Annotated in this window: 214 protein-coding genes, 2 tRNA genes and 3 pseudogenes (2 of these 219 only partly in view); 133 read left to right on the top strand and 86 right to left on the bottom strand. The window is 65.9% G+C overall.

All coding sequences use genetic code 11. From position 1 onward, the window contains the following. The 3 genes in view from QW863_RS05575 to QW863_RS05565 are tightly spaced (at most 14 nt apart) and all read right to left on the bottom strand, a layout consistent with a single transcriptional unit that may run on beyond the window. Positions 1-78, bottom strand: the 5' portion of a protein-coding gene (locus QW863_RS05575) for a class II aldolase/adducin family protein (protein WP_315718341.1). Its footprint begins 957 nt before the window's first position; 78 of the gene's 1,035 nt are visible here — the first part of the coding sequence; it begins with the start codon at positions 76-78; its stop codon lies off the left edge, out of view. Positions 79-92: 14 nt separating this feature from the next. Beyond that, positions 93-962 (bottom strand): TIGR01459 family HAD-type hydrolase, encoded by an 870-nt coding sequence (locus QW863_RS05570; protein ID WP_315718342.1) that lies wholly within the window; start codon positions 960-962, stop codon positions 93-95. Next, entirely contained in the window at positions 959-2,233 is a 1,275-nt protein-coding gene (locus tag QW863_RS05565; protein WP_315718343.1) for an FGGY-family carbohydrate kinase, read from the bottom strand. The genes QW863_RS05570 and QW863_RS05565 overlap by 4 nt, the downstream gene beginning before the upstream one ends. 180 nt (positions 2,234-2,413) lie before the next feature. On the opposite strand from QW863_RS05565, the gene QW863_RS05560 reads away from it, so the two are divergent. From QW863_RS05560 to QW863_RS05510, 11 genes are all read left to right on the top strand, one after another. Then, positions 2,414-3,403 (top strand): sugar-binding transcriptional regulator, encoded by a 990-nt coding sequence (locus QW863_RS05560; protein WP_315718398.1) that lies wholly within the window; start codon positions 2,414-2,416, stop codon positions 3,401-3,403. Between the two features lie 38 nt (positions 3,404-3,441). Next, positions 3,442-4,881 (top strand): extracellular solute-binding protein, encoded by a 1,440-nt coding sequence (locus QW863_RS05555; RefSeq protein WP_315718344.1) that lies wholly within the window; start codon positions 3,442-3,444, stop codon positions 4,879-4,881. A gap of 105 nt (positions 4,882-4,986) precedes the next feature. Then, positions 4,987-5,913 (top strand): sugar ABC transporter permease, encoded by a 927-nt coding sequence (locus QW863_RS05550; RefSeq protein WP_315718399.1) that lies wholly within the window; start codon positions 4,987-4,989, stop codon positions 5,911-5,913. 11 nt (positions 5,914-5,924) lie between these two features. Beyond that, entirely contained in the window at positions 5,925-6,782 is an 858-nt protein-coding gene (locus QW863_RS05545) for a carbohydrate ABC transporter permease (RefSeq protein WP_315718345.1), read from the top strand. Positions 6,783-6,788: 6 nt separating this feature from the next. After that, positions 6,789-7,892, top strand: coding sequence for an ABC transporter ATP-binding protein (locus QW863_RS05540; RefSeq protein WP_315718346.1), 1,104 nt, complete (start codon positions 6,789-6,791; stop codon positions 7,890-7,892). 15 nt (positions 7,893-7,907) lie between these two features. Beyond that, on the top strand, positions 7,908-9,017 hold the full coding sequence (locus tag QW863_RS05535) for an ABC transporter ATP-binding protein (protein WP_315718400.1): 1,110 nt from the start codon (positions 7,908-7,910) through the stop codon (positions 9,015-9,017). 2 nt (positions 9,018-9,019) lie between these two features. Beyond that, a complete protein-coding gene (locus QW863_RS05530) occupies positions 9,020-10,600 on the top strand; it encodes an FGGY-family carbohydrate kinase (protein WP_315718347.1) in 1,581 nt (526 codons plus the stop codon). After that, the gene (locus QW863_RS05525; RefSeq protein ID WP_315718348.1) at positions 10,593-11,633 is read left to right on the top strand and encodes a 2-hydroxyacid dehydrogenase; all 1,041 of its coding nucleotides are present in this window, start codon (positions 10,593-10,595) and stop codon (positions 11,631-11,633) included. Before QW863_RS05530 ends, QW863_RS05525 begins: the two co-directional genes overlap by 8 nt. An 18-nt stretch (positions 11,634-11,651) precedes the next feature. Continuing rightward, positions 11,652-12,398, top strand: coding sequence for a class II aldolase/adducin family protein (locus QW863_RS05520; protein ID WP_315718349.1), 747 nt, complete (start codon positions 11,652-11,654; stop codon positions 12,396-12,398). Beyond that, positions 12,395-13,903, top strand: a complete 1,509-nt coding sequence (locus QW863_RS05515) for a glycerol-3-phosphate dehydrogenase (protein ID WP_315718350.1) — start codon at positions 12,395-12,397, stop codon at positions 13,901-13,903. The genes QW863_RS05520 and QW863_RS05515 overlap by 4 nt, the downstream gene beginning before the upstream one ends. A gap of 213 nt (positions 13,904-14,116) precedes the next feature. After that, on the top strand, positions 14,117-16,705 hold the full coding sequence (locus QW863_RS05510) for an ATP-binding protein (protein ID WP_315718351.1): 2,589 nt from the start codon (positions 14,117-14,119) through the stop codon (positions 16,703-16,705). A gap of 1,072 nt (positions 16,706-17,777) precedes the next feature. On the opposite strand, the gene QW863_RS05505 is transcribed toward QW863_RS05510, so the two are convergent. Next, positions 17,778-18,443 (bottom strand): XRE family transcriptional regulator, encoded by a 666-nt coding sequence (locus QW863_RS05505; protein WP_315718352.1) that lies wholly within the window; start codon positions 18,441-18,443, stop codon positions 17,778-17,780. Positions 18,444-18,649: 206 nt separating this feature from the next. Here QW863_RS05505 and QW863_RS05500 point away from each other — a divergent pair, with 206 nt between their 5' ends. From QW863_RS05500 to QW863_RS05485, 4 genes are all read left to right on the top strand, one after another. Continuing rightward, positions 18,650-20,146, top strand: coding sequence for an amidase (locus QW863_RS05500; RefSeq protein WP_315718353.1), 1,497 nt, complete (start codon positions 18,650-18,652; stop codon positions 20,144-20,146). Between the two features lie 39 nt (positions 20,147-20,185). After that, entirely contained in the window at positions 20,186-20,536 is a 351-nt protein-coding gene (locus QW863_RS05495) for a RidA family protein (protein WP_315718354.1), read from the top strand. 15 nt (positions 20,537-20,551) lie between these two features. Beyond that, positions 20,552-21,790, top strand: a complete 1,239-nt coding sequence (locus tag QW863_RS05490) for an FAD-binding oxidoreductase (protein WP_315718355.1) — start codon at positions 20,552-20,554, stop codon at positions 21,788-21,790. 233 nt (positions 21,791-22,023) lie between these two features. Further along, on the top strand, positions 22,024-22,398 hold the full coding sequence (locus QW863_RS05485; RefSeq protein ID WP_315718356.1) for a hypothetical protein: 375 nt from the start codon (positions 22,024-22,026) through the stop codon (positions 22,396-22,398). A 56-nt stretch (positions 22,399-22,454) separates the two neighbouring features. On the opposite strand, the gene QW863_RS05480 is transcribed toward QW863_RS05485, so the two are convergent. Together QW863_RS05480 and QW863_RS05475 are read right to left on the bottom strand one after the other, a co-directional pair. Beyond that, positions 22,455-23,648: a polysaccharide deacetylase family protein gene (locus QW863_RS05480; protein ID WP_315718357.1), complete on the bottom strand. Its 1,194-nt coding sequence runs from the start codon at positions 23,646-23,648 to the stop codon at positions 22,455-22,457. Between the two features lie 240 nt (positions 23,649-23,888). Continuing rightward, a complete protein-coding gene (locus tag QW863_RS05475) occupies positions 23,889-24,725 on the bottom strand; it encodes a polysaccharide deacetylase family protein (protein ID WP_315718358.1) in 837 nt (278 codons plus the stop codon). 110 nt (positions 24,726-24,835) lie between these two features. Here QW863_RS05475 and mgtE point away from each other — a divergent pair, with 110 nt between their 5' ends. The 8 genes from mgtE to QW863_RS05435 all read left to right on the top strand — a co-directional run bounded on the left by mgtE (position 24,836) and on the right by QW863_RS05435 (position 31,534). After that, entirely contained in the window at positions 24,836-26,254 is a 1,419-nt protein-coding gene (gene mgtE / locus QW863_RS05470) for a magnesium transporter (protein ID WP_315718359.1), read from the top strand. An 81-nt stretch (positions 26,255-26,335) separates the two neighbouring features. After that, complete coding sequence (locus QW863_RS05465) at positions 26,336-26,611, top strand: helix-turn-helix domain-containing protein (protein WP_315718360.1); 276 nt, start codon at positions 26,336-26,338, stop codon at positions 26,609-26,611. 76 nt (positions 26,612-26,687) lie between these two features. After that, positions 26,688-27,506, top strand: coding sequence for an aldo/keto reductase (locus QW863_RS05460; RefSeq protein ID WP_315718361.1), 819 nt, complete (start codon positions 26,688-26,690; stop codon positions 27,504-27,506). A gap of 146 nt (positions 27,507-27,652) precedes the next feature. Further along, positions 27,653-28,525 (top strand): hypothetical protein, encoded by an 873-nt coding sequence (locus tag QW863_RS05455; RefSeq protein WP_315718362.1) that lies wholly within the window; start codon positions 27,653-27,655, stop codon positions 28,523-28,525. A gap of 163 nt (positions 28,526-28,688) precedes the next feature. Next, positions 28,689-29,348 carry a glutathione S-transferase family protein gene (locus QW863_RS05450; protein ID WP_315718363.1) on the top strand — a complete coding sequence of 220 codons (660 nt, stop codon included), beginning with the start codon at positions 28,689-28,691 and terminating at the stop codon, positions 29,346-29,348. 239 nt (positions 29,349-29,587) lie between these two features. Further along, positions 29,588-29,779: a hypothetical protein gene (locus QW863_RS05445; protein WP_315718364.1), complete on the top strand. Its 192-nt coding sequence runs from the start codon at positions 29,588-29,590 to the stop codon at positions 29,777-29,779. 298 nt (positions 29,780-30,077) lie between these two features. Then, the gene (locus QW863_RS05440) at positions 30,078-31,070 is read left to right on the top strand and encodes a hypothetical protein (protein ID WP_315718365.1); all 993 of its coding nucleotides are present in this window, start codon (positions 30,078-30,080) and stop codon (positions 31,068-31,070) included. A gap of 23 nt (positions 31,071-31,093) precedes the next feature. After that, entirely contained in the window at positions 31,094-31,534 is a 441-nt protein-coding gene (locus QW863_RS05435) for a DUF1489 domain-containing protein (RefSeq protein WP_315718366.1), read from the top strand. Positions 31,535-31,702: 168 nt separating this feature from the next. Here the strand turns inward: QW863_RS05435 and panC are convergent, their stop codons facing one another. Then, positions 31,703-32,554 carry a pantoate--beta-alanine ligase gene (gene panC, locus QW863_RS05430; RefSeq protein ID WP_315718367.1) on the bottom strand — a complete coding sequence of 284 codons (852 nt, stop codon included), beginning with the start codon at positions 32,552-32,554 and terminating at the stop codon, positions 31,703-31,705. Between the two features lie 262 nt (positions 32,555-32,816). Between panC and QW863_RS05425 the strand changes: the two genes are divergently transcribed. From QW863_RS05425 to QW863_RS05410, 4 genes are all read left to right on the top strand, one after another. Then, a complete protein-coding gene (locus QW863_RS05425; RefSeq protein ID WP_315718368.1) occupies positions 32,817-33,740 on the top strand; it encodes a division plane positioning ATPase MipZ in 924 nt (307 codons plus the stop codon). 412 nt (positions 33,741-34,152) lie between these two features. Continuing rightward, a complete protein-coding gene (locus tag QW863_RS05420) occupies positions 34,153-35,040 on the top strand; it encodes an alpha/beta fold hydrolase (protein ID WP_315718369.1) in 888 nt (295 codons plus the stop codon). A 132-nt stretch (positions 35,041-35,172) separates the two neighbouring features. Further along, positions 35,173-35,931, top strand: a complete 759-nt coding sequence (locus QW863_RS05415; RefSeq protein WP_315718370.1) for a VWA domain-containing protein — start codon at positions 35,173-35,175, stop codon at positions 35,929-35,931. A gap of 110 nt (positions 35,932-36,041) precedes the next feature. Then, positions 36,042-36,758: a DnaJ domain-containing protein gene (locus QW863_RS05410; RefSeq protein ID WP_315718401.1), complete on the top strand. Its 717-nt coding sequence runs from the start codon at positions 36,042-36,044 to the stop codon at positions 36,756-36,758. 235 nt (positions 36,759-36,993) lie between these two features. Here the strand turns inward: QW863_RS05410 and QW863_RS05405 are convergent, their stop codons facing one another. Beyond that, a complete protein-coding gene (locus tag QW863_RS05405; RefSeq protein WP_315718371.1) occupies positions 36,994-38,742 on the bottom strand; it encodes a D-alanyl-D-alanine carboxypeptidase in 1,749 nt (582 codons plus the stop codon). Between the two features lie 430 nt (positions 38,743-39,172). On the opposite strand from QW863_RS05405, the gene QW863_RS05400 reads away from it, so the two are divergent. Next, the gene (locus QW863_RS05400) at positions 39,173-39,514 is read left to right on the top strand and encodes a phasin family protein (RefSeq protein WP_315718372.1); all 342 of its coding nucleotides are present in this window, start codon (positions 39,173-39,175) and stop codon (positions 39,512-39,514) included. 91 nt (positions 39,515-39,605) lie between these two features. Here the strand turns inward: QW863_RS05400 and QW863_RS05395 are convergent, their stop codons facing one another. Further along, a complete protein-coding gene (locus QW863_RS05395; RefSeq protein WP_315718373.1) occupies positions 39,606-41,381 on the bottom strand; it encodes a pilus assembly protein in 1,776 nt (591 codons plus the stop codon). 490 nt (positions 41,382-41,871) lie between these two features. On the opposite strand from QW863_RS05395, the gene clpS reads away from it, so the two are divergent. Next, the gene (gene clpS, locus QW863_RS05390) at positions 41,872-42,204 is read left to right on the top strand and encodes an ATP-dependent Clp protease adapter ClpS (protein ID WP_008960690.1); all 333 of its coding nucleotides are present in this window, start codon (positions 41,872-41,874) and stop codon (positions 42,202-42,204) included. 410 nt (positions 42,205-42,614) lie between these two features. After that, positions 42,615-45,002: an ATP-dependent Clp protease ATP-binding subunit ClpA gene (clpA, locus tag QW863_RS05385; protein WP_315718374.1), complete on the top strand. Its 2,388-nt coding sequence runs from the start codon at positions 42,615-42,617 to the stop codon at positions 45,000-45,002. Positions 45,003-45,089: 87 nt separating this feature from the next. Here the strand turns inward: clpA and QW863_RS05380 are convergent, their stop codons facing one another. The 5 genes from QW863_RS05380 to bla form a co-directional block, all read right to left on the bottom strand. Next, entirely contained in the window at positions 45,090-45,851 is a 762-nt protein-coding gene (locus QW863_RS05380) for a sulfite exporter TauE/SafE family protein (protein WP_315718402.1), read from the bottom strand. A gap of 5 nt (positions 45,852-45,856) precedes the next feature. Continuing rightward, entirely contained in the window at positions 45,857-47,284 is a 1,428-nt protein-coding gene (locus QW863_RS05375; RefSeq protein ID WP_315718403.1) for an MFS transporter, read from the bottom strand. 99 nt (positions 47,285-47,383) lie between these two features. Further along, positions 47,384-47,710 (bottom strand): cytochrome c, encoded by a 327-nt coding sequence (locus QW863_RS05370; RefSeq protein ID WP_315718375.1) that lies wholly within the window; start codon positions 47,708-47,710, stop codon positions 47,384-47,386. Positions 47,711-47,751: 41 nt separating this feature from the next. Next, positions 47,752-48,003 (bottom strand): hypothetical protein, encoded by a 252-nt coding sequence (locus QW863_RS05365; RefSeq protein ID WP_315754573.1) that lies wholly within the window; start codon positions 48,001-48,003, stop codon positions 47,752-47,754. 51 nt (positions 48,004-48,054) lie between these two features. Then, a complete protein-coding gene (bla, locus tag QW863_RS05360) occupies positions 48,055-48,954 on the bottom strand; it encodes a class A beta-lactamase (RefSeq protein WP_315718377.1) in 900 nt (299 codons plus the stop codon). A gap of 94 nt (positions 48,955-49,048) precedes the next feature. Here bla and QW863_RS05355 point away from each other — a divergent pair, with 94 nt between their 5' ends. Next, positions 49,049-49,933 (top strand): LysR family transcriptional regulator, encoded by an 885-nt coding sequence (locus QW863_RS05355; RefSeq protein WP_315718404.1) that lies wholly within the window; start codon positions 49,049-49,051, stop codon positions 49,931-49,933. A 78-nt stretch (positions 49,934-50,011) separates the two neighbouring features. Here the strand turns inward: QW863_RS05355 and QW863_RS05350 are convergent, their stop codons facing one another. Next, the gene (locus QW863_RS05350) at positions 50,012-50,968 is read right to left on the bottom strand and encodes a helix-turn-helix domain-containing protein (RefSeq protein WP_315718378.1); all 957 of its coding nucleotides are present in this window, start codon (positions 50,966-50,968) and stop codon (positions 50,012-50,014) included. A 191-nt stretch (positions 50,969-51,159) separates the two neighbouring features. Here QW863_RS05350 and QW863_RS05345 point away from each other — a divergent pair, with 191 nt between their 5' ends. Then, the gene (locus QW863_RS05345) at positions 51,160-52,176 is read left to right on the top strand and encodes a carbon-nitrogen hydrolase family protein (protein WP_315718379.1); all 1,017 of its coding nucleotides are present in this window, start codon (positions 51,160-51,162) and stop codon (positions 52,174-52,176) included. Positions 52,177-52,191: 15 nt separating this feature from the next. Here the strand turns inward: QW863_RS05345 and QW863_RS05340 are convergent, their stop codons facing one another. Both QW863_RS05340 and QW863_RS05335 read right to left on the bottom strand, forming a co-directional pair. Beyond that, the gene (locus QW863_RS05340; protein WP_315718380.1) at positions 52,192-52,653 is read right to left on the bottom strand and encodes a PEGA domain-containing protein; all 462 of its coding nucleotides are present in this window, start codon (positions 52,651-52,653) and stop codon (positions 52,192-52,194) included. 114 nt (positions 52,654-52,767) lie between these two features. Continuing rightward, entirely contained in the window at positions 52,768-53,703 is a 936-nt protein-coding gene (locus QW863_RS05335; protein ID WP_315718381.1) for a glycine reductase, read from the bottom strand. A gap of 192 nt (positions 53,704-53,895) precedes the next feature. On the opposite strand from QW863_RS05335, the gene QW863_RS05330 reads away from it, so the two are divergent. From QW863_RS05330 to nadC, 8 genes and pseudogenes are all read left to right on the top strand, one after another. Then, entirely contained in the window at positions 53,896-54,861 is a 966-nt protein-coding gene (locus QW863_RS05330; protein ID WP_409977993.1) for a transglycosylase SLT domain-containing protein, read from the top strand. A 121-nt stretch (positions 54,862-54,982) separates the two neighbouring features. Next, positions 54,983-55,667: pseudogene (locus QW863_RS05325) on the top strand (AzlC family ABC transporter permease). Next, on the top strand, positions 55,664-56,008 hold the full coding sequence (locus QW863_RS05320; protein WP_315718383.1) for an AzlD domain-containing protein: 345 nt from the start codon (positions 55,664-55,666) through the stop codon (positions 56,006-56,008). The pseudogene QW863_RS05325 and the gene QW863_RS05320 overlap by 4 nt, the downstream one beginning before the upstream one ends. Before the next feature lie 78 nt (positions 56,009-56,086). Beyond that, a complete protein-coding gene (gene tsaA, locus QW863_RS05315; RefSeq protein WP_315718384.1) occupies positions 56,087-56,569 on the top strand; it encodes a tRNA (N6-threonylcarbamoyladenosine(37)-N6)-methyltransferase TrmO in 483 nt (160 codons plus the stop codon). Positions 56,570-56,584: 15 nt separating this feature from the next. Continuing rightward, positions 56,585-57,544 (top strand): NrtR DNA-binding winged helix domain-containing protein, encoded by a 960-nt coding sequence (locus tag QW863_RS05310; RefSeq protein WP_315718385.1) that lies wholly within the window; start codon positions 56,585-56,587, stop codon positions 57,542-57,544. A gap of 68 nt (positions 57,545-57,612) precedes the next feature. Beyond that, complete coding sequence (nadA, locus tag QW863_RS05305; protein WP_315718386.1) at positions 57,613-58,599, top strand: quinolinate synthase NadA; 987 nt, start codon at positions 57,613-57,615, stop codon at positions 58,597-58,599. Further along, complete coding sequence (locus tag QW863_RS05300; RefSeq protein ID WP_315718387.1) at positions 58,596-60,149, top strand: L-aspartate oxidase; 1,554 nt, start codon at positions 58,596-58,598, stop codon at positions 60,147-60,149. The genes nadA and QW863_RS05300 overlap by 4 nt, the downstream gene beginning before the upstream one ends. Then, positions 60,146-60,994: a carboxylating nicotinate-nucleotide diphosphorylase gene (nadC, locus tag QW863_RS05295; protein WP_315718388.1), complete on the top strand. Its 849-nt coding sequence runs from the start codon at positions 60,146-60,148 to the stop codon at positions 60,992-60,994. The genes QW863_RS05300 and nadC overlap by 4 nt, the downstream gene beginning before the upstream one ends. Here nadC and QW863_RS05290 read toward each other — a convergent pair whose 3' ends face one another. From QW863_RS05290 to QW863_RS05275, 4 genes are all read right to left on the bottom strand, one after another. Then, on the bottom strand, positions 60,995-61,420 hold the full coding sequence (locus QW863_RS05290; protein ID WP_315718389.1) for an HIT family protein: 426 nt from the start codon (positions 61,418-61,420) through the stop codon (positions 60,995-60,997). It lies immediately after the preceding gene. Positions 61,421-61,480: 60 nt separating this feature from the next. Then, positions 61,481-62,689: a GNAT family N-acetyltransferase gene (locus QW863_RS05285; protein WP_315718390.1), complete on the bottom strand. Its 1,209-nt coding sequence runs from the start codon at positions 62,687-62,689 to the stop codon at positions 61,481-61,483. Between the two features lie 102 nt (positions 62,690-62,791). After that, the gene (locus QW863_RS05280) at positions 62,792-63,544 is read right to left on the bottom strand and encodes a glycerophosphodiester phosphodiesterase (protein ID WP_315718391.1); all 753 of its coding nucleotides are present in this window, start codon (positions 63,542-63,544) and stop codon (positions 62,792-62,794) included. Between the two features lie 75 nt (positions 63,545-63,619). Next, a complete protein-coding gene (locus QW863_RS05275; RefSeq protein WP_315718392.1) occupies positions 63,620-64,087 on the bottom strand; it encodes a RidA family protein in 468 nt (155 codons plus the stop codon). A gap of 205 nt (positions 64,088-64,292) precedes the next feature. On the opposite strand from QW863_RS05275, the gene QW863_RS05270 reads away from it, so the two are divergent. After that, the gene (locus QW863_RS05270; protein WP_315718393.1) at positions 64,293-65,150 is read left to right on the top strand and encodes a cell envelope integrity EipB family protein; all 858 of its coding nucleotides are present in this window, start codon (positions 64,293-64,295) and stop codon (positions 65,148-65,150) included. A gap of 8 nt (positions 65,151-65,158) precedes the next feature. On the opposite strand, the gene QW863_RS05265 is transcribed toward QW863_RS05270, so the two are convergent. Together QW863_RS05265 and QW863_RS05260 are read right to left on the bottom strand one after the other, a co-directional pair. Next, positions 65,159-66,466 carry a DNA polymerase IV gene (locus QW863_RS05265; RefSeq protein WP_315718394.1) on the bottom strand — a complete coding sequence of 436 codons (1,308 nt, stop codon included), beginning with the start codon at positions 66,464-66,466 and terminating at the stop codon, positions 65,159-65,161. Further along, entirely contained in the window at positions 66,463-66,762 is a 300-nt protein-coding gene (locus QW863_RS05260) for a DUF3572 domain-containing protein (protein WP_315718395.1), read from the bottom strand. Before QW863_RS05260 ends, QW863_RS05265 begins: the two co-directional genes overlap by 4 nt. A 216-nt stretch (positions 66,763-66,978) precedes the next feature. Between QW863_RS05260 and QW863_RS05255 the strand changes: the two genes are divergently transcribed. The 7 genes from QW863_RS05255 to QW863_RS05225 all read left to right on the top strand — a co-directional run bounded on the left by QW863_RS05255 (position 66,979) and on the right by QW863_RS05225 (position 72,900). Next, the gene (locus tag QW863_RS05255) at positions 66,979-67,344 is read left to right on the top strand and encodes a response regulator (RefSeq protein WP_008964019.1); all 366 of its coding nucleotides are present in this window, start codon (positions 66,979-66,981) and stop codon (positions 67,342-67,344) included. 12 nt (positions 67,345-67,356) lie between these two features. Then, the gene (locus QW863_RS05250) at positions 67,357-68,778 is read left to right on the top strand and encodes a PleD family two-component system response regulator (RefSeq protein WP_315718396.1); all 1,422 of its coding nucleotides are present in this window, start codon (positions 67,357-67,359) and stop codon (positions 68,776-68,778) included. Positions 68,779-69,656: 878 nt separating this feature from the next. Beyond that, entirely contained in the window at positions 69,657-69,938 is a 282-nt protein-coding gene (locus QW863_RS05245; protein ID WP_315711331.1) for a hypothetical protein, read from the top strand. Positions 69,939-70,292: 354 nt separating this feature from the next. Next, complete coding sequence (locus QW863_RS05240) at positions 70,293-70,700, top strand: DUF1127 domain-containing protein (RefSeq protein ID WP_315711332.1); 408 nt, start codon at positions 70,293-70,295, stop codon at positions 70,698-70,700. Between the two features lie 540 nt (positions 70,701-71,240). Continuing rightward, on the top strand, positions 71,241-71,570 hold the full coding sequence (locus QW863_RS05235; RefSeq protein WP_315729365.1) for a hypothetical protein: 330 nt from the start codon (positions 71,241-71,243) through the stop codon (positions 71,568-71,570). Between the two features lie 255 nt (positions 71,571-71,825). Next, complete coding sequence (locus tag QW863_RS05230; protein ID WP_315711335.1) at positions 71,826-72,524, top strand: aspartate/glutamate racemase family protein; 699 nt, start codon at positions 71,826-71,828, stop codon at positions 72,522-72,524. Between the two features lie 145 nt (positions 72,525-72,669). Beyond that, positions 72,670-72,900, top strand: coding sequence for a hypothetical protein (locus QW863_RS05225; protein ID WP_315711336.1), 231 nt, complete (start codon positions 72,670-72,672; stop codon positions 72,898-72,900). Between the two features lie 64 nt (positions 72,901-72,964). Here QW863_RS05225 and QW863_RS05220 read toward each other — a convergent pair whose 3' ends face one another. The 4 genes from QW863_RS05220 to QW863_RS05205 all read right to left on the bottom strand — a co-directional run bounded on the left by QW863_RS05220 (position 72,965) and on the right by QW863_RS05205 (position 77,681). Then, positions 72,965-74,317, bottom strand: a complete 1,353-nt coding sequence (locus tag QW863_RS05220; RefSeq protein ID WP_315711337.1) for a globin-coupled sensor protein — start codon at positions 74,315-74,317, stop codon at positions 72,965-72,967. Positions 74,318-74,540: 223 nt separating this feature from the next. Continuing rightward, entirely contained in the window at positions 74,541-74,708 is a 168-nt protein-coding gene (rpmG, locus tag QW863_RS05215) for a 50S ribosomal protein L33 (protein WP_015666342.1), read from the bottom strand. 90 nt (positions 74,709-74,798) lie between these two features. Beyond that, entirely contained in the window at positions 74,799-76,154 is a 1,356-nt protein-coding gene (locus QW863_RS05210; RefSeq protein WP_315711340.1) for an LLM class flavin-dependent oxidoreductase, read from the bottom strand. 195 nt (positions 76,155-76,349) lie between these two features. Next, positions 76,350-77,681: an amidohydrolase gene (locus tag QW863_RS05205; protein ID WP_315711341.1), complete on the bottom strand. Its 1,332-nt coding sequence runs from the start codon at positions 77,679-77,681 to the stop codon at positions 76,350-76,352. Positions 77,682-77,779: 98 nt separating this feature from the next. Between QW863_RS05205 and QW863_RS05200 the strand changes: the two genes are divergently transcribed. Continuing rightward, positions 77,780-78,160, top strand: a complete 381-nt coding sequence (locus QW863_RS05200) for a RidA family protein (protein ID WP_315711342.1) — start codon at positions 77,780-77,782, stop codon at positions 78,158-78,160. Positions 78,161-78,194: 34 nt separating this feature from the next. Here the strand turns inward: QW863_RS05200 and QW863_RS05195 are convergent, their stop codons facing one another. From QW863_RS05195 to topA, 4 genes are read right to left on the bottom strand one after another with little or no spacing between them, the layout of a single operon-like run. Then, the gene (locus tag QW863_RS05195; protein WP_315711343.1) at positions 78,195-78,953 is read right to left on the bottom strand and encodes an NUDIX hydrolase; all 759 of its coding nucleotides are present in this window, start codon (positions 78,951-78,953) and stop codon (positions 78,195-78,197) included. Between the two features lie 40 nt (positions 78,954-78,993). Then, entirely contained in the window at positions 78,994-79,440 is a 447-nt protein-coding gene (locus QW863_RS05190) for a DUF983 domain-containing protein (protein ID WP_315711344.1), read from the bottom strand. After that, positions 79,437-81,818, bottom strand: coding sequence for a ribonuclease R (gene rnr, locus QW863_RS05185; RefSeq protein WP_315711345.1), 2,382 nt, complete (start codon positions 81,816-81,818; stop codon positions 79,437-79,439). Before rnr ends, QW863_RS05190 begins: the two co-directional genes overlap by 4 nt. 4 nt (positions 81,819-81,822) lie before the next feature. After that, positions 81,823-84,594 (bottom strand): type I DNA topoisomerase, encoded by a 2,772-nt coding sequence (gene topA / locus QW863_RS05180; RefSeq protein WP_315711346.1) that lies wholly within the window; start codon positions 84,592-84,594, stop codon positions 81,823-81,825. 226 nt (positions 84,595-84,820) lie between these two features. Here topA and QW863_RS05175 point away from each other — a divergent pair, with 226 nt between their 5' ends. Continuing rightward, positions 84,821-85,030, top strand: a complete 210-nt coding sequence (locus QW863_RS05175) for a hypothetical protein (RefSeq protein WP_315712655.1) — start codon at positions 84,821-84,823, stop codon at positions 85,028-85,030. A 336-nt stretch (positions 85,031-85,366) separates the two neighbouring features. Here the strand turns inward: QW863_RS05175 and QW863_RS05165 are convergent, their stop codons facing one another. Beyond that, on the bottom strand, positions 85,367-85,978 hold the full coding sequence (locus QW863_RS05165) for an FMN-dependent NADH-azoreductase (RefSeq protein WP_315711347.1): 612 nt from the start codon (positions 85,976-85,978) through the stop codon (positions 85,367-85,369). Positions 85,979-86,075: 97 nt separating this feature from the next. On the opposite strand from QW863_RS05165, the gene QW863_RS05160 reads away from it, so the two are divergent. Next, entirely contained in the window at positions 86,076-86,474 is a 399-nt protein-coding gene (locus QW863_RS05160; RefSeq protein ID WP_315711348.1) for a helix-turn-helix domain-containing protein, read from the top strand. 3 nt (positions 86,475-86,477) lie between these two features. On the opposite strand, the gene dprA is transcribed toward QW863_RS05160, so the two are convergent. The 5 genes from dprA to QW863_RS05135 form a co-directional block, all read right to left on the bottom strand. After that, positions 86,478-87,596: a DNA-processing protein DprA gene (gene dprA, locus QW863_RS05155; RefSeq protein ID WP_315711350.1), complete on the bottom strand. Its 1,119-nt coding sequence runs from the start codon at positions 87,594-87,596 to the stop codon at positions 86,478-86,480. Positions 87,597-87,658: 62 nt separating this feature from the next. Next, complete coding sequence (locus QW863_RS05150) at positions 87,659-89,053, bottom strand: patatin-like phospholipase family protein (protein WP_315711351.1); 1,395 nt, start codon at positions 89,051-89,053, stop codon at positions 87,659-87,661. A gap of 147 nt (positions 89,054-89,200) precedes the next feature. Next, complete coding sequence (plsY, locus tag QW863_RS05145) at positions 89,201-89,797, bottom strand: glycerol-3-phosphate 1-O-acyltransferase PlsY (protein ID WP_315711352.1); 597 nt, start codon at positions 89,795-89,797, stop codon at positions 89,201-89,203. A gap of 30 nt (positions 89,798-89,827) precedes the next feature. Further along, the gene (locus QW863_RS05140; protein WP_315711353.1) at positions 89,828-91,129 is read right to left on the bottom strand and encodes a dihydroorotase; all 1,302 of its coding nucleotides are present in this window, start codon (positions 91,127-91,129) and stop codon (positions 89,828-89,830) included. Between the two features lie 23 nt (positions 91,130-91,152). After that, complete coding sequence (locus QW863_RS05135) at positions 91,153-92,106, bottom strand: aspartate carbamoyltransferase catalytic subunit (RefSeq protein ID WP_231325127.1); 954 nt, start codon at positions 92,104-92,106, stop codon at positions 91,153-91,155. A gap of 172 nt (positions 92,107-92,278) precedes the next feature. On the opposite strand from QW863_RS05135, the gene QW863_RS05130 reads away from it, so the two are divergent. The 3 genes from QW863_RS05130 to QW863_RS05120 are packed head-to-tail and all read left to right on the top strand — an operon-like array spanning position 92,279 to position 95,470. Continuing rightward, complete coding sequence (locus QW863_RS05130) at positions 92,279-92,983, top strand: M15 family metallopeptidase (RefSeq protein WP_315711354.1); 705 nt, start codon at positions 92,279-92,281, stop codon at positions 92,981-92,983. A 22-nt stretch (positions 92,984-93,005) separates the two neighbouring features. Continuing rightward, positions 93,006-94,649, top strand: coding sequence for an acyl-CoA dehydrogenase family protein (locus QW863_RS05125; RefSeq protein ID WP_315711355.1), 1,644 nt, complete (start codon positions 93,006-93,008; stop codon positions 94,647-94,649). Beyond that, positions 94,646-95,470, top strand: a complete 825-nt coding sequence (locus tag QW863_RS05120; protein ID WP_315711356.1) for a CPBP family intramembrane glutamic endopeptidase — start codon at positions 94,646-94,648, stop codon at positions 95,468-95,470. Before QW863_RS05125 ends, QW863_RS05120 begins: the two co-directional genes overlap by 4 nt. Before the next feature lie 10 nt (positions 95,471-95,480). Here QW863_RS05120 and QW863_RS05115 read toward each other — a convergent pair whose 3' ends face one another. From QW863_RS05115 to QW863_RS05105, 3 genes are all read right to left on the bottom strand, one after another. Beyond that, positions 95,481-96,404 (bottom strand): AEC family transporter, encoded by a 924-nt coding sequence (locus QW863_RS05115; RefSeq protein ID WP_315711357.1) that lies wholly within the window; start codon positions 96,402-96,404, stop codon positions 95,481-95,483. A 3-nt stretch (positions 96,405-96,407) separates the two neighbouring features. Continuing rightward, positions 96,408-96,893 carry a Holliday junction resolvase RuvX gene (ruvX, locus tag QW863_RS05110; protein ID WP_315711358.1) on the bottom strand — a complete coding sequence of 162 codons (486 nt, stop codon included), beginning with the start codon at positions 96,891-96,893 and terminating at the stop codon, positions 96,408-96,410. Between the two features lie 147 nt (positions 96,894-97,040). Then, positions 97,041-97,883 (bottom strand): oxidoreductase, encoded by an 843-nt coding sequence (locus QW863_RS05105; protein ID WP_315711360.1) that lies wholly within the window; start codon positions 97,881-97,883, stop codon positions 97,041-97,043. Positions 97,884-97,932: 49 nt separating this feature from the next. Here QW863_RS05105 and QW863_RS05100 point away from each other — a divergent pair, with 49 nt between their 5' ends. Further along, entirely contained in the window at positions 97,933-98,532 is a 600-nt protein-coding gene (locus QW863_RS05100; protein WP_315711361.1) for a TetR/AcrR family transcriptional regulator, read from the top strand. Positions 98,533-98,706: 174 nt separating this feature from the next. Here the strand turns inward: QW863_RS05100 and QW863_RS05095 are convergent, their stop codons facing one another. After that, entirely contained in the window at positions 98,707-99,654 is a 948-nt protein-coding gene (locus tag QW863_RS05095; RefSeq protein WP_315711362.1) for a cyclase family protein, read from the bottom strand. A 228-nt stretch (positions 99,655-99,882) separates the two neighbouring features. Then, complete coding sequence (locus tag QW863_RS05090; RefSeq protein ID WP_315711364.1) at positions 99,883-100,773, bottom strand: LysR family transcriptional regulator; 891 nt, start codon at positions 100,771-100,773, stop codon at positions 99,883-99,885. Between the two features lie 94 nt (positions 100,774-100,867). Between QW863_RS05090 and QW863_RS05085 the strand changes: the two are divergent. The 9 genes and pseudogenes from QW863_RS05085 to QW863_RS05045 form a co-directional block, all read left to right on the top strand. After that, a pseudogene (locus QW863_RS05085) lies at positions 100,868-101,863 on the top strand (NAD(P)H-dependent flavin oxidoreductase); the annotation flags it as partial. Between the two features lie 9 nt (positions 101,864-101,872). Continuing rightward, on the top strand, positions 101,873-102,949 hold the full coding sequence (locus tag QW863_RS05080) for a nitronate monooxygenase (protein ID WP_315711366.1): 1,077 nt from the start codon (positions 101,873-101,875) through the stop codon (positions 102,947-102,949). 107 nt (positions 102,950-103,056) lie between these two features. Further along, positions 103,057-103,344 (top strand): Asp-tRNA(Asn)/Glu-tRNA(Gln) amidotransferase subunit GatC, encoded by a 288-nt coding sequence (gene gatC, locus QW863_RS05075; protein WP_315711367.1) that lies wholly within the window; start codon positions 103,057-103,059, stop codon positions 103,342-103,344. A 64-nt stretch (positions 103,345-103,408) separates the two neighbouring features. Then, positions 103,409-103,645 (top strand): hypothetical protein, encoded by a 237-nt coding sequence (locus QW863_RS05070; protein ID WP_315711368.1) that lies wholly within the window; start codon positions 103,409-103,411, stop codon positions 103,643-103,645. Then, positions 103,642-105,117: an Asp-tRNA(Asn)/Glu-tRNA(Gln) amidotransferase subunit GatA gene (gene gatA / locus QW863_RS05065; RefSeq protein ID WP_315711369.1), complete on the top strand. Its 1,476-nt coding sequence runs from the start codon at positions 103,642-103,644 to the stop codon at positions 105,115-105,117. Before QW863_RS05070 ends, gatA begins: the two co-directional genes overlap by 4 nt. Further along, positions 105,108-105,404 (top strand): hypothetical protein, encoded by a 297-nt coding sequence (locus QW863_RS05060; RefSeq protein WP_315711371.1) that lies wholly within the window; start codon positions 105,108-105,110, stop codon positions 105,402-105,404. The genes gatA and QW863_RS05060 overlap by 10 nt, the downstream gene beginning before the upstream one ends. Before the next feature lie 5 nt (positions 105,405-105,409). Then, on the top strand, positions 105,410-106,888 hold the full coding sequence (gene gatB / locus QW863_RS05055; RefSeq protein ID WP_315711372.1) for an Asp-tRNA(Asn)/Glu-tRNA(Gln) amidotransferase subunit GatB: 1,479 nt from the start codon (positions 105,410-105,412) through the stop codon (positions 106,886-106,888). A gap of 1,398 nt (positions 106,889-108,286) precedes the next feature. After that, entirely contained in the window at positions 108,287-108,553 is a 267-nt protein-coding gene (locus QW863_RS05050; protein WP_315711373.1) for a hypothetical protein, read from the top strand. A gap of 195 nt (positions 108,554-108,748) precedes the next feature. Further along, complete coding sequence (locus QW863_RS05045; RefSeq protein WP_315711374.1) at positions 108,749-109,102, top strand: hypothetical protein; 354 nt, start codon at positions 108,749-108,751, stop codon at positions 109,100-109,102. A 130-nt stretch (positions 109,103-109,232) separates the two neighbouring features. Here QW863_RS05045 and QW863_RS05040 read toward each other — a convergent pair. Next, positions 109,233-109,326: transfer RNA gene (locus QW863_RS05040), tRNA-Ser, on the bottom strand. Between the two features lie 744 nt (positions 109,327-110,070). Here QW863_RS05040 and QW863_RS05035 point away from each other — a divergent pair. After that, entirely contained in the window at positions 110,071-111,600 is a 1,530-nt protein-coding gene (locus QW863_RS05035; RefSeq protein WP_315711375.1) for a porin, read from the top strand. A 586-nt stretch (positions 111,601-112,186) separates the two neighbouring features. Continuing rightward, positions 112,187-113,263 (top strand): hypothetical protein, encoded by a 1,077-nt coding sequence (locus QW863_RS05030; RefSeq protein WP_315711376.1) that lies wholly within the window; start codon positions 112,187-112,189, stop codon positions 113,261-113,263. Between the two features lie 65 nt (positions 113,264-113,328). Here the strand turns inward: QW863_RS05030 and QW863_RS05025 are convergent, their stop codons facing one another. After that, the gene (locus QW863_RS05025) at positions 113,329-113,850 is read right to left on the bottom strand and encodes a MarR family winged helix-turn-helix transcriptional regulator (protein ID WP_315711378.1); all 522 of its coding nucleotides are present in this window, start codon (positions 113,848-113,850) and stop codon (positions 113,329-113,331) included. A 400-nt stretch (positions 113,851-114,250) separates the two neighbouring features. On the opposite strand from QW863_RS05025, the gene QW863_RS05020 reads away from it, so the two are divergent. Both QW863_RS05020 and QW863_RS05015 read left to right on the top strand, forming a co-directional pair. Further along, a complete protein-coding gene (locus tag QW863_RS05020) occupies positions 114,251-115,780 on the top strand; it encodes a porin (protein WP_315711380.1) in 1,530 nt (509 codons plus the stop codon). A gap of 674 nt (positions 115,781-116,454) precedes the next feature. After that, on the top strand, positions 116,455-117,984 hold the full coding sequence (locus QW863_RS05015; RefSeq protein WP_315711381.1) for a porin: 1,530 nt from the start codon (positions 116,455-116,457) through the stop codon (positions 117,982-117,984). Positions 117,985-118,099: 115 nt separating this feature from the next. Here the strand turns inward: QW863_RS05015 and QW863_RS05010 are convergent, their stop codons facing one another. After that, the gene (locus QW863_RS05010) at positions 118,100-120,451 is read right to left on the bottom strand and encodes a lytic transglycosylase domain-containing protein (RefSeq protein WP_315711382.1); all 2,352 of its coding nucleotides are present in this window, start codon (positions 120,449-120,451) and stop codon (positions 118,100-118,102) included. A gap of 310 nt (positions 120,452-120,761) precedes the next feature. On the opposite strand from QW863_RS05010, the gene dapA reads away from it, so the two are divergent. The 4 genes from dapA to QW863_RS04990 are packed head-to-tail and all read left to right on the top strand — an operon-like array spanning position 120,762 to position 123,210. Further along, positions 120,762-121,652, top strand: a complete 891-nt coding sequence (gene dapA / locus QW863_RS05005) for a 4-hydroxy-tetrahydrodipicolinate synthase (protein ID WP_315711383.1) — start codon at positions 120,762-120,764, stop codon at positions 121,650-121,652. Positions 121,653-121,679: 27 nt separating this feature from the next. Then, positions 121,680-122,096: a large conductance mechanosensitive channel protein MscL gene (mscL, locus tag QW863_RS05000; protein ID WP_315711385.1), complete on the top strand. Its 417-nt coding sequence runs from the start codon at positions 121,680-121,682 to the stop codon at positions 122,094-122,096. Beyond that, positions 122,096-122,569 carry an SsrA-binding protein SmpB gene (gene smpB / locus QW863_RS04995; RefSeq protein WP_315711387.1) on the top strand — a complete coding sequence of 158 codons (474 nt, stop codon included), beginning with the start codon at positions 122,096-122,098 and terminating at the stop codon, positions 122,567-122,569. The genes mscL and smpB overlap by 1 nt, the downstream gene beginning before the upstream one ends. Positions 122,570-122,625: 56 nt before the next feature. Further along, on the top strand, positions 122,626-123,210 hold the full coding sequence (locus QW863_RS04990) for a peroxiredoxin (protein ID WP_315711388.1): 585 nt from the start codon (positions 122,626-122,628) through the stop codon (positions 123,208-123,210). A gap of 18 nt (positions 123,211-123,228) precedes the next feature. Here the strand turns inward: QW863_RS04990 and QW863_RS04985 are convergent, their stop codons facing one another. Together QW863_RS04985 and QW863_RS04980 are read right to left on the bottom strand one after the other, a co-directional pair. Continuing rightward, positions 123,229-123,912, bottom strand: a complete 684-nt coding sequence (locus tag QW863_RS04985) for a uracil-DNA glycosylase (RefSeq protein WP_315711389.1) — start codon at positions 123,910-123,912, stop codon at positions 123,229-123,231. After that, complete coding sequence (locus QW863_RS04980) at positions 123,893-124,546, bottom strand: NYN domain-containing protein (protein ID WP_315711390.1); 654 nt, start codon at positions 124,544-124,546, stop codon at positions 123,893-123,895. Before QW863_RS04980 ends, QW863_RS04985 begins: the two co-directional genes overlap by 20 nt. A 347-nt stretch (positions 124,547-124,893) precedes the next feature. On the opposite strand from QW863_RS04980, the gene rpoZ reads away from it, so the two are divergent. The 13 genes from rpoZ (at position 124,894) to QW863_RS04915 (ending at position 138,025) form a co-directional block, all read left to right on the top strand. Further along, positions 124,894-125,286, top strand: a complete 393-nt coding sequence (gene rpoZ, locus QW863_RS04975) for a DNA-directed RNA polymerase subunit omega (RefSeq protein ID WP_006612728.1) — start codon at positions 124,894-124,896, stop codon at positions 125,284-125,286. A 169-nt stretch (positions 125,287-125,455) separates the two neighbouring features. Then, positions 125,456-127,756, top strand: coding sequence for a bifunctional (p)ppGpp synthetase/guanosine-3',5'-bis(diphosphate) 3'-pyrophosphohydrolase (locus tag QW863_RS04970; protein WP_315711393.1), 2,301 nt, complete (start codon positions 125,456-125,458; stop codon positions 127,754-127,756). 81 nt (positions 127,757-127,837) lie between these two features. Next, a complete protein-coding gene (locus tag QW863_RS04965) occupies positions 127,838-128,620 on the top strand; it encodes a pyridoxine 5'-phosphate synthase (protein ID WP_315711395.1) in 783 nt (260 codons plus the stop codon). Then, a complete protein-coding gene (acpS, locus tag QW863_RS04960; protein ID WP_315711397.1) occupies positions 128,617-129,036 on the top strand; it encodes a holo-ACP synthase in 420 nt (139 codons plus the stop codon). The genes QW863_RS04965 and acpS overlap by 4 nt, the downstream gene beginning before the upstream one ends. A 286-nt stretch (positions 129,037-129,322) precedes the next feature. Continuing rightward, positions 129,323-130,084, top strand: a complete 762-nt coding sequence (gene lepB / locus QW863_RS04955; protein WP_315711399.1) for a signal peptidase I — start codon at positions 129,323-129,325, stop codon at positions 130,082-130,084. Then, positions 130,081-131,166 (top strand): ribonuclease III, encoded by a 1,086-nt coding sequence (gene rnc, locus QW863_RS04950; protein ID WP_315711400.1) that lies wholly within the window; start codon positions 130,081-130,083, stop codon positions 131,164-131,166. The genes lepB and rnc overlap by 4 nt, the downstream gene beginning before the upstream one ends. Beyond that, a complete protein-coding gene (gene era, locus QW863_RS04945; RefSeq protein ID WP_315711401.1) occupies positions 131,156-132,082 on the top strand; it encodes a GTPase Era in 927 nt (308 codons plus the stop codon). Before rnc ends, era begins: the two co-directional genes overlap by 11 nt. A gap of 2 nt (positions 132,083-132,084) precedes the next feature. Further along, positions 132,085-132,465 carry a hypothetical protein gene (locus QW863_RS04940; protein WP_315711402.1) on the top strand — a complete coding sequence of 127 codons (381 nt, stop codon included), beginning with the start codon at positions 132,085-132,087 and terminating at the stop codon, positions 132,463-132,465. Between the two features lie 145 nt (positions 132,466-132,610). Next, positions 132,611-133,351 (top strand): DNA repair protein RecO, encoded by a 741-nt coding sequence (gene recO, locus QW863_RS04935; protein ID WP_315711403.1) that lies wholly within the window; start codon positions 132,611-132,613, stop codon positions 133,349-133,351. Between the two features lie 293 nt (positions 133,352-133,644). Then, the gene (locus tag QW863_RS04930; protein WP_315711405.1) at positions 133,645-135,393 is read left to right on the top strand and encodes a phospholipase D-like domain-containing protein; all 1,749 of its coding nucleotides are present in this window, start codon (positions 133,645-133,647) and stop codon (positions 135,391-135,393) included. A 30-nt stretch (positions 135,394-135,423) separates the two neighbouring features. Next, positions 135,424-136,470, top strand: coding sequence for a DUF2278 family protein (locus QW863_RS04925; RefSeq protein WP_315711407.1), 1,047 nt, complete (start codon positions 135,424-135,426; stop codon positions 136,468-136,470). A gap of 148 nt (positions 136,471-136,618) precedes the next feature. Beyond that, positions 136,619-137,605 (top strand): glutathione S-transferase family protein, encoded by a 987-nt coding sequence (locus QW863_RS04920; RefSeq protein ID WP_315711409.1) that lies wholly within the window; start codon positions 136,619-136,621, stop codon positions 137,603-137,605. 9 nt (positions 137,606-137,614) lie between these two features. Next, positions 137,615-138,025, top strand: coding sequence for an ACT domain-containing protein (locus tag QW863_RS04915; protein WP_315711410.1), 411 nt, complete (start codon positions 137,615-137,617; stop codon positions 138,023-138,025). Between the two features lie 21 nt (positions 138,026-138,046). Here the strand turns inward: QW863_RS04915 and QW863_RS04910 are convergent, their stop codons facing one another. Then, a complete protein-coding gene (locus QW863_RS04910; protein WP_315711411.1) occupies positions 138,047-139,105 on the bottom strand; it encodes a LysR family transcriptional regulator in 1,059 nt (352 codons plus the stop codon). Positions 139,106-139,260: 155 nt separating this feature from the next. Here QW863_RS04910 and QW863_RS04905 point away from each other — a divergent pair, with 155 nt between their 5' ends. From QW863_RS04905 to QW863_RS04895, 3 genes are all read left to right on the top strand, one after another. Then, entirely contained in the window at positions 139,261-140,922 is a 1,662-nt protein-coding gene (locus tag QW863_RS04905) for an acetolactate synthase large subunit (protein WP_315711412.1), read from the top strand. A gap of 1 nt (position 140,923) precedes the next feature. After that, the gene (locus QW863_RS04900; RefSeq protein WP_315711413.1) at positions 140,924-142,525 is read left to right on the top strand and encodes an FAD-binding protein; all 1,602 of its coding nucleotides are present in this window, start codon (positions 140,924-140,926) and stop codon (positions 142,523-142,525) included. A gap of 111 nt (positions 142,526-142,636) precedes the next feature. After that, positions 142,637-143,260 carry a glutathione S-transferase family protein gene (locus QW863_RS04895; protein ID WP_315711414.1) on the top strand — a complete coding sequence of 208 codons (624 nt, stop codon included), beginning with the start codon at positions 142,637-142,639 and terminating at the stop codon, positions 143,258-143,260. Between the two features lie 3 nt (positions 143,261-143,263). Here the strand turns inward: QW863_RS04895 and QW863_RS04890 are convergent, their stop codons facing one another. The 6 genes from QW863_RS04890 to QW863_RS04865 all read right to left on the bottom strand — a co-directional run bounded on the left by QW863_RS04890 (position 143,264) and on the right by QW863_RS04865 (position 149,951). After that, positions 143,264-144,052 (bottom strand): IclR family transcriptional regulator, encoded by a 789-nt coding sequence (locus tag QW863_RS04890; protein ID WP_315711416.1) that lies wholly within the window; start codon positions 144,050-144,052, stop codon positions 143,264-143,266. Positions 144,053-144,083: 31 nt separating this feature from the next. Next, positions 144,084-144,845 (bottom strand): glucose 1-dehydrogenase, encoded by a 762-nt coding sequence (locus tag QW863_RS04885; protein ID WP_315711418.1) that lies wholly within the window; start codon positions 144,843-144,845, stop codon positions 144,084-144,086. Then, on the bottom strand, positions 144,842-146,575 hold the full coding sequence (locus QW863_RS04880) for an FAD-dependent oxidoreductase (RefSeq protein WP_315711419.1): 1,734 nt from the start codon (positions 146,573-146,575) through the stop codon (positions 144,842-144,844). Before QW863_RS04880 ends, QW863_RS04885 begins: the two co-directional genes overlap by 4 nt. Positions 146,576-146,585: 10 nt before the next feature. Continuing rightward, positions 146,586-147,797, bottom strand: coding sequence for an ABC transporter substrate-binding protein (locus tag QW863_RS04875; protein ID WP_315711420.1), 1,212 nt, complete (start codon positions 147,795-147,797; stop codon positions 146,586-146,588). Between the two features lie 255 nt (positions 147,798-148,052). After that, positions 148,053-148,508, bottom strand: coding sequence for a hypothetical protein (locus QW863_RS35990; protein ID WP_409977881.1), 456 nt, complete (start codon positions 148,506-148,508; stop codon positions 148,053-148,055). A 612-nt stretch (positions 148,509-149,120) separates the two neighbouring features. Continuing rightward, on the bottom strand, positions 149,121-149,951 hold the full coding sequence (locus QW863_RS04865) for an alpha/beta hydrolase (RefSeq protein WP_315711421.1): 831 nt from the start codon (positions 149,949-149,951) through the stop codon (positions 149,121-149,123). A 397-nt stretch (positions 149,952-150,348) separates the two neighbouring features. On the opposite strand from QW863_RS04865, the gene parC reads away from it, so the two are divergent. The 5 genes from parC (at position 150,349) to QW863_RS04840 (ending at position 156,068) form a co-directional block, all read left to right on the top strand. After that, on the top strand, positions 150,349-152,601 hold the full coding sequence (gene parC / locus QW863_RS04860) for a DNA topoisomerase IV subunit A (RefSeq protein WP_315711422.1): 2,253 nt from the start codon (positions 150,349-150,351) through the stop codon (positions 152,599-152,601). Between the two features lie 83 nt (positions 152,602-152,684). Then, positions 152,685-153,647 (top strand): cation diffusion facilitator family transporter, encoded by a 963-nt coding sequence (locus QW863_RS04855; protein ID WP_315711424.1) that lies wholly within the window; start codon positions 152,685-152,687, stop codon positions 153,645-153,647. 206 nt (positions 153,648-153,853) lie between these two features. Continuing rightward, positions 153,854-154,258: an arsenate reductase (glutaredoxin) gene (arsC, locus tag QW863_RS04850; protein WP_315711425.1), complete on the top strand. Its 405-nt coding sequence runs from the start codon at positions 153,854-153,856 to the stop codon at positions 154,256-154,258. Between the two features lie 37 nt (positions 154,259-154,295). Continuing rightward, positions 154,296-155,570, top strand: a complete 1,275-nt coding sequence (locus QW863_RS04845) for an adenylate/guanylate cyclase domain-containing protein (protein WP_315711426.1) — start codon at positions 154,296-154,298, stop codon at positions 155,568-155,570. Positions 155,571-155,633: 63 nt separating this feature from the next. After that, positions 155,634-156,068 carry a universal stress protein gene (locus QW863_RS04840; RefSeq protein ID WP_315711427.1) on the top strand — a complete coding sequence of 145 codons (435 nt, stop codon included), beginning with the start codon at positions 155,634-155,636 and terminating at the stop codon, positions 156,066-156,068. Here QW863_RS04840 and QW863_RS04835 read toward each other — a convergent pair. Both QW863_RS04835 and QW863_RS04830 read right to left on the bottom strand, forming a co-directional pair. Next, positions 156,065-157,291 (bottom strand): MFS transporter, encoded by a 1,227-nt coding sequence (locus QW863_RS04835; protein ID WP_315711428.1) that lies wholly within the window; start codon positions 157,289-157,291, stop codon positions 156,065-156,067. The genes QW863_RS04840 and QW863_RS04835 overlap by 4 nt on opposite strands. Before the next feature lie 102 nt (positions 157,292-157,393). Continuing rightward, positions 157,394-158,185 carry a class I SAM-dependent methyltransferase gene (locus tag QW863_RS04830; RefSeq protein ID WP_315711429.1) on the bottom strand — a complete coding sequence of 264 codons (792 nt, stop codon included), beginning with the start codon at positions 158,183-158,185 and terminating at the stop codon, positions 157,394-157,396. A 202-nt stretch (positions 158,186-158,387) separates the two neighbouring features. On the opposite strand from QW863_RS04830, the gene QW863_RS04825 reads away from it, so the two are divergent. Then, positions 158,388-159,767 (top strand): Nramp family divalent metal transporter, encoded by a 1,380-nt coding sequence (locus QW863_RS04825; protein ID WP_315711430.1) that lies wholly within the window; start codon positions 158,388-158,390, stop codon positions 159,765-159,767. 71 nt (positions 159,768-159,838) lie between these two features. Here the strand turns inward: QW863_RS04825 and QW863_RS04820 are convergent, their stop codons facing one another. The 3 genes from QW863_RS04820 to hemB all read right to left on the bottom strand — a co-directional run bounded on the left by QW863_RS04820 (position 159,839) and on the right by hemB (position 162,496). Then, positions 159,839-160,615, bottom strand: coding sequence for an arginyltransferase (locus QW863_RS04820; protein WP_315711431.1), 777 nt, complete (start codon positions 160,613-160,615; stop codon positions 159,839-159,841). A gap of 91 nt (positions 160,616-160,706) precedes the next feature. Further along, positions 160,707-161,240 carry an RDD family protein gene (locus tag QW863_RS04815; RefSeq protein ID WP_315711433.1) on the bottom strand — a complete coding sequence of 178 codons (534 nt, stop codon included), beginning with the start codon at positions 161,238-161,240 and terminating at the stop codon, positions 160,707-160,709. A gap of 194 nt (positions 161,241-161,434) precedes the next feature. Continuing rightward, positions 161,435-162,496 carry a porphobilinogen synthase gene (gene hemB, locus QW863_RS04810; RefSeq protein WP_315711434.1) on the bottom strand — a complete coding sequence of 354 codons (1,062 nt, stop codon included), beginning with the start codon at positions 162,494-162,496 and terminating at the stop codon, positions 161,435-161,437. Positions 162,497-162,714: 218 nt separating this feature from the next. Between hemB and QW863_RS04805 the strand changes: the two genes are divergently transcribed. From QW863_RS04805 to QW863_RS04750, 12 genes are all read left to right on the top strand, one after another. Continuing rightward, on the top strand, positions 162,715-163,182 hold the full coding sequence (locus QW863_RS04805; protein WP_315711435.1) for a DUF6163 family protein: 468 nt from the start codon (positions 162,715-162,717) through the stop codon (positions 163,180-163,182). A 360-nt stretch (positions 163,183-163,542) separates the two neighbouring features. Continuing rightward, a complete protein-coding gene (gene ldtR / locus QW863_RS04800; protein ID WP_008962376.1) occupies positions 163,543-164,055 on the top strand; it encodes a transcriptional regulator LdtR in 513 nt (170 codons plus the stop codon). A gap of 195 nt (positions 164,056-164,250) precedes the next feature. Next, positions 164,251-164,466, top strand: coding sequence for a hypothetical protein (locus tag QW863_RS04795; RefSeq protein WP_315711436.1), 216 nt, complete (start codon positions 164,251-164,253; stop codon positions 164,464-164,466). A gap of 25 nt (positions 164,467-164,491) precedes the next feature. Then, the gene (locus QW863_RS04790; RefSeq protein ID WP_315711437.1) at positions 164,492-164,713 is read left to right on the top strand and encodes a hypothetical protein; all 222 of its coding nucleotides are present in this window, start codon (positions 164,492-164,494) and stop codon (positions 164,711-164,713) included. Between the two features lie 459 nt (positions 164,714-165,172). After that, a complete protein-coding gene (gene glyA, locus QW863_RS04785) occupies positions 165,173-166,477 on the top strand; it encodes a serine hydroxymethyltransferase (protein ID WP_315711438.1) in 1,305 nt (434 codons plus the stop codon). A 14-nt stretch (positions 166,478-166,491) separates the two neighbouring features. Beyond that, positions 166,492-166,977, top strand: a complete 486-nt coding sequence (gene nrdR / locus QW863_RS04780; RefSeq protein ID WP_006612773.1) for a transcriptional regulator NrdR — start codon at positions 166,492-166,494, stop codon at positions 166,975-166,977. Continuing rightward, positions 166,974-168,125 carry a bifunctional diaminohydroxyphosphoribosylaminopyrimidine deaminase/5-amino-6-(5-phosphoribosylamino)uracil reductase RibD gene (gene ribD, locus QW863_RS04775; protein ID WP_315711442.1) on the top strand — a complete coding sequence of 384 codons (1,152 nt, stop codon included), beginning with the start codon at positions 166,974-166,976 and terminating at the stop codon, positions 168,123-168,125. The genes nrdR and ribD overlap by 4 nt, the downstream gene beginning before the upstream one ends. After that, positions 168,125-168,733 carry a riboflavin synthase gene (locus QW863_RS04770; protein ID WP_315711443.1) on the top strand — a complete coding sequence of 203 codons (609 nt, stop codon included), beginning with the start codon at positions 168,125-168,127 and terminating at the stop codon, positions 168,731-168,733. The genes ribD and QW863_RS04770 overlap by 1 nt, the downstream gene beginning before the upstream one ends. A gap of 182 nt (positions 168,734-168,915) precedes the next feature. Next, positions 168,916-169,407 (top strand): 6,7-dimethyl-8-ribityllumazine synthase, encoded by a 492-nt coding sequence (gene ribH / locus QW863_RS04765; protein ID WP_315711444.1) that lies wholly within the window; start codon positions 168,916-168,918, stop codon positions 169,405-169,407. Position 169,408: 1 nt separating this feature from the next. Next, on the top strand, positions 169,409-169,915 hold the full coding sequence (gene nusB, locus QW863_RS04760; protein ID WP_315711446.1) for a transcription antitermination factor NusB: 507 nt from the start codon (positions 169,409-169,411) through the stop codon (positions 169,913-169,915). A 187-nt stretch (positions 169,916-170,102) separates the two neighbouring features. After that, on the top strand, positions 170,103-171,095 hold the full coding sequence (gene thiL / locus QW863_RS04755) for a thiamine-phosphate kinase (protein ID WP_315711447.1): 993 nt from the start codon (positions 170,103-170,105) through the stop codon (positions 171,093-171,095). Positions 171,096-171,296: 201 nt separating this feature from the next. Then, positions 171,297-173,417, top strand: a complete 2,121-nt coding sequence (locus QW863_RS04750) for a sodium-translocating pyrophosphatase (protein ID WP_315711448.1) — start codon at positions 171,297-171,299, stop codon at positions 173,415-173,417. 85 nt (positions 173,418-173,502) lie between these two features. On the opposite strand, the gene QW863_RS04745 is transcribed toward QW863_RS04750, so the two are convergent. The 3 genes from QW863_RS04745 to QW863_RS04735 all read right to left on the bottom strand — a co-directional run bounded on the left by QW863_RS04745 (position 173,503) and on the right by QW863_RS04735 (position 176,435). After that, positions 173,503-174,585 (bottom strand): DUF2336 domain-containing protein, encoded by a 1,083-nt coding sequence (locus tag QW863_RS04745; RefSeq protein ID WP_315711450.1) that lies wholly within the window; start codon positions 174,583-174,585, stop codon positions 173,503-173,505. Between the two features lie 224 nt (positions 174,586-174,809). Then, positions 174,810-175,817 carry a tripartite tricarboxylate transporter substrate binding protein gene (locus QW863_RS04740; RefSeq protein ID WP_315711451.1) on the bottom strand — a complete coding sequence of 336 codons (1,008 nt, stop codon included), beginning with the start codon at positions 175,815-175,817 and terminating at the stop codon, positions 174,810-174,812. A 156-nt stretch (positions 175,818-175,973) separates the two neighbouring features. Then, positions 175,974-176,435 carry an outer membrane protein assembly factor BamE gene (locus QW863_RS04735; RefSeq protein ID WP_315711452.1) on the bottom strand — a complete coding sequence of 154 codons (462 nt, stop codon included), beginning with the start codon at positions 176,433-176,435 and terminating at the stop codon, positions 175,974-175,976. 129 nt (positions 176,436-176,564) lie between these two features. Here QW863_RS04735 and QW863_RS04730 point away from each other — a divergent pair, with 129 nt between their 5' ends. The 10 genes from QW863_RS04730 to QW863_RS04685 all read left to right on the top strand — a co-directional run bounded on the left by QW863_RS04730 (position 176,565) and on the right by QW863_RS04685 (position 184,778). Further along, complete coding sequence (locus tag QW863_RS04730) at positions 176,565-177,101, top strand: ubiquinol-cytochrome C chaperone family protein (RefSeq protein ID WP_315711454.1); 537 nt, start codon at positions 176,565-176,567, stop codon at positions 177,099-177,101. Between the two features lie 4 nt (positions 177,102-177,105). Then, positions 177,106-177,732: a DUF177 domain-containing protein gene (locus QW863_RS04725; RefSeq protein ID WP_315711456.1), complete on the top strand. Its 627-nt coding sequence runs from the start codon at positions 177,106-177,108 to the stop codon at positions 177,730-177,732. A gap of 319 nt (positions 177,733-178,051) precedes the next feature. Further along, on the top strand, positions 178,052-179,113 hold the full coding sequence (plsX, locus tag QW863_RS04720; protein WP_315711458.1) for a phosphate acyltransferase PlsX: 1,062 nt from the start codon (positions 178,052-178,054) through the stop codon (positions 179,111-179,113). Continuing rightward, positions 179,110-180,084 carry a beta-ketoacyl-ACP synthase III gene (locus tag QW863_RS04715; protein WP_315711459.1) on the top strand — a complete coding sequence of 325 codons (975 nt, stop codon included), beginning with the start codon at positions 179,110-179,112 and terminating at the stop codon, positions 180,082-180,084. The genes plsX and QW863_RS04715 overlap by 4 nt, the downstream gene beginning before the upstream one ends. Before the next feature lie 131 nt (positions 180,085-180,215). Further along, positions 180,216-180,572: an integration host factor subunit alpha gene (locus tag QW863_RS04710; RefSeq protein ID WP_315711462.1), complete on the top strand. Its 357-nt coding sequence runs from the start codon at positions 180,216-180,218 to the stop codon at positions 180,570-180,572. Positions 180,573-180,709: 137 nt separating this feature from the next. Then, on the top strand, positions 180,710-181,273 hold the full coding sequence (locus QW863_RS04705) for a MerR family transcriptional regulator (RefSeq protein ID WP_315711463.1): 564 nt from the start codon (positions 180,710-180,712) through the stop codon (positions 181,271-181,273). Positions 181,274-181,478: 205 nt separating this feature from the next. Beyond that, positions 181,479-181,556: transfer RNA gene (locus tag QW863_RS04700), tRNA-Pro, on the top strand. A 113-nt stretch (positions 181,557-181,669) separates the two neighbouring features. Next, entirely contained in the window at positions 181,670-182,695 is a 1,026-nt protein-coding gene (locus QW863_RS04695; RefSeq protein ID WP_315711464.1) for a DUF2806 domain-containing protein, read from the top strand. Positions 182,696-182,919: 224 nt separating this feature from the next. After that, positions 182,920-183,795: a class I SAM-dependent methyltransferase gene (locus tag QW863_RS04690; RefSeq protein WP_315711465.1), complete on the top strand. Its 876-nt coding sequence runs from the start codon at positions 182,920-182,922 to the stop codon at positions 183,793-183,795. A gap of 101 nt (positions 183,796-183,896) precedes the next feature. Beyond that, entirely contained in the window at positions 183,897-184,778 is an 882-nt protein-coding gene (locus QW863_RS04685; RefSeq protein ID WP_315711467.1) for an AraC family transcriptional regulator, read from the top strand. A 529-nt stretch (positions 184,779-185,307) separates the two neighbouring features. Here the strand turns inward: QW863_RS04685 and QW863_RS04680 are convergent. The 8 genes from QW863_RS04680 to QW863_RS04645 all read right to left on the bottom strand — a co-directional run bounded on the left by QW863_RS04680 (position 185,308) and on the right by QW863_RS04645 (position 194,623). Beyond that, complete coding sequence (locus QW863_RS04680; protein WP_315711468.1) at positions 185,308-186,867, bottom strand: oleate hydratase; 1,560 nt, start codon at positions 186,865-186,867, stop codon at positions 185,308-185,310. Positions 186,868-186,982: 115 nt separating this feature from the next. Continuing rightward, positions 186,983-188,542, bottom strand: a complete 1,560-nt coding sequence (locus QW863_RS04675; RefSeq protein ID WP_315711469.1) for an oleate hydratase — start codon at positions 188,540-188,542, stop codon at positions 186,983-186,985. 153 nt (positions 188,543-188,695) lie between these two features. Then, entirely contained in the window at positions 188,696-190,171 is a 1,476-nt protein-coding gene (locus QW863_RS04670) for an ABC transporter ATP-binding protein (protein ID WP_315712595.1), read from the bottom strand. Positions 190,172-190,221: 50 nt separating this feature from the next. Beyond that, a complete protein-coding gene (locus tag QW863_RS04665) occupies positions 190,222-190,905 on the bottom strand; it encodes an isochorismatase family cysteine hydrolase (RefSeq protein WP_315711470.1) in 684 nt (227 codons plus the stop codon). Between the two features lie 15 nt (positions 190,906-190,920). Next, positions 190,921-191,847 (bottom strand): ABC transporter permease, encoded by a 927-nt coding sequence (locus QW863_RS04660; RefSeq protein ID WP_315711472.1) that lies wholly within the window; start codon positions 191,845-191,847, stop codon positions 190,921-190,923. A 3-nt stretch (positions 191,848-191,850) separates the two neighbouring features. Then, positions 191,851-192,960, bottom strand: a complete 1,110-nt coding sequence (locus tag QW863_RS04655; protein ID WP_315711474.1) for an ABC transporter permease — start codon at positions 192,958-192,960, stop codon at positions 191,851-191,853. Further along, positions 192,957-194,066, bottom strand: a complete 1,110-nt coding sequence (locus tag QW863_RS04650; protein ID WP_315711476.1) for a BMP family ABC transporter substrate-binding protein — start codon at positions 194,064-194,066, stop codon at positions 192,957-192,959. Before QW863_RS04650 ends, QW863_RS04655 begins: the two co-directional genes overlap by 4 nt. 401 nt (positions 194,067-194,467) lie before the next feature. Further along, positions 194,468-194,623, bottom strand: coding sequence for a hypothetical protein (locus tag QW863_RS04645; RefSeq protein WP_315711478.1), 156 nt, complete (start codon positions 194,621-194,623; stop codon positions 194,468-194,470). Between the two features lie 224 nt (positions 194,624-194,847). Here QW863_RS04645 and QW863_RS04640 point away from each other — a divergent pair, with 224 nt between their 5' ends. After that, a complete protein-coding gene (locus tag QW863_RS04640) occupies positions 194,848-195,816 on the top strand; it encodes an SDR family NAD(P)-dependent oxidoreductase (RefSeq protein WP_315711480.1) in 969 nt (322 codons plus the stop codon). A 202-nt stretch (positions 195,817-196,018) separates the two neighbouring features. Here QW863_RS04640 and QW863_RS04635 read toward each other — a convergent pair whose 3' ends face one another. The 3 genes from QW863_RS04635 to QW863_RS04625 all read right to left on the bottom strand — a co-directional run bounded on the left by QW863_RS04635 (position 196,019) and on the right by QW863_RS04625 (position 198,742). Continuing rightward, positions 196,019-196,495, bottom strand: coding sequence for a GcrA family cell cycle regulator (locus QW863_RS04635; protein WP_315711481.1), 477 nt, complete (start codon positions 196,493-196,495; stop codon positions 196,019-196,021). An 86-nt stretch (positions 196,496-196,581) separates the two neighbouring features. Continuing rightward, on the bottom strand, positions 196,582-196,779 hold the full coding sequence (locus QW863_RS04630) for a hypothetical protein (protein WP_006614936.1): 198 nt from the start codon (positions 196,777-196,779) through the stop codon (positions 196,582-196,584). A 1,021-nt stretch (positions 196,780-197,800) separates the two neighbouring features. Further along, entirely contained in the window at positions 197,801-198,742 is a 942-nt protein-coding gene (locus tag QW863_RS04625; protein ID WP_315711483.1) for an acetamidase/formamidase family protein, read from the bottom strand. Positions 198,743-198,872: 130 nt separating this feature from the next. Here QW863_RS04625 and QW863_RS04620 point away from each other — a divergent pair, with 130 nt between their 5' ends. Next, the gene (locus QW863_RS04620) at positions 198,873-199,661 is read left to right on the top strand and encodes a YdcF family protein (protein ID WP_315711485.1); all 789 of its coding nucleotides are present in this window, start codon (positions 198,873-198,875) and stop codon (positions 199,659-199,661) included. On the opposite strand, the gene QW863_RS04615 is transcribed toward QW863_RS04620, so the two are convergent. Then, entirely contained in the window at positions 199,658-201,505 is a 1,848-nt protein-coding gene (locus QW863_RS04615) for a tetratricopeptide repeat protein (RefSeq protein ID WP_315711486.1), read from the bottom strand. The genes QW863_RS04620 and QW863_RS04615 overlap by 4 nt on opposite strands. 186 nt (positions 201,506-201,691) lie before the next feature. Here QW863_RS04615 and QW863_RS04610 point away from each other — a divergent pair, with 186 nt between their 5' ends. From QW863_RS04610 to QW863_RS04600, 3 genes are all read left to right on the top strand, one after another. Next, on the top strand, positions 201,692-202,477 hold the full coding sequence (locus tag QW863_RS04610; RefSeq protein WP_315711487.1) for a DUF169 domain-containing protein: 786 nt from the start codon (positions 201,692-201,694) through the stop codon (positions 202,475-202,477). Between the two features lie 131 nt (positions 202,478-202,608). Then, entirely contained in the window at positions 202,609-203,787 is a 1,179-nt protein-coding gene (locus tag QW863_RS04605) for a saccharopine dehydrogenase family protein (RefSeq protein WP_315711488.1), read from the top strand. A gap of 39 nt (positions 203,788-203,826) precedes the next feature. Next, positions 203,827-205,005 carry a saccharopine dehydrogenase family protein gene (locus QW863_RS04600; protein WP_315711489.1) on the top strand — a complete coding sequence of 393 codons (1,179 nt, stop codon included), beginning with the start codon at positions 203,827-203,829 and terminating at the stop codon, positions 205,003-205,005. Here QW863_RS04600 and QW863_RS04595 read toward each other — a convergent pair. The 3 genes from QW863_RS04595 to QW863_RS04585 form a co-directional block, all read right to left on the bottom strand. Continuing rightward, on the bottom strand, positions 205,002-206,276 hold the full coding sequence (locus QW863_RS04595; protein WP_315711491.1) for an O-antigen ligase family protein: 1,275 nt from the start codon (positions 206,274-206,276) through the stop codon (positions 205,002-205,004). The genes QW863_RS04600 and QW863_RS04595 overlap by 4 nt on opposite strands. A gap of 87 nt (positions 206,277-206,363) precedes the next feature. Further along, entirely contained in the window at positions 206,364-207,893 is a 1,530-nt protein-coding gene (locus QW863_RS04590; RefSeq protein WP_315711493.1) for an undecaprenyl-phosphate glucose phosphotransferase, read from the bottom strand. Positions 207,894-208,046: 153 nt separating this feature from the next. After that, a complete protein-coding gene (locus QW863_RS04585) occupies positions 208,047-209,117 on the bottom strand; it encodes a glycosyltransferase family 4 protein (RefSeq protein ID WP_315712597.1) in 1,071 nt (356 codons plus the stop codon). Between QW863_RS04585 and QW863_RS04580 the strand changes: the two genes are divergently transcribed. Next, positions 209,067-209,219, top strand: a complete 153-nt coding sequence (locus QW863_RS04580) for a hypothetical protein (protein ID WP_315712657.1) — start codon at positions 209,067-209,069, stop codon at positions 209,217-209,219. The two genes, QW863_RS04585 and QW863_RS04580, sit on opposite strands and share 51 nt — an antisense overlap. Before the next feature lie 325 nt (positions 209,220-209,544). Continuing rightward, a complete protein-coding gene (locus QW863_RS04575) occupies positions 209,545-211,848 on the top strand; it encodes a lipopolysaccharide biosynthesis protein (protein WP_315711494.1) in 2,304 nt (767 codons plus the stop codon). Here QW863_RS04575 and QW863_RS04570 read toward each other — a convergent pair. Further along, positions 211,845-213,095 carry a GNAT family N-acetyltransferase gene (locus tag QW863_RS04570; protein ID WP_315711495.1) on the bottom strand — a complete coding sequence of 417 codons (1,251 nt, stop codon included), beginning with the start codon at positions 213,093-213,095 and terminating at the stop codon, positions 211,845-211,847. The two genes, QW863_RS04575 and QW863_RS04570, sit on opposite strands and share 4 nt — an antisense overlap. A 275-nt stretch (positions 213,096-213,370) precedes the next feature. Here QW863_RS04570 and QW863_RS04565 point away from each other — a divergent pair, with 275 nt between their 5' ends. Continuing rightward, a complete protein-coding gene (locus QW863_RS04565; protein WP_315711496.1) occupies positions 213,371-214,432 on the top strand; it encodes a polysaccharide deacetylase family protein in 1,062 nt (353 codons plus the stop codon). On the opposite strand, the gene QW863_RS04560 is transcribed toward QW863_RS04565, so the two are convergent. After that, positions 214,433-214,654 (bottom strand): DUF2842 domain-containing protein, encoded by a 222-nt coding sequence (locus tag QW863_RS04560; RefSeq protein ID WP_315711497.1) that lies wholly within the window; start codon positions 214,652-214,654, stop codon positions 214,433-214,435. It lies immediately after the preceding gene. Between the two features lie 102 nt (positions 214,655-214,756). On the opposite strand from QW863_RS04560, the gene QW863_RS04555 reads away from it, so the two are divergent. From QW863_RS04555 to QW863_RS04540, 4 genes are all read left to right on the top strand, one after another. Next, positions 214,757-215,845 (top strand): COX15/CtaA family protein, encoded by a 1,089-nt coding sequence (locus QW863_RS04555; protein WP_315711498.1) that lies wholly within the window; start codon positions 214,757-214,759, stop codon positions 215,843-215,845. Between the two features lie 704 nt (positions 215,846-216,549). After that, a complete protein-coding gene (locus tag QW863_RS04550; RefSeq protein WP_315711499.1) occupies positions 216,550-216,843 on the top strand; it encodes a BrnT family toxin in 294 nt (97 codons plus the stop codon). Further along, positions 216,836-217,048 carry a hypothetical protein gene (locus tag QW863_RS04545; RefSeq protein WP_315711501.1) on the top strand — a complete coding sequence of 71 codons (213 nt, stop codon included), beginning with the start codon at positions 216,836-216,838 and terminating at the stop codon, positions 217,046-217,048. Before QW863_RS04550 ends, QW863_RS04545 begins: the two co-directional genes overlap by 8 nt. 29 nt (positions 217,049-217,077) lie before the next feature. Next, complete coding sequence (locus tag QW863_RS04540) at positions 217,078-217,374, top strand: transcriptional regulator (protein WP_315711502.1); 297 nt, start codon at positions 217,078-217,080, stop codon at positions 217,372-217,374. 174 nt (positions 217,375-217,548) lie between these two features. Here QW863_RS04540 and QW863_RS04535 read toward each other — a convergent pair whose 3' ends face one another. Beyond that, the gene (locus QW863_RS04535) at positions 217,549-218,457 is read right to left on the bottom strand and encodes an amino acid ABC transporter substrate-binding protein (RefSeq protein WP_315711503.1); all 909 of its coding nucleotides are present in this window, start codon (positions 218,455-218,457) and stop codon (positions 217,549-217,551) included. A 171-nt stretch (positions 218,458-218,628) separates the two neighbouring features. Then, entirely contained in the window at positions 218,629-219,528 is a 900-nt protein-coding gene (locus tag QW863_RS04530) for a LysR family transcriptional regulator (protein ID WP_315711504.1), read from the bottom strand. Positions 219,529-219,657: 129 nt separating this feature from the next. Here QW863_RS04530 and QW863_RS04525 point away from each other — a divergent pair, with 129 nt between their 5' ends. Then, complete coding sequence (locus QW863_RS04525; protein ID WP_315711505.1) at positions 219,658-220,290, top strand: RraA family protein; 633 nt, start codon at positions 219,658-219,660, stop codon at positions 220,288-220,290. Between the two features lie 110 nt (positions 220,291-220,400). On the opposite strand, the gene QW863_RS04520 is transcribed toward QW863_RS04525, so the two are convergent. Next, complete coding sequence (locus tag QW863_RS04520) at positions 220,401-220,739, bottom strand: hypothetical protein (RefSeq protein WP_315711506.1); 339 nt, start codon at positions 220,737-220,739, stop codon at positions 220,401-220,403. Positions 220,740-220,979: 240 nt separating this feature from the next. Here QW863_RS04520 and QW863_RS04515 point away from each other — a divergent pair, with 240 nt between their 5' ends. Continuing rightward, entirely contained in the window at positions 220,980-221,252 is a 273-nt protein-coding gene (locus tag QW863_RS04515; RefSeq protein WP_315711507.1) for a hypothetical protein, read from the top strand. 330 nt (positions 221,253-221,582) lie between these two features. On the opposite strand, the gene QW863_RS04510 is transcribed toward QW863_RS04515, so the two are convergent. The 3 genes from QW863_RS04510 to QW863_RS04500 all read right to left on the bottom strand — a co-directional run bounded on the left by QW863_RS04510 (position 221,583) and on the right by QW863_RS04500 (position 224,737). Then, positions 221,583-222,866 carry an O-acetylhomoserine aminocarboxypropyltransferase gene (locus QW863_RS04510; protein ID WP_315711508.1) on the bottom strand — a complete coding sequence of 428 codons (1,284 nt, stop codon included), beginning with the start codon at positions 222,864-222,866 and terminating at the stop codon, positions 221,583-221,585. A 225-nt stretch (positions 222,867-223,091) separates the two neighbouring features. After that, on the bottom strand, positions 223,092-223,676 hold the full coding sequence (locus QW863_RS04505) for a CoA-binding protein (protein WP_315711509.1): 585 nt from the start codon (positions 223,674-223,676) through the stop codon (positions 223,092-223,094). 239 nt (positions 223,677-223,915) lie between these two features. Next, complete coding sequence (locus tag QW863_RS04500) at positions 223,916-224,737, bottom strand: enoyl-CoA hydratase (RefSeq protein WP_315711510.1); 822 nt, start codon at positions 224,735-224,737, stop codon at positions 223,916-223,918. A gap of 70 nt (positions 224,738-224,807) precedes the next feature. Between QW863_RS04500 and QW863_RS04495 the strand changes: the two are divergent. The 3 genes and pseudogenes from QW863_RS04495 (at position 224,808) to rpsI (ending at position 226,344) form a co-directional block, all read left to right on the top strand. After that, a pseudogene (locus tag QW863_RS04495) lies at positions 224,808-225,237 on the top strand (PaaI family thioesterase). 158 nt (positions 225,238-225,395) lie between these two features. Next, complete coding sequence (rplM, locus tag QW863_RS04490; RefSeq protein WP_315711511.1) at positions 225,396-225,860, top strand: 50S ribosomal protein L13; 465 nt, start codon at positions 225,396-225,398, stop codon at positions 225,858-225,860. A 1-nt stretch (position 225,861) separates the two neighbouring features. Next, a complete protein-coding gene (gene rpsI / locus QW863_RS04485) occupies positions 225,862-226,344 on the top strand; it encodes a 30S ribosomal protein S9 (RefSeq protein WP_172109671.1) in 483 nt (160 codons plus the stop codon). Positions 226,345-226,440: 96 nt separating this feature from the next. Here rpsI and QW863_RS04480 read toward each other — a convergent pair whose 3' ends face one another. Next, positions 226,441-227,179 carry the end of a LamG-like jellyroll fold domain-containing protein gene (locus QW863_RS04480; protein ID WP_315711514.1) on the bottom strand. 1,361 nt of this gene lie beyond the right edge of the window, so the window shows 739 of its 2,100 coding nt (coding positions 1,362-2,100); its start codon lies beyond the right edge, outside the window; the stop codon is at positions 226,441-226,443.

Below are 227,179 nucleotides of genomic sequence, written 5' to 3'. Positions count from 1 at the left end.
GCCTTGCACCAGCTCGATGTTGCGGCCGACCCGCGCCGACATCCGGCGCAAATCATCAAGCTCGGCAGGCTCGCGCATTTCGCGTCTCCTTCTCACCACACCAGGTGCTGCATCGTCCAATTCGGCATGCGGCCGGGCGAAGCTGCGAGCTTGCGCGTTGCCGCAGCGAGGTCGGGCGCACCGGCCAGCGTCGTGCGATGCACGCCATCGCCGAGCAGCAGGCTCTGCAGGCCTGCAGCGCGGGCGCCGGCGACGTCATGGTCGAGCGAGTCGCCGATCATCAGCACGCGGTGCGGGTCCGGATCGCCGAGCTGCTCCAGCGCCGCCGCGAAGATCGGCGCATGCGGCTTGCCGACGAAGCTCACCGGGCCGCCGAGCCACTCATAGGCGCGCGCCAGCGTGCCGGGCGCCGGCACGAGGCCGGCCGCACCGAACATCATCAGGTCGGGATTGGCGCAGATCATCGGCACGCCCCGCGCGGCCGCGCCGGTGAATCGATCGCGCCAGAGGTCGGGCTCGGCGAGGTCGTCATCGAGGCCGCCGAGCAGGATGAAGTCGGCGTCACGCATATCCGTCACGAGGACGAGGTCGAGCCCGTCGATCAGCGAGCAATCGCCGCCCCGGGTGATCAGGAAGCAGGCATTGCCACAATCGGTGAAGGGTTCGCGGGTGCGGTCGCGCAGGCCGGTCCATGTCACCTCGCCCGAGGTGAGAATGCCGTCATAGGTCGAGCGCGGCAGGCCGAGCCGGGCGAGGCGCTCGGCATTGGCGCTCGCGCGCTTGCCGGAGTTCGACAGCACCAGGATATGCTTGCCGGCCTCGCGCAGCCGCAGGACGCAGTCGTGCGCAGCCGGAAGCACCGTCCTGCCGTCATGCAACGTGCCCCATTGGTCGAGCAGGACGTGATCGAACCTGTCGGCGATGGCAGACAGGCCGCTGATCTCGCACGCCGCCGCCGTCATCGTGGCGGTCCCTGCAGCGCCAGCAGCGCGGTGCCGTAGCTCGCTTCGGTCTGCGCGGCGACGCTGACGGGCACGCCGACGATGCGCCGGCGGATATCGGTCCAGGCATCATTTCGGGCGCCGCCGCCGATGCTGATCACCCGCCGTAGCGCCGGCGCGCCGAGCGCGTGAAGACGCTGATAGGCCAGCGCTTCCACGCCGGCAATTCCTTCGAGCAGCGCCTGGAAGAAGCGATGATCTTCGGCCGGACGTGGCGTGATCCGCGGCGCCAGCGCGGGATCTGCGATCGGAAAACGTTCGCCGGGTTTGGGCAGCGGATAGTAGTCGAGCCCGGTCGGCTCGTCGGGGCGGAGCAACGGCGTCATGCGGTCCATGTCGGCGGCGGTGAAATGCGCAAGCAGCGCGGCGCCACCGGAGTTCGATGCGCCGCCGGCGAGCCATTTGTCGCCGAGACGATGCGAGTACACGCCCTGATCGGCGGCGAAGATCGGCTGCGTCGCGATCAGCTTCACCACCAGCGTGGTGCCGAGCGAGGTCACCGCATCGCCCGGCGCATCGGCGCCGGTGGCGATGAAGGCGGCGACGCCGTCGGTGGTGCCGGCGACGATGCGCGCCGACGGCGACAGACCGAGCGCGCGCGCGGTCGACGGATCGATATCGGCGAATGGCGTGCCCGGCACGAGAACGCTCGGCAGGACGTCGCGGGGAACGCCGAGCTGATCGATCCAGCGCGGCCATTCGCGCCTGACGGGGTCATAGCCAAGCTTCAGGGCGTTGTTCTCATCGCTGACGCCGTGATGGCCGGCGAGGCGTCCGGCGATCCAGTCGGCCTGGTGCACGGCTTGCCGCGCGCCGCTCGTGGAGGCGAGCAGATGCAGCAGCTTGGCGAGCGGGCTGCTCGTGCCATGCGCACCGCTCTCGGGCGGCGCGATTGCGGCGATGCGCCTGGCCTCGTCGACGGCGCGGGCATCATTGTACATCAGGCCGAGCGAGCGGGGCCGCCCGTCGGCGTCGATCAGCAGCAAGGTGCCGGAGGTGCCGTCGACCGCGATGCGCGCGACGGCGCCGAGATCGACGATCCTGCCGAGCTTGTCGAGCGCCGCGACCGTCGCCTGCCACCACAGCTCGGGATCCTGGTCGATGGCGTTGCCGTCCTGACGCGGCGCGACCAGCGGAACGGCGGCTGCGCCCTTGATCTCGCCGCTGATATCGACGGCGCAGGCGCGCACACCGCTCGTGCCCACGTCGATGCCGACAAACAACTCCGTCATGCGACCTCATCCCGTTGTGCGCCGGCGAGCATGGCTGTGCTCGCCCGGCGCGTCATCCCTGACGCGCTGCAGCACGTTTGGGGGATTGACGGCCGGACCGGCGTCTGCAATTTTTTGCAAGGTGTGAAGAATTTTGCAAGCAGGCATTCAGGCGTGACGACAGCTTCCGACAGGGCGCCCATGGTGGACGGCGAGGCCTCGCTCGCGACGCGCGCCGCCTGGCTGTATTTCGCGGCCGGGCTGACGCAGTCGGAGGTCGCCGACCGCCTCAACATCCAGAGCACCAAAGCGCATCGCCTGATCGCGCGGGCCAGCCGCGAGGGCATGATCCGTGTCTTCGTCGAGGGTCCCGTCGCCGAATGCGTCGCACTCGAGAACGCGCTGGCCGAACGCTACGGGCTCGACTTCTGCCGCGTCGCGCCGGATCTCGGCGAGGGCGATCTGCCACTGAAGGCGCTGGCGCTGGAGGGCGCGAGCTTCCTGCGCCAGGTGCTGGAGCGCGGCGACGACAAGATCATTGGCGTCGGCCACGGTCGCACGCTTGCGGCGGTGGTGGCGCAACTGCCGCAGACGCCGGCGCGCGACGTGCAGTTCGTGTCGCTGCTCGGCGGCCTGACGCGCAAATTCGCCGCCAACCCGTTCGATGTGATCCATCGCCTGGCCGAGCGCACCGGCGCCGAAGCCTATCTGCTGCCGGTGCCGGTGTTCGCCAACTCCGTCGCCGATCGCCGCGTGCTGATGCAGCAGTTCGGCATATCGGACGTGTTCGCGCTGGCGCAGCGGGCGTCGCTGCTGTTCGTCGGCATCGGCCAGATCCATGCCGACGGCTTCCTGGTGTCGAGCGGCATGATCAAGCCGGATGAGGTCGTCGAGCTGAAGCGCGCCGGCGCCTGCGCCGATCTGCTCGGGCATTTCTTCAACGCCCAGGGCGAGCTGCTGGATCTCGATCTTTCGGCGCGCGCCACCTCGATGGCCGCTGCCGATCTGAAGAAACACCGCATCGTCGCCATCGGCGGCGGCGAGGCAAAGATCACGGCCCTGCGCGCGGTGCTGCGCAGCGGCTTCCTGAACGGTCTCATCATCGATGAGGTAACCGCTCAGGCATTGGCGACCGACAAGCCGGAGAAAACATCCGGCAACTCCAAGAACAAGAGTCGGAAGGGCAGGTAACGCGAACACGTCTCTACAAAAAACAAAGGGAGGGTTGAATGTACGATCGTGAGAAGAATCTCTTTGCGGCCTATGCCGGCAAGCGCATCAGCCGGCGTGATCTGCTCGACGGCGCTGCCAAGCTCGGCATCGCCGGTGTCGCCGCCAATGCCGCCTTTGCCTCGGCGATGTCGAGGGCGATGGCCGCTGACTTCAATTGGAAGGCCCATAGCGGCAAGACCGTCAAGCTGCTCTTGAACAAGCATCCTTACGTCGATGCGATGATCGGCGACATCGAGGCGTTCAAGAGCCTCACCGGCATGAACGTCACCTACGACATCTTCCCGGAGGACGTCTATTTCGACAAGGTGACGGCGGCGCTGTCGTCGAAGTCCGATCAGTACGACGCCTTCATGACCGGCGCCTACATGACCTGGACCTACGGTCCGGCCGGCTGGATCGAGGACCTCAACGCCTACATCAAGGATCCGGCCAAGACCAATCCGGCGTTCGCCTGGGACGATGTGCTGCCGGGCCTGCGCTCCTCCACCGCCTGGGACGGCGTCGCCGGCTCCGAGCTCGGCTCCGGCAAGGCCAAGCAATGGTGCATCCCGTGGGGCTACGAGCTCAACAACATCACCTATAACCGCAAGATCTTCGACAAGGTCGGCGTCAAGCCGCCCACCAATCTCGACGACATGCTGGAGGTCGCGGCCAAGATCACCAAGGACGCTGGCGGCCCCTATGGCGTCGGCGTGCGCGGTTCGCGCTCGTGGGCGACCATCCATCCGGGCTTCCTCTCGGCCTACGCCAATTTCGGCCAGAAGGACTTCGTGATGGAAGGCGGCAAGCTGAAGGCCGCGATGAACACCAAGGCCTCCAAGGACTTCCACGAGAAATGGGTCAGGATGATCCAGGGGTCGGGTCCGAAGAACTGGTCGACCTACACCTGGTATCAGGTCGGCACGGACCTCGGCGCCGGCGCCTCCGGCATGATCTTCGACGCCGACATTCTCGGCTACTTCATGAACGGCGGCGAGAACAAGGAGCGCGGCAATCTCGGCTACGCGCCGTTCGCGGCCAATCCGGCCGCGAAGGCGCCGACGCCGAACGTCTGGATCTGGTCGCTGGCGATGTCGAGCTTCTCCAAGCAGAAGGATGCGGCCTGGACCTTCATGCAGTGGGCGGCCTCCGTCGAGCACGATCTGTTCGGTGCCCGCAAGATGGATTTCGTCAATCCGGTCCGAGCCTCCGTGTGGAAGGACGGCGAATTCCGCGACCGCATCGCCAAGTCCTATCCTGGCTATCTCGAGCAGCATGACCTCTCGGCGCCCGGTGCGAAGATCTACTTCACGGCGCAGCCGCTGTTCTTCGACCTCACGACGGAGTGGGCGGCCTCGCTGCAGAAGATGGTGGCCAAGGAGATCAGCGTCGATGAGGGCCTCGACAAGCTTGCCGAGAGCATCAACCGTCAGCTGAAGCAGGCCGGCCTCGGCTGAGGCCGCGCCCCATCTCCCATGACCGCCTGCCGGCCCGGACGCTCCCCACAGCGTCCGGGTCGGCCCGCCCCATCCCGCGCTGATGTGATCACGCCTGTCATGAGCATGGCCCAACTTGTCGAGACCAAGGCGACGCCGCGCCGCACGAAACGCTGGCGCGGCCGGCTGCTGCCGTATTTGCTGAGCCTGCCGGCGCTGCTGGTCTGCATCGCCATCCTGGTGCCGTTCGTGACCGCTGCGGTCTATTCATTGCAGCGCTACCGGCTCAATCTGCCGTATCTGCGCGGCTTCATCGGCATCGACAACTATATCGACTTCCTGTCCGATCCGGCGTTCTGGAACACGCTGCGCATCTCGCTGGTCTATACCGCGGTGACCGTCATCGCCGAGCTGCTGCTCGGCCTCGGCATCGCGCTGCTGCTGCGGCGGCCGACGCGCTTCCACAATGCCGTGTCGATCATGCTGCTGCTGCCGCTGATGACGGCCCCGGCGATCGCAGCCCTGATGTGGAAGCTGATGACCAATCCGAGCTTCGGCATCCTGTCCTATCTGGTCGGGCTGCTCGGCGTGCACGACTTCAAATGGGCGTCCGATCCGTCGACCGCGCTGTTCACCGTCGTGCTGGTCGACGTCTGGGTCTACACGCCGTTCATCATGATCCTGCTCCTGGCTGGCCTGCGCTCGCTGCCGCGGCAGCCGTTCGAAGCGGCGGCGCTCGACGGCGTGCCGGCGAGCTTCGTCTTCTTCCGCATCACCCTGCCGATGCTCGCGCCCTACATCATCACCGCCTCGCTGTTCCGGCTGCTCGATTCGATCCAGCAGTTCGACATCGTCTATGCGATGACGCAAGGCGGCCCCGGCGACCGGCTGATGGTGTTCCAGGTCCAGGCCTATCTCGAGTTCTTCCAGTACACCAATGTCGGACGCTCGGCGGCGCTGCTGATGATCCTGTGGCTGATCACCAACATCCTGTCCAACATCTTCATAAAGAACTGGCTCCGGTTGCGCGAACGCGCCCACGGCCACGCCTGAGGAGAGAGGTCATGGATCACTCCAGTCTGGCAGGGCGCATCTTCCGCGGCATCGCGCTGGCGTTGGTGCTTCTGTTCTTCATGTTTCCGATCGTCTGGATCCTCCTGATGTCGTTCCAGACCAATGAGCAGATCCTGCGCATCCCGCCGCGCATCCTGTTCGAGCCGACGTTCGCCAATTATGAGGCGCTGATCTCGGGCCAGCTCAAGACCGCCGCCGGCAATCTGCAGCTCACCTTCATGCGCAATCTGATGAACAGCTTCGTGCTGTCGAGCGCGTCGGTGATCCTGGCGCTGCTGCTCGGCGTCCCCGCGGCCTATGCGTTCGCGCGCTTCAAGTTCCGGCTCGGCGAGACCATCGCCTTCACGCTGCTGTCGTTCCGCTTCGCGCCGCCGCTCCTGGTGCTGCTTCCGCTGTCGCTGTACTACCAGCAGCTTGGCCTCAACGACACCTATTTTGGCATCGTCTGGGTCTACCAGCTGATCGCGCTGCCGCTGATCCTGTGGATCGTGCGCGGCTATTTCGAGGACATCAGTCCCGACATCGAGCACGCCTACCGGCTCGCGGGGCATTCCTGGCGCGAGGCGTTCACCCGCATTGCCGTGCCGCTGGCCGGGCCCGGCATCGCCGCGGCGGGCCTGCTGTCCTTCATCTTCTGCTGGAACAACTTCGTCTTTGCGCTGATCCTGGCCTCGGCCGACAAGCAGCCGGTAACGGTCGGCGCATTGGCCTTCGTGACGGCGTCCGGTATCCAATACGGCCAGATCGCCGCCGCGATCGTGCTGTCGGTCACCCCGACATTGCTGCTCGCGCTCTATGCGCAGCGCTATCTGGTCGAAGGTCTCTCGCTCGGTGCAGTGAAGGGTTGAGGATACATGGCGCGTCTCGAACTCCAATCGGTCGACAAGAGCTTCGGCGCGGCAAGCTGCGCCAAGGGCGTGTCGCTGACGGTCGAGCCCGGCGAGATCGTCGCGGTGTTCGGCCCGTCCGGCAGCGGCAAGACCGTGCTGCTGCGGATGATTGCCGGCATGTTCGAGCCTGACGGCGGCGACATCCTGGTCGGCGGCCGCTCGATCGTCGACGCGCCGCCGGAGCAGCGCGGCATCGGCATGGCGTTCCAGAATTTTGCCCTGTTTCCGCACATGAGCGCGCGCGACAACATCGCCAGCGGGCTGCGCGCGACGGGCGCGGCCGACATTGCGGCCAAGGTTGCGGCAATGAGCCGGCTGTTGAAGATCGAGCACGTGCTCGGCCACAAGCCTCGTGAACTGTCCAACGGCCAGAAGCAGCGCACCGCGCTGGCGCGCGCGCTGATCGGCAATCCCGGGGTGCTGTTGCTCGACGATCCCTTGCGCAACGTCGATGCCAAGCTGCGCTATGAGATGCGGTTGGAGCTGCCGAGCCTGCTGCGCAGGAGCTCTGCGGCGGTGCTCTACGTGACGCAGGATTATCGTGAGGCGATGGCAATCGCCGATCGCATTGCCGTGCTGATCAATGGCCGCCTGGTGCAGGTGGCGCGTCCGGAGGAGATCTATGCGAGGCCGGCGTCGGTCGCCGTGGCCCGGCTGTTCGGCGATCCCAGCATCAATCTTGCCGAGGTCACGCCGGTGGCGGAGCAGGGGCGGCTGACCGCATCTGTTGCCGGGACGCTGATCCGGCTCGATGCGGACGGCGTGCCGTCCAATATGCGTGAGCGTTGCTGGCTTGGCGTCCGGCCCGACGATGTCGTGGTGACGCGTGATGGCGGCGAGGGTGTGATCCCGGCGCGGATCGTCGCGGTCACGCCGATCCACGAGCGCGCCGTGGTGCTGCTGCGCTTCGCCGACGGATCCGAGTGGCTGGCGGCGCAGGCGCCCGAGGCGCTGGAGGCGCATGCCGACGAGGACGTGTTCGTGCGGTTCGCGCCGGAAGCGGCGCTGCTGTTCGACCACGCCACGGGCGAGCGCATCGGCCTAGCGCCGCGGCGGCAGGCGGCGTGAGGATCGGGGATGGGCATGCTCGAAATCCGCAACGTCGACAAGGTCTATCACAGCCGGGGCAAGCCGCCGGTTCATGCCGTGCGCGCGCTCGATATGGAGGTGAAGGCCGGCGAGATCGTCGCGCTGCTCGGCTCTTCCGGCTGCGGCAAGACCTCGACGCTGCGCATGATCGCCGGCTTCGAGAGCGTCAGTTCAGGGTCGATCGCGCTGGCGCAGCGGACGATCCATGATCTGGCGCCGGCGAAGCGCAAGGTGGCGATGGCGTTCGAAGGCTATTCGTTGTACCCGCCGCTCACGGTGCGTGAGAACATTGCGTTCGCGCTGAAGGCGCGGCAATTGTCGCGCGCCGAGATCGCGCAACGCGTTGTCAGCATTGCCCGCCTGGTGGAGATCGAGGACATTCTCGATCATCATCCCCACGCGCTTTCCGGCGGACAGCAGCAGCGGGTGTCGCTGGCCCGAGCGCTGGTGCGTGATGCCGACCTCTATCTGCTCGACGAGCCGATGGGTCAACTGGAGCCGCAGCTGCGTGCCGTGCTGCGCGGCCGCATCAAGGGTCTGCTCGCCGAGCGCGGCATGACGGCGATCTTCGTCACCCATGACCAGACCGAGGCGAGCGCACTTGCCGATCGCATCGCCGTCATGGAAGACGGCGTGCTTCAGCAGTTCGCCAGCGAGCGGGAGCTGAAGAACCGCCCGGCCAATCTGTTCGTCGCGAGCTTCATTGGCGAGCCGCCGATGAACCTGATGGAGGCTGTGGTGACGCAGGAGGAAGGCGGGTTCCGCCTGTCTGTGGGCTCCGATGTTGCCTTTCACATCCCCGGGCAGACGTTGGACGCGGCGGGACAGCAGACGCTGGTGCGGGCCGATCGGATCAAGGTCGGCATCCGGCCGCAGCGGATCGCGATCGGCAGCGGCGAGGCGCGGCTGCGCGTGGTCTCCAACCAGTGGCTCGGCGATCAGTCGCATATTGCGGGCGAGTGCGCCGGTCATCTGCTGGTCGGCGTGACATCCAGCAAGGTCGCGGCGCGACCGGGCGACGTCGTGCCCTGCGCGCTGGAGTCACGCCATCTCCATATTTTCGGCGCCGACGGCGTTTGCGTCCGCCACGCGGAGGCGCGCTGAACATGACCTCGGCTGCGATCCGCAACGTGATCATCGGTATCGACGCCGGGACCTCGGTGATCAAGGCGGTGGCGTTTGCGCGGGATGGACGGCAGCTCGGGGATTTCGCGATTCCCAACAGCTACGCGACGTTGCCGGGCGGCCGCGTCGAGCAGGACATGGCGCGGACCTGGACCGACACCGTCGCGGCCTTGCGCGGCCTGGGCGGCACGCTGCCGGATCTGTCCCGTCGCGTCGCCGCGATCGCCGTGACCGGGCAGGGCGACGGCACCTGGCTGATCGATGCGGACGGCCATCCCGTCGCGCCCGCGCTGCTGTGGCTCGACTCGCGCGCGGCAGGGTTCGTCGAAGCCTTCCGCGGTGGCGAGCGCAATGCCGCGCACTATCAGCGCACCGGATCGGGGCTCAACGCTTGCCAGCAGGGGGCGCAACTGGCCTGGCTGCAGGCGCATGACGCAGAGATGCTGGGACGCGCGGGTACGGCGTTCCACTGCAAGGACTGGCTCTACTTCAAGCTGACCGGTGAGCGGGCCACGGACCCGTCCGAGGCGACGTTCTCCTGCGGCGACTTTCGCAAGCGCGGCTTCGACGGCGAGGCGGCGCGTCTCATCGGCATCGCTGGTTCCGCGCGCCTGTTTCCAGATGTCGTCGATGGTGTCACGACGACGCATGGCTTGACTGCGGCGGCCGCGGCGGAGACGGGCTTGCCCGAGGGCGTGCCGGTGTCGCTCGGCTATGTCGACGTGATCTGCAATGCGCTCGGTGGCGGGCTGTATGATCCCACGCCCGACGTCGGCTGCACCATCATCGGCTCGACCGGCATGCACATGCGGCTGGCGAACAGCGCCGACGCGGTCAAGCTGAATGCCGAGGCGACCGGCTATACGATGCCGTTCCCGGTGCCGGACCACTATGCCCAGATGCAGTCGACCATGGCTGCGACCTTGAACATCGACTGGTTGCTCGATGTCGCGCGAGGCGTGCTCGCCATGGAAGGCATCGCCCGGTCGCGCAATGATCTGATCCGGCGGCTGGACGAGCGCGTGCTCGCGGCGAAGGCGGGCGAGCTGCTTTATCACCCTTTCATCTCCGATGCTGGCGAGCGCGGACCATTCGTGTCCCACGAGGCGTCTGCGCAACTGGTCGGCCTGCGCACCCGTCACGGCTACTGGGATCTGATGCGCGCCGTGATGGAGGGACTGGCCTTCGCCGCACGCGACTGCTACGCGGCGATGGGACCGCTGCCGACGGAAATTCGCCTGACCGGAGGCGCGGCACGCAGCCGCGCGCTCGGCGCAATTCTTGGCGCGGCACTCGGCAGCACGATTCGAGTCTGCCGTCGCGAGGAAGCCGGCGCGTCGGGGGCGGCGATGATCGCCACGGTCGCGACCGGACTCTACCCGGACATGATGATCTGCGCGGAGGAATGGGTGAGACCGTATCTGGATGAGCCGCAGGCGCCGGATGCGGCGCTGGCGGAGCGCTATGCGCAGCTGTTCCCGGCCTATGTCGAGGCTCGCCTCGCGGCGCGGCCGGTGTGGAAGCAGCTTGCGGCCCAGCGTGCAGGAGCCAATCATGTCTAGCTCCATCGCCATCATCGGCGACCGCTTCATGCTGCCCTCGGTGTTCGCCGAACGCATCACCGCCATCTGCGGCGACGGCGTCGACATCCGCATGCTCGAACAGCCCTGGCCGGACGAGCCGATGGAGCATGGCTATGCCGGCTCCAAGCTCGATGGTCTCAAGGAGTTCATGGGCGATCCGGATGAGCTCGCCGAATTCATCGGCGAAGCGCCGCTGCTGGTGACGCATCTCGCGCCGATCTCGCGCGCGATGCTGCAGCGGCTGCCAAGGCTCAAGTTCATCGCGGTGTCGCGCGGCGGTCCGGTCAATGTCGACATGCAGGCGGCGCGCGATCATGGCGTGCTGGTCGTCAACACGCCCGGACGAAATGCCAGCGCGGTGGCGGAGTTCACCATCGGCGCGATGCTCGCGGAGACCCGTCTGATCAGGAGCGGTCACGAGTCGATGCGGGGCGGGGAGTGGCGCGGCGATCTTTATCGCGCCGACCGGACCGGACGCGAGCTCGGGGAGATGACCGTCGGCATCGTCGGCTATGGCGCGATCGGCACGCGCGTCGTGAAGCTGCTCAAGGCGTTCGGCTGCAGGATCCTGGTGACCGACCCTTACGTCCAGCTCAGCGCCCAGGACCGCAACGACGGTGTCGAGCACGTCGCGCTTGCCGATCTTCTGGCACGCGCCGACGTCATCAGCCTGCATGCCCGCGTGACGCCGGAGACCACCGGCTTCATCGATCGCGAGGCGCTGGCGAAGATCAAGCCGGGGGCGATCCTGATCAACACCGCGCGCGGTCCGCTGGTCGACTACAAGGCGCTGTTCGAGGTGCTCAGCTCGGGACGGTTGGCCGGCGCGATGCTCGACACCTTTGCGGTCGAGCCGGTGCCGCCGGACTGGCCGCTGTTGCAGCTCCCGAATGTCACGCTGACGCCGCACATCGCCGGCGCATCCGTGCGCACCGTCACCTTTGCCGCCGACCAGGCGGCCGAAGAGGTTCGCCGCTATCTGGCCGGCGAGCCGCCGCTCAATCCCTGCTGACGACGAAAGGTTTTCGACATGAATCGCGAGGAACGGCTGATCCGCGAGAACATCATCGCCAAATGCCGATGGATGAATGCGTCGGGGCTGAACCAGGGCACTTCGGGCAACATTTCCGCCCGCTACAAGGACCGCATGCTGATCACGCCCTCGGCGACGCCCTATGACTCGATGAAGCCGGAGATGATCGCCTCGATGCCGCTCGAGGGTGAATACGGTTCCTGGGAGGGGCCGTTGAAGCCCTCGACGGAATGGCGCTTTCATCTCGACATCATGCGCGGCCGTCCGGATGTCGGCGGCGTCGTTCACACGCATTCCACCTATGCCACCGTGCTCGCCATCGCGCGCAAGCCGATCCCGGCCTGCCACTACATGATGGCGGCGTTCGGCGGCACCGACATCCGCTGCGCCGGCTATGCGCGGTTCGGCACGGCCGAATTGTCCGAGCTTGCGCTGGAGGCGCTGGAAGGCCGCAACGGCTGCCTGCTGGCCAATCACGGCATGATCGCGGTCGGCGCCAATCTCGACAAGGCGATGTGGCTTGCGGTCGAGCTCGAGACCATCGCGAAGCAATACTACCTGTCGCTCGCCCTAGGCCAGCCGCACATACTGGGTGACGCCGAGATCGCCGAGACGGCGCAGGGCTTTTCGACCTATGGCCTGCAGGAGCCGAAGGCGAAAGCGGCAAAGCCGGCCAAGGCTACGACGAAGGCGCGTGCCGCTGCGCGCAGCAAGCCAGAGAAGAAGCGCAGCAGCAAGCGATGAATGCGACGGTCTCACGCAGCGGAACCGATCACGGTCTGTTGGACCTCGCCGTGATCGGCGGCGGCATCAATGGCGCTGGTATCGCCCGAGATGCCGCCGGCCGCGGCCTGAAGGTGCTGCTGTGCGAGAAGGACGATTTTGCGCAAGGCACCTCGTCGCGATCGGGCAAGCTGATCCATGGCGGCTTGCGCTATCTGGAGTACTACGAATTCCGCCTGGTGCGCGAAGCGCTGATCGAGCGCGAGGTGCTGTTGGCCTCGGCGCCGCACATCATCTGGCCGATGCGCTTCGTGCTGCCGCACTCGCCGGAGCAGCGTCCCGCCTGGCTGGTGCGCACCGGGCTGTTCCTCTACGACCATCTCGGCGGCCGCAAGCAGCTGCCGGCGAGCCGCAACGTCGATCTCGCGCACGAGCCGGAGGGCGCGCCGCTGCGCCCCGAGTTCCGGCGCGGCTTCGAATATTCGGACTGCTGGGTCGACGATGCCCGGCTGGTGATCCTCAATCTCGTCGATGCCGCGCACAAGGGAGCCATCATCCTGCCGCGCACCCGCGCCGTGAGCGCACGGCGTGAGGGTGATGCCTGGCGGCTGGAGATGCGCTCCGAAGACGGCGAGGTTCAGATCGTCCGAACGAAGGCGCTGGTGAATGCCGCAGGTCCCTGGGTGCAGGACGTGGTGCAGGGTGTCGCCGGGCTCAACTCCGCGCACAATGTGCGGCTCGTCAAAGGCAGTCATCTCGTGGTGCCAAAATTCTGGAGCGGATCGCAGGCCTATCTGCTGCAGAACACCGACCGCCGCGTGATCTTCGTCAATCCCTATGAGACCGACCTGGCGCTGATCGGGACCACCGACATCGTGCATGACGGCCGCGCAGACGACGTCGCTGTCGATGGTGCCGAGATCGACTATCTGCTCACGGTGCTCAAGCGCTATTTCCGGGCCGCGCCGGGCAAGGGGGATATCATTCACGCCTTCTCCGGGGTGCGGCCGCTCTACGATGACAACGCCGACAATCCGTCGGCGGTGACGCGCGACTACGTGTTCGAGGTGCATGGTGCGCCCGGACAGCCGCCGTTGCTGTCGATCTTCGGCGGCAAGATCACGACGTTTCGCCGGCTCGCCGAGCAGGCAATGGAACGTCTCGCGCCGTGGTTTCCGCAGATGGCGCCGGCATGGACGGCGGGCGCGCGTCTTCCGGGCGGCGATTTCGGCGTGCCGTTCGATCAGTTCCTCGCCGATCTCGCAGGCGCCTATCCGGGATTGCCGCGCGATGTAGTGGCGCACTATGCGCGGCTCTACGGCACCCGTGCGCGCGACCTGCTCGGAGCGTCCCGCAACGTCGGCGATCTCGGCCGCCATTTCGGTGCCTCGTTCTATGAGCGCGAGCTCGTTTTCCTGCGCGAGCAGGAGTGGGCCGTCACGGCCGCCGACGTCCTCGACCGGCGCACCAAGCATGGCCTGCATCTGAGCCGCGCCGAGCGCGAGGCGTTCGAGCACCAGCTCTGATCGGGCCTTGACGCGTCGAACCCCTCCGCGACCGCCGCAGCGCTTGGCGGGTGCCGATGACACGCCCAGGCAAACCGTGCTATCGAGCGCCCGCGATATGGATCGCGACGCGCCTGGAGACGCGGAATTCGGCATAATCCGGACCTTCGCCGATGCCCCCTGCGCCGATCGATTCACAATCAAACCGCCCGACGACCTCCTGAATTCGACGCCATGCCGGACCAGATCAAAGCGAGAGCCGACCATCGGCGCGGTCCGCGGCAGGAAGGCATCGTCGACGCCTGGACGAGGTTCGCGTCCGGCTCCTGGATGGACCGGCGCTGGACTCCGTGGATCATCGTGCTGAGTGGCCTCGTGCTGGCGCTGCTGTGTGATGCCTTCGTGGCCCACATGCTTTCCGTCAACTATCGGGAGACCTATCGGACCACCGAGGCCGCCAACGGAGATCTCGCCCGCGCGCTCGAAGAATACATGTTGCGCAACATCCAGGGCGTCGACGTGCTCTTGAACACGACGATCGACAGTCTCAAGCAGGACCCATCGCTGCTCACCGCCGGCAATCCGGCCCTGATCGGCGAGTTGAAGCGCAGGGTGGTGCCGTACCCCGCCGCGGGCGGCATCGTCGTGCTGGACGCGGATGGCAATCTGCTCGGCGACAGCGCCGGCAACGGAGTTCCCGGCCGTGAGAACAATTTCGCCGATCGGGCCTATTACAAGGTCCAGCGCGATGACCCCGGCCGCGGTCTCTTCATCGACGTGCCGGTGGCCTCGCGCGTGAACAGGGGTCGGTTCATCGCGGTCAGCCGCGCCTTGATGATGCCGGACGGACGATTTGCCGGCGTGATCGTCGTGGCGGTGGACTACGAGAATCTGCGGCAGTTCTTCCTGTCGCTGAACGTGGGGCAGCGCGGAACGGTGACGCTCTATCGCGACGACGGCACGATCCTGCTGCGCTCGCCGCATGCCGACGATTTCGCCGGCCGCAACGTCGGGTCCAATCGCCTGTTCAGCCTCTATCTCCCGCAGGCGCCTCACGGCAGCTTCGAGGGCAGCGGCATGACGGACGGGACGTCGCGGAGCATCAGCTATCGGCGTGTCGCCGGCCTGCCGCTGGTGGTGACCGTGGCGCGCGACCCGGTCGAGTATCTGGCCGGCTGGAAGAACAATGCGCTGTACTACAGCGCCATCGCCGCCGGCCTCAATCTGCTGATCGCCGGATTCGGCCTCGTCCTGGCGCGGCAATGGCGGCTGCGCGCGGCCTCCGAGCAGGCGCTGCGCGACAGTTTCGAGCAGCATCTGCTGGTCACGGAGAACGTGCCCGCGCTGATCGTCCAGGTCGGCGCCGATGGTGACATCCGCTATGCCAACCGCGTCGCGCGCGAATGGTATGCGCAGCCGTCCAGCGGGGTCGGTCGCAGCCGGCGGATCGACGACTACATCGACCCCGCGCGGCGAGACGAGGTGAGGCCGAAGATCGAGGCCGCGCTGGCCGGCCGAACCGCGGGCGGTGAGGAGAAGATCGCGTTTCCCGACGGCCGTGAACGCTGGTGCGAGACCATTCGCGTGCCGGATCGCAGCCAGGATGGCACGGTGCGCGGCTATTTCGTGCTGTCGGTCGACATCACCGAGCGCAAGCGCATCGAGGACGAACTGCGTCAGGCGCAGAAGATGGAGGCCATCGGCCAGTTGGCAGGAGGCATCGCGCACGACTCCAACAACATGCTGGCGGCGACGCTCGGCAATCTCGATCTGCTGCTCGACGCGCTCACGCCCGGCGAAAGCTCCCGCCGCAGCATGGTCGAGCGGGCGATCGAGGCGGCGGAGCGGGTCGCCGATCTCAACCGCCGGCTGCTCGCCTTCGCCCGCAAGCAGGCGCTGCAGCCGCAGGTCACCGACGTGAACCAGCTCGTCAACGGCATGACGACCATCCTGCAGCGGACGCTCGGCGAGAACATCGAGATCGAATTGGCGCAGGACCCGATGCTGTGGCACTGCCTGATCGATCCGACGCAATTGCAGAACGCGCTGCTCAATTTGGCGCTCAATGCGCGGGACGCGATGGACGGCGGCGGGCGCCTGACGATCGCGACGACGAATGCCGTGCTCGACCAGCCGCTCGACGACGGCGACGAGCGCATCATGCCCGGGGACTACGTGACGATCGCGGTGTCGGACCTGGGGGCCGGCATGCCGCCCGAGATCGCGCGCCGCGCCTTCGAGCCGTTTTTCACCACCAAGGAATTTGGCAAGGGCAGCGGCCTCGGCCTCAGCATGGTCTATGGCTTTGCGCGGCAATCGGGCGGCACGGTGCTGATCGACAGCCGGGTGGCGGAAGGCACCTGCGTCACGCTGTATCTGCCAAGCGCGGGGCCGGGCGCCACGGGCCGAGCGCGCGCCGGCGCGGCGCGGCTGGCGCGGCCGCAGACCGGCGAGCGGATCCTGGTGGTCGAGGACAATCCGCTGGTCGGCGCGATGGCATCGACCATGCTGACGTCGATGGGCTACAGCCCGGTCGTCGTCACCCATGCGGCAGCCGCGATCGGCGCGCTGGAGCGGCCGGACCCGTTCGCGCTGCTGCTGACCGACATTCTGCTGCCGGATGCCATGACCGGCATCGACCTGGCGCGCGAGGTGCGCCGCCGATGGCCCGAGCTGCCGATCGTCTTCATGTCCGGCTTCGCCGACCCGTCGCTGGTGCCGGAAGATTTCCGCGCGACGAGCAGGCTGCTCGCCAAGCCGTTCCGGCTCGGCCAATTGTCGGAGGCGATCGTGTCGGCCCTGGCCGGCAGGAAGGCGACGTGAGCCCGCGGCGATCATGCGTGCATCGATCCGTCCTTCGCCCGACCGACGGCGCCGTCCGGGCAAGTCGTCTCCGCCTCGCGGCGCTTGATGCGCCCGAGCTGTGCCGGTCGTTTCGCCCTCTCGACGACGAGGGCGCGGGGAATGCCGGGTGCTGGCCGCACCCATGGCCCGCCTGCGAACAAGAATGCAGGCGGCAGGAACCACAGGTTCAGCCGAGACATCCCGGCATTCCCCGCGCGATGGTTTTCCGGCTTATACGTCCTCTCCCCGGGGACCGGCTGTCTTGCCCCCGTCACCCGCGCAACGCGAAAGCATTGTCGCGAGCTTGGCCTCAGCATCGGGAGGCCAGGACCCTACGATTTCGCCGGCGCAACGGGTTCGTTCGTCCGCATGACCTTCGTCACGCTGCGAACCGCTGCGCCCACCGCATCCCACCCCGCGTGCCGTGACGATCGCGATACGCCCCTCGTGCCGAGGCGGGACGGCTGCACTCAATCACGATTTCTGAAAATGAGAAAGCAGGATATTTTCGCCGGACGGACTGGACAGGCGTGATGTGCTTGAGGCGTCTCGTGAAATGAGAATCTCCGCGCATCGACCTTGGCCCATGATTGGGGGCCCAGGCCGTGGGGAGGCAAGGGCCGAGTCGCCCGTCGGGTCGGGACTTGGGCTTGAGACAGTCGTCCATCGGATGATTGCAGCGCTTCGGAGGTCGAGTCCGTCGGTATATCGAGACGAGACGAGCGCGTTCTACGTGCGGGTCGATGTCGAGCCGGGCGCTGACAAGGCGCGCATCAGTCGCTTGTTGAAAGAGATCGGCGCGCCGGTTGTGGTCCGAACGGTTTCTGGCAGACTCGTGAGCCACTAGCGATCGTTTGGACCCAATGACAGGTCCCGCGAACGAGCCGGTGCCGACCGGCTTAGTAGCTGTGGTCTTTCGCACCTCCGCTGCTCGGTGGGAGTGGAGAAGCATCAGCCGTCTGTCGTGAGCTTGCGGAAGTCGCTCTGCTGCTGAGGGCACTTTCAGTTGTGGGCCCCAGCGAGTGCGCTGGGTTACGCCGGAGGCTTCACCTCACTCCACCGCATCCTTCCTCGCAATCCGGTGCAGCTGCTCGAACAGATCGGCCTGCTCACTGGTGCAGAGACACACACCCTGCGCGGAGTCGGCATCGCCGGCGTTGAGGTAGGCGTGGCCCATGGTGCTGTCGAGATACATGCCGTCGCCCTCGTGCAGGATCTCCGGGGCGTAGAATTCGGTGTGCACGGCGATGGTGCCGCGGGTGACGAGGAAATACTCCTCGCCGCTGTGGCGGAGCAGGGGGCCGAACTCCTCGAGCGTGCGGGCGCGCACCTCGGCGATCATCGGCACCATGCGCTTTCCGATCAGGTCGGTGCATTGATAGGTGTAGGTGTAGAACCTGGTGTTGACGATCTGGCCCTGGCCGGCGCGGCTGACGCTGCGGCGGGCGGTCACCGGGCGACCCGCCTCGGGACGCGGCGAAGCCGGGCTGAATAGCTCGGCGATGTCCATCTGCAGGCCCGAGGTGAGCTGCAGCAGCTTGTCATAGGTCAGCGACATCAGGCCGTTCTCGACCTTGGACAGCGTTGACAGCGCCATGCCGGTCTTTTCGGCGACCTGCTTCAGGGTCAGCCCGCGCGCCTGCCGGGCGGCCTTCAGGCACTGGCCGAGCTGGGAGTGGGGGCCTTCGGTCGACGCGCTGATGGCGGTGTCTGTCAAAGCGATCTCCGGAAAATCCGTTAGCGGATCAGGCGTGTCGAGAGCCGAGCAGCCCGGACAATCTCGGCCCATAGAGCAGGAAATTCAATCGGGTGCTTCAATGTCCGAAGGTCATGCGTGGACAGCGGTGGAACAATGCGTTTTCGGGTCGTGCATTCGATTTCCTATATGCTAAATAGTTTTCCGAAACGGAAAAGAGAAGCCCCGTGGAATCGATTTGCGACAAGACCGCCGTCGAGCTGGTCAAGCTGTTGAAAACAAAGGCGATCTCGCCGGTCGCGCTGCTCGACTCGTGCCTGGAGCGGATTGCGGCGGTGAACCCGGCCGTCAACGCGGTGGTGACCCTGGACGAGCCGGCTGCCCGCGCGGCGGCCGAGGCCGCCGAGGCCGAGATCGTGAGGGGCGAGGACCGGGGGGCGCTGCACGGCCTGCCGGTGCTGATCAAGGATACCCAGGACACCGCCGGGATGCGCTCCACCTATGGCAGCCCGATCCTGGCCGACAACGTGCCGGCCGTCGACCAGGCCTCGGTGGGCCGGCTGCGCGCCGCCGGCGCAATCATCTTCGGCAAGACCAACACGCCGGAATGGGCAGCGGGCGGCAACACCCGCAATCCCGTGTTCGGCGCCACCGGCAACCCGTTCGATCCCGCGCGCTCGGCCGCCGGCTCCTCCGGCGGCTCGGCGGTCGCGCTCGCCTGTGGCATGGCCCCGCTCGCCTCGGGGTCAGACACCGGCGGCAGCTTGCGCAATCCGGCCGGCTTCTCCGGCATCGTCGGCATGCGCCCCTCCTACGGCCTCGTCGCCAGCGAGAAGCGCGCCCATGGCTGGTCGTGCCTGTCGACCGACGGGCCGATGGCGCGCGATGTCGCGGACACCGCGCTGATGCTGTCGGTGATGGCGAGCGACGATGCGCGCGATCCGCTCGCCTACACCCTGCCGGGCGAGGCCGTGCGCGGCGCGCCATCGCGCTGGGCCGTGCCGCCGGCGGTCGAACTCAACAAGCTCAGGCTCGCCTTCACCGAGGATTTCGGCTTTGCGCCGACCGAACAACTGATCCGCCGCGCCTTCCGCGCGCGGGTGTCGCGCATCGCGCCGCTGTTTGCTGGCGCGCAGGAGGGCGCGCCGGATTGCAGCGGCGCCGACGAGACCTTTGCGGTGCTGCGTGCCTCGCTGTTCCTCACCCAGCACGGCAAGAATTATCGCGAGCGGCCCGACATGCTCGGGCCGAACGTACGCGCCAATGTCGAGGAGGGGCTCGGCTACAGCCTCGAGGATTTTTCGCGTGCGAGCGCCAACCAGACCCGCATCTATCGCGCCTATCAGGGCTTCTTCGCACGCCACGACGTGCTGATCAGCCCGACCATCACCTTGAGCCCGCGGCCGTGGGCGGAGCTGTATCCGGCGGAGATCGACGGCGTGCCGACGCGGTCGTACTTCCACTGGCTGGCGCTCGCCTACGCGGTGACCCTGGCCGGGCATCCTGCGCTGAGCCTGCCGCTCGGCCTCGACGACAACGGCCTGCCGTTCGGCCTGCAGATCGTCGGTCCCCGCGGCGGCGACGCGCTGGTGCTCGGCGTTGCCGCGGCGCTGGAGGCCGCGTTCGCCGATGATGCCGAGCTGCGCCGTCCCCGGCCGGATCTCGAAAGGCTCGCGTCGCTGCCGCCGCTGGCGCAGACGCCCGGCTTCATGGCGTGGGATTGAGGCGGCACTCATGATCACTACATCATGGAGCGACTAACGATGTCCGACGCCCCCTCATGGCCGTTCTCGCTGGTGCGCCGCGCCGGCGGCCTGGTGTTCCTGTCCGGCGAGATTCCGGTCGCCGATGACGGCAGCATCCCCGAGGGCATCGCGGCGCAGACCGACCTCGTCTTCAAGCACATCGCGGAAACGCTGGCCGGCGAGGGGCTGACGCTCGACGACATCGTGTCCTGCATGGTGCACCTCGCCGACAAGGCGGATTTCGCCGCCTACAACGAGGCCTATCGCAGGCACTTCAAGGATCCGCTGCCGGTCCGCACCACGGTGCAGGCGCAGATGATCGCGGATGTGAAGATCGAGGTCACCGTCGTCGCGGCGGCGCGGACCTGAGCAGGAGTGATGACGATGCAAAGCGCGATCGTTCTCGGTGGCGGCATGGTCGGTGTCGGCACGGCGCTGCACCTGCAGAGCCGTGGCTGGTCAGTGGCGCTGGTCGACCGCAGGGAGCCGGGCCGCGAGACCAGCTACGGCAATGCCGGCATCATCCAGAGCGAGGCCGTCAGGCCCTACGCGATGCCCTATGATATCGCCGGCGTGCTCGACATCGCGCTCGCGCGCACCAACGACGTGCACTACAGCCTCGCGGCGCTGCCCTATCACGTGCGGCCGCTGCTGCAATACTGGTGGAATTCGTTCCCGGCGCGCCACGAGGTGCTGACGCGCACCTATGCGCAACTGATCGCGCGCGCCGCGCCCGAGCACGAGCCGCTGATCCTCGCGGCCGGGGCCGGCAACCTCGTGCGCCGCGACGGCTTTCGCGTGCTGCACCGGACGCAGGCGCAGTTCGACAAGGAGGCGAGGGAGGCCGAAGCCGTCGGCAAGGCGTTCGGCGTCAAGTTCAAGCTGCTCAGCGCCCAGCAGCTCAAGCAGGCCGAGCCCGCGCTGATCGACAGCGGCATCGGCGGCCTGCACTGGCAGGAGCCGTGGACCGTGTCGGATCCCGGCAGCCTGGTCGCCTCCTATGCCGAGCTGTTCACGCGCCGCGGCGGCAAGCTGCTGCGCGGCGACGCGACCACGCTGGCGCAGGCGGGCAGCGGCTGGGCCGTTACCACCGCGGAGGGACGCATCGAGGCCGAGGCCGTGGTGGTCGCGCTCGGGCCATGGTCGCCGGAGTTCCTGACGCGGTTCGGCTACGACATCCCGATGGTGCGCAAGCGCGGCTATCACCGTCACTACACCGGCGGCGCGCCGCTCGATTTGCCGCTGCGCGATGCGGCGCGCGGCTATCTGATGAACCCGATGGCGCTCGGCGTGCGCATCACGACCGGTGCCGAGCTGTCATCGCCGAATGCGAAATCGACCCCGGTTCAGCTCGGCAAGGCCGAGGCTGCCGCGCGCCAGCTCATCGATCTCGGCAAGCCGGTGGAGCCCGAGCCGTGGATCGGCACGCGGCCGTGCATGCCCGACATGCTGCCGGTCGTCGGCCAGGCGGCGCGTCACAAGGGCCTGTGGCTGCATTTCGGCCACGGCCACCAGGGCTTCACGCTGGGGCCCGCGACGGGCCGCATCCTCGCCGAGCTGATGAGCGGCGAAGCGCCGAGCGTCGACGTCGCCGCCTGCGCGCCGGCACGTTTCGGCGCATAGCTGCGAGCGCCGTTGCAGCCCTGCAATTGCAGGCTGCAGCGGCGCCCGCCGGGCAGTCCCTTGTTTACCAAGCGTGGCTGTTCTGGGCCGTTCTGGCGCTGCAAAATTTCCACTTCACGAATTCGCAAGCCCGCTCTCCTAGGGTGACGCCGGTTGGACCAGGACGCGGGGGCGAAACGCGTTTCGTGAGTTCTGTCGTCGGCCAGTGATCCGAACATCATGTGGGGGAGCAGATGAACTTCACGGGCCTCATGTACCGCTTCATCTCGAATTTCGTATTTCTCGCGGCCGTCTATCTCAGCCTGAACTACGTCGAGAAGTACCAGAACCGCGCCGTCCTGGCGCTGGTGGTGCTGATCTATGCCGGCATGCGCGCCGTCACGGTGGTGCGCACCTTCCACTTCTTCGGACGGATCGAGAAGATGGAGTCGGACGTTCGCCGTCTGGCCGGCATGCTGGGCGACGGGCCGGTGGGGCAGGTGGTCTCTAGGCAGGTGGTGTCCGACGTCGGATCGCTGCGCAAGGACGGCGAGAAGAAGTCCTACATGGACCTGTTCTTCCTGGCGGCCACCGTCATCCTCTGCGTCAGCAAGCTGGTCTCGAGCTGATCGCGCGCGGCGCGGGCGAATTGTCCCGCGTCCTCACCTGCAACATCTGCGAATGTTCAGCGCCGCCTGAGGCTGGCGAGGCGCACCGGGCGCGGCGCCGGCTTGGCGGCCACAGCCTTCGGGGCCGGGCTCTCGAGCCGGGCCAGCTGGCGCCGCTGCGCCGACAGCGGCGCGACAGGCGGCCATGCGAACAGATCGGACGCCGGCGCTGCCAACGCCGGCGCCGCAAGCCGCGGCGCGAGCGGCGGACGCGGCCATGCCGGCTTCTGCACGACACGCGCGACGGCCGCCGGCACGTTGAGAATCCCGAAATCGTCCAGCCTGGCGCGGGCCCCCGTATCGGCGCCAGCGAGATCGACGGGCGCGATCTTGGGCCAATGCGCCACCGGGGTCTCGTCCGACGGGCGGTGCACCAGCCAGTCCTCGGGCTCGGTCGGCGTCGCCGGCCGGTCCGGTGTCGCCGCCACGACGTGGACGATGCGGTAGTTCTTGGCCTTGAGCTCGGCGAGGATCTTCGGCAGCGCCGTAGCGGTGCGCGCATGGATGTCGTGCAGCAGCAGGATGCCCTTGCCGCGCGCCTCCAGCCGCTTCATCGCGAGCTCATAGACCTTGGCCCCGGAGATGTTGCGCCAGTCGTCGGCGAGGAAATCGGCGCTCCAGACCTGCAGGCCGAGCGAGGCGGCGTAGCTCTCCACGGCGTCGCCGCGCAGCAGGCCGGGCACGCGGAAGAATGGCGACAGCGCCGACGGATCTGTGAGCGCCGCGGTCGTCCAGGCGATTCCCTGGTCGACCTCGGGCTTGACCTGGTCGAGCGTCATCTTGTTGAAGCTCAGCGGATGGTTCTGGCTGTGGGTGCCGATGGTGTGGCCGGCGGCCGCAAGCTTCCTCACCCCCTCGGGATCGGCCTTGGCCTGGCGGCCGATGGTGAAGAACGTCGCCTTGACGCATTGATCGGCGAGGATCTGCAGCACCTGATTGCTGTATTTCGGCAGCGGGCCGTCGTCGAAGGTGATGACGACCTCGTGATCTTTCAGCGGCAGCGTCTCCTTGTACTGCATCGCGCCGATGCGCGGATGCTCGCGCGGATCGACCACCAGGACGCGCGACGTGCCGAGCGCGTTCGGATGCCCGGGGCAATCGGCTGCCGATGCCGCCGATGATCCGACACTGGAGGCGAAGCAGGCGACGGTGCCCAACAGCACCGCGAGCCATGTTGGCCGTCCGACGCAAGCCCACCGACGATCACGCATCACGCTGCTCACATTCCCTTCACCGTCCCGACGCCTTCGGCCAGGGTCTTCGACGCTCGATGATGTGTCGCAGCCGCGCGGAAGGGGCAAGCGACCACCAAGACATAGCAGGGATGTTCGGCTGTCGCGAGATGACATCGTTCCGGGTTCCGGTTTGCCTGCGGCTGTTGCCGGATTGCAAGCGGCAGAAATCGCCGCGATCACGGCCGTCGAGCGTAGACAGCGGCCCTGAACGACGGATTAACCACCTTCGTGCGGCGGCGTCGGCGCGGGTGAAGGGCGCTCGCTACGCTGCTCGTGATGCACATCCGCCGGCTGCTTCGGAACCACATGGACCACGCGATAGCCGTGGTTCTTCAGGTAGCGCAGGAACGCGGGCAACATGGCGACCGTGCGCGGCTGCGGATCGTGCAGCAGGATGATGCCCTTGCGCGCCTGGCTCAGCCGGGCGGTCAGCAGCTTCAGCGTCTGCTGCGGTGACATCGGGTTCCAGTCGCTGGCCCAGAGATCGGCCCCGAACACGACGATGCCGCGCGACTGCAGCAGGTCGAGCGTCGCCGGTGTCGATTCGAAATAGGGGAAGCGGAAGAATGGCGTCGACGGCGTGGTCGTCTCCGCGCCGTTGAGCGCCTTCTCGTCGGCGGCGATGCCGCGATCGATCTCATCGACGGCCTGTTCCGGCGTGATGTGCGCGAGATTCGCATGCGTGAAGCTGTGATGGCCTATGGTGTGGCCTTCGGCCGCGATCTTCCGCACCCACGCGGCGCGGCGCGACGCAGGCTCGCCGACCAGGAAGAAGGTCGCGCGCACGCATTCCCTGGCGAGCGCGGCCAGCACCTTGTCGGTCATCGGCGGCGACGGGCCGTCGTCGAAGGTCAGAACCACTTCGCCGTCATGCAGCGGCAGCGTGTCCGGGAAGCTCTTCAGTCCGACGCGCGGATGTGTCGCGGCGTCGACGGTGAGAATGCGCGACGTGCCGAGCGTACCTTCGCGCGGGCATGCGGCAGGCGCGGCCGCGGTGACGTCAGCCGCGAGCAGCGCCGCCACGACGCCGGCCGCGTTTACCCATCCTGTCATCGATCGCCAAGGCCGCATCTTTTCCCGTTGCGCTCGCTGTTGCCGATTATGTAATGCGTGAAAGCACAAATCAGACCATTTGCTCTGAAATCAAGCGCGTGAGGCACGTCATGAACGAGACATCGGACGTTGCCCATGCTGATGCAACTCTACGCGATCGCGCGCCGATGCGCACGGAATCCGGCGAGATTCGCGCCGAATTCATCGCGGCCATCACGGCGGCCATCGCCGCCGAGGACGAGGCGTTCCTGCGCGCCGAGGTCGCCGAGCTGCACGAGGCCGACCTCGGCGACCTGATCGCGGCGCTCGCACCGGACGACCGTGTCCGGCTGGTCGAGCTGACCGGCACCGATTTCGACTTCTCCGCGCTGAACGAGGTCGACGACGCGGTCCGCGAGGAGATCCTCGAGGAGCTCGAGCCCGCGACCGTCGCCGAGGGCGTGCGCGAGCTCGAATCCGATGACGCCGTCGAGCTGTTGGAAAGCCTCGACGAGGAGGACAAGGAGGAGATCCTCGAACGCCTGCCGCCGTCCGAGCGCGACGCGCTCGCGCGCAGCCTCGACTATCCCGAGGGCTCGGCCGGCCGCCGCATGCAGAGGGAGTTCATCGCGGTTCCGCTGGGTTGGACGGTCGGCGAGGCCATCGACTACATGCGCGAGACGCGGGATCTGCCCGAGCGGTTCTACGAGATCTATGCGGTCGACGACGCTCGGCATTGGCAGGGTGCGGTGTCGCTCGATACGCTGCTGCGCGCCCGCCGTCCGGTTCCGCTGGCCGATCTGATCGACGAGGACCGCCGTCGCGTCACCGTCACCGACGATCTGGCCGAGGTGGCGCGGCTGTTCGGCAAGTACAATCTGGTCGCGGCCCCCGTGGTCGATGCCGAGAACCGGCTGGCCGGCGTCATCACCATCGACGACGTGGTCGATGTCATCGAGGAGGAGGCCGACGAGGATTTCAAGGCGCTCGGCGGCGTGTCGGGCGACGAGGAACTGTCCGACAGCGTCTGGACCATCGCCAAGGGCCGCTTCAACTGGCTGCTGATCAATCTCGCCACCGCGTTCCTGGCGTCATCGGTGCTCGGCCTGTTCGAGGACCAGTTGCAGCAGATGGTGGCGCTCGCCGTGCTCGCGCCGATCGTCGCCAGTCAGGGCGGCAATGCCGCGACCCAGACCATGACGGTGGCGGTGCGCGCGCTGGCGACGCGGGAGCTCGGGGCGAACAATGCGATGCGGGTGGTGATGCGCGAGGGGCTGGTCGGGCTCGTCAATGGCCTGGCCTTTGCGCTCGTCACTGGCATCGCCGCCGTGGCGTGGTTCAAGATGCCCGGGCTCGGCATCGTCATCGGGCTTGCAATGATCTCGAATCTCGTCGCGGGTGCGCTGGGCGGCATTCTGATCCCGATGGTGCTCGAACGGGTCCGCGCCGACCCCGCCGTCGCCTCCGGAACCTTCGTCACGACGGTGACCGATGTGGTCGGTTTCTTCTCGTTTCTCGGCATCGCCACGCTCTGGTTCGGCCTGAAATAACCCCGGCGCCTGAACGACTTATATCGTTAATCCGGCCTTAACGTGGTTCGGCGAGACTGTTGCTCGACACGGAGTCGGACGATGCAACGCTTGCGGCTGAAGGCAGATGGACGGATCGTGGAGCTGCGCGACGGGGAGGAGATTCCGCTGGCGCCCGCGGCTCCGCTCGAAGTGCGCGATCTCAGGCGGCGGGTGCATCTGACCCAACAGGAATTCGCCGCCAAGCTCGGTGTGCCCGTCGAGACCATCCGCAATTGGGAGCAGGGCAAGCGCATGCCGCGCGGCCCGGCGCGCGCGCTGCTCACCGTCATCGCGCACGCGCCCGAGACGGTGTTCGCGGCTTTAGCCAAGACTTAAGCCCACCACGGGTCGTGCGTTGGCAACGCCCAGCGTGTGCCTACATAATGTTGCACGCGCTCTGGAGTGCACGGCCATGCTGATGATCGAGGCCAATGGTGCCAGGATTCCCGCCTTGGGTCTCGGAACCTGGGAGCTGCGTGGCCGCACCTGCAGCCGCATCGTCGAGCAGGCGCTCACTCTCGGCTACCGGCACATCGACACCGCGCAGGTCTATGAGAACGAGCACGAGGTCGGAGAGGGCCTGCGTGCGTCCCGCGTCCGGCGCAACGAGGTGTTCCTGACGACCAAGGTGTGGACCACGCATTTTGCGCCGCACGATCTCGAGCGCTCGGCCAAAGAGAGCCTGGTCCGGCTGCGCGTCTCCGAGGTCGACCTGTTGCTGCTGCACTGGCCCAATCCGCACGTGCCGCTGAGCGAGACGCTCGGCGCGCTGGCCCATGCCAAGACGCTCGGGCTCGCACGCCATATCGGCGTGTCCAATTTCACGGTCGGTCTGCTCGACGAGGCAGTGGCGGCATCGCCGGAGCCGCTGGTGTGCAATCAGGTCGAGTATCATCCCTATCTCGATCAGACCAAGGTCCGCGAGGCCTGCGCGCGCCATGGCATCGCGCTCGTCGCCTACAGCCCGATCGCCAAGGGCAGGATCAAGAACGATCCGACCTTGACGCGGATCGGCCGCGCCCATGGCAAGAGCCCGGCGCAGATCTGCCTGCGCTGGCTGGTGCAGCAGAACGTCGTGGCGATCCCGCGGACCTCCAAGGTCGAACGGCTGTCCGAGAACCTCGACGTGTTCGATTTCGAGCTCTCGGAGCAGGACATGGCCGACATCTTCGCGATGGGCAGCCCCGAAGGACGGATGACCAACTTCGCCTTTGCGCCGAAATGGGATTGAGGGCGGCGCCCGCGCATTTGTGCTACAGCCTGACATGACAGGGAGCGGCCGGCGGGCCGCACGACGGCGGCTGCCGCATTCCCTGCCGATGATCAGAGCGATGGCGCGCCCGCGCCTTCGCTCATGCGCGGGCGTAGTGAAGCAGCATGGAACGTTGGCAGTTCATCCGCTGGGGCATCGCCGCGTCCGTGCTCGCGCATCTCCTAATCGCCGGTGGGGTCGTGGTCTCGACCTCGGTCCGGCCTTACGAGCTGCCCAAGAGCGACGAGATCGAGGTCAACATCGTCGACGCTGACGAGCCGCAGAAGACGCCCGAGCCCATCGCCACGCCATCGCCATCCCCGACGCCGGATCTGGTGCTGCCGCAGCCGGACCCGAGCGCCTTGCCCGCGGCCGCCGCACCGCCACCGCCCAGTCCCCCGCAGGACGCCAGGGAGACCCCCAATCCTCCGATGCAGCCTGCGCCGGCGGCAAAACAGCCGGCGCAGGCTGCATCGCCCAAGGCGGTGAAGACGGCCGCAAAGGCGGAGAGCAAATCCGCCGTCAAGCCGGCGCCGCCACCCGTGCCGGCACCCGCGCCGACCTATGTGCCTCCCGAACCGGATCTCACGGTGAAGTATGGGGTCATGCTCGGTCTCCCCGAGCCGCTGTCACCGTTGCCCCGTCCCGGCGGCCCGGAGGACGGCAAGGACGCCGGGCCGACCGCGACGACGAACCTCGCCGCCAATCTGGAAGCGGCCCTGAGGCAGAAGGTCAGGAGCTGCGCGCGGCTGCCGGCGTCGCTGTCGCTGTCGGACAACGTGCTCATCAGGCTGCGCTTTGGCATGACACCGGATGGACGGCTGGCGACGGAGCCGGAGGTGATAGAGGTCGTCGCAGCCTCCAAGGCGATCCAGCTCAAGGAGAGCGCGGTCCAGGCGTTGAATGCCTGCCAGCCCTACGCGATGTTGCCTCCCGATCGCTACAACGAGTGGAAGGTGATCGAGATGTCGTTCACGCCGCAGGATTTCGCCCGCTGATCTGCCCTGCGGCCGGCGACGGCACGGGGGCGGGCGCGTGGTCTGGGGCGTAGCGCTTGTGTGTCGACGCAACGGCCGATCATCCTGTATGCGTCGCCCATAGCATGAGCGTCGACGGCGCGGCTGCGCGGGCCGTCCACGCCCAACACGGAGACGGTGCGACATGACGCTGAAGCTGGTGATCGGCAACAAGAACTATTCCTCATGGTCGATGCGGCCGTGGCTGGCGCTGCGCGGCTGCGACATCGCCTTCGATGAGATCGTGATCCCGCTCTACACCGCCGATCCCGCCGACAAGGCGCGCATCCTTGAGCATTCCCCGGCCGGCAAGGTGCCGATCCTGATCGATGGCGCGATCAGCGTGTGGGATTCGCTCGCGATCATCGAATATCTCGCCGAGCGCTTCCCGCAGGCGGGGCTGTGGCCCGCCGATGCCGCTGCGCGCGCCCATGCCCGATCCGTCTGCGCGGAGATGCACTCCGGCTTTCCGGCCTTGCGCAACGAATGCCCGATGAACCTGCACCGGCCGGTGCGGCCGGTGGAGCTGTCTGCCGATGCCAGGGCCAACATCGCCCGGATCGAGGACATCTGGCGCGACTGCCGTGCCCGCTACAGCCATGGCGGGCCGTTCCTGTTCGGCCGCTTCGGCGCCGCCGACGCCATGTTCGCGCCGGTGGTCACGCGCTTCCACAGTTTCGCCATTCCGGTCGCCGCCGAAACCCGCGCCTACATGGACATGATGATGGCGATGCCGGCCTTCGCGGCCTGGGTGAAGGACGGCCTGGCGGAGGACTGGGTCATCGAGCGGGTCGAGAACATCTGAGCGGTCTCGTCCGTTCGCGATTTGGTCCGTGGTGGACGAGCGAACCCCGACCCGCTCGTCCAAGAATACCGTTTGCGGGCCCATCCCGTTGAAGACTCTCGCAATCTCCGCGTTTGCCATGTCGTGAGGTCGCTGGTCAGGGCGGGCGGCGGCGTGATATAAGCGCGATATTTATAAAGACACGCCGGCCCGGGCAGCGGGACCAGGGGCTCTTGCCGGCATGCGAGCAGGAGAGGGCGTTGAAACACAAGTTCCCCATTGGGGCGACCGTCTATTTCACCGCGAGCAACGTCTCGCGTCCGGCCGCCACAGGCACCTACGAGATCATCCGCCAGCTTCCGACGGAAGACGACGACTGCCAGTATCGGATCAAAAGCTCGACGGAAGCCTTCGAGCGGGTTGCCAGAGAGAGCCAATTGGCCTTGTCTTGAAGACGACGTGCCGCGTCGGCGGACGCGGCCGCCGGAGACATGGCCGAAGCGAGAGGGGGAGTTGCCACGCGTTCGGGAGCCGTGGCGCGAGGCGATGACGATTGCTGCGCGATCCCTTTGGGGATAGCGGGTAGCTCCACACCATCCGGCGCCCGCAGGCGTATGGAATCGTCTTATTGTCTTGGTGGGGCCGCAATCGATCGGGTGATCATTTGAATTTGATGATCGTTTCACGGCCGTCCCATGTAGGGACGCCATCGGGGCCGTTTTCGCTGGCCCGCGTCAGGAACAAGCGCGCATGAACTCGACCTGGCCTTCCTCGTTGGATCAGCTCTTGAACTCACCGGCGTTCCCGATGTGGCTCACCGTTGCCGCGGCGGGTTTCTTTGCACTGGTCGTGCTGATGACGCTGCTCAGGGCCGAGAAATCGGTCGCCAACGGCGCGCTGACGGTGATCACGCTGCTGGCGGTCGGGATTGCGGTGGCGTCGATGATGCGGAGCCAGGATGCGACCCCGCGTGGCGCCAATGGCGATCCTGCGGTGACCGCCTCCGTCGGCCTCTCGGTACCCGCCCTGGCCTGCGTGGATGATCTCGCCGGCGATCTGGTGCTCGCGAATTGCGAGAAGAGCCTGTTCGGATCGGCCGAGATGACCGCCGCGGCCGTCAGTTATGCGGCGGGCATGCTGAGCCGGCTGTCCCAGGTGGGCGACGTCGCCAGCGCGAACAAGGTGATGACCGCGGAGCTGCTGGCGCTGCGCCGCGCCGTCGAGCGCGATCGTTATGGCCTGATGGCCTATGTGCTGCTGACACGCGACCGCTGTACGCCTAGCGATTGCGTGATGTTCCGTGCCGTGGGTGATCGCCAGCAACTGATGAACAACATGGAAGGGCGGACCTATGAGGGGCTGGTGACGCGCTACGCCTCGCAGTGGAATGCGGCGCCGGGCCAACCGGCCGCTGGAACCTTTGCGGGATTGGCGCCTCCAGGGCTGGCGCCGTCGGCGCCGAACGGCAAGCCGACGACCGCCGAATTTCCCAGCTCGGCGAACACCCCGCCGGTCAGCATCATGAATCCCGAGCCGACGGCCTCGACGCGCTCGGTCGCCCCGGCAGCCGCCGCGCCGAAACCGCCGACGCAGCTTGCGCCGCCCGCAGCCCCACCGACCGTGGCTGCCAGCCACGCCCAGGCGCCGCCGGCGGCCAAGAAGGCCGCGCCGAAGCCGAAGCCGGCCGCTGCGGCGCCTCAAGCGGCGCCTGAGGCCGCCGAGCCGGCCGCCAACAACGAATAGATCCCGCTGGTCGAACCGCCATCATGCCTCTGCACCTGATCAAGCTCGCCGTCGGCTGCGAGTCCGTGAAAGAGCTGAAGGAGTGGATCGCCGAGCGCATGCTCGCGGCCAAGAAGAAGGGCCTGCCGCAGCAGCACGTCCATGTCACGCGGATGACGCCGAAACGGGTCGAGGACATCCTCGCCGGCGGCTCGCTGTATTGGGTGATTCGCGGTGAGGTCGCCGCGCGCGAGAAGATCGTCGGCATCGAGCCGTTCCGCGACGGCGACGGCATCGGGCGGTGCCGCATCATCATGCAGCCGAAGGTGATCGCGGTGTCGCCGCGGCCGATGCGTCCGTTCCAGGGCTGGCGCTATCTGACGGCCGAGGATGCGCCGGCCGATCTCGGCAAGTCCGGTGCGGCGGGCGTCGAAGCCATGCCCGAGCCGCTGCGCCGCGAGCTGCGCGATCTCGGCCTGCTGTAGCACTTTGATGAGCCGGTGGTGTTGCGCGTGAGCATCTCACGCGAGGCGGAAGTCAGCCTCGCTCGCAAGGGCCGGGCGTACGCTCGACGCGGCGTCAGTTGTCCTTGCCTCTGCCTTGCGGGCGAGGGCGCGCTCACGGTGTTGGCGGACGGCTGGTCTCCCGGCGGCTCACGCGGCGATATTGTCGATCAGTCGCGTGGTTCCGATCTTGGCCGCGACCAGGATGCGTTTCGGTCCTGACTCGTTCGGGGCGATGGGCGCCAGCGTCTCGGCGTCGCGGACCTCGAGATAGTCCAAGGCAAAGCCGGCTTCGGTGATCGCGGCGGCGCCATCCCCAATGGCCGCCTGCATGTCGTCGCCGGCGCGCAGCCGGGCCGCCAGCTCCTTCAGGACACGGTGCAGCGTCGGCGCCGCCCGCCGCTCGTCTGCCGTGAGGTAGACATTGCGCGACGACATCGCGAGTCCGTCGCGTTCGCGCACCGTACGGGATCCGACGACACGGACGCCGAGATCGAGGTCGCGCGCCATCTGGGCGACGACGCGGAGCTGCTGATAGTCCTTCTCGCCGAAGATCGCGACGTCCGGCCGGCATTGCGTGAACAGCTTGGCGACCACGGTCGCGACCCCGCCGAAGAAATGCGGACGGAAGCGATCCTCCAGCCCGGCCAATGCCGCGCCCTCCGGCACGATCCGCGTCGCGAAGCCGTCCGGATACATCGCCTTCGCGTCGGGATGCCAGATCAGATCGACGCGCTCGGCCGCGAGTTTCGCGACATCCTCCTTCCAGGTCCGGGGGTAGGACCCGAAATCCTCCGTCGGCGCGAACTGAGTCGGGTTGACGAAGATCGAGACGACCACCTTGTCGGCGCGGCGCTTCGCCAGCCGGACCAGCGAGATGTGCCCTTCATGCAGGGCGCCCATGGTCGGCACGAGCGCGATGCTGGCTTTTCTCGCGCGCAAGCTGTCGAGCTCGCGGCGGAGGGCGGAAACGGTGCGGGCGACGCGCGGGCTTCGTGACATTTTTGCTCGATCTCACAGCGAAAAATTGCGGTTGCACTGTTCGGCCTTGACGCTCGGGCGACTGCCCTTAACAAGAACGCGACACGCCGCTCAGCATACTTGAATACGCCTGTTAGCACGTCTCCGCGTCCGATGCGGAGTTGGTAAACGCGCGCGTCAAGTAGTAGCGGAGGATGCGTCCCCCGTGGGATTCACGATGACGATGCATTTCACTTGACCGCAGACGACCGTGACTCGAAGATGATCGTAAGAGGTCGACAACATGCTGGTGCAAACTAGCCAAGGACAATCGGGCTCGGCCCACGTGGTTGTGCTTGGAAACGAGAAGGGCGGGTCGGGCAAGTCGACCACCGCCCTGCACATTGCCGTGGCACTCCTGAAGGCCGGCCAGCGTGTCGCCACGATCGATCTCGATTGCCGCCAGCAGAGCTTCACCCATTACATCAACAACCGGAGCGCCTGGGCGCGCCGCACCGGACTGCGCCTCGAACTGCCGACGCACTACTGCATCCAGCTCGGCCGGACGTTGCAGATCGACGAGAACGAGAACACCGAGTTCCAGCAGTTCATGGAGGCCGTGAGCGCCGTCGAACGCTCGTTCGATTTCATCGTCATCGATACGCCCGGCAACGACAGCTACCTGATGCGCCTGGCGCATTCGATGGCGGATACGCTGGTCACGCCGATCAACGACAGCTTCCTCGACTTCGACGTGCTGGGAACGGTCGATCCCGCGACCTATGCCGTGACCGGCGAGAGCCACTATGCGGAGATGGTGCGTGACGTCCGGCGCAAGCGCCGCCAGGTGGACGGTGCGATGACCGACTGGATCGTGGTCCGCAACCGGCTGTCGATGCTCGGCTCCCGCAACAAGCAACTGGTCGCCGACGGCCTCAAGGACCTGTCGCTGCGGCTCGGCTTTCGCGCCATCGACGGCTTTGCCGAACGCGTCGTCTACCGTGAGTTCTTCCCGCGCGGACTGACCGCGCTCGACGACATCGACGAGGCGACCCTGGGCACCCGCCCCAATCTCGGCCACGTCACGGCCCGGGAGGAGGTCACCAGCCTGCTGCGCCAGCTCAAGCTGCCGCTGGACGAGCGCGGCCGCCGCCGCGCCGCGAACCGCGCCGAATGGTTCGCCCAGGTCGACAAGCCACTCGACCTGCACGACATCATCAGCGCCTGAATACCGTCCGCATTCGGGCGAGACCTCGCCTGAGACATTGTGCGCGTTGAACGTGCGCCCGGCTTGGTTAAACAATCTGCGGACAGCGGTGGCGGGTAACGGCGCGCCCGGCCTGTTTGGGGGCGGACGGAGGAAGATTTGTCTCAGGTCAACGCCGCAGCCGCCAATTTCGCTAGATTACCGTCAAATTCATGACTGATTTGAACCTGACGTTCAGGGCTCAAGTCGCAAGAGACGGGCGGCGGAACCCAGCTATGCTGCACAGCAACTAGGTGCGGCGCACAACGAACGGGCGACGGATACACAACATTTGGTCTTCCTGTCACAGCGCCGTTACATATATTAAACAGAACGGGTCGCGAGAGTCTTACAGGTTCAAAACTACCTTTGATTGTGCTCCCGAGGGACAAACATGAAGCGTGGAATAACCGTTCTTGTGTCTGTCAGCGTGCTGGCGGCGGTCGGCTACTTCACCGCGAGCAAGTGGGCTATCCGGCACGAGACCATCAGGTTCTATGACGCCTCGCGCGACAACCGGCTGGTCGAGGTCGCCGTGGCCGTCCGGCGCGACAAGGAGATGCAGGCCGAAGCCGGCATGATCAAGCTGCCGGTCGCGATCCTCAATCACGGCAACACCGTCAAGTTCACCGAGTACTCGTTCCTGGCCAACGTATTTGCTGCGCGCGGCTACATGGCGGTCAGCATCCAGCACGACCTGCCGACCGATGCGCCGATGGTGACGAAGGTCGGCGAGCCCTATGTCGGCCGGCTGCCGCAGATCCAGCGCGGTGTCGCCAACATCCGGTTCGCCGTCGAGCAGATGCACCAGGTGCAGCCGAATGCCGACTATGATCATCTGACGATGGTTGGTCATTCGATGGGCGGCGACATCTCGATGTATTTCGCCAAGCAGTATCCCGAAGACGTCCGGAAGGTCGTCACGCTCGACAACCTCCGCGTCCCGTTCGTCACCGACGGCAAGTTCAAGATCCTGTCGTTCCGCTCGAAGGACCCGCAATTCAAGACCGATCCCGGCGTGATCCCGAGCGACGACATCTGCGAGAAGGAAGGCATCACCGTCGTCAAGACGGACTTCCAGCACAACGACATGCGCGACACCGGACCTGACGACGCCAAGTCGTCGATCCAGGCCATGCTGGACAAGTTCCTCGCCGATAGCGACAGCACCAGCGACATCGGGCCGGTCGAGACCAAGACCCCGTTGCTCGATCCGGGTCCCGTCGCGCCTTATGCGCCGGTTGGCAAGACCGCGACGCCGGCCAAGCCGCTGACGCATTGAGCGCGCAAGCCGCCGGGGCGCGCGCCAGCCTCGCCTGATCCTTGCCTGCCACGTCGGCGGGCAGATGCGTTGCCGTCGTTGAAGCCGTCCGTCCGCCTGCCCACATGATGCGCGTCCGAGCAAGGTGCGTGCATGGTCGATGATCGTTCGAAGCCCGGTTCTGCCCCGTTGACCTCGGCCGAAGAGGGATCGCGCCAGCAGCGGTTGCCCGACAATGAGCGTTCCACGGCAGACGCCGTTGCGGCGTTCGTTGCGCAGGCCAAGGCCATGGCTCCTGCCGCTCAGGGAACCAGAGGCCGTCTCGTCTTTGCGCTTGATGCGACCCTGAGCCGCCAGCCAACCTGGGACATGGCCTGTGCCCTGCAGGCCGACATGTTTCGCGAGGCCGCCGCACTCGGCAGCCTCGATATCCGGTTGGTGTACTATCGTGGCTTCGATGAATGCCGCGCCACTGGCTGGATATCCGACAGCGCTGAGCTCGCCCGGCTGATGGGCAAGATCGATTGCCGCGGCGGCCAGACCCAGATCGGCAAGGTTCTTGCCGAGGCGCGGCGCCATGCGACAGCATCCGGAATCCGCGCCGTCGTGTTCGTTGGCGACGCGATGGAGGAGAATGTCGACGTGCTCTGCGCAAAGGCCGGCGAGCTCGGGCTGCTGAAGGTTCCGCTGTTCATGTTCCAGGAGGGCAATGAGCCCGCGGCCGAGCAGGCGTTTCGCGAGATGGCGCGGCTGTCGGGGGGAGCATGGTGCCGTTTCGATCCCGGCGCATCCGCGCAGTTGCGCGACCTTCTGCGTGCCGCCGCGGCCTACGCGGCGGGTGGCCGGGCGGCGCTGCTCCGGCTGGCCGGCTCCGAAGCGGGCGCGGCACGCCTGATCGGGCAGATGAAGTAGAGATCGATTTCGGCGGCCGCCAACGTCAAGCCCGGCGCAGCGGCTCGAGCCTGCCGGTCGCGGACGCAGCCGATCATGCTTTTTGTCCCGGCACGCCCTATATTCGGGCCATGACACTGATCGCTGGCGCCGTCGCCGTCATCACCCTTTATCTGTTGCTGCAGATGTTCCGGAACGCGAATCCGGCGGCGCTGGCGCGCGCGATCAAGGTTGCCGGCGGTATCGGCTGCCTTGCGGTGGCAGCCTTCACCGGCCTCCGCGGCGAGCTGGTGGTGGCGATCCCGATCGGGTTGTTCGGGGCGGGGCTGCTCGGCTGGTCACCCGGTGGTCTCGGCAATGTCGGCAGCATGTTCGGGCTGGGTGGGCAGCGCTCGTCGGGTCAGAGCTCGCGGGTGCGCTCGCAATTCATCGAGATGGTGCTCGATCATGACAGCGGGCAGATGCAGGGCCGCTTTGTCGCCGGCGCCCATGCCGGCCGGTCGCTGGACGAGTTCGATCTGGCGCAGCTCGCCGCGATGACGCCGAGCCTCGATGCCGACAGCGTCGCTCTACTTGAAACTTATCTGGACCGCCGGTTTCCCGCTTGGCGTCAGCACGCGCAGGGCGATGCGGCAGGGCGGCAGGGCCGCGCGGCGTCGAGCTCCAAAATGACGGAAGAGGAGGCCTATCAGATCCTTGGCCTGCAGCCGGGCGCGGGGCGAGACGAGATCGGGCGTGCCCACCGCGCGCTCATGAAGAAACTGCATCCCGACCAAGGGGGGTCGACGTACCTCGCCGCCCGGGTGAACGAGGCCAAGGATACTCTGCTTCGTACGCATCACGGCTAACTCCGGCAACGCCACCAACGCCACAACACCGAACCCGCTTTCAACGCAACTTTGTCGACACCGGCGGCTCTCGCCCTTGCCAGGCACGATCGTTCGTCATGGTGAAAAAGTTCTAGCGGGAAATCCTTGACGAGTGGTTTGCACCCGTGCGTCCCGCCGTCGATCGCGTGGTCCGCAAACGAAAAGGCCCGCGCTGTGTCGCGCGGGCCTCATCGGAACAGGATCAGTGCCGGCGTTAGTTGTGCACGGTCATGCAGGAGATGTCGGCGCGCTTCAGCTTCTTGCAGACGGCCTCGGCCTGATCACGATCGAGCCCGGCGAAGCGGGCGCGGATCAGCTTCTTGTCGCCCTTCGCGACCGTCTCGGTGAAGGGATCGGCCTTGCTTAGGAGACCTTGTGCCGAGCTGCGGGCCGCCTCGATCCGCTTCTGGGCCTCGGCCTCGTTGTCCAGCGCTCCGACCTGGATGATCCAGCCGCTGCGCGTGACGGAAGGCTTGCTCGGAAGCTCCGGCGCAGCGCTCGCGGAGGCGATCTGCGTCGGCGCCGGCTGGGCCGGAGGCGCCGCATAGGCCATGGCCTGCGACGAGCCTGCCGGCAGGCTGGAGGCGGGCAGCACGCCGAGAATGCCGTTGCCGGTGCCATGGCCCGGCGGCTGCGGCGGCATGTCGGGACGGGGGGCCTCGGTACGGGCGATCGGCGGCGCCGGCTCGATGGCCTCGACACGCTGAGCGAAGGGTGCGGGAGCAGGGGCGGCCGGCTGCGGCGCGGCGGTCGCGAGCTTGACCGCGCCGGCCTTGACCTGGACCGTCCTGACCTTGACCGGCTTCATCGGCTCGGTCGAGCCGGGAACGATCGACATCGGCTGGCTCTGGATCACGCCGGAGGTCATCGGCGCCGGCTCGACCTTGGCCTCTCTCGGTGCCGCCGGCGGCAGGGCCGCGGTGGCTTCCGAGAGGGTTGAGATGATCTTGGAGGCGCGGCTCGGGGCCGGCGTCTCCGGCGCCGCCGAGGCGAGCTGCATCGTGCCCTGATCGGCATCGCCGCTGTCGGAGCCGCCGCGCTCGCCGATCGCCGCCACGGTGCGCCGGGTCGCGCCCTTGTCGAGATTTTCGGCGAGCAGGTTGCGCATGATGGCGTCACGCGAGCCGCCGCTGCGGCCGCCGAGTACGACGCCGATCAGATGGCGGTTGCCGCGGCGCAGCGAGGTCACGATGTTGAAGCCGGAGGCGCGGGTGTAGCCGGTCTTGATGCCGTCGATGCCCTCGACATTGCCGAGCAGATGATTGTGGTTGCGGATCGACTGGCCGCGATAATTGAACACCACCGTCGAGAAGTAGCGGTAGTACCGCGGGAAGCGGTCCTGGATCGCGCGGCCGAGGATCGACTGGTCACGCGCCGTCGTGATCTGCGCGTCGGCGGGGAGGCCGGAGGCGTTCACATAGGTGGTGCGGCTCATCCCGAGCGAGCGCGCCTTGCGCGTCATCATCTTGGCGAACTCGTCCTCGTCGCCGCCGATCGCTTCGGCGATGACCACGGCGGCGTCGTTGGCGGAGCGCGTCACCAGGCCCTTGATCGCGTCCTCGACGCGGATGCTCTGGCCGGGGCGCAGGCCGAGCTTGGTCGGCGACTGCTCGGAGGCGTGCTCGGACACCGGCATCTCGGTGTCGAGCTTCATCTTGCCGGAATCGAGCCGCTCGAACAGCAAATAGAGCGTCATGATCTTGGTGAGCGAGGCGGGGTGCCGCAAGGCGTCGGGATTGGTCGCCGTCAGCGTCGCGCCGGAATTGCCGTCGACGACGATCGACGCGAACGCCGGGCTGTAGCTGCCCTCGTCATTATGGGGGGAGTGACGCGCGTGATGCTGCCGATGGCGCCGACGCGCCTCCGCGCTGTCGACCGTGACCACTGCTGCCGTCGCGAGGGTGATCAGTCCGTAGACGCCAACTCGCAACAGGCGCGAGGAAGCCATTTTTTTGCGAAGCATGAAATCCCCGTCCAATTTCTGACGTGATCACCGGCTCGTAAGGCGAAATTGTGCCGAACGCCCCCGTAACCGTGCCTGTCGGACCTCCCGATCGCGCCGTGACGCTGCCAAGCATCGAAGGCCTCGAACTGAGGTTTTGTTAAGACGCTGTTTTAGAACAGCTTTACGGTTCGGCCGACGCTGGCCGGGACCACCGGAGAGGTTAGGATGGTCGAGTTGCCAAAGGATTAAAGAAACCTTGCGGCGATGGCTGGTATTTCTGCCGAACTGCCCCGGCTTGGGGCGTCCGACGGTGCGTCGAGACCGCAATGCCCGGGATGGTGCATTGCACAAGATTCTTGATTTTTTTTGTGCGCTGCACTATATTATGAATGCGTCAGGGAGCCGGGGCTTCCCTGAGGGCGCTCAAAATCAGGGAAAGGAATGCCACATGTTTAAGGTTGAAGACTTTCAGAACTACGGCAAAGAGCAGTTCGAGACCGTCGTGAACTCCGCGACCACCGTGCAGAACGGCCTTCAGGCCATCGCCACCGCGTATGGCGACTACACCAAGAAGTCGTTCGAGGACACCAAGTCGTTCGTCGAGAAGCTCCAGGGCGTGAAGTCGCTCGACAAGGTGCTCGAGGTGCAGACCGAGTTCGCCAAGTCGGCCTACGAGACCTTCGTCGCCGATTCGCAGAAGATCGCCGGGCTGTATTCGGATCTCGCCAAGCAGGCGTTCAAGCCGCTGGAAGGCATCGCCGCGAAGTTCACCCCGCCGGCCGCGCACTGACCGTTCGCGCCTGCAGCGAGCACAAAGCCCGGCTTGCGCCGGGCTTTTTTGTTGGCTGAAGGTGGAGCGCTGTCGGTGCCCGGCGCTTCTGTTATTTGGCGACCCGCAGCTTCGACAATGCGGTGCCGATCGAGTTGAACGTGGTCACGATCTGGCTCGAGCTCGTCAGCATGTAGAACTTGTCGGGACTGCTGGCGCAGTTCTGCAGCACGGCCGAGGTCGGATCGGCGGGCGAGCTCGTGTTCACCTGGATCGTGTAGATCGTGTACATCGCGTTGCCCTTCGAATCCTTGGTGTTCTTCAGGTTCGAGCAGAGCAGGGCCTGGCGCGCGTCGATCGGGTTGCCCGAGGCTTGCGACGAGCCGTTGCCGTATTCGGGCCAGCGGTCCTCGGTGTTCAGGCCGTCCGATAGCAGGATGATGACGCGATTATAGGTGGTGTTGACGTCCTCCGCCGGCGCGCCCAGCACGCCGTTCGGAATCAGCGACTGGACGGCCCAGGCAAGTCCGATCGCCTGGTTGGTGCCGCCGGTCGGCTGCATGGCGTTGACGGCGCTCTTCAGCGAGCTCCAGTTGTAGCTGAGCGGCACGATTTCCGCGAGTTTCGTGGAGGCCGTGCTGCTGCAGTACTGGATGTTGTTCTCCATGTGCTGGTTGGCCGGGAACAGCGTCGTCACGTCGGAGGTCGCCGGTGACACGGCATTTGCGTCGTTCGGCTGGGTGCGGTCGGCGACGCATCCGGTCCAGGTGCTCTTGGTGTTGGCGACCCAGGTGTGGGTGAAGGTGTTGACCTTGCACACCGTGCTGGATCCGCTTCCCGTGCAACTACACGTGTTGTTCGGAAGATTGCTGCCGCTGGTCGGGCAACTGCAATAGCTGCCGGTGCACCAGTTCACCCGCGTGCTGGTCTGAACGCTGTTCCAGCAGCCGTTGTAATAGCTGTGCGAGGCGGAATCGTAGCCCGGGCAGATGTAGCCCGTGTAGCTCCCACTCGTCGGAATCCGCGAGGCGCTCGAACTCCCGGTCGCCGGGTCGCTGGTGCAGGAGAAGTAGGGAAAGCCGTTGCCGGACTTGAACGGACAGGAGGATCCCGGTCCCACCATGTCCCATTGCGATTGCGTGTAGCTGCCGTTCGGGATTGCGGCCTGATAGGAGCCATTGGCAGGCTGGATCGTGGGCGGATTCTGCCAGTCGGTCCAGTCGATCCAGTCCTTGGCGTAATTGCTGGCGCCGACGTTCACGACCTTGGCGAATGGAACGACCGAGATGTAGACGTCGCCCGGGGTCTTGGCCAGCGCGCTGAGCTGGTCGATCAGCCCGCCGCTGCCGGCCACGGCGTTCTGCAGCGCGGACATCTTGCCGCTGGATGCCATCGAGCCGGTATTGTCGAGCGCGAGCGCCACCCGCATCTTCACGTCGCCCCAGGTCGATGTCGTTTTGGCGCCGAAGTCCATGGTCGGAAAGCCGGCAATCTTCATGAACTGGGTGACGATCTGACCGTTGGCCGACAATTGGATGTTGGAGGCCGACGAGCTGGTCGAGGCGGTATAGCTGGCCGTGACGGTGACGTTCTGTGCGTCCGTGCTGGTGTAGAGCGCCTTGAAATAGGCGCTTGCCTTGGTTCCGATGTCGGCTGCGCTGATCGTGCCCTGCGCCAGGTCGCGCGACAGCATCAGCGAGGTGGAGTCGAGCGCCGCCTGCATCGACGACCGCGCGGCGTTCAGCCGGCTGTAGTCGACGCCTGCCCCGACGAAGGCCAGGATGGGGACGAGCGCGATGGCGAACAGCATGGAGATATTGCCACCGCGGTCGCAGGCGAACCGTCGGACGGCGCGGCGGCAGAGTCGAATGAAGGAGACATCGGTCATGTCGCTCACCAATTATGGTTTTCTGCAGGTGTTTTCGGTTCGGCTTCGTCAAGGACGGGTAAATCGAAACCGCGAAACACCGGGCCAATGCCCGCAGCGTGGCGCCGCGCCCGCAACCGGGCTGGTTCCCTGTCAATGCCCGCTGAATGGGCTTTGTAAAATGCGACCGGTTTGATTAACCTTGCGCCTCATCGCCGGGGCAGGGAATCGGTCCTGCCGGAGCGTCGGTCCGTCCTGGGCCTGCGCTTGCGGCAAACCGGGCGCTGACCCATATTCCCGGTGTCGGTCCGACCGGACCGGTCGGCTGGGACAGGCGATCTGGAAAGCAGGACCGGGTGGCGGAAAGCGGCCCGGCAGGGGACAGGTCGGGGGGCACCCCTTATTGAGAGCAACCCTCCGAGGGAAACTCTTTATTGGGAGCCTCGCAGCCATATCTAACGCGTGCAAGATGTCGCAGCCAACTTCCAGATTGAACCGATCCGCGCCCAGGATGAGCAATAACGACAACAAGTCCGGTGGCACCGGTGGCCCGGTCACGTCCGTGATCACCAAGGTCAAGCCGAAGACCAAGCGCCCCAACCTCTACCGCGTCCTGATCCTGAACGACGATTACACGCCGATGGAGTTCGTCGTTCACGTCCTGGAGAAGTTCTTCAACAAGGACGTCGAGGCCGCGACCAAGATCATGCTCCACGTGCATCATCACGGCATCGGGGAGTGCGGCGTCTTCACCTACGAGATCGCCGAGACCAAGGTGACGCAGGTGATGGACTTCGCCCGCAAGCACCAGCACCCGTTGCAGTGTGTGATGGAGAAGAAATAGCCGGCTCCCTCCGCGAAGGGAGCCGCCGACGCGCGCATCTGCAAGCCAGGGGCGGGGGCTGGGGCGCTGCGCGATTGATCACCGCGAATCGGCATCGGACGAAGGGTCATCGAAAGCCGCAAATTGCCGCAGACGAGGTCAGCGCAATCCGGGCAGGTTTCACTTCTCGTCCGAAGAATTACGGCCGCTCTGGTCCTTATCTCTCCCCGCTCGGCGGCGCGCGCCGTTCGGTTGTCGCAGCCGGATTTGCCGCAATCGGAACGGGTTTTGCATTGACGATCCGGTGAACCCGTAATCGAGCGGCTCGGCCGGTCTTTTGTCGCACTCGGTTATAACTATATTTGACGAAGGTTGTTGTTGCCTGACCGGGCGGCGGCGATCATGATGGCAAGGGGCCACAGAGGACGCGCATGCCGACTTTTTCTCAAAGCCTTGAACAATCCCTGCATCGTGCGCTGGCGATCGCCAACGAGCGTCATCATCAATACGCGACACTGGAACACCTCCTTCTGTCCTTGATCGATGACTCCGATGCAGCGGCCGTGATGCGCGCATGCAGCGTCGACCTCGACAAGCTGCGCGGCAGTCTCGTGAACTACCTCGAAACCGAATTCGAAAATCTGGTCACGGACGGCAGCGACGACGCCAAGCCGACCGCAGGTTTCCAGCGCGTGATCCAGCGCGCCGTGATCCACGTTCAGTCGTCGGGCCGCGAAGAGGTCACCGGCGCCAACGTGCTGATCGCAATCTTCGCCGAGCGTGAGAGCCACGCCGCGTACTTCCTGCAGGAGCAGGACATGACGCGTTACGATGCCGTGAACTACATCAGCCACGGCATCGCCAAGCGCCCTGGTGTCTCCGAAGCGCGCCCCGTTCGCGGCGTCGACGAGGAGACCGAAGCCAAGGGCAACGAGGACTCCAAGAAAAAGGGCGAGGCGCTGGAAACCTATTGCGTCAATCTCAACAAGAAGGCGCGTGACGGCAAGATCGATCCGGTGATCGGCCGAAACTCCGAGATCAACCGCGCCATCCAGGTGCTGTGCCGGCGCCAGAAGAACAACCCGCTGTTCGTCGGCGAAGCCGGCGTCGGCAAGACGGCGATCGCCGAGGGCCTCGCCAAGCGCATCGTCGACAGCGAGGTTCCGGAGGTGCTGTCGGCCGCGACCGTGTTCTCGCTCGACATGGGCACCTTGCTCGCGGGCACGCGCTATCGCGGCGACTTCGAGGAGCGCCTGAAGCAGGTGCTCAAGGAACTCGAGGCGCATCCGAACGCGATCCTGTTCATCGACGAGATCCACACCGTGATCGGTGCCGGTGCGACGTCGGGCGGCGCGATGGATGCGTCCAACCTGCTCAAGCCGGCGCTGGCCTCGGGCTCGATCCGCTGCATGGGCTCGACGACCTACAAGGAGTATCGCCAGCACTTCGAGAAGGACCGCGCGCTGGTGCGCCGGTTCCAGAAGATCGACGTCAACGAGCCGTCGGTCGAGGATGCGATCGCGATCCTGAAGGGGCTGAAGCCGTACTTCGAGGACTATCACCGGCTGAAATACACCAACGAGGCCATCGAGGCCGCGGTGCAGTTGTCGTCGCGCTACATCCATGACCGCAAGCTGCCGGACAAGGCGATCGACGTGATCGACGAATCCGGTGCGGCGCAGATGCTGCTGGCCGAGAACAAGCGCAAGAAGACGATCGGCATCAAGGAGATCGAGACCACGATCGCCACGATGGCGCGGATTCCGCCGAAGAGCGTGTCGAAGGACGATGCCGAGGTGCTCAAGCATCTCGAGCAGACCCTCAAGCGCGTGGTGTTCGGCCAGGACAAGGCGATCGATTCGCTGTCGGCCTCGATCAAGCTGGCCCGTGCCGGCCTGCGCGAGCCGGAGAAGCCGATCGGCTGCTATCTGTTCTCGGGTCCGACCGGCGTCGGCAAGACCGAGGTCGCCAAGCAGCTCGCCTCGACCCTGGGCGTCGAGCTGCTGCGCTTCGACATGTCGGAGTACATGGAGCGGCACACGGTGTCGCGCCTGATCGGCGCGCCTCCTGGCTATGTCGGCTTCGACCAGGGCGGCCTCCTGACCGATGGCGTCGACCAGCATCCGCACTGCGTGGTGCTGCTGGACGAGATCGAGAAGGCGCATCCGGACCTGTACAATGTGCTGTTGCAGATCATGGATCACGGCCGGCTCACCGACCACAACGGCAAGCAGGTCAACTTCCGCAACGTGATCCTGATCATGACCACGAATGCGGGCGCGGCCGACATGGCCAAGCAGGCGTTCGGCTTCCATCGCTCGAAGCGGGAAGGTGACGACCACGAGGCGATCAACAGGCAGTTCGCGCCGGAATTCCGCAATCGGCTCGACTCCATCGTCTCGTTCGCGCACCTCAACGTCGAGGTGATCGGAATGGTCGTCGAGAAGTTCGTGCTGCAGCTCGAGGCCCAGCTCGCCGACCGCGACGTCACGATCGAGCTGTCGGAACCGGCCAAGGCCTGGCTGATCCAGCACGGCTATGACGAGCAGATGGGCGCGCGGCCGATGGGCCGTGTGATCCAGGAGCATATCAAGAAGCCGCTGGCCGACGAGGTGCTGTTCGGCAAGTTGAAGGGCGGCGGTCACGTCCGTGTCGTCCTCGTCAAGGATGAATCCGGCGTCGAGGAGAAGATCGGCTTCGAGTTCGTCGAGGGCCCGGTCACGCCGAAGTCCGAAGTTCCGGCCGCGCGCAAGCGCAAGCCGAAGTCCGGCGGCGGCTCGAAGGGGCCGGCGCCGAAGGGACCGCTGGTCAAGGCGTAAGCCTGACGCGACGAGATGAGTACGAAAGGCCGGCCATCGCGCCGGCCTTTTTCGTTTGACGCGAGGTTCTTTGATGCGACGTCCGGCTCAGGCCGGCTTGACGAAGAAATACACCGTCAGGCCGCAGCCGACGGCAATGATGAAGCGGCGCACATGGGCCGGCGGGATGATCTGGCCAAGCCGCGCGCCGACGAAGCCGCCGACCATGGCAGCGCCCATCATCGTCAGCGTCTCCAGCCAATGCACGCGGCCTGAGAACGCAAAGATGGCGGAGGCCGTCATATTCATGAGCGCAGCGAGCAGCACCTTCATGCCGTTCATGGCGCGAATGTCGCGCATGCCGTAGAACACCAGGGCCGCCAGCATCAGGATGCCGATGCCGCCGCCGAAGTAGCCGCCATAGATCGCGATCACGAACTGCACCGCCTGGATGGTCCGCGGCCCGAACCAGCGCGCGCCATCCTTCGGCGTAAAACGCATGCCGAATGCAAACACGATCGTGGCGAACAGCAACAGCCAGGGCACCAGCCGGCTGAAGGCGGCCGACGGTGTGACCAAGAGCAGCACGGCCCCGAGCGTGCCGCCGATCAGGCTGATGATCGACAGCCGCACGAGGTCGTGGCGCCAGGGCGCCTTTGCGTCGTTCAAGATCTCACGGGAGGCCCAAGCGCTGACGAACTGGCCGGGGCAGAGCGCGACCGTGCTGGAAGCGTTGGCGTCAATCGCGGGAATGCCGGCGGCGAGCAGCGTCGGGAAGGTCAGGAACGCGCCGCCGCCGGCCAGCGCATTGACGATGCCCGAGCCGAAGGCGGCGAGGGCGAGCAGGGCCAGCATCGTCCAGTCCGTCATCGCTGTCACGACTCGCCCTTCAGCCGCTGGCCGTCCTGGACGCGGACGCGCTCGGCGCCGCGCGCGCCGGCCGGCGACAGCCTGAGCATGCTCAGGAACGCGCCGACCAGCGCGAAACCGACCCCGGTCAAGAGCGACAGCCGCGTGCCGTCGGTCGCGTCGATCGCGAGAAACATCGCGACCAGGGCCGCGCCCGTGGTCTGGCCGAGCAGGCGCGCCGTGCCGAGCATGCCGCTGGCGCCGCCGGCGCGCTCGCGTGGCGCAGCGGCGATCATGGTGCGGTTGTTCGGCGTCTGGAACAGGCCGAAGCCGCAGCCGGCCAGCGCCATGCGCCAGACGACATCCCATGCCGACGGCTCGCGCGGCAGCAGGCCGAGCGCACCGAGCCCGCATGCGAAGATGACGAGACCGATGCCACCGAGCAGCCCGGCCGGCACGCGCTCGACCAGCCGCCCCGCAATCGGCGCCGTCAGGCCGACCGCAATCGGCCACGGCGTGATCAGCAGGCCCATCTGCACCGGCGAATAGCCGAAATGGCTTTCGAGATAGAAGGGGATCGCGACGAAGGCGAGCATCTGGCCGCAGAACGACGAGATCGAGGTCGCGATCGACAGGGCGAACACCGGAATGCGCAGCAGGTCGACCGGCAGCAGCGGCGAGGCCATGTGGGTCTGGCGCCAGACCAGCCACACGCCGGCCGTGACGGCGACGACGAACTCGATCGCGCAGGTCACCAGCGCCTCGCCATGGCCGAGGCTGTCCACGGCGGCGATCAGGAAGCCGAAGGTGACCGCGCTCAGCGCCGCGCTCTGCCAATCGAACATGTGCGGCGCGCGCGGCGTATGCGGCAGGAAGCGGAAGCCGAAGACGAAGGTGACGATGCCGAGCGGCACGTTGATCGCGAACAGCCACGGCCAGCTACCGACGGCGAGGATGCCGGCGGCGATGGTCGGACCGAGCGCGGCGGAGACCGCGACCACCATCGCATTGATGCCGATGCCGCGGCCGAGCAGAGCGTGCGGATAGGTGAAACGCACCAACGCCGAGTTGACGCTGAGGATGCCGGCGGCGCCAAAGCCCTGCAGGATGCGCGCGAGCGTCAGCAGCAGCAGGCTGTCGGCCAGCGCACAGAAGGCGGAGGCAGCCGTGAACAGCACGAGGCCGGCGAGATAGACCCGCCGATAGCCGATGATCTCGCCGAGCGAGGCCAGTGGCAGCAGCGAGATCGTCACCGCGAGCTGATAGCCGTTGACGATCCAGATCGAAAAAGCAGGACTCGCATGGAGGTCGCGGGCGATCGTCGGCAGCGCCACATTGGCGATGGCGCCGTCGATCACGGCCAGCACGATGCCCAGGGCGATCGTCACGATCGCCCAGGTACGCTGCGGCAGCGGCAGTCCGTCGGCGTGCAGACCCGTGGTCGTCGGCGTCATCATGCGGGCTCCGGTCGCAGCCGGGCCGCGGACAATGAACGGGAACGGGCAACCGGGCCGTACAAGTCCCGTTCCACGCCAGCGGAGCGCGCCGGCGCGTCACCGCCGTTTGGGGCGGACCTGGATCGCCTTGAGGTAATTGACCGCGGCCTCTGCCTCGGGCCGATCGAACTGGAAGCTCGGCATGTCCTTGTGAATGGTCGACAGGCCGGCCTGCAGCCGCTGGGCGAAATCCTCGTCGTAGAGCTTGCTGTCACCGAAGGTCCTGAACGGGGGCGCGTCGGGGTGCCGGCTGGCGCCTGTGAGACCTACCGCATGGCATCGGCTGCAAAGGCTTTGCAAGAGCGCTTTTCCACGCTTCTGCTCGCTGTCCAGCGCATGGCTGGCGGTCGACGCGAACGCCAGCAGCAGGCAGGCGGACCCCATTCGTCGTCTCATGAACTCGTTCTCGCGTGTCTTGCGCCCGGCTACCAGCGGCCCTCGGCCTTGCTATAGGCATATAGGGCGATCAGCCCGATCGTCACCAGGGTCGAGCCGATCAGGACGATCCGGTCCCAGCGCAGCTGTGTCTCGTCGTCCCGCTGCAAGGTCAGCAGGGAGAACAGGGCCTTCATGGCAAAGCGGCGCATCGGATCGATCCCGGCAGCGGCCGCACATTCCGATGACGTGGGCCGGCCGCAGCTTAGCCTGCCCAATCGTTGCGCCGCCATGGCGAACATCTTGGGTCTGATGTCCGGCTTCCGGAGGGGCTCGGAAGCCGGATGCTGGAACTACCCAGCCTGTCCCATCACGACGTCTGCAACCGCCCGCGCGACTTTCGCGATCGTTGCGTTGCGATCCTCGGGAGACGCCTGTGAACCAGTCAGATAGGCCGTGACCAGAACCGGTTTGCGGCCCGGGGGCCAGAGAATGCCGATGTCGTTGGTCGTGCCGCGGTCCCCAGCGCCCGTCTTGTCGGCGACGCGCCAGTCACGCGGCACACCGGCGCGAAGCCGAGTGTCGCCGGTCTTGTTGGCGATCATCCAGTCCGTCAATCGCTGGCGCATATTCGTCGACAAGACCTCGCCAAGGAGCACGCGGCGCAGGTTCTGTAGCATGGCGGCCGGACTGGTCGTGTCGCGAGGGTCGTCGGCCAGCGCCTCGTTGAGCTCAATTTCCCAGCGGTCCAGGCGGCTGATCTCGTCGCCGATCGATCGGGCAAAACGCGTCAGACCCGCAGGACCGCCGATCTGCCGCAACAGGAGATTTCCCGCGGTGTTGTCGCTCTGGGTGAGCGCAGCTTCGCAGAGCTCGGCGAGTGTCATGCCGCGGCCGACGTGCTCCTTGGTCACCGGCGAATATGTTACGAGATCCTTCGCCTCGAACGGGACGCGCGTGTCGAGATGCAGTTCGCCGGCGTCGACGCGCTTCAGGACAGCCGCGGAAGCCAGACACTTGAACGTGCTGCACATCGGAAAGCGCTCGGCCGAGCGCAGGGCCGCCTCGAACCCGCTTTCGGAGTCGAGGACGGCGATGCCGAGCCGTCCGAGGCTCTCGCGCTCGATGCGGGCGAGTTCCCCTTCCAGATGCGCCCTTCGGTCGGCCGCCGCCTTCGCCGCAGGTGATGGCAGCCCGCTCGCCGCAGCCGCCATCCCGAGGATTCCAAAACCCAGACGCCGTCTCGTCAGCATGTTCATTCTCCAGTGACTGCGCGAACCTGCCGAACGAGGTGACGACTGACAAACGATCATTTATTCGTCGAGCCATGAGCAGAACTTGGTCATCATGCCCATCCGCAGCCATCTCCCTTTGAACGCCTTGCGGGCCTTCGAAGCATCCGCCCGGCATCTGAGCTTCACCAAGGCAGGCTTGGAGCTCAGGGTCACGCAGACCGCGATCAGTCACCAGGTGAAACAGCTCGAGCAGATGTTGGGCGCTCACCTGTTCCGGCGCCTGCCGCGTGGCCTCACGTTGACTGACGAAGCCCTGGCTCTGTTTCCCGTCCTCAACGATGCGTTCAGTCGCATCAGCGGCGCGATCGATCGCATCGAAGCGAAGGGAACCCGCGAGGTCGTGACCGTCGGCTGTGTCGGCACCTTTGCAACGGGATGGCTGTTGCAACGCCTCGACGGTTTTCGAGATGCGCACCCCCATATCGACCTGCGCCTCCTCACCAACAACAACCGCATCGATATCGCCGGAGACGGGCTCGACATCGCGCTTCGCTTCGGCGACGGATCCTGGCACGGCACTGAGGCCATCCATCTGATGTCTGCCCCGCTGTCGCCCGTCTGTCATCCCGATGTCGCGAGTCGTCTGCGCGCGCCGTCGGACCTCGCGGGCGAAAATCTCCTGCGGTCGTATCGCGCCGAGGAATGGCCATTATGGTTTGCAGTCGCGGGCGCTCCATGCCCGATGATCCAGGGGCCGATCTTCGACAGCTCCGTCGCGATGGCCGAAGCGGCCGCGCGCGGCGTCGGCGTTGGCCTGGTTCCGATCGCCATGTTCAACTGCGAGCTCGAGACGGGTCGGCTGGTCCGGCCGTTTGCGGCTGGGGTCGCCGCCGGTTCTTATTGGTTGACCTGGTTGAAGTCGAAAGAACCGACGTCCGGCATGCTTGCCTTTCGTGACTGGCTGGTCGATGCCTTGCGCGCCGATCCGCCGCGCTGACGGCCGGTCGCCACCGCGCACAAGCCGAGGGCGCGAACAGCGTCACGAGGCGCGTGAGGCGGGCGCGTTGCCGCCAGCTCAGCGCTTTACGGCGCTGCGCCGCCACTCGCGTGGCGACAGGCCGAACTGCTCGCGGAACACGCGGCCGAAATGCGAGAGGTCATTGAAGCCCCAGCAAAACGCGATCTCGCTGATCTGACGATGCGCCAGCATCGGCGAGCCGAGATCGCGCCGGCACTGCTTGAGCCGCTCGGCCAGCACGAAGCGTTGGAACGACGTCTCCTCGTCCGAGAACAGATCATTGACGTAGCGCGTCGATAGCCCGAGCTCGCGTGCGATCTCCGGCAGTGAGAGGCCGGCGTCGGATAGTCGGGTGCGGATGTGCGCCTTGATCCGATAGAGCAGCGTTGCGCGATGGCTCGAGGCGGGCAGGGGTTGTGCGCGCAGCCGCTCGGCCAAGGTCATGGCGAGCAGGTCGGCGGCCTGGTTGGCCAGAGGTTCGGCATGCTCGGGGCCGATGTGCTCGACGCGTTCGCAAAGCCTCACGATGAACTCATGGGCGAGGGGCTGGAGCGGACTGTCGGGGCCGAAGCTGATCGCCGTCACGGTCTCCGTCGGGCCGATCCGGCGCTGCAGCATCTCGCGCGGGAGCTTGAACACGATCTGCTTGAACGCGGCGTCGAACTGCAGCTCATAGGGGCGGGTCGTGTCGTAGATCGCGAACTCGCCGGGCCGGATCACGGTGTCGCGGCCATCCTGGACGACGCCGCCGATTCCCTCACGTCCGAATGCGACGAGAACGAAGTCGGCATCCGCCCGGGAGATCCGCTGCGAGGTCCGGTGCACGCGCTGCCGGTCCGAGGCAACCTCGGAGCAGACAGCCCGTCCCAACGTGGTGTGGGTCACCGAGCCGCGAAACGCGCTGCCGAGATCGGACGTGCAATCGAGCCCGACATAGACGTCGCAGACGATGTCCTGCCACCGCGCCAGCCGGCGGTGGCCCGGGCTTCCGTCGGTGGTGAACAGGATCGGCATCGCTCCGTCTCCCCCTGCACCTGTGCCGGCTTGATCTGTGGCAATGCAGCAAATTCCGGGCCGGCTGGGATCTTCGTCTCGGCCGCAGTCGAATTTTCGTTCCCTGGCAGACGAGCGCGAAAGCCGGCTGGCGTCAATAGTCGGCCCGGTCGCGGCGCCACCGCCGCGCACGGCATCAGGGAGCAGCAGCGATGGGACTGGCACATCCGAAATACAAGGTGGCGGTGGTGCAGGCGGCACCGGCCTGGCTCGACCTCGACGCCTCGATCAAGAAGACCATCGCCCTGATCGAGGAGGCGGCCGACAAGGGCGCCAAGCTGATCGCGTTTCCGGAGGTCTTCATCCCCGGCTATCCCTGGCACATCTGGATGGACTCGCCGGCCTGGTGCATCGGTCGCGGCTTCGTGCAGCGCTATTTCGACAACTCGCTGGCCTATGACAGCCCGCAGGCCGAAGCGCTGCGGGCTGCCGTGCGCAAGGCCGGGCTGACGGCCGTACTGGGACTCTCCGAGCGCGACGGCGGCAGCCTCTACATCGCGCAATGGCTGATCGGCCCGGACGGCGAGACCATTGCCCGGCGCCGCAAGCTGCGGCCGACCCATGCCGAGCGCACCGTCTACGGTGAGGGCGACGGCAGCGACCTTGCTGTGCATGATCGTCCCGACATCGGCCGGATCGGTGCGCTGTGCTGCTGGGAGCATCTGCAGCCGCTGTCGAAATATGCGATGTACGCGCAGAACGAGCAGGTGCACGTCGCCGCGTGGCCGAGCTTCTCGCTGTACGATCCGTTCGCGCCGGCGCTCGGCGCCGAGGTCAACAACGCCGCCTCGCGCGTCTATGCGGTCGAGGGCTCGTGCTTCGTGCTGGCGCCGTGCGCCACCGTCTCGCAGGCGATGATCGACGAACTGTGTGACCGGCCCGACAAGCACGCGCTGCTGCATGTCGGCGGCGGCCACGCCGCGATCTTTGGTCCGGATGGCTCTTCGCTCGCCGAGAAGCTGCCGCCGGAGCAGGAAGGCCTGCTGATCGCCGAGATCGATTTGGGCATGATCGGCATCGCCAAGAATGCCGCCGATCCGGCGGGACACTATTCGCGCCCCGACGTCACCCGGCTGCTGCTCAACAAGAAGCCGCTCAACCGGGTCGAGCAGTTCGCGTTGCCGGTCGACACGGTCACTCCCGGCGAGGCGCCATCGGCGGCTGGCTGACAGGCTTGGCGGGCGCTAGGTCCCGGCCTCCGGTTGTGCCGGCGGCGGGGCCGACCGCCGCGGCGGCCGCTGCGGACGGCCTGCCGGCGCCGCCATGCGCGGCTGCAAGGTGACGATCACCGGGTTCGGCTTGTGGTCGGTCGCCGCGCCCGTCGCTGCGTCCACACCCATGCCGATCAGGCCGCCCGCCAGGATGTTGCCGGCGAAGCCGGCCGCGCCGGTCGCCGGGATGTCCTTGGTCAACGGGATGATCTGGGTCTCGTAGCCCGGTTTTTCGATGGTGACGGAGATGTCGGCATTGCGTTTGGCGACGAACGAGCAGGGCGTCGTGCAGGTCATCGGCGCTTCGAGACCGGCGATCGTGGCTTCGGCCCCGGACGGCGTCGACGCGACACTGATCGTCTCGGTTGTACCCCGCGTTACGGACGCGCAGCCTCCCAGCGCGGCGCACAGCGCCACCAACGCTACAACTCTCATTTGGTACTGCCCCCTTCAAACCCGGGGGAACTCAAGCGCAACTGGAGCGGGACGGCAAGCGCAATCAGCATTATCCGAAGAAATTCCCGGGCGAGTTTCGCGCGAGTGTGGCTTTCACACCTGCTTTCCACGAACCTGCCGCGCGATCGCCTTCTGCGCATCGAACTCGGCGCGCCGCCGTGCCAGCTCGTCCGGCGCGAGCATGGCGGGATTGCTGTAGTCGCGCTTCCAGCCGTGATCGTCGCTCCACTGCAAAGGCGATTGCACGGTCGTGCGTGCGGCTGGTGAACTCTCGAGGACACGCAAAGCCAACTCGAGCGTGAAGGCCTGTGAGGCCGCGTCGTGCGGCTTGCCGGCGGAATTGCCCAGCGGAAAATCCGAGAACAGGAAGCGCGGCGCGGCGGCGTGCTCGACGATGTCCTTGGCGCAGCCCATGACGACGGTCGCGACGCCGTTCGCTTCGAGATGCCGTGCCACCAGGCTCACGGTCTGGTGGCACACCGGACAGTTCGGCACCAGCACGACGGCATCGATCTCGTCGGCGCGGCAGCGCGCGAGAATCTCCGGCGCATCGGTCTCGATCGTGACGCGGTGGCTGCGATTGGTCGGCGCGCCGAAGAAGCGCGGTCCGACCGCGCCGATGCAGCCTTCACCTGCCAGCCTTAGGAGCTGTGGCAGCGGAAACCAGGTGCCGGAATCCTCGGCCGAGGTGTGCGCGCGATCATAGGCGATGTGGGAAATGCGCAGGTCGTGCTGCGCCGACGTGTCGCCGTCATAGACGGAGTAGAACTTGGCGCCGCCATTATAGGGCGCGCCGGGGCCTTGATCGCCTTTGGCGGGATCGAAAGGCGCGGCCGTGGTGACAACGGTGACGCGCGACTGCGCGAGCGGCTTGCGCAAGGGATGGAACGGCGCCGACGTGTAGTGAGCCCAGCGATAGGGCGTGTCATAGCCGATCGCGAGATAGTAGTCGCGCGTGCGCGCCATGTAGGACAATGGCGCATCGCTTTCGGGCGCGAAGCCGAGTCTGTCGTCGGTCGGTGCGGTCATCCGTCGCGCTCCCTGCGGCACTCGGGGATTGCTAGCCGGCTCGTTCGCTGTGTCAAGGCGCCGCGCGGTGGAACCCCGCATGGTCTTCGGCTTTGTCTGTCGGCAGAATTCAACCATTGCACCGCGCTCACGATGCTTTCCATGGTTTCGGTTGCTCGCATTGCCTGTCTCGGCCTTGCCTTGATGCTGACCATGCCCTTGTCCGGCGTGGCGGCGGAGCAGGCCTCCGACCGTGACGCTGCCGTGCCGGCTGATCCGAAGGACGGCGCCCGGCAGGATTCGCCGCAGGAGGCTGCCAAGCCGGCAGACGCTGCGGCAGAGGGCTCGGAGAACAAGTCCGAGGAGGCCAAGGAGAGCGGTACGCGCGAGGCGATCTGCCTGATGATCGAATCCGCAGCCAAGGCGAATGATCTGCCGCTCGAATTCTTCGCTCGCGTGATCTGGCAGGAGAGCCGCTTCCAGAGCGATGCAGTCGGGCCGGTCACGCGCAACGGCCAGCGCGCGCAGGGAATCGCGCAGTTCATGCCGGGCACGGCGAACGAGCGCCAGTTGCTCGATCCGTTCGATCCGGTTCAGGCGCTGCCGAAGTCGGCGCAGTTCCTGGCCGAGCTGCGCGACCAGTTCGGCAATCTCGGGCTCGCGGCGGCGGCCTACAATGCGGGGCCGCGCCGGGTGCAGGACTGGCTCGCCGGCAAGGGGCAGATGCCCTGGGAGACCCGCAACTACGTCTCCGCCATCACGGGAGCCACGATCGATGAGTGGGCGGCCGCCGGTAACGGCGGCAAGACGCCGCCGAGTCCGCCACCGACCTCGTGTCGTCAGCTGATGGCGATGTTGAAGCGCGCGCCGAATCCGTTCGTCACGGAGCTCGAGCAGCATGTGGCGCTGTCGGCCGCGAAACCGTGGGGCGTCCAACTGGCTGCAGGCTTCGACCGCAACAAGGCGCTCGCGATGTATTCGCGGGCGATCAAGGGGCTTGGCCCGGTCATTGGCGACCGCGACCCGAGCCTGCTGTCGTCGGTGATGCGCTCGCGCGGCAACCGCGCCTTCTACCAGGTGCGGATCGGCGCCGAGACACGGGCCGAGGCCGACGCGCTCTGCAGTCGGATCCGCGAGGCCGGCGGTGCCTGCTTCGTGCTGCGCAATCGCTCCGGATAGAGCTGCCGCAGCGCGGCGTGTGGGGGATGGCTGCGCCGGACGCAGACCCGCGCGCGCCTGATGGCGGTTGACGCGAGCGGCTTTCGCCAGCCTTATCGCGGTTCGTTCCGCTGGACCGCCCGTGACACTTCCTCCGCTCGATTCGCCGCAATGGCATGGTTCACTGCGCGCCTTCGGCTGGGGGCTGCGCGCGACGTCAGCGACCATCCTGTCACTGGTGCTGTTCGTCACCTTCATCGGCATCGGCGCGCTCGCCCACGATACCCGTTTCAGCATGCTCTGGGCGATCCTGAGCACGGTGCTGGTATGGGCCGGTCCAGCGCAGATCATCCTGGTCTCCACGCTCGGCTCCGGCCAGACCATTCTGCAATCGGCGATCGCGGTCACGATGAGCGCGATCCGGCTGTTTCCGATGGTGGTGGCGGTGCTGCCCCTGATCCGCTCGCCGCAGACCAAGCGGCGGCACCTGGTGCTGATCGCCCATTTCACCGCCGTGACCCTGTGGGTCGAATGCTATCGCTTCCTGCCGCATGTGCCGCGCGAGCGCCGCATCGCCTTCTCTCGCCGCCAATCTGTCGCAGACCTTCGGCGCCGCGGTGCTCTTGCTGACGCCGCTGGCCTTCCTGTTCTCGACCCTGCGCAACGCCAGGGAGCTTGCCGACGTGCTCGCGCTCGGTCTCGGCCTCGTGCTGTATCCTCTGGCCGCCCAGCTCGACAGCGGCGTCGACATCCTGGTCAGCGGCGTCGTCGCCGGAACGCTCGCGTTCGGCGCGCACAAATGGCGCGAGCGGCGGGGGCTGGCATGAGCGACTTCATCGGCGATTGGCATGCGCTCGTGGTGCTGCTGGTGGCGGGCGTGATCCCCAACCAGATCTGGCGCCTGCTCGGACTTTGGTTCGGCAGCGGGCTCGACGAGGGCTCGGACCTGCTGATGTGGGTCAAGGCGGTCGCGACCGCCATCTTGGCGGGGGTCATCGCCCAGATCCTGGTGCAGCCGCCGGGCGCGCTCGCCAGCGTGCCTTGGGGGCTGCGCTACGGTGCCGTCGTTGCCGGCCTTGCGGCCTTCATGGCGAGCCGCCGCTCGATCTTTGCCGGTGTCGTCTGCGGCGAAGCCGCGATGCTGGCCGGCAAATGGTGGCTCGGCTGAGTTGCGCGATCTTGCGCGACCGCAATTGCGGTGAGCCGAGGTTCGGATAGATTGCCGGAAAGACGCAAGGACTCCGCAATGACCACTGATACCGATCTGCGCCCGGGAGAAGTCGCCGTCGACGCGCCACAGCCGCGCGACGCCACGCTGTATTTCATCGGCCGCATCCGCACGCCCTGGACCTCACGGCTCGAGACGCCGCGGCAGGGCAGCTTCGAGGGGCCGGTGTGCCGGCTCGAGATCTTCGAGCCCTGGGTGCCGGCGCTGCAGGGCATCGACGCCTTCAGCCACCTCCAGGTGCTGTACTGGCTCAACCGGGCGCGCCGTGATCTCGTCAAGCAGAGCCCGCGGCATCATGACGGCGAAACCCGGGGCACCTTCGCGCTGCGCTCGCCGGTGCGTCCCAATCCGATCGGCGTGTCGACCGTCCGCTTCGTCGCGTTGGAAGGCAACACCGTGCTGGTGCGCGGTCTCGACTGCCTCGACGAGACGCCACTGATCGACCTGAAGCCGGATCATTGCGCGTTCACGCCGGCGGCGAAGGGTGAGGATGACAAATAGGACCGACGGATCCGGATGTCGAAGGTGAACAAGCGGCCGCAGAAGACGGTGACGGCTCAGGATGCGATCACGGCGGACCTCGTCGCCGTGCTGGTGGCGGTGACCGACGGGCACCCGAAGATCATGACGATCGAGCATGCTGCGGCGCTTCCGAGCGGACCGTTTCAGTTCGCGCACCGCTCGCTGCAGATGGGCCTGCGCGCCTGGGTCGAGGCGCAGACCGGCCATCCGCTCGGCTATGTCGAGCAGCTCTACACCTTCGCCGACCGCGGTCGCGGCGGCGATCCCGACGCGCCGCACCGCATCTCCATCAGCTATCTCGGTCTGACCCGCGAGGAGGAGGGGCGTGAGGGCGCGGATGCGCAATGGTCGTCGTGGTACGACTACTTCCCGTGGGAGGATCATCGCGACGGACCGCCGACGATCCTGGCCAAGATCATCGCGCCGAAGCTGAAGGCCTGGGCGCGAGCCGCCGACCAGCCGGCGCTGCAAAAGACGAGATGGCAGCGCGCCGCCATCACCTTCGGTCTCGACGGCCGCGAGTGGAACGAGGAACTGACGCTGCAGCGCTATGAGTTGCTGTATGAGGCGGCGCTGATCCCCGAGAGCGTGCGCGAGAAGGGGGCCAGCCAGCCGATGCTGCCCGGGCGCGCCATGATCGGTGATCACCGTCGGATTCTCGCCACCGGCATTGCCCGCCTGCGCGCCAAGATCAAATACCGGCCGGTCGTGTTCGAGTTGATGCCGGAAGAATTTACACTGCTGCAATTGCAGCGCAGCGTCGAGGCTCTCGCCGGCCGGCTCGTGCACAAGCAGAACTTCCGCCGCCTCATCGAGCAGCAGGAACTGGTTGAAGAGACAGGCGCAATTGCTGCCGACACGATTGGCCGGCCGGCCAAGCTGTTTCGCTTCCGGCAGGGGGTGCTGGCCGAGCGGGCGGTGGTCGGAACCAAGCTGCCGCTCTCGCGATCTTGATCTCCCGCTCTTGACACAGCTTATGCTCAGGATAAGTATAAGCCATCTTATGCTCACGGAGAGTATAAATGGTCGATCTTGTCCTGCCCGCCGTCGCGCCGAATGCATCGCTTGCTGAGCGTCTGAGCCGGGTGATCCCGCCGCCGGAATGGGCTGTCTTCGAGGACGATGTCGAAGCCATTCTGGCGCTGAAGCGCCGGCGCAATGCCGTGGTGCTGGCGCACAACTATCAGACGCCCGAAATCTATCACGGCGTCGCCGACATCGTCGGCGACAGCCTCCTGCTGGCGCGCGAAGCGACCAAGGTCGATGCCGAGGTGATCGTGCTCGCCGGCGTCCACTTCATGGCCGAGACCGCCAAGCTGCTCAATCCCGACAAGACCGTGTTGATCCCCGACGTAGAGGCGGGCTGCTCATTGGCGGAGTCGATCACCGCCGACGACGTGCGGCTGATGCGCGCGCGCCACCCGGGCGTGCCCGTGGTCGCCTATGTCAACACGTCGGTGGCGGTGAAGGCCGAGTCCGACGTCTGCTGCACCTCCGGCAACGCGCGCGCGGTGGTCGAGTCGCTCGGTGTCGATCACGTCATCATGCTGCCGGATGAATATCTCGCGCGGAACGTCGCCGCACAGACGAAGGTGAGGATCACGGCCTGGAAAGGGCATTGCGAGGTGCATGAGCGCTTCAGCGCCGAGGACGTCCGCACGCTGCGCGACAACCATCCTGGTGTCACCGTGCTCGCCCATCCGGAATGTCCGCCAGAGGTCGTGGCGGAGGCGGACTTCGCCGGCTCCACCGCGGCGATGTCGGACTTCGTCGGGGCAAGAAGGCCGGCCCGGGTGGTGCTGCTGACGGAATGCTCGATGAGCGACAATGTCGCCGTGCTCCATCCTGACATCGAGTTCATCCGCCCCTGCAATCTGTGCCCGCACATGAAGCGGATCACCCTGAAGAACATCCGTCATGCGCTCGAGACCAACACGCAGGAGGTCACGATCGATCCCGCGATGGCCGAGCGCGCGCGGCGCGCAGTGGAAAGGATGCTGGCATCATGAGCATCGATGTTTCGAAGTTGATCGGCCGTCCCGTGATCATCGGCGGCGGTGCCGCAGGTCTGATGACGGCGCTTGCGCTTGCGCCCGAGCCGGTCGTGCTGTTGTCGAAGTCGCCGCTCGGCGCGGAGGCGTCGAGCATGTGGGCGCAGGGTGGACTGGCTGCGGCGGTTGGCGATGACGATGATCCGGGGCTGCATCTGAAGGACACGCTCGCCGCCGGAGCCGGATTGTGCGGCGAGGCCGCCGCGCGCCGCATCATCGATGCTGCGCCGGCCGCGGTCGAGCGCCTCGCGCAGCTTGGCGTTGCGTTCGACCGAGGTGCGGATGGACGTTGGCGTCTGGGCCTGGAGGCCGCACACAGCCGCAACCGGATCGTGCATGCGACGGGCGACGGCACGGGACGCGAGATCATGCGCGCGCTGATCGCGGCTGTCAGGCGTTGTGCTTCGGTGACCTTGCTCGAAGGCGTCGAGGCGCGCCGGCTGATCGTCAATGACAACGCGATCCAGGGCGTGGCTGCGGCGCGCGGCGACGAAGCTCTGATCCTCGCCACGACACGCGTCGTGATCGCAACCGGCGGCATCGGCGGCTTGTTCCTCGACAGCACCAATCCGGCCGGTTGTTTCGGCCAGGGCCTCGCGCTGGCGGCGCGGGCCGGGGCCGTGCTGTCCGATCTCGAATTCGTGCAGTTTCACCCCACCGCGTTCGACGGACCGTCGCGGCCGCTGCCGCTGCTCACCGAGGCGATCCGCGGCGATGGCGCCGTCCTGATCGACGACACCGGCACGCGCTTCATGGCCGACGAGCCCGGCGCTGAGCTGGCGCCGCGCGACGTGGTGGCGCGGGCGGTATGGCGCCGCCGTGCGCAAGGCCGCCGCGTGTTCCTCGATGCGCGCGAAAAGCCGGGCAAGGATTTCGCCGCGCGCTATCCCGTGATCAGCGCGTTCTGCCGCATGGCGGGCATCGACCCCGCGCGCGATCCGATCCCGGTGCGGCCGGCCGTGCACTATCATATGGGCGGCATCGCTGTTGACACGATGGGACGCAGCACGGTCGAGGGATTGTGGGCCTGTGGCGAGGCCAGCCGCACCGGCCTGCACGGCGCCAACAGGCTCGCCAGCAACTCGCTGATGGAAGCGATCGTCTGCGCGCAATGGGTGGCCGAAAGCGTGGCCGGCGCGCCGCAGCGTGCGGGCAAGCCGTGCGCGGTGGCTGCCATTCCGCCGGGGTCCGATCCGTCGGCCGCACGGCCGCTGCTGTCGCATGCGCTGGGCGTGATGCGCGAGCATCGCACGATCGCGGCTGCCGTCAGCGGCCTGCTTCCACTGGCAGAGCAGGCCGGGTCCATGGCTGACCCGGCGCTGGTCGGCCTGATGCTTGCGGTCGCGGCCCATGCGCGGGAGGAGAGCCGCGGCGCGCATTTCCGCAGCGATCGTCCGGGCACGCTGCCCGTCGCGCAGCCATCCAGCCTCACTCTGCCCGAGGCGATCGCGGTTGCCCGCGACATTGTCGAGGCCGAGCAGACGCCGTTCAGGAGCGCAGTGCCATGACTCTCAATCCTCTCTCGCCCTTGCTCTACGAGCCGCTGGTGCGCATGGCGCTGCTCGAGGATCTCGGCCGCGCCGGCGACATCACCACCGATGCCATCGTCCCCGCCGAGCAGCGCGCCTCGCTGAAGCTGCGGGCGCGCCAGCACGGGGTGATCGCAGGCCTCGATGTGGCGCGCTGCGCCTTCCAGACCGTCTCGCCGGACGTGCGCATGGAGATCGTGCGACCGGACGGCAGCGTCGTGACGCCGGGAGACGCGATCGCGACCATCAGCGGCCCGGCACGGGCGCTCCTGACCGGCGAGCGCGTGGCGCTCAACTTCCTCTGCCGCTTGAGCGGGGTCGCCAGCGCGACGGCGTCCCTGGTATCGGCGGTGAAGGGGACGAAGGCGCAGATCGTCTGCACCCGCAAGACCACGCCGGGCCTGCGCGCGCTGGAGAAATATGCGGTGCGCGCTGGAGGCGGCGGCAATCACCGGTTCGGGCTCGATGACGCCGTCCTGATCAAGGACAACCACATCGCCATCGCCGGCGGCATCAAGGCTGCCATCACGCGCGCAAAGGCCCATGCCGGCCATCTCGTCAAGATCGAGGTCGAGGTCGACACTCTGGCTCAGCTCGAGCAGGCGCTGACGCTGGGCGTCGATGCGGTGCTGCTCGACAACATGACGCCGGCGGAGCTCGAAACCGCGGTCGGCATGATCAGCGGCAAGGCCATCTCCGAAGCCTCGGGCCGGATCACCGTGGAGACCGCGCCCGCGATCGCCGCGGCCGGCGTCGACCTGATCTCGGTCGGCTGGATCACGCATTCGTCGGCCGCGCTCGACATCGGGCTCGACGAGGCCTGATCAGCCCTTCAGCGCCGCAATCAGCTTGGCGGCGTTCTCCTCCAGCACCTTCGGATCTTCCTTGCGGCTCGCCGGTGGCAGCAGGGAATCGCCGTTGTGGCGAGGCATGATGTGGACGTGCAGGTGGAACACCATCTGGCCGCCGGCATGCTCGTTGAACTGCTGCACCGTGATGCCGTCGGCGGCGAACGCGGTCTTGGCGGCGCGGGCGATGGTGCGCACGGCACGGCCGACGTGGAGATAGTCCTCCTCGGTGATGTCGAGGATGTTGCGTGCGGCGGCCTTCGGGATCACCAGGGTGTGGCCGGGCACGCGCGGCATGATGTCGAGGAACGCCAGCACGTGGTCGTTCTCATAGACCTTGGTGCAGGGGAATTCGCCGCGCAGGATCTTCGCGAACGGATTGTTGGGATCGTAGGCGGTCATGGGCAGTCCCTTAAGCGGTTCCTCTTGGTGCGCCTTACTCTCACCGGCGCGTGTCGCCGGTCAAGACGGCTCGTCCATGCCTTTCCGGAACGGGGCGGATTCGGCGAGCTCGCGGCCGGCTTCCTCGACATAGGCGCGCTCGCGCTTGAGATAGTCGTCAATGGCCCGGCGCAGGCCGCGGTCGGCGATGTAGTGCGCGGAGTAGGTGGTCTGCGGCAGGTAGCCGCGCGCGATCTTGTGCTCGCCCTGAGCGCCAGCTTCGACGACTTGGAGCTTGTGCTGGATCGCAAAGTCGATCGCCTGGTAGTAGCAGACCTCGAAATGCAGGAACGGGTGGTGCTCGATGGCGCCCCAGTTGCGCCCGAACAGCGTGTCCGAGCCGATGAAGTTGATCGCGCCGGCGATCCAGCGGCTCTCGCGCTTGGCCATGACCAGCAGCACGTCGTCGGCCATGCTCTCGCCGATCAGCGAGAAGAACTTGCGGTTGAGATACGGCCGGCCCCACTTGCGTGAGCCGGTCTCCATGTAGAATTCGAAGAATGCGTCCCAGGCGTCCTCGGTGATGTCCTTGCCGGTCAGCCAATGGATGGTGATGCCGGCGGCCAATGCGTCGCGCCGCTCGCGCTTGATCGCCTTGCGGTGGCGCGAATTCATCGTCGCCAGTAAATCGTCGAAGTTGGAAAAACCCTGATTGTGCCAGTGGAACTGCTGGTCGGTGCGTTGCAGGAAGCCCTGCGCGGCGAGCAGCTCCCATTCGGCCTGCCGGGCGAAGGTGACGTGGACCGAGGACGCCTCGCTGATCCCGCACAGCGCCTTCAGTCCCTGGGCGAGGGCATTGCCGATCATGTCCCGGTCCTGGTCGGCGCGGATCAGCAGCCGCGGCCCTGTGGCCGGCGTGAACGGCACCGAGACCTGCAGCTTCGGATAGTAGCGCCCGCCGGCCCGCTCATAGGCATCGGCCCAGCCGCGGTCGAAGACATATTCGCCCTGCGAGTGGGACTTGAGGTAGCACGGCACGACGCCGAGGACCTCGTCACCCATCTTCGCCACCAGATGGCGCGGCGCCCAGCCGGTGCGCAGGGTGGCCGAGCCGGAGGCTTCGAGCGCCGAGAAAAACGCGTGTGAGATGAACGGATTGTAGGCGCGGCCGCAGGCGGAAGATGAGCCGGGACTGACGCGGCCCTCGGGATTGGCACAGGCGTCCCATGCTGCGGCCGGGACCTCGTTGATCCCGGGAACGGCTTCGAGCGTGATCTCAGGCGATGCCATCGAATCCTTGTCAAACGGGCCGGCACGGCACGCCCCGGCCGGGACGCCCCAGATGCCACGCCCTGAAGATCGTGCATCGCAGCAGCGAGTTCAAGGCCGGCGTCACGTCCCCGGCGTAAACCCCTCGAAGATCATCTGATCCGCATAGCGGGCTGCGGCGGCACGCTGCTCAGGGGTGCGGACGGTCCAAGTCAGCAGCGGGCAGCCGAACACGTTGCGCGCGATCCAGGGGGCAGGCGCAGGCAGCTGCTCGATCCAATAGGCGACGAAATGCGGCTGGCTGCTGAAGCCATGCTTGAGATGCAGCATGCTGTCGCGCTGCGCCTGGGTCAGCTTGGCCCAGTAGCCGTCCTCGTACCTGCGCTGCGCGACGATGCCGCGCGTCAGCGTCGGCATGGTCTCGCGCAAGGCGCGGACCTGGTCCGGATCGAACGACATCCCGACCACCGGGCCGGAGTAGGACGCCAGCACCTCGGCCATGCGCCGGACCAGCCGGCGATCGCCCTGGAACGTGCTCTTGACCTCGATGACCAGCGGCACGCGCCCGGCGATCAGGTTGCAGAGGTCGCCGAGCGTCATCATCTGCTCGTCGGTCTGCTTGAACTTGATCGCTTTCAGCTCTGCCGCGGTCTTCTCGATCAGCGGGCCGGTGCCCTCGGTGAGGCGGCCGAGATCATAGTCGTGATGCACCATGGCCTCGCCATCGGCCGACAGCTGGATGTCGCATTCGATGGCGAAGTTGCCGGCCACGGCGCCGCGTGCGGCGGCCGGCATGTTCTCGATGATGCCGCGATCAGCATCGTGCAGGCCGCGATGGGCGACGGGGCGGGCCGTCAGCCAGTCAGGTGCGCGCATTCGCCCCGTCCGTTTTGCTGGCGCATGATCTCGTCGGAAAACCGCCGCGCACTATTCCGGATCATGCGCTCTCTCTCACTCAACCTCGAACACGCCTTCGACTTCCACCGCCGCGTCCGACGGCAGCGCCGACACGCCGACGGTGGTGCGGGCGTGCCGGCCCTTGTCGCCGAACGCTGCGACCATCAGGTCGGAGGCGCCGTTGAGCACCTTGGGCCCGTCGAGGAAGTCGGGCGCCGAATTGACGAAGCCGCCGAGCCGGACCACGCGCACGACCTTGTCGAGATCGCCGACCGCCGCCTTCACCTGCGCCAGCAGGTTGACGCCGCAGCCTTTCGCGGCCGCATAGCCGTCCTCGATCGACACGCCGCCGCCGAGCTTGCCGGAGGCGATCATCTTGCCGTCGGCGCCGAGGCAGACCTGGCCCGACACGAACAGCAGGTTGCCGGTGCGCACGAACGGGACGTAATTGGCCACCGGCGCCTTTGGTGCCGGCAGTGTGATGCCCTGTGCCGCCAGATTCTGTTCAACCGTACCCGCCATCTCGAATCCCCGTTCTGTCGCCTGAAAGCCGGTCCCGTGCCGGACCGAGGCCCTGTTTGGCGCAGTTGCCAGTGACATGCAAGCAGCCAGCACCGACGCGATTCCGGCGCTTTAAGCGCACGTTTCCGTGAGACAGCCGCAGTTGCGACGCAATGCAGCGATCTCTAATGTGACGGTTCAGCGATACGTCCTCCGAGGAAAACTCATGGCTCATTCGTTCCGACTGTCGATGGGAGCGCTCGCCGTCGCGGCGATCACGTTCGGTCCGGCGCAGGCCGGGGCGGCTGTGCCGTTCCTGCCGCATCAGGCGCTCTATGACCTGAGCCTGGTCAAGTCGCGCGGCTCGAGCCCCGTCAACAGCGCGCGCGGTCGCATCCTCTACAATTTCTCTGGCAACGCCTGCAACGGCTACACTTCGGAATTCCGCCAGGTCTCGGAGCTCGATCTCGGTGAGGGCAAGGTGACCCTGAGCGACCTGCGCTCCACCGCGTGGGAGGACGGCGCCGGCAAGAGCTACCGCTTCAAGATCGACTCGCGCATGAACGAGCAGGCCTCCAGCCCGGTCGACGGTATCGCCGAGCGCACCGGCGATCACATCACCGTCAAGCTCAAGCAGCCCGAGGCGAAGACCTTCACGCTCGACGGCTCGACCGTGTTTCCGACCGAGCAGATTCATCGCATCATCGCCGCCGCGCGCGAGGGCAAGTCGCTGCTCGAGCTGACGGTCTATGACGGCTCGGACAATGGCGAGAAGGTCTACAACACGCTGACCGTGATCGGTGCGCCGGTGCCGGCCGACAAGGCGGCCGCCAAGCCCGACGCCTCGACCGACAATGACGAGATGAAGAAGATGACGCGCTGGCCGGTGACGGTCAGCTATTATGACCGCGACGCCAAGCGGGCCGAGGGCGAGCAGACGCCGGTTTACGCGATGTCGTTCGAGCTCTACGAGAACGGCGTCTCGCGCGCGCTCGTGCTCGACTACAATGATTTCGTCATCGCCGGCGCGCTTGGCAAGTTCGACGTCAAGGACGTGAAGGACGGCAAGCCCTGCAGCAATTGACCGGGGCATCATTCCGTCTGCTCCGGGCCGTCATAGGCGATGCCGCGGATGACCGCGGCCTGGCCGAACTTCTTGCGTAGCGCATCGATCGCGCGCTCGGCCGAGGCCGAGCGGCGGTCGAGCATGTCGGTGTCGGAGGCCTCCGAGCCCGGGCGCAGCGCGCTGACACCTGCGCCCATCAGCCGGAACGCCGTGCCGTCGGTCTCGCGCGCCAGCATCTCCTTGCAGATTGCGAAGATCTTGCCGGCGAGCTGCGTCGGCGCCGCGATCGATTGCGAGCGCGTTCGTTGGCGGAAGTCCGCGGTCTTCAGCTTCAGCGTTATGGTCGACCCGGCGAGCTGGCTCGCCTTCAGCCGTGCCGACACCTTCTCCGACAGCCGCCACAGGGTCTTTTCCAGGGTCGCGTAGTCGCGGATGTCGGTGTCGAAGGTGGTCTCGCTGGAGATCGTCTTGGCGCCGCGATCAGCGACGACCTTGCGGTCGTCGATGCCGCGCGCCAGCCGCCACAGCCTGCGGCCGTCACCGCCGAACTGCTTCATCAGCTCGATCTCGTCGGCACGCTGCAGGTCGGCGATGGTGCGGAAGCCCTGGTTCGCCAGCCGCTGCTGCGTGGCGGGGCCAACGCCGAAGATGAAGCCGACCGGCTTGTCGGCCAGCATCTGCCGTGCCTCGTCCTGGTCGAGCGCGGCGAAGCCGCGGGGCTTGTCGAGATCGGAGGCGATCTTGGCGAGGAACTTGTTGCAGGACAGCCCGACCGAGACCGTGATCCCGATGCGCTGCTCGATCTCGCGGGCGAAGCGCGCCAGCACCTTTGCCGGGATCATGCCGTGGACGCGCTCGGTCCCGGACAGATCCAGGAACGCCTCGTCGATCGACAGCGGCTCGACCAGCGGCGTCAGCGCCTGCATGGCCTGCCGGACCTCGCGGCCGACGCGGACATATTTCGCCATGTCCGGGGGAATCACGACCGCCGCGGGACACAGCTCCAGCGCCTTGAACATCGGCATCGCCGAGCGCACGCCATAGGTGCGGGCGATGTAGCAGGCGGCCGACACCACGCCGCGCTTGCCGCCGCCGATGATGACGGGCCGGTCGGCGACCTCGGGATTGTCGCGCTTCTCGACGGTTGCATAGAACGCGTCACAGTCGATATGGGCCAGCGTCAGCGCGGGCAGGGCGCGATGGCGGACGAGGCGCGGCGAGCCGCAGACCGTACAGCGGCGCGCGCCATCATCGAGGTCCGTCAGGCAGTCGCGGCAGAAGCAGGCCGGCCCGGCGACCGCGCGCGACCCGCTCGCTGGCGCTACTTCGGTCACGGCACGTCGCGCTCCCACTGCCGGTCGCCCAATACCTGCCGTGCAGCCATGATATTGGTCGGATGTAACTTGGAGTGGGCGGCAAAAGCCTTTACCGTCTCGTCGTCGCGCAGCACGAAATCGAGCACGCTGACCAGGAAATTGGGGTCGGCGGCCGAGGATCGCAGCGTCTCCGGCCCAATCCCGGTCTCGGCCAGGAAGCGGCCCAGCCGCTCCGGTTCGCCGGCCAGGAAGCCGAGGGCCTGAACTGCAACGATTTCAGCGACTTCGCGCGGATTTCGAACGGGCTTTTTCAACGGCGGATTTGCCTTTCCGTTAACTTGTCGGCTCTACTTTGCGCCATCATGCCCGAGTCTTCGGAATGGGTTCAAGCAAGTGGAAACCATCTCGGGGAAAGATCGAATACCGACTTAACGGCTTAGAACGAATCTGGGGCTAGTTTGAATTAGATGAGTAGCGGTGGACAGGCGTCCGCCAGAGGACATGCCGGTGTCAGTGATTCGGAGGGGCGGATGGGCAAGACCGTCCTGATCGTGGAAGACAATGAGCTCAACATGAAGCTCTTCCGCGATCTGTTGGAAGCCCACGGGTACCAGACGTCCGGTACGTCCAGCGGCGTGGAGGCGCTCGACATCGTGCGCCGGACCCGCCCCGATCTGATCCTGATGGACATCCAGCTGCCGCAGGTCTCGGGCCTGGAAGTGACGAAATGGATCAAGGACGATCCGGATTTGCGTGCCATCCCGGTGGTGGCAGTGACGGCCTTTGCCATGAAGGGCGACGAGGAGCGCATCCGCGAGGGTGGCTGCGAAGCCTATCTTTCCAAGCCGATCTCGGTCGGAAAATTCATTGAAACGGTACGCCGCTTTATCGGCTAAGGAGTTTCTGCAGTGTCCGCGCGTATCCTCGTCGTCGACGACGTCCCGGCCAACGTCAAGCTGCTGGAGGCGCGGCTGTCGGCCGAATATTTCGACGTGCTGACCGCCGCGAACGGCGCCGAGGCGCTGCAGATCTGCCAGCGCGCCGAATGCGACATCATCCTGCTCGACGTCATGATGCCGGACATGGACGGCTTCGAGGTCTGCCGCCGGCTGAAGTCGAATCCGGCCACGCATTTCATTCCGGTTGTCATGGTGACGGCGCTCGACAGCCCGTCCGACCGCGTGCGCGGCCTGGAGGCCGGTGCCGACGACTTCCTGACCAAGCCCGTCTCCGACGTCGTGCTGATCGCGCGCGTGCGCTCGCTGACGCGGCTGAAGATGATGACGGACGAGCTGCGCATGCGCGCGCTGACCTCGCTCGAGATCGGCGTGCAGGCGCCCGAGCGCAACGCGGTTGCCGACGCCGGCAAGGGCGGGCGGGTGCTGCTGGTCGACGACCGGCCGTCGTCCTACGAGCGGCTCGGGCCGATGCTGGCGACCGAGCATGCCATCGACGTCGAGACCAATCCCGCCGAGGCCGTGTTCAACGCCGCCGAAGGCAATTACGACCTCGTCATCGTTTCGCTCGACCTGAACGATTACGACGGCCTGCGGCTGTGCAGCCAGCTGCGCTCGCTGGAACGCACCCGGCAGGTGCCGATCCTCGCGATTGCGGAAGCCGAGAACAATTCGCGGCTGCTGCGCGGCCTGGAGATCGGCGTCAACGACTATCTGCTGCGTCCCGTCGACAAGAACGAGCTGCTGGCGCGCGCCCGCACCCAGATACGCAAGCGCCGCTACACCGACCATCTGCGCGACAACGTCCAGAACTCGATCGAGATGGCGATCACCGACGCGCTGACGGGCCTGCACAATCGCCGCTACATGGAGACGCATCTTTCGACGCTCGCCGACCAGGCCGCGAGCCGTGGCAAGCCGCTGGCGCTGATGATGCTCGACATCGACTACTTCAAGTCGATCAACGACAATTACGGCCATGATGCCGGCGATGACGTGCTGCGCGAGTTCGCCATGCGCGTGCGCAAGTCGATCCGCGGCATCGATCTCGCCTGCCGCTATGGCGGCGAGGAGTTCGTCATCGTGATGCCCGAAACCGACCTGCACGTCGCCGGCATGGTCGCCGAGCGCTTGCGGCGCTCGGTCGCCAACGAGCCGTTCTCGGTGCACAAGGGCGAGAAGCGCATCGAGGTCACGACCTCGATCGGGCTGTCGACCCTGGAGCAGAAGGGCGAGCCGATCGCCGACGTCATGAAGCGCGCCGACAATGCGCTCTACCGCGCCAAGAACGAGGGCCGCAACCGCGCGGTGGCGATCGCCCCCGTGCATCAGCCGGCGCCGTTCCTGCCGCAAGCCGCCGGCCGCGGCCGCTAGAGGGCAGGGCGGTGGAGCCGTCGGATCGTTGCTGCGCCTACGATGGTCGTGAGTAGCCGCAACCGTCTCCCCACGTCATTCCGGGGCGCGCATAGCGCGAGCCCGGAATCCATACTCCCGATCGTGGTTATGGATTCCGGGCTCGCCCTCCGGGCGCCCCGGAATGACGGTGAGCTCTGGGCAGCCTGCTTCAGCACACATGAGATCCCATCCTCGCCGCGCCTCCGCGCCCGAGCTGTGCCATTGAAAACCCTCTTCGAGAACAGAGGGCGCAGGGAAGGCCGGGTGCAGGTCGCACCCATGGTCCGCGTGCAGAAAGAAAGCACGCGGCAGAACCACAGGTACGAGCCGGACATCCGGCCCTCCCTGCGCGATGGCTTTACGGCTTACTCCGCGCTCTCCCCGGGGACCGGCGTTCTTGCCCCCGTCGCGAGCGCGCTTCGTCGCAGCGCCCGCTTGGCCTCAGCATCGGGAGGCCAGGACCACACGGCTTCACCGTGCGCATCAGGATGTTCGTCGGCGCGGACAAGCCACGCTGCAACCCGACACGCCCACCGCAGCCCACCTCACGCTCGTGACGATCGCGATGCGCCCCTCTTGGCGAGGTGGGATGTGCAGGGGGATAGCATGAATTCTGGAAAAGCGAAAGTAAAAAATTGCGATCTGGATAGCCGGCGAGAGCGATCTCGTTGAAAGCGTTCGAAAAGTTAGTCTTCGGCGCAGGACCGTCTCGGGGGCGCTCGATGGGAAGATCGCTTCCTCATCTCAATGCTTCAGGATGGACCCCTGATGATCAGGCCGATGCTGATCGGCCCTACGAACTTCAGGCGTCTCATGTTAGCTTAGTTGCGGCGTTGCTCTCTGGTTAGGGAAAAGGCATGAAGCCGCTTCGCATGGGTGTTTTGACCGGCGTGCTGATGTTGTGTGGAGTCTTGGTCCTCGAAGCGCTCGGTGTGCAGACCAACCTTTTGATTTTCATGGTCATGGGAGGCGTTTCGGGCTCGCTGGCTGACATCTTGGATCGGTTCATGGCGGGGCGCGGTACGTCGCGCTGGTCAGCGCGCAAGGCCGGATGGTTGTCGACTCATTCCGATGTATCTCGGACGAGAGAGCGTCTGATGTTTGTGGAGTGTGCCCGATGTGGACATTTCAGCTGGTAGTCCGCACTCCGTAGGGCGGATCAGCGCGCCGCTTCACGTTCGCCGCAAATCGGCAGATTGAGCTGACGCCAATCCGCCCGCCGTGCTCGCGCGGTCGATCTACAACAACTCGCCGCCAGGATGTGGGGCGCCCAAATATCCCTTGATGTTGCGTGCGTGCCATGATACCTTACGTGACATGAGCAAATCGGTCCGCATCGTCAACTTCTATCACATGACCCGCTTCGGCTGGGCCGTGGAAGGAGTCGCGCGCTAGGAATTGGACGTTGCGATCGTTTCACCAGGCCCCGCCGGCATCGGACGGGGCCTTTTGTTTGGCCACGCTCCCTGCCGGCATAACAGCAGGAGCAGAGGATGCCACCCCATCAGACCAGCGCGACGATCGACGCTGCGCACGTGTCGGCGCTCAACGTCGATCTCTCGATCGCGTCAATCACCGACGCGATCGACAGCGTGCAGCCATCGATGCAGTCCGAAGCGTCGATCGCAGCGTTGCGAGACGTGTCGCCAGAAAAGGACGCGGCCGGTCCGCCGGCCACGCCGACCTGGCCGATCATCCGCTTGATCGGCTGGTGCTGGCGCGCGATCCAAGAATGGCAACGCCGCGAGAGCGTGCGGGACTGCCTGCATGACCTGAGCGAACGCGAGCTCACAGATATCGGCATCACGCGCGCCGAGATCGAGCACATCGCCGCGCTGCGGACGCTCGACAGATTGAGGGATGATCCATATCCGGGCGGCGTCTCGCGTCGGGGAATGTAGTTGGTCGTTGAAAGTGGCGACGCAGGGATAACCGACCAACAGCGCGAGATGGTCGCCGCGACGTCATTGCGAGCGTCAGCGAAGCAATCCAGGGTCCCGCACACGACTCTGGATTGCTTCGCTGCGCTCGCAACGACGGAGGTGAGATCGCGCTTATCTATGGACACTATCCTGCCGGAGACGCCGCGTGCGCGGAGTTCGGCAGAACACAAGCCTCGCATAGGTGCTCATGTGCGAGCGCAGGAACTACATGCCTTGATCTGGCGCAATCATCGTGGTACCGACAAACCATGATCAACGTCGTGCGCAACTCCAACCGCAAACATGCGGCCCGCCGCAGCTGGGCCGTGGGAGGAGTCGTGCGCTAGGATTTCGACGACACGATCATTCCACCAGGCCCCGCCGGCATCGGACGGGGCCTTTTGTTTGGCCACGCTCCCTGCCGGCATCACGCAGCAGGAGCGACCGATGCCACCTCAGACCCATCTCACAGACGAGATCGCCCGCAATTCCGCCACGCGCGATCGCCCCCTCTCATTGGTGAAGAACGCGGCGCACCAGGCGCCAGCCGCGCCGCGACCCAGCGCATCCGTCACGGTGCTGCGTGACGCGTTGTCGGAAAAGAATGCGGCCGGGCCGCCGGGCATCTCGGCTCCGGGGCTGTTCGGCCTGCTCGCGCGCTATTGGCTGGTGTTTCAGGAAGGCCGTCGGCTCAGGCGGATGAGAGTCGATCTATGCGACCTGAGCGAGGCGCAACTGGTGGATATCGGCCTGACGCAAGGCGATCTCGACCATATCGCAGCCCACCGCGCGCTCGAGCGCCTGAGATTCGACATAGCGAACGCCATGATGTCCCGCGGTGTGATGTAGCTGCGAACAGGCCAGTGCGAACAAATGTCTCGGCAGGGCGGATCAGCGTGTGATCGGCCCTGGCGATGTCGTGCGCGCGATCTGTTGCAACCGCGTCATTGCGAGCACAGCGAAGCAAGCCAGGGCTCAGCAAGGACTCTGGATTGCTTCGCTGTGCGCGCAATGGCAGAGGATGGTGCGTGGTGGGTTGATGTTCACCCTCGGCCGCTTTTCGCGCTATCATCGTCGTCAACGTTGATGGAAATGGAACGACGAATGGCAAAACATATCGGCATCGTCGGCTGCTCCGCCGAGGGCGCGGCGCTCTGCTATCGCACGATCTGCAAGGAGGGCGCCGACCTGCTCGGGCCGCATGCCCATCCCGAGGTGTCGATGCACACGCCGTCGCTCGCCGACTACGTGGCCTGCCTCGATCGCGGCAATCTCGATGGCGTCGCCGAGCTGATGCTGACCTCGGCGCGCAAGCTCGCCGCGGCCGGCGCGGATTTCCTGATCTGCCCGGACAACACCATCCACCAGGCCCTGCCGCTGGTGCTGCCGCGCTCTCCGCTGCCGTGGTTGCACATCGCCGACGTGGTCGCGACGGAAGCGGTCAGGAGAGGCTACAGGCGTATCGGCATCACCGGCACCAAATGGCTGGTCGACAGCAATGTCTATCCGGATAGCTTGACCGCACGCGGGCTGGCGTTCGCGCGTCCGGAAGAAGCCGATCGCGTCGAAGCCAACCGCATCATCATGGATGAGCTGGTCTACGGGCGGTTTCAGCCGCCCTCCGTCGCCGCGTTTCAGGCGATCATCGCGCGACTGAAGGAGGAAGGTTGCGATGCCGTCGCGCTCGGCTGCACCGAGATTCCGCTGATCATCGACGATGCCAACTCGCCTCTGCCGACGTTGGATTCGACGCGTCTGCTCGCGCGTGCTGCGCTGGCGCGGGCCACGTCCTGCGCCGGCTGAGAATTGCGGCAAGGCGCTGGCCGTTCAGAGTGGGACGTGCAGGCAGCACTGGCTGCGACGCTCGCCATCCGGCCTTCGGACGCACAGTTCCGTCGGAACCCCCTTGGGCGGGAAACGTTTGTTTCAGCCCAAGGAGGAGCGCCCAATGAAGAAGCTGATATTTGCGGTTGCCGTGTCGCTGTCCGTTCTGCCGCCATTTGCCATGGCTCAGGGCCATATGGGGACGCCGCAGGAGCAGAAGGCTTGCGCGCCCGACGCCAAGCGCTTCTGCCGCGCTCAGCTCGGCGATGACTTCGGCGTCCAGAACTGTCTGACGCAGAACCGGGCCAAGCTGAGCAAGCGCTGCTCGGCGGTGTTCCTGAGCCACGGGATGTAAGCCGGCGCGCAGCGTCGCGACGTCGCAGGGCGGACGGCCAACGCCGATCCGCCCTTCTTTGTAGTCAGGCCGCACGGACCCTGCGCAAGAATTTCTCCAGCTCATCCTTGAGGTGATCGCTCTCGCGCGACAGCGAGTGCGCGGATGACAGCACCTGCGCGGAGGCGGTGCCGGTGGCGCTGGCGCCCTTGCTGACGTCGCCGATGTTGCCGACGACGCGCGCGGTGCCGCCGGCGACCTCCTGCACGTTGCGCGAGATCTGCCCCGTCGCGGCGCCTTGCTGCTCGACGGCGGCGGCGATGCCGGCGGCGATCTCCGAGATCTGCTGGATGGTGCCGCCGATCTGCTTGATCGAGGCGACCGAGGACTGCGTCGCGCTCTGAATGCCTTCGATCTGCTGGCCGATCTCCTCGGTGGCCTTGGCGGTCTGCGACGCCAGCGCCTTGACCTCGGAGGCCACCACCGCGAAACCGCGGCCGGCGTCGCCGGCGCGCGCCGCCTCGATGGTCGCGTTCAGCGCCAGCAGGTTGGTCTGGGCGGCGATCGAGGTGATCAGCTTGAGCACGTCGCCGATGCGCTCGGCGGTGCGCGACAGCTCGCTGATGCCGACATCGGTCTGCTCGATCTGGCGAACGGCCTCCTTGGCAATGGTGGTCGATTCCCTGACCTGCCGCCCGATCTCATGGACCGAGGAGGTCATCTCCTCGGCGGCCGAGGCGACCGACTGCACGTTGGTCGAGACCTGGCCCGAGGCCGAGGCCGCGCTGGCCGACAGGTGCTGGGTCTGCTCGGCGGTCTTGGTCAGCGTGTTGGCCGAGACCTCGAGCGTGCGCGCGTCCGCATGGACCTTGTTGATGATCTGGCCGACGGTGGCTTCGAACTCGTCGGCCATGCGTTGCATGGCGACGTGCTGCTCGGTCTTGGCCGCATCGAGATAGACCGAGATGGCGAGATCCATGTCGATCATTGCCGCCTTGGTGATCGCAGCCTGCAGCGCGGCCTTCTTCTCGCGGGCCGCCTGGCCGCCGAACCAGCCGTCCGCGATCTCCGTCTCGATCGCCTTCTGCAGCCCGGTCACGATCAGCGAATAGCCGGCGATGTACCAGCGCGGCTCCAGCCCCATCCGGTTGTGCGCCTGGCCGATCCTCGTCACGGACTTCACATAGGCATCGTCGAACTTCGCGGTCGCCAGCGACATCCAATGGTCGAGCTGGGCCTTCGAGGCGTGCCGCATCGCGGCCTGGCTGGAGAACATCTTGGCGAGATGCGGGACCTTGCCGACATGGGCGTAGAACTGCTCCAGCAGGCCGGGCAGCACCTTGCCGATCAGCGGCCGCAGCTCCCGCAGCGCCTCTCGGGTCGCATTGTCGATGCCGATGAAATCGAGACGGGACTGCAAAGTCTGAAGATCGGTCATCACTGGTCTGCCGGTAAGATAAGGAGGGAGACGCTGCGGGGGGGGGCGCCGCTACCCCAAATCGCACGGGTTTGGTTGATGGCTCCTTAAGTCGGGAACCAGATTCAGCCGCAGCCAATGGACCGATCAGAAGCGGACGGCCCGTGCCGCAGCAGTGGGAGCATCGCGCGCAATAAAAAACGGGGCCGAAACGGCCCCGTTGAAGTCGCAGCAGACCGCGATCTTACTTGATCTTGGCTTCGCGGAATTCGACGTGCTTGCGCGCGACCGGGTCATACTTCTTCTTGACCATCTTGTCGGTCATGGTGCGCGAGTTCTTCTTGGCAACGTAATAGAAGCCGGTGTCGGCGGTCGACACGAGCTTGACCTTGATGGTGACCGCTTTGGCCATGTCTTGAACCTCTGGAATCGGGATCGGGGGTGGGCACCGGCCAAAGAGGGGGCGCCGTTGGCCGGCAACCTACCCAGCCAGCCCCCAAAGTCAAGGTTTGAGGGCCAGATTCTGGGGTCCCTGGGCCGCGAAGAAGCGGTTTTTCGGTCGGGGCAGGCCGAGATTGTCCCGCAGGGTCGGCCCCTCATACTCCGTCCGGAAGATCCCGCGGCGCTGCAGCTCGGGAATCACCTTGTCGACGACGTCGTCGAGCCCCGCGGGGAGGAACGGGAACATGATGTTGAAACCGTCCGACCCACGGCTTTCCAGCCACTCCTGCATCTGGTCGGCGATCGTCTTGGCGGTGCCGACGAAGGACAGACCGCCGTAGCCGCCGACCCGCTGCGCCAGTTGCCGCACCGTGAGCTGGTCGCGCGCGGCGACATCGACCAGGCGCTGGCGGCCGCTCTTGGAGGCGTTGGTCTCGGGGATATCAGGCAGCGGACCGTCGGGATCGAAGCCGGAAGCGTCGGTGCCGAGGATGACCGAGAGCGAGGCGATGGCGCTGTCGTAATGCACCATGCTGTCGAGCAGCGCGCGCTTCTCCTTCGCCTCGTCGACGCTGTCGCCGACCACCACGAAGGCGCCGGGCAGGATCTTCAGATGCTCAGGATCACGGCCGATCTTGTCCATGCGGCCCTTGATGTCGGCATAGAGCTTCTGCCCATCGGCGAGGCTGCCGCCGCCTGTGAACACGGCCTCCGCCGTCTCCGCCGCGAGCTGCTTGCCGTCCTCCGAGGCGCCGGCCTGTACGATCACCGGCCAGCCCTGCACGGGGCGGGCGATGTTGAGCGGGCCGCGGACTTTCAGATATTTGCCCTTGTGGTCGAGCACGTGCATCTTGTCGGGATCGAAGAACAGCCCGCTCTCGACGTCGCGCACGAAGGCATCGTCGGCAAACGAATCCCACAGGCCGGTGACGACGTCGTAGAACTCGCGGGCGCGCTTGTAGCGCTCGGCGTGCTCCATGTGATCGTCGAGGCCGAAATTAAGCGCGGCATCCGGGTTCGACGTGGTGACGATGTTCCAGCCGGCACGTCCGCCCGAGATGTGGTCCAGCGAGGCGAAGCGGCGGGCGAGGTGATAGGGCTCGTCGAAGGTGGTCGATCCGGTCGCGATCAGCCCGATGTTCTCGGTCACCGCCGACAGCGCCGAGAGCAGCGTGAAGGGCTCGAACGAAGTCACGGTGTGGCTGCGCTTGAGCGCATTGATCGGCATGTTCAGGACCGCGAGATGGTCGGCCATGAAGAAGGCGTCGAACTTGCCGGCCTCCAATTTCCGGATGAGCTGCTTGAGATGCGCGAAGTTGAAATTGGCGTCCGGCCAGGCGCCGGGATAGCGCCACGCGCCGGTGTGGATGGAGACCGGGCGCATGAAGGCGCCGAGCTTGAGTTGACGGGGAGCCATGGGGTGTCCGTGGATGGTTGATCTCTTGAGCAGATAGGAACTCGCCCGATCCGCGTCAGCAACCCACGGCAGAACACGATTTCGTTTTTGCGGTCGTGCGCAGCACGCTCATTCTGTCGTGAGGCAATACAGGTTACGCAGCAAATGGTGTCGTAGGGCTGCCCGTCTCATGGCGAGTCATTCGTGGCCGGACAACTAATGCCTCCGTGCGCGTGCATCGAACGCCGACAGCACGGCGAGCGTCATCGCGGTGACGCCGGTCTCGATGGTCGGCTTGGGCACCGGCGCGAACAGCTGCGAGCGGTTCGGCGGCAGCCGCGGACCACCATGACGTGCAGCCGCGACGCGCTCTGGATCATAGACGCCGATGTTGAAGACCATCGATGGCACGCCGGCCTTGACGTACTCCGCATAGTCGTCACTTGCGGTGCTCGGCGGCGATCTCGTCAACCTGTCGCCGAACGCCGCCTTCAGCACCGGCTCGGCCGCCGCGACGAGCGCGTCGTCGTTGATCACGGCATCCGTCCGTTGCTCCAACTCGATACCGGGCCGCGGAGCGCCGGCCATGGCCGCCACAGCCATGGCGGTTCGCTCGATCTCTCCCAGCATCTTGGCGCGGGCCTCCGGCCTGAAGCTCCTGATGGTCACGGGCATGACCGCGTCGTCCGGGATGATCTCGCTGGCGGTGCCGCCTTGGATCACTCCGACGAGGACGCCGGGCTCGGTTGGGTCCTTCTCGCGGCGGATCACGCTCTGCAGATCGACAAGGAAGCGTGCCGCCATCATGATTGGCTTGATGGTGGTATGCGGCGCCGAGTCATGGACGCCGCGGCCATAGAAGCGGATCGACAGGCCATCCATGCTCGATGAACCGACGCCGACCCGATACGTTACATCACCATGTGCGAAGCCGCCGCTATGCAGCGCAAAGCCGACATCGGGTTTCGGAAAGCGGGTGAACAGGCCGTCGGCCAGCATCGCCTTCGCGCCCGCGACCTCCTCCTCGGCGGGCTGGCCGACGAACATCAGCGTGCCCTTCCACTTGTCCTTGAGGCCTATGAGCGTCCTGGCCGTGCCGACCCAGCTCACCATGTGCACGTCGTGGCCGCAACTATGCGCGACGAAGGTCACGCGCCCGTTCCAATTGGCCGTGTCGCGGCTCGCATAGGGCAGGCCGGTCTTCTCCTCCATCGGCAGCGCATCGAGCTCGGTGCGCACCATGATGGTCGGGCCCTCGCCATTGCGATAGAGCGCGACGAGTCCGGTCTTGCCGACCTTCTCGGTGACCTGGAAGCCGACGCTGCGCATCTCCTCCGCAAGCTTCGCCGCCGTCTTGACCTCCTGGAAGGCGAGCTCCGGATGGGCGTGCAGGTCCTTGTAGAGCATGTCGAGCGCCGGGTAGTCGCGCTCGAGCGAGGCCGCGATCGTCGATGTCAAGGCTGCGACGTCGAGCTCGGCATGGGCCGGTGGCGAGGCCAGCGCGATCAGCGCGACCGACGCGAATAGACGCCCGAGAGACTGCTTCATGGATTGGCTCCACGATACGTGTGGCCTACTCTACGACCCATCGGCTTAGCCGCCCAGCACGTCTTTCGGCATCTTCGCGGCTTGCAAGGAGCACTGGCTTGTCAGAGAGGCTCAACATCTCCTCGGGCTATCCATTCGAGGAGACCTACGGCTATGCGCGGGCGGTGAGGGTCGGCAACCAGGTCTTCGTCTCGGGAACGACTGCGCGCGGTATCGATCTGGACAGCGATGCCTTCGGCCAGGCAACGAGCGTGATGGCCATCATCGCCGGCGCCTTGCAGCAGGCCGGGGCGGATCTCCGGCACGTGGTGCGGACGGTGGTCTACGTGACCGACATGGCGGACACCGACGCGGTGGCCCGCGCGCATAGCGAGGCCTTGGGGGCAGTGCGGCCCGCGAGCACGCTGGTGAAGGTCGCGGGCCTCACGCCTGAGAGGGCACGGGTCGAAATCGAGGTCACCGCCATCGTTCACGACTGAGCATCGCCGCGGCGGGGCGCCGTGAGCAGTGCGATCACCCGCCCAGGACGTCCTTCTGCATCTTGCCGCCGTAGAAATGGAAGAACGGCACCGGGGCGTCGTGGCGCAGCGGGCCGGTGGCGAGGCGGCGGTCGAGCTCGTGGAGCACGTTCTTGGTCATCGGGTGCAGATCGGCGAGCGGCTTGGAGCCGAGCTCGACCCAGACCAGCTCGACCAGCTCCGCATCGGCGTGGATCACGCCGTCGACGCGATGGGTGATGGCGGAGGCATCGGCGGTGAAGAAGCGCGTGTCGAAGCGCTTGATGCGGCCGGGCGGGGTGATGGCGCGGGCGATCAGGAACAGGCCGGAGGGATCGGGCAGCAGGCCGGCGTCAGCGAACGGCGCCCATGGCCCGTCCAGTTTCGGCGCGGAGCCGCCGACCTTGCGTCCGAGACAGAGACCGGTTTCCTCACAGGCCTCGCGGATCGCGGCGACGGCGAGCGACTTCGCGCGCGAGGCCGTCGTCTGCGGCTTGCCCTTGAACAGATTGGCTTCGAGCTCGGCCGGCATCGGCGCTGCGACGGGGATGCGATGATCTGACTTGTCGACGCGGCCGCCCGGGAAGACGAACTTGCCGGGCATGAACACGACCTTGTCGTGGCGCTTGCCGACCAGCACCTTCGGCACCGTGCCGCTGCGATCCACCAGGATCAACGTCGCAGCATCCTTCGGCTTGGTGTAGGGATGATGGTCGGCTTCCTTCTCGGCCGGCTTGCCCGCCGCTGCGCCCGTGGCCTGTGCCGTCTCGCTCATGTCCTCCCCGCTTTTTCTTATTCGTTGATTGTCTGGTCGCTCAGACCGGCGGAATGCCTTCCACCGGATTGTCGTCGAAGCCGTGCATGCGGAACGCCCATTGCAGCCCGACGACGGCGCCCTTGACCGGCTGAATCAAGGCGAGCGCGGCGACCAAGGTCACCGGCAGATAGATTGCGAGCTGCAGCGCCACCGGCGGCGCGTAGTTGGTCTCGATCGAGAGCACCAGCGGCACGATGATGTGGCCGACGATGACGATCACGAGATAGGCTGGAAGATCGTCGGCGCGATGCCCGGAGAAATCCTGGCCGCAGCGGTCGCAGTTGTCCGCGACCTTCAGGAAGGCGCGGAACAGCTTGCCCTCGCCGCAGCGCGGGCAGCGGCCGCGCAGGCCGCGCTTCATCGCTGTCCAGACGTCGCGCTTCTCGGCGAGGCCGGTGTCGCGCGTCCACGTCTGCGGGGGCAATGTGCTGGGCGTTGAGGTCATGGCGTCCACGATCTGCCTTTCTTCGATGTGCCGGGCTTGCGTTTTGCCCCTGCCGTTTGACTTTCCTTGCGGTTTTTTTCTTTGTGCTTCGGCCGCGCCTCGGCCTTGGCGCGCTTCGTTGCCTTGCTCTTGGCCCTTGCCTTGATCCCGGCCTTGCCCTTCGGCCGCTCGCGGCGGCCGTGGCGCGAGACAAGCACGTCGGCCTGCGTCAAGAGTTCGAAGCGCAGCGCGCCGGCCACCGGCTGAGCTTCTACCAGACGCACGTCGACGACGTCACCCAGCCGGTGCATGGCACCGCTGCGCTGGCCGATCAGCGCATGCCGCGTCTCATCATAGTCGAAATATTCCGTGCCGAGGGTCCGGATCGGAACCAGGCCGTCGGCGCCGGTCTCGTCGAGCTTGATGAAGAGGCCGGCGCGGGTGACGCCGGAAATGCGGCCCTGGAAAGTGGCGCCGACTCGGTCCGCCAAGTGATGGGCGATCAGGCGGTCGGCAGTCTCGCGCTCAGCCTTCATCGCGCGCCGCTCGGTGACCGAGATCTGCGCCGCGACCTCGGTGAGATGATCCGGCGTCTCGCTGTCGGGCAGGGCGCCGTCACCGAGGCCCAGCGCGCGCAGCAGGCCGCGATGCACGACGAGGTCGGCGTAGCGGCGGATCGGTGAGGTGAAATGCGCGTAGCGGCGCAGGTTCAGGCCGAAATGTCCGTAATTGTCGGTCGAATATTCCGCCTGCGCCTGCGAGCGCAGCACGACCTCGTTGACGAGATGCTCGTAGTCCTGGCCGGCCACCAGCGTCAGCACGCGGTTGAACAGCGATGGCCTGAGCGCGCCGCTCTTGGCAAAGGGCACGTCGAGCGTCTTCAGGAATTCCTGCAGCGCATGGATCTTCTCCACCGTCGGCTCGTCATGCACGCGGTAGATCAGCGGCAGCGCCTTCTTCTCCAGCAGTTCGGCCGCGGCGACGTTGGCCGAGATCATGAACTCCTCGATCAGTCTGTGGGCGTCGAGGCGCTCCGGCACGACGACGCGGTCGACCGTGCCGTCTTTCTTGAGCAGGATCTTGCGCTCGGGAATGTCGAGGTCGAGCGGATCGCGCGCGTCCCGGCCGCGCTTGGCGACCTCATAGGCGGCATAAAGCGGCTTCAGGATCGGCTCGAGCAGGGGACCGGTGACGTCGTCCGGCTTGCCATCGATGGCGGCCTGCGCCTGTGCGTAGGACAGTTTGGCGGCCGAGCGCATCAGCACGCGGTGGAACGAGTGCGAGCGCTTGCGGCCGTCGGCCCCGAGCACCATGCGCACGGCGAGCGCGCCGCGCGCTTCGCCCGGCACCAGCGAGCACAGATTGTTGGAGATGCGCTCCGGCAGCATCGGCACGACGCGGTCGGGGAAGTAGACCGAGTTGCCGCGGATCAGCGCGTCGCGGTCGAGCGCCGATCCCGGCCGCACATAGTAGGCGACGTCGGCGATGGCGACATGGACAATGAAGCCGCCGACATTGTTCGGATCGGGATCCGGCTCGGCATGAACCGCGTCGTCGTGGTCCTTGGCATCGGGCGGATCGATCGTGACCAGCGGCAGCTCGCGCCAGTCCTCGCGGCCCTTCAAGGTCGCGGGCTGCGCGGCTTCGGCCTCAGCGACGGCTGCGGCCGAGAAGTCCATCGGGATCTCGTGGGCATGGATGGCGATCAGGCTGATCGCCTTCTCGGTCGCGACCGAGCCGTAGCGCTCCTTCACCCGGCCCGAGGGCAGGCCGTAGCCGCGGCCGCGCAGCAGGTCGACGCTGATGAGATCGCCGTCCTTGGCGTCCTTGGTGTCGGCGGGGGCGATGGAGAGCTCGCGTCCGGCCTGCTTCTTGTCGACCGGAATCAGGCGGCCGCCGCCGCCTGGATTGCTGCGGAAAATGCCGAGCACGCGCGGCCGCGCCTGATCCAGCACCTTGAGGACGCGGCCGCGATAGGAGACGCCGCCATCATCCTTGATCGGCTCGACCCGCAGCAGCGCGCGGTCGCCGACGCCGGCCACCGAGCCCGGCCCGGCATGACGCGGCGTGTGGATGCGGATGCGCGGCGGCTCGGACTGCTCGGCCTCGTCCCACTCGGCCGGCTTGGCGATCAATTCGCCGTCACTGTCGCGCCCGGTGATGTCGGCGACCAGCGTGGCCGGCAGGGACGCGGTCTCGACGACCTTCTTGCGGCCGCTCTTCTTCACCGTGCCGTCGGCGACGAGTTCGCGCAGCAACTGCTTGAGCGCGACGCGATCGGCGTTCTTCAGGCCGAACGCGCGGGCGATGTCCTTGGTGCCAACCTTGCCCGGATTGGCGCGGATGAAGGCGACGATGGCCTCCCGCGAAGGGAAGCCGATGTCGCGCTTTTGGGTCATTTTCTCATCCGCGGGCCTTGCCGGCGCTTTTCTTGGGCGTCGCCTTGGTCGCAGGCTTGGCCGAGGTCTTGGCGGCCTTGGCAACCGGCGCACGCGCCTTGCTGGTGGAGTCTGATTTCGGTTTGGCGGCCGCCTTCTTCGCCACGGCCTTTTTCGCCGGCTTCGGCGTGTCGTCGTCGCCGCCGGTCTTCGGCTTGGCCTTGCTGGCAGCCGCTTTGCTGGCAGCCTTGGCCGGCTTCGCAGCAGCCTTGCCCTTGGCCTTCTTGCCGCCGCCCTTGGCGGCGCGCTCGTCGAGCAGGACGATCGCCTCGGCGAGCGTGATCGTATCCTTTTCCTTGTCGCCGGGAATGGTGGCGTTGACGCCGCCGGCGGTGACATAGGCGCCGTAGCGGCCGGCCTTGACGGCGACAGGGCCGAGCGAGGGATGGTCGCCGAGCGCCTTGCCGGGATCGGCGCCGAACCGCTTGCTCGGGCCCTTGGCGATCTTCTCGGCGATCAGGGTGACGGCGCGGTTGAGGCCGATGTCGAACACCTCGTCGCCGGCCTCCAGGCTCGCATACGTCTTGTCGTGCTTCACGAACGGCCCGAAGCGGCCGAGATTGGCGATGATCGGCAGACCCGTCTCCGGATGGATGCCCACCTCACGCGGCAGCGACAGCAGCTTCAGCGCGTAGTCGAGCTCGAGGCTCGCGGGCGACGTCCCTTTCGGGATGCCGGCGCGCTTCGGCTTCTCGCCCTCGGCGTAATCCTTCTGCTCGCCGAGCTGGATGTAGGGGCCGAAGCGGCCGGCCTTGACGACGACGTCGAGGCCGGTGTCCGGATCCTGGCCGAGCACGCGGTCGGCCGCGGCCTCGCTGTCGGCGGCGAGCGGGCGGGTGTAGCGGCATTCCGGATAGTTCGAGCAGCCGACGAAGGCGCCGAACTTGCCGGCCTTGAGGTTGAGCCGTCCGGTGCCGCAGGTCGGGCACTGCCGGACATCGCCGCCATCGTCGCGCGGCGGGTAGATGTGCGGCCCCAGCATCTCGTCGAGCGCGTCGAGCACCTGCGCCACGCGCAGATCCTTGATGTCGTCGACGGCGCCGATGAAGCCGGTCCAGAAATCCTTCAGCACCTGCTGCCAGGCGATCTCGTTGTTGGAGATGCGGTCGAGCTGCTCCTCGAGATCCGCCGTGAAATCGTACTCGACGTAGCGGCGGAAGAAGTTCTCCAGGAAGGCGATGACGACGCGGCCCTTGTCCTCGCCGTGCAGCCGCTTCTTTTCGAGCTTCACATAGCCGCGGTCCTTCAGCACCTGCAGGATCGAGGCATAGGTCGAGGGCCGGCCGATGCCGAGCTCCTCCATGCGCTTGACCAGCGAGGCCTCCGAGAAGCGCGGCGGCGGCTCGGTGAAATGCTGGGTGACGGCGAGATTCTGCCGCTTCAGCGGCTCGTTCGGGCTCATCTGCGGCAGGCGGCGGCCGTCCTCGTCCTCCTCGTCGTCGCGGCCTTCCTGATAGAGGGCGAGGAAGCCGTCGAACTTGATGACCTGGCCGGTGGCGCGCAGCTCCAGGGTGCGGGCGCCGGCCTTGGCGATGATGTCGACGGTGGTGCGCTCCAGCTCGGCGGATTCCATCTGGCTCGCGATGGTGCGGGTCCAGATCAGCTCGTAGAGCTTGGCCTGGTCGTCATCGAGCCGCTTGCGTAGCTCGGCGGGCTTGCGCGACAGGTCGGTCGGGCGGATCGCTTCATGCGCTTCCTGGGCGTTCTTGGCCTTGGCCTGGTACTGGCGCGGGCTCTCCGGCACATATTTGTTGCCGTAGATCTCGCCGATCACCTTGCGGGCCTGGGTGATCGCCGAGCCGTCGATCTGCACGCCGTCGGTTCGCATATAGGTAATGAGACCGGTGGTTTCGCCGCCGATGTCGATGCCTTCATAGAGACGCTGCGCGATGCGCATCGTGTGCGCCGGCGCGAAGCCGAGCTTGCGGCTCGCTTCCTGCTGCAGGGTCGACGTCGTGAAGGGCGCCTGCGGGTTGCGGCGCGCCGGCTTGGCGTCGACGGTCGCGACCGTGTAGCTCGCCGCGTTGAGCGCGGTCTTGAAATCCTCGGCCTCCGCGCCGGTGCCGATGTCGAGCCGCTGGATCTTCTTGCCATCGGCGCCGACGAGACGCGCCTCGAAGGTGTCGCCGCGCGGCGTCGCCAAGGTTGCGATCAGCGACCAGTATTCGCGCGGCACGAACTTCTCGATCTCCAGCTCGCGATCGCAGACGAGGCGCAGCGCGACCGACTGCACGCGTCCGGCCGAGCGGGCGCCCGGCAGCTTGCGCCACAGCACGGGAGAGAGAGTGAAGCCCACGAGGTAATCGAGTGCGCGGCGCGCCATGTAGGCGTCGACCAGCGCACCGTCGATCTGCCGCGGATGCTTCATCGCCTCCGAGACGGCCTGCTTGGTGATGGCGTTGAAGACGACGCGCTCGATCTTCTGATCCTTGAGCGCGCGCTTCTCCTTCAACACCTCCAGCACATGCCAGGAAATCGCTTCGCCTTCGCGATCAGGGTCGGTGGCGAGAATCAGCCGGTCAGCGCCCTTCAGCGATTTGGCGATGTCGTTGAGTCGGCCCGCCGCCTTGGGATCGACCTCCCAGATCATGCGGAAATTCTCGTCCGGATCGACGGAACCGTTCTTGGCCGGAAGGTCGCGGACATGACCGAAAGAGGCCAGAACCTCGTAGGAGGAGCCCAGATACTTGTTGATCGTCTTGGCCTTGGCAGGCGACTCCACGATGACGATATTCATGTATTTCCAATGGCTTAGTGGAAGGATTGAAGCTGGCTTCGCGGGATTCGCGCCGGCTGCGTTGACCCGAACATGGGTGGTGAGGGGGTTCCTGTCAAATCGAGGGATGTTGAAAGGCGATTGCGTTGGACCGGCGAAGTACCTATCAGGTTGTACGGAGCACGATGAGAACCGCGCTCTCTTGAGGTTGTTTTTCGTCAAATTCCCTTATGCTGGGTGACGGTTGTTGGCCAAGGCAGCGGACAAAAGCGACCCGGACGTCGAGGCGATGGTGGAGGATCCCGACGCCGCGGCGGCGCTGATCGCCGAGGTGACGGCCAGCCTGTCGCATCTGGCGCAGCGCCATCGTCTCGACATGCTCGATTACCTCCTGCGCATGGCGAACCTTGAGGCCGAGGAGCATCTGAGGCTGCGCAGCCGCCGCAGGCTCTGCTGACGGCCGCCCGCGCTCACCGCCGCGGGGCGAGGGTGGTTTCTCCGGCGCCAGCACCCGGCCGTCCTCCGCAGTCAGCAGCGCTTGCGAACCGGCCTGCGGTTCGCGCGGTCGACGAGCGCGGCGGCGATCTCGTCGGGGTGCTCGTCGAATTTCCTCGCTCCACTGCCGCAGTGCGACCAGGATCGGAAACAGGCCGCGGCCCTTCGGCGATGGCGGTGCCACGAGCTCGCCGGCCGGAGGGCCGATCTTTCGGGGCTAACCGGCCGGGTCGGTGGCGGTTTGAGACCTGCCCCCGGGATTGAAAGCGGTGGCTGCCGGCGGCAGCCACCGAGGGACTCAAGCGGCGAGACCGCCGGCCGTCTGAATCGCCTTCGCCAGCGCCTGCTCGCGATGCTCCGGGCCGATCTGGACACCGTCGGCCGCAACGAATTCGAGATCCGTGACGCCGATGAAGCTGAAGACACTGCGCAAATAGGTCTCCAGGTGTTCGAATGCCGCCATCGGCGTGTCCGCGCCGTAATGGCCGCCGCGCGAGACCGCCACGATAATACGCTTGCCACCGGCCAGGCCTTGCGGGCCGTTCGGGCCATAGGTGAAAGTCTTGCCCTTGACAGCGATGCGGTCGACCCAGGCCTTGAGCTGGCTCGGGATGGAGAAGTTGTACATAGGGGCGCCGATCACGACGATATCGGCGGCCAGGAACTCCTCCAGCACGGCCTGTCCGGCCGCGACATCAGCTTTCACTGCGGGATCCTCAACGGGCGCACCGTATGCGACGGCGACATGCGTTCCGGACAGATGCGACAGCGGCTCGGCTGCGACATCTCGGTAAGTCACCTCCAGCCCCGGCGTGATCTGACGGAGCCGTGCGACGATCGCGGCGGACACCTGACGGCTGACGGAGTTGGGGCCGAGCACGCTGGAGTCGATGTGGAGGAGGAGGGTCATTGGTCAGTTACCTCGGTATTGGTTTGTAACTGGCGCACTATGAGTGACTATGCTGTAACCCCACAAGAACGCACATTTTTGAAACCCGGGCACAGCCATGACCCCTGCTGACAGCGATGATCCCGACCTCCCGACGCAGCCAAATCATAATGATTGCCGGGGTGTGGCCTCGATCCTGGCGCGTGTCGGCGACAAATGGAGCGTGTTCGTCATCATGATGCTTCAGGACGGGCCGAAGCGCTTCAATGAGCTGAAGCGGCTCGTCGGCGGCATCTCCCAGCGAATGCTGACCTTGACCCTGCGCGGCCTCGAGCGCGACGGGCTGGTGACGCGGACGGTGTTTCCGACCATCCCGCCGCGGGTGGATTATGAGCTGACCGATCTCGGCCGCGGGCTGTCGCAGCCGGTGCAGGCGCTCGGACAGTGGGCCATGCAGCACCAGGAGCTGATCGAGCAGGCGCGCTCGCGCTTCGACGCGCGCAGGGATGCTGACTGAGAGTCAGGTCAGCGACACCATCCCGCCGCCGTGGCGCTCCAGGCGGCCGGCCAGCTCGAGCTCGAGCAGCACCATGCGCAGCACGGCGGGTGACAGGCCGCTGATCCGGATCAGGTCGTCGACCGACACCGGGGTCGGGCCGAGCAGGGCTGTGATCTGCGCGCGGTCGTGGCTTTCGGGATCGGGGGCGAACAACTCCTCCTCCGGCTCGCGCAGCGAAAAGGGCAGCGGCCGCTCCATGATCGGGCCGACGGCCTGGATGATGTCTGCGGCTTCGGTGACGAGCGCGGCGCCCTGCTTGATGAGATCGTTGGTGCCCGCGCAGCGGGGATCGAGCGGCGAGCCCGGGACGGCGAAGACCTCGCGGCCCTGTTCGCCGGCCATGCGCGCCGTGATCAGCGAGCCCGATCGATGCGCGGCCTCGACGACGACGACGCCGAGCGAGGCGCCTGATATCAGCCGGTTGCGGCGGGGAAAGTCGCGGGCGCGCGGCTCGTGTCCGAGCGGCATCTCGGAGATTGCGGCGCCGCTGCCACTGATGATGGCGCCGAGCAGGTCGACGTGCTCCGGAGGATAGATCCGGTCATGGCCGCCGGCGAGCACCGCGACCGTGCCGCTGCCGAGGCTCGCGCGATGCGCAGCCTGATCGATGCCGCGGGCGAGGCCGGAGATGACGACGAAGCCGGCCTGGCCGAGCTCATGGGCGATCTGGCCGGCAAATTTCAGCCCGGCGGCGGAGGCGTTGCGCGAGCCGACGATGGCGATCATCGGGCGCATCAACGTCTCGCGGGCGCCACGCACCGCGAGCAACGGAGGCGCATCCTCGCAGGTGGCGAGGCGGGGCGGATAGCCGTCCTCGTCTGGCGCCCGCAGTTCGACGCCTTGCCGTTTGCAGGCTTCGAGTTCGGCCTCGGCTTCGCCGACCGTGCAGATCCGGCCGGCTCCGGCCGCGCCGCCGCGGCGTGCCAGATCGGGCAGCCGGTCGAGCGCTACGCGCGCGGTGCCGAAATGGTCGAGCAGCGAGCGGAAGGTGCGCGGGCCGACATTGTCGGACCGGATCAGGCGCAGCCGGTCGCGCCGCTCGGTGTCGCTCAGCTCGATCGTCGTGTTGATGGCATCCACGCAAAGCCCCCTTTACCGGGGACTAGAATGGAGCAACCCGAGGACGCAGGGAAGAGGGCGCGCTACGCCGGCGCGACGTCGCGCACATCCTCGGACTCGGACACCGGAGACGATAGCACCGGCTGATCGCCCTGGATGGCTGGCGTGGTGCCGACCGGAGCTTCGCGCAGCCAGCGCTCGGCTGCGTCGCGTCCGCGCTGGTACAGCAGCTCGACGAAGTCGCTGCCGAGATCGGTCGCATCGCGCTGTGCCAGGGCTTCGATCTCGTCCTCGGCCGCAAGCCGATGGACGCGCGGCGGATGCAGGCCGTCGCTGCGCGCCCATTCGAGCGCCGCGAGTTCGGCGTTCAGGACCGCATTGCCGGCGATCTGGTCGAGGCGGCGATCGATCGCGGCCGAGGTCGTCGGGACATGGCCGTCGCGCGCGGGCGTGACCTGAACGACCAGCAGGTCGGCGGCGCTGGACTCATGCGCGATCTGGATCAGCGGCGGATTGGTGACGTAGCCGCCGTCCCAATACGCTTCGCCCTCGATGTCGACAGCGGCGTGCAGTTGCGCGGGACAGGTGGAGGCGAGCAGTGCATCCGGTGTGATGCCGGCATTGCGGAAGATCTGCGGCAGGCCGTCACGAGCCCGGGTCGCCGCAACCAGCAGGCGGGGCGCGGCCGGGCCCTGCACGGCGTCGAAATCGATCGTTTCGCGGAGGATGTCGCGGAGCGGATCGAGATCGAGCGGGTCGGCGCGTCCGCCGCGCAGCCCCGCACCGAACGACACCGAGCTGCTCGCCGGCGAGTACGCGCCGATCACCAGCAGCGATCGGAACGACGCCTCCTCCATCAGCCGGGTCCAGAACAAAGCGAGCCGGTTGCGCGCCTCGTCGCGGCCGCCCTTGGCGAGCCCGCTCGCGAGCAGCGCGGCGTTGACCGCACCGGCGCTGGCGCCGCTGATGGTGTCGAAGTCGCAACCGGGTTCCTCGAGCAGGCGATCGAGCACGCCCCAGGTGAAGGCCGAGAACGTTCCGCCGCCCTGCAGGGCCAGCGACAGCTTGCGCGGCGGCCATGTCCGGGGCGGCGGCGGCAGCGTAACCGTTGCGATCGTCTCCGCGAGCGTTCGCTCGGGCGCCTCTGCGGTCTTGGTCTCGCTGATCACGGGCGTGCTCGTGGCCGCCATGATCATCTCGGCGACGGCCGGCGCGCCATCGGCTCGTTCCGGCGCAGGGCTGGGCTCAGATATTTCGGCGGGGAGCGCGACGTCCGACATGACCGGCCCGGCAGGCGTCTCGGGCGTCTGCGCCGGTTCTGCAGCGGCCGTGATGCCGGTCGACCAGATCTCAGCGGCCGATAGCAGCAGGCTGGCGTTCGACCGGGCCGGGGCCGCCTTCTGCTGCGCCGGAGCCTGATCAGTACGGTCATCGTGCGTGGCCGACGAACCGCTGGAGTTGGTCTTGCGTAACCACATGCAGGAATCATGACAGGCAATCATGATTCACGCCAGAGTCCCGCGTTAACTTATGAGCTGATGAATCGCCGGTGTTGCTGCGCAGCCGCTGTGAAATCAGGGCGCAACACAGGTTTTCCGTATTTGCTCCGTATTTGTCCGGAGCGACTACTTCTTCGCCCCGATCTTGCTCTCGGTGCCCAACTGCAATCGCTTGATGTTTTCGCGATGCATGTAAATGAGCAACAGTGTGAGCAGGGCGAACAGGGCCGCCAGCGCGGTGTGGCCGAATGCCCACAACACGATGGGTGTCAGCACGCTGGCGACGAGTGCCGCGAGTGATGAGTAGCGGAGCGCGAATGCGGTGGCGAGCCAGACCAGGCAGAAGAAGATCGCGCCCGGCCAGAACAGACCGATCAAAATACCGATGTAAACGGCGACACCTTTGCCGCCGCGGAACTTCAGCCACACCGGGAACAAGTGACCGAGGAAGGCGCCGAGGCCCGCGATCATCGCGGCATTCGGGCCGCCGAGATAGCCCGAGATGATGACCGCCGCCGTACCCTTCAGCGCGTCGCCGAGCAGGGTTGCTGCCGCGAGCCCCTTGCGTCCGGTGCGCAGCACGTTGGTGGCGCCGATATTGCCGGAGCCGATGCTGCGCAGATCCTGCGTGCCGGCCAGCTTGGTCAGGATCAGGCCGAACGGGATCGACCCCAGGAGATAGCCGATGATGAGAGCGACCGGCAGGAAGGCTTCGGAACCCATCACACCACTCCTTCCAAGCTTCGCCTTGCGTCAGACATGTTCGAACACGGTGCGGCCCCCGACGATGGTGCGGACCACGCGGCCGGTGAAGCGGGCTTCGTCGAACGGCGTGTTCTTGCACAGCGATTTGAGGTCGGCCGGATCGAGGATCCAGGGCACGTCCGGATCGATCACGATGATGTCGGCCGGCGCGCCTGCCCGCAAGCTGCCGCCGGGCAGGCCGAGCAGCTCGGCGGGCCGCGTCGACATGGCGCGGATCAGGGTCGTCCAGCTCAGCTCGCCATTGTGCACGAGCCGCAACGCCGCCGGCAGCATGGTCTCGAGCCCGACCGCGCCGCTCGCAGCCTCCGCGAACGGCAGCCGCTTGACCTCGACGTCCTGCGGCGTGTGGTCCGACATGATGACGTCGATGAGGCCCGAGGCCAGCGCTTCGACCAATGCGCGGCGGTCGGCCTCGGTGCGCAGCGGCGGCGTCAGCTTCAGGAAGGTGCGGTAGGGGCCGATGTCGTTCTCGTTCAGCGTCACGTGGTTGATCGAGACCGACGCGCTCACGGTGAGGCCGGCTTCGCGCGCGCGCCTGAGAATGTCGAGCGAGTCGATCGAGCTCAGCGCGGCCGCGTGGTAGCGGCCCTTGCTGAGCGCCACCAGGCGCATGTCGCGTTCGAGCACGACGGCTTCCGCTGCGGGCGGGATGCCGTAGAGGCCGAGCCGCGAGGCAAACTCGCCTTCGTTCATGACGCCTTCGCCGACGAGATTGGGATCTTCGGTGTGATGCACGATCAGGGCGTCGAAATCCCGCGCATAGGTCAGTGCGCGGCGCATCACCTGCGCGTTCATCACGCTGGTGTGGCCGTTGGAGAAGGCGACGGCGCCGGCGGCGCGCAACAGCCCGATCTCGGTCATCTCCTCGCCGCGCAGGCCCTTGGTCAGCGCCGCCATCGGCTGGATGTTGACGATCGCGGTGTCGCGGGCGCGGCGCAGCACGAAGTCGACGGTCGCCGAATTGTCGATCACCGGCTCGGTGCCGGGCTGGCAGATGATGGTGGTGATGCCGCCGGTGGCGGCGGCCTGGCTGGCGCTGGCGAAGGTCTCGCGATGGCCCAGACCCGGCTCGCCGACGAAGGCGCACATGTCGATCAGGCCGGGGGCCACGATCTTGCCTGCGCAGTTGACGACATCGGTGCCCTCGGGCACGCCCGCGGCGCCGATGCCGCGCTTGAGGTCGCGGATCACGCCGTCGGCGATCAGCACGTCGCCGGGGCCGTCGAAGTCGCGGGAGGGATCGATCACGCGCGCATTGGCAAGCAGGATCGGGCGGCGGTCGGTCAGCATGGCGTTTGGTCCCGACTTCTGTATCACGCGTTGGGCAGGTTGCGGGCCAGAGCCTCGAGCACGGCCATGCGCACGGCCACGCCCATTTCGACCTGCTCCCGGATCAGCGATTGCGCGCCGTCGGCGACGATGGACTCGATCTCGACGCCGCGGTTCATCGGTCCCGGATGCATGACCAGCGCGTCCGGCTTGGCGTAGGCGAGCTTCTTCTGGTCGAGCCCGAAATACTGGAAATATTCCGATGAGGACGGCACGAACGAGCCGTTCATGCGCTCGCGCTGCAGTCGCAGCATCATGACGATGTCGGCGCCGTTGAGCCCTTCGCGCATGTCGCGCGCGACCTCGACGCCCATCCGCTCGATGCCCGGCGGCAGCAAAGTGGAGGGCGCGACGACGCGGACGCGGGCGCCCATCGTATTCAGCAGCAGGATGTTGGAGCGCGCGACGCGCGAATGCAGCACGTCGCCGCAGATCGCGATCACCAGCCCCTCGATGCGGCCCTTGTTGCGGCGGATGGTGAGCGCATCGAGCAGCGCCTGGGTCGGATGCTCATGCGCGCCGTCACCGGCATTGATCACGGAGCCGTCGACCTTGCGAGCCAAGAGCTCCACCGCGCCGGAGGCGTGGTGACGGACGACCAGGATGTCCGGATGCATCGCGTTCAGGGTGACCGCGGTGTCCATCAGGGTCTCGCCCTTGCGCATGGACGAGGACGACACCGACATGTTCATGACGTCGGCGCCGAGCCGCTTGCCAGCGATCTCGAACGACGACTGGGTCCGCGTCGAGGCCTCGAAGAACAGGTTGACCTGGGTGCGGCCGCGCAGCACGGTGCGCTTCTTGTCGACCTGACGATTCAGTTCGACATACTCCTCGGACAGATCGAGGAGGCCGGTGATGTCGTGGGCGGAAAGGCCCTCGATTCCCAGCAAATGCCGGTGCCCGAGGACGAAAGTCGATTTCGGAGAGGTTGCCATTAAAGCCAGAGCTATAGGCGCGGTTTCCATGGGGGGCAAGGCCGAAAGCCGGGGTTCCGAGTTTTCCCCCGTTCCGTCTTCCGAGCCTCTCGGGGGGCTCCAAACCGGGGACTGGCGGGCCATCGCAGGAAGAGGTCCGCTCCGATATGCCCTGATCCTGCTGGCGGCGATCGTGCCGGCCGGTGCGGCCGCGTTGCCGTTCGATTTCGTCTATCTCCGCGACATCGACCCGACGATCCTCCAGGACATCCGTTATGCCGGCAGCAACAATTTCGTCGGCCGACCCTTGCCGGGCTACGAGGCGGCCGAATGCGTCGTGACGCGTGACGTGGCGCGGCGGCTGCAGGCGGCTCAGGCCGAGCTGCGGCCGCGCGGCCTGTCGCTGAAGATGCTCGACTGCTACCGGCCGGTGCGTGCGGTCGCAGAGATGCTGGCCTGGTCGCAGGACGGCGTCGAGACCGCGGCCGGCCGCCGCTACACTCCGCGCATTGCCAAGCAGGACCTGTTCCGTCTCGGCTATATCGCCGTGCGTTCGGGCCATTCGACCGGTGCGGCGCTCGATCTCACGCTGGTCGAGCTCGCGGCCGACAATTCCGCGGCGTTCGACCCGGCCAAGGACTACGCGGACTGCACCGCGCCCGCAGCGCTACGCGCGCCCGAGGGCAGCGTCGACATGGGAACCGGCTACGATTGTTCCGACGTGAAGGCTCATACCGCCGCGCAGAACCTGACACCGGAGCAGCGCCGCTGGCGCAACGAACTGGTCGCGGTGATGGCGCGGCAAGGTTTTGTGAACTATGCCAAGGAGTGGTGGCACTTTTCGCTGCCGGGCGCTGGCGCGACGACTTATGTTTTTCCCATTCGGCCGCGCCGATGATCGATCTCTGTAGGGCACGGCCATGACGCAGTCTTCCTTCGCGACCCATGAGGTCTTCAACCAGTCGCCGCCGTTCGAGGACGTCAACCTGTTCACGGCCGACCGGCCCTTGATGGATGCCTTGAAGGCCAATGATGGTGCCGGGGCCGAGCAGGAGCTGACAGCTTTCGGCAAGCTATGGGGCTCGGCTGCGATGGCCGAGCAGGGCCGGCTCGCCAACGAGAACACGCCGAAGCTGCGCAGCTTCGACGCCAAGGGCTTTCGGCGAGACGTCGTCGAATTTCATCCGGCCTACCATGCGATGATGACGCGCTCGGCCGCAGCCGGCCTGCACAATTCGACATGGACGGCAGAAGGCCAGCCCGTCGGCGGCTGCTCGGAGGTGGTGCGCGCCGCGAAGTTCTATATCGCCTCGCAGGTCGAGAGCGGCCATCTCTGCCCGATCACCATGACGCGAGCCTCGGTGGCGGCGCTGGCCGCCCAGCCTGATCTGCTGGCAAGAGCGATGCCGGTCATCGCGACCGATGACTACGATCCGGCGTTTGCGCCGTGGTGGCAGAAGCGCGGCATGACGCTCGGCATGGGCATGACCGAGAAGCAGGGCGGGACCGACGTGCGCGCCAACCTGACGCGCGCGGAGCGCACGACCGATGGCTATCGCATCACGGGGCACAAATGGTTCATGTCGGCGCCGATGTGCGACGCCTTCCTGGTGCTGGCGCAGGCCGATGCCGGCCTGACCTGCTTCTTCATGCCGCGCTTCAAGCCGGATGGCTCGGTGAACGCGATCCAGTTCCAGCGCTTGAAGGACAAGCTCGGCAACCGCTCCAATGCCTCGTCGGAGGTGGAGTTCGTCGGCGCCTATGCCGAGCGGGTCGGTGACGAGGGCAGGGGCATCAGCACCATCATCCAGATGGTGCAACTGACGCGGCAGGATTGCGCGATCTCGTCTGCCGGCCTGATGCGCTCGGGGCTCGCGCACGCGCTGCATCATGCGCGCCATCGCAGCGTGTTCCAGAAGCATCTCGCCGACCAGCCGCTGATGCAGGCGGTGCTCGCCGACATGGCTCTCCAAGTCGAGGCGACGGTGGCGCTGGTGATGCGGCTGTGTCAGGCGTTCGATCGCGCGCCTCTGTCGCCGCGGGAGGCGAACTACGTGCGGCTGCTGACACCGGCGATCAAATACTGGGTCTGCAAGAGCGCGCCGCCGTTCCTGTATGAGGCGATGGAATGCCTGGGCGGCAACGGCTATGTCGAGGACGGCATCCTCGCGCGCCACTTCCGGGAGTCGCCGGTCAATGCGATCTGGGAAGGCTCGGGCAACGTCATGTGCCTCGACGTGCTGCGGGCGCTGGCGCGCGAGGCGGAGGCGGCCGCGCACGTCCTGATGCATCTGAAAGCAGAGACCAGCGGGTTGGCCGGCGCGGCGGAGTCGCTCGCTTTCATCGAGACCAGCTTCCGCCGGCCGGATTCCGAGCGCGTCGCGCGCCTCGCAGTCGAGAAGTTGGCGCTGCTCGCAGCCGCCGCCGCGCTCAACCTCGTTATGCCCGCTCATGCGGAGCTGTTCGCCGCCACGCGGCTCGCCAATGTTCACCCGAGCATGTATGGCGCGGTCGATCTCGATCGCTCAGACATCCGTAGCTTGCTGGAGCGCGCGCTGCCTTGACCGACACTCCCGAAGCCGCCGTGATGGATTCGCTCGATCCGGGCAACCCGCCGCAGCAGGTCGCTCCGGCGCAGCATCAGCCGCGCACGCTCGGCTTCTGGCGCACCTTGCTGTGGGGCCTCCTCATCATCGTCGTGTTCTTCATCGGCCAGCTGACTCCGATCGTCTATTTCCTGCTGCGCCATGAGGGTCCAATCGACAGCATGGCCGCGTTTCAGTTGGCCATGATCCAGATTGCGAGCCGGTCGCTCACGGTCTCGCTGTCGGCGATCATGGGCGTTCCGGCCATTTTGATCCCGATCTATTTTGCCGTCCGCCACACCCGCATGTCGTTCGTCGACTATCTGGGCCTGCGCTGGACCGGCTGGAAGAATTTCGCCTTTGGCGTTGTCGGGATGGTCGTGATCCTGGGCTGCTGGGAGCTGGCGGCGCAGCTGACGGGACGCGAAGAGAAGTCGGCGAGCTTCATGGTGGACATCATGAAGACCGCCAGAGGCGACGGCGTGGTCTGGCTGATGGTCATCGCCTTCTGCGTCGCCGCACCGGTGTCGGAAGAGCTGATGGCGCGTGGCTTTCTCTACCGCGGCTGGTCGGACTCCTTCCTGCGCGTGCCCGGCGCCATCGTGCTATCGTCCTTGCTGTGGACCGTCCTGCATCTCCAGTACGACTGGTTCGCCCTCCTCAACGTGTTTTCCCTCGGCGTGTGGTTCGGCTATCTGCGCTCTCGAACCCACTCCACCTATCTGACCATGGTGCTTCACGGCCTCAACAACCTCGCCGCCACGGTGCAGACCATGTGGCTGGCCAGCGGTTCTTCCTGAACGGACGCGTTCAGCTCGCCCAGGCGATCGCGAGCGGCATGGTCAGCGCCGCCAGCACCGTTTGCAGCGAGATGATCTGCGCCAGCAGCGGCGCGTCGCCGCCCATCTGCTTGGCAAGCACATAGGCGCTCGGCGAGGTCGGCACCGCGGCGCAGATCGCGACGACCACGAGGCTCGGGCCGGTGACGCCGAACCATCCGGCGAGCCCGATCGCGAGGAGGGGCATCAAGACCAGCTTGAGCACGACGCCGAGGGCAGCGGCCGGGCCAGCGCGGCGCAAGCCTTCGAAGTGCAGGCCGGCGCCGGTCACCAGCAGGCCGATCGGCAGCGAGGCCTGTCCGAGCGCATCGGCGGCATCGTGCCAGAGCTTTGGCAGCGGCATATGCGCCACGTTCAGTGCCAGCCCGGCGATGCAGGCCCAGATCAGTGGATTGCGCACGATGGTGGCAAGGATCTCACGCATCGAGCGGCGGGTCGGCGAGGCGTAGTGGGCGAGCACGGCGACGCTGAACACGTTGACCATTGGGATGATCGCGATCATCGCCACCGACGCCGCCGCAAGCCCGGACGCGCCGAACAGGCTGCCGGCGACGCTGAGCGCGACGTAGGTCTGCCAGCGGGTTGCCCCTTGGAAGATCGAGGTGAAGGCCGGACCATCGATGCCGGAGCGGGTGAGCAGCGGCCGCAGCGCGAGGCACAGCGCCGACATCGCCAGCATCGCCAGGAACAAGGCGCCGCCGATGCCGGCGACCGGCACCTTGCCGAGATCGGCCTTCACCAGGCTCTGCATCAGCAGCGCCGGAAACAGCACATAATAAGTCAGCCGCTCGAGCCCGTGCCATTGCGTATCCAGCCGGATCAGGCTGCGCCGCAGGCCGAAGCCGACCACGATCAGCAGGAATACCGGCGCGAGCGCCGCGGCGACGGGGCTCATGGGCTAGCGACCGGACTGGCGCAAGGTCGCAAGCCGGTCGAGCGCGCCCTGCAGGATGAAGATCGCCGCATGCGTGTCGATCACCTCGGCGCGCCTGGCGCGGCTGACATCCATGCCGATCAGCTCGCGCTCGACCGCCGCCGTCGACAGCCGCTCGTCCCACAGGCCGATCGGCAGGTCGGTGAGGCCGGCGAGATTGCGCGCGAACGCCCGGGTCGATTGCGCCCGCGGCCCCTCGCTGCCGTCCATGTTGATCGGCAGGCCCAGCACCAAGCCGACCACCTTGCGCTCGGTGCAAATCGCCAGCAGTCGCGCCGCGTCGGCCTTGAAGGCCTTGCGCTGGATCGTCTCGACGCCGGTGGCGAGCCGCCGGTCCGGATCGGACACGGCGACGCCGATGGTCTTGGTACCGAGATCGAGGCCGACGAGCGCGCCGCGCTCGGGCCAGCGGCCGGCGGCTTCGATGAGGGGGAGGATGGGGGCGGGCATGGCAATGCGCTTAACACGCAGGTGCGTGGCGGGCCAGCAGGTGAGGACGTGCATCGCTTCGCCGCCCCGATGAAGCTCGCGCACGCGAGTCGACCGGCCCAGATGTCGAGCGTTGCAGTCTTTCCCGGATGCGCCGGCTTTGGATCATCAAGCGAAGCTGGTGGAGCGCGAGAGCTTGTTCCAGGCACTCACTTCGGCTTTCATGCCCTCGATCTTCTGCTCGACCAGGGCCAGCGCGTCCTCACCGAGGAACAGCCGCACAGGCGGTTTTTCGGCTTCCACGAGGGCAAGCAATGCCTGTGCGGCCTTCGCGGGATCGCCGGGTTGGTTTCCGCTCTTGGCCAATCGGGCGGCGCGAATCGGATCCATGACGGCGTCGTAGTCGGAAATGCTGCGCGGCGTGCGATCCATGGACCGTCCCGCCCAATCGGTACGAAACTGACCGGGCGCAAGCGCAATGACGCGGATGCCGAAGGGGGCCACTTCCTTGCCGAGCGACTCCGAGATGCCCTCCAGCGCGAACTTGCTGCCGCAATAGAAGCTGATCCCGGGCATGGTGATGAAGCCGCCCATGGATGTCACATTGACGATATGGCCGCGCCGCCTCGCGCGCATCCCCGGCAACACGGCCTTCATCATCGCGACAGGGCCGAACACGTTGGCGGCGAACTGCCGCTGCAGATCGTCGAGCGAGGACTCCTCCAGCGTGCCCTCGTGACCGTAGCCGGCATTGTTCACCAGGACGTCGATCGCGCCAATCTGCTTCTCGGCCTCTGCCACAGCAGCCGGGATTGCATCGAAATCGGTAACATCGATCACGAGAGGATGAGCCTTGCCCGCTGCAAGCGCGGCAAAAGCCTCGGCATCCCCGACCCTTCGCACGGTCCCGATCACCCGATGGCCGGCGGCCAGCGCGCCCTTTGCGAACGCTCGGCCCAAGCCCGAACTGACGCCAGTGACGAGGAAAATCTTCGATTCGGCAGCCGCCATCGTACAACTCCGCATGACAAGGTTTTCTATATCATGATATAGATATTGCATGGCACCTCGCAAGACCGAACATTCATCCATTGGCATGAGAGGCGAGCCGCTTCGTCGGCACGTCCTCGATGCGGCAGAGCGGCTTCTCCGTCAGGGCAGGGCCGATTTCTCGATGCGAGACCTTGCCGCTGAGGCGGGGGTCAGCTTCGCGACGCCATTCAATCAGTTTGGCAACAAGGCTGCGATCATGCAGGCTCTCTCCATACGTCGGATCGACACCATGGAGACGCGGTACACCGCCGCGCCACCATCGAGAGATGCGAAGACACGCGTGCTATTGGCTATTGATACGGCGGTGGCAGTGATGTTGGAGAATCCAGACGTGAACCGGACCGTGATGGGATGGCTGGGTGCCGCCCAGGCTTCGCCCGGTCAGACGCTTTCCCGATCCACTGCCTTCTGGGCACTGGCCTTGGGAAAGGGAGAGGGACTGACGGCCAGCCGGCGAGAACAAGCGCTGCGCTGCCTTCCAGAGCAACTCGCCTTCAGTTTCCGCGGCGTGTTGTCCTTCTGGACTGCGGGCGAATTGTCGGACGCGGCGCTCGCCCCGCGTGCGCGAGACATGGCGAGTGCCTTGTTGCTCGCCTACCTCCATTAACGTCCGATAGGGGCGGCTTGATCGACTGACCGACCGATCCCAGGTCTGTGTCGGCCGGCTCCAGGCGCGCCTGTGGCGGACTCCTTGTCCAAGGCTTGCTTTCGCAGGACGATTCCAGACTCCTCGTGAGGATGCGGCGCTCCCGGGATGCCCTCACGAGGAGATCGGCGGAGCTTAACGGATCGCGATCGGGTTGATCATGCCCTGGACGCCGCCGCGCCAGCGCGGCTGACCCAGCACGAACAGGAACTCGTAGCCCTTGTCCTTGGCGAGGTCGGCCGTGTTCATGTTCTCCAGGATGTAGGTCCCGTTCATGGCGAGCAGGATCTGGTGCACCTCGAACAGGTTCGGCGACTCGAACGGGATCGCCTCCACCGCCCAGTTGTCGGCCCCGACCGCGACCACGCCCTTCGAGGTCAGGTATTTGGCACCCTCGACGCCGAGACCGGGCTCGCCGGCGCCGTAACGCTTATCGTCCTTGCCGATCAAACCAAGCCAGCCGGTGTGGAAGATCACGATGTCGCCCTGGCGGATCTCGACGCCCTGCTTCTTGGCAGCTTCCTCGATCTCCTTGACGTTGAACGCGGTGCCTTCCTTGACCACGTCGGTGTTGTAATAGGCCGCCATGTCGAGCAGCACGCCGCGCGCCACCAAGGGCGGCACCTTCTCGATGCCGAGCTTCTTCAGGCCGGTCGGATCGGCGAAGTCGAGCAGCTTGTTGCCGTTGTAATAGACGTGCTCGATACCGAGATGGCCGAGCCCGTCGATCTGGCTGCCGACGCCGACCCAGCCTTCGACGATGTCATCGTTGTAAGTCGCCTTGTTGGGGCCGAGCCCGGGAATGCCGGCCTGGCCCGGCTGCACCACGGTGATCTTGAACGAACGCGGCGGATAGGCCGGCGTCTTGGAATCGACGATCATGCCGAGCGGGTAGGTCTTGCCGGTCTTCACCAGCGAGGCGGCTTTGACCACGAGCTCCGGCGTGATGTAGTTGGCCGCGCCGATCTCGTCCTGTGGGCCCCATTTCGATTTCGTCCAATCCGGGGTCTTGTCCTGGGCATTCGCCGTCCCGATCGCACCCATCATGGCAATCGAGCAGCACAACACGAACGCGTTGCGCATCGCATTTCCTCCGACATGTTGACGTTTGTTCTGTTTCGCGCTGGCCAGCGCTGCATCCTAACGTAGTAAAGGATGGCCAGACAAAGCTATTTCGCGCGCGTGCGCTGCACAGCGCCCGAAAGTCGCATCGGTCGAAATGGCCGTTTTTCCCTGCGCGAAAACGTCATTTCGCGCAATGGAATGCGCCGTTCGCTGGCGATGCTCAGCACAATCTTTGAATGAATCGCGTCAGGCCGCGATGTCGTGGTCCCGGCCGGCGAGTCCGGCCATGAAGGCCGAGAGGCCGCTGCTGCGATGCGCCGCGCGGCGGCGGACGAACAGGGTTTCGACGCGTGCATGACTTGGGTCGAGCGTGTGCAGGCTGACGCTGCCGATCATCTCGTTTCGCGTCACCACAGCGCGTGGCAGCAGCGCGACGCCCATGCCAGCGGCGACGCAGCCGATCATGCCGTCGAGCGTACCGAGCTCGATGCGCGCGGCCGCAGGCCAGCCGAAATCGTTGAAGACCTGCTCCAGCCGCTGCCGGTAGGTGCAACCGGCCCTGAACACCAGCGCCGTCGGGCCCGAGGCAGCCGTGGCCGCACGCAAGGCTGACAGGCTTTCAAAGCGCCGGGCCGTCACCAGCACTAGCTCTTCCTCGAAGGCGATGATGCCCGAGAGCTCGGGATGTTCGATCGGGCCGGCCACGAAGGCGCCCTCGAGCGTCCCGTCGAGCACGGCGGCCACGAGCTCGGCGGTTGGCGCCGTGCGCAGACCGAGGGCGACAGCCGGGAAGCGCCGATGAAAATCCGCGAGCAGCGTCGGCAGGCGCACGGCGGCGGTCGTCTCCATCGAGCCAATCGTCAGCGGTCCTCTCGGCTCGCCGTCATCGCGCGCGGCGAGCAGCGCTTCGCGCGACAGCGCCGCCATCCGGTCGGCGTAAGGCAGAAGTCGCAGCCCGGCATGGGTCAGGGTCATGCCGCGGCTGTGCCGCTCGAACAGTGCGGTGCCGATCTCGCCTTCCAGCGCCTTGATCCGCTGGGTCACGTTGGACTGCACCGTGTTGAGGGCCTCAGCAGCGCGGGTGATGCCGCCGCTGCGCGCCACGGCTGCAAAGGTTTCGAGGTCGCTCAGTTCCACGCCGATCTCCGTTTTGAATCTGCGATGGCAGAGTTCTCAAGTATTCATTTTGAGAGAATGCTAGCCGCGCCTAAAGTCGCCGTCCAGAGTTGAGGAGACTTTCATGGCACTGCGGACGGCGTTGACGGAGAAGCTCGGCATCAGCCAGCCGATCCTGCTGGCGCCGATGGATCTGATTGCCGATGCGCGCCTCGTGCGCGCGGTCAGCGACGCCGGGGGATTCGGTATTCTCGGTGGCGGCTATGGCAACCGAACCTGGCTCGCGCAAGAGACCGCACGGCTTGAAGGCCTGCATGCGCCGTTCGGCATCGGCTTCATCACCTGGTCGCTGGCGAAGCAGCCCGATCTGCTCGACGTGGCGCTCGCCGCGAGGCCCGCGGCGATCATGCTGTCATTCGGCGATCCCGCGCGGTTCGCGCCGGCAATCAAGCGGGCCGGTGCGTTGCTGATCTGCCAGGTACAGGACGAGGCGATGGCAGAGCAGGCGATCGCGGCGGGTGCCGACATCCTGGTTGCACAAGGAACCGAGGCGGGCGGCCATGGCGCGTCGCGGACCACGCTCGATATCGTGCCGGCGATCGTCGACCTCGCCGCGGGGCGAGTGCCGGTGGCGGCGGCCGGCGGCCTTGCCGATGGCCGCGGCCTTGCTGCGATGCTGATGCTGGGGGCGGATGGCGTGCTGCTCGGCACGCGCTTCTATGCCAGCCGTGAGGCGAACGGTGCCGACGAGGCCAAGCGGCGCATCTGCGCGGCGAAAGCCGGCGATACCGTGCGCGGCATCATCTTCGACCTGTCCCGCAACAATGTCTGGCCGGCGCCGTTTACCGGACGCTGCCTGGTCAACGACCATGCGCGCCGCTGGAAGCGGCGCGAGGTGGAGCTGCTGCAGCAGGTCGAGAACGTGTCGGCGGACTATGTGAAGGCACGGACCGAAGGCAATTTCGACATCGCCGCCGTCATTGCCGGCGAGGCCGTCGGCCTGATCCATGATATCCCGCCGGCCGCCGAGATCGTCGCGCGCATCGTCGATGAGGCCGAGCAGATCCTGCAAGGGCGGCGCAACTCGTCCGCCGTCTTCGCCAAGCAATAGGAGCAGCCCATGTGGCCCGACCGCCGCTTCCTGGATCTCGTCAAGACCGAGCACCCGATCGTGCTCGCGCCGATGGCCGGCGTGATGGATGCCGATCTCGTCATCGCGGTGGCGCAAGGCGGGGGGCTCGGCTCGCTGCCCTGCGCCATGCTGAGCGCGGACAAGGCGCGCGAGCAGGTCAACATCATTCGCCAGCGCGTGTCGGCGCCGATCAACGTGAACTTCTTCTGCCACACGCCGGTCGAGGCCGATGCGGCACGTGAGGCCGGATGGAAGCAGAGGCTCGGCGTGTATTACCAGGAGTATGGCGTGGATCCGGCGGCTCCGGTTGCGGCGGCCAACCGCGCGCCGTTCGACGCGGCGATGTGCGCGGTCGTCGAGGAGCTCAAGCCGGACATCATCAGCTTCCATTTTGGCCTGCCTGAGCCGGGCCTGCTCGCGCGCGTGAAGGCGACCGGCGCGGTCGTGATGGCGTCCGCAACCGTGGTGCGCGAGGCGGTGTGGCTGGAGCGGAACGGCGCCGACGTCATCATCGCGCAAGGCGCGGAGGCCGGCGGCCATCGCGGCATGTTCCTGACCGACAAGCTTGCCGAGCAGGTCGGTACGTTCGCGCTGGTGCCGCAGATCGTGGATGCGGTGAAGCTGCCTGTCATCGCCGCCGGCGGCATCGCCGATGCGCGCGGCATCGCCGCGGCGTTCGCGCTCGGCGCCAGCGGCGTGCAGATCGGCAGCGCGTTTCTGCGCTGCCCCGAGTCCAAGGTCAGCGCGATGGCCCGCGCCGCGCTTGCCGCCGCCGATGACGAATCCACCGTCATCACCAACGTGATGACCGGCCGGCTCGCCCGCGGCGTCGCCAACCGGCTGATGCGCGAGGTCGGGCCGATCTCGCCGGATGCGCCGGCGTTTCCGCATGCCGCCACCGCGCTCGGTCCGCTCAAGGCCGCCGCGGAGAAGCAGGGAAGGGTCGATTTCTCCAATCTCTGGGCCGGGCAGGCGCTGCCGCTCGGGCGCGCGCTACCGGCCGCCGAATTGACGCGGACACTGGCCGAACAGGCCCAGGCGCGCTTGCGGCGGATGGCGGGCTGACGCTGCGGGCAGGGCGCTGCCCCAGAAAGTCCGGAGGCTGCCGGTTGCGGCGCGAAAGCGGGCTCTGCTATAGGGCGGGTTCACCTTGTCCCGTGAGGCCCTATATAATGTCGGTCGATGCCGCCACCGTCCGCCGGATCGCGCAATTGGCGCGGATCGCTGTCACTGACGCCGAGGTCCCGCATCTGCAGGGCGAGCTCAATGCGATGCTTAACTTCGTCGAGCAACTGTCGGAGGTCAATGTCGAGGGCGTCGAGCCGATGACCTCGGTGACACCGATGGCGATGAAGAAGCGCCAGGACGTCGTCACTGACGGCGAGATCGCCGACGACATCGTCAAGAACGCGCCCATGACCGAGAACAACTTCTTTCTCGTGCCGAAGGTCGTGGAATAGCCAGGGCAGGTCCGCGCTTATCGCGCGTGATCCGCTCCTTCAAACCGACAAGCGAGCCAACGCCATGTGCCTGCTCTGCGACGATGAAGCGGCCTACAAGGCCTATATGGACTATCTCGACGCCATGGAGCGGCAGGGCAAGGCCGCCGATCCGGACAAGACCGTCAACGAGATCCTCGACCAGCTCGAAGCGGCCGCCAATACCAAGAAAGCCTCCCCTGCGAAGAACAAGTTCTTCGCGGACGACGCGGCCGACGACAAGACGCTTTCCCCTTTCTTCTGCAGCCCGATCAACAAATGACCGATTTGACGTCCCTGACGCTCGCCGAGGCCCGCAAGGGTCTCGCGAGCAAGACCTTCACGTCGCTGGAACTCACCGACGCCCATCTCAAGGCGATCGAGGAGGCGCGGGCGCTCAATGCCTTCGTGATGGAGACGCCGGACCAGGCGCGCGCGATGGCGCGCGACGCCGACGCCAAGATCAATAGAGGCGAGGGTGGGCCGCTGGCCGGCATTCCGCTCGGGATCAAGGACCTGTTCGCGACCAAGGACGTCCGCACCACGGCCTGCTCGAAGATCCTCGGTAATTTCGTGCCGACCTACGAGTCGACAGTGACCTCGCAGCTCTGGCGCGATGGCGCGGTGATGCTCGGCAAGCTCAACAATGACGAGTTCGCGATGGGCTCGTCGAACGAGACCTCGTACTTCGGCCCGGTCGGCAACCCCTGGCGCCGCGAGGGCTCCAACACCACGCTGGTGCCGGGCGGCTCGTCCGGCGGCTCGGCGTCGGCGGTGGCGGCGCTGCTCTGCATGGGCGCGACCGCAACCGACACCGGCGGCTCGATCCGCCAGCCGGCGGCGTTCACCGCGACCGTCGGCATCAAGCCGACCTATGGCCGCTGCTCGCGCTGGGGCATCGTCGCCTTCGCTTCCTCGCTCGACCAGGCCGGGCCGATCGCGCGCTCGACCCGCGATGCGGCGATCCTGCTGCGCTCGATGGCCGGCCACGACCCGAAGGACACGACCTCGGTCGACATCCCCGTGCCGGACTACGAGGCCGCGATCGGGAAGTCCGTGAAGGGCATGAAGATCGGCATTCCCAAGGAGTATCGGCTCGACGGCATGCCGGCCGAAATCGAGAAGCTCTGGAGTGAGGGTCGCAAGTGGCTGGAAGCCGCCGGCGCAGAAACCGTCGAGGTGTCGCTGCCGCACACCAAATACGCTCTGCCGGCCTATTACATCGTGGCGCCGGCGGAGGCGTCCTCCAACCTCGCCCGCTACGACGGCGTCCGCTACGGCCTGCGCGTGCCCGGCAAGTCGATCGGCGAGCTGTACGAGAACACCCGCGCCGAAGGTTTCGGGCCTGAGGTGCGGCGCCGCGTCATGATCGGGACCTATGTGCTGTCGGCCGGCTATTACGACGCCTATTACATCCGGGCGCAGAAGGTCCGCACCCTCATCAAGAAGGATTTCGAGGACTGCTTTGCGAGGGGCGTGAACGCGATCCTGACGCCGGCGACGCCGTCGGCCGCGTTCGGCATCGGCGAGAAGGGCGGCGCCGATCCGGTCGAGATGTATCTCAACGACATCTTCACGGTGACGGTGAACATGGCCGGCCTGCCTGGCATCGCCGTGCCCGCCGGCAAGGACAGTCAGGGGCTGCCGCTCGGGCTGCAACTGATCGGCCGTCCGTTCGACGAGGAGACGCTGTTCTCGCTCGGCGAGGTCATCGAGCAGGCGGCGGGACGCTTCACGCCGGTCCGGTGGTGGTAAGCGTCGCCGAGTTCAAGACGAGCCTCGCGGGCGACGCGCCCGCGGCCGGCCTGACGCCGGTGCTCACCGGCCTGTGGTGGCTGGCGAAGGGCGACTGGGACCGGGCGCACAAGATCATCCAGGACGAGACCGGCCGCGACGCGGCCTGGGCGCACGCGCATCTGCATCGCGTCGAAGGCGATCTCGGCAATGCCGCCTACTGGTATCGGCAGGCCGGGCGGCCCGTCGCCAAGGATGCATTGGATATCGAATTTGAGCGGATCGTCTCCGCGCTGATGGGGAGTTGAGGGCCATGACGGCAACCAGCGGCAAGCTGATGAAGGGCGCCACCGGCGACTGGGAGGTCGTGATCGGCATGGAGATCCACGCCCAGGTCACCTCGAAGTCGAAGCTGTTCTCGGGCGCCTCGACCGCGTTCGGCGGCGATCCCAACAGCCACGTCTCGCTGGTCGACGTGGCGATGCCGGGCATGCTGCCGGTCATCAACGAGGAGTGCGTGCGGCAGGCCGTGCGCACCGGGCTTGGTCTGAACGCCAAGATCAACCTGCGCTCGGTGTTCGACCGCAAGAACTATTTCTATCCCGACCTGCCGCAGGGCTACCAGATCAGCCAGTACAAGGACCCGATCGTGGGCGAGGGCGAGGTCACGGTCGAGCTCGACGGCGGCAAGACCGCCACGATCGGCATCGAGCGCCTGCACATCGAGCAGGATCCCGGGAAGATGCTGCACGACCAGTCGCCGTCGCTGTCCTATATCGACTTCAACCGCTGTGGCGTGGCGCTGATGGAGATCGTCTCCAAGCCGGATATCCGCGATGCCGAGCAGGCCAAGGCCTACGTCACCAAGCTGCGGTCGATCATGCGCTATCTCGGCACCTGCGACGGCGACATGGAGAAGGGAAGCCTGCGCGCCGACGTCAACGTCTCCGTGCGCAAGCCGGGCGGCCCGCTCGGCACCCGCTGCGAGATCAAGAACATCAACTCGATCAATTTCATCGGCCAGGCGGTCGAGGCCGAGGCGCGCCGCCAGATCGAGATCATCGAGGACGGCGGCGTGATCGAGCAGGAAACCCGCCGCTTCGATCCCGACAAGGGCGAGACGCGCTCGATGCGCTCCAAGGAGGAGGCGCACGATTACCGTTACTTCCCGGATCCGGACCTGCTGCCGCTCGAATTCAGCCAAGCCTTCGTCGACGAGCTGAAGGCTGCGCTGCCGGAGCTGCCGGACCAGAAGAAGGCGCGCTTCATCGCGGATTTCGGCCTGTCGCCCTATGACGCCTCCGTGCTGGTGGCCGAGCGCGAGAGCGCGGCGTTCTATGAGAGCGTGCTGGAGGCGCTGTCCGACCGGGCGCGCGACGGCAAGCTCGCCGCCAACTGGGTGATCAACGAGCTGTTCGGCCGGCTCAACAAGGAGGGCCGCGACATCGCGTCCTCGCCGGTGTCGGCTTCCCAGCTCGCGGCGATCGTCGCGCTGATCGGCGAAGGCACCATCTCCGGCAAGATCGCCAAGGATCTGTTCGAGATCGTCTGGAGCGAGGGCGGCGACCCCCGCGAGCTGGTCGAGAGCCGCGGCATGAAGCAGGTCACCGACCTCGGCGCGATCGAGAAGGTGGTCGACGAGATCATCGCCGCCAATCCGGACAAGGTCGCGCAGGCGAAGGCCAAGCCGCAGCTCGCCGGCTGGTTCGTCGGTCAGGTGATGAAGTCGTCGGGCGGCAAGGCCAACCCGCAGGCGGTCAACGATCTCCTGAAGAGCAAGCTCGGCATCTGAACGACGATCGCCCGTCTTCGTTCCCAGCGGCGCGCACATGGTGCGCGCCGTTTGTCTTGGCGTCGCGGTCCGGCGAATCGCCGCACGCGATTCGCAAAAAAGCCACCATTGCCGAGCGTTCGAACGCACACGAGGGCGTGTGCAATGAAAATTTTTTCATTGCCAAAATTTACGACTCAGAGTCCGCGCGTTGCTCTCACCATGCGAGTCTGCACGCCGACACGCCGGCGTCGTCGCGTGCGCCGTGCCGTTCAGCCGTTCAGAAAAATACTTGCAGCACAGGCTTTTTGCGCAATCTCGATTAGTTGCGATCGCGGCCTTGCGCAGGGAGACGTTTGTATTTTCGCGATCGATCGTCGTGCTGCTTCGCGCGTTTCGTCAGCCGCACACGCGCGCGCCTGTCAACACTTCCTTAAGCCGGAAGCTGTTTTTTTTCACTCGTTGGTGTATCGATGAGGAGTGCAGCTCGATTCCCGAGTGCACGCATCGACTAAGCCATCTCACATCGGAGGGCAACATGGCCAAGAAAGCGAAGAAGGCGAAGAAGGCAGTGAAGAAGGTCGCGAAGACCGCGGCGAAGAAGACTGCCAAGAAGACCAAGAAGGTCGCCAAGAAGAAGTAACTCTCGCAGTCCTCTGCGAGATGAGTCCGGCAACTGATGCCGGCACGTCGTTGGAACGCAGGTCGGCATAGCTCCTCGAGAGCCGGGCGGATCTCCTGAAGCTCCAACAGACGATAGAGGGTGTCGGCGAGACATCAGGTCAACGGTCGGATCGAACTCGAGAGCGGCTTCGCTCGCGGTACGGTCCGGCAGAAGAAACAGGATTTCTTCGTTCGGTGCAGATCGCGTTTCCGGTCTGCAATCTCACGAGCGGCTATCAAGCCAGAGTGGGATCTGATCCTGACGTGTTCGCCGACGCCCTCGATCCTTGAGCACCGCGCCTTTGGCGACTGTGTGCCTCCAACCTCCCCATAGACGAACGGCATCAGCAGCAGCTCGGCGCAGCCGTGCTCGTACCGCGCTGCGCAATCCTCCGCACGTGCTGTCGAGAGACGTGTCCAGTCCCGGTGCGGCTGTTGACCAACGGCGCGGTGCGCTCCGCGCCAGCGCGGTGAGGCGCTTTCGCGGATGGTTATGAGTTTGCCAAACAGAACGGTAAACCGCTCTTTGCCGAGTTGAAGAATCCATTTCGAATCAATGCATTGAAGCCGGCCCGGGAAAATGCGGGGCTCCGCGTTCAGGGCTCGTTCAGCACGATGTTTAAACTGCCTTTCAAACTTGATCGGTCATCCTTCGCGCATAAGCCGCGAGACGGCATGGGGATAACCAGGCGTTGAACAGTTGGACGGGGGCGTGCTCGGGTGACCGGCCGCCTCCTCGAGCGAAGGAGAGCGACGATGTTTCAAGGACAACTCAATTTTGATGACGTGACCACCGCGGAGCAGGGCGCCAGCGGCGATGTGCTGTTCGAGCTCGGCATGCTCTATGCGAGCGGTCGCGACGGTATGGTCGATCTGATCGCCGCGCACAAATGGTTCAATCTCGCCGCCCTCAGGGGGCGCGTCGACGCCGTGGCAATGCGCCGCGAGGTCGCCGAGCAGATGTCGGATGCCGAGATCGCGACCGCGCAGCGCGAGGCGCGCGCCTGGATGACCGCGCACTGAGCGAGCTAAGCCGCGGCTTGGCGGCTCTCGCTTTCGGCGCGAGGTATGCCGCACGCGCCAGAGTTGCCGGCCGCGAACCGGGGCGCTGGATGACCCGCGCCCGATCGCTCATTCTCGTCGGAAGCGGGCCTCGTCGCGCGCCGATAAATCTCCTATCTGTCGTTCGGTGTGACGCAGACAAGCGGGATTGACGGCATGGGCCAGGCACGGCGACAGGCGCGGCGGCAAGAGCTGATCGACTGCCATGACTGCGGCAGCGGTGTCTCCTTCAACGCAGTGGCGTGCCCGCATTGTGGATCGACCGAGCCGGCCGGGCCTGCGGTGCAGAGCCGGCGCGAGTTGAAGCGTCTGCGGGTCGAGGCTCATAATGACCGCCGCCTCGTCGTGGTGACCGCCCTCTGTGCGGGTCTCGGCGCCATCTATGGTGCCGTGATGGGAGCAGGAGGCGCAGCGTCATGGTGGGCTGCGCTCGGCTATGGGTTCGTCGGCACCATCATCGGCGTGCCCGCCGCCTTCGTGATCAACATCAGCCGCGGCTTGTTCGATTGAACCGCGCGTGATTGAGCGGCAACCGTGATCGCGACGGCCACGGTCCGTTGCGATCCGGCAGGTGCGTGAACGGCTCGGCGTTGAGGCGGATGATCAGGGGGAGGGGCTGTTGGCCGCGCCCACGGGCGGCTGGCGGAGACGGAGGGATTCGAACCCTCGATAGGGCTTTACAACCCTATAACGGTTTAGCAAACCGCCGCCTTCAGCCACTCGGCCACGTCTCCGGCGAGCGTCGGTATGCCCGACGCCGCGCTGAGCCGCAAGCGGCAGATTGCATGCGGTTTCGAAATCCTCACAGGGCCGCGGCTTCGCTGGACCGGTGCGGACGGTGCTCTTCACCTTCGGCCATCGATGCGAGCGGAGCCTGCCGTTGATCGGCGGCGGCACGGCGTGGAAGTCGACGGGCGGCGCCGGCCCTCTCGATGGTCCCTGACACGGAGGACCCCTAATATAGAGGGTCGTCTGCAAAGGCGGCCGGTGGCAGGGGGCGCAGACGGCATCGTCCTCCAGCCCGATTCTCGTTCAGCGCGTGGGCTGGATTCGTGGCCCAGACGCCTGACTTGGGGCGGGTTCCTGGCGGGCGAGTGCTCGCGGCCTTAAGCACCCCAAATTGCGTTGTCACAAAACGACAACATAAACAGCCACTTAGGTGTTCCCGCAGAACCACGGTTCCGTGCCTTTTGTGCAACACCGGTCCGAAAAGGCGCCGCTTGAGCGCCGCAATGATGGTTCCTTTGTTGCGTGTGCAAAGGCCTTCGGTAATTCTGCTCGCACGACGAAGGGGGGCATCCCAACGTCGTCCCGTTTAGGTCGTTCGCTCAAGTCCCTCGCGTTCATGCGGGTGTGTCCGATAGCGCGAAGCGGCTGAGCGACGGGTCGAAGAGGGATAACGGGTCCAACCCCAAGGGTGTCTCTCACCCAGCGGAGGCGGAACCTTCCCTGACTGAGCAACTTGGAGGTTTAACATTATGAACACGATCAAGAGCCTTGTCCTGGGCTCGGCGGCCGCTCTCGTCGCCATGTCTGGGGCTCAGGCAGCTGACCTTCCGATCAAGGCCAAGGCGGTCGAATATGTGAAGGTCTGCTCGCTTTACGGCGCTGGCTTCTACTACATCCCCGGCACCGACACCTGCATCAAGCTGGGCGGCTACCTGCGTGCTGAAACGTCGTTCGCCAGCAACGGCCAGTACAACAACGCCGTCAACGGCGTTGCCGGCGGCATGAACCGTAACAGCAACTACTACTACAGCCGCGCTCGTCAGGACCTCAACATCGACACGCGCACCGCGACCGAGTACGGCGTGGTCCGCACCTTTGCTGACCTGACGTTCACCTGGACCAGCGGCACCTACGCTGGCTCGGGCTCCGCGACCGGCGCGACCGCCTACTCGACGGCTGGCGCTCCTGGCGCTCAGGCCGACGGCAACATCGCCCAGGGCGGCATCGGCGTGTACTACGCCTTCATCCAGTTCGCTGGCTTCACGATGGGTAAGGCCGTGTCGCAGTTCGACGCGCCCTGGACCAACTACCCGGGCAACAACTTCGACGGCCTGTGGGGCGGCGGCGGCACCGTGACCGGTGTCAACCAGTTCACCTACACCGCCGACTTCGGCTCGGGCATCACTGCGGCGATCTCGGCGCAGGACGCGACCCAGTACTACACCACCAACATGTGGAACGTGTCGGGCATCACCGCGGCCGGCATCATCGGCGGCTCGTATGGCACCAACAACTTCGGTGGCAACGTTTCTCCGGACATCGTCGGCATGGTTCGTGTCGACCAGGCTTGGGGTCTTTTCCAGGCGTCGTTCGCGGCGCATGACAACCACACCGGCTACTACGGCGCCACCGAGCTCACCGGTCACCCGGCTGACAAGTGGGGCTGGGCTGCTCAGCTGGCCTTGTCGATCAAGAACATCCCGACCGGCCCCGGCGACACCATCAACATCCAGGGCGTCTACACCAACGGTGCGAGCCGCTACAACGCTCAGAGCCTGGTGCCGACCACCTACGCGATGTACGGCGGCAGCAGCACGGCTGGTGTCTACGGCACGCTCGGCTTCGCTGGCGTCAGCGATTCGGTCTTCGTGACCGGCGGTGAGCAGCAGCTGACCACGACCTACGGCTTCCGTGGCGCCTACACCCACAACTGGAGCCCGACCTGGAACTCGGCGATCTACGGTTCGTGGGCTGCCGTGAGCTACAACAACACTGCCAAGGGCCTGATCTGCGGCAGCGCGGCGATGGGTGCGATCGCGGGCGCAGGCTTCACCTGCAACCCCGACTTCAACATCTCCTCGCTCGGCTTGATCACCCGTTGGACCCCGGTCAAGAACCTGACCTTCTCGGCCGACGTGGCCTGGACCAATCTGGACCAGAAGTACTCGGGCAACATCGTTTCTCCGGCCACGACCACGACCTCCAAGCCGGCTGCGGTCTATCAGCTCAAGGACCAGAACTCGGTGTCCTTGCTGCTCCGCGCTCAGCGCAACTTCTGATCCTGATCGTCTGATCGGGTTCAAGAGCCCCCGGCAGGAAACTGCCGGGGGTTTTTGCTTGTGTGCGGGCGCTCATTCCGGCGCGGCACCGGGTCTGGTTCGCTCAAGCAGCGATCGATGCAAATCGGCGGATCGAGGCAATCGAGCAAGGGATCCGATTGCCTGTGGCTCGAAAATCGCATTCGTTTCAGTAGTTTGGCTGCATGCTGGTATTTTTTTAAAAATGGTGTTGAAAACAGATGAGTTGATAAGCTAATTTTGTCATGCCTAAGTAATCATTCACCACCTACGCAAGACGACGATCATACGATGTTAGACCCCAGGAAGCCTCTGGCGATGCCCCGCCGGAGGCTTCTTCATGTCGGGATCTCCTCGCCGCCCAGCATCTGACGTTGCGTCTCGATTGCAGAGCCTCGGCGTGATCTCCGCAGGCCGTGCCGTCAGCGCAAACATCGATCGTCTCTCCAAAAATCGTTGCGCATCGGCTTGACCGGGAAATGCCGGATGGTCACCATGACCGCCAGATGACGGGGCTACACCGTCACGCCAGCGAGGAATGGGTCCAAAGATGAGTTCGGAAGGCTCTGTGGGAGTGCTGCGTCCCTGGTCCGAGCAAGACGATCTGGCGGGCGCCATCACGCGGCTGCTGGAAGCGCGGCCCGAGGGCCGGGCCGATCTTGCGGAATGTCTGGCGGTTGCGCAGCGGATCGAGGCCAGCGACGACGAGTCCTGGTATCGCGAGTGGATGCAATGCGCGGATGCGATGAAGGCTGCCGCCGCCGACGCCGTGAGCAGCGGCCGTCCCGAGCTGGCGTTTCGCAAATGGTCGCGCGCGATCGATTGTTATGAGGCTGCGGCCTGTCCGTTCAGCAGCTCACGCTCCCGCCAGGCCGTCGTGCTGTCCCGCATGCGCGAATGTGCGCGCGAATTCCTGCGCGGTGCCGATCCGCAAGGAGAGGTCGTCACAATCCACTGGCGCGCCGACTACCCGCTCGAAGCCTATTTCCTGCCGGCGCGTTGCGAGGCAGGCAGGGCGCCCACCGTCATCTGCATCGGTGAGCCCGGCCGTCGCAAGGAAACCTCCCTGTTCAAGCTTGCAGCCCATGCGGAGCAGCGCGGCCTGGCGCTGCTGGTGGTCGATCTGCTGGGCAGCGGACCGGACTGCCGCTTCGAGGAGATCGTCGGCCGTCGCGATCTCGAATCAGCCATCGCAAGCGTGATGGACTACGCGACGTCCCGTGACGACGTGGACGAAGGCCGGATCGCGATCCTGGCCGATGACTGGAGCTCGTCCTTCGTCGCGCGCGGCATCGCACTCGATCCGCGTTATGCTGCGGCGGTCTGCGACGCCGGCTTGTGGGATATTCACGAGCGCGTCTTCCTGTCACGCCGACCCGGTGCGGGCGAGCGGGGCAGGCTGTCGATCGCGAGCGATGGGCTGGCGGCGCGGCAGATCATGTGTCCGCTGCTGGTGACGGTGCCGGAGCGTGGCTGGCTGCGGGCCGACATCGCAACCCGGCTGATCGCGCAGATCAAGCGCGAGCACCCGGACATCACTCTGAAGATCGTCTCCAGCGCGGGCGCCGATTGGCTCGAGGCCGATGCCTTCGTCTTCGACTGGATCGCCAAGCGTCTGGCGGGGTCTCAGCGGCCTCCAGGCTGACGCGACCACATGTCTGCTTCAGCTCCCCCGTAGGAGGCGGTCGGGCCGTGACCGCCTCGGGGGCCTCAGAGTCCCATCGTGAGTCGCGCGCTGGCCTTCTCGAAACGGTCCTTGAGGCCAGCCAGCTTGTCCGTGAAGGTCGCCAGCTCGCGAGCGTCGAATTCCTCGAAGATGAAGCTAAAGATCTGCGCCTGCTGAGCTTCCAGCTCGGCGAACTGCTCCGATGTCTTGGTGGTGAGCGACATCCGGACCACGCGCGCATCGTTGGGGGCGGGCTTGCGTTCCATGAAGCCCTTCTTCTCGAGCAGCTTCGACTGCGTCGTGACGAACGAAGGGTCGACGTGCAGCCGCTTGGCTGCCGCATTCACGGCGACTCCCTCGCCTTGATCCAGCTCGGAGATCGCCATCAGGATCATCCATTGCGGGCCACTGATGCCGATTCTCTTGGCCCAGAAGTACCTCAGCTCCTCCAGATGGACGTTGATCGTGGAGATCTCCCGGGCGAAGCGAAGAATGGCGTCGCGATTCTTCGGCAGATGTTCGGCAGTCTTCGGTTGCGCGTCCGCTTCCACAGGTGCGGCAGACATGTTCTTCAAGGGCGCCATTGCTCAGGAGTTCCGGTACGAAGCTCGACCCTAAAGAAAAAAAATCCGCAACAAAATCACTTATCTAGGAGGACATCGGCCGTCCCCCGTGCGCTGCACAACAAGCTGCCATTGTGTTGCCCCCAAGACACATTTCGGCTTCATTCAATTACCTGACTGCATAAACTATTTTGCTTACTGAATGAGCGAAGGCATAGTTCCTGATGACGGTGGGGGGTTACTCGATCGTCCCGTGACAGGTGGTTCGCTTAAGTCCCTCGCGTGATGCGGGTGTGTCCGATGGCGCGAAGCGGCTGAAGCGGTTTTTCGGGAGCAGAGGAAGCGGATCGTCCTGGGGGATCTTGGTCCGGTTCTTTCTCAAAAGAGCAACTTGGAGGTTTAAATGAAGACGGTTAAGAGCCTTGTCCTCGGCTCGGCGGCAGTTCTGCTCGCCATGTCCGCGGCTCAGGCGGCCGACCTTCCGATCAAGGCCAAAGCGGTCGAGTATGTGAAGGTTTGCTCCCTGTATGGTGCGGGCTTCTACTACATCCCCGGCACCGACACCTGCATCAAGCTGGGCGGCTATCTCCGCGCTGAAACGGCGATCGCCACGAACAGCGACTTCAACGGCACGTTCAGCGGCCAGGGTGGTGCGCATAATCGCCTGAGCAACTACTACACGGCCCGCGCTCGTCAGGACATCAACATCGACACGCGCACGGCGACCGAGTACGGCGTGGTCCGTACCTTCGCTGACCTGACCTTCAGCTGGACCTCCGGCGGCTATGCCGGCACGGGTTCGGCCACCGGTGCGACCGCTTACTCGACGGCTGGTGCGCCGGGCGCACAGGCTGACGGCAATATCGCGCAGGGTTCGGTCGGCGTGTACTATGCCTTCATCCAGTTCGCCGGCTTCACCATGGGTAAGGCCGTGTCGCAGTTCGACACGCCCTGGGTGAACTATCCGGGCAACAACTTCGACGGTCTCGCCGGCGGCGGCGGCACGGTCACTGGCGTCAATCAGTTCAGCTACACCGCTGACTTCGGCTCCGGCATCACGGCCTCGGTCTCGGCTCAGGATGCGACCGCCTACTACCAGAACAACCTCTGGAACGTGGCGGGTTCGACGGCGGCTGGCGTGATCGGTGGTGCTTACGGCACCAGCAACTACGGCGGCAACGTCTCTCCGGACTTCGTCGGTATGGTCCGTGTCGACCAGGCCTGGGGTCTGTTCCAGGCGTCGTTCGCGGCGCATGACAACCATGTCGCTTACTACGGCGCGTCCGAGACCTCCGGCCACCCGGCCGACAAGTGGGGCTGGGCGGCTCAGCTGGCCCTGTCGATCAAGAACATCCCGACCGGACCTGGCGACACGATCAACGTGCAGGGCGTCTACACCAACGGTGCGAGCCGCTACAACATCCAGAGCCTGATGCCGAACAGCTACGCGATGTACGGCAGCACGGGTCTGGCTGGTGCCTACCAGAGCCTCGGCATTGCCGGCGTGGGCGACTCGGTGTTCACCACGGGTGGCGAGCAGCAGCTGACCACGACCTACGGTATGCGCGGTGCGTACACCCACAACTGGAACCCGGCCTGGAACACTGCGATCTACGGGTCTTGGGCTGCTGTCCGCTACAACGGCACGGCCAAGGGCCTGATCTGCACCAGCCCCGGCGTGGTTGCGACCTTCAACGCGGGTTCGACCTGTAATCCGGACTTCGATCTGGCCACCATCGGCCTGATCACGCGCTGGACCCCGGTCAAGAACCTGACCTTCTCGGCCGACTTCGCCTACTCGTGGCTCGACCAGAAGCACTCGGGTTCGGTCACGGCCCCGGCTGCCGCCGCTGTCGCCAAGCCGGCTGCGGTGTATGAGCTGAAGGATCAGCAGTCGGCTGTCCTGCTGCTCCGCGCTCAGCGCAACTTCTGATCCAGACTGTCTCACGACGGTTTGACCAACCCCCGGCAGGCAACTGCCGGGGGTTTTTCTTTGCCTCGCCAGCGCGTGCTCCAGCACCGAGACCCGCATTCCTCACCGTGCCGCTTTGTCGCTGACAAACATGCTGCCGACCCGCCCGAGAACCACACCGCGCGGCCACGCGACGCAATACGATCTGGATGGAATTTCGCGACCGCCTCGTGGCCATGCGGCTCAAACATCCGTGAGAGGTGGTCGGCGGATTCGCTCGGTTCGACCGCGCGTTTGAGCCAAGCTTGGCCTGCGTGATCTCGGGCGGGCGAGGGCCCGTGCCACGATTGCCGGGATGACAGGGCCAGAGAGTTTGAGCCTCGCGCTCGCCGCGGTTCTCGACGTCCGTCCTGCTGCATTCCCGCCACGACCGCGACACGCATTCGGCGGCGAAAGTCTTCCCCGACACATTACTCTTGGAGATCCGGCGACCGCGTGCCGTGCCGCGGCCGTGCCACATGCGTGATCCGGCCGGTCACGAGAATGGTCCGATAAAGCACCAACTCTGCCTCGCGATCGTTCCCACTGCAACGCTATGCGCGGGCACTGTGGTGCAGCTGGAGACGGGCTGACCGTTGGGGCGGTCGTTCGATGTCGAGCCGGGCCGGTCTGAACTGAGCAATTTGGAGGTTAGTATGAAGACTGTGAGGAGCCTTGTTTTGGGCTCAGGGGCGGCGTTGCTCGCCATGGGTGGGGCTCAGGCCGCCGACCTTCCGATCAAGGCCAAAGCGGTCGAGTATGTCAGGGTCTGCTCGATGTACGGCGCCGGATTTTTCTACATTCCGGGCACCGACACCTGCATCAAGCTCGGCGGCTATCTGCGGGTCGAGGCCGGCTTCGGCACGAATACGATCTTCCAGAATGCCGTGAACGGCGTCGCCGGCGGGCGAAATCGTCTCAGCAACTACTACACGACGCGTTCGCGCGCCGACCTCAACATCGACACCCGCACCGCGACCGAATATGGCGTCGTGCGCACCTTCTTCGACGGTGTCTTCCAGTGGACCGGGGGCAGCTATGCCGGGACCGGCTCCGCCACGGGCGCAACTGCCTATTCGACGGCGGGCGCGCCTGGAGCGCAGGCTGACGGCAACATCGCGCAAGGCGGGATCGGCGTCTTCTATGCCTTCATCCAGTTCGCCGGCTTCACCATGGGTAAGGCCGTGTCGCAGTTCGACGCGCCCTGGGCCAACTACCCCGGCAACAATTTCGACGGTCTGACCGGAGGCGGCGGCACCATCACCGGCGTCAACCAGTTCACCTACACCGCGGATTTCGGCTCGGGCATCACGGCCGCGATCTCGGCCCAGGATGCGACGCAGTATTCGCAGTCGCAGATCTGGAATACGGCGGGACAGACGGCCGCCGGCGTGCTCACCGGCAGCTATGGCACGTCGAATTTCGGCGGCAACGTCGCGCCCGACATCGTCGGCATGGTGCGCGTCGATCAGGCCTGGGGCCTGTTCCAGGCGTCCTTCGCGGCGCACGACAATCACGCCGCCTTCTTCGGTGCCAACGAGACGACCGGGCATCCCGCCGACAAATGGGGCTATGCCGGTCAGCTCGCCCTGTCGATCAAGAACATCCCGACCGGCGCCGGCGACACCATCAATCTGCAGGGCGTCTACACCAACGGTGCCAGCCGCTACAACTTCCAGAGCCTCGCGCCGATCAACTACGCGATGTACGGCGGCAGCAACATGGCCGGCGCTTTCCAGAGCCTGGGCTTCGCCGGCGTGTCGGATTCGGTGTTTGGGGCGAATACCCAGCAGCAGCTGACCACCACCTACGGCTTCCGGGGTGCCTTTACCCACAACTGGGATCCGTTCTGGAACACGGCGGTCTACGGCTCCTGGAGCGGCGTCAGATACAACAACACCGCGAAGGGACTGATCTGCAACGGTGCGGGCATGGTCGCTCTCGGAATCACGCCTGCGAATTGCAATCCCGACTTCAACATCTCGACGGTGGGTGTGATCACGCGCTGGACGCCGGTCAAGAATCTGACCTTCTCTGCGGACGTCGCTTGGACCCGGCTGGACCAGAAGTTCACCGGCGTGGCGAACGCACCGGCGGTCGCGGCGGTCGCCAAGCCGGCCACGACCTACCAGTTGAAGGACCAGGACTCGGTCTCGCTGCTGGTGCGTGCCCAGCGCAACTGGTAAGTGCGGGCGAATGGCGAATAGGGAGTAGCGAATAGCAGTTGACGACGGAGCGGAGCCCAGGCTTCGCTACTCGCTACTCGCTACTCGCTACTCGCTACTCGCTACTCGCTACTCGCTACTCCACCACAGCGCCGCGGCGCAGATCAGCCTCGATCTGCAGCCGCGAGCCGCCGCCGAAGCGGGCGCGATAGACCTGCAGGTTCTCCATCACCCGCTGCACGTAGTTGCGGGTCTCCGCAAACGGAATCAGCTCGACCCAATCCACCGCGTCCACCTTCGGATCGCGCGGGTCGCCATACCGCTCGACCCATTTCCGTACGCTGCCGCGGCCGGCATTGTAGGCCGCGAACGTCATGATGTACGAGCCGCGATAGTCCTCGAGCAGGCCGCCAAGCTCAGCCGCGCCGAGCTGCGCGTTGTAGACCGGGTCGGTCTTCATCCGGTTCAGATCGAAGCTGACGCCGGCTCGCTTGCAGACGTAGCGACCCGCATCCGGCGTGACCTGCATGAGCCCGTAGGCCTGAGCCGGCGAGACCACGGCCTGGTTGAAGGCGCTCTCCTGGCGCGCGATCGAGAAGATCACGCTCTGTTCGACTTCCGGCCCGAGCGCCCGGAACGCAGGGATGCCCGTGACCGGATAGGCGTAATGATCGAACGGCAGTCCGCGATTGAGCGCGGCCTTGCCAACCAGCAGCATCGCTCGCGCATCGCTGTTTCGCGCGGCGATTTCCGCGATTCCGACCAGCACGTCGGGGTCGCCGTTATCGCCCATGTCGGCAAAGATCGGGATCGCGACCTCGCCCTCGTCGAGCTCGTAGAGCAGTTGCACCGCGCGCACCACCTCGAGCCGTTCGACGCCGCGTCCGCGGCCGCTCGGCGCGGCATTGAGGCCGAGCTGCGGCAGGCCGAGCTTCGCGCGCGCCAACTGTCCGTAGTAGCTCGTGGACTGCTCGGCGGCCGACGTATAGGCCGCGCGCGCCTCCTGCATGCGCCCCATCGCTTCTGCCGCGCGGCCCTGCCAATAGCCGGCCCGCGCCAGGGTGGTCGGATTGACGCTGCCGACGCCGATGCGCGCAAAGTGCTGGGCCGCGGTGGCCGGATCGTTGAGGAAACGCAGCGCGATCCAGCCGGCGGTGAATTCCTGCTCGGTCTTGTAGATGTCGCGGTTCGGCAGCGCCGCGTCGCGCGCGATCAGGTAGGCGCTGCGATATTCGCCGGTGTCGATCATCTTGCGCGCCAGCAGTCGGCGCTCGATCCACCATTCGTCCAGATTGTGCAGGCGGCCGGGATCCTTGGGCGCGTTCAGCATCAGCTGCGCCGCCTCGGCGAATTTTTCATCGCGCCGCAGCAGTTGGATGCGGCTGAAGATGTAGCCTGCATCGCCGTGGAGTTCGCGCGGCACGGCTTCGAGCAGGCTCTGGCTGTTGGAGGCTTTGCGGTAGGCCGCGATTCGCGCTTTTGCCAGCGCCACGTGGCCCGAGCCAAGCCGCCGGGCAGCGCGCATGGCGGCCTCGTGCTCGCTGCCATACAGCAGCGTGTCCATCCGCGCCTTGTGATCGCCGCCGGACAGCAGGGCACCGTACTGGTCCAGGATGTTGTTCTCGGTCTCCTCGGACATCGCGTCGTTGCGCCAGGCATCGCGCACCAGGCGCTCGGCATTGGCGCGGTCGCCGCGATTGAGCATCACCCGGGCCAGCGCGAACTTGCCCTTGGCCGACAGCGGCGATTCGTTCTCGAACCAGGACCACACCACGGCATCGTCGCGCTTGTCGTCCCACAAGGCGGCCTCGAGCCGGCGCCGCAGGAAGGTCTGTGACGGCCAGGACGGATTGGCGGTGATGAACGCGCGGTAGCGCTCCACGCTGGCATTGTTGTTGTCGCTGCGCAGGATCACCCACTCCGCGAGCTTGCGCGCCACGGGATCCGAGATCGCCTGCACGACCTCGGTGGCATCGCTGGGCTTGCGCTTGCGGACGAGCTCGATCACGTTTTCGAGCGCGTCCTTGTCGGACTGCGAGGTCGAGGACGTCACGGCGATCGCAGCCGGCACCACGAGCTTGCGGGAGGCGGGCAGGGCGGCATGCTGGCGGGCCGGCAGGCTTGCAGCCGCCGCGCTGGGGGTGATGTCCCTCGGGGCCGCGCGCGGCGTCTCGCCGGCGCCTTTGGGGCTGCTCTTGACCTCGGCCTTCGCTTCGGCCCGCGCGTCGACCTCGCTCTTGGTCCCGGCGGCCTCGTGGGTGTTCGTCTTCGGAACCGCGCTGCGCGCGATCGGACGCGCCTTCGGCACCGGAACCTTGGTCGCGGGAGCCTTGGATCCCGAAACCTTGGACCCAGCGGCCTGGTCCTTGGCGAGAGCGCTATGTCCGGCGAGAGCCCATCCGAGTGTCAGGCCGGCGGCCAAGGACACCGAGAGTGACACCGACAGGGCGGTCGATCGCAATGCAGTGGCGCGGGCAGAAAAGGGCACGGCGTTCCTTTTGCGGCGGATGACTTCGATCCCCTGACCAACATGGGTCTATCGAAAAGGTGAACAAATCCTAAATATACCGGGAAGGACTGCAACCTGCGCCAACACCGCGGCGAAATCACGACCGAAGGGCGGCGTGCGGGCCGTGGGGCTTCAGCGAAGGGTGATCGCGGGCCTCGGCAAAGCGATTCGCGCGATTCGTGTGCCTGTTGAGAAGGCAGCCCAGCCGCGGGCGGGCCTTCCGCCCCGTCGGTAGACCCGGTATGAAGTGGCTCGCACAGGGGCCAAACGGCGTTTGGGAGGGAGTTTCATGGCAGCCAAGACGAATTTCCGGGGTTCTTTCACCGCCTTGGTCACTCCTTTCAAGAACGGGTCCGTGGACGAGGCCGCTTTTCGCAGCCTTGTGAACTGGCAGATCGACGAGGGCACCAACGGCCTCGTGCCGGTCGGCACGACGGGCGAGAGCCCGACGCTCAGTCATGACGAGCACAAGCGGGTGGTCGAGTGGTGCATCGCCGAGTCCCGGGGACGCGTGCCCGTCGTCGCCGGCGCCGGCTCCAATTCGACCAAGGAGGCGGTCGAGCTCGCCCAGCACGCCGAGAAGGCGGGGGCGGACGCGGTGCTGGTGGTGACGCCCTATTACAACAAGCCGACGCAGGAAGGCCTGTATCAGCACTTCAAGGCGATCAACGATGCGATCGGCATTCCGATCATCATCTACAATATTCCGCCGCGCTCGGTGATCGACATGTCCGTCGACACCATGAAGCGCCTGTTCGAGCTGAAGAACATCGCCGGCGTGAAGGATGCCACCGCGAGCATGGTGCGGGTGTCGCAGCAGCGCGCCGCGATGGGCGAGGAGTTCAACCAGCTCTCGGGCGAGGATGCGACGATCATCGGCTACATGGCGCATGGCGGCCATGGCTGCATCTCGGTGACGTCGAACGTCGCGCCGCGGCTGTGCTCGGAATTCCACCAGGCCTGGCAGAAGGGCGATGTCGCGACGGCGCTGAAGATCCACGACAAGCTGATGCCGCTGCACACCAATCTGTTCATCGAGTCCAACCCGGCCCCGGTGAAATACGCGCTGTCGCTGCTCGGCAAGATCGAGGAGAAGCTGCGGCTGCCGATGGTGCCGGTGTCGGAGCCGACCCGGGTCGCGGTGCGCGAGGCGATGGTTCATGCCGGACTGATCAACTGAGCCGACGTATCTGAGGGGGACGCGAGCATGTTGAAGGAATTCCGTGAATTCGCGATGAAGGGCAACGTCGTCGACCTCGCCGTCGGCGTCATCATCGGCGCGGCCTTCGGCGCCATCGTCACCTCGCTCGTCGCCGATGTCATCATGCCGATCATCGGCGCCATCACCGGCGGCCTCGATTTCTCGAACTACTTCATCCCGCTGTCCAAGACGGTCAATGCGAGCAACCTTGCGGACGCGAAGAAGCAGGGTGCCGTGCTGGCCTATGGACAGTTCCTGACCTTGACCCTGAACTTCTTCATCATCGCTTTCGTGCTGTTCATGATCATCCGTGTGATAAACAGGTTGAAGCGGAACGAAGCGGCAGCCCCCGCGGCGCCGGCGAAGCCCTCGGCCGAGGTCGAGCTGTTGACCGAGATCCGTGATCTCCTGAAAAAATCCTGATGGCTGAAAAGAACGAACCCAAGATCACGGTCGCCGCCGAGAATCGCAAGGCGCGGTTCAACTACGCGATCGAGGACACCATCGAGGCCGGCATCGCGCTGACCGGCACCGAGGTGAAGTCGGTCCGCGGCGGCAAGTCGACGATCGCGGAATCCTATGCGGATTCGCGCAACGGCGAGATCTGGCTGATCAACGCCAACATTCCGGAATATCTGCAGGCCAATCGCTTCAATCACGAGCCGAAGCGGCCGCGCAAGCTGCTGCTGCATCGCAAGCAGATCAACAAGCTGATGGGCGCGGTCGAGCGCGAAGGCATGACGCTGATCCCGCTGAAGCTCTATTTCAACGAGCGGGGCCGCGCCAAGCTGCTGCTCGCCGTCGCCAAGGGCAAGAAGCTGCACGACAAGCGCGAGAGCGAGAAGAAGCGCGATTGGGGCCGCGAGAAGGGCCGGCTGCTGCGGGCGCGCGGCTAACGAGACCTTTGCCGCGCGCTCCTCGGCGGCACGCCTGAGCCTTGGGAAAGCATCCGATGAATCAGAAGAACCTCTTGGACGTCGACTGGAGCCGGATTCCGGCTCCGACCGACGACGGCGCAGCCGATCATCTGGTCGGGACGATCATTCCCGCGATCGGACTGCGTGCGACCGACGACACGCTGGTCACGTTGTCCGATCTGCCTGGACGGACCGTCGTGTTCGCCTATCCGCGGACCGGCGAACCCGGCAAGGTGTCGCTCGTCGAGGACTGGGACATGATCCCGGGTGCGCGCGGCTGCACGCCGCAGACCTGCAGCTTCCGCGACCTGTTCGGCGAGTTGAAATCGGCCGGCGCCGCGCATGTGTTCGGCCTGTCGACGCAGAGCAATGCCTATCAGACCGAGATGGCCTCGCGCCTGCACCTGCCGTTTCCGGTGCTGTCGGACGAAAAGCTCGAGCTGACCAATGCCCTGCGGTTGCCGACGATGGAGATCGCCGGGCTGACCATGATCAAGCGGCTTGCCATGATCGTGGACGACGCCCGCATCACCCACGTGTTCTATCCGGTGTTTCCACCGGATAGGAACGCGGGCGACGTGCTGGCGTGGCTGAAGGACAACCGCGCATCTGCCGCGTGAGGATAAGGGCGGGCCGAACTAATCCAGATCCGCCTTCACGCGCGCGAACACGGCGTGGAACATCTCGGTCGTGAGCACGCCGGTGTTCGTATTGTAGCGTGAGCAGTGATAGCTGTCGTACAGCCGGATCCCGCCGGCCTGGTGCACGGCGCCATGGGCGAACGGCGCCGCGACCGCGCGCAAGCCCAGCAGCTTCAGCAGCGTGTCGTGGGAGATGCGGCCGAGCGCGACGATGCTGCGCAGCCGAGGCATCGCGGCGATGGTGGCGCCGAGGAAGCTCCGGCATTGGTTGATCTCGGCCGGCAGCGGCTTGTTCTGCGGCGGCACGCAGCGCACCGCGTTGCTGATTCGGCAGTCCACCAGCGTCAGCCCGTCGTCGGGGCGGGCTTCGAAGCGGCCTTTTGCAAATCCGTAGTGCAGCAGCGTTCCGTAGAGCAGCTCCCCGGCATAGTCGCCGGTGAACGGGCGCCCGGTGCGATTCGCACCCTGCAGCCCTGGCGCGAGGCCGACGATCAGGAGGCGCGCGTCGGGATCGCCGAACGACGGCACCGGGGCGTTGAACCATGACGGCTCACGCGCGCGCTGCGCCTCGCGGAACTCAACGAGGCGAGGGCACAGCGGACAGTCTCGATCGGGATTGGTCGAAGACGGGGCAGGCGGCGCAGGCTGAGTGCCCGTCCGCCTAGTCCTCGAAATCGTCATCGTTGGGCGTGGTGGTGGTGGTGGTCGTGGCGCGGGCGGGCGCCGTGGTCGAGCGCTGCAGGAATTGCGGAGAATGGTGGCGCGGCTCGCGCGGGGCGGGGCGCTCCGATGGGTCGCGGCCGAGCTTGGACTGCAACTCCATGAGGTCGGTGAAGACGTCGGCCTGGCGGCGTAACTCGTCGGCGATCATCGGCGGCTGGCTGGAGATGGTCGAGATCACGGTGACGCGAACGCCGCGGCGCTGCATCGCTTCGACCAGCGAACGGAAGTCGCCGTCGCCCGAGAACAGCACCATCTGGTCGATATGCTCGGCGAGTTCCATGGCATCGACGGCGAGCTCGATGTCCATGTTGCCCTTGACCTTGCGCCGGCCGCTGGCGTCGATGAATTCCTTCGTCGCCTTGGTGACGACCGTATAGCCGTTGTAGTCGAGCCAGTCGATCAAGGGCCGAATCGACGAGTACTCCTGATCCTCGATGATCGCGGTGTAATAGAACGCGCGGAGCAGCGTGCCGCGGCTCTGAAATTCCTTGAGCAGGCGCTTGTAGTCAATGTCGAAGCCGAGCGTCTTGGCCGTGGCGTATAGGTTGGCGCCGTCAATGAAGAGCGCAATCTTGTTGGTCGAAGATGACATTCAGTGTCTCGCGTTCAGTTAGATTCTATTTTTGGCGCGACTCCAGTCGGTCGCGCATTCCATTTCAAGATACTGCCAAGGCGTCGGCGGTCCATCTGGTGTGAGGTTACCGCAAACAGGAGTGGTCGGGGCAACAAAGGCGCACTTGTGACGACGTAATGAAGCGTTTTCTTGTCCAAGGCCCGAATTCCGCGGGTCTGGACGGAGCGCCAGTCAAGGTTGCCGAATTCGGTACTCCTTGCCCCTTACCGAACCCTGACGCCAGTTTTGCCTTGCGAAAGCCGGCCAGCCTCTATAACTAGCCCAGCATAATCAGCATATTAAGCACACAAAGGACCGGAGCGACAATGGCGCGCGTCACTGTGGAAGATTGTATCGATAAAGTCGACAACCGGTTCGACCTGGTTCTCCTGGCCGCGCATCGCGCGCGAATGATCTCATCAGGATCGCAACTTACAATTGATAGAGATAATGACAAGAATCCCGTCGTCGCACTCCGGGAAATTGCGGATTCGACCATTTCTCCCGAGGATCTGAAGGAAGAACTGGTGCATTCGCTGCAGAAGTTCGTCGAGGTCGACGAGCCGGAGCCGGACACGGTGCCGCTGATCGGCTCGGCCGGTGCCAGCGTCGATGCCGACGACACCGAGGTGGCCGTCGAGCGCATGACCGAGGAAGAGCTGCTGAAGGGCCTCGAGGGCCTCGCTCCGCCGGAAGAACAGCCGGAAGAGGACGAGTGACGGTCTCGTCACCGTCAGCGCGAGCTCCAGCTAACTTGTGAGAATGTGAAGGCCCGGACCACGTCCGGGCCTTTGCATTTGAACGTGATTCCGTGATTACCATAGGGCTGCGCCAAGCGCCTGCCATCCGGCAGATTTGGTCACGAAGATAAAGGTTTAGTCATTTTCCATGGTGGTTTCGGGCCACACTCCTCAGCAGATGCAGGCGGCGGCCGAATCGGCCGCGTTGGCGCCTCCGCCGCCGGCTGAGCGGCCGCGGCCGCCGAAGCCGCGCTCCCGCATGATGCGGCAGTACGACCTCGTGGAACGGGTCCGCTCCTACAATCCGGACACGAACGAGGACCTGCTCAACCGCGCCTACGTGTACGCCATGAAGGCGCATGGGTCGCAGACCCGTGCGTCGGGCGACCCGTATTTCACGCATCCGCTCGAGGTCGCGGCCATTTTGACCGACCTGAAGCTGGATGACGCCACCATCGTCGCGGCGCTGCTGCACGACACGATCGAGGACACCGAGGCGACCCGCGCCGAGATCGATCGCTTCTTCGGCCCCGAGATCGGTGCGCTCGTCGAAGGCTTGACCAAGCTGAAGCGGCTCGAGCTGGTCTCGCGCGAGGCCAAGCAGGCCGAGAATCTGCGCAAGCTCCTGCTGGCGATCGCCGACGACGTGCGTGTGCTGCTGGTCAAGCTCGCGGATCGCTTGCATAACATGCGCACGCTGGAGTTCGTGCCGGAGGCATCGCGGCGGCGGATTGCCGAGGAGACGCTCGACATCTACGCGCCGCTTGCGGGCCGGATGGGCATGCAGGAGATGCGCGAGGAACTCGAGGATCTCTCGTTCCGGACGCTCGACCCGCAGGCCTACAGCGTGGTGATGCAGCGGCTCGATGCGCTGGCGGAGCGCAACCGCAACCTGATCGGCGAAATCGAGAGCCAGCTGGCCCGCAAGTTTCGCGAGCACGGCCTCACCGCGCGGGTGTTCGGCCGCCGCAAGCGGCCATTCTCGATCTGGACCAAGATGGAACGCAAATCCATCGGCTTCGAGCAGCTGTCCGACATCTTCGGCTTTCGCGTCATCATGCCGGATCTGGAATCCTGCTATCGTGCGCTCGGTATCGTGCATACGACCTGGCCTGTCGTGCCCGGCCGCTTCAAGGACTACATCTCGACGCCGAAGCAGAACGACTATCGCTCGATCCACACGACCGTGATCGGCCCGGGCAAGCAGCGCGTCGAGCTGCAGATCCGCACCGAGGAGATGGATCAGATCGCCGAGCTCGGCATCGCCGCCCACGCCTTCTACAAGGACGACCTCGCCTCGCCGACGGAACGGCTGAAGCGCGAATCGAACGCCTTCGCCTGGCTCCGCCACACCATCGGTATCCTTTCGGAGAGCGCCAACCCCGAAGAGTTCCTCGAGCACACCAAGCTCGAGCTGTTTCACGATCAGGTGTTCTGCTTCACGCCGAAGGGCAAGCTGATCGCGCTGCCACGCCACGCAAACGTGATCGACTTCGCCTATGCCGTGCATACCGACGTCGGCAACAGCGCCGTCGGCTGCAAGATCAACGGCAAGTTCGCGGCGCTGTCGTCGGAGCTGCAGAACGGCGACGAGGTCGAAGTGCTGACGTCGGATGCGCAGTCGGCGCCGCCCTCGGCCTGGGAGACGCTCGCCATCACCGGCAAGGCACGCGCCGCCATCCGGCGCGCCACCCGAACCGCCGTGCGCGATCAATATGCCGGGCTGGGCCGGCGCATCGTCGAACGCCTGTTCGAACGGACCAAGCTCGAATATGCCGACGACAAGCTCAAGGGCGCGCTGCCGCGTCTGGCGCGCGCCTCGATCGAGGACGTGATGGCGGCGGTCGGCCGCGGCGAGATCAAGGCCTCCGACGTCGCGCGCGCGATGTATCCGGACTACAAGGAAGAGCGCGTCGTGCGCTACGGCGCCAAGAAGACGGCCGCCGCGCCGGCGGCCAAGGCTGCCGCGCCCGCGGCCGAGCCCCACCGCGGCCCGTTCGCCATCCCGATCAGCGGGCTCAATTCCGGCCTGCCGGTGAAGTTCGCGCCGAACGGTGGCGCCGTGCCGGGCGACCGCATCGTCGGCATCGTGACGCCGGGCGAGGGGATCACGATCTATCCGATCCAGTCGCCGGCGCTGAAGGATTTCGAGGAGGAGCCGGAGCGCTGGCTCGACGTGCGCTGGGATGTCGACGAGACCTCGCCGCAGCGCTTTCCGGCGCGCATTCGCGTCGAGAACGTCAACGAGCCCGGCAGCCTCGCCCAGGTCGCCACCGTGATCGCCGAGCATGACGGCAACATCGACAACATCAGCATGAGCCGCCGCTCGCCTGACTTCACCGAGCTCACGATCGATCTCGAGGTCTACGACCTCAAGCATCTCTCGGCGATCATCAACCAGTTGCGCGCCAAGACCATCGTGGCGCGGGTCGACCGGGTGAATGGCTAATCTGCGGGGATGGCTGCGGCGTTCTGCTTCGGGATGCGCTAAACAACCCGAAGTCTATTCGAAAGTCCTGCGAGCCGGCCCATGTCCGATCCGTCGAAGTCACATCCTCCGAAGCTGCGCCTCGGCGTCAACGTCGACCACATCGCCACCTTGCGAAATGCCCGCGGCGGCCGCATCCCCGATCCGGTGCGCGCCGCGCTGCTCGCGATCGAGGCCGGGGCCGACGGCATCACGGCGCATCTGCGCGAGGACCGCCGGCACATCCGCGACGACGACATGGCGCGGCTGAAGGCCGAGATCTCCAAGCCGCTGAACTTCGAGATGGCGGCCACCGAGGAGATGGTGCGGATCGCGCTGGCGACGCGCCCGCATGCCTGCTGCCTGGTGCCGGAGCGGCGCGAGGAGCTGACCACCGAGGGCGGCCTCGACGTGGTCGGCCAGCACAAGGCGCTGGCGCCGGCGATCGCCCGGCTGAGCGATGCCGGCATCCGGGTGTCGCTGTTCATCGCCGCCGACCCGGCGCAGATCGAGATGGCGGCGCGGCTGCGCGCGCCCGTGATCGAGATCCACACCGGCGGCTGGTGCGATGCCATCACCGACGGCCACCACGACAAGGCGGAGGTGGAGTGGGAGCGGATCGTGACCGGCGCCCGGCAGGCCTATGCAGCCGGGCTCGAGGTCCATGCCGGCCACGGGCTCGACTATGCCACCGCCGAGCGGATCGCGGCGTTGCCGGAGATCGTCGAGCTCAACATCGGCTACTTCATGATGGGGGAGGCGCTGTTCGTGGGCCTCGCCGAGACCGTCCGGACCATGCGCGCGGCCATGGATCGCGGCCGGGCGCGGCTGGGGACATCGGCATGATCATCGGCATCGGCTCCGACCTGATCGACATCCGCCGCGTGGCCGAGGTGATGGACCGGCACGGCGAGCGCTTCCTGAACCGGATCTTCACCGCGGCCGAGCGCGCCAAGGCCGAGCGGCGGGCCAAGAACGAGAAGATGGTGGTCGCCACCTACGCCAAGCGGTTCGCCGCCAAGGAGGCCTGCGCCAAGGCGCTCGGCACCGGCATCCGTCACGGGGTGTGGTGGCGCGACATGGGCGTCGTCAATCTGCCCGGCGGCCGGCCGACCATGCAGCTCACGGGTGGCGCGGCCGAACGGCTGAAGGCGCTGACCCCCGAGGGCCACGAGCCGCGCATCGACCTGTCGATCACCGACGACTGGCCGCTGGCGCAAGCCTTCGTCATAATTTCGGCGGTGCGCCGCGAGACATCCTGAAGGGCGGCCGCCCCGCAGGAAAAACAAAAATGCGATCGATTCCAGCGAGTTATGTAGTTTTGATACGGCGATTGATTGCGCGGCCCCGCGCAGTCGTCTAAAACCCGCCGGGATCGAACCGGCTGCATCACGGGCGGATTCTGGGTCAAACCGGAGTTGGCCTTAACCACCAGAATCAGGACAGACTCCCTTAAGCCGCGGAACGGTATGGTGTTCGCGGACGGAGGGGTGTTCGGCAACGGCTGGCGAATCGTCGGACCATTCGCCAAGGGACATTGAAAGAGCGATGAGCGTGACCTCCGGAACCAAGACTGAGAGCGGCCTCGGTGAAACCGTTCGTGTCGTCGTTCATGCGCTGCTGATCGCGTTGGTGATCCGCACCTTCCTATTCCAGCCGTTCAACATCCCCTCGGGATCGATGAAGGCGACCCTGCTGGTCGGCGACTATCTGTTCGTATCGAAATATTCGTACGGCTATAGCCACTACTCGATTCCGCTGTCGCCCCCGATTTTCTCGGGCCGCATCTTCGGCTCGGAGCCGAACCGCGGCGACATCGTCGTGTTTCGTCTGCCCAAGGACGACACCACCGACTACATCAAGCGGGTGATCGGCCTGCCTGGCGACCGCATCCAGGTGCGCGAAGGGCTGCTCTACATCAACGACAAGCCGGTGCAGCGCGAGCGGCTCTCCGATTTCATCGGCGAGGATCCCTGCGGGCAGCCGGACTCGACCGCGCGCGTCAAGCGCTGGAAGGAGACCCTGCCGAACGGCGTCAGCTATGAGACGCTGGACTGCGTCGACAATGGCTATGTCGACAACACCGCGGTGTATACCGTGCCGGCCGGCAACTTCTTCATGATGGGCGACAATCGCGACAACTCGACCGACAGCCGCTTCCTCAGCCAGGTCGGCTACGTGCCGTTCGAGAACATCGTCGGCCGTGCGCAGCTGATCTTCTTTTCCATTGCCGAAGGCGAGCATGCCTGGGCGTTCTGGCGCTGGCCGGTATCGGTGCGCTGGAATCGAATCTTCAAATTCGTGCGATGATCGACGACTCACCCGAAATCCAGACCACGCAGGCTGCCGCATCGAGCCCGCAACCCGGCACGGGTGCGCTGGAGGCAACGCCCAAGGCCGCGTCGCGGCCGAAGTCTGAGATCAAGCCTGAGCAGAAGAGCGAGCCCAAGGCCGAGCCCAAGACCGAGCCGAAGGCCGATTCCAAGACCGACGCGAAGCCGGTCTCCAAGCCAGACATGAAGACCGTCGAGTCCGAATCGGCGCCCGCTCGCCCGACCGAGGATGGGGCGGACCCGACCGCGCTCGTTGCCGAGGCCGATTCCGACGGCAAGCCGCGCAGCAAGGCGAAGGGCAGTCGCCGTACCAAGAGCGCGGGGACCGGCGCCGCCAAGGGCGCCAAGGCCGCGGACAAGGCCGCCAATGCCGCGATCGAGGCGCGCATCGGCCATCACTTTGCCGATCCGTCGCTGCTCAGCACCGCCTTTACCCACGTCTCGGCGCTGAAATCGTCCAAGAAGCGCGGCGACAGCTATCAGCGGCTCGAATTCCTCGGCGACCACGTGCTCGGCCTGATCGTGTCCGACATGCTGTACCGCTCGTTTCCGAGCGCGGACGAGGGCGAGCTGTCGAAGCGGCTCGCCGATCTCGTGCGCAAGGAGAGCTGTGCCGACGTCGCCAAGTCGCTCGGCCTGCTCGACGACATCAAGCTCGGCGCGGTCGGCGCCGGCGCCGGGGCGCGGTTGCGCAAGTCGGTGCTGGGCGACGTCTGCGAGGCGGTGATCGGCGCGATCTTCCTCGACGGCGGCTACACGGCCGCCGCTGGATTCGTCGAGCGCAATTGGACCGAGCGCATGCACAAGCCGCGGCGCCCGCTCCGCGATCCGAAAACGGTGCTGCAGGAATGGGCGCAGGGCAAGGGCCTGCCCACCCCGGTGTACCGGGAGGTGGAGCGCACCGGCCCGCATCACGATCCGCAGTTCCGTGTCGCCGTCGACCTGCCGGGGCTGGAGCCGGCCGAAGGCATCGGCGGCTCGAAGCGGGCGGCAGAAAAGGTGGCGGCATCGGTCATGATCGAGCGCGAAGGCGTCAGCGGCGGCAGCAATGACGGCTGAACAACAATCGGTGCCGGCTGCCGGGACTCGCTGCGGTTTCGTCGCGCTGATCGGCGCGCCCAATGTCGGCAAATCGACGCTCGTCAACGCGCTGGTCGGCTCCAAGGTCACGATCGTCTCGCGCAAGGTGCAGACGACGCGGGCGCTGATCCGCGGCATCGTCATCGAAGGCGCGTCTCAGATCATCCTGGTCGACACCCCCGGCATTTTCGCGCCGAAGCGCAGGCTGGACCGCGCCATGGTCACGACGGCCTGGAGCGGGGCGCATGATGCCGATCTCGTCTGCGTGCTGCTCGATGCCAAGAAGGGCATCGACGATGAGGCGCAGGCCATCATCGACAAGGCGGCTGCGGTCGCGCACGAGAAGATCCTGGTGGTCAACAAGGTCGACCTGGTGCCGCGCGAGAAGCTGCTGGCGCTGGTCGCGGCTGCCAACGAGAAGCTGTCGTTCGCGCGCACCTTCATGATCTCGGCGATCTCCGGCGACGGGGTCGACGATCTCAGGCGGGCCTTGGCGGAGATGGTGCCGCCCGGTCCGTTCCACTATCCCGAGGACCAGATGTCGGACGCGCCGATGCGGCACCTCGCGGCCGAGATCACCCGTGAGAAGATCTATTCGCATCTGCATCAGGAGCTGCCCTACCAGTCCACGGTCGAGACCGACAGCTGGACCGAGCGCAAGGACGGCTCGATCCGCATCGAGCAGACGATCTTCGTGGAGCGGGACAGCCAGCGCAAGATCGTGCTCGGCAAGGGCGGTGCGACGATCAAGTCGATCGGCGCGCAGGCGCGCAAGGAAATCGCAGAGATCACCGGCGTGCCGGTGCACCTGTTCCTGTTCGTGAAGGTGCGTGAGAACTGGGGCGATGATCCCGACCGCTACCGGGAGATGGGGCTCGAGTTCCCCAGGGAATGACAATGAGCGTGCCGCGCAACGTGTTGTGGTTCGAAGTGCTGCTCTACATCTCGCTGATGCTGGACGCGCTGTCGGTTGCCGTCTCCGACCGGACGCCGACCTTCGACGTAACCGAGGACATGATCACCACGCAGACCGTGCTCAACGGGGTGGTCATCCTGCTGCTGTTCTATTTCGTCTATCTGGCGGCGCAGCGCCGCAGGAACTGGCCGCGCTGGGTGCTGCTGGGGGCGCTGGTGCTGTCCGATATCTTCCTGGTGCAGGTGATCGGGCAGAAGGGCATGACGCTCGATGCCGGCATCGAGGTCATTTCCTGCGCGCTGACGACGATGGGCTTGTACTATTCGTTCACGGGCGATGCGCGCGGCTGGTTCAACGCGTGACACGGCTGGGCTGATGTCGCCGATCATGCGGAATTTGCGACCGCGCGCGACGCCTCGCGCGTGACGCGATCCGGACGTTCTGCGCTGTGCTGGATGCTTTCGCTTCGCTCGCAATGACGGTGTTTGCCGAGGGGCCGCTCGCTTCATGGAATGGACCGACGATGGCATCGTGCTGGGCGTGCGGCGGCACGGCGAATCCTCGGCGGTCGTCGAGCTGCTGACCCGCGAGCATGGCCGGCATCTCGGTCTCGTGCGCGGGGCGAGCGGCAAGCGCATGCGGCCGGTGCTGCAGCCGGGCAACACGGTGCGCGCGATCTGGCGCGCGCGGCTCGACGAGCATCTCGGCATGTACGCCATCGACGCGCTGACCTTGCGGGCGGCGGGGCTGATCTCCGCGCAACACGGCGCCTACGGCGTGACGCATCTTGCCTCGCTGGCCCGGCTGTTGCCGGAGCGCGATCCGCACGAAGACATGTATCTGCGGCTCGAACATGCGCTCGATGATTTCGAGGATGCGGGCGGCGCCGCCGCCCACATCGTGCGCTTCGAGCTGGCGATCCTCGCCGAACTCGGCTTCGGGCTCGATCTCGACTCCTGCGCTGCGACCGGCGAGACCTCGGACCTGATCTACGTCTCGCCGAAGTCGGGCGGCGCGGTGTCGCGCACGGCCGGCGCGCCATGGGCCGACCGGCTGCTGCCGTTGCCGCCCTTCCTGCGCGAGAGCGAGCAGGGCCATGGCTGGTCGCAGCAGGATCTGCTCGACGGTTTCCGGCTGACCGGCCTGTTCCTTCTCCGTCACGTGTTGGAGCCGCGCGGGCAGGGCCATTCCGACGCCCGCGAGGGCTTCATCAACGCCGTGACGCGGGCAAGGCCCGCCTCGCGATAGGGCTCGTTTTCGACGTTCGTCGTCATGTGCCCGCGCGCTCGTTCGCCAACGTCGAGACTGACGACACACGCGCCGGCATCATGGCAAAGCTGATCCGGATACCGTCTTCGACTGTGACGTCATTCACATCCGTCTTCACATGACCGACGTAGGATCATGCAACAATCCTGGTTGATGATAATTTTCCAATCATTTTGAGGTTGCGTCGGCCGCGGGTCCTGGCGAAGATTGCAGCCCTTCGGCGAGATGCGTTTCGTGCGCGCCTTTTTTCATCACCGTGGGGCATTTCGATCATGAGCGATTTCGAGAACAGCAAATCCAGCAACGGGTTCACGTCCAAGCTGTGGCGTGGAGAGCGCATGACGATGATCGGCTTCGACGTCGCCGAGCCCGAACCCGATCTGGTCGGATTCTCGATCGAGGTGAAGTCGCCGGGCGCGCGGGATTTTTCCCAGTTGCGCAACAGGATCGCGTTTTCCTATCCGGCCGGCGCCGGTGCGGCGGTCGACGGCAACCGGAATTTCCCGTCGACCGAGGCGCCGTTCCAGAAATTCCGCTGGATCCACTTTCCCTACCGGCCCAAGGATGGCGTCTATACATATCGCGTCGCCAAGCAGCATATGCGCAACGACGGCACGCTGGTGGCGGGGACCAGCCTCACGCTCGACATCACGCAGAGCGCCGTGACCTATGACGGTCTGATCGACATCGGTTTCACCCGCAACTTCGCCTCGTCGCAGGCCTATCGCGATCAGTTCGGCAACAATGCCGAGATCATCCCCGTCGAGAGCCGCGACGGGCCGAGCTTCGAGAAGCTCGACCTCACCAACGAGGCCGGCGACAGCGTCTATGAGTGGCTGGGGTTCGAGGCCTACGACCTCCTGTTCGGCTTTTTGAAAGAGGCCCTGGCGGATCCCGGGCTCACGCTCGACGTGATGGCCTATGACCTCAATGAGCCCGACGTGATCGGCCTGCTGGAGCAGTTCGGCCCGCGGCTGCGCGCGATCATCGACGACTCCAACGCCAAGGATAACAGCCACAAGCTGCCCGGCAGCGCGGAATCGCGCAGCGCCAAGCGCTTCAAGCAGGCGGGTGCTGCCGTGCTGCGCACGCATTTCAGCAATCTCCAGCACAACAAGGTCCTGATCACGCGCCGCAATGGCAAGCCCGAGAAGGTGCTCTGCGGCTCGACCAATTTCACCTTCCGCGGCCTCTATATTCAGGCCAACAACATGCTGGTCTTTCATTCGCAGGACGTCGCCGGGCTGTTCGGCGAGATGTTCGACATCGCCTTCGACGACCCCTCGCTCTTCCGGAAGAATGATTTCTCCAAGAAATGGCACGCCGTCCATTCCGAGGGAAAGCCGACCGTGCAGCTCTGCTTCTCGCCGCATCAGGCCACCGATCTCTCGCTCAATCCGATCCGGGCCGCGATCGATCAGGCCTCCTCGTCGGTGTTCTACTCGGTCGCGTTTCTGAGCCAGCTCGGCGACGGTCCGACCAAGGAGGCGTTCGACCGCGTGATGGAGCGGCCGATCTTCAGCTACGGCACGGTCGACAAGCGCGGCGCGCTGGAGCTGCGCAAGCCCGAAGGCTCGATCGGTCTCGTCGATTTCGCCTATCTCGCGAGCAAGGCGCCGGAGCCGTTCCGCAGCGAATGGTCCGGCGGCAAGGGCCGCAACATCCATCACAAATTCCTGGTGACCGATTTCAGCCTGCCGACCGCGAAAGTGTTCACCGGATCGAGCAACTTCTCGCCGAGCGGCGAGAAGGGCAACGGCGACCATCTCATCATGATCGAGGACCGAAAGATCGCGACCTCCTATGCGATCGAGGCCACCCGCGTGTTCGATCACCTGCAGTTTCGCAATCGGATGCGCGACGCGTTCCACGGCAAGTCCGAGCGGCAGCGCGCTGCATCCGCGCCTGCCGCGATCACGCTGCGCAAGCCGACCGCATTGTCCGGCAAGCCGGCCTGGTTCGAGCGCTTCTATGTCGAGGGGTCGCAGGCTGAACGCGATCGATTGCTGTTCTCGTCCTAGATATCGCTACGGACAGAGTTGGAGACGACCATGCCATTGAATGACTATTCGCTTCTCAAGGGTCGGCCCATCAACAATCGTCTGGCGACGGGAAGCAGTCCGCACTATCAGGTGCAGGTCTCGGCCGGCGGTGAGCTCTATCGTATCGCCATCAATGTCCGCTCCCAGGATGGCAGCGAGGTCGAATTCCTGGTTCGCTCGCGCTTCGAACATCCAATCGTCGACGACCTGAAGGCGTTTTCGGAAGGGCTGCATCCGTTGGAGAGCAAGCCCGGCGGCGTGGCGCTCGATTTCATCCGGGGCAATCTGATGCAGCCATGGGAGCTGAAGCCGCTGCCACTGTCGGCCGCGGGCCCCGACAACGATCTCAACGAGAAGATCGACGCCTACGTTCAGCGCGCCATGTCCGACGAGATGGCTCTCATCTATGCCTTCGGCGTCGCATGGGGACCGGAGGAGAAGGCGGACCGCTATTTCGGCTTCAAGCCCGGCCGCGGTATCCACGACATCCATTTCAACCAGGGCAATCCGCCCGGCCAATATGCCAAGGACAACGGTCCCTGGCAGGATGGCGGACTGCTCTTCGAGTTTCCCGACCAGCAGCAATGGGTCGCCATCTTCCTGAAATTCCAGACCCAGGCCTGGCATTCGGACGATGCCAGCGGAGGGGTCATCCTTCCGCCCGATCCCGATTACCCGAACGCGCCGCATACGCCTCCCGACCGCGACCACATTCCGCCGCTCGACGTGCCCGACGGGCTGGTGCGGATCATCGCGGCCTATGTCAACGACGTGCGCACGCCGGAGCACGAGACGGTCACGCTGCTGAACACCGCCGATGTCGACGTCGATCTCACCGGCTGGCAGATCAAGGACAAGCAGAAGAACGCCATGCAACTGAGCGGCATGATCGGGCGCGGCGCCACCCTGGTGGTGCCCATCGTCGCGCCGGTCGCGCTGTCGAACCGGGGCGGCATCATCACGCTGTTGAATGCCGCGGGCGTGAAGGTGCACGGCGTCTCCTATACGCGGGAACAGGCGGCGCAGCCGGGGCGCACCATCCCGTTCCAGTCGTGACCGCGTGTTCGGCGGAGCCGTCTTCTCGGAGCGTGCTCTCTGCTGGCGCAGCGGCGGGGTGACGTGTACTCCTGTCACGTAAGGGCCCAGGCGAAGGGGCTGCAGGTTGCAGTCCTGCGCACAGGCCACGGTGTGAGAGGAGAGCGTCATGGGAGTCCTGGTCGACGGCCAATGGCACGACGTCTGGTACGACACGGCGGCGTCTGGCGGCCGTTTCATCCGCAAGGATTCGGCGTTCCGTAGCTTCGTCACGGCTGACGGCCGTCCGGGCCCATCCGGCACCGGCGGCTTCGAGGCCGAAGCGGGCCGCTATCATCTCTATGTGAGCCTGGCCTGCCCGTGGGCTCACCGCACCCTGATCATGCGCGCGCTGAAGGGGCTCGATGACATGATTTCGGTATCGGTCGTGCACTGGCTGATGCGCGAGCAGGGCTGGACGTTTGCCGAGGGTCCGGGCGTCGTGGCCGACAGCGTCAATCACGCCGGCCTTCTGCATCAGGTCTACACCGCCGCGGAGCCGCATTATTCCGGCCGCGTCACCGTGCCCGTGCTCTGGGACAAGCAAAACCGCACCATCGTCAACAACGAGTCGTCAGAGATCATCCGCATGCTGAACTCGGCGTTCGACGGCGTCGGCGCCAGGCAAGGCGACTATTATCCGCAAGCCCAGCGCGATGAGATCGACGCCATCAATGCGCGCGTCTACGATACGCTGAACAACGGCGTCTACAAATGCGGCTTCGCGACCACGCAATCCGCCTATGAGGAGGCGATCGGCCCACTGTTCGCAACGCTCGACTGGCTGGAGGAGCGGCTGTCGGCGCGCCGCTTCCTGCTCGGCAACACCATGACCGAGGCCGACATCCGGCTGTTCACGACGCTGATCCGCTTCGATGCCGTCTATGTCGGCCACTTCAAGTGCAACATCCGCCGCATCGCCGACTATCGGCATCTTTCAGCCTACACGCGCGATCTCTACCAATGGCCGGGGATTGCCGCGACAGTGAATTTTGAGCACATCAAGCGGCACTACTACGAGAGCCATCGCACCATCAATCCGACCGGCATCGTCCCGGTCGGGCCGCGGCAGGATTTCACCGCGCCGCACGACCGTGCGCGCCTCGCCGGGTCCTGACGAGCTCCGATGTCCGGCGAGCGCGATCTCGACACGCTGCTGCGCACGATGTCGCCGGAGCTGCAGGATGGCGTCTTCGTGTTCTGCACGCTCAGCGCCGGCGATGCGATGGCCGCGATGTTGTCGCCGCTGATGCTGTTCCGGGAGCGCGAGGGTGACACTCTCATCGTCCGGCGCGAGGACGCCGAACGGGCAGGGCTGGCGTATCGCTTCACCTCGCGCCTGATCACGCTGTCGGTGCTATCAGCGCTCGACGCGGTGGGCTTCCTCGCCAGGGTGACAGCGGCGCTGGCTGCTGCTGGCATCAGTGTCAACGCGGTCTCGGCCTTTCATCATGATCACCTGTTCGTACCCGAAGCGCAGGCAGAGCAGGCAATGCGGGTTCTGGAGGAGATGTCGCGCCGCGCGGCCGTCGGATGATGGCGCAGGGCCACGCCCCGGTCAGGCTTTGCTCCTGGTATGACTTCGCGACCGGTTGCGCCGGGGTGCACCCGGCTTCTTGCGTGATCTCGGCCGAGATCGATGCGCGTTGCGTGCGGCGCGCGGAGCCGGCGGCCGGCGCGGTCCGGTCAGCATTTGCGCGGCTTGCGCGCGCACCATGTCCATCAGCATCATCGCCGCCGGCGACAGGGTGCGGCCCTTCAGGCGCAGGATGCCGAACTGCGCCAGCAGCAGGTCGGATGCGCGCGGCTCTTTCAGCTCGGCCACATTGAGCCGGACCAGCTGACCGGAGGCTAGCTCGTGGGTGACGACCGCATCCCCCGCGACGAGCACGACGTCCGAGCGGACCGCCATTTGCACCAGCAGGCCGGCGTTCTCGGATTCGAGGGCGACATTGAAACCGCGTCCCCGTGGCGCGGCGATCAGGTCGTCCAGCCGCCGGCTGAAGTCCGGCGGCAGCGCGACGGAGGCGAAGTGCTGGCCGGCCAGATCGCGCGCCGACAGCTCCCGTCGCCCGGCCAACGGATGGGTCGGCCGGCAGTAGAAGTAGCCGGGAAGGCTTCCGAGCGGCTCGAGGTCCAGGCTGTCGTCGGTCCTGATGTCGGTGATGTGCGCCAGGAAGAAATCGAGCTTGCCTTGTTGCAGCACGTCCATCAGGGCGCGCCAATTGTCCTGCACCAGCTTGATGCGCACGGATGGATGCTCGGCATACAGCTGCGCCATCGCATCCGGCAGCAGCACTAGGCCCGTGAACGCGCCGACGCCCACCGTCACCTGGCCGGCATCGCCCGAGCGCAACAGCCGCATCTCGCGGCCGAGATCGTCGGCGCCCGACAACAGCGAGCGCGCCCGCGCCACCAGCCGTTCGCCGACCGCCGTGATCTCCACCGAGCGCGAGCTGCGGTCGAACAGCCGCATCCCCGCTTCGTCCTCCAGGGTCTGCAGGCTGCGGCTCAGCGCCGACTGGGTGACATGGGCGCGCTTGGCGGCCCGGGCGAAATGCCGCTCTTCCGCGAGGTAGACCAGCTGCTGCAACTGACGCAACGTTGGTGTGTGCATCGATGACCCCAGCTCATTGATCAAAGCATAACAATTCATTGGATTTCTGAGACCGTCAATTCCAAAATGGCACAAATACAAACAGGGGAAATGCCATGGCGGGGCCGGCCAAGTCGCCCCGAGCTGCGGCAGTTTCCCCGCAACAGGCTTTTCTCATGCCCAACGGCGCACAAGCTCTGATACGGACCCTGGTCAATTCCGGCATTCGGGTCTGCTTCACCAATCCTGGCACCTCCGAGATGCATTTCGTCGCGGCGCTGGACTCCGCGCCGGAGATGCGCGCCGTACTGTGCCTGTTCGAAGGGGTGGCGACCGGTGCGGCGGACGGCTACGCCCGGATGACCGGCACGCCCGCGGCAACGCTGCTGCATCTCGGTTGCGGCCTCGGCAACGGCCTCGCCAATCTGCACAATGCGCGCAAGGGCAAGGTGCCCGTCGTCAACATCGTCGGCGACCACGCCACCTATCATGTCCCTTATGACGCGCAGCTCCAGTCCGATATCGAGACCGTCGCGCGCAACGTCTCGCCGGAATTCGTCTGGACCTCGCAGGTGACGTCGGAGCTGTGCCGCGATGCGGTGGCGGCCGTGAAGGCGGCGTGCTCCTGGCCCGGACAGGTCGCGACGCTGATCCTGCCGGCCGACGTGTCCTGGGGTGAGGGCGGCGTCGCCGAGCCGGCGCCGGTGATCGAGCCGCCGGCGCCTGCGGACGATGCGACCGTGCAGGCCGTCGCCGAGGCGATCAGGGCGGGCGGCCGCAGCGCTTTTCTACTCGGAGGCACGGCGCTGCACGAGGAGTCGCTGCTGGCGGCCGCGCGCATCGCCGCGACCTGCGGTGTGAAAGTCTATGCCGAAACGTTTCCGACACGCATGCAGCGTGGAGCGGGCCTGCCGGCCGTCGAGCGGATCGCCTATCTCGCCGAGATGGCGCAGATCCAGCTCAAGGAGATCGACACCCTGATCCTGGTCGACGCCAAGGCGCCGGTGTCGTTCTTCGCCTATCCCGGCAAGAAGAGCTATCTGCCGCATGACGGCTGCAAGGTGCTGACCTTGTCGACGCCGGCGCAGCACGCCGCGTGCAGCCTGACCAGGCTTGCCGCCGCCCTGGAGGCCGGGCGCGCCACGCCGGCATTGTCGCCGGCCTCGCGGCCCGGGCGTCCGCGCGGCAAGAAGCTGACCGCGGAAAAGGTCTGCAAGGCCGTTGGTCATCTCCTGCCCGAGAACGCCATCATCATCGACGAGGCGATCAGCTCCGGCCTGATGCTGTCGAAATTCACCGCGGGCGCGCCGCGCCACGATCTGATCACTTTGACCGGCGGCGCCATCGGGCAGGGGCTGCCGAATGCGATCGGGGCGGCGATCGCCTGTCCCGACCGGCCGGTGATCGCGCTGATCGGCGACGGCAGCTCGATGTACACGATCCAGTCGCTGTGGACGATCGCGCGCGAGCGGCTCAACGTCACCGCCATCATCTTCAACAACGCCTCCTACTCGGTGCTCAACGTCGAGCTGGAACGGGTCGGCGCCGAGGAGATCGGACCGAAGGCGCGGGCGCAGCTCGACCTGCACGGGCCGGTCCTCAAGCTCGCGCAGATCGCCGACGGCATGGGCGTGCGATCGACCCGCGTCACCACGCCGGACGAACTCACCAGCGCCTTGCAGGGGGCGCTGGCGCGGCCGGGGCCCCATCTGATCGAGGCGATGGTGCCGCCGGCGCTGACCGGCCTCAAGCTGAAGCTCCTGCCGCACCTCCTGGGATCGCTCGACCGCGTTCCGCTGCCGGTGGCGCGGATGCTCAAGCGCAAGATCGCGCCGTGACATGAGCGCGACGCTGCAATCCGATGTTGTCATCGCCGGCGGCGGTCTTGCCGGCATCGTCACCGCGCTGGAGGCACTGCGCGCCGGCAAGTCGGTGACGATCGTGGACCGGGACACGCCCGAGCGGCTCGGCGGGCTGGCGCTGTGGGCATTCGGCGGCATGGCGCTGATCGGCACGCCGTTGCAGGCGCGCATGAAGATCCCGGATACGCCGGAGATCGCGTTGCGCGACTGGATCAGGTTCGGCGAGCTCGATGCCGCCGAGCACTGGCCGCTGCAATGGGCGCGCTACTACGTCGCGCATTCCCGCAGCGAGGTCTACGACTGGCTGCTGGCGCACGGCGTGACGTTCATGCCGGCAGTGAACTGGGTCGAGCGCGGCCGGTACGGCGACGGTAATGCGCTGCCGCGCTATCACATCGTCTGGGGCACCTCGCAGCGGCTCACGCGCGTAATGATCGAAGCGATGCGCGCGGCCGACGGTGGCGGCAGGCTGACGGTGCTGCACCGTCATCGCGTCGTCAGCCTCGATCGCGCTGCCGGCGCGGTATCGGGCGTGGTCGCCGTCAACGAGGAGACGGGCGCCGAAATCCGCATCGCCGCGCCGCTGACGGTGCTGGCGATGGGCGGCCTCAATGGCAGCCATGCGGAGGCCCGCGCCAACTGGATCAAGGGCCGGCCGCTGCCGGCGGCGATGCTGAATGGCGCGCATCCGTTCTCCGACGGCAAGTTGCATCACCACGCGGCCGAGGCGTTCGGCGCCGAGATCACGCATGCCGGCGAGATGTGGAACTACGCCGCCGGCATCCCGCATCCGTTTCCGCATTTCGAGGGCCATGGCCTGTCGCTGGTGCCGTGCAAATCGGCGCTGTGGCTCAATCACAGGGGCGAGCGCATCGGGCCCGAGCCGCTGGTGACCGGCTTCGACACCCATGATCTGTGCCAGCGCGTCGCGGCGCAGGAGAAGCCGTATACGTGGCATCTGTTGAACTGGCGCATCGCCGCCAAGGAGTTCGCCATCTCCGGCGCCGAGCACAATCCGCGCATCCGCGACCGGCAGATGCCGATGTTCCTCAAGGAGACGCTGCTCGGCAATCATCGCCTGGTCAGGCAGATGCAGCGCGAGAGCCGGCATTTCCTGGTCGACGAGACGCTGACCGGTCTCGCCGCCAAGATGAATGCGCTGACCGGCACCGGCGACGTGAAGCCGGAGGTGCTGCAGGCCACCGCCGACGCCTTCGACGCGAACTTTGGGAATGGCGACAAGCTCCACAATGACGATCAGTTGCGCCGCATCCTGCACGCGCGGCAATGGGGCCCCGACAAGCTCCGCACCTGCAAGCCTGCGCCGCTGCAGGCCCCGGGCGCCGGGCCTTACATCGCCATTCATATGCAACTGATTACCCGCAAGAGCCTCGGCGGCCTCAAGACCGATCTGCAGAGCCGGGTGCTCGACACCACGGGTGCGCCGATCGGCGGGCTCTATGCGGTCGGCGAAGCCGCCGGCTTCGGCGGCGGCGGCGCGTCGGGCAAGCGTTCGCTGGAGGGCACGTTCCTGCCGGGTTGCATTCTCACCGCACGGGCGGCGGTGCGCGCGATGTGACGGCTACGGGAACCGTACGAGTCGGCGGAACCGCCGCTGAATTTTTGCTCCGTCACTGTCGATCCGGTGCTGCGACGTTCGTCTTCAAGGCACAGGAGATGGAGACCCGTCATGAAGATCTACTGGATCAAGGCCCAGGCGCCGCGCCGCGTGCTGGCGCTGGTCAAGCATCTCGGCGTGCCCGCCGAGTTCATCGACATCAGCCGCGGCCTGAAGACGCCGGAGTTCGCCGCGCTCAACCCGAATATGAAGGCGCCGGTGCTGGTCGACGGCGACACCGTGCTGTGGGAGTCGACCGCCATCATGGCGCACCTCTGCATCCGCGAGAGCTGCGACATGTGGCCGGCGCGCAATCCGCAGGAGCAGATCGAGGTGCTGCGCTGGCTGGCGTGGAACGACTGCCACTGGGCGCCGGCGGTCGGACCGTTCTATTTCGAGCACATCGTCCGCAAGACGTTCGGCCTCGGTGTGCCTGACCGTGCCACGCTGGCCGGCAAGGTCGCCAACCTGAAGACCTTCGCCGCCGTGCTCGATGCGCATCTGCGGGCGCGCGGCCACGTCGCCTGCGACCGGCTCACCATCGCCGATTTCGCGGCGGCCTCGATGGCGACCGACTGGCGCGAGGCCGAGATGCCGATGGAGGCGTTTCCGAACATCGTGCGCTGGCTCGATGGCCTGATGCGGCTGCCGGCGTGGGCCGAGCCTTGGCCGGAGAAACGCTCGGTCGCGGCCTGAGCGTCACGGCTGCGCGATGCCGTGGCCGAGCTGCTTGGAGATCTCGGCCGCACACGCGCGCAGCCGCGTCGCCAGCGGTGACTGCCAGCCGGCGTCGAAGGTGCCGGCCGGGCCCATCGCGGTGATGACCAGTGCGACGTGGCCGGCGTGATCGAACACCGGCGCGGCGAAGGCGTTGACGCCGGGCAGCGGATCGCCGACGGCGCGCGCCAGCCCCTGCGCGCGCACCTCGGCCAGCATCTCGGCGACCTTCGGACTCTTCGGTGAGCGCTTCGGATTGTAGCCGACACCGAGACGATCGAGGCCGGTGTCGAGCGCGGTCTTGACCGTCTTGGATGGAAGAAACGCCGCGAACGCGCGGCCCGTCGCGGTCTCCAAGAGCGCCATGATCGAGCCGACGCGCATCACGATGTGCACCGGATGGCTCGGCTCCTCAAGCCGCACCACGGTCGGGCCGTTGGTACCCCACACCGCGAGCGATACCGCGTGATCGATCGCGCCGGCGAGCGCTGCGATCTTCGGGGTGGCGATCCGGACCGCCGACAGCCGCCGCAGGCTGATCAGGCCGAGCTCGAGCGCCAGCGGGCCGATCTCGTAGCGGCCGGTGGTTTCGTCCTGCTCGATCAAACCGATGCGCGAGAAGCTGACGAGATAGGGATGCGCCTTGGCCGGCGGCAGCCCGGCCTCGCGCGCGAGGTCGCGCAGCATCATCGGCTCGCCGCTGCGCGCCAGTGCCTGCAGCAACGTGCCGCCGACCTCGATCGACTGGATGCCGCGGCTCTCTCGTCCCATGTCTTGTTGTGCCCCTGGTCCGGCGCCGTGCCTACACCGCCAGGAAGCCGCCGTCGACCGGCAGCGTGACGCCGTTGACGTAGGACGCCATGTCGGAGACCAGGAACGCCACCGGGCCAGCGAGCTCCTCGGGCTGGCCGACGCGGCCGAGGGGCGTGCGGCTCATGAAGCCGGCGAGCCGCTCGGGATCGTTGCGGGTCGACTCCGTCATCGCGGTGGCGATCACGCCGGGGGCGATGGCATTGACGCGGATGCCGTCCGCGGCGAGCTCGCGCGCCAGCGCCTGGGTCAGCGACTTCACTCCGCCCTTGGACGGCGAATAGCCGAGCGTGTTGCTGATGCCGATGAAGGAGGCGACGGATGCAATGTTGACGATCGTGCCGCGCGTCGCGCGCAAGGCGGCAAGGAAGGCGTAGGTGACGTTGAACACGCCGTTGAGATTGACGTCGAGCACGCGCTGCCAGTTCTGTGGCGCACGCGGCGAGTCGATGTTCTCGCGGATGATGATGCCGGCATTGTTGACGAGGATCGAGATGGCGCCGACCTCGGCGCGCAATTGCGCCGCCAATGCGGTGCACCCGGCGGCGTCGGTGACATCCAGCCGATGCGCCCACGCCTGGCGGCCGTGCTCGCGGATCTCGGCGGCGCAACGTTCGGCACCCTCCAAGTCGATGTCGGTGATGACGACATCGGCGCCGCGGCCGGCGAGGCCGAGCGCAATCGCGCGGCCATTGCCGTGCGCCGCCCCCGTGACCAGCGCAAGCTTGCCGGCCAACATCTGACTGTCGCTCATGCGGCGCTCCTTTGGCCAGCGCGTTCGGCGAGATGCCGGCCGGCAATGTAGCCGAAGGTCAGCGCCGGTCCCAGCGTGATGCCGGCGCCCGGATAGTTGCCGCCCATGATGCTCGCCATGTCGTTGCCGGCGGCATAGAGCCCCTCGATCGGCTGGCCCTGGGCGTCGAGCGCGCGGGCATGCGCATCGGTGCGGATGCCGGCATAGGTGCCGAGATCGCCGATCACCATCTTGATGGCGTAGAGCGGCCCGTCCTTGATCGGCGCCACACACGGGTTCGGCCCGTGCAGCGCATCGCCCTGGTAGCGATTGTAGGCGCGCGAGCCCTTGCCGAACGTGGGATCCTGGCCCAGCGCGGCGTCAGCGTTGAACGCGGCGACGGTTGCTTCCAGCGCCATCGCATCGATGCCGGTGACGCGCGCGAGCTCGGCGAGCGTCGCGCCGCGCTTGAGATAGCCGGTGCTCAGATGATGCCCGAGCGGCATCGGGAACGGCGGCACGCAGCCGAGGCCGTAGCGGCGCAACGAGCGGTGGTCGGTGATCAGGAAGGCCGCGATCTCGCGGCCGGGCTTGGCCGCCTTGACCATCGCCTGCACGAAGTCGTGGTAGGAATTGCCTTCATTGGCGAAGCGCACGCCGTCCGCGGTGACTGCGATCACGCCGGGTTTGGCACGGTCGATGAAGTGCGGCATCACGCCCTTGCTGCCGTCCTTGCGCGTGGTGACGGAGACCGGCACCCAGGCCGCCGCGTGCGGCAGGCCGTCCTCGACCCGGCCGCCGACGGCCTCCGCGAGCCGCAGGCCGTCACCGGTGTTGCCGACGGGGCCGGGCGACACATGCTCCTGTCCGGTCGGCGCATGCGGAAACATCGCCTTGCGCCGCTCGACATCATGCGGGAAGCCGCCGCAGGCCAGCACCACGCCGAGCCGCGCATTGACCCTGATGCGCTTGCCCTGCCGCGTCACCACGGCGCCGCGCACGGCCTCGCCGTCGCGGATCAGCTCGGCCACCGGCGACGACAGCCACAGGGGAATGCCGAGATCGAACGCGGACTTCGCCAGCCGTCCCGCCAGCGCATTGCCGTTGGTCAGCGTCATGCCGCGGCCATGGCGCAGCACGTCCAGCGCATGCTTCGACAGCCGCTTGGCGACATAGAACGCCGACGCCAGCGACTTGGTCGCGCGCATGAAATGGATGATCTCCTTGCCGGAGCCGAGCATCATGCCGAACACGGTGAGCTCGGGCAGGGGCTGGCCGAGATCCTCGATGTGACGCCCAAGCTCGCGGCCGTCGAACGGCCGCGTCACCATCGAGCGGCCGCCTTGGGTGCCGCCCGGCGCCTCCGCGTGGTAGTCCGGAAAGGTCAGCGGCATGTCGAACTTCAGCGCCGTCTTGCTGGTGAAGAAGTCGACGGCCTCCGGGCCCTTGGTCAGGAACGCGTCGACGCGCGCCGCATCGAAACTGTTGCCGGCCTCGTGGCGCAGATAGGTGCGTGCCAGCTCCGGCGGCTCATCGATGCCCCAGGCCTTGGCGAGCGATGTGCCGGGAATCCACAGCCAGCCGCCCGAGCGCGCCGTGGTGCCGCCGAAGCGCGGCTCCTTCTCGGTCACGATGACCTTCAGCCCGGCATGGGCGGCGGTGACCGCCGCCGACAGCCCGGCGCAGCCGGAGCCGACCACCAGCACGTCGCAATCATGGGTGTCGCCGGCCGGGTGATCTGCTCCGCTCATGCGCGCGCTCCTACTTCTTCAGCAGCGGGCACTTGGATTCGGAGACCGGCCGGAACGCATCCTCGCCCTTCACGGTCTTGACGATCTCCAGATAGTCCCACGGCTCCTTCGATTCCGACGGCTTCTTCACGCGGGCCAGATACATGTCGCGGATGACGCGGCCGTCCTCGCGCAGCTTGCCGCCGTGAACGAACGTATCCTCGATCGGCAGCTCGCGCATCTTCGCCATCACCGCCTTCGGATCGTCGGTACCGGCCGCCTTGATGGCCTTGAGATAGTGCAGCACGGAGCCATAGACGCCGGTCTGGATCATCGTCGGCATCACCTTGGCGCGGGCGAAGAACTTCTTCGACCAGGCGCGGGTGTTGTCGTCCATGTTCCAGTACGACGCCGTGGTCATGTAGGTGCCTTGCGCGGCCTCGAGCCCGATCGCATGCACGTCGGTGTCGAACATCAACAGGCCGACCAGCTTCTGGCCGCCCTTGACCAGGCCGAACTCGCCGGACTGCTTGATGGCGTTGTCGGTGTCCTGCCCGGCATTGGCGAAGGCGACAACGTCGGCCTTCGAGCTCTGCGCCTGCAAGGCGAAGGAGGAGAAGTCGGCGGTGTTGGTCGGATGCTTGACGCCGCCGAGGATGCTGCCGCCGAGCTCCTTGATGAAGCGCGTGGCGTCCTTCTCCAATTGCTGGCCGAAGGCATAGTCCGCGGTGATGAAGTACCAGGATTTGCCGCCCTGGCTGATCACGGCCGAGGTCGTCACCTTGGACAGCGCATAGGTGTCGTAGGTGAAGTGCACGGTGTTCGGGCTGCACAGCTCGTCGGTCAGCGAGCTCGCGCCGGGCCCTGACAGCAGCGCGATCTTGTTGCGCTCGCGCACCATGTTGTGCACGGCAATCGCGATACCGGAGTTGGGGATGTCGACGACCGCGTCGACCTTGCCGTTGTCGAACCAGTCGCGCACGACCGTCGTTCCGACGTCGGTCTTCATCTGGTGATCGGCGCTGATGATCTCGATCGGCTTGCCGAGCACGGTGGGGCCGAACTCTTCGACCGCCATTTTCGCCGCCTCGACCGAGCCCGGGCCGCTGTTGTCGCGGCCCCAACTCGAGAGATCGGTGAGCACGCCGATCCGCACCACGTCGTCAGAAACCTGGGCTGAAGCGCCTGTCGCGATGAATGATGTCGTTGCCAGGAACGCGCAGGCGAGCAGCTGCCGTCGCATGAAGATCCTCCCCGTTTTGCTCCGCTCTGTCGGCGGCGACGGGAGTTAGACATTGACGAATAGATTTGTCAATTGCGAACGGGTGGGACGTGGCGCAGGGGCTGGGGGGATGGACGCGGGAGGCCGGCGGCGCGTCAGGCGCGACCCCACATCCTCATGGTGAGGAGCACCGCATGCGGCGCATCTCGAGCCAGGAGGTCCGGAAGTGAGCGCGTTGGGAATGCTCTACGACCGTAGGAAAGCCTGTGATCCGCTCTACATGCGCGGCATGATCTGCAGTTCGAGCAGCGCGAGCCGCTGCATCGCGGTGACGTCGCGCTCGCCGGCCTTGGCGGCGCGCAGCACGGCTTCCGCAAGCAGGTTCACGTTCGTCGAACTCACCGGCTCAGGCAGCGCGGCGACCGACGCGTTGAGGGCCTCGGTCATCAGCGCGATGACGTCAGGCGAAAAGGATGCATCGGAAAAATTCTTCATGCAAAGATGCCCGCCAGCAGGTCGTGCTTCGGTTGATATCGCGTACGCATTACGTTGATGGTGAAAGAACGCGCCTCGGGCGCCATCGGTTCCCGCGGTCGCGCCGAGCCTCAGCCGGGCCGGTTTCTGATATGCAGAATGGCGCGATCTCCCATGCGCCAATTGCCCGTCGAGCCAATCTGCCGCAGGGGGCTCGCCTTGTGTCGTCGGGCAAATCAGGACGATGTTTCCCGGCATCCCGCCTCCACAGGAGGGGCGCATCGCGATCGTCACGAAACGTAGGAAGCGGGGAGCGGTGGCCTGCCGGATCGCAGCGCGCATGCGCGCGCGGACGAACGAGTCCAGCAGGACGACGAAATCGCAGCGTCCTGGCGCCCCGATGCTGGCGCCAAGTCCGTAGGTGATGATCCCAAGGGCGACGGTGGCTCACAAGCCGGACACCGGGGAGACTGCGTATAACTCGTAAGCCCATCGCACAGGGAGGGCCGGGTCGTCCGGCTGAACCTGTGGTACCTGCCGCCTGCATTTTTTGAGCAGGCGGGCCACGGGCCTCAGTCGAGGTCCGGCCTTCCCTGTGCCCTCTGTCCGAAGAGGGTAATCGATCTTGATAGCTCGGGCGCGGAGCGCGTCGCGAGAAGGCAGGACGACGTCTCCAACGCGGAAATTGAGATAGTGGATCAATGGTAGCCCCGAACTCGTCATGCCCGGGCTTGTCCCGGGCATCCACGTCGTTCGGCGTGTGCAGTGCTGCGTGGATGGCCGGGACAAGCCCGGCCATGACGAGCAGGATTTGAGATCTATCGCTTCATCGGCATCGGAATGCGCATTCGGCGAATTGCAACGATCGAGCTACCCCCTGACGAACGCGAGCAGGTCGGCATTGATCACGTCGGCATGCGTGGTCGCCATGCCGTGCGGAAAGCCCGGATAGGTCTTCAAGGTCCCATGCTTCAGCAGCTTGATGCCGATGCGCGCGGAATCGTCGATCGGAACGATCTGGTCGTCCTCGCCATGCATCAGCAGCACCGGCACGTCGATCGCCTTGAGGTCCTCGGTGAAGTCGGTTTCGGAGAACGCCTTGATGCAATCGTAATGCGCCTTGGCGCCGCCCATCATGCCCTGGCGCCACCAGTTGCGGATCACGCCTTCGGAAACCTTGGCGCCATTGCGATTGAAGCCGTAGAACGGGCCGGTCGGAATCTCGAGGAAGAATTGCGCGCGGTTGGCGGCGAGCGCCGCGCGGAAGCCGTCGAACACCTCGATCGGCAGCCCGCCGGGATTGCTCTCCGTCTTCAGCATGATCGGCGGCACCGCGCCGAGCAGGGCAGCCTTGGCGACGCGGCCCTTGCCGTGCTTCGCCACGTAGCGCGCGACCTCGCCGCCACCGGTCGAGTGGCCCACATGGACCGCGTCTCGCAGGTCGAGCTTGGCGGCGAGCGCGGCGACATCGGCCGCATAGGTGTCCATCTCATTGCCGGTCTCCGTCTGGCTGGAGCGACCGTGACCGCGCCTGTCATGCGCGATGACGCGAAAGCCCTTGTCGAGGAAGAACAGCATCTGCGCGTCCCAGTCGTCGGACGACAGCGGCCAGCCGTGGTGGAAGACGATCGGCTGGCCCGAGCCCCAATCCTTGTAGAAGATCTGCGTGCCGTCCGATGTCGTCACGAATCCTGAGCTCATGGAGTGTCTGCCTTTCTCACTGGATGGAATCTGCCGCGTTCAAGGCGCGGCGTGATGGCGCGCCTCGTCGCGTCGGTACGCAACGAAGGATGCCCGCTGCCACCTTAGCGACGGAGCGTGACGATCTCAGCAACACAGACTCGTGTGCGACAGCGTTGCACCTCAACGGGACCCGCGTTGGCTGCTCAATCCGTGAGCGGAGCCGCATGCATCTGCGGCGCGTGATCTGCATGATTTGCGGGCTACTTTGCGGTTCCGCGGCCGGACACCCGGCCTTTTCCTTCTGGAACCGGGCAGGGCCGTCATTGCGCGCCGGCGCGTCATCGCATAAAGCCTGTTCCCAAATCGTTCACGCCAGCTCAAGCTCCTGGGCTAACCCACTGAAAGCTAAACGCTAATGGGAAAATCACTGATTCCGCCGGAGCCGGCGGAGATTCACGAGGTCGCGCTGCGCGAGGCGCTGGAGGAGCGCTATCTCGCCTACGCGCTCTCGACCATCATGCACCGCGCGCTGCCGGACGCGCGCGACGGCCTCAAGCCGGTCCACCGGCGCATCCTTTACGGCATGCGGCTGCTGCGGCTCGATCCCGGCACCGCGTTCAAGAAGTCCGCCAAGATCGTCGGCGACGTGATGGGCTCGTTCCATCCGCATGGCGACCAGGCGATCTACGACGCGATGGTTCGCCTCGCGCAGGACTTTTCCTCGCGCTATCCGCTGGTCGACGGCCAGGGCAATTTCGGCAACATCGACGGCGATAATCCGGCGGCCTATCGCTACACCGAAGCGCGCATGACCGACGTCGCGCGTCTGCTGCTGGACGGCATCGACGAGGACGGCGTCGAGTTCCGGCCGAACTATGACGGCCAGTCGAAGGAGCCGGTGGTGCTGCCCGGCGGCTTCCCGAACCTGCTTGCCAACGGCGCGCAGGGCATCGCGGTGGGCATGGCCACCTCGATCCCGCCGCACAACGCCGCCGAGCTGTGCGACGCCGCGTTGCATCTGATCGAGAAGCCCGACGCCAAGTCGCGCGCGCTGTTGCGCTGGGTGAAGGGCCCGGACTTCCCGACCGGCGGCACCGTGATCGACTCCAAGGAATCGATCATCGAGGCCTACACCACCGGCCGCGGCTCGTTCCGTGTCCGCGCCAAGTGGAAGCAGGAGGAGGGCAACCGCGGCACCTGGATCGTCGTCATTACCGAGATTCCCTATCTCGTGCAGAAGTCGCGCCTGGTCGAGAAGATCGCAGAGCTGCTCAACGAGAAGAAGCTGCCGCTGGTCGGCGACGTCCGCGACGAATCCGCAGAGGACGTGCGGCTCGTGATCGAGCCGAAGTCGAAGAACGTCGATCCGGCGCTGATGATGGAATCGCTGTTCCGGCTCACCGATCTCGAGAGCAAGATTCCGCTGAACCTCAACGTGCTGATCAAGGGCAAGATCCCGAAGGTGGTGGGTCTCGCCGAGTGCCTGCGCGAATGGCTCGACCATCTGCGCGACGTGCTGCTGCGACGCTCGAACTACCGCAAGAATCAGATCGAGAACCGGCTGGAGATTCTCGGCGGCTATTTGATCGCCTACCTCAACATCGACGAGGTGATCCGGATCATCCGCACCGAGGACGAGCCCAAGCCGGTCCTGATGAAGACGTTCAAGCTCACCGAGGTCCAGGCCGAGGCCATCCTCAACATGCGCCTGCGCTCTCTGCGCAAGCTCGAGGAAATGGAGATCCGCACCGAGGACAAGAACCTGCGCGGCGAGCTGAAGGGCATCAATGCGCTGCTCGGATCCGAGCAGCTGCAATGGGCCAAGGTCGGCGAGCAGGTCAAGACGGTGCGCGACATGTTCGGGCCGAAGACGCCGCTCGGCAAGCGCCGCACCAATTTCGCCGACGCGCCCGAGCACGATCTCGCCGCCATCGAGGAGGCCTTCATCGAGCGCGAGCCGGTTACGGTCGTCGTCTCCGACAAGGGCTGGGTGCGCACGCTCAAGGGTCATGTCGCGGACCTGTCGAACCTGCAGTTCAAGACCGACGACCAGCTCGGCCAGGCGTTCTTCGCCGAGAACACCTCGAAGGTGCTGCTGTTCGCCAGCAATGGCAAGTTCTACTCGCTCGACGTCGGCAAGCTGCCCGGTGGCCGCGGCCATGGCGAGCCGATCCGCATGTTCATCGACCTCGACCAGGACGCCTCGATCGTGTCGATGTTCGTCGCCAAGGGCGAGCGCAAGTTCCTCGTGGCGGCCTCCGACGGCCAGGGCTTCGTGGTCAAGGAAGAGGACTGCGTCAGCAACACCCGCAAGGGCAAGCAGGTGCTCAACGTGACCGCGCCAGCGGAAGCGCGCGCGATCACCACCGTCGCGGGCGATCAGGTTGCGGTCATCGGCACCAACCACAAGATGGTGGTGTTCGGGCTCGACCAGGTGCCGGAGATGGCGCGTGGCCGCGGCGTCCGGCTGCAGAAATACACCAGTGCGCAGCTGTCCGACGTCACCACCTTCGAGCAGAAGCAGGGGCTGGCCTGGAAGGATTCCGCCGGCCGCGATCAGGGCCTGAGCTGGAAGGAATTGGCCGACTACCGGGGCAACCGCGCCGACGCCGGCCGCATCGCGCAGGGCCTGCCGAAGTCGAACAAGTTCAACCGGCCGATCGAGTAGCGACGTAATAGTATCCGTCCGGCGGCCGTCTATATCAGACAGCGGGCGATCGCGAGGTGCGCGATCGCCCGGGGACACGTTGGATGGCGCACTCGCATTCTCATCATCACGTCCAGGGCCATTCTCATGATCATGGTCCCCCACATGCCCATGGCCACGCCGGCCACAGCCATGCGCCGGCGAGCTTCGGCGCGGCCTTTGCGATCGGCGTGTCGCTCAATACCGGCTTCGTCATCGCCGAGCTCGTTTTCGGCTACGCCGCGCATTCACTGGCCCTGATCTCGGACGCGGTCCACAATCTGTCCGACGTGATGTCGCTGCTCCTGGCCTGGGGCGCCCTGTGGCTGTCGGGCCGGCGGCCGACCGACCGCCATACCTACGGCTATCGCCGCGCCTCGATCCTGGCGGCGCTGATCAATGCGGGGCTGCTGCTGCTGGTGGTCGGCGGCATCGCCGTCGAGGCGTTCGATCGCCTGCGCAATCCGGGCGAAGTGGCCGGCATCACCGTGCTGTGGGTCGCCGCGCTCGGCATTGCCATCAACGGCGCCACCGCGCTGCTGTTCATGCGCGGCCGCGACACCGACCTCAACATCCGTGGCGCCTACCTGCACATGGCCGCCGACGCCGCGGTGTCGTTCGGCGTGGTCGTCGCGGCACTGGTCACGATCTGGACGGGGTGGCTGTGGGTCGACCCGGCGGTCAGCCTGGTCATCGCGCTCGTGGTGCTGTTGAGCGGCTGGGAGCTCGCCCGCGACAGCGTCAATCTGGCACTCGACGCCGTGCCGCGCGACATCGCGCTGCCGGAGGTGCGCGATTATCTCGCCTCCCTCGACGGCGTCAGCGAGGTGCACGACCTCCATGTCTGGGCGATGAGCACCAACGAGACCGCGCTGACGGCGCATCTGGTCCGGGCAGGCGGAACGGATGATGCGTTCCTGCATCGCGTCTGCGCCGAGCTGTCACATCGCTTCAACATCCAGCATCCGACCCTGCAGATCGAGGCCGATGGCTGCGCCTGCAAGCTCGCTCCTGCCGACGTGGTGTAAGCCGCGATGGGTCAGCTCCTTCCTGCCAGTCTGCACATCGCGCCGGCGATTTCCCTCGACCGGCGGAGTTCCCATTCCGGCCGGCGGCGGCGCCGTGATAACAGTGACCATCTCCCGCATCGCGGCCGCACCATCAGGGACACGATGTCTGGGGTGAGACGCACGGCACGGGAATGTGCCTTCGGAACGCAACGACTGGACAGCCCATGCCCGTGACGATCTTTCACAATCCGGCCTGCGGCACGTCGCGCAACACGCTCGCGATGATCCGCGCCTCGGGCGAGGAGCCTGAGGTGATCGAATATCTGAAGACGCCGCCGAGCCGCGAACAGCTGATTGCGCTGATCAACGCGATGGGCGTCAGGGTGCGCGACGTGCTGCGTGAGAAGGGCACGCCCTATGCCGAGCTTGGGCTGGGCGATCCCAAATGGACCGACGACCAGCTGATCGAGGCGATGCTCGCGCATCCCATCCTGATCAACCGGCCGATCGTGGTGACCAGCAGGGGTGCGCGGCTCTGCCGCCCGTCCGAACTCGTGCTCGACCTGCTCGATCATCCCGTCTCCTCCTTCACCAAGGAGGACGGCGAGGTGGTGAGCCGGCCTGCCTGAAGCCTTCCGGATCGTGACGCGTTGGTGAGTTGAAACCATGGATACGGCGACCCGTCTCGAAGTGGCGAACTGGCTCGTAGGTCAGAGCCTGACCGGCGCGCCGGAAAACGAGATCCTGCGCGGCTTCTGCGAGCGCTGTCGCGCGGCCGGGCTTGAACTGTCGCGCAGCCTTGCGATCATCGATACGCTGCATCCGATTTTCGAGGGGCGTGGCTTCCGCTGGAACGATTTCGACACGAACGAAGCCGACAGCTTTGAATATGGCTCCAGCAATGAGGGAGAGGCGGCCCAGAATTGGCGGCGCTCGGTCTTCCACCACATGCTGGAGAACGGCCATGACGAGTTCAGCATTGACTTCATGAATTGTGCGCATCTCGATTTTCCGATCATCGAGGAGCTTTCCGCACAGGGACATCGGCACTATCTCGCCTTCGTGCACCGGTTCGGGGAAGCCGGCACGCTCGGCCAGATGGACTGCTTCTATTCGAACTGGCTGACGCGGCGTGACGGCGGCTTCACCGACACGCAGGTCGGCGCATTGCGCGACCTGGTCCCGCTGCTCGCGCTGACGATCAAATCCGCGCAGCAGGTCGACATCGTGCGAACCCTTGGCCGCGTCTATCTCGGCCGCGATGCGTCGGAGCAGGTGCTGCGCGGCCGGATTTCCCGCGGTGTCACCGAGCGCATCAATGCGGTGCTGTGGTTCTCCGACCTGCGCAGTTCGACCGCGATCAGTGAGAGCATATCGCCGGACGAGATCATCCCGCTGCTCAACGACTATGCGGAAGCCTCGATCGACGCGATCTACGAGTCCGGCGGCGACGTGTTGAAGCTGATCGGCGACGGCGTGCTGGCGATCTTCACCGGGGGCGACATGGCCTCGGCCCGCCGGGCTGCGCTGCGTGCCGAGCATCGCTTTCGGCTGAACATCCTGAAGCTGAACGCACGGCGCGCCGGCGAGGGACGGCCCGTCACCTCGGCCTATGTCGGGCTGCATGTCGGCGAGGTGTTCTACGGCAATATTGGCAGCGAGGACCGGCTCGACTTCACCGTGGTGGGACCGGCCGTCAACGAGGTCAGCCGCATCGCCTCGATGTGCCGCTCGGTCGATCGCGAACTGTTGGCGTCCGCCGAATTCTGCGAGGGGCTCGACGACGAAAGTCGCCGCTACCTGGTGTCGACCGGCCGCTACGCGCTGCGCGGCATCGGCCGCGCGCAGGATCTCTTCACGCTCGATCCGGAAATTGCCGGCAGCGCCTCGGCCACGCGGGCCTACGAGAACTACTTGGCGGACGAGATGTCGCACCCTTGACCCACGTCAATGCCCAGCCGAAGCGAGTCTGCCCAGCATCCCTCTGCCGGGAGATGAAAGCTCATGTACAAACATATTCTGCTGCCGACCGATGGCTCCGATCTGTCCAAGGCCGCGATCAAGCACGGCATTGCGCTCGCCAAGGCGACCGGCGCAAAGGTCACGGCGCTGGTGGTGTCGACGCCGCTGCATTCGCTGGTCGTCGATCCTCACGCTGCGACCAAGGCGCTCGCGCAATACAAGTCGCTGGTGGCCGATCAGACCGCGAAATATCTCGATCATGTGAAGGACGATGCCGAGCGGGCCGGCGTCGCCTGCGCCACGCTCTGCGTCGAGCACGACAAGCCCTATGAGGCGATCGTCGAGACCGCCCGCAAGCAGCATTGCGATCTGGTGCTGATGGCCTCGCATGGGCTGCGCGGCGTCTCGGCGATCCTGGGCAGCGAGACCTTGAAGGTGCTGACGCATTCGACCGTGCCGATCCTGGTCTATCGCTAGGCGGGCTGCGGCTCCGGTTGCCGCGCGATCGCCACGACCGGCGAGGCGAGGATGACGAGCGCCTGCAGGCCGAAGATGGCGGCGACGAGGTAGAGACACGTGTCGGCGCCGTAGCGGCCGCCGACGACCGCGCCGAGCAGCGAGCCCAGCGGACGGGCGCCGTAGCTCAGGATGTTGATGGCCGACACCCGCCCGAGCAGGCCGGCCGGGGTCACCGACTGCCGCAGCGTCGTGGTCGAGATCACCCAGAGGATCGGCCCGGCGCCGAGCAGGAAGAAGCTGAGCCCGGCAAGGACAGGCGAGGGAACGAACGTGGTCAGTGCCATCACGAGCGCCGCGGCGAAGCCGGTGACGGGGCCGAGCCCGATGACGGTGCCGAACGGCAGAAGCCGCATGATGCGCGTCGCCAGCAGCGCGCCGCACACCATGCCGACGCCGAACATCGACAGCACCGAGCCGACGCCTCCTGCCGACAGGCCGAGCCGGTGGACTGCATAGGGCACGAACACCGCGAGCAGCAGGAAATGGGCCGTGTTGAAGATGAACTGGGTTGCGAACACCGGCCGCAGCAGCGGATGATGCAGCACGAAGGCGGCGCCTTCCCTGATGTCGGCCAGCGGATGGCGGCGCGGCACGGGCGCGCGGGCGGGCTCGGCGATGCCGGCCAGGCAGACGGCTGCGACCAGCGAGAGCGCAGCGGCGCAGCCGAAGGCGGGCGCGCCGCCGATCCAGCCGACCAGCACGCCGCCGAGCGCGGGCCCCGCGGCGAAGGCGACGGTACGGGCAAGCTCGATGCGCGCATTCGCAGGCGCCAACTGGGCGGGGGCGACCAGGCTCGGCACCAGGGCCGGCGCGGCGACGCTGAACACCACCGTGCCGCACACCGCTGCGAATCCAAGCGCCGCCAGCAACGGCAGCGTGAGCGCGCCGGCCGCGAAGGCGATGAGGATCGCGAGCAGCGCCAGCGCGCGAAGCATCTCTGCCAGCGCCATCAGCAGCCGTCGCGACATCCGGTCGGCGAGCAGCCCCGCAGGGATCGCGAACAGCACGAAGGGCGCGGTCAGCGCCGTCTGCAAGAGTCCAGTCTCGCCCTCGCCGACACCGAGCGCGAGCACCGCGACGATCGGCGCTGCGGCGAGCGCGATCTGCTCGGCCGATTGCGCGGTGAGGTTCGACCAGGCGAGGCGGTGGAAGGCGGCGGGCAGGGCGGGCGAGGGAGTCATGAAGAGGAACCTGATGTGATGATGTGGCCATCATCGCCGCTCAGCCTCCCTGCGCCCACCCGCTTCCTGATCTCTGGCATCGGCCGTCGTGCTGCGGACGGCCTACGCCGCGGTCGGTGCCTCGGCCAATCCCCATTCCGGCGGCAGCGTGCGGAACGCCAGATGCGTGCCGGCATTCAGCGGCGCCGTCTTGAAGCCGAACCGGTGCCAGGCCAGCGCCAGCGCATGCTGGGTGTAGATCGAGATGTGGCCGTTGCGCGGCGCGATGTACCACCAGGACATGCCCTGGCTGTCGAAGTCGTCCGGCTGGGTCAACGTCGAGTAGAACACCGCGCCCGGTTCGGCCACGCAGGCCGCCATGGCTCCGATCGTCTCCAGCGGATCTGGCACGTGCTCCAGCGTCTCGAAGCAGGTGACGAGATCGAACTTGCGATCGGGTCGGGTTGCGTGCTCGGCCACCATCGGATCATAGGTGACCGCTTCCGCGAAGCCTTGAGCGCGCAGGCCGGTGCAGAACAAGTCGTTGCCGCCGCCGAAGTCGAGCACCCGCATTCCGGCCTTGTGTGGCGCCCAGAAGCGGGCCACGGCCGCCGCATTGTCGGTTGGCCGCTTGACCCGATAGTCCGGATCCACGGCTTCGTAGCCGTCGTTGTAAATGTGGGTCTTGAACTGCTCGATGCTCCAGTGGTCGAAGGCGTCCGTGAACAGGAAGCCGCAATCCGCGCAGCGCCGGTAGTAGATGGGCACGCCGGCCAGCGGCGGGCGACGGGCATGGGCCGTCTGGCAGGGGCGGTTCATGTCGACCACGCCGTAGAGATTGGCAGGACCGTCACAGATCTTGCAAGGCACGGGCGCGTTCGTGACCGGTCGGAGCCCGAGTTGGGTAGAGAGCATGGTGGATCCCGTCAGTGGGGTAGTGGGACCCGTCGCCGATGGGCCGCCTCGAGGAGGCGGGCCGCGAATCGGCAGGGACGAGCTTTCGCAATGATGAAGCGGTATCGGAGGATTTCCAGCATCTCTATGTGGCACCGCCACATGGGCAAGTCGCACTTGCAAGTAAGTTGCATTAAACGTCAGTTTCGTCCAGGATAGCGCCATGGACGCAAAATCGTCAGACCTTTCGCAACTGCACGCCATGGTTCCGCCGAGCGACCGCCTGAACGGAGGCTGGCGCGGTGAGCGCGGCGATCCGTCTCTCGGCGACATGTTCGCGACGGTACGAACCGCGACAAAAGGGTCGCTCTGGCGCAAGCTGCTGGCCTTTCTCGGACCCGGTTACCTCGTCGCCGTCGGCTATATGGACCCCGGCAATTGGGCAACGTCGCTGGCCGGCGGTGCCAAGTTCGGCTACGTCCTGCTCTCGGTCGCGCTGCTGTCCAACCTGATGGCGATCGTGCTGCAGTCGCTGTGCACGCGGCTCGGCGTCGCCACCGGCCGCGACCTCGCCCAGGCCTGTCGCGACTCTACCCCGCGCTGGGTCTCGGTGCCGCTTTGGCTGTCGGCGGAGATCGCGATCACGGCCACCGACCTCGCGGAAGTGATCGGTACTGCGATCGGTCTCAGCCTGCTGTTCGGGCTGCCGCTGTCGATCGGCGTCTGCGTCACCGCACTCGATGTCTTCCTGATCCTGGCGCTGCAGGCGTTCGGCTTCCGCTGGATCGAGGCGTTCGTGGTCGCGCTGCTCGGCATCATCGCGCTGTGCTTCGCGATCCAGATCGCGATGGCGCAGCCGGACTGGGCCGAGGTGGTGAAGGGCTTCGTTCCCAGCGGACAGCTGATCGCCAATCCGGAGATGCTCTATCTGGCGCTCGGCATTCTCGGCGCCACCGTGATGCCGCACAATTTGTATCTCCACTCGGGCCTGGTCCAGACTCGCGGCTACGGCGACAGCCCAGAGGACAAGCGCGAGGCGATCACGCTCTCCACGATCGATTCCACCATCGCGCTGTGCCTGGCGCTGACCATCAACGCCTCGATCCTGATCCTGGCGGCGGCGACGTTCCACCGCACCGGACAACGCGACGTCGCCGAGCTTGACCAGGCGTATTCCTTCCTGGCGCCGCTGCTCGGGTCGACGCTGGCGCCGACGCTGTTTGCGATCGCGCTGTTGTGCTGCGGCCTGAATTCGACGATCACCGCGACACTGTCCGGCCAGATCGTGATGGAGGGCTTTCTTCACTGGCGGGTCGCGCCCTGGCTGCGCCGGCTGATCACCCGCATGATCGCAATCGTGCCGGCCGTGGTGGTGACGATCTGGGCCGGCGAGAAGGCGACCGGGCAGCTCCTGATCCTCAGTCAGGTCGTGCTCAGCCTGCAACTGCCGTTCGCCATCGTGCCGCTGGTGCTGCTCACCGCGAGCCGGGCCAAGATGGGGCAGTTCGTGGCGCCGCGCTGGCTGACGGCGATTGCGACCTTGATCGCGGTGGTGATCATCGCGCTCAATGCCAAGCTGGTGTGGGATCTGGCCACGGGCTAGAGGTGGCGCGCAGGGAGGAGCGAACAGGAGATTTCGAAGGACCTCTACTCCCCACTCGCTACTGCATCCCTCTAGTCCTGCGGCTCGGGTGCGATGTCGCCTTCGGCATCCACGCGCAGCCAGCCGGCAGCCGCGAGCCGTTGTTGCGGCAGATAGCGGCTCTTGTAGTCCATCTTCTTCGAACCCTCGATCCAATAGCCGAGATAGACGTAGGGCAGGCCCTGGCGCCGCGCCCGGGCGATGTGGTCGAGGATCATGAAGGTGCCGAGCGAGCGCGTGGTCTCCGACGGGTCGAAGAACGAGTACACCATCGACAGGCCATCGCTGAGCACGTCGGTCAGGGCGACCGCGACCAACTCGCCGCCCCTGGCGTTCGGACCGTTGCTCAGATTGCGGCGGCGGTACTCGATGATTCTCGTCTCGACATGGCTGTCCTCGACCATCATGGCGTAATCGAGCACCGTCATGTCGGCCATGCCGCCATGGCGATGGCGCTGATCGAGATAGCCGCGGAAGATCGAATATTGCTCGGAGGTCGGCACGGCGCTGCGCTGCTCGCCGACCAGATCGGAGTTGCGCGCGAGCACCTTCCGGAAGTTGCGCGAGGGGCGGAATTCGTTGGCGATCACGCGGACGGACACGCAAGCGCGGCACTGGTCGCAGGCCGGCCGGTAGGCGATCGACTGGCTGCGACGGAAGCCGCCATGGGTGAGAAGGTCGTTGAGATCGGTCGCCTTGTCGCCGACCAGATGCGTGAACACCTTGCGTTCCTGCCGGCCCGGCAGATACGGGCAGGGCGAGGGCGCGGTCAGGTAGAATTGCGGGGTGTCACGCGAATGCTGGGTCAAGGAACGTCGTGAGCCTCCGAGGCGATCATCAACAGAATTGCGCTCCGGAGGCGGCCGGTCAATCGCTTTTGCTGTGCCACCGGACGTCTCATCAGGTACGAGCCGGTTCAGTCAGTTGCGAGCGCACGGACGTGTTGATCACGACGGTGCCGAGCACGAAATCGTGCAGCAGCCGGCGGCGGCTGTTGAACAGTCCGACCAGCAGCACGAGCGGCGACAACACCGAGACCGAGATCCAGAAGCAGACTGCATGCACGGCACCGAGCACAAAGTAGCCCGGCGCGCCGTACCAGGTCCGCACCTCCAGATCCATCACCCGCATGCCGATCGTCGCCGAGCTCGGCCCGCCGATCGTTGCGCCGTAGTAGACGATGGCCCAGATCACGGAAGCCGGCGACACCAGCCAGAACAACGCCCAGCCGAGACCCAGCGTGACCACGCCGAATACGGCAATGAAGATCACCGCCAGGATCACCGGGACCGAGAGCACCAGGAGATCGATCAGGAATGCGATCATCCGCCGCGTCAGCACGCCGCGAAACAATTCCGGCTGCTGATAGGGATCGTAGGCGTGCGGCCGAGCACCGGGACCGTCATTGCTATCGCCTGAGCCCATATACGCCATGAATAAGCCCTCCGGATTGGCACCCAGCACATGGGAACCCGACTTGCGCTTGCAAGGGCCGTTCTTGCAGGAGGCGCGGCAAATTTCCGGCCATTTCGCGACTTCTGAGCCCTTTCCGCGACCCGGCGGTTCGCGCACGCGAAAGGATCGGCGTGCTCAAAGACCGGCGGGTCCCGAAAGATCCCAGCGCCTCCTCAACGCTGCTGCCGCAGCCGTTCGGCGGCTTGCGGGGCGAAATAGGTGAGCACACCGTCGGCGCCGGCGCGCTTGAAGGCCAGCAGGCTCTCCATCATCGCCCGATCGCCGTCGATCCAGCCATTGTTGGCGGCCGCCGCGATCATCGCGTATTCGCCCGACACCTGATAGGCGAAGGTCGGCATGCTGAACGTGTCCTTCACGCGCCTGACGACGTCGAGATAGGGCATGCCCGGCTTGACCATCACCATGTCGGCGCCCTCGGCGATGTCGAGCTCGACCTCGCGCAGGGCCTCGTCGCTATTGGCGCTGTCCATCTGGTAGGTGCGCTTGTCGCCGGTGAGCGTCTTGGCCGAGCCGATCGCGTCGCGGAACGGGCCGTAGAAGGCGGATGCATATTTGGCTGCATAGGCCATGATCTGCACGTCGAGGAAACCGGCTTGATCCAAAGCCTGGCGGATCGCGCCGACCCGGCCGTCCATCATGTCCGACGGCGCAATGATGTCGCAGCCGGCCTCGGCCTGGACCAGGGCCTGGCGCACCAGCACGGCGACGGTCTCGTCGTTGAGGATGCGGCCGTCCCGGATCAGGCCGTCATGACCGTGACTGGTGAAAGGGTCCAGCGCGACGTCGCAGAGCACGCCGATCTCCGGGAACTCCTTCTTGATCGCGCGCACCGCCTGGCAGACTAGGTTGTCCGGGTTGCAGGCCTCGGAGCCGTGCTCGTCGCGCAGCGACGGCTCGGTATAGGGGAACAGTGCGATGCAGGGGATGTCGAGCCTAACCGCGCGTTCGGCATCGCGGACGATCTCGTCGACGCTCAGCCGCTCCACGCCCGGCATCGAGGCGACGGTGCTGCGGGTCCGGTCGCCCTGCACCACGAACAGGGGCCAGATCAGATCGTCGGTGGTGAGCACGTTCTCGCGCACCAGCCGGCGCGCCCACTCGGCCTTGCGGTTGCGGCGGGGACGGATGGTGAGGTCGAGCGCCGGTGTCGGTGCAGTGGCCGGATTGCGCGCGGTGTCGCGCAGGTCGATCGGGCGGCCGAATTTGATCGCCATGGGTGCTGGCTCCTTGAGCTGGCCGGCGAGCCGGATTTGATTTGTTGTAATTCCAACAATCTGTAGCACTTCGGCCGTCGCCCGTCACTTGACCTGACGCAAGCGGCCCGGGTTGATTTCCGGCCCGGTTGCTTTCACGGTGCCGGCCGGCCAAGAATCGCCACGCTCCTGGTCTTGAGAGGCCCCAATGACGACCATCCTGTTCTGCTCGAGCTGCCATGGCTGAGATTCCCTCGGCGCGAGATCTGGCACGTGACAACGCCGCCATGTCGATTGCCGCCATGTCCTCGGATCGGCGCGAGAGCGACGACAATGTCTGGACGCGGCGGCTCGTGCTGTTCCTGCGGGTCATGGCCATGCTCTCGATCGCCAAGGGCCTGTACCACTGGGCCCAGGTGACCGGCTTCATCGGCGGCGAGGACGACGCGTTCGAAAACCAGGCGATGGCCTGGCAGGCTGCGACGGTCTATTTCGCGGTCATCGAGCTCGTCGCCGCGGTCGGCCTTTGGCTGGCCACGCCATGGGGCGCAGTGGTGTGGCTCACCACGGTGGTGTCGATGGCGGTGATCGAGCTGATGTTCCCGGGCATCTATGGCGGCAATCTGCTGGTGGTCGCGGGCGAGGCAATCATGCTCGCCGCCTACCTCGTGCTGGCCTGGATGGCGGCCCGGGAGCGGCCACCATAGGTCGTGCGGAAAATTCGTTGCACGCTGTAAATCTTTTCAGCGCCATGCAAGTAATGTTTCGAACACCTTAAGAGCGCCTGCCACAGCTGTTACAGAGACCTTAGCGGCGCTACCCAAGCGTGTTTTGTAATGCGACAGGTGGGTGAAACAGAGCGCGAACATCGCGCCTCGACCGTCAACGGACTATTGCAAAAGCCTCTGTAATTACTGAATTAAAAGAGGATTCACTCTCCGCGATTCATTCTCTCTTTATGCTCTTATTTAAGGCGATCTTCAAAGCACGCCCCTTAAGTTCGTTCTATCAGACGGGACAAAAGTTTCGTCGAATAAGTCGACAAAAACGACGACAGGGGAAGTGTCATGATGAAAGCCGTTGCGACGGCCGTGGAGACTGCTGCGCCGGGCCAGGGCGGCACCGTCCAGTCGCTCTATCTGGAAGCTCTGACGCTGGTGGAGCGGCTGCATCGCCGCCTGCTCGACGTCATCAAGGACGAGTTCGACCGCCGTGGTCGTTCCGACATCAATTCGGTCCAGGCGCTGCTGCTCTATAACATCGGCGACAAGGAGCTGACCGCGGGCGAGCTGCGCACGCGCGGCTACTATCTCGGCTCCAACGTCTCCTACAACCTGAAGAAGCTGGTCGAGCTCGGCTTCCTCGATCATCAGCGCTCGCGCGTCGATCGCCGCTCGGTCCGCATCCGCCTGACCCCGCAGGGCCAGGAGATCCGCCGCATCGTCGACTCGCTGTATCAGAAGCACGTCAAGACCGTAGAGCAGGTCGGCGGCATTTCCAGCGAGGAGTTCTCGACGCTGAACAAGTCGCTGCATCGTCTCGAGCGGTTCTGGACCGACCAGATCCTGTATCGCCTCTGACGCGCTCGCATCGTTTCGGGCTGAACCGGCCTCCGACATCGAGGGCCAAGACCGGACAGCCGTTGATCGTCTGGAAGTCGTTCTTGCGCCGGCCCCTTCGGCCGGCGCTTTTTCGTGTTCGTTTGGCAAAACCCTGGTCCGAATTGGAACCAATCAAGGCTCCTGGGCTTATGTCCCTGGACCGGAGGTCGGACCATGCTGCACGATGCCGGAATGCAAGTCATGAACGTGGCGATGGTCGGCGATGCTTATGCCATCGCCTCCAACTATCTGCGTCTCTCTGGCGAGATGCCGGAGGAGTTCACGCCGAACGAAAGACTTGTCGACATCATCGTTCAACTGATTCACCGCGGAGAATTCAACAAGCTCAAGCTCGCCAACAAGGCGATTTCGATGTTCAAGTCTGCCTGACGGCTGACGTTCAAGAGGGGATGATATGGAAGCCGCCATCGATCGCATCATGCACACCTACGACCTGCTGGCGAACCGCACCGCTGCGGCGAGCGACGAGGCGCGCCGCAAGGTGAGCGCCTACATCCAGACGCTGTTCGAAGCCGGCGAGCGCGACCCGCATCGTCTCACGGTGTGCGGCCTGACCTATCTTCGCCAGCTCGACGGCCGCGTCGATCCGGTGAAGGCGGGCTACACCGGCCTCTGATGTGTTCGGCGCGAATTTGCTCGCGCGACGCTTGCCTCATGATACCCGACAACCTGGATGAGACCTTCCGGTTTCATGCGGGTTGTTTGTTCTTGGGGGATCGATGCATTTGGTGTCCCGAGTCATTGTCATCGCGGGATTCTTGGTCGTCGCGGATTCTTGGCCGTCGCGTGCGGTGAGCTGAGCCTGCCCACGAGGAGTATGGTTGAGACGGTTTGGCCCCAGAAGGGACCGAACAGACGCGAAGCACGGGCCAGAATAGGCGCCTGGCTTGAGCATGGCTTGCCCCCGACCTCGTCCACCATATCTGGCGCAAATATCCGGTTTGACCCGCAACCGCTTGGTCTGTCCCTTGGCCTGCCGCCGCCCATATGGTAAGGGCAGGGGTCTTTTCCGACCGCCTTCACTGAACCGACCGCAGGCCACCTAAGGCCTTGCGGACGTGGAGATATTCCGCCGATGACCGCTTCCAGCGCCAAGCCCGCCTCGTCCATCGATTCCTTCTTCTCCGCCACCCTGGCCGAGGCCGATCCCGAGATCGCCGCCGCCATCAAGGGTGAGCTCGGTCGGCAACGGCACGAAATCGAGCTGATCGCCTCTGAGAACATCGTCAGCCGCGCGGTCCTGGAGGCCCAGGGCTCGGTGATGACCAACAAGTACGCGGAAGGGTATCCGGGCGCGCGCTATTATGGCGGCTGCGAGTGGGTCGACGTCGCCGAGAACCTCGCGATCGACCGCGCCAAGAAGCTGTTCGGCGCCAATTTCGCCAACGTCCAGCCGAACTCCGGCAGCCAGATGAACCAGGCCGTGTTCCTGGCGCTGCTGCAGCCCGGCGACACCTTCATGGGCCTCGACCTCGCCGCCGGCGGCCATCTCACCCACGGCTCGCCGGTCAACATGTCCGGCAAGTGGTTCAAGGCCGCGCATTACACCGTGCGCCGCGACGACCACCTGATCGACATGGATGCGGTGGCGAAGCAGGCTGAGGAAGTGAAGCCGAAGCTGATCATCGCCGGTGGCAGCGCCTATTCGCGCCCGTGGGACTTCAAGCGCTTCCGCGAGATCGCCGACCACGTCGGCGCCTATCTGCTGGTCGACATGGCCCACTTTGCCGGCCTCGTCGCGGGCGGCGTCCATGCCTCGCCGGTGCCGTATGCCCACGTCACGACGACGACGACCCACAAGTCGCTGCGCGGCCCGCGCGGCGGCCTGATCCTGTGGAACGACGAGCAGTTCACCAAGAAGTTCAACTCGGCGATCTTCCCGGGCCTGCAGGGCGGCCCGCTGATGCACGTGATCGCGGCCAAGGCGGTGGCGTTCGCCGAGGCGCTGCGGCCGGAGTTCAAGACTTACGCGAAGAACATCGTCGAGAACGCGAAGGCGCTGGCGGAATCGCTGCGCGCCCACGGCTTCGACATCGTCTCCGGCGGCACCGACAACCATTTGATGCTGGTCGACCTCCGGCCCAAGGGGCTGAAGGGCAACATCTCGGAGAAGGCGCTGGTCCGCGCCGGCATCACCTGCAACAAGAACGGCATCCCGTTCGACCCCGAGAAGCCGTTCGTCACCTCGGGCCTGCGGCTCGGCACGCCGGCGGCAACGACCCGCGGCTTTGGTGTCGCCGAATTCCAGCAGGTCGGCAGCCTGATCGCCGAGGTGTTGAACGCGATCGCGCAGTCCTCCGAGGGCAGCGCGCCGCTGGTGGAAGCCGCGGTGAAGGAGAAGGTGAAGGCGCTGACCGACAGGTTTCCGATCTACCAGTAAGGCTTGAAGCCACAATGCGCTGCCCGAGCTGCAACAGCCTCGATACGCAGGTGAAGGACTCCCGCCCCACCGAGGATTCCTCGGTGATCCGGCGGCGGCGGGTCTGCGTCACCTGCAATTTCCGCTTCACGACCTTCGAGCGGGTGCAGCTGCGCGAACTGACCGTCATCAAGCGCAACGGCCGTCGCGTGCCGTTCGACCGCGACAAGCTGATGCGCTCGGTGCAGATCTCGCTGCGCAAGCGCTCGGTCGATCCGGAGCGGGTCGAGAAGATGGTGTCGGCGATCGTGCGCGAGCTCGAGAGCGGCGGCGAGTCGGAGGTGTCCTCGGAGGCGATCGGCGAGATCGTGATGGAGCATCTGCGCGATCTCGACGACGTCGCCTATGTCCGCTTCGCCTCGGTCTACCGCAATTTCCGCGAGGCCAAGGATTTCGAGGCCGTGCTCGGCGAGCTCTCGGCCGAGGACGAAGCACCGCGCCTCGCGCCGGTCCGCAAATGATCTTCCGGGTTCTGGTCGATCAGGTCGGCGAGAAGCTGAAGGCGCAGAAGGACGCCGACCGCCGCTTCATGCAGCTCGCGCTGTCGCTCGGCCGTCGTGGGCTGGGGCGGACTTGGCCCAATCCCGCCGTCGGCGCCGTCGTGGTCAAGGACGGCGTGATCGTCGGCCGCGGCTGGACCCAGCCCGGCGGACGCCCTCATGGCGAGCCCGAGGCCTTGAAGCGCGCCGGCGAGGCCGCCAAGGGCGCCACCCTCTACGTGACGCTCGAGCCGTGCTCGCATTTCGGCAAGTCGCCGCCTTGCGTGGACGCGGTCATCGCCGCCGGAATCAACCGCGTCGTCTCGGCGATCGAGGACCCCAATCCCGAGGTCGCAGGGCAGGGGCATGCGAAGCTGCGCGCCGCGGGCATTCAGGTCGAGGTCGGCCTCTGCTCGGCGGACGCCAAGCGTGATCATGCCGGCCATTTCCGCCGCATCCGCGACGGCCGGCCGCACGTGATCCTGAAGCTCGCGGTCTCCGCCGATGACAAGATCGCAGCCGCCGGCAACAAGCCGGTGGCCATTACCGGCGAGGCAGCGCGGACCCGCGTGCATCTGCTGCGGGCCCAGAGCGACGCCCTCCTGATCGGGGTGCGCACCGCGATCGCCGATGATCCGCTGCTGACCTGCCGGCTGCCGGGCATGGAGGCGCTCTCGCCGGTCCGGATCGTGCTCGATCCGATGCTCCGGCTTCCGGCTGCGAGCCGATTGATGCAATCCGCGCGCACGACGCCGCTCTGGCTCGTCGCGTCCGAGGTTGCCGAGCCGGCCACGGCGACCCGGCTCGGCGCCGCCGGTGCGCAGGTGATCCGTGTCCCGCCGCAGGCAGATCCGTCGGCGCTGGAGCCGCCGGCCGTGCTCAAGGCGCTGGCGGAACGCGGCGTCACGCGTCTGATGATCGAAGGCGGAAGCCGCGTCGCATCATCTTTCGTGGCAAGCGGCCTGGTCGATGAGATCTGGCTCCTGCGCGGCCCCGGCGAGATCGGAGCTGACGGGATTGCTGCGCTGGACGCATTGCCGCTGACCGCAATCACGCAGTCGCCGGCCTATCGCGTTCGTGCTAGCGAAACGCTCGATCAGGACAACCTTACGATTTACGAGCGCGCCTAATGTTCACAGGCATCGTCACCGACATCGGCGAGATCGTCAGCCTGACGCCGCGGACCGAAGGAAAGCTGCATCGGCTGCGCATTGCCTGCCACTATGATCAGGCCGGCATCGCCGATGGCGCGTCGATCGCCAACAATGGCGTCTGCCTCACGGTCGTGCAGTCCGGCGTCACCGATGGAAAGACCTGGTTCGAGGTCGATGCCGCCGCGGAGACGCTGGCTCTGACCACCGCCAAGCACTGGCGCGTCGGCACCAAGCTCAATCTGGAGCGGGCGCTGAAGATCGGCGACGAGCTCGGCGGCCACATCGTCGCAGGCCATGTCGACGGCATTGCGACCATCGTCAGCCGGGACGACCTGCCCGATATGGCGCGGTTCGTGCTGAAGACAACGCGGGATCTGGCGCGCTTCATCGCCACCAAGGGCTCAGTCACCCTCGACGGCGTCTCGCTCACGGTCAACACCGTCGACGAACTGGCCTTCTCGGTGCTGATCATTCCACATACGCTGTCGGTCACCACGCTGTCGTCCTGGCAGGCCGGCAGCGAGGTCAATCTCGAGGTCGACCTGATGGCGCGCTATGCCGCGCGCCTCACGGAAATGAAGTAGCCTCGAAGGAGGCTTTCCGTCTTGGCTTTGCGGGCGCTCGCGCCTACAAGGCCAGCCCTCATGGCGAGGAGGCGCCGATGTGTCGTCTCGCAGCATGAGGCCGATTTCATCTCGCCCTTCGCGACGCGGCCGGATGGCCGCTCCCTTGGGGCGAGGCACCTGAAGACAATGGAAACAGAACCATGGCAGACGCACGGCGCGCGCCGCTCAAAGACCAGACCGACATCTCCGGCGCCCGCGCGCTGATCGTCGAGGCCCGCTTCTACGACGACCTTCAGGACGCCCTGCTGGAGGGCGCCACCGCCGAGCTGAAGGCGGCGGGCGTGGGCTATGATGTTCTCACCGTCACCGGCTCGTTGGAGATTCCGGCGACTATTGCCATTGCGCTCGATGCTGCCGCCAAGAACGGCAAGCCTTATGATGCGGCGATCGCGCTCGGCTGCGTCATCCGTGGCGACACCATCCATTTCGAGATCGTGTCGCAGGAATCCTCGCGAGCCCTGATGGATCTGTCGGTGGCGCGCGGCCTGCCGCTCGGCAACGGCATCCTCACCGTCAACAATGAGGACCAGGCGTGGGCGCGCGCCCGCGTCTCCGAGATGAACAAGGGCGGCGATGCCGCCCGCGCCGCGCTCGCCGTGCTGCGCATCAAACGCCGTCTGGCGCGAGGCTGACATGGCCGAGAGCAGCAAGCCATTCAAGGGCCCGGTCCGTGCCGGCGACCGCAAGGCCAACCGCCGTGGCGCCGCCCGTCTCGCCGCCGTGCAGGCGCTCTACCAGATGGACATCGCGGGCGCCGGCATCAACGACGTCCTGGCCGAGTTCGAGAGCCACTGGCTCGGCAACGAGGTCGAGGGCGAGCAGTATCTGCCGGCCGAGGCTGCGTTCTTCCGCGACATCGTCTCCGGCGTGGTGCGCGACCAGACCAAGATCGATCCGGTGCTCGATACGGCGCTGGAGCGCGGCTGGCCGCTGCAGCGGATCGAGGCGATCCTGCGCGCGGTGCTGCGCGCCGGCGCCTATGAACTGGAGCGGCGCAAGGACATTCCGGCGCGGGTCGTCGTGTCCGAATATGTCGACATCGCCCATGCCTTCGTCGAGCGCGACGAGACCGGCATGGTCAACGCCGTGCTGGAGCAACTCGCCCGGCAATACCGCGCCGACGAGATGGGGCCGAAGTAGCGATGGGCGGCGCCGGAGCACGATCGCTGCGAACCGGCGCGATGCCAGTCTCTTTCCTCGACTGTCATCACCCGCGACGGCGGGTGATCCCGTATTCCACAGACGTTCAAGGGATACGGAAGGGCCGCGGCGTACTGGATCGCCCGGTCGAGCCGGGCGATGACAGCAGAGTGTGGGGGACGAGCGCGTGACCCGCGAAGCCTCCGGCGAAGATTCCCTGATCGCCCGCTACTTCAAGCCGCTGGCGACCGACCCCGGCGCGTTCGGCCTCCTCGACGATGCCGCGATCATTCCGGCCAATGGTGACGACATCGTCGTCAAGACCGACGCCATCGTCGAAGGCGTCCATTATCTCGCCAACGATCCCCCCGACACCATCGCGCGCAAGGCGCTGCGGGTGAACCTGTCCGATCTCGCCGCCAAGGGTGCGGTGCCCGCCGGCTTCGTCCTGACGCTGGCGCTGCGCGAGAAGGACGACGCGTGGCTGTCGGAGTTCGCGCGCGGCCTCGGCGAGGACGCGGCGGCGTTCGGCTGTCCGCTGCTCGGCGGCGACACCGTGTCGACGCCCGGTCCCGTGATGATCTCGATCGCGGCTTGGGGGAGGGTGCCCAGGGGCCGGATGGTGCATCGCTTCGGCGCGCGTCCCGGCGACCGGGTGATGGTGACCGGGACCATCGGCGACGCCTTGCTCGGCCTGCGCATTCTGACGGGCACAGCCGACGCCACGGCGCTGGCCGACGATGCCGCCGCGCGGGATATGCTGATCGGCCGTTATCGCAAGCCGCAGCCGCGCAATGCACTGGCCGCGGCCGTGAGAGACTGCGCGACCGCCTCGATGGATGTCTCTGATGGCCTCGCAGGCGACCTGACCAAGCTCTGCGCCGCCTCTTCCGTGAGCGCCGACATCGCGCTGTCCGACATTCCTCGATCGCCGGCAGCGGCGAAGCTGCTTGCTGTCGGGGCCGCGCAGCTTGAAGGCATGATCTCCGGCGGCGACGATTACGAGATCCTCTGCACTGTTCCCGCAGCGCAATGCGCAGCGTTCCGTGCTGCAGCCGAGACGGCGGGCGTTGCCGTCACCGACATCGGCGCCATCGTCGAAGGGGCGCGAGCCCCGCGCTTCCTGGACGGGCAGGGCCGTCCCGTCACACTGACGCGGTTGTCCTTCAGCCACTTCTGACACCTATTTGCACCGCACAATGCGACCAAAGAAGCGTCTGAATTTGGAGCGGTTCAGGCGTCGCGGCGTTGCGTCATCATGGCGATTTTGGCAAGCTTCATATGTTCGAGGCGGCTCCGCCCGGAGCGGCCTGACAGGGGGCGTGCGTCGCACCATCGCGGCGTGACGTAGTTAGAAAAAGCAAAGAGCCGAGGAAACTAAATGTCAGCTTTATGGGTGATCGTGCTCTGCGGAGCGCTGTCGATCGTCTATGCGATCTGGGCCACACAATCGGTGCTCAGCGCGGACGCCGGCAATGCGCGCATGCAGGAAATCGCGGCGGCGGTGCGTGAGGGCGCGCAGGCCTATCTTCGCCGCCAATATACGACGATCGGAATCGTCGGCGTCGTGATCTTCGTGCTCCTTGCGTATTTCCTCGGCATGCTCGTCGCGATCGGCTTTGCGATCGGCGCGATCCTCTCCGGCGCGGCCGGCTTCATCGGCATGAACGTGTCGGTGCGCGCCAACGTCCGCACGGCACAGGCGGCCATCACCTCGCTCGCCGGCGGCCTCGAGCTCGCCTTCAAGGCCGGCGCCATCACCGGTCTGCTCGTGGCCGGTCTCGCGCTGCTCGGCGTCACCATCTACTTCGGCATCCTCACCGGCTTCATGAAGCTCGCGCCCGACAGCCGCACCGTGATCGATGCGCTGGTCGCGCTCGGCTTCGGCGCCTCGCTGATCTCGATCTTCGCCCGTCTCGGCGGCGGCATCTTCACCAAGGGCGCCGACGTCGGCGGCGACCTCGTCGGCAAGGTCGAAGCCGGCATTCCCGAGGACGATCCGCGCAACCCCGCGACCATCGCCGACAACGTCGGCGACAACGTCGGTGACTGCGCCGGCATGGCCGCCGACCTGTTCGAAACCTACGCGGTGACCGCTGTCGCCACCATGGTGCTGGCGGCCATCTTCTTCGCCAAGTCGTCGCTGCTGACCAACATGATGACCCTGCCGCTCGCCATCGGCGGCATCTGCATCATCACCTCGATCGCCGGCACCTTCTTCGTCAAGCTCGGCGCCAGCCAGTCGATCATGGGCGCGCTGTACAAGGGCCTGATCGCCACCGGCGTTCTCTCGCTCGGCGGCGTCGCGCTGGCGATCGGGTGGCTGATCGGCTTCGGCAAGCTCGACGGCGTCGACTACACGGGCACGGCGCTGTTCATGTGCGGCGTCGTCGGTCTCGTCGTCACCGGCCTGATCATCTGGATCACCGAATACTACACCGGCACCGACTTCCGCCCGGTGAAGTCGATCGCGGCCGCCTCGGTCACCGGTCACGGCACCAATGTGATCCAGGGCCTCGCCATCTCAATGGAGTCGACTGCGCTGCCCGCGATCGTCATCATCGCCGGCATCCTGGTCACCTACAGCCTCGCCGGCCTGTTCGGCATCGCGATCGCGACCACGACGATGCTGGCGCTGGCCGGCATGATCGTCGCGCTCGACGCCTTCGGCCCGGTGACGGACAACGCCGGCGGCATTGCCGAAATGGCCGGCCTGCCCAAGGAGGTCCGCAAGTCGACCGACGCGCTCGACGCAGTCGGCAACACCACCAAGGCGGTCACCAAGGGCTACGCGATCGGCTCCGCCGGTCTCGGCGCCCTGGTGCTGTTCGCGGCCTATAACCAGGACCTGCAGTTCTTCATCGCGGATTCGGCGCACCATCCCTATTTCGCGGGGATCAAGCCGGACTTCTCGCTGAACAACCCGTATGTCGTGGTCGGTCTGCTGTTCGGCGGCCTGCTGCCGTATCTGTTCGGCGCGATGGGCATGACCGCGGTCGGCCGTGCCGCCGGCGCGATCGTCGAGGAGGTGCGCCGCCAGTTCCGCGAGAAGCCCGGCATCATGCAGGGCACCGACAAGCCGGATTACGGCAAGGCCGTCGACCTGCTGACCAAGGCGGCGATCAAGGAGATGATCATTCCCTCGCTGCTGCCGGTGCTGTCGCCGATCGTCGTCTACTTCCTGATCTACGCGATCGCAGGCGGTGGCGCGGCCGGCAAGTCGGCAGCGTTCTCGGCCGTCGGCGCCATGCTGCTCGGCGTCATCGTCACCGGCCTGTTCGTCGCGATCTCGATGACCTCCGGCGGCGGCGCCTGGGACAACGCCAAGAAGTACATCGAGGACGGCCATTTCGGCGGCAAGGGCTCCGATGCTCATAAGGCTGCGGTCACCGGTGACACCGTCGGCGATCCCTACAAGGACACCGCGGGCCCCGCGGTGAACCCGATGATCAAGATCACCAACATCGTGGCCCTGCTGCTGCTGGCGATCCTCGCGCATTGAGGCGCGCCGACGCGTCTTGACGAGCGAAGACCCCGCGGCGCGAGCCGCGGGGTCTTTTCATGAGGCTGTGTTGTTTGGTTGTTTGCTACTCGGCCGCGCGCTGCCGCGTCCGATAGCTCTGCAACGCGCTCTGCGCGGTCCGCGGCTGCAGCTGCGAGAAGCTCGCCAGATGCTGGTCGAGCTGCGGGCGCGCGCTGCCGCTGGCGCTGGCCTGCATGAACAGCAGCGTCGTCGTCGTGACCCACGACAGATCGAGCGCCTTGGCGAGCACCAGGAGCTGGTCCGGCTGGTTGCGCACGAAGGCGCGTTCGATCACGTCGAGCGGCAGCTTGCACATCAATGACAGCGCCAGCGTCACCTTGTCGACACTGGCTTCCTTGGCGAAGCCGTGCAGTTGCGCCTCGTGGAGCTGGCCGGTCGCGTGCAGGAGCTCGACATAGTTCTTGGCGGTGACGAAATCGGCCGAGCGTGTCCGCGCGGCAGCCTGCAGATGGTCCGAAGCCCGCGCCACGGCGAGCTCGACGATCTCGGTCCGCGCCGCGTCGGCGCGGGCGAGCTGGCTGCGTACCGCGTCGGAGGCTTCGACGAACAGCCGGACCAGCACCTCGCGCGGGCTGTCGGGCCGGCTCCAGAGTTTCAAGGCGAGGCCGGGATCGTCGGACGCCTTCGTCACCAGGCCGGAGAAGCCGTGATCGGAGAAGCGCGCGCCGCCATTGTTGGCGGTGTTCGAAACGACGGCCTGATTGCCGCGATCGATCAGAACGTCGGTGACGGATTCGGTGAGGATCTTGCGGTCGGAGATCGCGAGCAGATGCTCCTGGCCCTGGGTCTGCGCGGTCGCAACCAGGATCTCGTCGTCGAGCCGGTCGCTCTGGCGCAGCACGGGGCCTGCCACCGCAATCGTCTCGTCACTGGCGAGCAGCCGGAGCAGCCGCGGCGGTGCATCAGGCAGTACCGCGAGCCGGCTGCCGAGCTGCGCCCGCGCCGCAATGGCGACGTTGTCGAGCAGCTTGGACAGCACGTGGTCGAACAGATCGACGTGTTCTTCGTTGAACTTGCCCGAGCCCACGACGAACAGGTCGGTGACGCGCTCCAGGATCTCGGCGCGCCGGGAGACGTAGCGGCTGGCGAGAATGTCTTCGAGCTGATGGAGGACGCTGTTGGGCAAGGCACGGCTCACGCGATGGACGACGCCGACGCCTGCCCCTCGGACGATGATCGGACCGCATCCACGCGAGGTTGTCGGCCCGGCATCCGCCGACGGTATCTCGCAACCAGATCAAAGACACGCGGCCGCCACGTATCGCATCATCCCGCTTAAGGTGCCGTTACACCACGCCCCCCCCCCCCATTCCAATGCTCCGCCGAGACGCGGCGCCGCCGGGCCCAGGGCTATTTCACGTCCATCTGCAGGCCTTCCTTCTGGATGATCGACGCGAATTTGGCTGTCTCGGCCTGGACAAAGTCGCCGAACTGCTGCGGCGTGCCGTAATCGGCCCGCGCGCCCATCGCGGCGATATTCTTGCGGATGTCCTCGCGCTCCAGCATCGCCTTGACCTGCAGGTTGAGCGCGCTGACGATCTCGGGCGGGCAGGCCTTGGGCAGGAATACGCCGAACCAGGACGAGACGTCGAACTTGGCCAGCTCCGGCGCGCTCTCGCGCATCGTCGGCAGGTCAGGCGCATTGGCGCTGCGTTCCGGCGTGGTGACGCACAGGCCGGTCAGCTTGCCCTCCTGCACCTGCGGCAGCGATGGAAACAGATTATCGAACAGGATCTGAATGTCGCCGGCGAGGGCGGCCTGCAGCGCCGGGCCGGCGCCGCGGAACGGAATGTGCGTCATCTTCAGCCCGGTGAGCTGCAGGAACCAGGCGCCCGTCAGATGCGGGCTCTGGCCGACGCCGGACGAGGCGTAGTTCAGCTTGTCGGGATTGGCCTTCAGAAAACCGATCAGCTCCGGGATCGACTTGAGGCCGGTCGAGGGATGCGCCGAGACGATGTTGGGGATGCGGATCATGTTGGAGACCGCCTGCAACTGATCCGGCTTGTATGCGAGGTTGCGGAAGATCGAATAGGCGATCGCGTTGGGACCGGGGTTGCCGATCAGGACCGTATGGCCGTCGCCCTTGGTGTTGCGCGCGACCTCGGCGGCGCCGATCGTGCCGCCGCCGCCGGAGCGATTCTCGACCACCGCCGATTGTCCCCACGCCGTCTGCAGATGCGCGGCCAGCAAGCGTCCCATCACATCGGTGCTGCCGCCGGGCGCGGCGGGCACGATCAGCTTGACCGTCTCGGTCGGACGCCAGTCGGCGAGACTCGCGCGCGGCAGGATGGCGGCTGTCGACAGCGCGGCGGCTCCGGACAGCAGATTGCGGCGCGACAGCGCGATACGAAGAGCCAATGATTCCTCCCTGCCTGTGTTTTGCGGCAGGGTAGGGAAGATTGCGGCGCCAGAGCAAGCAGGCGAATGGCGCACGAGCTGCGCCAATCAGCGCAGTTCACCGGCTTTGTGCCGTCACCCGGAAACATATTCCGGACCGCGGCGATCGGGCCGGGATCAGTTGAAGCTGAGCAGCTTGAACAGCGGCGTCAGGTAGCTGAGCTCCTGGCCGGAGGTCGGCGTCGTGCGGCTGACGAAGTCGAAGATCTTGCCGTCCTTCATACCGTAATTGGCGAGGCGGCGGACCTGGCGGTTCTTGTCGAAATAGATCGCAATGACGCGCTGATCGACCACCTTCTGGTTCATGAAGGCAACCGGGCGCTCGGCCCGCTGGGAGATGTAGTAGAACACCTCGCCGTCGAGTGTCGCCACCGTCGAGGGCGTGCCCATCACGATCAGCACCTGGTCCTGGCTGGCGCCGATCGGAATCTGCTCCAGCGCGCCTGGCGGCATGATGTAGCCCTTCTGGAACTGCTCGCCGGTGCAGGCGCCGAGCGCCAGACAGGTCAGCGCGATCGCACCAAGGGTGCGCAGACGGGAGCTCAAGCCACGGGAGAGCAGGCGGGCAGTCGTTCGCATTGTCTGGGTCATCTTCTTCAGATCGGATCCCGTCCCCTTGCGTCGGGCAGGGCGTTGACGTACCGGGCAAACTTGCGGATTGCAACATGCCCCTGAACAGGGTCAGGGAAACTCGACCGCGGAACCGTCATGCTCTGGCCATTCAACCATCTCAGGAAATCCCGACCGTCCCCGCGCGGAACCATCGAGCCGATCTATGGCACGATCGTGGCACAAACCCGAGACCCGTTGTTTTATAGACACTTGAATGTCCCTGACACGGTCGACGGGCGGTTCGATCTGCTGATTCTGCACCTCTGGCTGGTGCTGCGGCGGCTGCGCGGGGTGGGATCGGACCTGTCGCAGGCGCTGTTCGACCGGTTCTGCGACGACATGGACGACAATCTGCGCGAGATGGGGGTGGGGGATCTCACCGTGCCCAAGCGGATGCAGAAGTTCGGCGAGGCGTTCTATGGCCGCACCGCCGCCTATGACCTTGCCTGGTCCGAGAGCGAGGCCCGGCTGGCGGACGCACTGCAGAAGAATATCTTGAACGGGGAGCATCCGGACAGCGCGGCCGGACTTGCCGCCTATGCGGCGCGGGTGGCCGCGCACCTCGCCGCTCTCGACGACAACAGGCTGCTCGGCGCCGGCTGGAGCTTCCCGCGGCCGGTTCAGCAGGACTAGCGACATGACCAGAGACAGAGACACCTCGCGCGAAACGGCGCGAGACCCTTCCAAGGACCCCTGGCGGGCGCCGCCGGTGATCGTGGCGCAGATCCCGGATGCCGGCCTGCATCGCGAGATCGAGGCCGACGAGGCCACGCGCAACGCGCTCGCCGCGATTGCCGATCTGCGCGAGGTCATCTCGGCCCATGCCTCGTTCGACGTCGTCCAGAAGCGGGACGGCAAGGTGCATGTCGAGGGCCGTGTGCAGGCCCGGATCGGTCAGACCTGCGTCGTCACGCTCGATCCGATCGAGATCGAGATCGACGAGCCGATCGACCTGATGTTCGCCCCGCCGGAGCAGATTCCGGAGCTCGCCGATCTGGTCGAGGACGATCCCAACAGCGAGGTGGAGACGGCCGATCCGCCGGAGCCGATCATTGGCGGGCAGATCGACCTCGGCCGGCTCGCCGCCGACGCACTGTTCCTGGGGATCGATCCCTATCCGCGCAAGCCCGGTGCCGTGTTCGAGCAGCCGGCGGCAGCGGCCGCCGAGTCGGAGGACCATCCCTTCGCGGCGCTGAAGGCGCTGAAATCGGCAGATGCCGCCGGGCCGGGCGCGGTCAAAGCGAAGAAAACGGGTGAGGATTGACGCGCCGTTGGGCAGGCCGGAAACGATCGATCCTGTCACAAAGCCTCTCGAAATCCTCTCAAGCTGCTGATTTCGATGGCAAAGGCGGGCCCCTGCTGACCCCGGCCCGGCGCGGCGGTTGCAAAATGCATCGCTCCCGGGAGGTTGTTTCGACACGGAGAGACGCTATTGTCGCGCCCGGGTCGGGGTGCGACGAAAAGGCCCGGACGGCCTCTGGCCCGTCCACCGGCCGCGCAATGCCTCTGAACGACCGCCAAACACGGCCAACCAAGTCACGGCCAAGACGAGACAAAGCTCGAGATCAGGTTTCCGGGACGTCATGCCTCAAAAGGTTCGAATCGCGCTGGACGCCATGGGCGGGGATTTCGGCGCGGCCGTCGTCATCCCCGGTGCCGCGATCGCGCTGAGCCGCCATCCAGATGCGGAGTTTCTGTTGTTCGGCGACAGTGCCAAGATCGTCGCCGAACTCGACCGGCATCCGCGGCTGAAAGCGGTCTCGCGCGTCATCCACACCGACGTCGCCGTCAGCAACGACGACAAGCCGAGCCAGGCGCTGCGGCGCGGCCGCAAGACCTCGTCGATGTGGCTCGCGATCGAGGCGGTGAAGAAGGGAGAGGCTGACGTCGCCGTGTCCGCGGGAAATACCGGCGCCCTAGTGGCGATGGCGCGCTTCTGCCTGCGCACGCTGGACGGGATCGACCGGCCGGCTCTGGCCGCGATCTGGCCGACTGCGCGCGGCGAATCGGTGGTGCTCGACCTCGGGGCAACCATCGGCGGCGATGCCCACCACCTGGTCGCGCTGGCCGTGATGGGCGGCGCGCTGGCGAGCGTGCTGTTCAACAAGCCCAGGCCGACCGTCGGCCTTCTCAACATCGGTGTCGAGGAGATCAAGGGCCATGAGGAGATCCGCGAGGCGGCCGAGCAGCTGCGCGCGATGAACCTGCCGCAGCTCGACTATATCGGCTTCGTCGAGGGCGACGGCATCGGGAAGGGCGCCGCCGACGTGGTCGTGACCGAAGGCTTCAGCGGCAACATCGCTTTGAAGACGGCCGAGGGTACGGTCCGCCAGGTTACGGATTTCCTGCGCGGCGCGATCCAGGCGAGCTGGCTTGCCCGGATCGGCTATCTGTTGGCCCGCGGCGCCTTCGCCGCTTTGCGGGCCCGGCTCGACCCGCGCAAATCCAACGGCAGCGTGGTGCTCGGCCTCAAGGGCATGGTGGTCAAGAGCCACGGCGGAACCGATGCCGAGGGCTTTGCCTCGGCGGTCAGGGTTGGCTATGAGATGGCCCGCTACGATCTCCTGACCAAGATCAATCAAACACTCAATCCCGACGGCGGCGCGCCGGCGTCCGAACCCGTCGCCCAGGAGGCTGTCTCGTGACAATTCGTTCGGTCGTGCTCGGCTGTGGCTCGTACCTCCCGCAGCGGGTCGTGACCAATGCCGAGCTGGCAAGCCGCATCGAGACCTCGGACGAGTGGATCGTGCAGCGCACCGGCATCCGTGAGCGCCACGTCGCAGCCGACGGCGAGTTCACCTCGCATCTGGCGATCAACGCGGCCCGTGCCGCGTTGGCCGCGGCCGACGTCGATCCGCAGTCGATCGATCTGATCGTGTTGGGCACCTCGACCCCGGACAACACCTTTCCGGCGACTGCAGTGGCCGTGCAGAACGGCCTCGGCATTCATCATGGCGCGGCGTTCGACCTGCAAGCGGTGTGCTCGGGCTTCGTCTATGCGCTCGCGACCGCGGACAATTTCCTGCGCAGCCGCTCGTTCAAGCGCGCCCTGGTGATCGGCGCCGAGACCTTCTCGCGCATCCTCGACTGGAACGACCGCACCACCTGCGTGCTGTTCGGCGACGGCGCCGGCGCGCTGATCCTGGACGCCCAGGAGCAGGGCGGCACGGCAGCCGATCGCGGCGTATTGACCACGCATCTGCGCTCCGACGGCCGCCACAAGGCCAAGCTCTATGTCGACGGCGGTCCGTCCTCGACCCAGACCGTCGGGCATCTGAGGATGGAAGGCCGCGAGGTGTTCAAGCACGCCGTCGGCATGATCACCGACGTGATCGTCGACGCCTTCGATGCCACCGGCCTGTCGGCCGAGACCATCGACTGGTTCGTGCCGCACCAGGCCAACAAGCGAATCATCGACGCTTCGGCGCACAAGCTGCACATCGCGCCGGAGAAGGTGGTATTGACGGTCGATCGGCATGGAAATACCTCCGCTGCCTCGATCCCGCTGGCTCTCGACGTGGCCGTCAAGGACGGCCGCATCAAGAAGGGCGACGTGGTCTTGCTGGAGGCGATGGGCGGCGGCTTCACCTGGGGCTCGGCTTTGGTGCGCTGGTGAGCCTGCCGCGCGGCGGGATTACGCTGAGATTGGCACTACGGCCTGTACTTCTATTCACGCTGCTGTTGACCACCGCCGCTTAACCTCTTAATTTCCGGAGCGAATTATTCGCCGTGAGTTTGGGGCAGGCGATGGCGGGAACCGGAAAAACAGTCACACGCGTCGATCTCTGCGAGGCAGTCTACCAGAAGGTGGGGCTGTCGCGGACGGAGTCGTCTGCGTTCGTCGAGCTGGTCTTGAAGGAGATCACCGACTGCCTCGAGCGCGGCGAGACGGTCAAGCTATCGTCCTTCGGGTCGTTCATGGTGCGCAAGAAGGGGCAGCGCATCGGACGAAACCCGAAGACCGGCACGGAAGTGCCGATCTCGCCGCGGCGGGTCATGGTGTTCAAGCCGTCCGCGATCCTGAAGCAGCGCATCAACGGCCAGCAGGGCAGCGGCAAGATGAACGGCGAGGCCAGCGCCGAGTTCGGCGCCGAGCCGGATTAGGGCCGAGGCCGTCGCCCCGCCGCGTTGTCGGCAGGGCCCGTGTCGAAGGCGTATCGTTCGTCCCGCGTATAGTTCGTCCAATCTTTTCAGCGTAGTCTCCCACTTTCTTGTCAGCACGGTCGAAGGGGAACGGGCATTTGGACAAGGCGCCGGATGCGTTTCGGACGATCAGCGAGGTCGCGCAGGAGCTCGACATTCCGCAGCACGTGCTGCGGTTTTGGGAGACCCGGTTCGCCCAGATCAAGCCGATGAAGCGGAGCGGCGGCCGGCGCTATTACCGGCCCGACGACGTCGACCTGCTCAAGGGCATCCGGCGTCTGCTCTATGGCGAAGGCTACACCATCAAGGGTGTGCAGCGCATCCTGAAGGAGCACGGCGTCAAATCGGTCCAGGGACTGGCCGACAGCTCCGCCGCGGTCTCGTTCGGCGCGATGGAGGAGACGCTCGGCCAGGCGATGATGGAAGAGGAGCCGATCGGCGAGGCCGAGGTCGAATCGGAGGACGAGGAGGAGGAAGCTTCCGACGAGGAGGGCATCGACTTCCGCTTCGTCGACACCGAGGACGACATCCTCGACACCTTCCGCGTCGGTCCACCGACCCGCGCCGGCATGAAGCCGGAGGAGCGGGAGAAGCTCCAGGGCGTGCTCAAGGAGCTGCTCGACTGCCGCGCGCTGCTCGACCGGGCGATGAGGGAAGTCTGAGGGCGGGGCTGGTCGTCAGAACGCGCCAGCATGGCGGCGGGTGTCCGCCGCATTGAGCCACGCCGAGCGCCGCGGGTCGGCTGTGCACCCTCCACCGTTCTGGAAGGGGGCGAAGGGCGACGATCTCCGCTCCATCCGATCACGCCATGAAACCCTTCCGCCGTGCCTTGCATCCCGCCCCGATCACGGCTAGAGGAACGGCCATCGGAGCGTGGCGCAGCCCGGTTAGCGCACTAGTCTGGGGGACTAGGGGTCGTGGGTTCGAATCCCGCCGCTCCGACCATTTTTTAGATCGTCGTAGCCGGTCGCGGGTTATCCTCTGGATCGGTGGCAAGCTTCTCAGTGCAGGGTTTGCTCCGGCTGCCAAGCCGACACCAATTATAAAAAAGGTCCGAGATGAATGAAGACCATCTGGACAAAGAAACCTCTGTTTCTGTGGATCTTACCCCCACAGGGGTAAAGGCAAAAGCAAGGAGCCGATTCGTCGCTGCTTTTGATCGCTTATGCGGAAATGCCGTCGAGTTGCTGAACATTCCGATGGAGAGACGTATTAGTCGGGATCGGGCAACGATCGACGGAGAAAAAAAGGTCATAAGCGCAATCGTGGATTATGGGCTGAGGCGCCTGAAGCGAGATCCTCAATTTGCTGAGCGCGTCGCAGAAAAGCACCTTGAGCAAATATTCGGTCGTCAGATCAACAAAGATGGTGTGATGGCCTGCACCATCGAAGATCTACGACACACTCAGATGACCGAGGACGAGGCAGAAAGTGGTCCCGAGAAGCTAGATCCGCAATTCCTAGGTCGGTTGGAACGTTATGCCGAGGATGCGTCGACGGAGGAGCTTCGGGAACGATGGGGGCGAGTTCTTTCGGCCGAAATCCGAAACCCAGGTACTTTCTCGCCAAAGGTACTCCGAATAGTTGATGAGTTAGATGTAGAAACGGCTCATCTCTTTGAGGAGGTTTGTAAGTCGCGGCTAGCGAACGTTCTGCCTAGGAGCTTGGTAGGCGATTTGCCATTTGATCATGTTACTCTGCTGAGCTCTGCCGGACTCATGGTTGAACCCGGACTAGGCCAGATCCGGTCCTTCAATTCTGTTACGGGCAGCGACGGCAAAAGCCGTTGGGTGCTTGGCCTCGGTGAGTATGCTCTCGCCTTCTTGGCCGACAGTAACATTGATATGAAATCCCTGTTTCTCGGAGCCGAAGCAAAGAATCCGCTGCTGTTCGATGAGAATGGTGTTCCGGCGATACCGGTATACGTACTAACGAATGCTGGAAATGCCGTGGCACAAATTCTGCCAAACAATCGACGCATCGCTTTTCAGGAGCTCGCAAAAAAGCTACGCGAACATAGCCCAAATATTGAATTTGACATGCTTGAAGTCGAATCCAATAAATTCAGGTTCTTCGAGATCTGAGTTTCGGTACAGCGGTGCCCCTATAGTGCCGTTGCCCCGGCGGAAGTCGTGGCCTATCGGCGGAATAGGAATGAGCAAACCTTGGCGCGGTGAGCTTACGTTTGCGCTGCGACGAACGCTTTTCAATTCGCTAGCCACCCCCTAAACTACCCGAACTGGGCGCCGCTGGACGCTGTTCGATCCGGCCCGTTTCATTTGTGAACTTTGTTGCCGAGACTTCCGTCATGGACGCCGCCGTCGCCGACATCTCCTTTGGGCATTTCGAGAACGCCGAGCAGATCGCCTTCTGGAACGGTGCGGGCGGCGGGCGCTGGGTCGCGCGCCGCGCCGAGATCGATGCGCTGCTGGCGCCGGTGCAGGAGGCGCTGCTGGAGCGCGCGGCAATTCAGGCGGACGAACGGGTGCTGGACATCGGCTGCGGTTGCGGGGCGACCTTGATCGCGGCGGCCGAGAAGGTCGGCCCCGGCGGCAGCGTGCTCGGCCTCGACGTGTCCGCAGCCATGCTGACCGCGGCCCACGAGCTCGCCCCTGCCGATGCGCCGGTGAGCTTCGTGCAAGGCGACGCCATGGTGCACCACTTCAAGGCCGCGAGCGCCGATCTCGTCATCTCGCGCCTCGGCGTCATGTACTTCGCCAATCCGGTGCGCGCCGTGCTCAACATCCGCAATGCGCTGCATTCGGAGGGGCGCGTCGCGTTCGCCTGCTGGGGCGAGCTGCGCGACAACCCGTGGGCGCTGGAGCCGCTGCAGGCGGCCTATGACCACGTGCCGAAGCTGCCGGGCTTGCCGCCGCACGCGCCGGACGATTTCGCGTTCGGTGCTCCCGAGTGGATGGAGAAGGTGACGACCGATGCCGGGCTGCGGCGCATCCGGCTGGAGCGTCACGACGTCGCGCTCGACTTCGGCGCGGGCGCCGGCCTCGATAGCGCGGTGCAGACGGCTCTCGCGATCGGGCCCGCCGGCCGTGCCGTGGCCGGGCAGTCGTCCGAGGCGGTGGAGGCCGCGACGGCCGCCGTGAGGAAGGCGTTGGCGCGCTACGCCAAGGGCCCGGGCGTCATGGTGCCCGCTTCGTTCTGGACCGTGACGGCCGTCGATCCGTGAAAGTCGGTCTTGATCACTGAGCCCCGTGACAAAGCCGCAAGATCGGTCGAGCGCGTCATGTCCGCCTGCGCTTAGCTGAAGCCGCCACGGAGCAGGGAACGATGAAGGCGGCGCTGCGAAACTACCATGCGCGGATGCAGCGGGTGCTGGATCATATCGACCGGCATCTGGAGGATGATCTCGATCTGGACGCGCTGAGCAGCATCGCGGCCTACTCGAAATATCATTTCCACCGGCAGTTCACGGCGACCTTCGGTCTGTCCGTGAATCGCTACATCCAGCTCGCCCGCATGAAGCGGGCGTCCTATCAGCTGGCCTACAGCGATGCCCAAAGCGTCACCGAGGTCGCGATGGAGGCCGGCTACGATGCGCCGGACGCCTTTGCCCGCGCCTTTCGGCAACGGTTCGGGCAATCGCCGTCATCGTTCCGGAAATCTCCCGACTGGGAGCCGTGGCTTGCGGCCTTCGGGCCTCTCGACGACGCAAGGAGCAAGCTGATGCGGACGACCTATACCCCTGACGACGTGACGATTCGCGAGGTGCCGACCACGCCGGTGGCGATCATGGAGCATCGCGGCGACCCGGCCACGCTCGGCGCCACGATCCAGCGCTTCATCGCCTGGCGCAAGGCCGCCGGCCTGCATCCCCGAACCAATCCAACCTTCACGGTCTGGCGCTCCGAGCGTCGCCCGGCCTCGCCTGCCGACTACAGCGTGGACCTTTGTGTCGGGACCGACCAGCCGGTCGAAACGCAGGACGCGACAATCAGGGCCGGCGTGATCCCCGGCGGACGCTGCGCGGTGCTGCGCGTCGTCGGCAACACCCACAATCTGGAGCCGGCCGCGCTGTTCCTCTATCGCGACTGGCTTCCGGCCAGCGGCGAGGAGGCGCGTGACTTCCCGATCTATTGCCAGCGGTTGAACTTCTTCCCGGAGGTTCCCGAGCACGAGATGGCTGCGGACCTGTTCCTGCCGCTGAAATAGCGCCTGACGGCCGGATCCATCCTAAAAACTTGCAGCCAGGAGCCTTCTCAACCTTCGAGCCCCGCAGAAGGCGGCTCTGAGGGGGAGAGGGGCCTACGTTGGAGCGGTTCCAGTTCCGTTCGGGAACCGCGATCGGCCATGTCCGTTAACGATCGAGCAGCTCAATTGAGGCCCCACACCCTGACATTGAACCTTTGCGCGCACGCGCGCACCAAACCTGTGTTCGGCTCGTTGTGGAGCCGGTTCCAGGAAATTTCAGACTGACATCGGGGTTCACCCCGATGTGCTGTTCATTGTCGTTGAAGGAGGCGCGTATGGTCCTCAGGACTTTGAAAGTTTCGCTGTCCGTTTTCGCCGCTGCAACCTCGGTGGTATCGCTGTTTGCCGTCAGCTGGGTCGGTCTCGCACTGCTCGGCTACTGACAATTCACGCAACAAGGATCGAGGCGCATCTGTGCCTCGCGAGACGGAAAGCGCGCCCCGGATCGAGACTGATCCGGGCGCGCTCGTTCTTGCCGATGCGAGAGGCGTTATGCGAATGCCTTCTCCATCGTCTCGATCAGCACGCGGAACGACTTGTCGTGGCGCGTGATCGGCGGGATCGCCCGGGTGATTCCGAGCAGCTGATAGACCGCCATCTGCGCCGCGCGCACCGAGTATTCCACCGTGAACACGACGTCGTCGGGGATCTCGACGAACTGGCTGACGAAGGCGAGGTTCTTCGAGTTCGCCGGCACCGGCAGCGGCCGGTCCGCCTTGTTGCGCGGCATGAACATGCTGGTGATGTAGGGCAGGCGGCAGGGCACGCAGGTCGCCTGGTCGAACACCGAGAGGTCGAAGTTGAGGTGGCCGCAGAGCTCCTTGAGAATGTCGGCGCCGCCGCAATCGGCCATCGCCTTCGGCACAAAATTGCCGATGCGGTCGGGATGCAGCGCGTAGCCCCAGAACACCTGCATGTCAGCAGGCTGATCGGCGAAATGCGGCTGGTGATACAGCACGACCGACATCAGCCAGTTGGATTCCGTGAAGGTGACGAGCCCGCCGGTGCCTGCGGCGTTGCCGCTGAACGCCTCCATCGCGTCGAAGAAGCGCGGATTGCGGCAGGTGACGGTGAACGATTCCCAGCAGGATTCCGGGATCGATGAGTTGAACGCGGCGGGATTGCCAAACTCGGGGCGGTCCTTCGCGATCTTCTCCCACAGCGTCCAGCCCTGGCTGTCCTGCTTGGTGAGCCGCGGCGGCGGTGCATCCTGGGTGCCCAGGCTGGTCGCGTCCGTCATCGAGCCGTTCTGCAGGAAGACGAGATCGTCGCTCGACAGCGCGATCGTCTCCGGCTGGCCGCTGCGATCCAGCGTCAGGCGCTTGACGACGTGCTTGCCGGCTTCCGTCGCGATCTCCATGTCGGTGACGTCGACGCCGCCGGCGAAATTCACGCCATGGCCCTCCAGCCATTTGACGAGCGGCACGACGATCGCGTCGTACTGATTGAACACGGTGCGCTTGACGCCAGCCAGCGTCTCGATGCGCGGAAACTCGTTCATGAAGCGATGCAGATAGCGCTTGAACTCGACCGCGCTGTGCCAGGGCTGGAACGCGAACGTCGTCTGCCACATGAACCAGAAGTTCGTGGTGAAGAACGGTGGCGACAGCCAGTCGGTGATGCGGGAGTTGCCGAGCTTCTCCTCGGAGGCCTCGGTCAGCCGCACCAATTCGAGACGGTCCTGCATGGTGAAGCCCATGGTCGAGACGTCGACCTTGTGCCGGTTGCGGTCGACGAGGCGCGCCTGCGAATGCGCGACATGGACCTTGTTGAAGGCGATCGTCTCGTCGCGCACGGTGCGGTTGGGATCGCCGGCATCGGGGATGGTGGAGAGCAGGTCCCACGTGCACTCGTAGTGATCGGTCGTCAGCATGCGGCCGCCGCGCAGCGAATAGGAGCCGTCGGGCAGCCGCGCACCATCGAGGCTGCCGCCATAGGGCAGGTGCTTTTCGAAGATCGTGATGTCGCGGCCTTCGACGCCGCCGTCACGGATCAGGAATGCCGCGCCGGCCAATGCGCCGATGCCGCTGCCGATGAAATACGCCTTCATGATGGTTCACCCGGGATCGTGTGCTACGATCCGGGGCTTAGCCGCTGTGTTCCCTCGTGGAACTGATCCAGGTCAAGCGCTGCGACGCGTGGTGATCACGATCTCGCGTGGTCCGTCAGGCGAATGATTTCACCACCGACTGCAGCAGCACCTTCAGCGATTTGTCGTAGGGCGTCACGGGCGGAATGGCCCGGTCGATCTTCAAGAGCTGATAGACCGCATGCATGGCCGCGCGCACCGAATATTCGATCGTGAAAACGGCGTCCTCAGGCAGCTCGACATATTGGCCGATGAAGGCGAGATTCTGCGAGGTGAGCGGCACCGGTAGCGGCCGGTCGCCATAGCTGCGCGGCATGAACATGCTCATGATGTAGGGCATCCAGCACGGCACGCAGGTCGCCTCGTCGAACACGGCGAGCGGGAAGCGCAGATGCCCGCACAGCTCCTTCAGGATTTCGGCGCCGCTGCACTCGGACATCGGCTTCCCCACGAAATTGCCGACGCGGTCGGGATAAAGCCCATAGCCCCAGAAGATCCTGATGTTGTCGGGTTGGTCCGGAAAGTATGGCTGGGTGTAGAGCACGATCGACATCCGCCAGTTCGAATCCGTGAACGTCACGAGCCCGCCGGTGCCGGCGACATTGCCGGTGAAAGTCTGCATCGCATCGAAGAAGCGCGCATTGCGGCAGGTCACCGTGAACGACTCGAAGCTCGATTCCGGAACCGATGAATTGAACGCGGCCGGATTGCCGAACTCGGGGCGGCCGTGTGCGAGCTTCTCCCACAGGGTCCAGCCGTGGCTGTCGTCCTTGGTGAGCTGTTGCGGCGGAGCCCCGTGGCTGCCGAGGCTGGTCGCATCCGTCATGGAGCCGGCCGTGTAGAACACCAGATCGTCGTCGGCGAGATCGATCGTGCGGCTCGCGCCGTCCTGCGTCAGAGCAAGCCTGACGGCGCGGTGCTTGCCGCTGATGGTGACGAGCTCGATATCGGTGACATCCGTGCCACCGACGAAGTTGACGCCGTGGCCTTCGAGCCAGCGGACCAGCGGCTTGACGATCGAGTCGTTCTGGTTGTGCACCGTCCGCTTGACGCCGCCAAGCGTATCCATCATCGGGAATTCGTTCATGAAGCGGCGCAGATAGCGCCTGAACTCGACCGCGCTGTGCCAGGTCTGGAAGGCAAACGTCGTCTGCCACATGTACCAGAAATTGGTGGTGAAGAAAGGCGGCGACAGCCAGTCCGAGATCAAGGAATTGCCGAGCTTCTCCTCGGAGGCCTCGGTGAGCCTGGTCATCTCGATGCGGTCCTGCATCGAGAAGCCCATGGTCGAGACGTCGACCTTGTGCCGGTTGCCGTCGACCAGCCGCGCCTGCGCGTGGGTGATGTGGAGCTTGTTGAACGCCACGGTCTCCTGGAGGATGGTCTCCTGAGCGTCGGTTTCGCAGGGAATGGTCGACAGCAGGTCCCAAGTGCATTCGTATTGCTCGGTCGTCAGCATGCGCCCGCCGCGCATCGAGTAGGAGCCGTCCGGAAGACGGGCGCCGTCGAGACTGCCGCCATAGGGCAGGCGCTTCTCGAAGATGGTGATGTCCGATCCGGAGATGCCGCCGTCGCGGATCATGAATGCTGCGCCTGAGAGCGAACCGATGCCGCCGCCGATGAAATAGGCCTTCATGAGACCGACCTGCAATCTAAGGGTTTGAAACACAATAACGAAAATGCCGGCAGGCGCGGCGTATCACAGGCCGATCAAAGCCCGCCGGGAGCCATGTTACCCCGGCGCGATGAATTAGTCGTCAACACGTTGAAGTCGTTTCGCGGGGCCGGCTCAATGCCCGGCCATGTGGCGGCCGATCTCGGTGAGATCGGCACCGCTCGCCCGGGTCTCGTAGACCAGCTGGCCGTGGAACATCACCACGAGGCGGTCGGACAGTTCGAGCAGCTCGTCGAGGTCCTCGCTGACCAGGAGCACGGCTGCGCCGCGGTTGCGGGCGGCCATGATCTCGGCATGGATCTGCGCCACCGCCGCGAAGTCGAGGCCGAAGCAGGGATTGGCGGCGATCAGCACCTCGACGTCGTGGCCGAGCTCGCGCGCCAGCACGGCGCGCTGCACGTTGCCGCCTGAGAGTGCCGAGATCGGCGTGTCCGGCGTGCGGGTCTTGATCTTGTAGCGGTTGATCTTGGCGGTCGCGTCCTTCCGGAAGGCGGACTTGTTCAGCCAACAGCCGCCGCGCGCGAACGGAGCGCGGTCGAACTCGCGGAGCGCGATGTTGTCTGCGACGCTCATGGCGCCGACGCAGGCGTTCCTCAGTGGCTCCTCGGGGAGCAGCGACATCTTGTGCCGGCGCATCTCGTCGCGCGTGGCGGAATAGGCTGCGCCGGAGACTCTGACAGCGCCGCTCTCGGCCTCGCGCTGGCCGGCGAGCACCTCGACCAGCTGGCGCTGGCCGTTGCCGGAGACGCCGGCGATGCCGACGATCTCGCCGGCGCGTACGGTCAGCGACAGGTCATGCACTGCCAGGCCTCCGGCGTCGTCGCGGGCGACCAGCTTGTCGATCGCGAGCCTGATCGCACCGGCCTCGCCGGTGCGCGCCGGCTGTACGGTGAGCTGCTCGGCGCCGATCATCATCCGCGCCATGTCGTCGGGGGTGAGCTCGCCGACCTTGCCGCGGCCGGCGAGCCTGCCGCGCCGGAGGATCGTGACCTCGTCGGCGAACGCCATGACCTCGCGGAATTTGTGGGTGATCATCAAAATGGTCAGCTCGCCGGCCTCGACCATCTTGCGCAGCATGCCCAGGACTTCATCCGCCTCGCCCGGCGTCAGCACCGAGGTCGGCTCGTCCAGGATCAGGAAGCGCCGCTTCAGATAGAGCTGCTTGAGGATCTCGCATTTCTGCCGCTCGCCGGCGGAGATGTCCGACACTTTGGCGTCGAGCGGCACGCGGAACGGCATGCGCGCCAGGAAGGCCTCCAGCTCCTTCTTCTCCTTGGCCCAGTTGACCACTGCCGGTACGTCGTCACGCGCCAGCACCAGGTTCTCGGCCACCGTCATCGCCGGTACCAGCGTGAAGTGCTGGTAGACCATGCCGAGGCCGAGCGCATGCGCATCCCTGGGGTTGTCGATTGCGCGCTCGCGCTCGGCGATCAGCACGTCGCCCTCGGTCGGCCGATAGTAGCCCATGATGCATTTGACCAAGGTCGACTTGCCGGCGCCGTTCTCGCCGAGCAGCGCGTGGAACGAGCCGGGCCTGACCTTCAGCTCGACATTGTCGAGCGCGGTGAACGCGCCGAAGCGCATCGTCATCGCGATGGCCTCGACGCCGAACGCGCCCGCAGGCGTCGGATCGTCGCCGATCACGACAGCGCCTCGATCAGCGCGGAGGAGGTCGCGACCGCGCCGAACACGCCGCCCTGCATCTTGATCATCTTCAGCGCGTGATCGTGATTGCCCTTGTCGGTGGCGCCGCAGCAGTCCGACAGCAGCACGCACTCGAAGCCGCGGTCATTGGCTTCGCGCATCGTGGTGTGGACGCACACGTCGGTGGTGATGCCGGTCAGCACGATGTTCTGGATGCCCTTGAGGCGCAGGATCAGCTCGAGGTCGGTGGCGCAGAACGAGCCCTTGCCGGGCTTGTCGATGATGATCTCGCCGGGCAGGGGCGCGAGATCCGGGATGATCTCCCAGCCGGGCTCGCCGCGCACCAGGATGCGGCCGCACGGCCCGGGATCGCCGATCCCGGCGCCGATCTGCTGCGAGCGCCAGCGCTTGTTGGCGGGCAGATCGGAGAGATCGGTGCGGTGGCCCTCGCGGGTGTGGATGATCAGGAAGCCCCGCGCGCGCATCACCGTCAGCAGCGTCTTGATCGGCTCGATGGGGGCGCGGGTCAAGGAGAGGTCATAGCCCATCTTGTCGACATAGCCGCCGACGCCGCAGAAATCGGTCTGCATGTCGATCACGATCAGTGCCGTGTTCTCTGGACGGAGATCGCCGTTGTAGGGCCAGGCATAGGGCTCGGAGCGGATGGTGCGCGCGGTCATGATGGACCTCCGAAATCAGCGGGTGATGGACAATTCAGCCGGCGCGCCGCTCAGGGTGCGTTTCGGCGAGCAGGTGATGATCATGATCAGCAGCGTCAGGATATACGGCGCGGCATTGAACAAGTGATAGCCGGAGGTGACGCCGACGGATTGCAGCGCCGGTCCGAGCGCCGCAGCACCGCCGAAAGCCAGCGAGGCCCACAGGCACAGCATCGGGTCCCAGCGTGCGAAGATCACCAGCGCCACCGCCGTGATGCCTTGTCCCGACGACAAGCCCTCGTTCCAGCTGCCGGGATAGAACAGCGACAGGAACGAGCCGCCGATGCCGGCAAGGAAGCCGCCGGCCATGGTGGCGCGCAGTCGGATCATCAGCACCGAATGGCCCATCGCCCGCGCCGCGTCGGCGCTCTCGCCGGCAGTGCGGATCAGGAGGCCCCAGCGCGTGGTCTTGAATGCCCACAGCAGCAACGGCGCGAGTCCCACGCCAAGCAGGAACAGCACGTTGATGCGCAGCGCGGCGCGAACCTGCGCCACGTCGCTCCACCAGCCGAAATCGATCGCCGGCAGCCGCGCGGCGGTGGGCTCGATCAGCGGCTTGCCGAGGAAGAAGGCGAGGCCGGTGCCGAACAGCATCAGCGAGATTCCTACCGCGACGTCGTTGACGCGCGGCAGCGAGCAGATGCCGGCGTGGAGCGCGCCGAGCAGCGCGCCGGTGAGGCCAGCGGCGAGCACGCCTGCCCACGGCGATCCCGTGAGATAGGAGATGCCATAGGCGCTCATTGCGCCCATCACCAGGGTGCCCTCGAGGCCGAGATTGATGCGGCCCGAACGCTCGGTGATGCATTCCCCCAGGCTCACGAACAGGAACGGCGTGGAGACGCGGATGGCGCCGCCGAGCACCGCGAGCGGCACGGTCCAGAGCCCGATATTGCCGTCAGCCATGGATCAGGACTTTCCCTTGAGGAAACCGATGCGGCCGTAGAGCGCGTCGCTCGCCAGCACCGAGATGAAGATGATGCCCTGCAGCACCAGCACCGAGGCGTCGGGCAGGCCGAGCCGGCGCTGCAGCAGTCCGCCCGACGCATTGATGCCGCCGAGCAGGATCGCGACCGGAATGATGGCGAGCGGATTCTGCCGCGCCAGGAATGCCACGAGGATGCCGGTGAAGCCGTAGCCGACGGCGAGGTTGGCATTGGTGCGGCCCTGCACGGCGGCGACCTCGACCATGCCGGCAAGGCCGGCGCAGGCGCCGGCGAGAAAGCAGACGGTGAGGATCAGTTTGCCGACCGACAGACCGACGATCTTGGCGGCGCGGATGTTGCCGCCGGCGACGCGCGCGGCAAAGCCGAAGGTGGTGTGGTAGATCAGCACATAGGCCGCGATGGCGGCAATCAGGCCGAACACCAGGCCCCAATGCACGTCGGTGCCGGGAATGCTGCCGATCATGTTGGCGGCGCCGATCTCGCGCGTCGACGGCTTGTTGAGGCTGGCCGGATCGCGCATCGCGCCTTCGACGAGATGGTTGAGGATCGCGAGCGCGATATAGACCAGCAGCAGGCTCGAGATCGTCTCGTTGACACCGCGATACTGCCGCAAGGCCCCGGACAGCAGGATCCACAACCCGCCGCCGGTCATGCCGGCGATCACCATCGCGATCTGCACCATCAGCGGCGGCATGCCCTGCAGCGCCAGCGCCGCCGAGGTTGCCGAGAGCGCGCCGATCAGCAGCGCGCCTTCGCCGCCGATGATCACCATGCCCAATTGCGCGGGCAGGGCGGTGCACAGCGCTGTCAGGATCAAGGGAGCTGCCCGCGTCAGCGTGTTCTGCCAGGAGAACCAGGTGCCGAACGCGCCGTAATACATGTACCAATAGAGATCGAGCGGGTTCTTGCCGAACAGCGCGACGAAGATGCCGAACACGATGAGCGCGGCGACCAGCGCCGCGCCCGGGATGAGAATGTATTCAATGCTCGCGCCATAGCGTTGCAGGAAACCTGCGTCGGCGGCCGGCGCGATGGCGGCCGCATCAACCGGATCGGCCGCCTCTGATGTCACGACGTGGCTCCGATCACGCCCTCGACCAGGTAGTCCATCTTCTCGAGCTCAGGATCCTTCTGGCCGCGCTCGGTGCCGGCGGTGATCACGGTGTTGCCCTTGTTGTCCTTGATCGGGCCCTTGAAGATGGTGTAGCCCTCACCGAGGAACTTGCTCTTGATGTCGTCGGCATGCTTGCGCGCCTGCTCGGACACCGCCTCGCCATACGCCGAGATCTTGACCACTTCTTCCTTGAGGCCGCCGCGATAGAAGTTCGGAATGCTCTCGCCAGCCTGGAGCATCTTGACGAACTTCGGATACAGCGCTTCCCAATTCCATTCTGCGCCCGTGAGATACGCTTTCGGTGCCAAAGGCGACTGGTTGACGTGATAGCCGGTGACGAAGGCGCCGCGGCGCGCGGCATTCTCCACCATCGTCTTGGGACCATCGACATGGCAGGTCAGCACGTCGACGCCCTGGTCGATCAGGCTGTTGGTGGCCTCGGCCTCCTTGACCGGCATCGACCAGTCGCCGGTGAAGATCACCTGCGTGGTGGTCTTGGGATTGGCGAGCTTGGCGCCGAGCGTGAAGGCGTTGATGTTGCGCAGGACCTGCGGGATCGGCTTGGCGGCGACGAAGCCGAGCTTGCCGCTCTTGCTCGTATAGCCGGCGACGATACCGGCAATGTATTGCGCCTCGTCGATATAACCGAAATAGGAGCCGGCGTTCTTCGGGTCCTTCTCGCTCCACAGGCCGCCGCAGTGTTCGAAGCGCAGCTTCGGATACTTCGCGGCCATCTTGATCATGTGCGGATTGTAGTAGCCGAACGAGGTCGGGAAGAGCAGCGTGGCGCCGTCGAGATTGATCATCGACTCGATCGTCTTCTCGACCGCGTCGGTCTCCGGCACCTTCTCCTCTTCGATCACCTTCAGCCCGGGCAGCTTCTTCAGCGCCGCCGCGCCTTGCGCATGCGCCTGGTTGTAGCCGTAGTCGTCGCGCGAGCCGACATAAATGAAGCCGATCGTCGTCTCCGCTGCGAAGGCCGGCCGCAGGCCCGCGGCTGCGCCGAGCGTCAGCGCCGCGCCACCCTGCAACAGATGCCGTCGTGAAATCCTGCCAAAGTCCATTGGTGAGCTCCCTCGGCGGGTCGGTCCGCCCGCGCTGTCATCTCGGCTTCACCGCCACGGCGGAGCCTTGAAGGGGGTGATCGCAAGCTTTGTGCCAGCGGCGCGCGGGAAGGCAGGCGCACCAAGCTGTTGAAATGGCAACATTTTGCAGATGATCGCAGCTTAGGCAGACGAATTTCCTGCCTGATATCAGCCTAAAATTTAGTCAATTGACTTTAATTGTATGCAACGAGTTCGACCGGATGGGACCTGTACCGCTGCCTGCGACGCGGCGGCGGCCTCCAGCTCAAAGCGGTGCAGAACGAACGTCGCGGCGAGGAGGAGCGGCGGCGCAATCGTCCTGCGCAGGCCGATCGCCGGTGGCGAGCCTTTTCATATCTGCTGCAGACGGTCTCGGGGTCTCAGATCCCGAGCAGCCAGACCGCGACGATGGTGCCGATCACTGCGAGCCCGCTGATCGTCCAGCCCGTCACATAGGCGCCGTCGTCAGATCCCGCGGGATCGACCATCGTGTCGCGCCAGCCTTCGTCCTGCCAGTGCCCCTGTTGGTACGCCATGCGAACCTCCTCGAGCCTGCCTCCCCGTGGAATAAGTCGGACGCCCCTCGAGAAGGTTCAACCCCAAGCTGAAATCTTCGTTGCATGCGCTGCAACGCAAATCCCCGACATCCCCTCTGGTCAGGCCGGCGAAACGTCCTAAGCTCGGAACGCGTTCCGCGAAGAGAACGAGCAAGTCGCCGGGACGGCATGGCCGTCCCGCAGCAGGGAAGGAAGACCATCCAATGAAGGATTTCGCCGGCAGGATCGCCGTGATCACCGGGGGCGGCACGGGCATGGGCCGCGAGCTCGCGCGCCAGCTCGTTGCCGAAGGCTGCAACGTCGCCATGTGCGACGTCTCGGCCGAGGCGATGGCCGAAACCAAGCGGCTGTGCGAGGCCGAGAAGCTGCCGCAGGGCCTGCGTGTCACCACCCATGTCGCCGACGTCTCGATCGAAGCGCAGCTGCAGCGCTTTCGCGATGAGCTCGCCGAGCAGCAGGCCACGGACAGGATCCACCTGCTGTTCAACAATGCCGGCATCGGCGGCGGCGGCAGCCTGTTCACCAACTCCCGGGAGCAGTGGGAGCGCACCTTCAACATCTGCTGGGGCGGCGTCTATCTCGGCGTCCGCACCTTCCTGCCGATGCTGCTGAAGGCAGACGAGGCCCATATCGTCAACACCTCGAGCGTCAACGGCTTCTGGGCCTCGGTCGGCATGGGCGTCTCGCACACCGCCTACAGCGCCGCAAAGTTCGCGGTGAAGGGATTTACCGAAGCGCTGATCAACGACCTCCGCCTCAACGCCCCGCACATCAAATGCTCGGTGGTGATGCCCGGCCACATCGGCACCTCGATCGTGTCGAACTCGCGCAAGGTGCAGAGCGGCACCGAGTCAGACGAGCTGAGCGAGACCGAGATCGGGCTTGCGCGCCAGCGCATGAAGGGCATGGGCATCGACGTCGCCGCCATGAGCGATGCCGACATCCAGGCTGCCGCCCGCGAGCGCGCCCGCAGCTTCCTCGAGGACGCCCCGACCACGGCGGCACAGGCGGCGAAGATCATCCTTGACGGCGTCAAGGCCGAGCAATGGCGCATCCTCGTCGGCGAGGACGCCAAGCTGCTGGACCTGCGCGTCCGCCAGTCGCCGGAGCAGGCCTACGAGCCCGAGTTCTTCCAGCGCTTCGCGCAGGAGGCGGGGTGGAAGCTGGGGTAGGGGATTGTTGTTAGTTAAAGATCGCTGCTCTCGCTACGCAGACGGTGAGCTCCCCTCCCCGCAAGGGGGAGGGGAGACGAGACCGCCGCGCCGTCCCCGCAGAACGCGGAGACTTAGCAAGGCGTAGCGCGTCAGCTAGCTCTATGCGGGCTCTGCTGCCCGCGCGGGGAAGGCTCCGACAAGGAGCTCGGCAGATTGTTGCCTACCGCGACGACGCCACCCGGTACGCCATCCGCGTGTGGCTCGGGCAATACGGCAGCCCCTCGATCGGCTTCGATCCGCAGAAGCAGAAATCATCCGCGCCGGGCGTCGAGATCGGCCAGCGGCAGCGTTCCTTGGAGAGCTCGAACAGCGAGCAGCCGTTCACGACGGTGCCGACCGGCTCCTCGACGATCACAGGCGGCGGGTCGTTCTGAACCGCGCGCAGGATGCGGCGGCGCAGCTTTGGCACGGGACGGCGTGCGCCATCGCGTGTCGTCTCGGCGCGCACCACGCGCCTGGTGTCGCCGCCATTGTCGCGCGTCAGCGCCAGGCGGGAGATCTTGCCGATCACGGCGTTGCGGCTGACGCCGAGCTCGGCGGCGATCTCTCGGCAGGTCAGCCCGGCCTCAAAGTGCTGCTTCAGGGCCTGGAGCCGTTCCTCGGTCCAGGTGGGGAGTGTCTGTCGTTCGGCGGGCATTGTTGTCGCTTCCAAGTTTGATCCGTCCTGGATCGTCCTGGCCGACGGCTGCACCGAAACTGTTGTCCGCGTTGCGTGTCCCTAGCTTACGCCCGTCCGTTGTCGCGAATCGACAGCAGCCCATCCTTGATGGCGAGCCGGATGCCTTCTTCAATCAACGTTCTGCAGACACCCGGAACGCTGGTGCCGTGGGTTCCCTGTTTCACGAGCTTTTCGAGATAGCCGATGGTTGCCAGGGCTAGGGTTACGGGGATGCGGTCAGTTTCGGCTTTTTCCGTCGCCATGCCTAAAAGCTAGTCCGTAACCGGTGTACAGAAAAGTAACTTTTTAGACTCTATTAGGAATCCAATAGGTTGTACAGCGGCTTGGGGATAACTGGTTAAGATATTGAATTTTATCGTAATATGACGAATCGGCGAGGTCGCGATGGTGACTCTCCGCCCGCTCGGCGAGTCCGGGGCCGGAATGGTACGGGGACGCACGGGCCGGGAAGATTCGCGTGGGCTGCGGTGTCCGATGGTCGCTTCAACCGCCGCCGTCCTGCGGTGCGTGGTTGGGGAACCCTGGTGGGGATTGCTGGCCGAGCAGGCGGTCGGTCACCCGCGGCCACTGCGGCCTTCGGCTAGAAAAGTTCGTCATTCCAGAAATAACGCTTTCGCTTTTCCGGAAATCGTGCTTTAGTGTCGCCATCCCGCCTCGGCCGGAGGGGCGTTGCGCGCGATCGTCACGACACGCGAGGCGGGGAGCGATGGCCGCGATGGAGCCGAAGCGTGTTCTCAGGGACGCGCGGACGAACGGTTTTGTTGTGGACGTGAAGTCGCAGCGTGCTGACACCCCGACGCTGGTGTCCCCACGCAAGGCGCGCGAGCGCGTTGCGTGCATGGTGGCCAGAAAGCCCGGCGCACCAGGCAGACTGCGTATAAGCGTGAAGACCATCGCGCAGGGAAGGCCGGGCGTTCTCGGCTGCACCTGTGGTACCTGCCGCCTGCATTTTTCTCGCAGGCGGGCCGCAGGCGCCAGCCGGCGCCTGGCCTTCCCTGCGCCCTCCGACATTTCAGAGGGTGAGATCTGCAGCATGACCCGGGCAGGATCTGCCGCGGCAGCGCGACGTCACGCGTCGTTCGATGCGCTCCCTCGCGCGGCATCAATGGCATCGTCCCCGCGAACGCGGGGACCCATAACCCCAGGGAGCAGTTGGCTTGCGCAAGTCCAACCACCTCGCGTCACGACTTGGTTCGGTGGTTGGGTCTCTGCGTTCGCAGGGACGACAGCAGTGTGTTTGGCCCGACGCTCAGCCCTGTCTTCTCACCCGTGCACGACGGCCTTCGCGATCATGCAATGAATGCCCTTGGAGCCGTTGACAGTCTGGGTCACCCGCAGATCGGCGGCGAGGCTGCACAGCGTGTAGGCGTCCTCGCGCGACAAATTGCGCTTCTCGCCGAGCAGCACGATCATGTCGCGCAGCGCCTTCACCGCGCACTGGTCGAGGTCGGGGTCCATCGCCATCGTCATGTAGTGGGTGGCCGTCTCGGCGCGCGGATAGTCGAAGTTGAGATCCTTGCGCACGGTGAGACGGAAACGCCCCTGCAGCGCGGTCTCGATCGCGGTGACGCAGACCTCGCCGTCGCCCTGCACGCCGTGGCCGTCGCCGCAGGAGAACAGCGCGCCCGGCACGAACACCGGCAGATACAGCTTGGCGCCGGCGCCGAGCTCCTTGTTGTCGAGATTGCCGCCCATCGCACGCGGGATCAGCGAGGTGATGCGGCCCCAGGCCGGCGGCGGCGCCACGCCCATCACGCCGAAGAACGGCGCCAGCGGCAGCTCCAGGCCCCACGGCAGCTTGCCGACCATCCGGTCCTTGTCGAGCGGGATGTTCATCAGCCGGCTCTCGTGGAAATCGTCGGGCAGGGTGCCCGCCAGCGGCCGGATGAAATTGTAGCCCCAGTCCTGCCGCAGCTGGACGTCGAGGATGTCGACCTCGAGCACGTCGCCGACCTCCGCGCCCTTGACCGCGATCGGGCCGGTCAGGATGTGGCCGGGCACCATGCGCTCGCTGCGGGCGTGGACGTCGAACAATTCCGGCGGCACGTGGAATTTGCTGGTGTCGGGCACCACGTCGGGCCCGCCGCTGATCGAATCGATCGTGACCTCGTCACCGCTGTCGATCGTGAGCACCGGCTTCAGCCGGGATTCGAAGAAGCCCCAATGGCAGGTCTCGGGGCTCGCGTGCAGATGGTGATGGGCCATGGTCCTCTCATTCGTACCGGTTCGGGACCGAGCATAGCGCATCCGCCGGCCGCCGCAGAGAGATGGCGACGCATGGCCGCTGTCGTGTATGAGGGCGGCCGTGGCACCTCACTCCGCGCCGGAGCTCGCAATGTTCTTTGTGCTGTCGAAGACGCTCGGCCTGCTGGCACTGCCGACCAATTTCATGATCGCGCTGGGCCTCGCAGGCGCCATCCTGATGCTGACCCGCTTTGCCGTGCTGGGGCGCAGGCTGGTCGTCTCGGCCATGCTGCTGCTGGCGATCGTCGGCCTGACGCCGCTCGGCAGCCTGATGCTCTATCCGCTGGAGAGCCGGTTTCCGAAATGGGACCCGGCGAACGGTGCGCCCGACGGCATCATCGTGCTCGGTGGTCCCGTCGATTCCGACCTGTCGGTCATGTACGGCATGCCGGTGACGGTGGCGGGCGCCGACCGGGTGATCCAGGCCGCCGCGCTGGCGCGGCGCTATCCGAACGCGCGCATCCTGTTCACCGGCGGCAGCGCCAATCTGATCGCGACCGAGGCCAAGGAGGCCGACGTCGGCGCCGAGATCCTGCTCAGCCTCGGCGTCCCCAGGGAGCGGCTGTTGCTGGAGCGGCAGTCGCGCAACACCTACGAGAATGCGATCTTCTCCAAGGCGATGATCTCCCCGAAGCCGGGCGAGCGCTGGCTGCTGGTGACCTCGGCCTATCACATGCCGCGCTCGGTCGGGCTGTTCCGCAAGGCCGGCTTTCCGGTCGAGCCCTATCCGGTGGACTGGCGCGTCGGCCGCGTGCTCGACTTCGACGGCATCTCGCTGCTCGGCCTGCGGCGCGCCGACATCGCCGTGCGCGAATGGGTCGGGCTCGTGGCCTACCGCCTGCGCGGCCGCATCGACGATCTGTTTCCGGGACCGGCCTAGGCAATCGTCTTGCTGAAGCTCGCCGCTTTCGCGGCCAGCTCGCCGCGCACGCGCGCGACGACCGGCTCGTAGCGGCAGCTCGAATCCTGCCGGAACAGCCGCGCGCTCGGATACCACGGGCTGTCGTCGCGATCCCTGAGCCAGCGCCAGTCGGCCAAGTATGGCAGCATGATCCAGGTCGGCCGTCCGAGCGTGGCGGCGAGATGCGCGACGCTGGTGCAGACCGTGACGACGACATCGAGACAGGAAATCAAGGCCGCAGTCTCGACGAAGTCGGTCAGCTCGCCGGTGAGGTCGCGGATGCCGCCCTGCTGCGCCAGCACCGCCTTGTCGGCTGGCCGCAGCTCTTTTTGCAGGCTGATGAAATCCGCCCCGAGATCGAGCAGCGGCAGCAGGGTCGCAAGCGGCATCGAGCGGTTGCGATCGTTGCCCTGATGCGGATTGCCGGACCAGACGAGGCCGACCCGCAGCCGGTCATGCGCCCCGAGCCGCTGCTCCCAGGCCGCGATGCGCTCGGCCGGCAGTGGCGGGAGATAGCTTGGCGGTGGAATGGTATCGAGCGTGGTGCCGAAGGCCAGCGGCAGGCTCATCACCGGGCAGTGCATGTCGAAGACCGGCCGCTGCAGGTCCGGCGCGTAGGCGAGGCATTGCGTCACACCGTCGATGCCGGCCATCAGCGGCCGCAGCGCCTCGCGCACCACCAAGATCACCTTGGCGCCGCGCGCGGCGACCATCGGCACGTAGCGGGCGAACTGGATGGTGTCGCCGAAACCCTCGTCCTCCTCGATCAGGATGGTCTTGCCGGCGATGTCCTCGTGGCCCAGCCATTTGGACTCGGCAAAGCGCGGATAGTCGATCGAGAAATCCGGCATGGCCCAGCGCGCCTCGCGCCGGGCCCAGCCGGAGACGAAGTCGCCGCACTGCAGCTCGATATGCGCGAGCTGCCACGCCGCCTTGGGATGATCGGGGACGAGCGCGAGAATCTGCCGGTAGACGGCAGCAGCATCCTCGAAACGCAGGAGCTGCATCAGCGCAAAACCCTTGTTGAGCAGCACCTCGACGAAGTCCGGCCGCAACGCCAGGGCCTGATCGAACCACGGCAGCGCCTCCGCGCTGCGGCCGAGACAGACAAAGGCATCACCGAGATTGTTGCAGACCATCGCCTCGGTCGGCGCCAGCGCATGCGCGCGTTCACAATCGGCCAGATACGCGTCGTAGTGTTTGAGCTCGCGGAGGCACCGGGCGCGCATCTGCAGCGACTGCAGGTCATTCGGCTGCTGCGTCAGGCAGATCGTGAACGCCTGGGCGGCTTCCTCATAACGCTGCTGCTGATGCAGCAGCAGGCCGCTCTGGAACGCGGCCTCGCGGTGCGAAGGATCGATCGTCAGCGCGTGCTGATAGCTCAGCAGCGCCTCGGCGCCACGGTCGAGCGCCAGCAGCACGCCGCCCATATGCTTCCACAACTCGGCCTCGTCGGGCTTGAGCTGGATCGCCTTGTCGAAGACGGCGAGGGCGTCGTCGAGCCGGCCCATCTGCTTCAGGGTGAAGCCGAGGCTGGTGAGATAGTCGATCTTCGGCGTCTGTCGGATCGCGCGCGAGAACCACGCAACGGCATGGTCGTGCTGGCCGGTCTGCAGCGCGATGATGCCCATCAGCGCAAGGCTGTCGGCGTGGGCCGGGTCGGCCGCCAGCGCCTGCTCGCAGCACATCTGGGCATCGAGCAGACGCCCTCCGCCGAGGTGATGCAGTCCCGCCTCGTAGAGCGCGGCGGGCGACAGCACGGGCGTTCCGCCGGGGCCGGCCGTTGCGCTCTTGGCGCCTTCCTTCCGGTCGCTGCGGGTCATCGACTGATCCTGTCCGAGGATCGAAAATTCATAAGTGATTCCCGTAATATCGAGAAGGATCATGGTATGGCGGGCGAGCCCGGAGGGCGGAAATACTGGCATCACGCGGTGCGAGGGTCTAACAAGCGCCCCGAAGTCGAACCACGCATTGGACCGGCAGGCGGTGCGGTAGGGAGGGAGCGCCACATGCAACAGCCGAACGGGACGGACAGGCTGGATCTGGCGGCCATGGTGGCCGATCTCAACGGCCTGCTGCGGCTGAAGACGACCGTGATCGGCATCAAGATGTTCGCCCGCGTCGAGGACATGGAAGCGGTGGAGAAGATCCGCCGGCCCAACGCGGTGCACACCACCGACCAGATCGTCAGCATGGCCTCGCGGCTCGGCTGGACAGTCGGCATCACCGGAGATGATCTGGTCGGCGCGCAGTGCCGCGCGGTGATCGGGCTCGGCCCGCAGGACGACACCTGGCTCGAGGGCGCGAACTATGTCGGCGTCTGGCACGGCACGGCGGAGGACGCGCGCAAGCGACAGGAGGCGCTGGATGTCGTGCCGTTCGGCCGCTACCAGGCCATGGCCGTCAGCCCGCTGTCGAGCGGCCGGCTGGATCCGCCGGACATCTGCCTAGTCTATGCGACGCCGGGACAGATGATCATCCTGATCAACGGCCTGCAATATGTCGGCTACAAGAAGTTCGAATGGGGCGTCGTCGGCGAGACCGCCTGCGCCGACTCCTGGGGACGCGCGCTGAAAACCGGCGAGCCGAGCCTGTCGCTGCCATGCTTCGCCGAGCGCCGCTATGGCGGCGTGCCGGACGAAGAGATGCTGATGGCGCTGAAGCCATCCGATCTCGCCAAGGCGATCGCCGGCATGAAACAGCTTGCCAGGAACGGCCTGCGCTACCCGATCGCCCCCTACGGCATCCAGAACGACGTCCGCGCCGGAATGAATGTGTCTTATGGAAAAAAGTAGACCCGCAAACTCCGTCATTGCGAGCGCAGCGAAGCAATCCAGGGCCGAGGACGGGACTCTGGATTGCTTCGTCGCTGCGCTCCTCGCAATGACGGGGCACTAAAATCGCAGCTGATCGCTAGGGAACAAGAATGACGTCATCCAAGTTCGATATCATCGTCTATGGCGCGACCGGTTTCACCGGGCAGCTCGTCGCTGAATATTTGGCCACGCAATATCGCGGCGACAGCTCGCTGCGCTGGGCGATGGCTGGTCGCAGCCTCGACAAGCTCGCGTCCGTGCGCGATGCGATCGGCGCGCCCGCCGATACGCCGCTGATCGCGGCCGATGCCGCCGATCCTGCATCCCTAAAGGCCATGGTGGCGCAGACGAAGCTGGTGCTGACCACCGTCGGTCCCTATCAGCTCTATGGCAACGAGCTCGTCGCGGCCTGCGCCGAGACCGGCACCGACTACGTCGATTTGTGCGGCGAGCCGGTGTGGATGCGGCAGATGATCGACAAGCATCAGGCCACCGCCGAGAAGAGCGGCGCGCGCATCGTGTTCTCCTGCGGCTTCGATTCCGTGCCGTTCGAGCTCGGCGTCTATTTCGTGCAGCAGCAGGCCAAGAAGGTGCTCGGCGCCGCAGCGTCGCGTGTGAAGGGCCGCGTCCGCGGCATGAGCGGCACGCTCTCGGGCGGCACCGCGGCGAGCGCCAAGGCGACCTTCGATGCGGTCGCCAAGGATCTGAGCCTGGTCGCGATCCTCAAGGACTCGTTCGCCCTGACGCCCGGCTTCAAGGGTCCGAAGCAGCCGTCGGGCAACAAGCCCGTCTATGAGGAAGATCTGCAGTCCTGGACGGCGCCGTTCATGATGGCGCTGATCAACACCCGCAATGTCCACCGCTCCAACATGCTAATGGGTTTTCCCTACGGGCAGGACTTCGTCTATGACGAGATGGTGCTGACCGGCCCGGGCGAGAAGGGCGAGGCCAACGCCAAGAAGGTGATGGCGGCGAATGCCGAGAAAACCGGCCCCAACGCGCCGAAGCCGGGCGAGGGTCCCTCGAAGGAGGAGCGCGAGAACGGCTACTACAATCTTCTCTTCGTCGCGATAGCCCCCGACGGCCGCCAGGTCCGCGCATCCGTGAAGGGCAACCGCGATCCCGGCTACGGTTCGACCTCGAAGATGATCAGTGAATGCGCCGTCGGCCTGTTGCGCGACGGCGCCGGCGTGAAGGGCGGGTTCTGGACCCCGGGCGCGGCGCTCCGCGACAGCCTGATCCAGCGGCTGGTGGACCACGCCGGCCTGACGTTCACGGTGGAGGGCTAAGAGCGGTGGAATCCATCCGCCGCGGCCCAGAGAGCAACCATGACGTCGGCTAAATTCGACATCGTCGTTTATGGTGCAACCGGTTTCACCGGCCAACTCGTGGCCGAGTATCTCGCCGCGCGCGGTAGCGGCGAAGCCAAGCTGAGCTGGGCCATGGCTGGGCGCAGCCGCGACAAGCTCGCCAAGGTGCGCGATGCGGTCGGAGCGCCGCCTGATCTGCCGCTGATCGTGGCCGATTCCAGCGACCCCGGCTCCATTCGCACGATGGTCGATCAGGCTAGACTGGTGTTGACTACGGTCGGACCCTATCAGCTCTACGGGGCCGATGTGCTCGCCGCCTGCGTCGCTGCGGGGACCGATTATGTCGATCTCTGTGGCGAGCCGCTGTGGATGCGCCAGATGATCGAGAAGCATCGAGATGAGGCGGAGCACAGCGGTGCAAGAATCCTGTTCTCGTGTGGCTTCGACTCGGTGCCGTTCGAGCTCGGCGTGCTGTTCGTGCAGCAGCAGGCAAAACAGGTGCTAGGTGCGCCACAGCCGCGCGTGAAGGGGCGCATTCGCGGCATGAGCGGCTCGCTGTCGGGCGGCACTTCGGCGAGCGCCAAGGCAACAGCGGCGGCATTGACCGCCGATTTGAGCCTTGTGGCGATCATGAAGGACCCGTTCGCGCTGACGCCGGGATTCACCGGCCCGAAGCAGCCACCGGCCAACCGACCGATCTATGAGGAGGATCTCCAGTCTTGGGCCGCGCCGTTTGCAATGGCGCTGGTCAACACACGCAACGTCCATCGTGCCAACGTGCTGATGGGTTTTCCGTACGGGCAGGACTTTGTCTACGACGAAATGGTGCTGACGGGCGATGGAGAGGAAGGCCAAGCCAACGCCAAGTTGGTCATGGCGGCAAATGCCGAGAAGACCGGCCCGAATGCGCCCAAGGTCGGGGAGGGGCCCTCGAAGGAGATGGGGGACAACGGATACTTCGACCTGTTGTACGTCGCAGTGTCTCCCGACGGACGGCGCGTTTGCGCGTCGGTGAAAGGGAAGGGCGATCCCGGCTACGGTCTGACGGCGAGGATGATCAGCGAATGCGCCATCGGCCTGCAGCGCGATGGTGCCGTTGTGAAGGGCGGTTTCTGGACGCCCGGCGCCGCGCTCGGCGACAGCTTGATCAAGCGGCTGGTCGACCACGCCTGCCTGACGTTCACGGTGGAGGATTAGTAGGCTGCGATGTGCGGGCCGATCCCTGCGGATCGGTTCGCCTCGGCCTGATGGGCGCGCGTGGCGGCGATCATGCCCCACATCGTGCCGAGCATCAGGAAGAAATGCCGCCAGTGGTCGGTGTCGATGATGAAGCTTTCGCCGACGGTGCCGAGGAACGCCGAGAATACCGCGATGTAGGTGCGCTGCCAGGGCACGCGCACGAACAGATAGCGGAAGCCGAGAATGACAGTGGTGAACACCAGCGCGGGATAGCAGATGCCGGACAGCCAGCCACCCGACATGAAGGCGTTCAGATAGGAGTTGTGGGTGTCCTCGGGGAAGTAGTTGTGGAACTGCAGCGGCCCGATCCCGAACGGCAGGTCGAGCGCCATGTCGGCGCCGAGAATGTGGCGTCCGAAGCGTCCGAAGCGGCCCTCGTCATAGCTCTGGTCGAAGCTTGCCCGCTGCTTGAACATGTCGGCGATGGAATCGATCGAGAGCAGAACGCCGATCAGGACGATGCCGGCCACGGCGGCCGCCAACGTCATGAAGATGATGCGGGAGCGCTCGCCCCGCGTCTGGCTGGTGAGCACCATCATCGCCAGCATGAAGGCGGCGGTGAGGACGAGGCCGCCCCAGGCCGCGCGCGAGAAGGCGAGCAGGATGGCGAGCGCCATCACGCCGAGCGCAAAGCTGGCGCGCAATGTCGCGGCGAAGCGGGCGGTCACGACGTTCTGCAGCGCGAGCAGCGCCGGCAGGATCAGGAACGCGCCGAGCACGTTGGGGTCCTTGAACGTGCCGCGCGCGCGGCCATACAAGGTGAGGAGATCGTAGCCACCGGGCACCAGATGGAAATAGCCGGCGACACCCGCGAGGGCTGCGATCGCGCCGCCCATCACGAGGCCGCGCCGGAGCATGTCGAGCCGCGATTCGGTATCGTCCGACGTGAGCATGGCAATGAAGATCGCCGTGAACGCCATGTACCAGGAGGTGGCGATCCAGGTCGCGATCTTGGAATCGTCGAGCAGCGGTATCGCGCTGATCGTGTAGCCGAGATTGACCAGGACCAGCAACAGGAGGAGCGGCAGGAAGACGAGGCGCAGCCTCATGCCGGTCGCGAAGAACACCGCGGCGGAGGCGAGCGTGACGAGCTCATAGGGGCTCGGTTCGATGAACACGATGGCGCCGGAGACCCCGACCAGCCAGACCAGCGTGCGCTGCAGGGCGACGACGCCCGGAGGGGCCATCGGCCTGGATGCGAACTCTTCGGCTGCTGCCGTCACGGCCATCGCGAACTCACACTCATACGCAGCGCACGGCGGGATCGGCCAGACACACGCGCGAAGCGGACGTGGGCCCGCTCCGGATCCCCGCGATCAATAGGCGTTCTCGCTCTTGGTCATCAGCGCCAGCGGCGTCTTGAGCAGGATGTAGAGGTCGAACAGCACGGACCAGTTCTCGATGTAGTAGAGGTCGAACTCGACTCGCTTCTGGATCTTCTCCTGGTTGTCGATCTCGCCGCGCCAGCCGTTGATCTGGGCCCATCCAGTGATCCCCGGCTTGACGCGGTGGCGCGCGAAGTAGCCGTCGACGGCCTCGTCGAACATCCGGTTCTGCAATTTGCCCTGCACGGCGTGCGGCCGCGGACCGACCAGCGAGAGGTTGCCCTTGAACACCACGTTGAACAGTTGCGGCAGCTCATCGAGGCTGGTCTTGCGGATGAAGCGGCCGACGCGGGTCACACGTGGATCGTTCTTGGTGACGACCTTGGACGCCGTGGGATCAGCCTGATGGTGATAGAGCGACCGGAACTTGAAGACGTCGATGCGCTCGTTGTTGAAGCCGAACCGCTTCTGCCGGAACAGCACCGGTCCCGGGCTGTCGAGCTTGATCGCAAGCGCAACCAGCGCCATCACCGGCAGTGCGAGCAGCAGGATGAGGCCGCCGACCAGTCGATCGAACAGCATTTTCATCACCAGATCCCAGTCGGTGATCGGCGCCTCGAACACGTCGAGCGTCGGGACCGCACCGAGATAGGAATAGGAACGCGGACGGAAACGCAGCTTGTTGGTATGGGCCGAAAGGCGGATGTCGACCGGCAGCACCCACAGCTTCTTCAGCATGTCCAGGATGCGGGTCTCCGCCGAGATCGGCAGCGCGAACAGCACCAGGTCGACGCGGGTGCGGCGGGCAAACTCGACGATATCGTCGACCTTGCCGAGCTTCGGCGCACCGGCGCAGGCCTCGAGCGATCGCGAGTCGTTGCGGTCGTCGAACACGCCGAGGATCTCGATCTCGGAGTCGTCCTGCGCCTTCAGCGCACGCACCAGGTCCTCGCCGCTCTGGTCGGCTCCGACGATGATGGTCCGTCGATCGAGACGTCCTTGCCTGGCCCAGCTGCGGATCAGGTTGCGCAGCACGACGCGGCTCGCGATCAGCGCGCCGAGCCCCACGAAGAAGAACGCGGCGAGCCAGAGACGGGAGACTTCGCTGCCGATCTTGGCGAAGAAGGACAGTCCTATGAACAGCAGGAACACGAAGCAGTAGGACGAGATCATCCGGGTCATCTGCCGCACCTGGGCGCGGAAGACCTGGATCTGGTAGATGTCGGCGGCCTGGAAGCACACCACGGCGCTCACGGCGAGGCCGACGATGGCAACGAGATACTCCCAATGGAAGCCGCTGAGCGGAACCACGTAGCCGAAATAGACGACGCTGCCGACGACGCTCAGCAGCACGAAATCGGTGATGCGGACGATGCCGGCGAGGACGATCGGAGAGTAGGCGCGGTGAACCTTCTGATTGGCGACCGCCAGGGCCGCCGGCGACAGGCGGCGACGCCGTTCAACGGCCGGCTTGTCTGCCGCGGCCGTCGATGCGGCCGTGGCCGCAGCAGCATCCAACATCGAGCGAGCGTTGATCGGTTCCACAGTCGTACAAGCCCGGATTATGTTTGTTAGTATTTGTGGTCATGTAAGCGCTGATAGCGCCGGGGGAAATTCCCCACCGGCGGGATTAAGGGCCAAATCGGAAGAAACGGTTAGCGATGGTAAATGACGTCAGGTCTTGGTAAACGCCTCGCGGTAGCTGTCGAGCACGCCTTCGACCATCGCCTTCTGCGAGAAATGCTGGAAGATCCGCTCGCGCAGCGCCTTGGCGCGCAGCTGCGCGGTAGCCGGATCGTCCAGTGCGGCTGCGATGGCGTCGGCCAGCGCGGTCGCGTTGCCTGGCATGAACATCGCGTCGTCGTGCGCCCCGAAGATCTCGGGGATGCCGCCGACCCTCGCCGCGATCATCGGAACCCCAGCGGCTCCCGCCTCGATCACGACATAGGGCATTGAATCGCCACGCGATGGAACGACGAGCAGTCGTCCTTTGGAAAATCCGTCGCGGGCCTTCACATGGCCGATGAAACGCACTGCGGCCGCAAGACCGAGGCGTTCGACCTGAGCTTTGAGCTTCGACATCTCCTCGCCGTCGCCGCCCAAGGTCAGCGTCAGCGGCCGGCCACGGGAGCGCAACTGCGCGACAGCGTCGATCAGCAGATCCGTGCCCTTGATGTGCCTGAACTCTCCGACATAAGCCAGGTCGGTCTGGTCCTGAGCCGGCGTGACCGGGTCGAATTCGCCTGCAGTGACGCCGTTGAAGACGCAATTCACCAATCCGTTGGGATGGCCGATCATGCGCTCATAGGTATCGCGGGCGAAGGCGCTCTCGAACAGGAAGAGATCCGTCCGGTTCATCAGCGCACGTTCAAGCCGGCCATACAGCGCGCCTTTGAGCGTGTCGAGCGGGTAGTGCAGCGAGCCGCCGTGAGGCGTGTAGATGCGGATCGTTCCTGGCCGATGCGGCAGCAGGCGTACGAACGCGCCGGCTTTGGCGCCGTGGCCGTGCAGCACGTCGGGGGCGAGCGCGCGGGAGAGGCGATGGAATCGGCTGAGTGCCAGAATGTCGCTCGGCCAAGGCTCCCGATGAATGGGAACGCGGTGCACGCCGAGTGTCAGGCGAGGCGCGATCTGGGCCAGCGCGGCATCGGCGCGTTCGCCGCCGGTCAGGCTGTCCGCAATGATGCCCACGTCATGCCCGCGATCGACCTGGCCGTTGGCAAGGTCGAGGATGTGCCGAAAGATGCCGCCGACGGGAGCTCTGACCGCGTGAAGGATTTTGAGAGGTTTGTTCTGCGACGGTGCCATGTCGAACTCGCCCGCGCCTTCGGCCTGCGCGTGGTTTAGCCAGGCGTCGCTGCGCGAGCTGATCTGACGACTGGCGGATAGAGGAAGCACGGGCGCCTCTCGTCGCTGAATATTGGTAGCTCCAACCTCGATAGAGGCTTGATGGTTAACAAAGTCTCACTTGTCGTCACTGCCGGGCAGGTTCGCTCCAGCATTGTGACGATCTGGCGCAAGCCTACGTGTTGCAAGCAGCATTTGGCGAAGGATGACGATTGTTCGATAGGGCGAGGTTGCAGGCGCTCCGGTTAACCCGTCAGCAACCTTAATGGAGTGTAATTGTACCACGTATGGTAGCGGCGTGGCGTAGGTCTCGCGGGAGTGGATGATGCGGTTGGCGTTCTGGCGTGCCGGCGAGAAGACACAGGTTGACGGAGCCTCCGTCCGACCCGTGACAGGCTCGCCATCGTCGGCGGAGCCGGGCCCGGCCGGCGATCTCGATCTCCGGCTGGTCGGCCGCGCCTTGGCACGAAAGCGTGGCTTCATTCTTTTGCCGACGCTGCTCGCTCTCGTTCTGTCGATCACCGCGGTCAACATGATCACGCCGCGCTACAAGTCCGAAGCGCGGATCCTGATCGACGGACGCGAGAACGTGTTCGTGCGGCCGAACGGGGAGCGTACCGAAGAGCGGACGGCACTCGATGCCGAGGCGGTCACGAGCCAGGTGCAACTGGTCCTGTCGCGAGATCTGGCGCGCGACATTATCGCGAAGAACAGGTTGGGCGAGCTGCCGGAGTTTGATCCCGTCCTGCGCGGCGTGTCGCCGCTGAAGTCGGTCTTGGCGATGGTCGGGCTCGTGAAGGATCCGCTTGCCATGACGCCGGACGAACGCGTCATGGATGCCTATTACGAACGCCTGACCGTCTACGCCGTCGACAAATCGCGCGTCCTCGTCGTCGAGTTCCAGTCGCAGGATCCGGCGCTTGCGGCGAAGGTCGCGAATTCGATCGCGGACGGCTATCTCGTTGTTCAGCAGAACGCTCGGCAGGCGCAGGCGAAGTCCGCCAGCCAGTGGCTGGCCGGGGAGATCCAGGGCCTGCGCAAGAAGGTCGAGGAGGCGGAATCGCGGGTCGAGGAGTTCCGCGCCAAGTCGAATTCGTTCATGGGGACCAACAACACCTCGCTGTCCAACCAGCAGATGGGCGAGGTCAATACCCAGCTCAACAATGCGCGCGCCTTGAAATCGGATGCCGAGACCAAGGCGCGGCTGATCCGCGAGATGCTGCAGAGCGGCCAGCCGATCGAGGCGTCCGAGGTGCTCAATTCGGAGCTGATGCGGCGCTTGTCGGAGCAGCGCGTGAGCCTGCGCGCGCAACTCGCGGAACAGTCGTCGACGCTGCTCGACAATCACCCGCGCATCAAGGAACTGAAGGCGCAACTGGCTGATCTCGACCGCCAGATCCGCGACGAGGCCGGCAAGATCTCCCGCTCGCTCGACAGCGACGCGCGTATCGCCGACGGGCGGGTGCAGATGCTGAGCCAGAGCCTCGATCAGGCCAAGAAGCAGGCCACCTCCACCAATGGCCTCGATGTCCAGCTGCGGGCGCTGGAGCGGGATGCCAAATCGCAGCGCGACCTGCTGGAATCGTATCTCGCCAAGTACCGCGAGGCGAACACCCGTGAGTCGCTCGACACCCCGCCCGCGGATGGGCGGATCATCTCGCGGGCGGTGCTGTCCAACACGCCGGCGTATCCGAAGAAGCTGCCGATCGTGCTGATCGCCACATTGGCGACCTTGATGCTGACCTCGGGCGTGGTCATCACCGGCGAGTTGCTGCGCCTCACGGCTCCGCGTGCGGTGGGCCCAGCCGCCCCGGCCATGAGCAGCATGGCCGATGTCATGGTGCTCGCGGCGCGGGTCGAGCCGATGATCGCCCCGCGTACGGTCTCCGCATCGCCGGCCGTTGCACCACCATCGACGCCGGCGCCGGTTGAGGCCGCGCGTCCGGCTTCGGTACCGCCGCCCCCCACCGCCATGCAGCCAGCCGAGGCGCCGTCGGCCGAGCCGGTCAAGCCGGCGCCGCCACCGCCGAACGAGACCGAGCAACTCGCAGCCGATCTGCTCGGCGCGGGCGAGGGCGCCCGCAAGGTCACCGTGCTCGGCACGGTCGGCGGCGAGGCCGTCACGTCCACTGCGCTCGCGATCGCCCGCACCATGGCGGCGCAGGCGCGCGTGGTGCTGGTCGACCTCGCCGGCAGCCCGCAACTGCTTGCAGGCGTCTCGGTCGATCCGGCCGCGCCCGGGCTGATCGAGCTGATGCTGGGCGAGGCATCGTTCGCGTCCATCATCACCAAGGACCAGGCCTCGCGGCTGCACATCGTCAATGCCGGCCGTCCCGGCGCCGACCGCAGCCAACTGCAATCGCCGCGGCTCGCGCTTGCGATCGACGCACTGTTGCGCGTCTACGACCACGTCCTGCTCGACGCTGGCAATGCATCCGACCTGCCGGCCGAGCTGCTGACCGCGGGCGCGCGCGCCGTCGTCGTGCCCGATCCCAAGATGGCCGCCGAGGCGCGCAGCCAGATGGGCGAGCAGCTGCGCGAGGTCGGTTTCGGCGCCGTCACCATGCTGAAGGCACCGGCCGGAGGCGCCAACCGCAACCAGCCGGGGCCGCGCGGCGTCGCCGCCTAATCTTCGGCCCTCTCGTCAGCCTTGGCGGCGCCGCCACGCGATTGCAGCGCGCCGCGCAGCTGTTGCGCCAGACGGAACAGGGCAGGGCTGTGCTTGACGGCATGCTTGGCCCGTCCAACCGCAGCCATCGTCGTCGCGGCGACGCGACCCCGCGCGGTCAACGGCATGAAGCTGTCGAAGATCGGCTCGTCATCCTTGCAGAACATCCGCTTGTAGTCGTCCGATCCGATGCCGAGATCGAGGGCACGAAAATCCTGTTGCGCGTAGTGATCGATGATCGAGCGCATCAGGATCAGGCCGGGGCTCCAGCGCGCATTCTCCGACAACGTATAGGTGTTGAACATCATCGAGAAGCGCGCCCCGTCGGCGACGCCGGCAAACAATGCGATGATCTCGTCGTCGCAGCGCAGCGCGTGGATATCGATGGCGCGATGCCCGCAGTCGAGCTTTCCCATACAGGCGCTTCGCACGAATGCCTCGATGCCGGGCTCGGCGAATACGTTCGGCAGCCTCTGCTCGGCCATTCGGATCGGCTTGGTGCGGAAGAACCAGTCGAGCAGCTCGGCGATCTCGGCGTCGCTGCTTGCGACCATGTAGCGGTAGCCGGGCAGCGCCTGCAGCTTCTTTTCCTTGCTCTTCAGCCGCTTTCGGAACGAATTCGACAACAGCGCCGTCGGCGCAGCCCCCGGCGGCATCAACAGCACCGGACAGTCGTTCACCGACGGCTGGTGCGGCCATTGCGCCAGCGGATTGGCGAGATCGCGCCAGCGCTCCGGCTGCTGTGTCAAGGCGAGCAGGTCGACACCGCCGCGATCGCGCAGCCCTGCGAGCAGGACGTCGAGATCGCCGGCGCTGGCGCGCGCGGCGAATTCGCGATCCATCAGCGGCATGTTGAAGGTCGTATGCTTGCCGCCCATGAAGGTGGCGATGCGCACGCCGCGGGCGATGCGCACGCCGCGGGCGTGCCGCAACGTCAGCGGCAGCAGCAGCAGCGGGCGTTGCTCGGCATCACGCCCGATGACGATGAACGGCGTCGCATGTTCGCGCGCGCCGACGTCGCGCTGCCATGCGCCGAGCAGGTCGAAGCGCTGGTAGGGCGTCGAGACATGTTCGGGGACTTCGAGCGCGCGCCAGACCGGCTCGGCGGCAGCCAGATCGGACACGATGTCGACCCGCGCGAGCCCCGACGGCAGCCGCCGCGCGGGCGCCTGCGCCGTCCGGCTCTCGATCACGGCGGCCATGGTCATCGCGCTGCTCGCGTTGTCGTGGAATTTTGTTGCTTGACGTCCGGAGACCCTCGCAAAGAAGTCTCAACAAAAGGTAATGGCAATGACGTCGTCCCAAATCGGGAATGGCACAAACAAAGACCTGTTCAAATCGGCAGCGGCCACGCGATCTTGACGGCGGATGGTCGCTATCATCGGATGGCGGTGATCATGACGCGATCGCGCCACGGTCTGTCCGCATCAGGTGGGCGCGGACGGTCTGGTTTCAAGTGGGATTCGGGGAAGGGGCGCGGGAATTGTCGTCGGACAACAGGTGGCTGCGCAGCGCCCGGCTCGAGCTGGCCTATTTCAGCGGTGGCACGCTGCTCGCGTCGCGCGCCACGGGTGGCGCGGGCGCCGTGCTGCGGTTCGAGCGCGTGCGCCCGCGGCGCAAGGGCGCGTTCCAGCCGCTGAAATGCGCGGAGATCACCCCCGTTTTCCTCGACAAGGTGATCCGGGCGCTGAGGCGCTGGGGCTATGACATCGTCTCGCTCGACGAGGCCTGCGACCGCGCCGTGCGCCTTCCCCAAAGCAGCCGCTTCGCCTGCCTGAGCTTCGACGGCACCGCGAAGGACCTGATCACGCACGCCTATCCGGTGCTGGCGCGCCACGGCGTGCCGTTCACCGTTTACGTGCCCTCGGCCTTCCCCGATGGGCTCGGCGAAGCCTGGTGGCTGGCGCTGGAGGCCGTGATCGCGCGCGAGACGCGCATCAGCCTCGTGATCGACCATCGGGAACAGCGCTTCAACGTGGTCACGCCGGCCGAAAAATACGAGCTGTTCGCGTATCTTTCGGCGTGGCTGCGCAAGCTGCCACCGGCCGAGCTGTCGATCGCGATCCGCGACCTCTGCTCGCGCCATTCGGTCGATCTCGCCGCCCTCAGCCGTGAGGCCTCGATGGACTGGGCCGACATCGCCCGTCTCGCCGCCGACCCCAACGTCACGATCGGCAGTGCCACCGTGCATTACTCCGTGCTCGCCAATCTCAGGGATGCCGACGCCCAGCGCGAGATCACGATGGGCAAGGCGGTGCTGGAGACGGCGCTGCGCCGCCCGGTCCGGCACATGGCGTATCCGTTCGGCGGCCGCTATTCGTTCCGCCGCAGCGACGTCGTGCTCGCCGAGCAGGCGGGCTTCGTCAGCGCGGCCTCGACGATGCCAGGCGTCGTGCAGAGCGAGGGCCGCACGCATCTGCACATGCTGCCGCGGATCGCCTGGGACGGCCGCTCGCGCTCGCTGCGCGCCTTGAAGGTGCTGATGGCCGGCATCACCCTGCCGCGGGAAAAATCCGCGCCGCAGCCGAAGCTCGATCTCGGCTGATCAGCCCTGCTGCCGCTCCGGATCCGGGCGCAGCATCCAGCTCACGATCGGCATCGCGGGCAGCACCCAGCCCATGCCGACCACGACGTAATACACCGCCTGCAGCCAGCCCGAATTGGCTATCAGGGGGAATTGCGCCATCACCATGCCCATCATCGACCAGGCGAAGGCGAGCAGGAGCAGCGCGACGGCGCCGATCAGTTTGCGGGTGCGGATCGTCATGACGGGATTGTCAGCCTCGGCTGGGGGCGGCGCGGCTTGCGCGTGATTTCCCCGGGATTATAAGGGCCTGTCAGCCCCGGTTCAATCGAGCGTTCAACGTCCATGACCACGGTTCCCCGCACGACAGATCTTGCCGCGATCCGCATCTGGCTGCTCGCCGTCGCCGGCCTGATCGCGCTGATGGTGTTGGTCGGCGGCGCCACGCGGCTGACCGAATCCGGGCTGTCGATCGTCGAATGGAAGCCGGTCACCGGCACCCTGCCGCCGTTGTCCGAGCAGGCCTGGACCGACGCCTTCGAGGCCTACAAGACCATTCCGCAGTATCGGCAGATGAACGCCGGCATGACCCTGCACGAGTTCAAGACCATCTTCTGGTGGGAATGGAGCCATCGGCTGCTCGGCCGCGTCATCGGCATGGTCTATCTGCTGCCGTTCCTGTGGTTCCTGTGGCGCGGCGCCGTGTCCGGCCCGCTCGGCCGCAGGCTGTGGCTGATCTTCGGCCTCGGCGCGCTGCAGGGCGCGGTCGGCTGGTGGATGGTGGCCTCCGGCCTCACCGAGCGCACCGAGGTGGCGCCGGTCCGTCTCGCGACGCACCTCTCGCTGGCGCTGTTGATCTATGCGTCGATCGTCTGGACCTTGCGGCGGCTTTCGTCGCGTGAGGAAACCGCGGCACCGGCGCGGCTGCGGCTCACCGCGTGGATGCTGGTCGGCGTCACCTTCGTGCAGCTCTATCTCGGGGCGCTGGTCGCCGGCCTGCGCGCCGGCCTCGTCTACAACACCTGGCCGGAAATCGACGGCGGCCTGATCCCGAAGGCGGCCAATCTGTGGATCCATTCGCCGTGGTGGATCAATCTGTTCGAGAACGATCTGACGGTGCAGTTCATGCATCGCATGACCGCCTACACGCTGCTGGCATTGGCAGCCTGGCACGCCTTCGACGTGATGCGTGCCGGCGTCGGCCGCGACGTGGTGCGCGGCGCGCACCGGCTGCTGGCGGCGATCCTGGTGCAGGCGGTGCTCGGCATTCTCACCTTGCTGGCGCTGGTCCCGATCTCGCTGGCGCTGCTGCATCAGGGCACGGCCATCATCGTGCTGACCTTCGCCGTGCTGCAGGCCGAACGCCTGTCGCCGCGACGTGTCGCTGTTGTCGCCGTGCCGCAGACGGCCGTGGCGGCCGGGCAGGCGGGGTAGGGCGTTCTCGCGCTCGCTGTTGCAGCGACCTCCGCCGTCATTCCGGGGCGCCCGCAGGGCGAGCCCGGAATCCATTGAGCCGCGAGACACGCTGGAAAATGGATTCCGGGCTCGTGCTGCGCACGCCCCGGAATGACGGTGGAGAGACATTCGCGCAAGCCAACAAGCGTGACTACGCACGCTGCGCAATGATGTGAAGACAAACATCCTCTTCCTCGCGCGCAATCACGCCGAGTTCTGCCGGTCGTTTCACCCTCGAAACACGCGAGGGCGCAGGGAAGGCCGGATGCCTGGCCGGCACCCATGGCCCGCGTGCAAAGAAAAGAGCACGCGGCGGTCACCACAGGTACGGCCTGATACATCCGGCCTTCCCCGCGCGATGGTTTTAACGCTTATACGCGATCTCCCCGGGGACCGGGCTCTCTTGCCCCCGTCATCTCGCGCGATGCGTTGAGCACCGACACGAGACTTGGCGCCAGCGTCGGGGCGCCAGGACCACGCGATTTCGCCGTCCGTGACAATCCGCTCGTCCGCGCAAACCTTCGTCCACGCACGGCCCGCCACGTCCACCGCATTCCCAATCCCACGCAACTGGACGATCCGGAAGCGCCCCTCGGCTGGACAGGAACAAAAAGAGAACATAAGCTGATTTGCGTCGTTTGGCAAGCGTGGCGTGTCGCGGACATCGCCGGGTGGGGCGGACCATGCAATTCGAGTTCGATTGGGATCCGGCCAAGGCAGAGAGCAATCTGCGCAAGCATGGCGTTGCGTTTGAGCAGGCGATGAGCATCTTCGGCGATCCGTTGGCGCTCTCGCGTCTCGATGACGGATCTGGCGCAGGCGAGGAACGATGGGTTACGATGGGACGCAATATTGCTCACGAGCTACTGCTGGTCGTGCATACGTACACGGAGCTATCGGCAGACCGCGCAGCGATCCGCATCATTTCTGTCCGTCGCCCGACCCGACGCGAAATCCGCTCCTACGAGAATGGGTGATCCGATGAAGGATGAATACGATTTCTCGAACGCCGAACGCGGCAAGTTCTTTCGCAAGGGCGCGCGAATGCTGCCTCCGGTGCATCTCGAGCCTGATGTGCTCGATCACCTGACCGGGCTGGCCAGCGCGCGGGGCGTCTCGTTGACCGAATTGGTCAACACGCTTCTCAAGGAGGATATTGAGCGGATCGAGGCTGCGAAATAGCTCTTTGGGAGTTTCTGCGAGCACCTCATGTGCCTTCGCGACCAGACTTCCGCGACACGGTTCGGGCGCGCGCGGACCGCGATCCGGCGTTTCGCGAGGCGTTGCGCGGAGAGGTCGATGACGGCCGCGCCGGCCTGCGTGCGTATATCAACGCAACGATCGGCTTCGAGGCGTTGAGCAACGCGCTTGGGCGGCCGTCGAAGAGCCCGATGCGCATGTTAGGGCCATCCGGCAATCCCACGGCCGAGAACCTGCTTGGCGTGATCGGCGTGTTGCAGGCAGAGACAGGCGTGCAGTTCGACGTGCGCGTCGTGGTCGCGGAGTGAGTTACTGGCGCGCGCGGATCAACAAGATCACAGCTGCTCTCAACCAATGAAGAACGAATACGACTTCTCGAACGCCGCCGCTGATCTCGGCAATATCCGATGGCCGTCTGTCGCAGGCGACCGCGGCGGATGAGGCTGTCTCCGCCGTTGCCGTTTGCACGGATACCGCAGGCTTCAATCGGGCGCATACGCGTCCGGGTCGGGACTGCTGCTGGGCGACTTGAACGCGGCGCGCAGGGGGGCCGGCATCTGGTAGTTGAAGTTGATCCCGGTCGGCGGCACGGGTGACTCGAACCATTTCTTGTAGAGCGCGTCGATGGCGGGGCTCTGATAGAGCTCGGCGGTGACGCGATCGGCGATGGCCTTGAACGGCGCATCGTCCTTGCGCAGCATGATGCCAAAAGGCTCGGGCTTGGAGAATGCGTCGTTGCTGATCATGTACGCCGCCGGGTCCTTCGACCGCGCGATGGCGACCGCGAGCTGGACGTCGTCGAGCACATAGGCCTGAGCCCGGTCGGTCTCCAGCATCAGGAACGCTTCGGCCTGGTCCTTGGCCGGAACGATGTTGATGCCGAGCTTGCGTTCGACATTGACCTTGTTCAACTGGGCGATGTTGGTCGATCCGGCGATCGCGACGGCCGTCTTTCCCCTGAGGTCGTCGATCGTCTGGAGCGAGAGCGATTTCTTGGCCGCATAGCGTGTGGCGCTGAGAAAGTGCGTATTGGCAAAGGCCACGAGCTTCTGACGTTCGGCGTTGTTGGTGGTGGAGGCGCACAGGAGGTCGATCGTGCCGTTCGTCATCAGCGGGATGCGATTGGAGGACGTCACCGGAACGGTTTCGATCGTGAGGTTAGGAAGCCCCAGCTCCTTTTTGACCGCATCCGCGATCCGGCCGCAGATGTCGAGCGCGTAGCCCACCGGCTTCTGGTTGCCGTCGAGATAGCTGAACGGCACCGACGATTCCTGGAAGCCGATCGATATCCTGTTCGTCTCCTTGATCTTCTGGAGCGTGCCCGTCAGTTCCTCGGCGCCGGCGGCGTTTGCAGCGAGCGCTGCCGTCAGCAGAAGTCCCCAAATGCGCATCAAGCCTCTCCTCGCAGCAACCCTCTTCGCGCGTGCAGCGTTGCCCGCGCAGCGGTGATGCAGCCTCGCTGCGTCCGGCCTGGATGAAAAGGGATAAAACCGCCTTATTTCTCATTCCTGGAAGTGATGGATCGCCGCGCCGGGCGTCGTCGCCGGGTTCACCTGCCCGGTCTAACCTTCGAGTTGACGGCCGAAATCGCAGGTCTGGCGCGCCAGCTCCGCTACGGCGGCCGCGAAGGCCGAGGGTCTGTCGTTGCGATACATGGCCGCATAGGGCACGGCCGGCAGCGTCGGCTTGACGGGCAGGATGACCAGCTTCTTCTGCTCGAAGAGAGGACGAAAACAGCGTTGCGGAAGATAGCTGATGCCGAGGCCGGCCACGGCGAGCCCGACCAGCGCGGTCAGATTGTCGACCGAGATGGCGCGCTTGAACGAGACGCCGTTGGCCGCGAGCCATTTGTTGACGAAGAGGCCGGAGCCCGAGCGACGGCCCTGCATCAGAATCGTATGATGACCAAGCTCGTCGAAATCGAGGCTCCGGCGCGCTCTGACCAGGCCGGGGCGCGCCGTCCACACGTTCTGCACTTCGGCAAGCCGCACCGACGTCACCTCCGGGTCGGAGAAGACGTCCGGGATGACGACGAGATCGAGGCTGCCCTCGATCAGCCGATCGTAGAGGCTTCGGGAGGTTTCGACTTCAGGCTCGATCATCACCGCCGGATGGGCTTCGCGAATCGCCGAAACCAGACGCGGCAGCCATGTCAGCGCTGACAGCTCCGTCGCCCCAAGCCGCAGGCGGCGGGCCGGTGACTGCCGGCCGTCCTTCAACTCCAGGATCTGGTCCTGCAACGCCAACATCTGTCGGCCAAGAGCAAGAATCTGCTCGCCACGTTCGGTCAGGCGAGCCCCGCGCTGGCTGCGATCAAACAGCGGAACGCGCGCGGAGGCCTCGAGCTCCTGGATGCGCTTCGAGATCGCCGATTGCGTGGTGTTCAGCTTGGCTGCGGCGCGTTCGAACGTGCCAAGCTCCGCGATCCAGTTCAAAGCTTCCAGCTGCTTCAGGGTGACCATGTTCGCATTCAAAAAAGAGATGGATCGATATCTCCATTTATCGGTTTTCTGAATTCAAGGCGAGTCCTACACCGCCGAGGCGGCGCGCCATCGAGCGACGCTCTGGACTGTGCAAGACGGGGAGCGAGAATGGGTGAGGGACAAGCGCAGCCTGGTGCGCCGATCGATGCGGCGGTCGTCGCCGCGTTCAAGAGCGTTTCCACGGCCGTGATCAGTGACAACCTTCAGCGGCTGCCTGGTGCAGCCAGTCTACGGCCATTCTATACGGGCTCGCCGATGGCCGGGATCGCGCTGACCGTGAATACGGCGCCGGGGGACAATCTCTTCATTCATCGCGCGCTCGATCTCATCACGCCTGGCGACGTCCTCGTCGTCAATGGCGGCGGCAACGAGACGCGGGCATTGGTCGGCGAGATCATCGCCGCCATCGCGAGGGAACGCGGCGCGGCCGGGATCGTCGTCGACGGTGCGATCAGGGACTCCGGTGTGCTGATGAAGTCCGACTTCCCCGTGTTCGCGCGTGCGGTCAATCACCGCGGCCCCTACAAGAACGGTCCCGGCGAGATCAACGTGCCGGTGTCGATCGGCGGCATGATCGTCACGCCAGGCGATATCGTGGTTGCCGACGCCGACGGAGTGGTCGCTTTCGCGCCGGCGATCGCACCCGAACTGCTCGCCTCCGCCCGCGCGCAGGAGCAGCGTGAAGCCGAAATCCTGGCGAGCATCCGCGCAGGGCGCTATGGCGGTGCCTACGCAAAATAGGCGTCTATTGCGGTCATCCGTACGAGCCTTGGCGGTATGCGGGACCTCGTCCTCGTCGTCCCGGATGTCGCTTCGCTCATCCAGGCTACTGCATGCCAACGGCACCCCGCTCAGCAATACCCATACACGCCGCACGCGTAGGGCAGGCGGAACATGTAGTTGGTATAGCCTTCTCCGCCGTAATAGGGGCCCTGGTAGTCGTAGGAGAAGGCGCGGCCGTAATAGCCGGGCAGCTCCTGGCGCCCGAACAGCAGCGGCGTCGAGGGCCACATCGGGGAGATCAGCGAGTCCTGGTCCCTGACGACGACGACCGTCGGCGGCGGCTCTCTCACGGCGCGGCGGGCCTTGGTGTGCACGATCTTGTCGTGGACGGCCGGCAGGTCGGCTGCGAGCACGACGCCATTCGCCGCGATGGCCGCCAGCAGCATCATGATCACCAACGTTCGCATCCTGCTCTCCTCGACTTCTGTTCGGGTGGTATCGGCGCTTCGCGATACATCCACCGCTGCTTTCACGCGGGTCCGGAAGGCGATTCCACGGGTGGCAGGATGAGCCGGGTATGGTTAACGAAATCCTTCCGGCATCCGACGGTTGGCCGCAATCATCCGTAGAAGGACGGGCATTTTCAGCTTTTGTTAAGTTCTGCGGGTGCAAGCTTACTGCTGCCGGCGATTTTGAAGGTCGGCCGAGTGCAGCCCGGCCGCTGCGTCCGGGCGCGAAAATCTCTGCTGCATTTCATCAGAGTCTCAGACCAGAAGGTTTCGAGCATGTCGGTGATCATGTTTTCGGCGTCGGCGCGCCAAAATCTCCAATCACGGACCGGCTCAGTCAACGCTGAACTCGCTGCCATCGACGAGCGCGCCGCCGGCCTGCAGGCGCTGTCGGCGAGCCGGCTGATCGCGGCCTCCGCGCTGCCTCTGGCCGGCCAGATGCACGCGCGCCTGTTGCAGCTGATGAGATGATCACCTGGAGTTAACGAGGGCGCGGTCCGAGAAGCCGGCAACGGCCCGGCCGTGGGACGAAGGAGAGCGCGGAAGCCCAAGGGGGCCGCCCGCGCTCTCTTTGTTTTCGGGGCCGCTTGCTGCCTCAGCTGTCAGTTGTTCGTCATGCGCGGGCTTTTCCCGCCTGCGGGGCCGAAGCCCCTTCGGCGCGGCGACGGCCCGCGCATCCACGTCGTCATTGCCGGGGCAAAGACATGAATGGCCGGGACAAGCCCGGCCATGACGTGGTGAGAGATGCGCTCGTCATGCCGCATGTCGACGCGCGGCGCGATCCGTGGAGCGAAACGCGCCTTACGCGCTCAGCGCCTGCTCGAGGTCGGCGATCAGGTCTTCCTTGTCCTCGATGCCGACGGAGATGCGGACGATGTCGGGGCCGGCGCCGGCCTTGATCTTCGCGGCGTCGTCGAGCTGGCTGTGCGTGGTCGAGGCCGGGTGGATCACCAGCGAGCGGGTGTCGCCGACATTGGCGAGATGCGAGAACAGCTTCAGGTTCGACACCAGCTTGACGCCGGCGTCGTAGCCGCCCTTGAGCGAGAAGGTGAACACGGCGCCGGCGCCCTTCGGGCAGTATTTGCGGGCGAGCGTGTAATACTTGTCCTCGGGCAGGCCGGCGTAGTTCACCGAGGCCACGCCGGGATGCTTGCCGAGATATTCGGCGACGGCTTTGGCATTGTCGCAGTGCTTCTGCATGCGCAGCGGCAGGGTCTCGATGCCGGTGAGGATCATGAAGGCGTTGAATGGCGACAGCGCCGGTCCGAGATCACGCAAGCCCAGCACGCGGCAGGCGATCGCGAAGGCGAAATTGCCGAACGTCTCGTGCAGGCGAATGCCGTGATATTCGGGACGCGGCTGCGTCAGCATCGGATATTTGTCGCCACTGCCGGCCCAGTCGAAGGTGCCGGCATCGACGATGACGCCGCCGATCGAGTTGCCGTGGCCGCCAAGGAACTTGGTCAGCGAGTGCAGCACGATGTCGGCGCCGTGATCGATCGGGCGGATCAGGTAGGGCGAAGCCAAGGTGTTGTCGACGATCAGCGGCACGCCCGCCTTGCGCGCCACCTGCGCGACCGCCTCGATGTCGGTGATGGTGCCGCCGGGATTGGCGATCGACTCGATGAATACAGCCTTGGTGCGTGGGCTCACCGCCGCCTCGAAGCTCGCGACGTCATCGGTGTCGGCCCACACCACGTTCCAGCCAAAGCTCTTGAACGAATGCGTGAACTGGTTGATCGAGCCGCCATAGAGTTTTCGCGCGGCGATGAACTCGTCGCCGGGGGACAGCAACTGCTGCAGCGCCACGACCTGCGCGGCATGGCCCGAGGCAACGGCAAGCGCGGCGGTGCCGCCCTCGAGCGCGGCGACGCGCTCCTCCAGCACGGCGTTGGTCGGGTTGCCGATGCGGGTGTAGATGTTGCCGAATGCCTGCAGTCCGAACAGCGAGGCGGCGTGGTCGGCATCGTTGAACACGAACGACGTGGTCTGGTAGATCGGCGTCGCCCGCGCGCCGGTGGTCGGGTCGGGCTGGGCGCCGGCGTGAATGGCAAGGGTGGCAAATCCCGGGGGACGTTCGGTCATGGTGTTTCCTCTTGGCTTGATCCGTTGCGCGCCGGCGCCGGCTGGCGCAGGGATCGATGATGGGAGACGGTGTCGATAGCGCGCATCGTGCGCCTCCGCGTCATCCCGGCGGAGGACATTTGCCAGCGGCCAGGATGGCGTCAAGGCTGCCGGCGCCGATCGCTCCGATTTGAAATGCGCTGCTGTGTCGCGCCGTCGTCGCGACACGTTCCTTTCGCAGATGCGTCAGGCGGGATCGCTTCTGTCCTTCGCGGCGCGGTCGGCCGCGGCCGTCGTGCCGCCGCCGACGCTGGTGCGGTTCAGCGACAGCCGCATGCCTTGCGTCGGGATCGGCGCGCGCTTGGCGCTGATGGTGCGCGAGTTGACGCCCATCCAGGAGATCTCCGACGACAGCCGGCCATATTCGATCTTTGGGCAGCGGTTCATCACGACCTTCAGCCCAGCGGCCTCGGCCTTTTCGGCCGCCGCATCGTCACGCGCGCCGAGCTGCATCCAGATCACCTTCGGCAAGGGTGAGAGCTTCAGCGCCTCGTCGACGACGGGCATGATGTGCTGCGAGCTCCGGAAGATGTCGACCATGTCGAGCGGGCGGCCAATGTCGGCGAGCGAGGCGACGAAGGGGCGGCCCATCAGGCTCTTGCCGACATGGCCGGGGTTCACCGGGATCATGTCGTAGCCGCGCTGCACCAGATATTTGAAGGCGAAGAAGCTCGGCCGGATCTCCGACGGCGAGGCGCCGACCATCGCGATCACCTTCACGCCGTTGAGAATGCCGCGGATGTAGTCGTCGGGATAGGTGTCGTGATTCATGAGCGGTGCAATCTGTTAGTTGCTGTCATTCCGGGGCGTGCGCAGCACGAGCCCGGAATCCATACTCCCGATCGTGGTTATGGATTCCGGGCTCGCCCTCCGGGCGCCCCGGAATGACGAGCCAGTTTCAGTTTCTGTCATTGCGAGGAGCACTTGCGACGAAGCAATCCAGGGGCTCGAGCGGGACTCTGGATTGCTTCGCTGCGCTCGCAATGACGAAGGAGAGAGCAGGGCGAGCTTCACTCGTCCCGCCAATTCGGCGTCCGCTTCTCGATGAAGGCGCCGATGCCTTCTTCCGCGTCGCGGGCCAGCATGTTTTCGGTCATCACCTCTGCCGCATAGCGATAGGCGTCGGCAAGGCTCATCTCGGCCTGGCGGTAGAATGCCTCCTTGCCGAGCTTGATCGTATAGGCTGATTTGCGCGCCACTTGTTGTGCCAGCGCAATCGCGGTGTCGCGTTCCGTGCCGGCCGTGACCACGCGGTTGACGAGGCCCAATTCGCGGGCGCGGACAGCGGGAACCGGCTCGCCGGTCAGCAGCATCTCCATCGCCTGCTTGCGGGGTACGTTGCGCGACAGCGCCACCATCGGCGTCGAGCAGAACAGGCCGATGTCGACGCCGGGCGTGGCGAACGAGGCGCGCTCGGAGGCGACGGCGAGATCGCAGCTCGCGACCAGTTGGCAGCCGGCGGCGGTGGCGATGCCCTGCACGGACGCGACAACCGGCTTGGGCAGATGCACGATCGCCTGCATCATCGCACTGCAGGCGTTCATCAGCCGGGCGAAGAAGGCGCGGCCGCGGTCGGCCTCGCTGCGATGCGCGGTGAGTTCCTTGAGGTCATGGCCGGCGCAGAACGCAGGGCCATTCGCTGCGATCACCACGGCGCGCACGGCCTTGTCGGCGCCGATCTCGGCCAGGGCCCGATGCAGCTCTGCGATCAGCGGCTCCGACAGGCTGTTGCGCTGTGCCGGGCGGTTGAGCGTGAGCACGGCGACGGGGCCCGCCATCTCGCGCAACAGAATCGGCGTATCGGCGGCGTCGGCGGGGGCAGGGACGGACATTGCGATTTCCATATGGGCGCATCGATGCAGCTAATGTAACAGATGAGCAACGACGAGAGCAGGGGGAGAGATGACGGCGAAGATGACCATCGCGGAGCTGGAAACGTTCCTGCACGCGGAATTTCCCCCAGGCGTTCCGCACCGGCGGTGACATTTCGATCGAGAGCGCCGACGGCAAGAGCTGCCGGATGCGCCAGCGCTTCAATGAGCGCATGTTGCGCCCCGGCGGCACCGTCTCCGGGCCGACATTGATGGCGCTGGCCGATTTCGCGATGTACGTGGTGCTCTTGTCGGCGATCGGCCCGGTCGGTCTTGCCGTGACCACGAATCTCAACATCAACTTCCTGCGCAAGGGCGCGGCCGGCGCCGATGTGCTGGCGGAGGCGCGGCTGCTCAAGCTCGGCAAGCGGCTCGCGGTCGGCGAAGTCACGCTGCTGTCAGGGGAATCGCCCGATCCGATCGCCCATGTCACGGCGACCTATTCCATTCCGAATGCGTAGGGTTTTCGTGGGTATTATTGCACCATATTTGCAAGCTACTGTTTTTATTGCATTAATTTGACGCCGATGGCGTTGACGAATGCAGGCCGCTTCTCTAGAAGCTGCGACCAGTTCGGTGCGTCACCCGCGCCGCATTCTCCCTGTCACGGATATCTCTCATGAAAACCTTTTCGGCAAAGCCGGCCGAGGTCCAGAAGAAGTGGGTCGTGATCGACGCCAAGGGTCTGGTCGTCGGCCGTCTCGCCACGCTGGTCGCCATGCGGCTGCGCGGCAAGCACCTCCCGATCTACACGCCGCACGTCGACTGCGGCGACAACGTCATCATCGTCAATGCCGCGCACGCCGTGCTGACCGGCCGCAAGCGCGAGCAGAAGGTGTACTACAAGCACACCGGCTATGTCGGCCACGTCAAGGAGCGCACCGCGCGCCAGATCCTCGAGGGCCGCTTCCCCGAGCGCGTGATCGAGAAGGCCATCGAGCGCATGATCCCGCGCGGGCCGCTCGGCCGCGTGCAGATGGGCAATCTGCGTGTCTATGGCGGACCCGATCATCCGCACGAAGCGCAGAACCCCGAGAAGATCGACATCGCCAAGTTGAACCGCAAGAACACGAGGGCCGCATAAGATGGCCGAAAGCATCCAGTCTCTCGATCAGCTGTCGCAGCTCAAGGGGGCCGTCACGGCTCCCGACGCTCCGAAGTATGAGAAGAAGGTCGACAAGTTCGGCCGCGCCTATGCCACCGGCAAGCGCAAGGACGCGGTCGCCCGCGTCTGGATCAAGCCGGGCTCCGGCAAGGTCACCGTCAACACCCGCGACATCGAGGTCTACTTCGCCCGTCCGGTGCTGCGCATGATGATCGAGCAGCCGATGGTCGTCGCTGCCCGCAAGGGCCAGTACGACGTGATCTGCACGGTCGCCGGCGGCGGCCTGTCCGGCCAGGCCGGTGCGGTCCGTCACGGCCTGTCCAAGGCGCTGACGAATTTCGAGCCGGAGCTGCGCGGCGTCCTCAAGAAGGGCGGCTTCCTGACCCGCGACTCGCGCGTCGTCGAGCGTAAGAAGTACGGCAAGGCCAAGGCCCGCCGCTCCTTCCAGTTCTCGAAGCGCTGATCGCCTGGCTCCGGCTCCGTCCGGATCCATCAGCTTCAAATACGAACGGGCGCCCTCGCGGGCGCCCGTTTTGCTTTTGACGCAGGCTTGCGCGGGTCAGGCGCTGGCGCGGCGCGCGGTCAGCCATTGGCTCGGCGCCAGCGGTTTCGACACCACGCGGACCTCGCCGATGCTGCCGATGAAGCCGTCCGACGGCGCGCGGTCCCACCAGCCGCAGCCGAGTGCCCAGGGCTGCGACGCGGCCGTCGAGGCGATGCCGTTGCCGCCGATGACGCTGCGCACGACCGGCGCGCCCTCGATGTAGAGCACGGTCGAATTGTCGGCGGGATCGTTGACGATCGCGAGGTGATACCAGGTGTCGAGCATGATCTCGCCGGACCAGTCGGTCTGCGGCTGCCGGGTCGAACTCGACGGCACGATCTCCCACTGCACCTCGCGCAGGTTCGAGATCGCAAACAGGATCGGCGGCGATTCCGGATCGCCGCCGGCGTAGCCCGGCAGCCAGCCGCGGTTGCCGAAGCGGGTCAGGATGTTGCACCAGGCGTGGTCGGCGGCCTTCCAGTTCGGATCGATCTTGATGAAGGCTTCGACGGTGTAGCCGGATGCGAACGTTGCCGCGTTGATCGGCGCGTTGGCCGCGGTCGTGAACCAGCTGAAGCGGCCGGCGCCCTGCTTGGTCGTGTTGAGGAACTGCACGCTGCCCGGCGCCGACGACAGGCGATGCTTGTCGGCTGTGAAGACGACGTCGGCGACCTGGGCGGCACTCGCGAGCGTCGCGCGCTGCATCGGGTTGGCGGCGGTGAGGTCCGACAGCGCGGTGCCGGCGGCCACGGCC

Source organism: Bradyrhizobium sp. SZCCHNR1017 (assembly GCF_032381375.1).
In the GTDB taxonomy this organism is placed as follows: domain Bacteria; phylum Pseudomonadota; class Alphaproteobacteria; order Rhizobiales; family Xanthobacteraceae; genus Bradyrhizobium.
The sequence above is the reverse complement of the archived record's forward strand: the minus strand, read 5'-3'. Positions and strand labels throughout refer to the sequence as shown.

Bases quoted from the DNA above. Each gene is read 5' to 3' on its own strand.
- QW863_RS05570 (WP_315718342.1), bottom strand. From the start codon at position 962: ATGACGGCGGCGGCGTGCGAGATCAGCGGCCTGTCTGCCATCGCCGAC.
- QW863_RS05565 (WP_315718343.1), bottom strand. From the start codon at position 2,233: ATGACGGAGTTGTTTGTCGGCATCGACGTGGGCACGAGCGGTGTGCGC.
- QW863_RS05560 (WP_315718398.1), top strand. From the start codon at position 2,414: ATGGTGGACGGCGAGGCCTCGCTCGCGACGCGCGCCGCCTGGCTGTAT.
- QW863_RS05555 (WP_315718344.1), top strand. From the start codon at position 3,442: ATGTACGATCGTGAGAAGAATCTCTTTGCGGCCTATGCCGGCAAGCGC.
- QW863_RS05550 (WP_315718399.1), top strand. From the start codon at position 4,987: ATGGCCCAACTTGTCGAGACCAAGGCGACGCCGCGCCGCACGAAACGC.
- QW863_RS05545 (WP_315718345.1), top strand. From the start codon at position 5,925: ATGGATCACTCCAGTCTGGCAGGGCGCATCTTCCGCGGCATCGCGCTG.
- QW863_RS05540 (WP_315718346.1), top strand. From the start codon at position 6,789: ATGGCGCGTCTCGAACTCCAATCGGTCGACAAGAGCTTCGGCGCGGCA.
- QW863_RS05535 (WP_315718400.1), top strand. From the start codon at position 7,908: ATGCTCGAAATCCGCAACGTCGACAAGGTCTATCACAGCCGGGGCAAG.
- QW863_RS05530 (WP_315718347.1), top strand. From the start codon at position 9,020: ATGACCTCGGCTGCGATCCGCAACGTGATCATCGGTATCGACGCCGGG.
- QW863_RS05525 (WP_315718348.1), top strand. From the start codon at position 10,593: ATGTCTAGCTCCATCGCCATCATCGGCGACCGCTTCATGCTGCCCTCG.
- QW863_RS05520 (WP_315718349.1), top strand. From the start codon at position 11,652: ATGAATCGCGAGGAACGGCTGATCCGCGAGAACATCATCGCCAAATGC.
- QW863_RS05515 (WP_315718350.1), top strand. From the start codon at position 12,395: ATGAATGCGACGGTCTCACGCAGCGGAACCGATCACGGTCTGTTGGAC.
- QW863_RS05510 (WP_315718351.1), top strand. From the start codon at position 14,117: ATGCCGGACCAGATCAAAGCGAGAGCCGACCATCGGCGCGGTCCGCGG.
- QW863_RS05495 (WP_315718354.1), top strand. From the start codon at position 20,186: ATGTCCGACGCCCCCTCATGGCCGTTCTCGCTGGTGCGCCGCGCCGGC.
- QW863_RS05490 (WP_315718355.1), top strand. From the start codon at position 20,552: ATGCAAAGCGCGATCGTTCTCGGTGGCGGCATGGTCGGTGTCGGCACG.
- QW863_RS05485 (WP_315718356.1), top strand. From the start codon at position 22,024: ATGAACTTCACGGGCCTCATGTACCGCTTCATCTCGAATTTCGTATTT.
- QW863_RS05480 (WP_315718357.1), bottom strand. From the start codon at position 23,648: ATGCGTGATCGTCGGTGGGCTTGCGTCGGACGGCCAACATGGCTCGCG.
- QW863_RS05475 (WP_315718358.1), bottom strand. From the start codon at position 24,725: ATGACAGGATGGGTAAACGCGGCCGGCGTCGTGGCGGCGCTGCTCGCG.
- mgtE (WP_315718359.1), top strand. From the start codon at position 24,836: ATGAACGAGACATCGGACGTTGCCCATGCTGATGCAACTCTACGCGAT.
- QW863_RS05465 (WP_315718360.1), top strand. From the start codon at position 26,336: ATGCAACGCTTGCGGCTGAAGGCAGATGGACGGATCGTGGAGCTGCGC.
- QW863_RS05460 (WP_315718361.1), top strand. From the start codon at position 26,688: ATGCTGATGATCGAGGCCAATGGTGCCAGGATTCCCGCCTTGGGTCTC.
- QW863_RS05455 (WP_315718362.1), top strand. From the start codon at position 27,653: ATGGAACGTTGGCAGTTCATCCGCTGGGGCATCGCCGCGTCCGTGCTC.
- QW863_RS05450 (WP_315718363.1), top strand. From the start codon at position 28,689: ATGACGCTGAAGCTGGTGATCGGCAACAAGAACTATTCCTCATGGTCG.
- QW863_RS05440 (WP_315718365.1), top strand. From the start codon at position 30,078: ATGAACTCGACCTGGCCTTCCTCGTTGGATCAGCTCTTGAACTCACCG.
- QW863_RS05435 (WP_315718366.1), top strand. From the start codon at position 31,094: ATGCCTCTGCACCTGATCAAGCTCGCCGTCGGCTGCGAGTCCGTGAAA.
- panC (WP_315718367.1), bottom strand. From the start codon at position 32,554: ATGTCACGAAGCCCGCGCGTCGCCCGCACCGTTTCCGCCCTCCGCCGC.
- QW863_RS05425 (WP_315718368.1), top strand. From the start codon at position 32,817: ATGCTGGTGCAAACTAGCCAAGGACAATCGGGCTCGGCCCACGTGGTT.
- QW863_RS05420 (WP_315718369.1), top strand. From the start codon at position 34,153: ATGAAGCGTGGAATAACCGTTCTTGTGTCTGTCAGCGTGCTGGCGGCG.
- QW863_RS05415 (WP_315718370.1), top strand. From the start codon at position 35,173: ATGGTCGATGATCGTTCGAAGCCCGGTTCTGCCCCGTTGACCTCGGCC.
- QW863_RS05410 (WP_315718401.1), top strand. From the start codon at position 36,042: ATGACACTGATCGCTGGCGCCGTCGCCGTCATCACCCTTTATCTGTTG.
- QW863_RS05405 (WP_315718371.1), bottom strand. From the start codon at position 38,742: ATGCTTCGCAAAAAAATGGCTTCCTCGCGCCTGTTGCGAGTTGGCGTC.
- QW863_RS05400 (WP_315718372.1), top strand. From the start codon at position 39,173: ATGTTTAAGGTTGAAGACTTTCAGAACTACGGCAAAGAGCAGTTCGAG.
- QW863_RS05395 (WP_315718373.1), bottom strand. From the start codon at position 41,381: ATGACCGATGTCTCCTTCATTCGACTCTGCCGCCGCGCCGTCCGACGG.
- clpS (WP_008960690.1), top strand. From the start codon at position 41,872: ATGAGCAATAACGACAACAAGTCCGGTGGCACCGGTGGCCCGGTCACG.
- clpA (WP_315718374.1), top strand. From the start codon at position 42,615: ATGCCGACTTTTTCTCAAAGCCTTGAACAATCCCTGCATCGTGCGCTG.
- QW863_RS05380 (WP_315718402.1), bottom strand. From the start codon at position 45,851: ATGACGGACTGGACGATGCTGGCCCTGCTCGCCCTCGCCGCCTTCGGC.
- QW863_RS05375 (WP_315718403.1), bottom strand. From the start codon at position 47,284: ATGACGCCGACGACCACGGGTCTGCACGCCGACGGACTGCCGCTGCCG.
- QW863_RS05370 (WP_315718375.1), bottom strand. From the start codon at position 47,710: ATGGGGTCCGCCTGCCTGCTGCTGGCGTTCGCGTCGACCGCCAGCCAT.
- QW863_RS05365 (WP_315754573.1), bottom strand. From the start codon at position 48,003: ATGTTCGCCATGGCGGCGCAACGATTGGGCAGGCTAAGCTGCGGCCGG.
- bla (WP_315718377.1), bottom strand. From the start codon at position 48,954: ATGCTGACGAGACGGCGTCTGGGTTTTGGAATCCTCGGGATGGCGGCT.
- QW863_RS05355 (WP_315718404.1), top strand. From the start codon at position 49,049: ATGCCCATCCGCAGCCATCTCCCTTTGAACGCCTTGCGGGCCTTCGAA.
- QW863_RS05350 (WP_315718378.1), bottom strand. From the start codon at position 50,968: ATGCCGATCCTGTTCACCACCGACGGAAGCCCGGGCCACCGCCGGCTG.
- QW863_RS05345 (WP_315718379.1), top strand. From the start codon at position 51,160: ATGGGACTGGCACATCCGAAATACAAGGTGGCGGTGGTGCAGGCGGCA.
- QW863_RS05340 (WP_315718380.1), bottom strand. From the start codon at position 52,653: ATGAGAGTTGTAGCGTTGGTGGCGCTGTGCGCCGCGCTGGGAGGCTGC.
- QW863_RS05335 (WP_315718381.1), bottom strand. From the start codon at position 53,703: ATGACCGCACCGACCGACGACAGACTCGGCTTCGCGCCCGAAAGCGAT.
- QW863_RS05330 (WP_409977993.1), top strand. From the start codon at position 53,896: ATGCCCTTGTCCGGCGTGGCGGCGGAGCAGGCCTCCGACCGTGACGCT.
- QW863_RS05320 (WP_315718383.1), top strand. From the start codon at position 55,664: ATGAGCGACTTCATCGGCGATTGGCATGCGCTCGTGGTGCTGCTGGTG.
- tsaA (WP_315718384.1), top strand. From the start codon at position 56,087: ATGACCACTGATACCGATCTGCGCCCGGGAGAAGTCGCCGTCGACGCG.
- QW863_RS05310 (WP_315718385.1), top strand. From the start codon at position 56,585: ATGTCGAAGGTGAACAAGCGGCCGCAGAAGACGGTGACGGCTCAGGAT.
- nadA (WP_315718386.1), top strand. From the start codon at position 57,613: ATGGTCGATCTTGTCCTGCCCGCCGTCGCGCCGAATGCATCGCTTGCT.
- QW863_RS05300 (WP_315718387.1), top strand. From the start codon at position 58,596: ATGAGCATCGATGTTTCGAAGTTGATCGGCCGTCCCGTGATCATCGGC.
- nadC (WP_315718388.1), top strand. From the start codon at position 60,146: ATGACTCTCAATCCTCTCTCGCCCTTGCTCTACGAGCCGCTGGTGCGC.
- QW863_RS05290 (WP_315718389.1), bottom strand. From the start codon at position 61,420: ATGACCGCCTACGATCCCAACAATCCGTTCGCGAAGATCCTGCGCGGC.
- QW863_RS05285 (WP_315718390.1), bottom strand. From the start codon at position 62,689: ATGGCATCGCCTGAGATCACGCTCGAAGCCGTTCCCGGGATCAACGAG.
- QW863_RS05280 (WP_315718391.1), bottom strand. From the start codon at position 63,544: ATGCGCGCACCTGACTGGCTGACGGCCCGCCCCGTCGCCCATCGCGGC.
- QW863_RS05275 (WP_315718392.1), bottom strand. From the start codon at position 64,087: ATGGCGGGTACGGTTGAACAGAATCTGGCGGCACAGGGCATCACACTG.
- QW863_RS05270 (WP_315718393.1), top strand. From the start codon at position 64,293: ATGGCTCATTCGTTCCGACTGTCGATGGGAGCGCTCGCCGTCGCGGCG.
- QW863_RS05255 (WP_008964019.1), top strand. From the start codon at position 66,979: ATGGGCAAGACCGTCCTGATCGTGGAAGACAATGAGCTCAACATGAAG.
- QW863_RS05245 (WP_315711331.1), top strand. From the start codon at position 69,657: ATGAAGCCGCTTCGCATGGGTGTTTTGACCGGCGTGCTGATGTTGTGT.
- QW863_RS05240 (WP_315711332.1), top strand. From the start codon at position 70,293: ATGCCACCCCATCAGACCAGCGCGACGATCGACGCTGCGCACGTGTCG.
- QW863_RS05230 (WP_315711335.1), top strand. From the start codon at position 71,826: ATGGCAAAACATATCGGCATCGTCGGCTGCTCCGCCGAGGGCGCGGCG.
- QW863_RS05225 (WP_315711336.1), top strand. From the start codon at position 72,670: ATGAAGAAGCTGATATTTGCGGTTGCCGTGTCGCTGTCCGTTCTGCCG.
- QW863_RS05220 (WP_315711337.1), bottom strand. From the start codon at position 74,317: ATGACCGATCTTCAGACTTTGCAGTCCCGTCTCGATTTCATCGGCATC.
- rpmG (WP_015666342.1), bottom strand. From the start codon at position 74,708: ATGGCCAAAGCGGTCACCATCAAGGTCAAGCTCGTGTCGACCGCCGAC.
- QW863_RS05210 (WP_315711340.1), bottom strand. From the start codon at position 76,154: ATGGCTCCCCGTCAACTCAAGCTCGGCGCCTTCATGCGCCCGGTCTCC.
- QW863_RS05205 (WP_315711341.1), bottom strand. From the start codon at position 77,681: ATGAAGCAGTCTCTCGGGCGTCTATTCGCGTCGGTCGCGCTGATCGCG.
- QW863_RS05195 (WP_315711343.1), bottom strand. From the start codon at position 78,953: ATGAGCGAGACGGCACAGGCCACGGGCGCAGCGGCGGGCAAGCCGGCC.
- QW863_RS05190 (WP_315711344.1), bottom strand. From the start codon at position 79,440: ATGACCTCAACGCCCAGCACATTGCCCCCGCAGACGTGGACGCGCGAC.
- rnr (WP_315711345.1), bottom strand. From the start codon at position 81,818: ATGACCCAAAAGCGCGACATCGGCTTCCCTTCGCGGGAGGCCATCGTC.
- topA (WP_315711346.1), bottom strand. From the start codon at position 84,594: ATGAATATCGTCATCGTGGAGTCGCCTGCCAAGGCCAAGACGATCAAC.
- QW863_RS05165 (WP_315711347.1), bottom strand. From the start codon at position 85,978: ATGACCCTCCTCCTCCACATCGACTCCAGCGTGCTCGGCCCCAACTCC.
- QW863_RS05160 (WP_315711348.1), top strand. From the start codon at position 86,076: ATGACCCCTGCTGACAGCGATGATCCCGACCTCCCGACGCAGCCAAAT.
- QW863_RS05150 (WP_315711351.1), bottom strand. From the start codon at position 89,053: ATGTGGTTACGCAAGACCAACTCCAGCGGTTCGTCGGCCACGCACGAT.
- plsY (WP_315711352.1), bottom strand. From the start codon at position 89,797: ATGGGTTCCGAAGCCTTCCTGCCGGTCGCTCTCATCATCGGCTATCTC.
- QW863_RS05140 (WP_315711353.1), bottom strand. From the start codon at position 91,129: ATGCTGACCGACCGCCGCCCGATCCTGCTTGCCAATGCGCGCGTGATC.
- QW863_RS05135 (WP_231325127.1), bottom strand. From the start codon at position 92,106: ATGGCAACCTCTCCGAAATCGACTTTCGTCCTCGGGCACCGGCATTTG.
- QW863_RS05125 (WP_315711355.1), top strand. From the start codon at position 93,006: ATGACGCAGTCTTCCTTCGCGACCCATGAGGTCTTCAACCAGTCGCCG.
- QW863_RS05115 (WP_315711357.1), bottom strand. From the start codon at position 96,404: ATGAGCCCCGTCGCCGCGGCGCTCGCGCCGGTATTCCTGCTGATCGTG.
- ruvX (WP_315711358.1), bottom strand. From the start codon at position 96,893: ATGCCCGCCCCCATCCTCCCCCTCATCGAAGCCGCCGGCCGCTGGCCC.
- QW863_RS05105 (WP_315711360.1), bottom strand. From the start codon at position 97,883: ATGGCGGCTGCCGAATCGAAGATTTTCCTCGTCACTGGCGTCAGTTCG.
- QW863_RS05100 (WP_315711361.1), top strand. From the start codon at position 97,933: ATGGCACCTCGCAAGACCGAACATTCATCCATTGGCATGAGAGGCGAG.
- QW863_RS05095 (WP_315711362.1), bottom strand. From the start codon at position 99,654: ATGCGCAACGCGTTCGTGTTGTGCTGCTCGATTGCCATGATGGGTGCG.
- QW863_RS05080 (WP_315711366.1), top strand. From the start codon at position 101,873: ATGTGGCCCGACCGCCGCTTCCTGGATCTCGTCAAGACCGAGCACCCG.
- gatC (WP_315711367.1), top strand. From the start codon at position 103,057: ATGTCGGTCGATGCCGCCACCGTCCGCCGGATCGCGCAATTGGCGCGG.
- QW863_RS05070 (WP_315711368.1), top strand. From the start codon at position 103,409: ATGTGCCTGCTCTGCGACGATGAAGCGGCCTACAAGGCCTATATGGAC.
- gatA (WP_315711369.1), top strand. From the start codon at position 103,642: ATGACCGATTTGACGTCCCTGACGCTCGCCGAGGCCCGCAAGGGTCTC.
- gatB (WP_315711372.1), top strand. From the start codon at position 105,410: ATGACGGCAACCAGCGGCAAGCTGATGAAGGGCGCCACCGGCGACTGG.
- QW863_RS05050 (WP_315711373.1), top strand. From the start codon at position 108,287: ATGTTTCAAGGACAACTCAATTTTGATGACGTGACCACCGCGGAGCAG.
- QW863_RS05045 (WP_315711374.1), top strand. From the start codon at position 108,749: ATGGGCCAGGCACGGCGACAGGCGCGGCGGCAAGAGCTGATCGACTGC.
- QW863_RS05035 (WP_315711375.1), top strand. From the start codon at position 110,071: ATGAACACGATCAAGAGCCTTGTCCTGGGCTCGGCGGCCGCTCTCGTC.
- QW863_RS05025 (WP_315711378.1), bottom strand. From the start codon at position 113,850: ATGTCTGCCGCACCTGTGGAAGCGGACGCGCAACCGAAGACTGCCGAA.
- QW863_RS05020 (WP_315711380.1), top strand. From the start codon at position 114,251: ATGAAGACGGTTAAGAGCCTTGTCCTCGGCTCGGCGGCAGTTCTGCTC.
- QW863_RS05015 (WP_315711381.1), top strand. From the start codon at position 116,455: ATGAAGACTGTGAGGAGCCTTGTTTTGGGCTCAGGGGCGGCGTTGCTC.
- dapA (WP_315711383.1), top strand. From the start codon at position 120,762: ATGGCAGCCAAGACGAATTTCCGGGGTTCTTTCACCGCCTTGGTCACT.
- mscL (WP_315711385.1), top strand. From the start codon at position 121,680: ATGTTGAAGGAATTCCGTGAATTCGCGATGAAGGGCAACGTCGTCGAC.
- smpB (WP_315711387.1), top strand. From the start codon at position 122,096: ATGGCTGAAAAGAACGAACCCAAGATCACGGTCGCCGCCGAGAATCGC.
- QW863_RS04990 (WP_315711388.1), top strand. From the start codon at position 122,626: ATGAATCAGAAGAACCTCTTGGACGTCGACTGGAGCCGGATTCCGGCT.
- QW863_RS04985 (WP_315711389.1), bottom strand. From the start codon at position 123,912: ATGACGATTTCGAGGACTAGGCGGACGGGCACTCAGCCTGCGCCGCCT.
- QW863_RS04980 (WP_315711390.1), bottom strand. From the start codon at position 124,546: ATGTCATCTTCGACCAACAAGATTGCGCTCTTCATTGACGGCGCCAAC.
- rpoZ (WP_006612728.1), top strand. From the start codon at position 124,894: ATGGCGCGCGTCACTGTGGAAGATTGTATCGATAAAGTCGACAACCGG.
- QW863_RS04970 (WP_315711393.1), top strand. From the start codon at position 125,456: ATGGTGGTTTCGGGCCACACTCCTCAGCAGATGCAGGCGGCGGCCGAA.
- QW863_RS04965 (WP_315711395.1), top strand. From the start codon at position 127,838: ATGTCCGATCCGTCGAAGTCACATCCTCCGAAGCTGCGCCTCGGCGTC.
- acpS (WP_315711397.1), top strand. From the start codon at position 128,617: ATGATCATCGGCATCGGCTCCGACCTGATCGACATCCGCCGCGTGGCC.
- lepB (WP_315711399.1), top strand. From the start codon at position 129,323: ATGAGCGTGACCTCCGGAACCAAGACTGAGAGCGGCCTCGGTGAAACC.
- rnc (WP_315711400.1), top strand. From the start codon at position 130,081: ATGATCGACGACTCACCCGAAATCCAGACCACGCAGGCTGCCGCATCG.
- era (WP_315711401.1), top strand. From the start codon at position 131,156: ATGACGGCTGAACAACAATCGGTGCCGGCTGCCGGGACTCGCTGCGGT.
- QW863_RS04940 (WP_315711402.1), top strand. From the start codon at position 132,085: ATGAGCGTGCCGCGCAACGTGTTGTGGTTCGAAGTGCTGCTCTACATC.
- recO (WP_315711403.1), top strand. From the start codon at position 132,611: ATGGAATGGACCGACGATGGCATCGTGCTGGGCGTGCGGCGGCACGGC.
- QW863_RS04930 (WP_315711405.1), top strand. From the start codon at position 133,645: ATGAGCGATTTCGAGAACAGCAAATCCAGCAACGGGTTCACGTCCAAG.
- QW863_RS04925 (WP_315711407.1), top strand. From the start codon at position 135,424: ATGCCATTGAATGACTATTCGCTTCTCAAGGGTCGGCCCATCAACAAT.
- QW863_RS04920 (WP_315711409.1), top strand. From the start codon at position 136,619: ATGGGAGTCCTGGTCGACGGCCAATGGCACGACGTCTGGTACGACACG.
- QW863_RS04915 (WP_315711410.1), top strand. From the start codon at position 137,615: ATGTCCGGCGAGCGCGATCTCGACACGCTGCTGCGCACGATGTCGCCG.
- QW863_RS04910 (WP_315711411.1), bottom strand. From the start codon at position 139,105: ATGCACACACCAACGTTGCGTCAGTTGCAGCAGCTGGTCTACCTCGCG.
- QW863_RS04905 (WP_315711412.1), top strand. From the start codon at position 139,261: ATGCCCAACGGCGCACAAGCTCTGATACGGACCCTGGTCAATTCCGGC.
- QW863_RS04900 (WP_315711413.1), top strand. From the start codon at position 140,924: ATGAGCGCGACGCTGCAATCCGATGTTGTCATCGCCGGCGGCGGTCTT.
- QW863_RS04895 (WP_315711414.1), top strand. From the start codon at position 142,637: ATGAAGATCTACTGGATCAAGGCCCAGGCGCCGCGCCGCGTGCTGGCG.
- QW863_RS04890 (WP_315711416.1), bottom strand. From the start codon at position 144,052: ATGGGACGAGAGAGCCGCGGCATCCAGTCGATCGAGGTCGGCGGCACG.
- QW863_RS04885 (WP_315711418.1), bottom strand. From the start codon at position 144,845: ATGAGCGACAGTCAGATGTTGGCCGGCAAGCTTGCGCTGGTCACGGGG.
- QW863_RS04880 (WP_315711419.1), bottom strand. From the start codon at position 146,575: ATGAGCGGAGCAGATCACCCGGCCGGCGACACCCATGATTGCGACGTG.
- QW863_RS04875 (WP_315711420.1), bottom strand. From the start codon at position 147,797: ATGCGACGGCAGCTGCTCGCCTGCGCGTTCCTGGCAACGACATCATTC.
- QW863_RS35990 (WP_409977881.1), bottom strand. From the start codon at position 148,508: ATGCCGGGAAACATCGTCCTGATTTGCCCGACGACACAAGGCGAGCCC.
- QW863_RS04865 (WP_315711421.1), bottom strand. From the start codon at position 149,951: ATGAGCTCAGGATTCGTGACGACATCGGACGGCACGCAGATCTTCTAC.
- parC (WP_315711422.1), top strand. From the start codon at position 150,349: ATGGGAAAATCACTGATTCCGCCGGAGCCGGCGGAGATTCACGAGGTC.
- QW863_RS04855 (WP_315711424.1), top strand. From the start codon at position 152,685: ATGGCGCACTCGCATTCTCATCATCACGTCCAGGGCCATTCTCATGAT.
- arsC (WP_315711425.1), top strand. From the start codon at position 153,854: ATGCCCGTGACGATCTTTCACAATCCGGCCTGCGGCACGTCGCGCAAC.
- QW863_RS04845 (WP_315711426.1), top strand. From the start codon at position 154,296: ATGGATACGGCGACCCGTCTCGAAGTGGCGAACTGGCTCGTAGGTCAG.
- QW863_RS04840 (WP_315711427.1), top strand. From the start codon at position 155,634: ATGTACAAACATATTCTGCTGCCGACCGATGGCTCCGATCTGTCCAAG.
- QW863_RS04835 (WP_315711428.1), bottom strand. From the start codon at position 157,291: ATGACTCCCTCGCCCGCCCTGCCCGCCGCCTTCCACCGCCTCGCCTGG.
- QW863_RS04830 (WP_315711429.1), bottom strand. From the start codon at position 158,185: ATGCTCTCTACCCAACTCGGGCTCCGACCGGTCACGAACGCGCCCGTG.
- QW863_RS04825 (WP_315711430.1), top strand. From the start codon at position 158,388: ATGGACGCAAAATCGTCAGACCTTTCGCAACTGCACGCCATGGTTCCG.
- QW863_RS04815 (WP_315711433.1), bottom strand. From the start codon at position 161,240: ATGGCGTATATGGGCTCAGGCGATAGCAATGACGGTCCCGGTGCTCGG.
- hemB (WP_315711434.1), bottom strand. From the start codon at position 162,496: ATGGCGATCAAATTCGGCCGCCCGATCGACCTGCGCGACACCGCGCGC.
- QW863_RS04805 (WP_315711435.1), top strand. From the start codon at position 162,715: ATGGCTGAGATTCCCTCGGCGCGAGATCTGGCACGTGACAACGCCGCC.
- ldtR (WP_008962376.1), top strand. From the start codon at position 163,543: ATGATGAAAGCCGTTGCGACGGCCGTGGAGACTGCTGCGCCGGGCCAG.
- QW863_RS04795 (WP_315711436.1), top strand. From the start codon at position 164,251: ATGCTGCACGATGCCGGAATGCAAGTCATGAACGTGGCGATGGTCGGC.
- QW863_RS04790 (WP_315711437.1), top strand. From the start codon at position 164,492: ATGGAAGCCGCCATCGATCGCATCATGCACACCTACGACCTGCTGGCG.
- glyA (WP_315711438.1), top strand. From the start codon at position 165,173: ATGACCGCTTCCAGCGCCAAGCCCGCCTCGTCCATCGATTCCTTCTTC.
- nrdR (WP_006612773.1), top strand. From the start codon at position 166,492: ATGCGCTGCCCGAGCTGCAACAGCCTCGATACGCAGGTGAAGGACTCC.
- ribD (WP_315711442.1), top strand. From the start codon at position 166,974: ATGATCTTCCGGGTTCTGGTCGATCAGGTCGGCGAGAAGCTGAAGGCG.
- QW863_RS04770 (WP_315711443.1), top strand. From the start codon at position 168,125: ATGTTCACAGGCATCGTCACCGACATCGGCGAGATCGTCAGCCTGACG.
- ribH (WP_315711444.1), top strand. From the start codon at position 168,916: ATGGCAGACGCACGGCGCGCGCCGCTCAAAGACCAGACCGACATCTCC.
- nusB (WP_315711446.1), top strand. From the start codon at position 169,409: ATGGCCGAGAGCAGCAAGCCATTCAAGGGCCCGGTCCGTGCCGGCGAC.
- QW863_RS04750 (WP_315711448.1), top strand. From the start codon at position 171,297: ATGTCAGCTTTATGGGTGATCGTGCTCTGCGGAGCGCTGTCGATCGTC.
- QW863_RS04735 (WP_315711452.1), bottom strand. From the start codon at position 176,435: ATGCGAACGACTGCCCGCCTGCTCTCCCGTGGCTTGAGCTCCCGTCTG.
- QW863_RS04730 (WP_315711454.1), top strand. From the start codon at position 176,565: ATGCTCTGGCCATTCAACCATCTCAGGAAATCCCGACCGTCCCCGCGC.
- QW863_RS04725 (WP_315711456.1), top strand. From the start codon at position 177,106: ATGACCAGAGACAGAGACACCTCGCGCGAAACGGCGCGAGACCCTTCC.
- plsX (WP_315711458.1), top strand. From the start codon at position 178,052: ATGCCTCAAAAGGTTCGAATCGCGCTGGACGCCATGGGCGGGGATTTC.
- QW863_RS04710 (WP_315711462.1), top strand. From the start codon at position 180,216: ATGGCGGGAACCGGAAAAACAGTCACACGCGTCGATCTCTGCGAGGCA.
- QW863_RS04695 (WP_315711464.1), top strand. From the start codon at position 181,670: ATGAATGAAGACCATCTGGACAAAGAAACCTCTGTTTCTGTGGATCTT.
- QW863_RS04690 (WP_315711465.1), top strand. From the start codon at position 182,920: ATGGACGCCGCCGTCGCCGACATCTCCTTTGGGCATTTCGAGAACGCC.
- QW863_RS04685 (WP_315711467.1), top strand. From the start codon at position 183,897: ATGAAGGCGGCGCTGCGAAACTACCATGCGCGGATGCAGCGGGTGCTG.
- QW863_RS04680 (WP_315711468.1), bottom strand. From the start codon at position 186,867: ATGAAGGCGTATTTCATCGGCAGCGGCATCGGCGCATTGGCCGGCGCG.
- QW863_RS04675 (WP_315711469.1), bottom strand. From the start codon at position 188,542: ATGAAGGCCTATTTCATCGGCGGCGGCATCGGTTCGCTCTCAGGCGCA.
- QW863_RS04670 (WP_315712595.1), bottom strand. From the start codon at position 190,171: ATGACGATGCGCTTCGGCGCGTTCACCGCGCTCGACAATGTCGAGCTG.
- QW863_RS04665 (WP_315711470.1), bottom strand. From the start codon at position 190,905: ATGACCGCGCGCACCATCCGCTCCGAGCCCTATGCCTGGCCCTACAAC.
- QW863_RS04660 (WP_315711472.1), bottom strand. From the start codon at position 191,847: ATGGCTGACGGCAATATCGGGCTCTGGACCGTGCCGCTCGCGGTGCTC.
- QW863_RS04650 (WP_315711476.1), bottom strand. From the start codon at position 194,066: ATGGACTTTGGCAGGATTTCACGACGGCATCTGTTGCAGGGTGGCGCG.
- QW863_RS04645 (WP_315711478.1), bottom strand. From the start codon at position 194,623: ATGGCGTACCAACAGGGGCACTGGCAGGACGAAGGCTGGCGCGACACG.
- QW863_RS04640 (WP_315711480.1), top strand. From the start codon at position 194,848: ATGAAGGATTTCGCCGGCAGGATCGCCGTGATCACCGGGGGCGGCACG.
- QW863_RS04635 (WP_315711481.1), bottom strand. From the start codon at position 196,495: ATGCCCGCCGAACGACAGACACTCCCCACCTGGACCGAGGAACGGCTC.
- QW863_RS04630 (WP_006614936.1), bottom strand. From the start codon at position 196,779: ATGGCGACGGAAAAAGCCGAAACTGACCGCATCCCCGTAACCCTAGCC.
- QW863_RS04625 (WP_315711483.1), bottom strand. From the start codon at position 198,742: ATGGCCCATCACCATCTGCACGCGAGCCCCGAGACCTGCCATTGGGGC.
- QW863_RS04620 (WP_315711485.1), top strand. From the start codon at position 198,873: ATGTTCTTTGTGCTGTCGAAGACGCTCGGCCTGCTGGCACTGCCGACC.
- QW863_RS04615 (WP_315711486.1), bottom strand. From the start codon at position 201,505: ATGACCCGCAGCGACCGGAAGGAAGGCGCCAAGAGCGCAACGGCCGGC.
- QW863_RS04610 (WP_315711487.1), top strand. From the start codon at position 201,692: ATGCAACAGCCGAACGGGACGGACAGGCTGGATCTGGCGGCCATGGTG.
- QW863_RS04605 (WP_315711488.1), top strand. From the start codon at position 202,609: ATGACGTCATCCAAGTTCGATATCATCGTCTATGGCGCGACCGGTTTC.
- QW863_RS04600 (WP_315711489.1), top strand. From the start codon at position 203,827: ATGACGTCGGCTAAATTCGACATCGTCGTTTATGGTGCAACCGGTTTC.
- QW863_RS04595 (WP_315711491.1), bottom strand. From the start codon at position 206,276: ATGGCCGTGACGGCAGCAGCCGAAGAGTTCGCATCCAGGCCGATGGCC.
- QW863_RS04590 (WP_315711493.1), bottom strand. From the start codon at position 207,893: ATGTTGGATGCTGCTGCGGCCACGGCCGCATCGACGGCCGCGGCAGAC.
- QW863_RS04580 (WP_315712657.1), top strand. From the start codon at position 209,067: ATGCCCGCGATCGACCTGGCCGTTGGCAAGGTCGAGGATGTGCCGAAA.
- QW863_RS04575 (WP_315711494.1), top strand. From the start codon at position 209,545: ATGCGGTTGGCGTTCTGGCGTGCCGGCGAGAAGACACAGGTTGACGGA.
- QW863_RS04570 (WP_315711495.1), bottom strand. From the start codon at position 213,095: ATGACCATGGCCGCCGTGATCGAGAGCCGGACGGCGCAGGCGCCCGCG.
- QW863_RS04560 (WP_315711497.1), bottom strand. From the start codon at position 214,654: ATGACGATCCGCACCCGCAAACTGATCGGCGCCGTCGCGCTGCTCCTG.
- QW863_RS04555 (WP_315711498.1), top strand. From the start codon at position 214,757: ATGACCACGGTTCCCCGCACGACAGATCTTGCCGCGATCCGCATCTGG.
- QW863_RS04550 (WP_315711499.1), top strand. From the start codon at position 216,550: ATGCAATTCGAGTTCGATTGGGATCCGGCCAAGGCAGAGAGCAATCTG.
- QW863_RS04545 (WP_315711501.1), top strand. From the start codon at position 216,836: ATGGGTGATCCGATGAAGGATGAATACGATTTCTCGAACGCCGAACGC.
- QW863_RS04535 (WP_315711503.1), bottom strand. From the start codon at position 218,457: ATGCGCATTTGGGGACTTCTGCTGACGGCAGCGCTCGCTGCAAACGCC.
- QW863_RS04530 (WP_315711504.1), bottom strand. From the start codon at position 219,528: ATGGTCACCCTGAAGCAGCTGGAAGCTTTGAACTGGATCGCGGAGCTT.
- QW863_RS04525 (WP_315711505.1), top strand. From the start codon at position 219,658: ATGGGTGAGGGACAAGCGCAGCCTGGTGCGCCGATCGATGCGGCGGTC.
- QW863_RS04520 (WP_315711506.1), bottom strand. From the start codon at position 220,739: ATGCGAACGTTGGTGATCATGATGCTGCTGGCGGCCATCGCGGCGAAT.
- QW863_RS04510 (WP_315711508.1), bottom strand. From the start codon at position 222,866: ATGACCGAACGTCCCCCGGGATTTGCCACCCTTGCCATTCACGCCGGC.
- QW863_RS04505 (WP_315711509.1), bottom strand. From the start codon at position 223,676: ATGAATCACGACACCTATCCCGACGACTACATCCGCGGCATTCTCAAC.
- QW863_RS04500 (WP_315711510.1), bottom strand. From the start codon at position 224,737: ATGTCCGTCCCTGCCCCCGCCGACGCCGCCGATACGCCGATTCTGTTG.
- rplM (WP_315711511.1), top strand. From the start codon at position 225,396: ATGAAAACCTTTTCGGCAAAGCCGGCCGAGGTCCAGAAGAAGTGGGTC.
- rpsI (WP_172109671.1), top strand. From the start codon at position 225,862: ATGGCCGAAAGCATCCAGTCTCTCGATCAGCTGTCGCAGCTCAAGGGG.